Source organism: Sphingomonas sp. RS6 (assembly GCF_054489705.1).
In genome coordinates this window covers 171,197-396,263 of record NZ_JBTMWM010000003.1, presented here as the reverse complement: position 1 = coordinate 396,263, position 225,067 = coordinate 171,197, and the positions used below count along the sequence as shown (strand labels likewise).

The window sequence follows — 225,067 nt, the reverse complement described above, 5'->3', positions numbered from 1 at the left end:
CGGCGGCGCATCTCGCGATAGAAGAATTCCATCCGCAGCCCGTGGCGATCGTCCGCCCAGCGGACGAAGTCTGCCCGGTCGATCAGGAACCGCTCGTCGGGCAGCATCACCATGTCCGGCAGCGATGCGAGTGCCTGATACAGCCGGTATTCGCCCGGTTCGGTACAGCAGAGCGTGTCGACGCCGAGTTCGCTGCGCGCGCGTGCCACTTCGCCGGCTAGCGAGCCACTGTTCGCCGCGTCGTCGAGCCGAACATAGCGTACCGTCCAGCCTGCGTCCGCGAGTTCATGCGCGAAATGCCGCATCGCCGAAAAGACGAAGGCGAGCTTGCGCTTGTGATGTGGGACGTAGCTGGCTTCGTCGGCGACTTCAGCCATCAGCACGACGTCTCGTTCGCGCTCGGAATCGACGAGCGAGCTGATCGTCGGGCTGAGCTGGTCGCCGAGCAGCAGGATCAGGCGTGGCATCCACACGATGTGGTGGCTTTGCACCGAAAGGGCGCCATGTCTGTTCGGACAGGTTGAGCGCTGGCCCGGCACGCGACAACGATCGACAATGCTCAATCCTGACCATCGCTTCGAGCGCCTGGCGCGACTGCTCGGCTATGCGGGGCTGTTGCCGCTGATCGCCGCTACGATCGTCTCGCTGGCGATCGCGGACTGGCGTTGGGCGATGCTGACCGGCGGATTCGCCTATTCGGCGCTAATCTTCAGCTTTCTGGGCGGCTTGTGGTGGGGGCAGGGCGTTGCCCGGGTCGGCGCCCCGCGCTGGATCTGGGGCGTTGCGGTGATGCCGTCGCTAATCGGTTGGGGATTGATGATCGCGGAGCGATCGGGCTGGCAGCTGGAGATGGCGATGCGGGTGCTGGGCGTCGCCATCCTGATGTCGCCCGCGGTTGACTTCATGCTGGCGGGGCAATGGCCGATGCCGCGCGGCTGGATGGCGCTGCGGCTTCAGCTTTCGACCGGGCTGGGCTTGCTCACGCTCGCGCTTGCATCGATGTAAACCCCGGATTCTCGGCGGCGATTGCCGAGCCAAGCCGGTGACCCGACAACCAGGCGAATTCGACGCGCGGCCCAAGCAGCCAGTCGCCGCACGCGCCGAGCCTTAGCGCCTGGTTCCATAGCACCGTCTTGTCGATGCCCGGCGTCATCGCGAACCGCCAGCGATGCGCGGCCAGATAGCGCAGCGGAGGCGAGGCGCTTTTGGCATGAGAGAGCAGCGCGTCGAGCAGCGAACGGGCAACGTCGTCGGCAGGAAGCTCCAGATTCTGCGCGGACCATGAACCGTGTGCCTGGACGACCCATGTTTCGCCACCGGGCCGCGCGGGCTTGGCGCTGTCCCGCGATGCCCATCCGATGATGCCGCTCTGGCGGATGCAGTCTTCATCGACGTCGAGCCGGTCGTCGAATGCGATCATGGCCGTCCAGCATGGCTGTGACCGCGCTGCCATCGCATCCGCGGCCATACGCAGATCGTGCGACCCCAGGAACGCCGCTGCCTGTTCGGCCGGCACCGCGACGATCGCCGCGTCGAACGGCCCGAACTGACGATCCTGCAGCCGCACGTGCCAGCCCAGCCGGTCGCGGGTCAGCGCCGCGACGTGATGGCCGAAGCGGACGTCGTGCCGCGCCGCCAGATCGCGCACGGGTGCGTTCATTGTCGGGGTGCCCACCCAGGCATCGCTGCCCGCAACCGGCCAGGGGCGCACGATCCCATCGTTCGCCCATCGCGCGACCTGATGGCCGAATTCTCCGTTCCGGACCGTGAAATACTGGGCGCCATGGTCGAACTGCATGGTTTCATCACCCAGTTCGACCCGCCGCGTCGACATGCGTCCGCCGGGGCCGCGTGCCTTGTCGAACAAGGTCACGCCATGTCCTTCTGCCGACAGCCGATCGGCGCAGGCAAGGCCGGCGATGCCGGCGCCGAGGATCACCACGTCCATCTGCAGACGTCCGCTCAATAGCCCATCAGCGACATCAGCTCGGCACGGCTGCTGCGATCCTCAAGGAAGCAGCCAAGCATCCGGCTGGTGACCATGCCGACGCCGTGCGTCTTGACGCCCCGCCCGGTCATGCAGCCATGCTGCGCCTCGATCACCACCGCGACGCCGGCGGGCTTGAGATGCGTCCAAATCGCCTGGGCGATTTCGGCGGTCAGCCGCTCCTGGATTTGCAGGCGTCGGGCATAGCCGTGAAGGACGCGGGCGAGCTTGGAGATGCCGACCACCCGGTCCTTGGGGAGATAGGCGATCGACGCCTTGCCGATGATCGGGGCGAGGTGATGCTCGCAATGCGACTGGAAAGGGATGTCCTTCAGCAGCACGATCTCGTCATAGCCCGCCACTTCCTCGAAGGTGCGGGCGAGGTGCATGCCGGGATCCTCGTCATAGCCGGCACAATATTCGCGCCAGGCCTTGGCGTGCCGCAGCGGTGTGTCGCGCAGCCCTTCGCGCTCGGGGTCTTCGCCCACCCAGCGCAGCAGGGTCCGGACCGCTTCCTGAACGTCCTCCGGGACCGTTTCGCGGTCAGTATCGTTGTCGGCCCGTTCTATATCGTTGCAGAAGAAGTTCATCGGGCCTACCTTTCGTTTCACCGGCAGCAGTTTCGTGGCCCGCCGGCGTCGAGTGTCCTCCACATGAGGAACCCGGGGGGAACCGGGAACATGGACAAAAGGGTATGCAGATTTGCGGCCCCAAAAGGATGCGGAAAGCCGACCAATGCCACTAGCCGACATGATCGCCGGAAGCGCCGTTGCTGCGGTGCTCAGCAACCCCCGATTGCCCGATAACCCGATCATCGATTGCAACGACGCATTCATCGCGCTCACCGGCTATCAACGCGACGAGATCCTGGGCCGCAATTGCCGCTTTCTATCGGGCGACAAGACCGAGCCGTGGCTGAGCGAGGCGCTGAGCGCCGGCGTGCGCGAGAAGCGGCCGGTGATGGTGGAAATCCTCAACTACAAGAAGGACGGCACGCCGTTCCGCAACGCGGTGCTGGTCGCGCCGATCTTCGGCGAGGATGGCGAGCTCGAATATTTCCTCGGCTCGCAGATGGAGGTCGACGGCCCCGCCGACGGCAGCACGCATCGCGCGACCGTCGCGCGCGAGCGAATCGATGCCTTGTCGCCGCGCCAGCGGACCGTGCTGATCGCGATGGCCGCCGGCAAGCTCAACAAGCAGATCGCTTATGATCTCGGCCTGACCGAGCGGACCATCAAGATGCACCGCGCGGCGATGTTCAAGGCGCTTGGCGTGCGCACCGCTGCCGATGCGGTGCGGATGGCGATCGAAGCGGGTTACTGACGCACCTCGCGCACGGCGGACCGCCGGTGCGAGCGCTGCCGATCAGTTCTGATCGGCGGGCGCATCCCCGGTCGCATTCTCGGCGACCCCCGCATTGGCGATCATCGCCTCTGCCGCTGCGTTGGCGGCATTATCCGATGCTTCCTGATAGATCATCGCATTCGCCTCGAGCGACTCGTTCGAGATGTCAGAGACATTGCTTTGCTCGCCGCCGTCGCAACCGGCGACCGCAACCAGCACCCCCGCGACCGCCATCATGCGAAGCTTCTTCATCCGGTGCTCCCGTTTCAACTCAATGATCGTTTCGGGCGCGAAACATCGCGCCGTTCCAGCGGTTGAATTGCGCGGATGGCGGGTCACGTCAATCACCAAGCGCGCCGATTGCCGCGGAACGGCCATGTTTTTGCCCAATTTGGGGCAGGTCGACCTATTCTTCCGACGCCGCCGAAACAGGGCCCATCGCTTCAGGGGCATTGGCGACGATCGCCAGCATCGCGGCCCATGCTGCGACGTTCTGGCGAAGCTGCTCCGGATCGATCTTGTCGAGGGTGTCGTCGGGGGTGTGGTGATAATCGAAATAGCGCATGCCCGACTGGGTCAGGCCGATCGTACCCACCCGGCCGCGCAGGATCGGTGCGACATCGGTGCCGCCATGCGCGGTTGCCCGGCCGCGTTCGATGCCCAGCGGGTAGAGCGCAGCCTCGAGGCGATCGCCGATCGCGTTTGCGGACGCGGGCAAATTGGTTTCGAACTTCCAGATCCGGTCTGCGCCGAAATCCGATTCCATCGCAAGCGCATGGCGTTCGCCGGCATGGGCTTTGGCATAGGCCTCGCCGCCAAAGCCGCCGACTTCCTCGGCGCCGAACCAGACGACGCGGATCGTGCGGCGCGGCTGGCCCAGCTTGGCGGCATGTAGCGCAGCGGCGGTGGTGATCGCCACGCCGGCGCCGTCGTCGATCGCGCCAGTGCCGAGATCCCAGCTGTCGAGGTGGCCGCCGACGACGACGATACCAGCCTCGGGATCGCTGCCCGGGATGTCCGCGATGACGTTGCCCGACTCGGCCTCGCCCTTGAACTGCGGCGTGATGGTCAGACGCAGCCGCACGGGGCCGCGCTTCACCAGCCGGACGAGCTGTTCGGAATCGGGCAACGACAGTGCCGCGGCGCCGATTGGCGACACGCCATCGGCCCAGGTGGTGACGCCGGTGTGCGGATTGCGGTGATGATCGGTGCCGATCGATCGGATCAGCACGGCGGCCGCGCCCTTCGTGGCTGCGATGCTGGGGCCGGCGCGGCGAACCGCGCCGTAATAGCCATATTGCGAGCCATCCTGTGTAGGCACCATCGCATGGTCAATAAAGGCGATCTTGCCCTTCAGGCTCCCGGCGGGTGCGGCCCGAAGATCGGCGAGCGAGGGGAAATAGACGACCTCCGCCTCCAGCGGCTGCGCACCGGTCGAGCCCGAATAGCCGAGCGCGGTGATCGCCAGCTTCTGCGAGGACGCACCCAGCACTTCCGCCGTTTCGACGCCGCGGACCCAGACCGGCATGCGATAGGTTTCGATATGCACGTTCTTGAAGCCGAGCGCCGTCAGCTTCTTCACCGCCCAGGTGCGGGCGCGCGCTTCGGCTTCGGTTGCGGCGAGGCGCTGGCCGACTTCGGTCGTCAGGCCTTCGACCACGTCCCAGGCGATGTCGTCCTTCATCGCAGCATCGCGAACCGCCGCCACCTGTTGGGTGGTCTGGGCCAGGGCGGGGAAGGGCAGGGCGAGTGCGGCGACGGCCGCGAGCAGGAGGCGCTTGTTCATGCTGCGAATGCTAACCGGCGATCCTGTGATTGCAATGGGGCTGGCAACGGTTTGCCAATGCGCGCGCGCATCGCTACATGCCGCACGTCTTTTTCCAGCATCCAGAATACTCGCAACGGAGATCCGCCACCGTGGCTGCGCAATACGCCTTCGTGATGAAGGACATGACCAAAACCTTCCCCGGCGCCCCCAAGCCGGTGCTGAGCAACATCAACCTGCAATTCTATCAGGGCGCGAAGATCGGCATCGTCGGCCCGAACGGCGCCGGCAAGTCGACGCTCATGAAGATCATGGCGGGTATCGACAAGGATTTCTCGGGCGAGGCCTGGCCGGGTGAGAACATCACCGTCGGCTACCTGCCGCAGGAGCCGCAGCTCGATCCCAGCAAGAATGTGCTTGAGAACGTCAAGGACGGCGCGCGAGAAGTGGCGGATATGGTCGATCGCTTCAACGCCATTTCGGCCGAGATGGGCGATCCCAAGGACGACACCGATTTCGACGCGCTGATGGAGGAGATGGGCGATCTCCAGGCTAAGATCGACGCGGTCGATGGCTGGACGCTCGACAACCAGCTCGAAGTCGCGATGGAAGCGCTGCGCTGTCCGCCGTCCGACTGGTCGGTCGAGAACCTGTCGGGCGGTGAAAAGCGCCGCATCGCGCTCACCCGGCTGCTGATCCAGAAGCCGTCGATCCTGCTGCTCGACGAACCGACCAACCACCTCGATGCCGAAAGCGTCAACTGGCTGGAGAACCACCTCAAGGAATATGCCGGCGCGGTGCTGATGATCACCCACGACCGCTATTTCCTCGACAATGTGGTGGGCTGGATCCTCGAGATCGACCGCGGCAAGTACTTCCCATACGAGGGCAACTACTCGACCTATCTCGAAAAGAAGGCCAAGCGCCTCGAGCAGGAAGACCGTGAGGCGACCGGCCGCCAGAAGGCGATCAAGGACGAACTGGAGTGGATCCGGCAGGGCGCCAAGGCCCGCCAGACCAAGTCCAAGGCGCGTATCAAGAAGTTCGAGGAACTGGTCGCCAGCCAGGAAAACCGCACGCCGGGCAAGGCCCAGATCGTCATCCAGGTACCCGAGCGCCTGGGCGGGAAGGTGATCGAGGCGAAGAACATCTCCAAGGCCTATGGCGATAAGCTGCTGTTCGAGAACCTCTCCTTCATGCTGCCGCCGGGCGGCATCGTCGGCGTGATCGGGCCGAACGGTGCGGGTAAGTCGACTCTGTTCAAGATCATCACCGGCCAGGAAACCCCGGATTCGGGCGAGATCGACATCGGCTCGACCGTACGCCTGGGCTATGTCGATCAGAGTCGCGACCATCTCGACGACAGCAAGAACGTCTGGGAGGAAATCTCGGACGGGCTCGACTATATGAAGGTCAACGGCCACGACATGTCGACCCGCGCCTATGTCGGCGCGTTCAACTTCAAGGGCCAGGACCAGCAGAAGAACGTCGGCAAGCTGTCGGGTGGTGAGCGCAACCGCGTCAACATCGCCAAAATGCTGAAGCGCGGCGGCAATGTGCTGTTGCTCGACGAACCGACCAACGACCTCGACGTCGAAACGCTGGGCGCGCTGGAAGAGGCGATCGAGAATTTCGCGGGCTGCGCCGTGGTGATCAGTCACGATCGCTTCTTCCTCGATCGTCTCGCCACGCATATCCTCGCCTTCGAAGGCAACAGCCATGTCGAATGGTTCGAGGGCAATTTCGACGCCTATGAAGAAGACAAGCGTCGTCGCCTGGGTGACGCCGCTGATCGTCCGACCGCGTTGGCCTATAAGAAGCTGACGCGCTGATATCGCGAGAGGCCGGCCCGGCCGGGGCCGGCCTCTCTGTTGCTTGCACGGCGTGTTCTACTCAGTTAGCACAGTAGAGTGCATAAACTGGGGAGACAGCGGCGGTGATCCATCTTTTTCTGTTGGCGCTCGCGCAGGTCGCAGCGCCTGCGGTAGTCCCCGACGGCACGAGGCTGCAGGCGGGCAGCCGCTGCTACACGATCTTCAACGGCGACAAGGCGATCGGCCAGACCTGGCAAAGCGTTCGGGCGATCAAGGAGGCAGGCGTCCCGATGTGGGATGTGGTCGTCCATCAGCGCATGGCGGGCGGCCAATTCGATCTTCGCGACCATTTCGTCCTGCGCCGTGCGGACCTGCGCCCGGTCACGATGGACAGTCGCAAGAACGGACAGGCGCACGCCCGCGTGCGCTATTCGGATGACGTCGCCGAGACGTCGGTCGACGGCAAGACGCCGACCATGACCCAGTTGGAGGGGCCCGTCTGGGATGGGAATCTGTGGGGGCTGACAATGGCCGCGCTTCCGCTTGCCGAGGGCGGACACTTCGAGTTGCCATCCTATCATTATGACAAGGGGGCGGGTCGCTTCGTTTTCGATGTGGTCGGCAGCGAAACGGTCGACGGCAAAGCGGCTTGGGTGGTCGCGGCCGAGGGTGGCGACGGGCGCAAGGTCCGCTATCTGATCGCAAAGGATCCCGCGGACGAACTCGGCTATGGCGCGGGGCCGTTCCGCCAGAGCATCGGTGGCGATTGCGGCGAACTCGCTGAGCCCTGACCTGACGCAGCACCGATCGCTGCGTCAGGCCGCGGGCGTCGATCGAGGTCATCCGCGCGCGCGGTCCGTTGCGGTTCGCTGGCCGTGATCGATTTCGTCCTGCTTGCGGACACGGCGATGCTCGTCAGGGTCGCTTACCGCATCCTCCGACGCATCGGTACCGACGTCACGGGCTAGATTGCCGCCGCTGCGGCCACCCTGGTCGGGTGCTGGCGCCGCTGCATCGATGACGGCGCTATCGTCATTGTCGCGTGCGGTTTCGGTCCGGCGGTTTTCCATCTTGCTCTCCATGCTTGTGTATCTGGAGAAGCGAAGCCGGCGCGCGAACGTTCCCGCTCAGGCGGTGAAGCGTTTGGTGAACCCCTTGTGCGGCTTGTCTTCGGCCAGTGCAGCGCTTTCGACATGCTCGACCCGGGCCAGTGACGGGCCGGTGCGACACGCCTCGACCAGCGCTTCCAATGCCGGCTCCTCGCCGGCGGCGACGATTTCGACGCGGCCGTCCTTCAAATTGCGGACCCAACCGGTCACGCCGCTGCGCTGCGCCGTCCGCACCACCCAATCGCGATAACCGACCCCCTGGACCCGTCCCGAAACCAAAATTCGTTGCTGCGCCATCGACTTCCTTCGTTCCCGCCAATCATTGGAGGCGCTCCAACTGTAGCAGGATGGGACAAATGAGAAGCGGGCGGGGGATCGGTCCGCCGCAACTTCGGCAGCCCCTGGCGCGTCAGGGATAGGTGATCGCGATCACCTCATATTCGCGCTCGCCGGCCGGCAGGTTCACCCGGCGCAGGTCGCCCGTTCGCGCCCCGCGAAGCGCGCGCGCGATCGGGGCGTTCCATCCGACCATTCCCTTGGCGGCATCCGCCTCGTCATCGCCGACCAGGGTCAGCGTCCGCTGATTGTCGTCTTCGTCGACAATCGTCACCGTGGCACCGAAATAGACGCCTGTGCGATCCTCCTGACGCGACGGGTCGACCACCTTGGCGGCTTTCATCCGCTTTGCCAGCCAGCCGAGCCGCCGATCGATCTCGCGCAGCCGCTTCCTGCCATAGATGTAATCGCCATTTTCCGAACGGTCGCCATTGCCCGCCGCCCAGGCGATCGTTTCGACGAGGCGCGGGCGCTCCTCGGCGAACAACTGGTCATATTCCGCCTTGAGTGCCGCATAGCCCGCGGGCGTGATGTAATTGGGGCGTTCCTGCATCGCCGAGCGGTTATCAGCCCGGCTGGCGCTTGCCCAGATACCAGCTGAGGTTGGTCGGCCCGCTCGACCGGGCATGATCCGGGTGCATCAGATCATAGACCACGGCGTTTTCGAGCACCCGCTGCACGTAATTCTTGGTCTCGAAGATCGGAATCGCCTCGACCCAGCGGACGATGTCGCCGCCGGGCAGTCGCGGATCGCCATTGGCGCGGAGCCACTTGTTCACATTGCCTGGCCCGGCATTATAAGCGGCGACCGCGAGCGGATAACAGCCGCCATAATAGGTCAGCATCCGCTGGAAGTAGCTGGACCCCAGTTCGATGTTATAATCGGTGTCGGCGTTGAGTGCGCCCACGTCATAGCTTTTGCCCAGCCGGTTCGCGACCTCGCGGGCGGTGCCCGGCATCAGCTGCATCAGCCCGCGGGCGCCCGCGCGGCTGACAGCATCGCGATTGAACTGGCTTTCCTGACGGGCGATCGCGTGAATGATCGTCCAGTAATCTTTCTGCCCCTCGGGTATCTTGACCGAAGGGAAGCCGGCCGCGCTGTAATCGGTGAGCCCGTTCTGCAGCGCGCTCCGGCCGACCATGACGCCGAGGTCCGGACGATCGATCGCGCGGCTCAGCTCGGCAGCAAGGATATGATCGTCGTCGCTCGTCACGTCCTGCGCGATCTGGCGGAGGAAAAGCCCCTGGTCCGCGCGATTGCCCATCGCCCCGAGCAGTTGGGCGGCGCGCACCACCTCCAGCCGGTAGAACGCCTCGCGTGCGGCGGGATCGACCTTCTTGCCTGCGAGCGTCGAAGGCCCCTGGAGCGCCCGCCCGAGCCGCTCGGCGGCGAGCTGGCCGTAGTAGAGATCGGGATAGGCGCTCGCGCGGGTATAATAGCTGTTGGCGAGCGGGCGGTTGCCCGCTGCTTCGGCAGCGCGACCGGCCCAGTAAAGCCCCTTGGACTGGGTTTGCGGCGTCCGCGAGCCCCGCGAGTAACGATCGAACATGCCGACCGCGTCGCCCGGCCGGCCGAGTTCGTCCATCGCCGTCATTCCGGCGAGCCAGGTGAGGCTGGTGTAATCGTCACGTTCGCCCAACGGCATTTCGCTGACGTCCGTTCCGGGCGAGAAGGCGTCGTCGACCTGGCTGGCGATGCTCCACGCAAGCGGGAATTGCCGGTCGGCAGCGGCGCCGCGCGCGGCGGTGAGCAGCACTTCCATCCACCGTTCGGCGTCGCCCGGATAGCTGGTCAGGCGTCGCGGCTGGGCAAGATAGGCGCGCATCGCCGGCGACTGCCCGGTATCGCGCAGCCATCGGGCGCGGTCTGCGATATAGCCGGGATCGCCGCGGCCGCGCGGCTCGGCCGCGGCGGCACGATCGGCGACGTCGGGTGCTTCGCTGCGGAACGCGATCCGCGCTTCGAAAACGGGGCGGTTGGCCGATGAGGTATAGGCGAGCTGGCGGCGCGCGGCGCTCAGCTGGCCCTGCCACAGCAGCATGTCTTCACGGGCATCGTGATCGGCGGGCGTGAGGATGCTGCCGAACGCGGCGAACAGTCTGCTTTCGTCGGCCGGCCGCAAGATCCCCGATCGCCATGCGCGGCGCGCCTGATCGGCCGCCTGGGCGGTCGCCCCCGACGCGGCCAGCGCTTCAGCATAGCGGATGCGGCCGGCCGGCGTGATCGGTGGAAAGCGCGTGAAGAACCGGATAACCAGCTGCGGCGCATCGCTGCCGCTGGCGAGCACAGTCTCGGCGGCGGCGCGCCGGCTTTTCTCGCCGGGCCAGCCGGGATGGGCGAGCAGGAAGCTCGCATAATCGGAAAAGGGATAATTGTCCGATTGCTGGAGGCGTTTCCACTCAACGAGCGCCGTAGCAACCGGATCGAACTGCGACTGGGCCTGCGCGCGCGGCGACAGCCCCTCGGCAAGCAGCGTGATTGCCTCAGGCGTCATCCGTGCCGATGCCGCCAGTCCCGAAATCCCGGCGAACAACAACGCGCCTTTGATTACCGTACCGACCATGCTGGACATGATAGGGCACGCGGCCGTATCTGCCACCCCGTTCAAGCAAAAAAGGATGATTCAGCGCGATGTTCTCCGGTTCGGTCCCCGCGCTCGTGACCCCGTTTCGCAACGGCCGCTTTGCCGAGGACGACTTCCGCGCCCTCGTCGAATGGCAGATCGAGCAGGGCTCGTCCGCGCTGGTGCCGTGCGGCACGACGGGCGAAGCCGCGACGATGCCCAAGGACGAGCATTTCCACATCGTGCGAATCTGCGCCGATCAGGCGCGCGGGCGCGTGAAAATACTCGCCGGTGCGGGATCGAACGATACCCAGGTGGCAATCGCCAACGTGAACGCCGCGCGTGATGCCGGTGCCGATGCCGCGCTGATGGTGCCGCCTTATTACAACCGGCCGAGCCAGGAGGGCATCTTCCGCCATTTCGAGGCGGTGGCGATGGCGACCGATCTGCCGATCGTGCTCTACAACGTGCCCGGCCGGACGGTGACCGATATCCAGCCCGCGACGATGGCGCGGATCGTCCACGCCTTCCCCGAGCGCTTCGTCGGCGTGAAGGACGCCACCGGCAATCTCGCGCGCGTCTCTGAGCAGCGGGCCGGCTGCGGGACCGATTTCGTCCAGTTGTCCGGCAACGACGAAACCGCGCTCGCCTTCAACGCGATGGGCGGCGTCGGCTGCGTATCGGTGACGGCGAATGTCGCCCCGCGGCTCTGCGCCGACTTCCAGGCGGCCTGGGCGGCGGGCGATACGGCGGGTGCGCTTGCGCTGCACGATCGGCTCTATCCGCTCCACATCGCCATGTTCACCGATGCCTCGCCCGGCCCGGTCAAATATGCGCTCGGCCGTGTTCGAGCCGGCTTCCCCCAGGAACTGCGCCTGCCGATGACTGAGGCGGGGGAGGCGAGTCGGCGCGCGGTGGACGCGGCACTGGCGCACGCCGGGCTCATCTGAGCGCACAGGCGCGACTGGCGGGCAGGACAGGCGACAAACGTCTGGCGCTTCGACCCGCCTGTCCCTACATGCCACCCTCTTATGGCTCGCCCAAGACCAACGACATTCGACAAGGTGAAGACCGTCGCCGAGAACCGGCGCGCTCGGTTCGATTATTACATCGAGCAGACCTATGAGGCCGGCCTTGCGCTGACCGGCACTGAGGTGAAATCACTGCGTTTCGGCGAGGGCTCGATCGCTGAAGCCTATGCCGAAGTGAAAGACAACGCGGTTTGGCTGGTGAACGCCAACATCCCCGAATTCAGCCACGGAAATCGCTTTAACCACGAACCGAAGCGTCCGCGTAAATTGCTCCTTCACGTGCGTGAAATAAACAAGCTGCATGGTGCAGTCGCCCGGGAGGGTATGACGCTCGTGCCGCTCTCCGTGTATTTCAACGGGAAGGGGCGCGCGAAGGTCGAACTGGCACTCGCGAAGGGCAAGAAGACGCATGATAAGCGCGAGACGATCAAGGACCGGGAGTGGAAGCGCGAACAGTCTCGCCTGTTGCGCGACCGCGGCTGAGATGGAGCATCAGCGGCCCGACCGTCTTCGTCGTCTTGCCAACAAGGCGGTGCCGAGCCGCGAGTCGATCGAGAGCAACCGTTGGTTGAAGCCGGTTGCCGGGCGCGTGATGCATTCGTCGCTCTGGCGTTTCACTCGCCGGTCGGTCCCGCGCGGCGTTGCGTTGGGCATGCTGACGGGAATCCTCATCCCGCTCGGCCAGATTCCCGCATCGGCGATCCTGGCACTGCCGCTGCGCGCCAACATCCCTGCCGCGGCAGCGACGACCTTTTTCACCAATCCGCTAACCACGCCGCCGCTGTGGATCGCGGCCTATTGGCTCGGGAGCTGGATACTCGGTCCCGGTGGGGCGCAGGTGGTGGCCGCCGGCGCGCCGCAGGGATGGCTCGAATGGCTCGTGCGCGAGGTCGGCCCCGCGACCCTCACAGGGTTGCTCACGATTTCGGTTCTTCTCTCCGTTGTCGGCTATTTCGCCAGCGCGATGCTGTGGCGATTGTGGATCGTGCGCAAGCGGCGGCGGCGGCTGCGCGAGCGGATAACAGCCATCGGCGTTGACGCTGAGTGTTAATCTATTAAGACGGCGACATATTCTTTCAAAGAGGTTGCCCGATGCGCTTCCCCCTTCTTGCTACCACCTTCCTCGCCGCGCCGATCCTGCTCGCCGGTTGCGCGCAGCAGCGCCAGGATACCGGCGTTCAGGAGGCGCCCGCCGTGGCTATGAATGCGAAGCCCGAGATCGGTGATTATGGCTTCGACGTCGCCGGCATGGATCGCTCGGTTCGGCCGGGCGACGACTTTTACGCCTATGCGAACGGCACCTGGGCAAAGAACACGCCGATTCCGGCGGACAAGTCCAATTACGGCGCGTTCAACCTGATCGATGATCTGTCGAAGAAGCGCACGCACGAAATCCTCGAGGCGGCGAAGGCAGATCCCGTCTCCAAGATCGGCACCGCTTACGCGACCTATCTGGATACTGCGGCGATCGATGCGAAGGGACTGGCACCGATCCAGCCCTGGATCGATCAGATCAAGGCGGTGAACGACAAGGCGGCGCTGCCTGCGCTCTACGCGCAGGCCGACCGGAGCGGCATCTCAGTGCCGTTCGGATCCTATGTCGGCCAGGACGACAAGGAGCCGGAAATCTATGCCCTGTCGCTTTTCCAGGGCGGCCTCGGCCTGCCGGACCGCGACTATTATCTGTCGAACGATGCCAGGCTGGCCGAAGCCAAAGCGGCCTATGTCAAGCACCTGACCAACATGTTGTCGCTGGCGGGTGAGGCAAATGCGGCTGAGCGCGCCGCCGCGATCGTCGCGTTCGAAACCGAAATCGCGCGGGTCAGCTGGACGCGCACCGACAGCCGCGACGCCAACAAGACGTACAACAAGATGTCGGTCACCGATCTGGCGCGGACCGCCCCCGGCTTCGACTTCGCGACGTTCTTCAAAGGCATCGGCGCCCCCGTCGATACCGTGATCGTCGCCCAGCCGAGCGCAGTTGCCGGGATCGCGAAGCTCGTCGCCACGACGCCGATCGGCGTGCTCAAGGATCAGCTGCTGGTGCGTTCGCTCAGCGCCTATTCGGACGTGTTGCCGAGCGCGATCGACAAGGAGGATTTCGCGTTCAACGGCACGATCCTGTCGGGCACGCCGGAGCAGGAGGCGCGCTGGAAGCGTGCGGTGAACTTCACCACGGGTGCGCTCGCCGACGATGTCAGCAAGGTCTATGTCGCTAAATATTTCCCGCCCGAAACCAAGGCGGCGGCCGATCGGCTGGTCAAGAACATCATCGCCGCGATGGACCGGCGGATCGATCAGCTCGACTGGATGGCGCCCGAGACGAAGGTGAAGGCGCACGAGAAGCTGGCCGCGTTCACGCCCAAGATCGGCTATCCCGATCGCTGGCACGATTATTCGGCGCTGCGCATCGTGCCAGGCGATGCATTCGGCAATGCGATGCGCGCCAATCAGTGGCGCCATGACGACAATGTCGGCCATCTCGGCAAGCCGCTGCAGCGCTGGGAATGGGGCATGACGCCGATGACGGTCAACGCCTATGCCAATTTCGGCATGGTCGAGATCGTGTTCCCGGCCGCGATCCTTCAGCCGCCCTTCTTCGATCCGAATGCCGATCCGGCGATCAACTATGGCGGCATCGGCGCGGTGATCGGCCACGAACTGAGCCATCATTTCGACGACCAGGGCGCGAAGTACAACAAGGAGGGGCGCCTGACCGACTGGTGGACGCCCGCCGACGTCGCGGCATTCAAGGCGCGCACCGATGCGTTGGCCGCTGAATATGACGCCTATGAGCCGCTCCCCGGCATGCACGTCAACGGCAAGCTGACGCTCGGCGAGAATACCGCCGATCTCGCCGGCCTGACCGTCGCCTATGACGCGTACAAGGCCTCGCTGGGCGGCAAACCGGCGCCGGTGATCGACGGGACGACCGGTGACCAGCGCTTCTATCTTGGCTGGGCGCAGGTCTGGCGGCGGAACTATCGCGAGGCCAATCTGCGCCAGCGCCTGCTCACCGATCCGCATTCGCCGTCGGAGCAGCGCACCTGGGTCGTCCGCAACCTCGATCCCTGGTACGGCGCCTTCCAGCCCGCGCCGACCGACAAGCTGTTCCTCAGCCCGGACAAGCGCGTCCGCATCTGGTGAGTGTGCGGTGCGTCCCCACGCTCCGGTGCTGGGGACGCACGCGGCTCTTGACCGCCACGCGGCGACCGAACATCGGTAGGTGATGGCGACCATGCCCGCTGCCGAACTGTCCAGACCATCCATCCTGCTGCCGCTGGCGGCGGCGGTGGCGGCAGGGATGTTGGCGGGCGGCGTGGTTCTGCTGACGCTCGGGGACCGCGCGGTCGCCGTCGGCTTCGTCGCCGCGTCGGTGCTCGCCGCCGGGTTGATGCTGGCGGCGGCGAGACTGTTTCCGTCGTCCCCCGCCGTCGAATCGCATGTCGACTGGGCGATCGCCCAGGCACTGGCGGCGGCGAGCGACGATGCGCTGGCGGTGACCGACCGGGTCGGCAGGCTGGTCTGCGCCAATCCGCGCTACGAGGCGCTGTTCGCCGGCTGGCCCACGCCGCCCAGCCTGCCGATCGGCGAGGCTGGCGAAACCGCGCTTGGCGCCTGTGCCCGCGCCGCCTGGCGCGATGGCGAGGGGCGCTGCGAGGACATCCACATCTTCGGCGCGGCGATATCGGTGCGCGTCACGCGGATCGGCGACGATGCACTGGTGTGGCGCTTCATCGGCGTGCAGGCGCTCGACCTGACGACGCAGCTTCAGACCCTGCTCGCAGGGGCGACCGGCGATCGGCTTGGGGCTGCCGGCATGATGGCCGTGCTCGTCAGCCCGGACGGCCGCGTGCGCTCGGCGAACCGGGTCTTCCGGCTGCGGGCGATGGCATCGGCCGATGCGATGGCCGAGGGGCGCGACTTCGCAAGGCTGCTCATCACCGATTCGGCGGGCCAGGTCCGCTTCGAGCGCGAAGGCATGACGGGCACGCCGCTTCGCATCCTTCAGATCCCGTTCCTCGATGGTGAGGATGCGCCGTTGCTGGTGCTGCTGCTCGACGAGGAGCCGGCCGCCGCGCCGGTGCCGGCGATCGGCGGCAGCGCATCGGCGCATGTTAGATCGCTCATCGCGCTGCTTCCTTCCGGCCTGGCGCTCGTCGATCGCGACGGCCGGTTTGTGAGCATGAACGATGCGTTCGTTCGCGCGGCCCGCGTCAATGCCGCCGCACCGCCGCTCTATCCCGGCGACCTGGTGGTGCGCGAGGACAAGGCGGCGCTGGCCGATGCGGTGCGGCGGTTCGCCGGCGGGGCACCGCAGTCGCTGGAAATGACCATTCGCCTGAAGGACGCGCCAGAGGAGGCCGTCGCGGTGACGATCGCGGGCGCGCGCGGCCTGGGCGATGCCGCCGTGCTGCTCAGCCTTCGCGAGTCGGGCGAGGAAGGAAAGCTCAAGCGCCAGGTGGCGCAGGCGACCAAGATGCAGGCGGTGGGCCAGCTTGCCGGTGGCGTTGCGCACGATTTCAACAACATCCTAACGGCGATCATCGGCCATTGCGACCTGATGCTGATGCGCCATTCGCCCGGCGACAGCGATTATGACGAAATCCAGCAGATCCGCGCCAATTCGAATCGCGCGGCCAGCCTGACGCGGCAGCTGCTCGCATTCTCGCGCCAGCAGACCTTGCGACCGCAGGTGCTCCAGCTCCCCGACGTCATTTCGGAAGTGTCGAACCTGCTGAAGCGGCTGCTCGGCGAGACAGTGACGCTCAACGTCAATCACGGGCGGAATCTCGGCCCCGTCCGTGCCGATCCGGGGCAGTTGGAGCAGGTGGTGGTGAACCTCGCCGTCAACGCCCGCGACGCGATGCTCAGCAAGAATCCAAGCGGCGGGGGCACGCTGACCATCGAGACGATGGCGATCACCGCCGCCGAGGTGCGGCGGATGGACGAGGATGTGCTGCCGGTCGGCGACTATACGGCGCTGCGCATTTGCGACACCGGCAGCGGCATTCCGCCCGAGATCCTGCCGAAAATCTGGGAGCCCTTCTTTACTACCAAGGAAGTGGGGAAGGGGACCGGCCTAGGCCTTTCTACCGTCTATGGCATCATCAAGCAGTCGGGCGGCTACATCTTCGCCGAAAACGCCCCAGCTGGCGGCGCGCAGTTCACCATCTACCTCCCGGTCCATGCCGCGGCCGAAGCGACGGTCGCCAAGCTGCCGGCGGTGCGGGAAAAGGCGGTCGACCTGTGGGGCAGCGGCACCATCCTGCTCGTCGAGGACGAGGACATGGTTCGCGCCATCGCCGAACGGGCGCTGAGCCGGCAGGGCTATACGGTCGTCACCGCCGAAAATGGCGAGGTTGCGCTGGAATCGGTCGAGAGCATGGAGAAGCCCGATCTGCTCGTGTCTGACGTGGTGATGCCCGTGCTCGACGGCCCGACCATGGCGCGGCGGATGCGCGAACGCTGGCCCGATCTGCCAATCCTGTTCATGTCCGGCTATGCCGAGGAGCAACTGCGCCGATCGATCGATCTCGATAATGTCGCCTTTCTGCCAAAACCCTTTTCGGTTCAGCAGCTTGCAGAGGCCGTTCGCGATATTCTCACCGCCAAATAGTCCTTGGCCTGAGGCCGCTTTCCTGCGAAGGGCAGAGAATGCCTCAGCCACGCAACATCCTGATCGTCGAGGACGAACCCCTGATCGCCATGATGCTCGAGGATTTTCTCGATGCGCTCGATCGCGTTCCCGCTGGCACGGCGGACACCGTCGCCGACGCGCTTGACCGGATCGGCCAGGGCGGAATCGATGCGGCGATCCTCGACGTGAACCTGCGCGGGGGTGAGCAGAGCTGGCCGATCGCGGAAAAGCTGGCCCAGCTGGGCATCCCGTTCGTGCTGGCAACCGGCGGCACCGATGACAGCATCGCCGAGGCGCATCGCGATCGGCCGATCCTCGCCAAGCCGTTCACGCTCGACCGCGTTGAAAAGGTGCTCGACAGCCTTGCTTGAGCAGAATTGACACAGCCGCGCCCGGATCGTCGGGCGACGGGTTGTGCGCAGGGCGGCGGCAACGCTAAAGCGCCCGCACCATGACCGAACTCCCCAAGACCTTCGACCCCGCCGACATCGAATCTCGCTGGTATGCCCATTGGGAAGACGAAGGCTTGTTCCGCCCCGAGCGCGAGGGCGCCGAGCCCTGGACGATCGTCAACCCCCCGCCCAATGTGACGGGCAGCCTCCACATCGGCCACGCTCTCGATAACACGCTGCAGGACATCCTCGTCCGCCACGCGCGGCTGAAGGGCAAGGACGCGCGCTGGGTGGTCGGCACCGACCATGCTGGCATCGCCACGCAGATGGTGGTCGAGCGCCAGCTCAACGCCGCAGGGCAGAAGCGCACCGACTTCACCCGCGAGGCGTTCGTCGACAAGGTGTGGGAGTGGAAGGCAGAGAGCGGCGGCCAGATCACCCGCCAACTGCGTCGGCTCGGTTGCTCGATGGACTGGGCCAACGAGCGCTTCACCATGGACGAAGGCTTTTCCAAGGCCGTCCTCAAGGTGTTCGTCGAGCTCCATCGCCAGGGCCTGCTCTATCGCGACAAGCGCCTGGTGAACTGGGATCCGGGCCTCGGCACCGCGATCTCGGACCTGGAGGTCGAGACCAAGGAGGTCCGCGGCAATTTCTGGCATTTGCGCTATCCGCTGGCGGACGGATCGGGCTTCATCCAGGTCGCGACGACGCGGCCCGAGACGATGCTCGCCGATATGGCGGTCGCGGTGCATCCCGAGGACGAACGCTACAAGGCGCTGATCGGCAAGCAGGTTCTGCTCCCGATCACCGGCCGCCTGATCCCGATCGTCGGCGACGAGCATGCTGATCCGGCGCTCGGCTCGGGCGCGGTGAAGATCACGCCAGGGCATGATTTCAACGACTTCGAGGTGGGTGTTCGCGCTGGCATCAAGGCCGGCGAGATGCTCAACATGCTCGATGCCAAGGCGGCGATCTGCCAGACGCAGGACGGGATGGTGCCCGCCGAACTGATCGGGCTCGACCGCTTCGAGGCGCGCAAGACGATCGTCGCGCGGCTGAAGGACGAGGGATTCCTCGTGCCGTTCGTCGACAAGGAAGGTGCCGAGCACGACGCCGAGCCGCGCACGATCCAGACCCCCTATGGCGACCGTTCGGGGCAGGTGATTGAGCCGTGGCTGACCGACCAATGGTATGTCGACGCCGCGACGCTCGCCAAGCCGGCGATCGAGGCGGTCCGCTCGGGCGCGACGAAGATCGTGCCGAAGAGCTGGGAAAAGACCTATTTCAACTGGATGGAGAACATCCAGCCCTGGTGCGTCAGCCGCCAGCTCTGGTGGGGGCACCGCATCCCGGCGTGGTTCGATGCCGACGGCACGGCCTATGTCGCCGAGACCGAGGAAGAGGCGCAGGCGCAGGCCGGCGAGGGCGTTGCGCTCACCCGCGATCCCGACGTGCTCGACACCTGGTTCTCCTCGGCGCTGTGGCCGTTCGCGACGCTCGGCTGGCCTGAGAATAGCGATCCGACGCTCGGCGGGCGCTATTCGAACGATGTGCTCATTTCCGGCTTCGACATCCTGTTCTTCTGGGATGCGCGGATGATGATGCAGGGCTTGCACTTCATGAAGGAAGTGCCGTTCAAGACCCTGTACCTCCACGGTCTCGTTCGCGCAGCCGATGGCCAAAAGATGTCCAAGTCCAAGGGCAACACGGTCGATCCGCTGGGCATGATCGACAAGTACGGCGCCGACGCACTGCGCTTCTTCATGGCGGCGATGGAGAGCCAGGGCCGCGACATCAAGATGGATGAGAAGCGGCTCGAAGGCTATCGCAACTTCGCGACCAAGCTGTGGAATGCGGCGCGCTTCTGCCAGGCGAACGGCATCGCGGCCAGCAAGCATCTTGAGGTGCCGACCGCAGAGCTCGCGGTAAACCGCTGGATTATCGCGGAAACCGTCGCGACGGTGCAGGCGCTGGACCTGGCACTTGCCGATCTGCGCTTCGACGAGGCGGCGAACGCCATCTACCAGTTTGTCTGGAGCCGCTTCTGCGACTGGTATCTCGAGCTGATCAAGCCGGTGCTGCAGGGTGAGGGCGTTGCTGACGCCGATGCGGAGGAAACCCGTGCGGTGGCCGGCTGGGTGCTCGACCAGATCCTCGTCATGCTCCACCCGTTCATGCCCTTCATCACCGAAGAGCTCTGGTCGAAAATGGGCCCGCGCGACCATGACCTGATCGTCGCCAAGTGGCCGATGGCCGATGCCCGTGCGCTCGATCCCTCGGCGGCGCAGGAGATCGACTGGCTGATCCGGCTGGTGAGCGAAATCCGCGCGGCGCGCACGGAACTGAACGTGCCGCCGGGTGCCCGCCTGCCGCTGCACGTCCGCGATGCCTCGGCCGAGACGGTCGCGCGGCTTGCGCGGCAGGAAGCGGCGCTGGCCCGGCTCGGTCGCGTCGATCAGGCGCAGGGGGATGCGCCCGCCGGCGGTGCGCTCCAACTGGTTGTGGACGAAGCGACCTTCGTGATGCCGCTCGGCGACGTGGTCGACCTGGAGGCCGAACGTGCGCGCCTCACCAAGGCGATCACGGCGGCCGAGAAGGAGCGCGACGGGCTCGCCGGCCGCCTGGGCAATCCGAGCTTCGTCGAGCGGGCCAAGCCCGAAGCGGTCGAGAAGGCGCGGGCGGACCATGCCGAGAAGGCAGCCGAGGCCGAGCGGCTTTCGGCGGCGCTGGCGCGGCTGGGGTAAAAGGCACGCACCCTCACCCTCCCATCGCTGCGCGATGGGCCCCTCCCTCTCCCTTTGGGAGAGGGAGGGGGCCCGCCGCCGAAGGCGGTGGGAAGGTGAGGGGGGCCTTCTACGTCGCCCCCATAGGCACCATCACGTCGATCACTCCCGGCGCGACCTTCGCCACCACAGGCGTCGTCGCCAGCACCTCGCCGTCGATCGAGATCGGCAGCGGGGGCTCGGTCGCCACCCGCAACGATTGCCCGCGAAAGGTGACGGTGTCCTCCTTGCGGGCTTCGAGCCGTAGGATAGAAGCGGTCCAGTTGCGCACGAGCCGCGATTTTACATGGCCCTTCACGACCTGGACGACGATCTCGCCCGTGCTGACACCGGCCTCGTCGACCAGTTCGGTGCCGCCGTGGAACGGACCGTTCGAGATGCGCACTTCCACTGCCTGCAACCGCTTGGCGTCGTTGCCCTCGCCGACGATCACCGTGAACGGCTTGAACTTCAGGAACTGGATCGCCGCCCAGCCGAGATAGCCGAGCCGGCCGAACCAGCGTTTGGCGCCGTGGGGCACGGTTTCGGCGATTTGCGGCGACAGGCCGATCGCGGCGGTGCTCGCAAAATAGTCGTTATCGATCATGCCCAGATCGATCCGCCGCTTGCGGCCGTGCAGGATGGCGTCGATGGCGCCATCGACGTCGAGCGGCAGGCCGAGCGAGCGCGCGAAGCTGTTGGCGGTGCCGAGCGGCAGCACGCCCAGCGTCGCGCCGGTGCCGACCAGCCGGTCGACCAGCCCGCTCATCGTACCGTCGCCGCCGCCGAGAATCACAAGCTCGGGCTTTCGGGCAAGCGCCTTGTCGAGGACGGCATCGAGCCGCTCGGGCTCGCTAACGGCATGGGCATCGATCGGCACGTCGCTTTCCCGAAAACGTGCGCAGGCCCGGTCGAACCAGTCCTGGCCGTGGCGGGACCGGGTATTGACGACCATAGCCGCCGAACTGAATTGCATGCCGTTACCTCGATTGATGCCGGGTGCGTAACGCTGCGCTGCCGCGTCGGGGTCCATCGATCCTGTTCCATCGGACAGGTCGCCTTGTTCGGCGCCAATGCGTTTGTGGCGCGATGACTGCTCCCGTTCTCCTCTGGTTCCGCCGCGATCTTCGCCTTGCCGATCACCCAGCGCTCGTTGCGGCCGCGGAGGCGGGCAGGGTCATTCCGGTCTATGTGCTCGACGACGAAAGCGCGAAGCACCGTGCGATGGGCGCGGCATCGCGCTGGTGGTTGCATCACAGCCTGGCCGAATTCGATGCGCGGCTGCGCGAAAAGGGGTCGCGGCTGATCTTGCGGCGCGGCGCGAGCGATGTCGAACTCGAGAAGCTCAGTGAAGAGACCGGCGCGACGACGGTGCATTGCATCCGCCATTACGAGCCCTGGTGGCGCAATGCCGAACGCGCGGTTGCGAGGCGGATGACGCTTTGCTGCCATGACGGCAATTATCTGCTGCCGCCTGGCGCGGTGACGACCGGGGCCGGCACGCCGTACAAGATCTTCACGCCCTTCTGGCGGGCGTTGCGCGAGCGCCTGCCGCCGGCCGAGCCGCTGCGCGTGCCGCATACCATCCACAGCCCCGAAAAATGGCCGGCGAGCGACCGGCTGGACGATTGGGCGCTGCGCCCGACCGAGCCCGACTGGTCGGGCGGGCTGGCGTCGACCTGGGAACCGGGCGAAGCCGGCGCGCACAAGCGCCTGCGCCGCTTTCGCGATCACGCCGCTCGATACGACGATACCCGCAACCTGCCGTCGATCGAGGGCAGTTCGCGGCTGTCGCCGCATCTTCACTTCGGTGAACTCTCGCCAGCGCAGGTCTGGCAGGGCGTGAGCGATGCCGGGGGGCAGGTGGAGGAATATCTTCGTGAAATCGGGTGGCGCGATTTCGCCCAGAACCTGATCTGCCAGTTTCCCGACTATGCGACCAGGAACGGACGATCGGCATTCGACGACATGCCGTGGCGCAGCGGCAGCGAGGCAAGCGCCGATCTGCGCGCCTGGCAACGCGGGCGGACCGGGTATCCGATCGTCGATGCCGGCATGCGCCAGCTCTGGGCGACCGGCTGGATGCACAACCGGGTGCGGATGATCGCGGCGAGCTTCCTGGTGAAGCACCTGCTGATCGACTGGCGCGAGGGCGAGCGCTGGTTCTGGGACACGCTGGTTGATGCCGATTACGGGAACAATGCGGTGAACTGGCAATGGGTGGCGGGATCGGGCGTCGATTCGAGCCAGTGGAGCCGGGTGATGGCGCCGCTCTCGCAGTCCGAGAAGTTCGATGCGGCGGGCTATATCCGGGAATGGGTGCCCGAGCTCGCAAAGCTGCCCGACGATACCATCCATGATCCCGACGCGGCCGGTTGCCGGCCCAAAGACTATCCGGCCAAGCGGATCGAGCATCGGGCGGCGCGGGAGCGCGCACTGGCGGCGGGCAAATCCGTCTGAGGCTTGCCCCGTTCGGTGGAGCGTGCATGTAGCGGGGCGATGAACGCGCCAACCGACCCAACGATTCGACCGCGGCAGGCCGGCAGGCCGGGAATGCTCAACCTGTTCGGCGGCTTCTTCCACCGCCAGCTCGACGGGCTCGATCGCGGCATTGACGACGGCAGCCTCGAGGTTTCGACGCCCGACGGCCGAACCCGGATGCTCGGCGGTCGACGCGAGGGGCCGGCGGCGGTGGTGACGCTGCACAGCTGGCGGGCGCTGGTCCGGCTGGCGACGGGCGGGTCCGGTGGCTGGTACGAGGCGTGGGAGAAGGGCGAATGGTCGAGCCCGGACCCGGTGCAGCTGTTCGCGCTGTTCAGCCGCAACCGGGCAGGACTCGCGGCGCAGGCGAGGGCGCGGGGCGGATCGCTGGCGCTCCGGCGGCTGGCGCATCTGTGGCGGCGGAACAGCCGGCGCGGTTCGCGGAAGAACATCGCCTTTCACTATGACCTCGGCAATGATTTCTACGTGCCCTGGCTCGATGCCGGCATGACCTATTCGAGCGCGCTGTTCGCCGAGCCGGGAATGTCGCTCGGCGCGGCGCAGGACGCCAAGCTGCAGGCCATTCTCGACCGGACCGACACCCGCCCCGGCGACACGATCCTGGAGATCGGTTGCGGCTGGGGCTCGTTCGCCGAGCGGGCGCTGCAGGCCGGGCGGAAGGTGCATGGCATCACCCTGTCCGTCGAGCAGCGGGCCTGGGCCGAGGCGCGGACGGCGGGGATGGCGGATGCCCGCTTCACCCTGACCGACTATCGCGACGTCACCGGCACCTATGACGCCGTCGCCAGCATCGAGATGGCGGAGGCGGTGGGCCGCGAATATTGGCCCGACTATATCGCCGCCATTGCCCGGGCATTGAAGCCCGGCGGCAAGGCGGCGCTCCAGATCATCACCTTCGACGACGCGATGTTCGAGGGCTATGCCCAGAATGTCGACTTCATCCAGACCTATATCTTCCCCGGCGGCATGCTGATCTCCGAAGCCGCATTCCAAAGCCTTGCCAGCGCCAACCGGCTGGCGTGGACCGACCGCCATGGCTTCGGCCTCGATTATGCCGAGACGCTGCGGCAGTGGCGGGAGCGGTTCGACGCGGCGGCGGCGGCGGGGCTGCTGCCCGAGCAGTTCGACGCGCGCTTCATCCGGCTGTGGCGCTATTACCTGATGTATTGCGAGGGCGGGTTCCGGGGCGGCGGGATCGATGTCGTCCAGGTGACGCTGGTGCGCCAGCCGGGCTGACGATCATCCCACGCGCTCATAATGGCCGCGCTCGAACCCGGCCTGCATCAGCGCGACGATGCGTTCGGCCACGACCTCGGGCGGCTTCACATCATCGGGATTCTCGCCCGGAAAGGCGCGGGCGCGCATATTGGTGCGGGTGGCGCCGGGATCGAGGATCGCGGCGCGCACGCCGCTGATCTGGCCGACTTCGGCCTGATAGCTGAGCAGCAGATTTTCGAACGCCGCCTTCGACGCGCCATAGACGCCCCAATAGGCACGCGGCGTGCGGGCGACGCTGGAGCTGATGCCGATCACCCGGGCCGAAGAGGCCTTGCGGAGCAGCGGATCGAACGCGGCGAGCAGCGCCGCCTGGGCCGTGACGTTGAGCGTCAGAACCCGCGCAAATTCGGGGAAGTCGATCGCGCCGACCGCGCCCAGCGTGCCGAGCGACGCCGCGTTGAGCACCAGCATGTCGAGCGACGGCCAGCGCCCTGCCACCGCCTCGGCCAGCCGGGCGATGCCGTCATTTTCCGCCAAATCGAGCGGCGCGATCGTCGCCGACCCGCCGGCATCGAAGATCGCTTCCTCAACCGCCTCAAGCCCGCCCGCCGTCCGGGCGGTGAGGATGACATGCGCCCCCGCCACGCCGAGCGCGGTGGCGGTGGCGGCGCCGATGCCGCGGCTGGCACCGGTGACGAGGGCCGTCTGGCCGGAAAGCGGGCGATCCGTCATGCAATCTCCGTGAAACGCGGGCCGAGAGGCGTTCAGCCGACCTTTTCGGCGAGCAGCGCCAGCTGATCGGGCGGCGGGGCCAGTTCGTCCTGATCGGTCAGCGTCGTCGGATAGTCGCCGGTGAAGCAGGCATCGCAATATTTTGGATGAATGTCCGCGCGGCGCGTCTCGCCCAGCGCCTTGTAGAGCCCGTCGATCGAGATGAAGGCGAGGCTGTCGGCATGGATGAAGTCGGTCATCCCGCCCACGTCCATCTTGGCGGCGAGCAGCTTGGCGCGTTCGGGCGTGTCGACGCCGTAGAAGCAGCTGTGCCGCGTCGGCGGTGAGGCGATGCGCATATGCACTTCCTTCGCGCCGGCTTCGTGCATCATCTGGACGATCTTGAGGCTGGTGGTGCCGCGCACGATCGAATCGTCGATCAGCACGACGCGCTTGCCGGCGATCAGATCGCGATTGGCATTGTGCTTCAGCTTGACGCCCAGGTGCCGAACCTTGTCGCCCGGTTGGATGAAGGTGCGGCCGACATAGTGCGAGCGGATGATCCCCAGCTCGAACGGAATGCCCGATTGCTGGGCATAGCCGATCGCGGCGGGCACGCCCGAATCGGGCACCGGCACGACCAGATCGGCCTCGACCGGCGATTCGATCGCCAGCTGTGCGCCGATCGCCTTGCGCACCGAATAGACCGAGCGATTGTCGCTGATCGAATCGGGGCGGGAGAAATAGACATATTCGAAGATGCAGGGGCGGGCGGCCTGCGGCGCGAACGGCTTGTGGCTCGAAATCTCGCCATTGCCCTTCACGATCACCAGCTCGCCGGCCTCGACGTCGCGGACGTATTCGGCACCGACCACGTCGAGCGCGACCGTTTCCGACGCAAAGATCACCGAGTCGCCGAGCTTGCCCATCACCAGCGGACGGATGCCGAGCGGATCGCGGCAGGCGATCATGCCCTCCGGCGTCATCACGATCAGCGAATAGGCGCCCTCGACCTGCTTCAGCGCATCGATGAACCGATCGATCAGCGTGCGGTATTGCGAGGTGGCGACGAGGTGGATGATCACCTCGGTATCCGAGGTCGACTGGAAGATCGCGCCGCGCCGAACGAGATCGCGCCGCAGCCGCATCGCATTCGAGATATTGCCGTTGTGCGCGACCGCGAAGCCGCCGCTCGCCAGTTCGGCATAGAGCGGCTGGACGTTGCGGATCGCGGTTTCGCCCGTCGTCGAATAGCGGACATGGCCACAGGCGGTGGTGCCGGGCAGCGCGCGGATCACGTCGTCGCGATCGAAATTGCCGGCGACGTGGCCCATCGCCCGGTGCGTGTGGAACTGATGGCCGTCCCAGCTGGTGATACCGGCGGCTTCCTGGCCGCGGTGCTGGAGCGCATGGAGGCCAAGCGCCACCATCGCGGCGGCGCCTTCGCTGGCGGCGGCGCCGAAAATGCCGCACTCTTCGCGCAGCTTGTCATCATCGAACGGGTTTGTGGTAAACATCGGCCCTCAGGGGGAACAGCAACGGTGAGCGCCATATAGGGGCTTCGACCCGCTTTGTCTCCGGTCTGTCATGCGGAAAAGGAGCGTTTACCCATTTGGGCCGTTCAACGCGGGAAAGGAGAGCATCATGCCCGGCAAGGATCATGGCCCGCAGGTGAAGAACGATGAGATGTACGAGGCGCTGCGCAAGGAGGGCAATTCCAAGGAAAAGGCCGCGCGCATCGCCAACGCCAAGGCGAACGGATCGCTCGATTCGCGTGGCGACCGGCTGGAGGATCGCACCAAGGACGATCTGTACCAGGAAGCGCAGGAGATCGGCATCGAGGGCCGATCGAAGATGGACAAGGATGAACTGATTGACGCGATCCGATCGCACTGATCGCACTGATCGCCCGGACAGGCCCGGGCAAAGGTTCCGAAAGTTCCGGGAAAACGACATCAGCGTGGCCCCGCATCGTCACGGCCGAATCGCCCCATCGGCTGGCCGTAGCAGGCGGCGAACAGCAGGCGATTGTCGAACCGGCGGCGGTGGCCGACCACCCGGCCGCCGCGCATCACGGGCACCACCACCCCCTCGACCCCGCGCCGGATCGCCTCTTCGAGCGCTTTGATCCGTCCTTCCTCAACCGCCGCGTCCCAGGCGCGCGCGAAGCCGGCTGCGCCTTCGCGGCGGCGCAGGCGATTGGCGGACTGGGGCGTCATGCCCACCGCCCGCGCCGCCGCAGCGACGCCGCCGTGGCTGGCAAGCTCGGCGATGAACTGGCGCTGCCGTTCGGGCGTCCAGCCGTCATGCCGCGCCGAAGCGCTGGGCACAGGGGCGAAGTCGAACGGATCATCGCCGGGAATGAGGGTCTCGCTCATGCCGACATCATGGGCATAAATAGCCGATGTAGGACAGAAAAAAGTTCTCTATATGTTCCAGTCAATGCGCCCTTTGAAGAACGAATCGCCTGTGATCGGACAACTCGATCGTGGCCGTAACAAAAATTGTTGCGCCATCAGGCCATCCCATGCGTTAGGCGGGCGTCCCCAACCAATTTCTGTCCCCAAAAGGAGGAAGACATGGCTTTCGAACTTCCCGAGCTGCCCTATGCCAAGGACGCACTGGCGCCGCATATCTCGGCCGAGACCTTCGACTATCATCACGGCAAGCACCACAAGGCCTATGTCGACAATTGCAACAAGCTGGTTGCCGACATTCCCGAACTGGCCGGTGCGTCGCTGACCAAGGTGATCGAATATGCCAAGGAGAAGGGCAACAAGGGCCTGTTCAACAACAGCTCGCAGATCTGGAACCACAGCTTTTTCTGGCAGTGCCTGACGCCGGACAGCAAGGCGCCGACCGGCAAGCTGGCCGAGATGATCACGCGCGATTTCGGCAGCCATGATGCGCTGATCGAGAAGCTGAAGGCCGAATCGGTCGGCCATTTCGCCAGCGGCTGGGGCTGGCTGGTGCTCGACGGCGACACGCTGAAGGTGACGTCGTTCCATGACGGCGATTCGCCGGTGGCGCACGGCGTGACGCCGCTGTTCACGATCGACGTGTGGGAGCATGCCTATTACATCGATTACCGCAATGCGCGCCCGTCGTTCGTCGACACCGTGCTGACCAAGCTGGTGAACTGGGACTTCGTCGCGCAGAACCTGGATGGCAAGGGCGCCGACCGCGCCGACCAGCAGGGCTGATCGCCGGAATCCGTCCCCGCCCAGGCGGCGGGGGCGGATGCGTGTCGTCATGCTTCTCCGTACAATTCGCGCTGCGCCTTTTCGAGTTCCTCGGCATAGCGGCGGCGCGCATGACGCTCGGTGATGAGGCCGAGCACCTGGCCGTCGGGCGCGAGAACCGCCAGATCGTCGGCGACATTCGCGTCGAACGCGGCGAGCACCTGATCGATCGTCATCGCTGGCGACAGCGCCGCATCCTCCAGCGTCGCGAACTGGCCGAGCGTGGCGGCCTGATCCGCCGCCGGTCCCCATAAGGTCGCGCTTTCGGCGATGCCGGCGTATCGGCCGGCAGCATCGACGAGCACCGCGCGTTTGGTGGCGCCCAGCGGAAAGCGCTCGCGGAAGGCGGCGACGCTGGTGTCGACCGGCAGCAGGACAATGTCGCACCGCATCATCCGCGCCGCCGTCAGCGCGCGAACCCAGCCGACATCGCGGCCGCTGCGCAGCGTTTCGCCGCGAAGGTGGAGCCGCCAGGTCGAGAAGCTGTAGCCGAACGTCTCCCGGACGATGGTGGACGAGATCAGCGCGGCGGTGATCGCGACGCCGGTAATCCCGAAATCATGCGTCACCTCCAGCACGAGCAGCGCCATCGTGACCGGGCCGCCGACCACCGCGACCGCCAGCGCCGCCATGCCGACCACCGCCGCATCGTCGGCGACGAGCGGATGGAGATGCGGGAACTGGCCGAGCAATTGCTGGTAGAAGCGGCCGATCAACGAGCCGAGGAACAGCGACGCGAAGAACAGCCCGCCGCGAAAGCCGAAGCCGAGCGAGACCGCCGAGGCGAGCAGTTTGAGCAGGATCGCGCCGCCGAGCGTGGCGAGCGTCATCTGTGCCGCGAGATTGATGTCGAGCGCGCCGTGACCGCTGGAGAGCACCTGCGGCGAGAGCAGCGCCAGCGGGATCATCAGCAGCCCGCCGACCACCGGGGCGAGGGCGGGCGTGATGCGCGATCGGCGGACGCGCGATTCGAGCAGCGAGACCAGCCGCATCAGCGCGATGCCGAAGCCGGCGCAGACGATGCCGAGCAGCGCGAACAGGGCATAGTCCGCCGTCTGGAGCGGATGCGCGACGCCGGCACTGATGACATAGGGCTGGATGCCCAAGGTCCGCGCGATCATCGCCCCGGTGAGCGAGGCGAGCACGACCGGGGCGACGGTTGCGGGTGTATAGGCGCCGAGAACGATTTCAAACGCGTAGAAGGCGCCGGTGAGCGGGGCGCCGAACGCCGCCCCCAGGCCCGCGCCCGCGCCCGCCGCCATCAACGTCCTGAGATCGGCGCGACGCAGCTTGATCCGCTGGCCGAGCAGCGAGGCGAGCCCGCCGCCCGCCTGGGCATAGGCGGCCTCAAGCCCTACCGAGGCGCCGAAACCGTTCGACAGCAGCGTCTGGCCGACGACGGTGGCGGTGTCGCGCGCCGGGATGCGGCCGCCGTGCAGCGCGTTCGCCTCGACCACGTCGACGGTCTTGCGCCGTCGCAGCGCCCAGATGGTGAGCCCGAGCAGCGCCCCGCCGAGCGGCAGCGCGAGCAGGCGAAGCGGGGCGATGTGCGAGGCGGCGCTGAGATGCTCGCCGACCGCGAGATCGAAGGCGAGCCGCTGAAGCCCGCGCGCCGTCTGGCCGATCGCGATCGCGGCGAACCCCGCGCCCGCGCCGACCGCCACCGCGAGCAGCAGGAACCATAACGGGCTGGAGCGGATCTGGCGCCGCAAGCCGTTGGCGACGCGGACGGCCCGATAGGAGGCGGGATGGTGCGGCGCCCCCATGATCGATCAACCCTCCGGCGGGAGTGGCGCGTCTTCGGGTTTGTCGAGCTGGAGCCCGTGGCGGAGGAGCATCGGCACGTTGGCGACCGCGAAGATCAGCGTGATCGGGATCACGCCCCAGGTCTTGAACGTCACCCATTCGTCCCAATCGAGAAGGTGGCGCATCCCTTCGTTGAGCACCGCCATCGCGACGAAGAAGCCCGCCCAGTTGATCGTCAGCAGGCGCCAGCCGCGCGCCGACAGGCCGGGATAGGCCTGTTCGAGCAGCATCTGGAGCAGCGGCTTGTTCGCGATCAGGCCATAGCCGAGGATCACCGCGAACATCGCATAGACGAAGGTCGGCTTCATCTGGATGAACGCCTGATCGTGGAAATAGAGCGTCAGCCCGCCGAACACGAGCACGAGCAGGCCGGTGATCCACAGCATCGGCGAAACGTGGCGCGTCTTCCACCAGGAGACGGCGAGCGCGATCGTCATCGCCACCATGAAGGCGACGGTGGCGGTGAGCGCGCGGGCGAGGGCGGGGCCGGTGGCGAGGCTGTTGACCGCGAAGAACAGCACGAGCGGCCCGAAATCGAGCGCCATGCGCAAGCCGGGCGACAGCGGCGGGCGGGGGGCGGGATCAGCCATTGGTCAATTCCTCCACCCCGGCGATGATCCGGGCGACTTCGTTGGCGTCGAAGGCGCGGAGATCGTCGGCCGTTTCGCCGACGCCGATCGCGTGGATCGGCAGGCCGTATTTCTCCGCCGCGGCGACGAGCACGCCGCCGCGCGCAGTGCCGTCGAGCTTGGTCATGACGAGGCCGGTGACGCCGGCGACTTCCTTGAACACCTCGATCTGGTTCAATGCGTTCTGGCCGGTGGTCGCGTCGAGCACGAGCACCACGTCGTGCGGCGCGGCGGGATTGAGGCGGCCGAGGACGCGGCGGACCTTGGCCAGCTCGTCCATCAACTCGCGCTTGTTCTGGAGCCGCCCGGCGGTGTCGACGATCAGCACGTCGGTGCCGATCGCGGTCGCCTGCTTCACGGCCTCGAACACGATGCCGGCGGCGTCGCCACCCTCGGCGCCCGAGACGATCGGCACACCGATGCGGTCTGCCCAGGTCTTGAGCTGGCCGATCGCGGCGGCGCGGAACGTGTCGCCGGCGGCGAGCATCACGCTGTAATCCTGATCGAGCAGGCGATTGGCGAGCTTGGCGATCGTCGTCGTCTTGCCCGATCCGTTGACGCCGATGACGAGGATCACCTGCGGGCGGGGAAACGCCTCGATCTCGAGCGGCTTCGCCACGGGTTCGAGCACCTTGGCGATCTCCTCGGCGACCACCAGGCGGATGCCGAGTTCCTCCATGTTGCGCTCATACTGGCCCTCGGCCAGCCGGGCGCGGACGCGCGCGGCGGTGGCGGGGCCGAGATCGGAGGCGATCAGCGCCTCTTCGATCCCGTCGAGCGTCGCGTCGTCGAGCCGGGCACCGGACAGGCCGGCGAGATTGCCGAGCAGCCGGTCCGACGTCTTGCGAAAGCCGCCGAGCAGCTTTTCGTGCCAGTTGCCGCCGCTCATGCGACCAGCCTTCCGTCCTGCACGCGCGCAATGGTCACGTTCACAATGTCTCCAGTCTGGGCCGGGTTCGTCAGGCGAACCTCGGCGAAATTTCCGGCATGGCCGCGGTCGCCAGGGCGCTCGACCAGGATCTGCTGGCGGGTGCCGACCAGCGTGTTGAGCCAGCGCGCCCGCTGTTCGGCCGCCCCCGCGCGCAGCCGGGCGGCGCGTGCGCGGATGGTGGCGGGGGCGAGCTGCGGCATACGCGCGGCGGGGGTGCCGCTGCGCGGGCTATAGGGGAAGACATGGGCGTGGACCACGCCGCAATCGGCGATAAGCGCGCGGCTGTTCTCGAACATCGCTTCGTCCTCGGTGGGGAAGCCGGCGATCAGGTCCGCGCCGATCGCGATCTCCGGCCGGGCGGCGCGCAGGCGATCGGCCAGCGCCACCGATTGCGCGCGGCTGTGGCGGCGCTTCATCCGCTTGAGGATCAGATCGTCACCCGCCTGGAGCGAGAGGTGGACGTGCGGCATCACGCGCGGCTCCTGGGTCAGCAGCGCGAACAGCCGGTCGTCGACCTCGATCCCGTCGAGCGAGGAGAGGCGGAGGCGGCGGAGCGCGGGGACATGCGCGAGAATTCGCTCGACGAGCAGGCCGAGCGACGGGCTGCCGGGCAGATCATGGCCATAGCTGGTCAGGTCGACGCCGGTGAGCACGATCTCGCCATGCGCCTCGGCCAGCGCGGCGATGCGATCGATCACCGCGCCGGCGGGCACCGATCGGCTGTTGCCGCGCCCGAACGGGATCGCGCAGAAGGTGCAGCGATGATCGCAGCCATTCTGCACCTCGACGAACGCGCGGGCATGGGTGGAGAAGCTGGCGGCGAGATGCGGCGCAGTCTCGCGCACGGCCATGATGTCCTGCACCTGCACCTTCGCCCCGGACGACCAGGCGGCGGGCAGCAGCTTTTCGGCATTGCCGATCACGCGATCGACCTCGGGCATCGCGTCGAAGGCGGCGGGATCGATCTGCGCTGCGCAGCCGGTGACGACGAGTTCGGCATTCGGGCGTTCGCGGCGCGCGCGGCGGATCGCCTGGCGCGTCTGCTTCACCGCTTCGTTGGTGACGGCGCAGCTGTTCACCACGATCGCGTCACGCCCCGTCAGCAGCGCACGGATCGACTCACCTTCGGCTAGGTTGAGGCGGCAACCCATGTTAAGAATGAGAGGCGAGGAGAGCGACATTGCAGAGCGATCTAGGAGCGCCGACCGCAGAAGTCCACGCAAAGGCCCGCGAAGTGCTGGCCTTCTGGTTCGACGCGCTGATGCCGGAACAATGGTTCGCCAAGTCCGACGGGCTCGATCGCGAGATCGCGACGCTGTTCGGCCCGACGCGCGACAAGGTGCTGGCGAGCGGCGCGGCGGGATGGCGCGACGATCCGCTCAACCTGCTCGCGGCGGTGATCCTGCTCGACCAGTTCTCGCGCAACATCCACCGCGACAGCGCCGAGGCGTTCGCCGCCGATCCGCTGGCGCGCGAGCTGGCGATGCTGGCGCTGGAGCGCGACTGGGACCGCGACATGACGCCCGAGCAACGCCAGTTCCTCTATCTGCCGTTCGAACATGCCGAGGATGCCGAGATGCAGGCGCTGAGCCTGCGCTGTTTCGAGGCGCTGGGGCTGGAAGAGCCGCTTGCCTATGCCCGCGAGCATGCCGAGGTCATCCGGCGGTTTGGGCGGTTTCCGACGCGCAACGCGGCGCTGGGGCGGATCTCGACGCCCGAGGAAGTCGAGTATCTCAGCCAGCCCGGCGCTGGCTGGTAGCCGAATCGGCGGGGCCGGCGGGGGCCGGCTGCTGGATCAGGCGCCGCTCGGCGAGCATCCGCCGCGCCGCCGCCGCCGACATCGGCCGGCCATAATGCCAGCCCTGCGCCTTGGCACAGCCAAGCGCCCGCAGCCGTTCCTCGAGTGCGGCATCCTCGACGCCCTCGGCGGTGATCGGCAGGTTGAGGCTTTCGCCGAGCCGCACGATCGCATGGACGATCGCCGCCGAATCGGCATTGTCGTGGAGCGAAGTGACGAAGCTCTTGTCGATCTTGATCCGATCGAACGGCAGTGCGCGCAGATGGGCGAGCGACGAATAGCCGGTGCCGAAATCGTCGAGCGCGAGCCGCACGCCCTGATTCTTGAGGCTGCCGACGATCGACTGGGCGAGCGCGAGATTGCCGAACAGCGCGCTTTCGGTGATCTCCACCTCAAGCCGGCTGGCGGGGAAGCCCGTTTCGGTGAGGACCTTGATGATCTTCTGCGCGAGCCAGGCGTCGCGCAGCTGCCAGGGGGAGATGTTGATCGACAGCGACAGTGACGCATCCCAGTCGCGCGCGGTCATCAGCGCCTGGCGCATCACAGACAGCGACAGATCGGCGATCATGCCGGTATCCTCGGCGATCGGGATGAACAGTTCGGGGCTGACCATGCCGCGCGTCGGATGATCCCAGCGCGCCAGCACCTCGAAGCCTTCGAGCCGGCCGGTCGCGAGATCGACCTGCTGTTCGAAATAGGGGACAATCTCCTCGCGCGGGATCGCGAGGCGCAGCCCGCTTTCGAGCTCGTTGCGCAGCTGGAGCTCGCGCTCCATCGACTGGTCGAACCAGGCGAAACGGTTTCGGCCGCCCTTTTTCGCCTGATACATCGCGATATCGGCCGAGCGCATCAGCGCGTCGATGCTCGAACAGTCGAAATCGGAGCGCGCGATTCCGATCGAGCAGCTGATGTGAAGCCGCAGCCCTTCCGCTTCGAACGGCTGCGCCATGCGGCTGACCAGCCGTTCGGCGATTCGCTCGACGGTCGACGGTTCGGCCGGATCGAACAGGAAGGCGCAGGCGAATTCGTCGCCGCCCAGCCGCGCGGTGAGCGCGATCGGTGGCATCGCGGCGGCGATTTCGTTTGCCACCGCACGCAGCAGGGCATCGCCGACGGGATGGCCATGCATATCGTTGACGGTCTTGAAGTGATCGAGATCGACGACCATCAGCGCCATCGCCTTGTGCCGGCGCACGGCACGCTGGAACATCGCCGCCCCCTCGTCGGCGAGGCTGCGGCGATTGAGGAAGGCGGTGAGCGGATCGCGGCTGGCGAGGTGCAGCGCCCGTTCCTGTGCGGCGGCGCGGACCTCGACCTCGACCGTGAGCGCATGGTGGCGGCGCCAGCCGAACAGGATCAGCGCGACGTTGAGCAGCAGCGCGATGACGAGCGTGCGATCGGGCGGCGCCGCGCCCTGCGTATAATGAAGCAGCGTCTTCGACAGCAGCGAGCTGCCGGTGCCGACAAACAATAGAATCGCCGCGACGCTGGTGGCGCCGGTAATCAAGCCGGCGCTCGTCCTGGTCGTTCGTTCTGCTTCTTCGTCCAGATCCAGCGGCATTGCCGGCATTCGCCCCCAAACATCGGATGATCGGTAACGACCGACGCCGATCTTTTTTCACGCCGAAGAGTGTAGATCAGGTTAAATGCGTAGCGGTTGCATTCGATGGCAGGCGCCGCTAAGGCGCAATCCGATCGTTCCATTGCGAACGCGCGACAGTCCACCCCGAGGGGTGACGCCGGCCGACGAGGTTTCGTCCGCCGGCGTGTTTTGCGTTTGCCGGATCGAGATGAATTTGGGAGTGGTTTGGGCATCATGTTCGAGAGTTTGAGCGATCGGCTGGGCGGCGTCTTCGAGCGCCTGCGCGGGCGTGGTGCGCTCGGCGAGGCCGATGTCCGTACCGCGATGCGCGAGGTTCGCGTGGCGCTGCTGGAAGCGGACGTCGCGCTGCCCGTCGCCCGCGAATTCGTCGACAAGGTAACCGAGCAGGCCGTGGGCCAGCAGGTGCTGCGTTCGGTCACGCCGGGGCAGCAGGTCGTCAAGATCGTCCATGACGCGCTGGTCGAGATGCTGGGCGACGACACCGCCGAGCTGGCGATCGACGTTACCCCGCCCGCCGTCGTCATGCTGGTCGGCCTTCAGGGCTCGGGCAAGACGACCACCACCGCCAAGCTGTCCAAGCTGCTGAAGAAGCAGGGCAAGAAGGTGATGATGGCGTCGCTGGACGTCAATCGTCCGGCCGCGCAGGAACAGCTGGCCGTGCTCGGCACCCAGACCGAGGTGGCGACGCTGCCGATCGTCGCTGGGCAGCAGCCGGTCGACATCGCCCGGCGCGCGCTTCAGGCGGCGAAGCTCCAGGGCTTCGACGTGGTGATGCTCGACACCGCCGGCCGTCTGCACGTCGATCAGGCGCTGATGGACGAGATGAAGGCGGTGGCCGACATCTCGAAACCGCAGGAAATCCTGCTCGTCGTCGACTCGCTGACCGGCCAGGACGCGGTGAACGTCGCCAGCAACTTCTCCGAACAGGTGCCGCTGACCGGCGTGATCCTGACCCGGATGGACGGCGATGCGCGCGGCGGCGCGGCGCTGTCGATGCGCGCGGTTACCGGCAAGCCGATCAAGTTCGCCGGCATGGGCGAGAAGCTCGACCAGATCGAGCCGTTCCATCCGAAGCGCGTCGCCGGCCGCATCCTGGGCATGGGCGACGTTGTCAGCCTGGTCGAAAAGGCGGCGGCGTCGATCGAGCAGGAAGATGCCGAGCGCATGGCGAACCGGCTCGCCAAGGGCCAGTTCGACATGAACGACCTGCGCGCGCAGCTGGCGCAGATGCGCAAGATGGGCGGGCTGGGCGCGCTGGCGGGCATGATGCCCGGCATGAAGAAGGCGCAGGCGGCGGTCGATCAGGTCGGTGGCGACAAGGTGCTCATCCGCATGGACGCGATCATCGGCTCGATGACGCCCAAGGAGCGCGCCAAGCCCGAACTGCTCAACGCCAAGCGCAAGATCCGCATCGCCAAGGGCAGCGGCCTGACCGTGCAGGACGTCAACAAGCTCATCAAGATGCATCAGGAGATGCAGACGGCGATGAAGCGGCTGAAGAAGATGGGCGGGCTAAAGGGCATGCTGGGCATGCTGGGCAAGGCCGGCCCCGGCGGCGGCATGGGCGGCATCGGCAATGCGCTGGGCGGCGCCGATCTCGGCCAGATGATGGACAAGGTGGGTGGCGGCCTGCCGGGGATGCCCGGCGGTGCCAAGCTGCCACCGGGTTTCGAAAATATCCTGAAGAAAAAGTAACTTACAACCGTATCTCTTAGAAGGAAGTGAAGTAGAATGGCTCTTTCCATGCGTCTGTCGCGCGGCGGCTCCAAGAAGCGCCCGTACTATCGGATCGTCGTTGCCGATGCCCGTGCGCCGCGTGACGGCAAGTTCATCGAGAAGATCGGCACCTACAACCCGCTGCTCGCCAAGGATTCGCCCGAGCGCATCAAGCTCGACACCGATCGCGCGAAGCACTGGCTGAGCGTCGGCGCGCAGCCGACCGATCGCGTGCTCCGCTTCCTCGACGCGGCCGGCATCAAGGAGCGTGCGGCGCGCAACAACCCGAAGAAGGCCGAGCCGGGCGAGAAGGCCAAGGAGCGCGCCGAGGAGCGTGCAGAGAAGGCGAAGGCTGCAGCCGAAGCCGCAGCCGCGCCGGCCGAAGAGGCAGCCGAGGCCTGAGACTGACCGTCCCTCCCGTCATCGGCGGGAGGGATGGCAGCCATATCGTTGCCCAGCGTGATGCCAGACCCCGTGCCCCCTCGCAGCCGCGGCGACCGCCCGGTGACGCTTGCCGTCGTGATCGGCGCGCATGGCATTGCCGGCGAGGTGCGGCTGAAGGTGTTTGCCGACGACCTGTCGGCGCACCGGCAGTTCAACGGCGGCACGCTCACGCTGAAATCGGTACGCGGCGGATCGAACGGGACGATCGCCCGCTTCGCCGAGGTTTCGGACCGCAACGCCGCCGAGGCACTGCGCGGCACCGAATTGACGGTGCCGCGCACCGCCCTGCCGCCGCTGGGCGAGGGCGAATATTATCATGTCGACCTGCTCGACCTGCCGGTGGTGGACGAGGATGACACCGCGATCGGCCGGGTGGCGGCGATCGACAATTATGGCGCGGGCGACGTGCTCGACATCGAGCGGCCCGACGGCAAACGCTTCATGGTGCCGATGCGGCCCGAAGCGGTGCCCGAATGGAATGACGATCGGCTGGTGGTGGCACGCGCGTTCGTCGAATAAGCCTCGACGACCAAATCCCATCGTGCTACTAGGATATTGATGCACGCGCCCTCGGGTCCGCATGAAAACCCCGCCGACCATCCGGTCTGGAACGCGCTTTCCCATTATCAGATTGGACCTGACGATGCGGCGCTGCCTTTTGTGGCGCGGCTGGCGCGCGAAAATGGCTGGACGCGCGCCGAAGCCGAGCGCGTTATCGACGAATATCGCCGTTTCTGCTTTCTGGCGGTAACCTGTGGCCATCCGGTCACGCCCTCGGATGCCGTAGACCAGGTCTGGCATCTGCACCTCACCTATACGCGCGATTATTGGGACCGCTTCTGCCCGAAGGTGCTCGGGCGGCCGCTGCATCATGGCCCGACTGCGGGCGGCGCGGACGAGCAGCACCGCTTCTTCCTCCAATATGCCGATACGCTGCGCAGCTATGAGCGCATCTTCGGCTCGCCGCCCGCGGACCTGTGGCCTGACGCGCGACGACGGTTGAAGGATGATCCCAAAGCCCGCCGTGTCCATCCGCGTGACGCGATCATCGTGCCGCGGCGGCGGGCGCGGGCACTTGTCGCGGTGGCAGTGATAATCCTGCTGGCGCTTGCGGCCGCGACGATCCTCCTTGGACATGGGTGAAATCACATGGCACTTGGACCCTTCGATCTACCCGCCGGGCCTTTTCTGGCGCTTTATTTGGTGCTGCTCGCGCTGGCCTGGTTTGCGAGCGGCGCGCTCCAGCGATCGCTGATCCCGCCGGGCCGGGCCGGTGCGACCGCCGATATCGACGAGCTTGCGGTGTTGATCGGGGGTGCGCCCCGACTCGCCGAGTCGATGGCTGCGCGGCTGCTGGCCGATGGCCGCATGACGCCGCACGACAAACACGAATTCCGTATCGCGGGGACGCATTATCACGGCATCGCCGAGCGGAAAATGGTGGCAATGCAGGGTGTTGTCGGCTGGCGCGACATTCAGCAGACGCTGATGGATACAGCCGGGATCGTCTCGGCGCGCCTCGTCCGCTCGGGTTTGCTGGCGGCGCCGGGGGATGCATGGCGGCGGCGGTTTTGGTCTGCGGCGCCATTGCTGGTGCTGATCGGCTTCGGGCTGGTGAAGGTTGCCGTCGGGATCGGTCGTGATCGGCCGGTCGGCTTTCTGACCGCATTGGTTTTTGCGACCGCGGTGCTGGCGGCGATCCGCGCCGCGCGGATCAGCCGCGCCACGCGAGCCGGCCACGCGCTTGTCGAGCGACTGCGCGACCAGCACGAACGCCTTTGCCGCGGGCCGACCGCAGCGGAAGCGGGACTCGCGGTCGCTCTTTTCGGGACGGTCGTGCTGGTCGGTTCGGGGTGGGAGGCGCTTCACCACGCGCGTGCCGGCACTGGCGATGGTGGAAGTGGCTGTAGCGCAAGCAGTGGCTGTGGGGGCGGGGGCGACGGCGGCGGCTGCGGCGGATGTAGCAGCTGATCCAGGTCGAGTGCTCGCGAGGCCGGTGCGCGATCAACGCCAGAGCGGCGTTTGCGCATTGAGCATGTTGCGGATCGTGGTGGCGGCGACGCCGGCTTCGCCCATCGCGTGGCTGATCTGATCGAGCCCCTTGGCGACGTCGCCGGCGGCGAACAGGCCGGGGAGCGAGGTGCGCTGGTGATCGTCAACCTCAAGGCAGCCGCTGTCATCGGCGCGGGCGCCGGCCTCGACCGCCAGTTCGGAGCGGATGTCCGAGCCGAGCGCGGGGTAGAGGCTGTCAAAGGCGAGGCGCCCGGCGCCGGTGTCGAGCGCGAGACGATCTTCCTCGAGTCCCCAGTCCGTCGCCGGGCCGTCGATGCAGGCAATGCCGGCGGCGTCGAGCTCGGCCCGCTGGTCGGGTGGGAGGTCGTGGCGGTCGGGGGCGATCAGCGTCACGTCCTGCGTATAGCTGCGCACGAACAGCGCCTCGCGCGCGGCATGATGGCCGGTGCCATAGACGGCGACACGGCGGTCGGTGACTTCATAGCCATCGCACACCGGGCAATAGCGGACGAGGCCGCGCGCCAGTGCCTCGTCGTGCAGCGTATCGGGCATTGGCGGGCGATGATTGACAACGCCGGTGGCGAGCAGCACTGCGCGGGCACGAACCTCGCGCGCGCCGATGCGGACGCGGAAGCCGCCGTCGAGCGCCTCCAGCCCCGTGACTTTGGCGGCTTCGCGCACGGCGCCGTATTTCTCCGCCTGCGCGCGCATCAGGGCGAGCAGGTCGAGCCCGGAGATGCCATCCGGATAGCCGGCATGGTTGCGCGTGCACGGGATCAGCGCGGCGCGGCTCGAGCCGCAATCGAACAGGCGGATCTTGAGGTGGAAGCGCGACAGATAGATGGCGGCGGTGAGCCCGGCGGGCCCGCCGCCGATGATGATGCAATCGTCCATGCGGCGCCAGCGCGCGGGGAGGGGACAGGTTCCCGCGCGCGGTGCTAGGGGGCGGCATGGCCGTGCCCGATTATCTGCTCGATACGTGCGTCTGCATCCGCCTGTTGCGCGGCGATGGCGGGCCGATTGCGCGCCGGCTGGCGGCGGCGCGGCCGGGGACGATCGCGATGTCGGCGATCAGCCATGCCGAACTCGCCGAAGGCGGGGCAGCGGCGGTGGCGGCGTTGATCGCGCAGGTGCCGGTACTGCCGTTCGACAGCGCGGCGGCGATGGCCTATCCCGCCGCGCGCGCCGCGCGGGGGCGCCACGACCGGCTGATCGCTGCGCACACGCTGGCGCTCGGCGCCACGCTCGTCACGCGCAACGGCCGCGATTTTCGGGCGGTGCCGGGGCTGCGGATCGAGGACTGGTTCTGATCGCGTTGCCTTTCTGCGCGAATGTATATACATGCTGTATATACGGAGGCGGCTTATGGGCGAGGAATATCGCGCCAGGATCTTCAAATCGGGCAATTCGCTGGCGCTGCGCCTGCCCAAGGCGCTGGGACTGAAGGAAGGCGCCGAAGTGGTGCTGCGCGAGGAGCGGCGCGGCTTTTCGGTCGAGCCGGTGGACAGCGAGGCGACGATCGACCTCACCGGCGTCGCGGGCGCGCTGCCTTGGCTGAAGCCGATCAGCCCCGAGGATCGCGAGATCGAAGAGCGCGAACTCGATTGGGAAGGACGCAAGCTGCGGCGCGATGGCTGAACCCCGCTTTCTTCTCGACACCAACATATGCATCTACGTCCTCAACGACGCGCAAGGGCGGGCGGCGCGCGCGGTAGAGGCGCAGGCACAGGGTTCGGTCGTCAGCTCCACCATCGTGATGGCGGAGGTGTTGCGCGGTGTGCCGGAGGGCAATAGCGCGGGGCGGATCGTGGTCGATCGGTTCTTCCGTCTCGTGCCCGCGCTGCCGTTCGACGCGGCTGCTGCGGAGGTCTATGCCCGGCTGCCGTTCCGGCGGGCGCGACTGGACCGGCTGATCGCGGCGCAGGCGCTGGCGGCCGGGCTGACGCTGATTACCAACAACGAACGGGATTTCGCCGACATCCCGGACCTCAACTTCGAGAACTGGACGCTGTGACCTTCGCTGCCACCGTTTTGACGCTCTATCCCGAGATGTTTCCGGGGCCGCTCGGCATCTCGCTGGCGGGGCGCGGGCTGCGTGAGGGGCTGTGGTCGCTGGAGACGGTGCAGATCCGCGACTTTGCGAGCGACAGGCACCGCACGGTGGATGACACGCCCGCCGGCGGCGGCGCGGGCATGGTGCTGCGCGCCGATGTGCTTGGCGCGGCGATCGACAGCGTCGCACGGGGCGACCGGCCGCTGATCGCGATGACGCCGCGCGGACGGCCGCTCACCCAGGCGCGGGTGCGCGCGCTGGCGGACGGGCCGGGCCTGGTGGTGCTGTGCGGCCGGTTCGAGGGGTTTGACGAGCGGATATTCGAGGCGCGCGGCATCGAAGAGGTGTCGATCGGCGACTATATTCTGTCTGGCGGCGAGATGGGGGCGCTGACGCTGCTCGATGCTTGCATTCGGCTGGTTCCCGGCGTAATGGGCGCGGCTTCAAGCGGCATGGACGAGAGCTTCGAAACGGGGCTGCTCGAATATCCGCAATATACCCGACCTGTCGAATGGGAAGGGCGCACGATCCCCGAAGTGCTGCGATCGGGGGATCATGCGAGGATCGACGCCTGGCGACGAGCCCAGGCGGAGACCGATACACGGCTAAGGAGGCCGGATCTTTGGGAGCGTCATGAGGGCGCTCGGGTCCAGTCTCCCTCTGGCGCGCGGCGAAAACATGGGACTGACTGAGATGAACATCATCCAGACGCTCGAAGCCGAGCAGATTGCCAAGTTCAACGAAGCGAAGAAGATCCCCGAATTCCGGCCCGGCGACACGCTGCGCGTCGGCGTGAAGGTGGTCGAAGGCGAGCGCACCCGCGTCCAGAATTTCGAAGGCGTGTGCATCGCGCGTTCGAACAAGGGCATGGGTTCGAACTTCACCGTTCGCAAGATTTCGTTCGGCGAGGGCGTTGAGCGCGTCTTCCCGCTCTATTCGCCCAACGTCGAGTCGATCGACGTGGTTCGTCGCGGCGTCGTGCGTCGCGCGAAGCTGTATTACCTGCGGGGTCGTACCGGCAAGTCGGCGCGTATCGCCGAGCGCCGCGATCCGCGCGCAGGTGCGCAGGCGGCCGAATAAGCCACCGCAATCGCGGTCACGCGCGGGCGCGCAGGTCCTGGGGCCTGCGCGCCCGTTTTCGTTTCTGCGCAAGACGATCGGCGGGGGTGGCGCGTTGCCCATGAAAAAGACCGCCGACGCAGCGCGCCAGCGGTCCGATCGATGTCGCGGCGAATGCGCTCAGGCGGCGATACGCTCGATCGTCTGGAACAGCGCCCGGCCGCGCGCGGTAAGCGCGGCATCGTGCACGACAGGGCCTGCGGTACCGATCACCAGCGCCTCGTAAGCAAGGAGTCCGCGATCGCACAGCGACTGCACGGCTTCGATAAAGGCGTGGTGGCGATCGAGCGCCTGGCCGATGCCCAGCGCGCTTGCGCGGAGCGTCGCGCTGCCCGGCCAGGCCGCTGTGAGCGCGCGGACGATGGATCCGACGCAGGCGGGATCGAGCGAGGCCAACATATCGAATCCATCCCTGGCCATCGGCAATCCCTCCTCCATGCCGTCGCGATCGATCGGCAACCACCAACGCAACGGGATCAGTCGCAGCGGCGGCGCCGCAACAGCACCGGTTGGTCCCTGCGCGGCCCCGAGTCGGCGATCAACATCCCTGAGCCCAAGGTTCGACGAATCGAAACGCCGTTAACCAAGTGCAGTTCCCCGCTTATCGTTACGCAGGCGCCACGCCTAGCGGTGAGAGGATCGACTCCGAAATTAACCAGTTGATAACTTCGTGTCGTGGCGACGATCAGCGAAGATCGTAGGCGCCGGTGCATGTTCGTCTTCCCAGGAGAGGGCCTCCGTTCGCGCCCTGCTTCCTTGTGTAATTTCCGATGGGTACAAATCCTTAATCGTTGGAAACCAATTGCCGCTCTAAAAGCATGACATCGTTTCCACAGGGGTGTGCGTAATGTCTGGTCAGTTCGTTGGTAGCGTAGATTGGTTCCGCTCGGACAAGCAGGGTGCCGGTGATCGCGGACAGCGCATGGGCATGCTCGCGCAGACCGCAGTGACGATGCTGGGCGGCGATGTGGCGGTAATCGATTCGGAGATCGCGACGGCGCTCGCGACGACCGAGCGCGAGACACTTGCCTCGCCGGCGCAACTCGCCAATCCCCTCACGGCATTGCAGCACGGCTTTCATGCGCAGATTTCGGTGCCGGTTCGCCTGAACGGCAATCGCGTCGGGACGATTGCGGTGCTGAGCCGCAGCCCGCGCAACTTCGATACGGCCGATATCCTGGCGCTGCGTCACATCGCGGCGCGCATTTCCGAAACGGAAGCGGATAGGCCGGTGCCCGCCATTCACTGATCCCCCCGACTGACCGCGGGCGGAAATGCCCGCGGTCAGTTCGCGCCCTTGCGACGCGCGGCAAGCGCCTCGCGACCGCGGGCGGTCAAGGCGGCATCAATCACCAGCGCGCCGTCGGCGTCGACGACCAGCGCTTCATAGGTGAGGAACCCGTCGTCGCTGAGCGACTGGACGATCTTGAGAAATTCACGCGTCGAATCGTGATCATCGGCAAGCCCGATGCTGGCGGGCGTGAGCGCGGTTACCGATGGCCAGCGATCCTGAAGCAGCCTTGTGGCTGATTCGACCGGCGCGATCGTACCCGTATCAAACTGGCCGTGCGAAGACATGCGGCCGCTACTCCCATCTCAACCAAGTGCGCGCCCCGCTTTCCGCCTGTTATCATGGATTAAGACATAGATAATTTTCGTTAACAAATGGTTAACGGCGCGTCCATTCCGGCATATTACAATCGGTGCGGAATAATGTTCCCGAAAGACCGGCAAGATTAACTTGCATATCGTTATAGCAACTACCTGTTCCATCGAACGGTTGCGCGAATGAAACGGACTGGTAATGCGTGAACAGTAAAAATATTGGATATTCTGTCGATTAAGCATAGTTCGTAAGATTTCTGGCGCAGATGTCGCATCGCGCCGGGCGCGGTCCGCCCCTTTACGCCGCCGATGCTGCCCGCGATAACCCCGTCATCAAACGATGCCCATCGGGGATGATGAATGAGGTTCGAATGCGTGCATGGAAGCTGGGGCTGGGATTGGTCGGTCTGATGTCTGCCGTGACGACGAATCAGGCGCAGGCGCAGGAACCGGCAGGCGCGCCGGCGCTGACGCTGGAACGGATCTTCGCGAGCCCCTCGATCGACGGACCGTCGCCGCGATCGACCGCGCTGTCGCCCGACGGCAAGCTGGTGACGCTGCTGCGCAACCGCGACGATGAGCGCGACCGCTATGACCTGTGGGCGATGGATACCGCGACCGGCAAGTGGCGGATGCTGGTCGATTCGAAGCGGCTCGGCTCGGGCGCCGAATTGTCCGAGGCGGAGAAGATGCAGCGCGAGCGCGCCCGCATCGGCGGCACCAAAGGCATCGTCCGCTATGACTGGGCGCCCGACGGCAAATCGATCCTCGTCCCGCTGGAAGGCGAACTGTTCCGGGTCGGCATCGACGGCGAGATCAAGAAGCTTTCGGCGGCAGCCGGGCCGAAGCTCAACCCGACGCTGAGCCCCGGCGGCCGTTACGCAAGCTATGTCCAGGGGCAGAACCTGTTCGTGCTCGACCTGTCGAGCGGCCGGCCGATGCAGGTGACCGAAGATGGCGCCGGCACCGTCCATTGGGGCGAGGCCGAATTCGTTGCGCAGGAGGAAATGGGCCGGAGCACCGGCTATTGGTGGTCGCCCGACGATCGTCACATCGCGGTCGAACGCTTTGACGAGGCGCCGGTGGGCATCGTCACGCGCGCGGCGATCGGCGCGGACGGGACGAGCATCTACCAGCAGCGCTATCCGAAGGCGGGAACGTCGAACGTGCTCGTCGAGCTTTATGTCGTCGATCCGGTGAGTGGCAGGCGAACCAAGGTCGATCTCGGCACCGATTCCGACATCTATCTGGCGCGGGTGAACTGGGCGGCCGACGGCAAGACGCTGTATGTCCAGCGCCAGAATCGCGAGCAGACCCGGCTGGATCTGCTCGCGGTCGATCCGGCGACCGGGGCATCGCAGCTGCTGTTCAGCGAAAGCGCGGCGCCGAAGAGCTGGATCAACCTGTCCAACGCGTTCCGGCCGCTGAGCGACGGGAGCCTGATCTGGTGGTCCGAGCGCGATGGCCACGGCCATCTCTATCGCTGGGCGAAGGGCGGCTGGACGCAACTGACCAAAGGCGACTGGGAAGTGACCCCGGACGCGGTGAGCGTGGATGAGAAGAGCGGGCGCCTCTATTTCCAGGGCAACAAGGACGACCCGCTGGAGCGGCATCTCTATTGGATCGATTACCGCAAGCCAGGCACCGCGACGCGGATCACCGAGCGCGGATGGTGGAACGGCGCCAGCATGGACGCGGGCGCCACCCGCGCGATCGTCAATCGGTCGAACACCGATCAGCCCCGCCAGATGTATCTGGCCGACCGCGACGGCAAGCGGATCGCCTGGGTGATGGAGAATGCGGTCGGCGATGCGGATCATCCCTATCACCCCTATCTGACGAGCCACCGCGAGCGGCGGTTCGGCACGATCAAGGCGGAGGACGGCACCGAGCTGCACTGGGAGATGATCACGCCGCCGCTGGAGCCGGGCAAACGCTATCCGGTGTTCTTCCAGCATTATGGCGGACCGCATGTGCAGACGGTAAGCCGGGCCTGGGGCGGCGCGCTGCAGCAATATCTGGTCGATCAGGGCTATATCTGGTTCCAGATCGACAATCGCGGCTCGGCCAATCGCGGCGTCGCGTTCGAAAGCGCGATCTGGCACGCGATGGGCACCGTCGAGGTGGCCGATCAGCTGGCGGGCGCGGCCTATCTAAAGACGCTGCCCTTCGTCGATCCGAAGCGGATCGCCACCTATGGCTGGTCCTATGGCGGCTATATGACGCTGAAGATGCTGGAGGCGGCGCCGGGCACCTTTGCCGCCGGGGTATCGGGCGCGCCGGTGACCAAATGGGATTTGTACGACACCCATTATACCGAGCGCTACATGGGCGATCCGCGCGTGGTGTCGGAAGCCTATGCCCGTTCGGGCACGATCGCCGATGCGGCCAAGATCGGCGACAAGTTGCTGATGATCCACGGCATGTCCGACGACAATGTCGTGCTGGACAACAGCACCGCGATGTTTGCGACGCTGCAGCAGAACGACGTGCCGTTCGAGATGATGCTCTATCCGGGGCAGACGCACCGCGTTGACGGGCCGGGCATCAGCGAGCATCTGTGGCGCACGATCCTCGATTTCCTCGATCGTAGCTTGGAAGACAAATAGCGAGACTTGTGTTCGAGTCGGGGATTGTAAAGGCGCATACGTATATTTTCCGGGGTCACGATGCCCTCCGGCCTCCACGCGGTCTCTATAAGACACGAAAAGCGTAGCATTAGCTGCGCCTTCTTAGGAGTCCACCCGGATGAAGTTCTTCGTCAACATGAAGATTCAGTTCAAGATTCTGGCGATGCTGGGTCTTCTGGGCGTGGCGACGTTGAGCATGGGCTGGTATGGCGGGCGCGTTTCCAGCTCGATCGACGACAGCTACTCCATCCTTGTCGACACGCGGATGCCCGATACGTCCAAGCTCGTGAGAACCAATCGGTACGTCAACACGATGATGTACGACGGCTATCGGGTGATGGCGTATGACGGCCGTTCGGCAGAGGCAAAGCGTTCTGCGGCCGATGAAGTGGATGCCTATGAAAAGGCGCTGAAGAACATCGACGAGGTTGTGAAGGCGGAGCCCGAGACTGCCGCTGCGCTGGCGCCGCTTCGCGCGCTTGTCGAAGCGGTCCACGCCAAGGTCGAGCCCGCGATCGCGGCGGGGTTGCGGAACGAGAACGATACGGCCAAGGCATTGCTCGCCGAGGCGGACAAGCAAGCCGATACGTTCTCCCGCGAAATGCGTGACTTCAATGACAAGCGCATGGCGGATGCGACTGCGCTGTCCGACAGTCTTTCGGCGACGGCCGCGACGGCGAGCTTCATGCTGCCGATCATCGCCGTGATCGTCATCATGGTCTGCATGGCGCTGGCCGTTTTCCTGACGCGCAAGCAGATCAGCAACCCGCTCACCCGGCTGCAGGATACAATGCGGAGCCTGGCGGGAGGCGATCACGCGGTGCCGGTGGAAGGCACCGAGCGCGGCGATGAAGTGGGCGGCATGGCGAAATCCGTGCTGGTCTTCAAGGAAGCCGCGATCGCCCAGGCCGCGGCGGCGGAAGCGAAACAGCGGAACGAGGCGGCGCAGAAGCTGGTGGTCGATACGCTGGAGGGCCAGCTTGCCAAGCTCGCCGATGGCGACCTGACGGCCACGATCGAGGTGCACTTCACCGAAGAATATGAAGGGTTGAAGCGCAACTACAACGCCGCCGTGAGCGCGCTGCGCGAGCTGATCGCGGCGGTGATGGAAAGCGCCGAGACCATCTCGACTGGCTCGGCCGAAATCGCCCAGGCCAGCGAGGACCTGGCCCGGCGCACCGAAGGCGCCGCCGCCAGCCTGGAGGAAACCTCGGCTGCCGTCAGCCAGATGGACCAGCGGATCAAGGCCACCGCCGCGGCGTCGACCAAGACGGTGGAACGCGCGACCGGTGCGATCGGCGTCGTCGCGTCGGGCCGCAGCGTTGCCGACGAGGCGATGCAGGCGATGACCCGCGTTTCGGAAAGCGCAAAGGGCATCGACAATGTGATCGAGGGGCTGGACAAGATCGCCTTCCAGACGCGGGTTCTGGCGATGAACGCCGCCGTCGAGGCCGGCCGCGCCGGCGAGGCGGGGCGCGGCTTCGCGGTGGTCGCCGATCTCGTCTCGGCGCTGGCGATGCGCGCCGAAGAGGAAGCCGGCCGCGCCCGCGACCAGCTGACCGCAACCCAGACCGACATCAATGCGGCGGTGGATATGGTGCAGCGCGTGGACAGCGCGCTCGGCGCGATCGTCGGCGACGTGAACGAGGTGCACAAGCTGCTGGAAACGATGGCGACCGACAACCAGGTGCAGGCATCGGCGGTCACCCAGGTCGCCACCGCCGTCAACAGCATCGACCAGACGACGCAGCAGAATGCCGCCATGGTGGAAGAAACGTCGGCGGCAGCGCGCAACCTTTCCTCCGAAGTCGCCTCGCTTTCCGAGCGGGCGCTGCGGTTCAACGCGGGCGACCGCGGCAGTCGGAAGCCGGTGCGGTCGCGGGTCCATGCGATGCCGGTGCAATCAACACCGGCGCATGCGGCCAGCGTCTCGACCGTGCGGCAGACCGGCGCGGATGTGGAGGAATGGGCGAGCTTCTGATCGCCGGAACCTCATAGCGGAAGATGCGTTGAACCATCGCCCGTCTCGCCGGATCGGTGGGGCGGGCATTTCATGTGAGAAGCTGCCCCCGGCAATGCCAGGAGGGGGGCGCTGGCGTGCATGATTTTTTCGTGAAAGGGGCTCGCCACGCAGCTTTGTTTCTGCTAGCGGCCACCGCGATGCTTCGAAAACGCGCCATCACCATGCGAATTACCCCGCGCCCGTAATCCGGGCGCGATAGCTGCGCTTGTGCAGCGAAGCAGCGGAATGCAGGTGCATTCCACCTTTCTCACCCCTTAAAGAGCATCCACGCGCCGCGCCGCCGGCGCTCGGAGGAAGAAGAGGTATAATTCATGGGCTACCGTGTCGTCGTCGCAGGCGCCACCGGCAATGTCGGTCGCGAAATGCTGAACATCCTGGCCGAGCGGGAATTCCCGATCGACGAACTCGCCGTGTTGGCATCGTCGCGCTCGACCGGCGACATGGTCGATTTCGGCGAGACCGGGAAACAGTATCGCGTCCAGAATATCGAGCATTTCGATCCCACCGGCTGGGACATGGCGCTGTTCGCGATCGGCTCCGAGGGCAGCAAGACCTATGCGCCGAAGTTCGCTGCCGCTGGCTGCACGGTGATCGACAACGCCTCGCTCTACCGCATGGACCCGGACGTGCCGCTGATCGTGCCCGAAGTGAACCCGGAGGCGATCGACGGCTATAAGGCCCGCAACATCATCGCCAACCCGAACTGCTCGACCGCGCAGATGGTGGTGGCGCTCAAGCCGCTGCACGATGCCGCGAAGATCAAGCGCGTCGTCGTCGCGACCTATCAGTCGGTCTCGGGCGCCGGCAAGGCGGGCATGGACGAGCTGTTCGAGCAGAGCCGCGCGATCTTCGTCGGCGACCAGGCCGAGCCGAAGAAGTTCACCAAGCAGATCGCGTTCAACGTGATCCCGCATATCGACAGCTTCCTCGAAGACGGGTCGACCAAGGAAGAGTGGAAGATGGTCGCCGAGACCAAGAAGATCCTCGACCCCAAGGTGAAGGTATCGGCCACCTGCGTGCGCGTGCCGGTGTTCGTCGGCCATTCGGAGGCGATCAACCTGGAGTTCGAGAACGAGCTTTCGGCTGAGGATGCACAGAAAATCCTGCGCGAGGCGCCGGGCGTGATGCTGGTCGATAAGCGCGAGGATGGCGGCTATGTCACGCCGATCGAATGCGTCGGCGAATATGCGACCTATATCAGCCGCGTCCGCGACGATTCGACGGTCGAGAACGGGCTGTCGCTGTGGTGCGTTTCGGACAATCTCCGCAAGGGCGCGGCGCTCAACGCGGTGCAGATCGCCGAGCTGCTCGGCCGCCGTCACCTGCAAAAGGCGTGATCGGGCAGGACGGCCCTCCCGGGATGGAAGGGCCGCCCGCCACGATCAGAAACTCGCCCAGGCCTCCGCGTCGTCGACCGCCGGCGGCGGGGACGGGCGGGTGCCCGCCAGCGGGCTGAAGCTGTGCGGGGCGGGGGCAGTCGCTGACGATTGCGGCCGAGCGCCGTTGCCGCCGATGCGGAAGGTGCTGGCATGGCTGTCGAGCCGCGAGACCTGTTCGCTGAGCTGACGCGCGGCGGCGGACGTCTGCTCGACCATTGCGGCGTTCTGCTGGGTCGACTGGTCCATCGTGCCGATCGCGGTGCTGATCTCGCGGATCGCGCTCGATTGCGCCTGGTTGTCGGTGGCGATGCCGCCGAGCAGCATGTGCACCTCACCCACCGTCTCGACAATCTCGCCGAGCGCGCCGTCGACGCGTTCGACCGCGTCGCGGGCGGCGCCGACTTCGTGCTGGGTTACCGTCAGTTGATCGCGGGCGCGCTTTGCCTCTTCCTCGGCGCGCATCGCCAGTGCCGAGACCAGATCGGCGACGACCGCGAAGCCGCGGCCGGCCTCGCCCGCACGGCCGGCCTCGACCGCGGCGTTCATCGCGAGCACGCGAGTCTGGAAGGCGATCTTGTCCAGCCCTTCGATCACGCTGTCGATCCCCTTGGCGCTTTCGGAGACGCGGACCATCGCCTGTACGGCCTCGTCGGCGGTCGAGCGGCCGGTGCCGACCACGCCGATCGCCTGATCGGCCCGTTCGACGGTTCGGTTGGCGGCGGCGGCGGTGGCATCGGTGCGCTGGTTGATCTGGGTGATCGCGGCGGCGGTCTGTTCGAGGCTGGCGGCGTTGCTTTCGGTGCGGCGGGCGAGATCGTCCGACGCGCTGGCGATTTCCGATGAGCCGCTGCGGATTGCCGCAGTGCTTTCGAGGACGGTGCCGATCAGCGCGCGAAGGCTGGCGAGTGCGGTGTTGAAATGGCCGGCGAGGCGCGAATATTCCTGCGGAAAGTCGCTGCCGACATCGACCGACAGATCGCCCTGCGACACCCGTTCTAGCGCGCTGCCGAGCACGGCCATCGCCTTTTCGCGATGCACCTCGGCCTCGCGATTGCTGACCTCCACCTGTTGCTTGGCGATTTCGGCGGTGCGGAAGCGATGCAGCGCTTCGGCCATCGTGCCGATCTCGTCGGTGCCGCGATGTTCGGGAATGGTGACGTTGACATTGCCCGTCGCGAGCGTGCGCATCGCATCGGTCATCTGGATGAGCGGGCGGAACATTGCGCGCGCGAGGACGAAACAGGCGGCGGCGACCAGCCCCGTGACCAGCAACCCGCCGATCGCCAGCGACCAGCGGACGCCGCTGATCGCGCCCAGCACCTCGCTTTTCGGAATGCCGACATAGAGCACGCCGATCACCTTGCCCTGGGCATCCTTGATCGGATCATAGGCGGTGAAGAAGGGCTTGCCGAGAATATCGGCGCTGCCGCGATAAGGCATGCCCTTGCCGAGCACGGCGTCATAGGCGGCGTTGCGTGCGAGCGGCGTGCCGACCGCGCGGCTGCCACGGGGCTTCATCACGTTGGTGGCGACGCGAATGTCCTCGCGAAACACCGTCGCGGTGCCGCCGACGAGATGCTTGACCTCGTCCACCGGCTCGTTCCAGCCGTTGATCAGGTGATCGCCGACATAGAGCTTGTCGCCCTCCAGCCGGAAGGTGTCGCCATAGCTGCGCAGCACGCGCCAGGCGACGCGCATGTTCACTTCCTGCCGCTCGGCCGCGACGCGCTCGGCATCGTTGGCGACGACGTGGTTGCTGATCGCAAAGGTGGCGATCGCGAGCAGAAGCAGGCCGGCCACGCTCATGGCGGTCGTCTTCGTCGCGAGCGAGAGGTTGTGGAGCTGTTTCAAGGGCTGCATCCTGAAGCGGCCAAGCGCGCGCCAGCACGCCGGAGGCCAGGTGTCAGCCCATTATAGACACTTAATCGGGACTCCGACGGAATGCGGCGGCGCTGCGGCCGCGAGGGCCCGCCGGCACGGCTCAGTGGCCGGCTGCGGCGGGATCGGGCTTTTCGGCCGGGCCGGTGGGCCGGCGGAGCAGCAGGACGAGCGGCACGCTGATCGCGGTGACGATCGCCATCAGCCAGAAATCGTTGAGATAGGCGATCATCGTCGCCTGGCGCGTCACCTCGGCATTGAGTAGTGCGATGGCGGTATCGGTCGATCCGCCAAGCCCGCCGAGCAGGCCGGTGTTGAGCCCCTCGAGCGTCTGGCTGGTCACATGGGCGCCGATCGATTCGTGGCTTTCCTGCACGCTGCGAGCGAGCACCGCGGTGACGATCGAGATGCCGACCGACGAGCCGATGTTGCGCGTGAGGTTCATCAGGCTCGACCCTTCGGTGCGGAAATGCGGCGGCAGGCCCGCAAAGGCCAGACCCTGAAGCGGCATGAACACGAAACCGAGGCCCAGGCCCTGGATGAAGCCGGTGACGATGAACGGCATCGAGCCCATCTCCAGCGTCCAGGCCGACATGTCCCACAGCGAATAGGCGGCGATGGCGAGGCCGCCGCCGACCAGGATGCGCGGATCGAAGCCGCGCTGGGTGAGCTGCGCCGACACCGCCATCGTCACCATCACGCCGACACCGCGCGGCATCAGCAACACGCCGGTATCGAACACCGAATAGCCGTAGAGCGACTGGAGCATCGGCGGCAACAGCGCCATCGTCGCCATCATCACCAGGCCGATGACGAGCATGAAGAACACCGCCGTCACGAGGTTGCGGTTCTTCCACAGATCACGATCGAACATCGGCTGCTTGCCGGTGATCAGATGGACGCCGAACATCCAGAAACCGATCAGTGCGAGCAGCAGTTCGATCCATATCTCGGTCGAGCCGAACCAGTCCTGATTCTGGCCGCGATCGAGCATCAGCTGGAGTCCGATGATGCCGATCGACAACAGGCTGAAGCCGAACACGTCGAACGGCCGCTTGCGGATCGGCCGGCTGGGCAGCAGCCACCACAGGATCGCGAAACAGACGACGCCGACCGGCAGGTTGACGTAGAAGACCCAGCGCCAGTCGAAATTGTCGGTGAGATAGCCGCCGATCAGCGGCCCCATGATCGGGCCGACCATGATGCCCATGCCCCAGACCGACATCGCCTTGGCCTGGCGTTCGGGCGGGTTGATGTCGAGCAGCACCGTCTGGCTGAGCGGATTGAGGAACGCCGCCGACACGCCCTGGAGCAGGCGGAACGCGACCATTTCCTCAAGGCTCTGCGCCGCGCCGCACAGCGCCGACGACACGATGAACCCGATCGTGGACAGCAGGAACAGATTGCGCGAGCCCACCCGGTCGGCGAGCCAGCCGGTGATCGGGATCGCGATCGCCGAGGCGACGATATAGCTGGTGAGCACCCAGGTGACGGTATCCGACGTTGCGCCGAGCGCGGTCTGCATGTGCGGGAGCGCGACGTTGGCGATCGTCGTGTCGAGGATCTGCATGATCGTCGCCATCATGACGCCAACCGTCAGCAGGCCGCGATACCGGACGGGAAGGGCGGCGACACCTTCTTGCGGGCGGGGAGGCCGGGGGCTGGCCTCACCCGCCCGAGGCGCACGGCCGGGGGCTGCCGTCGCCATGATCAGTCACACTTTCCATCGAACTTGACGTCGACATCGGCGGACAGGCCGGCGATCATCTCGCGCGGGCTCTTGTCGTCGATGGCGATGCGGACGGGCACGCGCTGCGTGACCTTCACCCAGTTGCCATTGGCATTCTGTGCCGGAAGCAGCGCGAATTCAGAGCCGGTGCCGGCGCCGAGCGATTCGACATGGCCCTTCAGCCGCAGATCGGGATAGGCGTCGAACGTCACGATCGCGCACTGGCCGACGCGCATCTTGTTGAGATCGGTTTCCTTGAAATTGGCTTCGACCCAGGCCGGCTTGTCGGACACGATCGATACCGCCGAGAGGCCCGTGATCATCTGCTGGCCGACCTGAAGGCTCTTGGTCTGGCTGACGATGCCGCTGATCGGTGCGCGGACGGCGGTGCGCTCGAGATCGAGCTTCGCCTTGTCGAGCTGGACGCGCGCAGCCGCGATCGCCGGGTTCTCGCCGGGAACGGCCGAACCGGTGGCGAGCTTGGCGCGCGCCTCTGCGGCGCTCGACTGGGCGTTGAGCAGCGTGGCCCGGGCCTGCTCCAGGGCATGTTCGGCCGCCTGATAATTGGCGCGCGTCGTGAAGCCGCGCTTCATCAGCGCCGCCTGGCGGTCGAAGTCTTCCTTTGCCTGCTGGATACGGTCGCGCGCGGCCTGGATATCGGCCCCGGTGCCCTGATAGCTCACCTTGTCGGTGGCGAGCTGAACCTGGGCCGCGGCGATGGCGGCATTGGCCTGTTCGACGGCGATGCGATAGGGTTCGGGATCGATGCGGAAGAGGAGGTCGCCGGCGTTGACGTGCTGGTTTTCCTTCACCGCGACCTCGACGATGCGGCCGGCGACGTCGGTCGACACCGACACCTTGTCCTGCTGGACATAGGCATTGTCAGTAGAGACGCTGTGCCCCGAGGTCAGCCAGAAATAGCCGACCACCGCGACGAGCAGCAGCGGCACGCCGAACATGAGCAGCGGACGAAGCCAGGCGCGCCGCCGCGGCCTGGCGGTCGGCTCGGCTGCTGCCGGGGTCTCCGCGGTCATCTCGGGCGCTGTCGGCTTGCGAATCTGGGGGTCTGCGTCAGCCACGGGCGGCCTCTTTGATCTCTTGGGGTTGTGACAGGTTGTTGCGAAGAAGAATGAGCGATTCGATCAGCGTTTCACGCTGGGCGGCGTCGAGGCCGCTCAGCATGTCCTCGATCATCTCGCCGCCGACGACGCGAAGTTCCTCGATCACCGGCAGCGCACGATCGGTCAGGTGAATGCGCCACATGCGACGATCGGCGGGATCGCGCCGACGCTCGACCAGCCCCGATTCCTCGAGCCGGTCGATCATCCGGCAGCAGGTGATCGGCTCGACTTCGAGCAGTTCGGCAATCTGGCCCTGATTGAGCCCGGGCTGACGGTGCAGAATCTTGAGCACGCGCCATTGCGAGACGCTGGCGCCGCTCGCGTGCGAACGCGCGCGCTCGTCAAAGCGCCGGCGCATCAGGCGAGCGACATCGCTCAACAGGAACCCCAGTCCTTCACTCATGACCGCACAGATAATAAGGGTGCTTATCAAAAACAATCGTCGCGCGATTGCGTAGTGCGCCGGCCCGATTGCATGTAACGAAACATTGCCGGCCCGGTGAACGAAGCGGTGCGGGGTACGTTCCCACCCGGTCTCGCGTCCGTCGCGGCAATGCAGGAGGAGATTGAATGACCGAGGAAGTTGGCGGGGGGTGCCAGTGCGGGCGCATTCGATACCGCGTCAGGATCACCGACGACGATGCCTATCTCTGCCACTGCCGGATGTGCCAGCGCGCGACGGGCGGCGTGTCGATCGCGTTCAAAGGGGTTCGCAAGGCTGATGTGAGCTGGACGCGCGAGCCGGATCTCTACGCATCGTCCCCGATCGCCAATCGCGGCTTTTGTCGTGACTGTGGCACGCCGATCAGCTTCGCCTTTCCGGACAGCGAAACGATGGACCTGACGGTGGGAAGTTTCGACGAGCCCGGCCGGTTCCAGCCCCGCCACCATTATGCGGTTGAAAGCATCCACGAACAGTGGGTCGACACGCGCGCGCTGCCCCGATACCGGACCGAGGACAATTTGAACGTCGTCAAACGATGGATGGACAGCATTGGCCGACTTCCCGACTGAAACGCATCGCTTTCCGAGCTTCGACGGTATCGAGATCGCCTGGACCGAGATGGGCGAGGGACGGCCGGTGGTGCTGATCCACGGCTATTTCTCCAATGCCGAGGTCAACTGGATCAAATACGGCCATGCCGCCAAGCTGGCGGCGCGGGGGCGGCGAGTGATCATGCCGGACCTGCGCGCGCACGGGCACAGCGCCAAGCCGCACGATCCCGCCGCCTATCCGCCCGACGTGCTGATGCGCGATGGCTTTGCGCTGATCGCGCATCTGGGGCTCACCGACTATGATCTGGGCGGCTATTCGCTGGGCGCGCGGACGGTGGTGCGGATGCTGGCCAACGGCGCGACGCCGGAAAAGGTGGTGCTATCGGGCATGGGGCTCGACGGGCTGGTCGCGACCAAGGGGCGGGGCGCCTATTTCCACCGTGTGCTCACCAATCTCGGCAGCTTTCAGCGCGGCAGCTCCGAATGGCTGACCGAGGCGTTCCTGAAGACGACCAAGGGCGATCCGGTCGCGCTGCTGCGCATCCTCGACACGTTCGTGGACACGCCGCGAGACGCGATCGAGGCGATTGCGCAGCCGACGGCGGTGATCTCGGGCGCCGAGGATTATGACAATGGCTCGGCCAAGGAAGTGGCGGATCTGCTGCCCTATGGCCATTTCGTCGAGATCCCCGGCAATCACATGAGCGCCGTCACCCGGCCCGAACTGGGCGACGCGCTGGTCGACTTCCTCGCAGGTTGACGGGGAAAGGGGGGCGCGGCAGGGTCGCGCCATTCTTGATTTCCGGGGAACAACAACATGATCCGTAAAGGCCTTTCGCTCGTGGCGCTTGCCACGGTGCTGGCGACGCCCGTTGCGGCGCAGACCGCCGCGCCCGCCGCGCCGACCGCCGCCGAAGCCCAGGCATTCCTCGATCGTGCGCAGCGCGAGATGACGGCGTTCAACCTGACCGCCAGCCGCGTCGCCTGGATCAACGCGACCTATATCACCGAGGATACCGACGCGCTTTCGGCCGATTACGGCGCCAAGGGCACCGAGATGGCGGTGCGCTATGCGCTGGAGGCGGCGCGGCTGCAAAAGGCGCCGGGGCTGACGGCCGAGCAGAAGCGGCAGCTGACGATGCTGCGCGCCGCGCTGGTGATGCCCGCGCCGACAACGCCAGGTGCGGCGCAGCAGCTGAGCGACATTTCGACCGCGCTCGGCTCTGCCTATGCCAAGGGCAAGGGCACGCGCGGCGGCAAGCCGATCAACGGCAGCGACATCGAAGCCGCGATGGGCAAGAGCCGCGATCCGAACGAACTCAAGGAGATGTGGGTCAGCTGGCACGACAATGTCGGCGCCCCGATGCGCGGCGACTATGCCAAGATGGTCGGCATCGCCAACCAGGGCGCGAAGGAGCTGGGCTTTGCCGATACCGGCGCGCTGTGGCGTTCGGGCTATGACATGCCGTCGGCCGAGTTCGCGGCGATGACCGACAAATTGTGGAGCGAAGTGAAGCCGCTCTATGTCGCGCTTCACACTTATGTTCGCCGCAAGCTCAACGAAAAATATGGCGATGCGGTGCAGCCCAAGACCGGCCCGATCCGCGCCGACCTGCTCGGCAACATGTGGGCGCAGGAATGGGGCAACATCTATGACGTGGTTGCGCCCAAGGGCGCAGGCGACCTGGGCTATGACGTCGGCGATCTGCTGACTACCAAGGGCTATGACTGGAAGAAGATGGTCCAGACCGGCGAGGGTTTCTATTCCTCGCTGGGCTTTGCCGCGTTGCCGGGCACCTTCTGGGAACGATCGATGTTCGTGCAGCCGGCCGACCGCGAGGTGCTGTGCCACGCCTCGGCCTGGGACATCGACGAAAAGGACGATGTGCGCATCAAGATGTGCATCAAGGTGAATTCAGACGATTTCGTCACGATCCACCACGAGCTTGGCCATAATTACTACCAGCGCGCCTATCAGGCGCAGCCCGCGCTGTACCGCAACGGCGCGAACGACGGCTTCCACGAGGCGATCGGCGATTTCATCGCGCTTTCGATCACGCCCGAATATCTGGTGCAGATCGGGCTGCTCGATCGCGGGCAGGTGCCGAGCGCGGACAAGGATATCGGCCTGTTGCTGCGCCAGGCGATGGACAAGGTGGCGTTCCTGCCGTTCGGCCTGCTGGTCGACAAATATCGCTGGCAGGTGTTCGACGGCACGATCCCGGCCAGCCAGTATGAAGCCGGCTGGAACAAGCTGCGCCTCCAATATCAGGGCATCACGCCGCCGGTGGCGCGCGACGAGACCAAGTTCGATGCGGGCGCGAAATATCATGTGGCCGGCAGCGTGCCCTATACGCGCTATTTCCTCGCGCGGCTGCTCCAGTTCCAGTTCTACAAGGCGGCGTGCGATCAGTCGGGCTGGAAGGGTCCGCTGCATCGCTGCAGCTTCTACGGCAACAAGGAAGTGGGCGCGCGGCTGAACAAGATGCTGGAGATGGGCGCTTCCAAGCCCTGGCCCGATGCGCTCGAGACCTTCACCGGCAGCCGCGAGATTTCCGGCAAGGCGATGATGGAGTATTTCGCGCCGCTGAAGAAGTGGCTCGACGAGCAGAACAAGGGCCAGCCGCAGGGATGGTGATCGGCACGCAGTTACTCGCGGCGGTCGTTGCGGCCACGGTCGCGGCGCCCGACCCGGTCCAGGCCGGGCCGGTCGCGGCGCCGGTCGCGGTCGAAATCGTCGGCACCGGCGAGGTCGAGGTGGCGCCGGCCAGTGCCAGCATCGTGATCGGCGTGACCGGCAAGGGGAAGACCCGTGCCGATGCGGCGCGCGCGGTGGCAGCCACGCTGGCGCAGGTGCGCGGCGTGCTGAAGGCGGAGAAAATCCCCGCATCGGCGCTGGCAGAGGCATCGCGCGGCGACTTTGCGCGCGTGCTGGCGACCGAAATCGACAGCCATGCCGGCGATGACGACGAGGCGGGAGACGGAGCGGGCACGCCGGTGGTCGAGCGCGACTATCGGCGGCTGACCGTCTCATCGGTTGCAGCGGCCGAAGCCGTGCGGACGAGGCTGCGTGCGATCGATGTCAGCCTGAGCACGATCGAGACCGCGACCGACGAGGCCGTCGTCGTCGCGGCGACGCGGGCAGCGAAGGCGCGGGCGCTCCGCGCGGCAATGGGCGATGCCGATGTCTATGCCCGCGAAATGGGCATGCGCGTCGGCGGCGTGGTGCGGATCAGCGAGGCCGGCCAGGGGCTGTTGCTGCCGGGGCTCCAGTCGAAGCTGGAGCAGGCGATCGTGCACGGGCCCAAGGCGATGTCGGCGACGTTCCGCAATCCCGACGGCACGACGCGCGTGCAGACCTCGATCATCGTCACGTTCGAACTGGTGAAGTAAGCGAACGCGCTGCACCTCCCGGCGGGGGCGCCGCGCATTCGATTATGCTTCGGGATCCTGATCGGGGATCATGTTCTCGTCGGCGATCTCGGCCTGCCATTCGGCCGAGCTGTCGGTGCCATCGGGCTGATGCGCGCCGCCAGTTTGACGGTCGTCGGTCTCGGGGCGTGTTTCTGGCTCGGGCATGATACTCTCCTGTGCGAGAGAAACGCGCGGCCCCGGCCCCGATATCCCCACGATCAGCGGAATGGCGGTTCGTTGAACGCGCGCAATTTCCGACTGTGCAGCTTCGCGCCCTCGCGGCGCAGTTCTTCGCACGCCTCGATGCCGATCTTGAGATGCTCGGCGATGGCGCGCTCGTAGAAGCGGTTCGCCTGGCCGGGCAGCTTCAGTTCGCCGTGGAGCGGCTTGTCCGACACGCAGAGCAGCGTGCCATAGGGCACGCGGAAGCGGTAGCCCTGGGCCGCGAGCGTCGCCGATTCCATGTCGACGCCCACCGCGCGGCTGAGCGAGAAGCGTAGCGCGGTGGTGGAATAGCGCAGTTCCCAGTTGCGATCGTCGGTGGTGACGATCGTCCCCGTGCGCAGCCGCTGCTTGAGTTCGTCTTCCGACTGGCCCGACACGGTCTCCGCCGCGCGGGCGAGTGCCTGCTGCACTTCGGCAATCGCGGGAATCGGGATCTCTGGCGGCAGCACATCGTCCATGATGTGATCGTCGCGCAGATAAGCGTGCGCAAGGACATAGTCGCCGATCCTCTGGCTGGGGCGCAGGCCGCCGCAATGGCCGATCATCAGCCAGGCTTCGGGCCGGATGACCGCGAGGTGATCGGTGATCGTCTTGGCGTTGGATGGGCCGACGCCGATATTGACCAGGGTGATGCCGGTGCGCCCTTCTGCCATCAGGTGATAGGCCGGCATCTGGTGCCGGCGCCATGCGCCGTCGCTCACAAGCCGGTCGGCATCGGCCGCGTCCTCGATGACGATGCCGCCGGCGCCCGACACGCTGGTGAAGCGGCTTCCCTCGCCAAGCTGGCTGCACGCCCAGCGGACGAATTCGTCGACATAGCGGTGATAGTTGGTGAACAGGATATATTGCTGGAAATGCTCGACCGGCGTGCCGGTATAATGCTTGAGCCGGGCCAGCGAGAAATCGGTGCGCAGCGCGTCGAACAGCGCCAGCGGGCGCGTCTCGTCCATGCTGAGCCACAGGCCGTCGGCGATCTCGTCGCCGATGTGCGACAGCTCGGTCGCCGGGAAATGCCGGCCGAGCTCGGTCGCGGAAACATCGTCGAGGCTGAGGATCTGCGCCGGATCGAGCACATAGGGGAAGGGGATTTCCTGGCGGCCGGTGACCGCATGGACCTCCACCTCATAGTCCTCGATCAGGAAGGTGAGCTGTTCGGTGAGATAATCGGCGAACATCGCCGGGCGCGTGACGGTGATGCGATAGTCACCCGCTTCCACCAGCCGGCCGAACGAGCGGCGCGGGATCGGCCGGTTGAGGCCGCCGCGATAGGTGACGCGCAGTTCGGGATAGGCGAACGACCCGTCGGTGCGCATTTCCGGATCGGGGATGGTGCCATCGGTGATGTAGCGATTGAGCGCTTGCTGAAGCCGATCGACGGAAGCGCGATAGAGGCGATCGAGATCGGCGACGATATCGGAGGCTTTAGTCATCTTCCGCGGCTAAGCGCAGATTGCGACGCTGGCAAGACAAAGCACGCAAAAAGCCCCCATGCGACATGGAGGCTTTTCGTCCGGCATTGATGGCTTGCCGCGTTATTCGGCGTCCGATTCCGTCTTCGAATCGCTGCGCAAATGGGTCGCGGCATAGGCGGCGCCACCGATCGCGGCGGCGGTGCCCGCAGCAATCGCCGCCGCTGCGACCGGATGTTCCTTCACGGCCGCCACGGTTGCTTCGACCGCGCTGCCCACCGCTTCCTGCGCCTGGGCGAGAAACGGCTTGGTTTCTGCCGACTCGCTGTTCGTGGGACCGGCCTCGTTGCCATTCGTCTCGGTTGCCATGTCGCAATATTCCTGAATGAGAGAACCAACCGGCCAAGAACGACCGTTTCGGCCGGCTGGTTCCCTTTATGCAACGAAATTCAGAGCTTGCCGAGCACGTACTCCGCCGAGCTCACCTCGAACTGGCCGGGCGCCTCGACGAAAAGATGTTCGACGACGCCGTCATTGACCACGGCCGCGAAGCGCTGGCCGCGCGTTCCCATGCCATAGGCGCTGCCGTCCATTTCGAGGCCGAGCGCCTTGACCAGATCGCCATTGCCGTCGGCGAGCATCGTTACCTTGCCATCGACGTCATTTGCCTGGCCCCATGCCTTCATCACGAAGAAATCATTGACGGCGGTGCAGGCGATTTCATCGACGCCCTTCGCCTTGATTTCATCCGCCTTGGACACGAAGCCGGGGAGGTGCTTGGCCGAGCAGGTGGGCGTGAACGCGCCGGGCACCGAGAACAGCGCCACGCGCCGTCCGGCGAAATAGCTGGCGGTATCGATCTGGTCGGGGCCGTCGGCGGTCACCCGCACGATCTTGGTATCGGGGATGCGGTCGCCGGTCTTGATAGTCATGCTGATGCTCCTTCGCCTGTCCTGCGGCCCCGCGTCGTTGCGCGGGCCAGCCCCTCCTTCGGGATGGCGTCCGGTATTTTCAAGCGTGGCCCTGCTGGAAAGAGGGCGATATGCTGGCGGGCATGGAGTCGGCGCCCACGCTCACCGGCCAGTTTCTGCTGGCGATGCCCGGAATTGGAGATCCCCGTTTCGAACGGGCCGTGATCGCGATGTGCGCGCACGACGTTGAAGGTGCACTGGGCATCGGCGTCGGCGCGACGATCGAGGGGCTGAGCCTGCACGGCCTGTTGTCGCAGTTCGAGATCGACCCCGGCGAGGCGCCCGATGCCCCGGTGCATTTCGGCGGACCCGTGGAGCCGCAGCGCGGTTTCGTGCTGCATTCGCCCGATTGGGGCGGACAGGACACGATCGATGTGGCCGGGCGCTGGTCGCTTTCCGGCACGGTCGACGTGCTGCGCGCCATCGCCCGTGGGAACGGCCCAAGCCGCTGGCTGGTCGCGCTCGGCTATTCGGGCTGGGCCGAGGGGCAGCTGGAGGGCGAACTCACCCGCCACGGCTGGTTCAACACCACCGCCGACCCCGCGCTGATCTATGACGTCGATGTCTATGAGCGCTGGACCGAGGCGTTCGCGACCGCCGGGATCGATCCCCGCCAGCTGGCCGGCAGCTCCGGCACCGCCTGACCGGCGACACGCAACCGATTTGACCGCTGCGCGCGTCCGCGCGTCGCTGCTCGCTACAATGGCGTCGGTGGGGCGCTGCCGCATCCTGCGCGCCGCATCATATAAAGATATCTTTATATTAACATTGCACCGAAGGCCCAAAGCGGCTAGGGGCGCTGCCATGCGACCGGGGCATGGATTCCCGGTGCGCCATTCATTTGCTTGAACTGGAGAAGCAGCCCGTGGCTAAAAACGACTATGTCATCAAGGACATCGCGCTCGCCGATTTCGGCCGTGCCGAAATCAACATCGCCGAGACCGAGATGCCCGGCCTGATGGCGCTTCGCGAGGAATTCGGCGCGTCGCAGCCGCTGAAGGGCGCGCGGATCACCGGTTCGCTGCACATGACGATCCAGACCGCCGTGCTGATCGAGACGCTGACCGCGCTGGGCGCGCAGGTCCGCTGGGCGACCTGCAACATCTTCTCGACGCAGGACCACGCCGCCGCCGCGATCGCCGCGACCGGCGTGCCGGTGTTCGCGGTGAAGGGCGAGAGCCTGGCCGACTATTGGGACTATGTCGGCGACATCTTCAACTGGGGCGCCGATGGTGACGGCACCACCGCCAACATCATCCTCGACGATGGCGGCGACGCGACCATGTTCGCGCTGTGGGGCGCCAAGATCGAGGCCGGCGCGACGCTGGGCGAGCCGGAAAATGACGAGGAAGTCGAGTTCCAGCGCGCGCTCAAGGCGTTCGTCGCCAAATATCCGGGCTATCTCACCAAGACCGTCCAGAACCTGAAGGGCGTTTCGGAAGAGACCACCACCGGCGTGCACCGCCTGTACGAGATCGCGAAGAAGGGCGAGCTGCCGTTCCCGGCGATCAACGTCAACGACAGCGTCACCAAGTCGAAGTTCGACAACCTCTATGGCTGCAAGGAATCGCTGGTCGACGCGATCCGTCGCGCCACCGACGTGATGCTCGCCGGCAAGGTCGCGTGCGTCGCGGGCTTTGGTGACGTGGGCAAGGGCTCTGCCCAGTCGCTGCGCAACGGCGGCGCGCGCGTGATGGTCACCGAAATCGATCCGATCTGCGCACTGCAGGCGGCGATGGAGGGCTTTGAAGTCGTGACGATGGAAGAGGCGGTGAAGCGCGCCGACATCTTCGTCACCGCCACCGGCAATGCCGATGTGATCACTGCCGATCACATGAAGGCGATGAAGCCGATGTCGATCGTTTGCAACATCGGCCACTTCGACAGCGAGATCCAGATCGCCGCGCTGTCGAACTACAAGTGGACCGAAGTGAAGCCCGGCACCGACCTGGTCGAATTTCCGGACGGCAAGCAGATCATCGTGCTCGCCAAGGGCCGCCTGGTGAACCTGGGCTGCGCCACCGGCCACCCGAGCTTCGTGATGTCGGCCAGCTTCACCAACCAGACGCTGGCGCAGATCGAGCTGTGGACCCGCGGCGAGCATTACAAGAACGAAGTCTATGTGCTGCCGAAGCACCTCGACGAAAAGGTCGCGGCGCTGCACCTTGAGAAGCTGGGCGTGCACCTGTCGAAGCTGAGCGAGAAGCAGGCTTCGTACATCGGCGTGCCGGTGGAAGGTCCGTTCAAGCCGGATCACTATCGCTACTGATCCGACGACTCGGTTTCGGTGAAAGGTCGTCCTCCCCAGGCGGGGAGGGCGGCCTTTTCGCGTTCGCGTCATAAAACTGGAATCAGTTTCCTGATCTGGCCGGCCTGTGTGTTGCTGTCGTGCAACACGCAGATGCGAATGTGATCATTCGGTGACGATCTGTTGCGCGGGAAACCGCAAAGCTGCGACGCGGACAGATTTCAGACACAAAATGTTACGAGGGGAATTCCCGAACAAAAGTAAAGGGGAAACCATGCGTATCTTTGGCCTTGCGCGTCCGAATCTGGCACTGACGGTATCGCTTGCCGCGCTCGCACTCGCCCAAACCGCAACCTCCGCCTCGGCGCAGACCGCGCCGGCAGACAGCGATGCGGTGCCGAGTTCGACGATTGCGGGTCAGGATGCTGCTGCCGATACGAGCGATCAGGATGCGATCGTCGTGACAGGCTCGCGCATCCGGCGGATGCCAGGCTTCGATACGCCGAATCCTGTCGTGTCCGTCGATGCCGCTGCGATTCAGGCCGCCGGCACCACCAACGTCACCGATTTCCTGACCGGCTATCCTGCGCTCCAGGGCTCGTCGACCTCGGCCGACAATGCGGGCGATCGCGCGGGCATCGGTACCACCGGCCTCAACCTGCTCGACCTGCGCAATCTTGGCACCGAGCGTACGCTGGTGCTGGTGGATGGCCGCCGCCACGTCGCGGGCGTCCCCGGTTCCGCCGCCGTCGACGTCAACACCATTCCGTCCGATCTGATCGATCGTGTCGAAGTGCTGACGGGCGGCGCCTCGGCCGTCTATGGCGCCGATGGCGTGACCGGCGTCGTCAACTTCATCCTCAAGCAGAATTTCGAAGGCGTGACGGCGCGCGCACAGGCCGGCATCTCCGAATTCGGGGATGCAGGTCAGCGTTCGATTTCCGTCACGGCAGGCAAGAATTTCTCTGGCGGGCGCGGCAATGTGGCGCTCGCTTACGAATATTCGGCCGAAGATCGGCTGAACTCGCATGATCGCAAGTGGCTGGACGGCACCAACGCCGTCGGATTCTATCGCAATCCGAACGGCACCAGCCCGACCTATGTTCCGCTGAAGGACGTTCGCTATTTCGATACCGCGCGTCAGGGTGGCATCGATATCGATCAGGACGGTTTCCCCGACTATCTGGTTCAGAACGGCAGCGTCGTTGCGTTCGATCCGGGCACGTTCGTGCCGAACTTCTACCAGCAGGGCGGCAACGCCACGGCCGTTTCCGACTATGCCAACGATCTGTTGCCGCAGCTTGACCGCCACATCGTCAATGCGGTGGCGCATTTCGACGTCAGCGACAAGCTGACGATCTTTGCCGAGGGCAAGTACGCGCGCACGCACAGCTATTCGCTGGCGCAGCCGACCTTCGATTATTATCTCGTGATTCCCGAGGACAACCCCTACATCCCCGCATCGTTGCAGCCGCTAATCGCTGCCGAGGGGCTGGGCAGTGTTCTCGTCAATCGCGACAATTTCGATTTCGGCCAGCGAGGCGAGGACATTCGTCGCGAAACCTATCGCGGCGTGATCGGGGTTCGCGGCGATCTGAACGATCACCTGAACTACGAAGCGTCCTACGTCTATGGCCGAACGGACGTACGCAGCCGTTACCTCAACGACATTCTCGACGATCGCTTCTATGCCGCGATCGACGTGGTGCAGGGGCCGAACGGCCCCACCTGCCGCGTCAATGTCGATCCCAACTGGACGCCGAACCAGCCTTACAACTCGACGCGCCAGGAGTTCGCGCCGACGACCTTCAGCCCCGGCGAGTGCGTGCCGCTCAACCTGTTCGGCGAAGGCGCGGGCAGCCACGCCGCCTATGACTGGATCAAGGCTGACACGACCGATCGTTCGCGGATCGAGCAGCATGTCGTCTCCGCCTATCTGAGCGGTGATCTGGGCGGGCTCTTTACGCTGCCTGGCGGCGTGGTCCATTTCACAATAGGCGGCGAGTATCGCAAGGAGAAGAGCCGCTTCGTACCCGATCCACTGGCGGCAGAGGGCCTGACCTTCACCAATGCGTTGACGGTGGATGCCGGTTCGTATGACGTGAAGGAAGCGTTCGGCGAGCTTAGCATTCCGCTGCTCACCGACCAGTTCGTCCATCGCCTGGAAGTGGGTGGTGCGGTGCGCTTCTCTGACTATTCGACGATCGGCAACTCGACGACATGGCAGCTGAACGGCGCCTTTGCACCGGTTCGCGACATCACGTTCAACGGCACCTATTCGCGCGCGGTTCGCGCACCGAATATCGGCGAGCTGTTCTCGGGCAATTCGCAGACGTTCCAGTTCATCACCGATCCCTGTCTTCCGGCCGAACTGGACAACGGGACCCAGTATCGCGCGGCGAACTGTCAGACGCTGCTCGCCTCGCTCGGTGCCGATCCTTCCACTTACACCGATGTTCGCTCGACCAACCTGCCCGGCTTTGCCGGCGGTAATCCTGACCTGAAGCCCGAGGTCGCAACGACCTGGACGGCAGGCGTGGTGCTGCAGCCGAGCTTCATCCCCGGACTGTCGCTGCGTGCAGACTGGTACGACATCAAACTGAAGAACGCGATCAATACGGTTGATCCGGAGCAGCTGGCGCAGCTTTGTGTCGACCAGCCTTCGCTCGACAATCCGTTCTGCACGGGCATCGTTCGCCAGAACGGCGCGGCGGGATCGGCCGATGCCGGCAATATCGTGAGCTTCACCGTTCGTCCGCAGAACGTTGCGGAGTTCCGCACGGCCGGTCTCGACGTGAACTTCAACTATCGCCTCCGCACGGCGGCGGTCGGGACGTTCAATCTGAGCGTCGTCGGCAATTACCTCGATCGACTGGAGTTCGTGGGCACCCCGGGCGCCGACATCACCAACGAGCGGGGTCAGGCCTCGACGCGTGCGCCGAAGTACACGGCGACCGCGGATCTCACTTGGTCGTTGAACGGTCTGACGATCAACTATGGCTTGCAGTGGTTCGACAAGACACTGCGCTATACGAATCTGCAGATCGACGGCGATCCCGATATCGTCGCGCCTGAATATTTCTATCTGAAGGAACGTTGGCAGCACGACATTGCCGCGAGCTATGACGTCAACGACGAATTCCAGATCTATGGCGGCGTCCGCAACTTCACCGGTCAGCGGCCTGCGATCGGAACCTCGGTCTATCCGGTCAGCTCGGTCGGCGCATTCGGCTATGTCGGCGTGCGCGTGAAGCTCCCGAGCTTCTGATCAGCGCCACAAATCGAAATCGGGGGATCGGACGATGTCCGGTCCCCCTTTTCGTTACGCGGCCATTTCGCCTAAGGGTGGGATGATGACTGTGCAGCGCGCCCGATCGTGATTTCCATTCCGCAAAGCGGCGCTGTCGTCGCGGGCGCGGTGATCGCGTTGTTTCTGCTGTGCGGGGTCTGGGCGCTCTACGCCGGGTTGCGCGCGCGCGCCGAGGCGCGGGCGACGTTTGACGAGAACCGCCGGCTCACCCGCTTCACCCGAACCTCGCCCGCGCAGGCGATGGTGGTCAGGGCTGACGGGCGCATTGAGCTTTCGCACCGATTGGCAGGCTGGTTGGGGCTGGACGAGCTACCGCGATCGCTGGAGGATCTGTCGCAGGGCGCTGGCGGGCTGGCGCCCGAAACCGTGGCGATGCTGGCCGATCAGATCAACGCCGCACAGCGCGCCGGGCAGCCGTTTCGCGTGACGCTGGCGGTGCGCGGCGCCGAGCGCACGCTCGAGGTGAGCGGCGAGCGCGCGGCGGAGTCGGTCGAGGCGCCGGGCAGCGTGGTGCTGTGGTTCTTCGACACCACCGACCACCAGGCCGAGGTGGCGCGGCTGGAGCGCGATGCCGGGCGGCTTCGCACCGCGTTCGACGCGCTGACCGCGCTGATCGAGGCCGCGCCGATGCCGATGTGGTATCGCGGATCCGACCTGCGGCTGCTGATGGTCAACACCGCCTATGTCCGCGCCGTGGAAGGCCGGGATTCGGAGGACGTCGTCGCGCGCGGGCTGGAACTGGTCGATGGTGCCGGGCTGGGCGGGCCGCTCGCCAACGCGGCGATCGCGCGCGACACACAGGAGCCGCAGACGGCGGCGATGCCCGCCACGGTTGCCGGCGCAAGGCGGATGCTGCGGCTGCACGACATTCCGCTGCCGACCGGCGGGATCGCGGGCTTTGCCGTCGACATCGAGGAACTGGAGCAGGCGCGCGGCGGGATGAAGCGCTTCGCCGAGGCGCAGCGCGCGATCCTTGACCGCGTGTCCGCCGGCGTCGCCCAGTTTGGATCGGATCGCGGCCTGGTGTTCTGCAACCAGCCCTTCCGCCGGATGTTCGCGATGAAGAACGAATGGCTGGCCGACCGGCCCGAATTCGATCGCGTACTCGAGCGGATGCGCGAGGGGCGCAAGCTGCCCGACGTCCGCGATTTCCCGGCATGGAAGGCGGAGCGGCGCGAATGGTTCACCGCGCCGGATGCGATCGAGGAAAACTGGAGCGTCGGCACCACCCATCTGCGCGTCGTCGCCCAGCCTTTGCCCGAGGGCGGGCTGCTGCTGCTGTTCGAGGACCAGACGCAGCAATTTGAACTGCAGCGCGAGCATGGCGAGATGCAGCAGGTCCGCACCGCGACGCTGGAAAGCCTGGCGGAGGCGGTGGCGGTGTTCGGCAAGGGGCGGTTGCAGCTGTGGAACCGCAAGTTCCGGCAGGTCTGGGATTTCGAGGACTCGTTCCTCGACGAACATCCGCAGATCGCGACGCTGATCAAGGCGGCGGGCACGCGGCTCGCCAATCCCGCGCGCGCGGAGATACTGGGCGATCTGATCCGGCTGGCGGCCAAGGACCGGCAGCAGCGCGGATCGAGCGTCGCCTTCGCCAATGGCCGCCATTACGATATTGCCGCGATGCCGTTGCCCGACGGCAATGCGCTGGTGACGATGCTCGACACGAGCGATCGCCAGCGGATCGAGCGCGCGCTGCGCGACCGCAACGAGGCGCTGGAAGCGGCGGACCGGGTCCGCACCGCCTTTGTCGCCAATATGAGCTATGAGCTGCGCACCCCGCTCACCTCGATCAAGGGGTTCGCCGAGATGCTGCAGGGCGGCTTCGCCGGCAAGCTGAGCGTCGATGGCGGCGAATATGTCGAGGCGATCCTGATGTCGGTCGACCGGCTGGGCGCGCTGATCGACGACGTGCTCGATCTGACGCAGAGCGAGGGGCAGCCGCTGGAGCGGGCGTCGGTCGATATCGAGCAGGCGGCGAGCAGCGCGGCGGAAGTGATCGCACCGCTGGCAAGGGCGAAATCGATCGAGCTGGTGGTCGAGGATGCCGGCACGGCCGGCACGATCCAGGGCGATGCGCGCCGTATCCGCCAGGTGGTCGAGCATCTGCTGCGCCATGCGGTTGCCGGGACGGGCGAGGGCGGCCGGGTGCTGCTGCATATCGACGGCAATGCCCGGGTGGCGCGCGTGATCGTGAGCGATGACGGCCCCGGCATGAGCCGCGAGGCCGCGGCGCGGGCGTTCGATCGCTTCGCGACATCGGGCCAGTCGCGCGGCGGCGAGCGCGCGCTGGGCCTGTGGCTGCCGCTGGCGAAGCAATTCGTCGAGGCGCATGGCGGCCGAATCGAGCTCATTTCCGAACCGGGCCAGGGGACGCTGGTGACGGTGGAGCTGCCGCGCGGATGAGCGGCGACGGCACGATGTTTCGGCTCGATTCGCTCGATGCCGCGCTGGCGCTGGGCGCCGGGCTCGCCGCGGTTGTGCGGCCCGGCGACGTGATCGCGCTGTCTGGGCCGCTGGGTGCGGGCAAGACCAGCATCGCGCGCGGGCTGCTCGCCGCGCTCGGGCTGGAGGGGGAAGCGCCGTCGCCGAGCTTCGCCATCGTCCAGCCCTATGATCCGCCCGAAGTGCGTATCCCGGTGCTGCATGTCGACCTCTACCGCATCGACGACCCCGAGGAAGCCGAGGAACTGGGCCTGCACGATGCGCGCGCCGAGGCGGTGCTGCTCGTCGAATGGCCAGAGCGGCTGAGCGACGCGGCATGGACCGACGCGCTTTGGCTTACCCTCGAAGTCGCGCCGGATGGCGCGCGCCGCTTGACAGCGCGGGTGCCGGCGGCATGGAAGGGCCGATGGCCCCTGACATGAATCCGCCGCTCGCGGCGCCCGCGTTTCTGGTTTCCGCCGGTTGGGAAGGGGCGCAGATCCTGCCGCTTGCCGGTGATGCGTCGTTCCGCCGCTATTTCCGCGTGGTCGACCATGATCGCAGCGCGATCCTGATGGACGCGCCGCCGCCGCACGAGGATCCGCGCCCGTTCATCGCCGTCGCCCGCTGGCTGAGCGACCACGGCTTTGCCGCGCCGGGCATCCTCCACGAGAATCTGGACGAGGGCCTCGTGCTGCTCGAGGATTTCGGCGACGCGCGGCTGCGCGAGACGGTCGACGCCGCGCCCGAGAGCGAGCTGCGGCTCTATCAGGCGGCGGTGGAACTGCTGGTGCGGCTGCACGCGCATCCCGCCGGCGTCGCGCGGCGCTATGACCTCGCCGAATATCAGCGCGAGCTCGGCCTGTTCACCGAATGGTATTGCCCGGCCGTGGGCCTTTCGGTCGACGAGGAAGGCTATCGGGCGGCCTGGGCCGAGGTGCTGGCGCCGCTGCTCGGTGACGAGGCGCCGGTGACGGTGCTGCGCGACTATCACGCCGAGAACATCATGCTGATCGAAGGGAGCGAGCAGTTGGGGCTGCTGGATTTCCAGGATGCGCTGGCCGGCCATCCCGCCTATGATCTGGTGTCATTGCTACAGGACGCCCGGCGCGACGTTTCGCCGACGCTGGCCGCCGCGATGCTCGACCAATATCGCCGGATCACCGGTGCGGGCGAGGCGTTCGAGACCGCCTATCACGTGCTGGGTGCGCAGCGGAACGCGAAGATCATCGGCATCTTTACCCGGTTGTGGAAGCGTGACGGCAAGCCGCGTTATCCCGGGCTGTGCCCGCGCGTTTGGGGCTATCTCGAACAGGATCTCGCGCATCCGGCGCTCGCCCCGGTTGCCCGGTGGTTCGCGGCCAATGTGCCGCAGGATCGGCGCGGCGATCCGATGGCGGTGACGGCGGCATGAGCGGCGCTGCCACCTATTCGCTGCGCCCGCAGCCGAACGCCGCCGTGCCGGAGACGGCGATGGTGATGGCGGCGGGGCTGGGCAAGCGGATGCGCCCGCTCACCGCGACGCGCCCCAAGCCGCTGATCGAGGTCGCCGGCAAGCCGCTGATCGATCATGTGTTCGATCGGCTGCGTTCGGCCGGGGTCGGTCGCGCGATCGTCAACGTCCATTATCTGGCCGACCAGCTCGAGGCGCATCTGCGCGCGCGGGTGAAGGGCATGGACCTGGCGATCTCGAACGAGCGTGCGCAGCTGATGGAAACCGGCGGCGGGCTGGTGCAGGCGCGTGGACTGATCGGTGACCAGCCGTTCCTGTGCATCAACAGCGACAATCTGTGGATCGACGGGCCGAGCGACGCGATCCGGCTGCTCGCGGCGCAGTGGGACGATGCGCGGATGGACGCGCTGTTGCTGCTGGTGCCATTGGCGCGCGCCTATAACCATCCCGGCTCGGGCGACTTCCGGCTCGACCCGTTCGGGCAGATCACCGAGCGGCGAAAGCCCGGCCGGATGGCGCCCTTCGTCTTCACCGGCATCCAGATCCTGTCGCCGCGGCTGATCCGCGACTGGCCCGAAGGCCCGTTTTCGACCAACCTGTTCTGGAACCGCGCGCTCGAGGCGGGGCGGTTATGGGGCGCGGTGCATCAGGGCCTGTGGTTCGATGTCGGCTCGCCCCAGGCGATCCGCGCGGCGGAGACGGCGCTGGCTGCGCTGTGACGTTCCAGTAGCAGGTGGCGTCGGGGCGCGGGCGTTCGCAATGGCTTGCGGGCGCCGGCGGTCGCTGCCACTGCTGGGCGATGCGGGGAATCGGCAACTGGCGAACGGGCGGGCACGGGCGCGTGATCACCGATGACTGAGCGCCTGCACCTCTACACGATCCCGCCGCACCGGGCCTTTGCCGACAGCCTGGCGATCGGCCTGATCCGGCGATTCGGCGGCGATCCGATGCGTCTGGCGCGCGGGCTGGTGCTGCTTCCCAACAATCGCGCGAAGCGGGCGATGCAGGACGCGTTCGTGCGCGAAAGCGGCGGCGGCCTGTTGCTGCCCCGGCTGGTGGCGGTGGGCGATCCCGAGCTCGACGAGGCGGTGTTCGAGGCGATCGACGACGCCGCACCGGTGCCGAGGGCGGTCGCGCCGCTCCAGCGCCGGATGATCCTCGCCCGGCTGCTCCAGGCGAACGAACCGCGGCTCGACGCGGCGGAGGCGGTGCGGCTGGCGGGCGATCTGGCGACCACGCTCGATCAGCTGCTGATCGAAGAGGTGCCACCCGAGCGGCTCAAGACGCTCGACCTGAGCCAGGAGCTGGCGTCGCACTGGTCGCGCGCGCTCGCCTCGTTCGAGATCATGCTGACGCGCTGGCCGGCCGAGCTGGCGCGATTGGGCTGCATCGATCTGGTCGAGCGGCGGCGCCAACTGCTCGGACGGGTTGCCGCGCGGTGGAAGGCTGCGCCGCCCGGCGGCTTTGTCTGCGCCGCCGGCATCACCACCAGCGCGCCGTCGATCGCACGGCTGCTGCGCGTTGTCGCCGGGCTGCCGCAGGGAATGGTGGTCCTGCCGGGCCTTGCAATCGAGATGGACGATGCCGAATGGGACGCGCTCGGTCCGCACGCGCCCGATCCAATGACCGGCCATCGCCGCCGCAGCATCGAGACGCACCCGCAATTCCAGCTCAAGCAGCTGCTCGACCGGATGGGGGTGCGTCGCGGCGAATTCGAGCCGTGGCGCGTGGCGAGCGAGCTGGACGCGCCGCCGGCGCGCAGCCGTGCGATCGCATCGGCGATGCAGCCGGCCGCGATGACGCACCGCTGGATCGACCTGCCCAAGGGCGAGCGGCGGCTGGACGGCGTGCGGGCGCTGGAGGTCGCGACCCCGGCCGAGGAGGCGCAGGCGATCGCGCTGGCGCTGCGCGAAACGCTGGAAACGCCCGGGCGCACTGCGGCGCTGGTGACGCCTGATCGCGCGCTGGCACGGCGCGTGGCAGCGCATTGCGCGCGCTGGAACATCGCGGTCGACGATTCGGCGGGGCGGCCGCTGTCACTGACACCGCCGGGCACGCTGCTGCTCGCGCTCGCGGATGCGGCGGGACAGGCGTTCGCGCCGATGCCGCTGCTCACGCTGCTCAAGCATCCGCTGGTGATGCCCGATGCCCGCGCCGAATGGCTCGACGGGGCACGCGCGCTCGATCGTGCGCTGCGCGGGCCGCGGCCGGCGCCGGGGCTGGCGGGTCTCGACCGGCACCTGGGCGAGGCTGAGGGCCGCGAGCGCGATATCCGCGCACCGGCGGCGCGGTGGTGGCCCAAGGTACGCGCGCTGCTCGAACCGATCGAGCTGCGGTTCGCGGGTGGCGCACAGCCGCTGCAGATGCTGGTCGCGTCGTTGCGCGAAACGGCGCAGGCGCTGGGTGGCGATGCGCTGTGGGGCCGGGAGGATGGCCGTGCGGCCGCCGCATTGCTCGACGATCTTGAACGGCAGGCGCGGGAGGGGCCGCCGCTGGCCGAGCCCGCCAGCATCGCGCCGCTGCTGCGCACGCTGATGGACGAGATCGCGGTGCGGCCGCCACAGGGCGGGCACCCGCGCGTGGCGATCCTGGGCCTGATCGAGGCGCGGCTGCACAGCGCCGACCTGATGATCCTGAGCGGCCTGAACGAAGGCGTCTGGCCCGGGCTGCCCGCACCCGACCCGTGGCTGGCGCCGCGCATTCGCGCCGAGCTGGGCCTGCCGGGGCTGGAGCGGCGGATCGGCGTTTCGGCGCATGATCTGGCGAGCGGGCTCGGCGCACGATCGGTGCTGCTCACCCGCGCGCGTCGCGATGCCAGCGCACCCACGATCGCTTCGCGATTCTGGCTGCGGCTGGAGGCATTGTCCGGGGGGCTCGACCGGGCGGAGGACCTTGCCGGCTGGATGGCAGCGATCGATTCTTCTGATTCGCCGGAGCGCACAACGAAGCCCGAACCCGCGCCACCTTTGGCAGTTCGGCCGAAGGTGATCGCCGTCACCGATGTCGACCGGCTGAAGGCCGATCCCTATGCCTTTTATGCCAAGCGCATCCTGCGCCTCGCGCCGCTCGATCCGGTCGATGCCGATCCGAGTGCGGCGTGGCGGGGAACGGCGGTGCATGACGTGCTGCAGAAATGGTTCGAGCAGGACGATTGCCATCCCGAGCGACTGCGCGAACGAGCCGAGGCGATGCTCGCCGACGCGCGTACCCATCCGCTGGTCCGGGCGCTGTGGCAGCCACGGCTGATGGAGGCGATCGACTGGATCGCCGCCGAACTGGCCGCCAATGCCGCTGCCGGCCGCCATGTCCTGGCCGTCGAGCGCGACGGGGCGATCGAGTTCGCTGGGGTCAAGCTGCACGGCAAGTTCGACCGGATCGACCGGCTGGCCGATGGCGGGCTGGCGATCGTCGATTACAAGACCGGACAGCCGCCGAGCACGCGCGCGGTGCGCGAAGGCTATAATCTGCAACTGGGGCTGCTGGGCCTGATCGCCGGGCGCGGCGGCTTCGAGGGTATCGGCGGTGAGCCGCGCGGCTTTGAGTATTGGTCGCTCGCCCGCAACCAGAAGACCGGCGGCTTCGGCTATGTCGATTCGCCGGTCGATCCGAAGAAGCGCGATCCGATCCCCGCCGACACGTTCGTCGCCGTGGTTGCCGAACAATTCGCCGAGGCGGCGGGCGACTGGCTGACCGGCGAGCGCCCGTTCACCGCGAAACTCGTGCCCGAATATGCCCCCTATGCGGATTATGACCAGCTGATGCGTCTGGACGAATGGTATGGGCGCGACTGATGCGTAGGCCCGGCAAGCTCCACCCGCTCAAGGGCAACCAGAAGCTGGCGAGCGATCCCCGCCGCCATGTCTGGCTTTCGGCATCGGCGGGTACCGGCAAGACGCAGGTGCTGGCGGCGCGCGTCTGGCGGCTGCTGCTGGCCGGCACCGACCCGTCGGCGATCCTGTGCCTGACCTTCACCAAGGCAGGGGCGGCCGAGATGTCCGAGCGGATCACCAGCCAGCTCGCCTATTGGGTGCGCGCGCGGCGAGAGGACGTGGCCGCCAATCTGGAGGCGCTTGGCGAGCGGTTCGGCCCGGACGAGGTGGCCTATGCCCGAACGCTGTTCGCCAAGGTGCTCGATGCGCCGGGCGGGGGCATCCGCATCCAGACGATCCACAGCTTCTGCCAGTCGCTGCTGTCGGCCTTTCCGGTCGAGGCGGGGCTGGTGCCGGGGTTCCGCCCGCTCGACCCGCGTGAGGAAAAGGTGCTGGCGCGCGACACGCTGGCCGACATGCTGGTCGCGGCGCGGCGTGAGGGGCGCGAGGCGCTGATCGACGCGGTCGGTGCGCTCAGCCTGCGACTGGGCGATGGCGGGGCGGAAGCGTTTCTGGCGGAGTGCGCGCGCGCGCCCGAGGCGCTGGAGGAACTGCCGGATGAGATTCAGCCCTGGTTGCGCGGCGCCTTCGCGCTGCCCCGGGGCGATATCGACGCGGAACTGACGCGCTGTTGCGCCGATGATGCATTCGACGTCAGGACGCTGCGCGAAATCGCGGCGATGAATGCCAGCTGGGCGACGACGAGAGGGCTGGAGCGGGCCGACCGGATCGCTGCGTGGCTGGCGCGTGGACCGGACACGCGCGCGGCGACGCTGGGCGATCTGCATCAGGTATGGGCGACGGCGAAAGGCGAGCCGCGATCGTTCGGGAAGGGGCAGGCACCGGCCGAGCCGGCCTATGCCGAGGCGGCGATGCGGCTGCACGGTCGCTGCGGCGAACTGCTGTCGATGAAGCTGCGCGCCGGCTATGTCGACCTGCTGGCGCAGGGACTGGCGGCGGGCCGCGACTATGCGCGCGCCTATCGCGCGGCCAAGCGGCGGCTGGGCGCGGTCGATTTCGATGATCTGATCGGGCGGACGATCGCGCTGCTCGACCAGCCCGGCATGGGCGACTGGGTGCGGTACAAGCTCGATCAGGTGACCGAGCATGTGCTGATCGACGAGGCGCAGGACACCAACCCGCGGCAGTGGCGGATCGTCAGCGCGATGGCCGAGGAATTCTTCGCCGGCGAGGGGGCGCGCGGCGACCGCGTTCGCACGCTGTTTACGGTGGGCGATTACAAACAGGCGATCTTCGGCTTTCAGGGCACCGATCCGATCTATTTCCGCGCCGCGTTCGAGCGGTTTCGCCGGCTCGCCGAGGTGCAGGCCGATTACGAGGTCGAGGCGCAGGGGATCGCATCGCTATCGCTGACGCACAGCTTCCGCTCGACGCGCCCGATTTTGGAATTTGTCGACGCCGCCATCGCCGCACTGCCAGCGCCGGGCATGGGCGAGTATAGTGACGTCGAACCGCACGCCAGCGAGGTGCCCGGCGCCGGCACCGTGACGCTGTGGCCGCCGGTGACCGAAGGCGGCAGCGAGGCCGACGAGGAGGCGTGGATCAGCGACGCCACCCGCGAACTCGCGAAACGGATCGCCGAGCGGATCAAGGGCTGGATCGGGACGCTGCCGCTCGACGAAAAGGGGCGGATGCTGGCGCCGGGCGACGTGATGATCCTGGTGAAGCGGCGCGGCGAGCTGGCCTCGCTGATCGTCGCACGGTTGTACAAGGAGGGCGTGCCGGTTGCGGGCGTCGACCGGCTTCGGCTCAACGCGCCACTCGCGGTGCAGGATCTGCTCGCCGCGATCCGTTTTTCGCTTCAGCCCGAGGACGATCTTTCGCTGGCATCGCTGCTCGTATCGCCGCTGATCGGCTGGACGCAGGGCGAGCTGATGACCGCGGCGATGCGCGAGCGCGGCGGGCTCTGGCGGCACCTGCGCGCCACCCAGCCGGCGGAGCGACTGGCGCCGCTCTACGATCTGTTGCGCCGAGCCGATCTCGCGACGCCATATCGCTTCCTCGAGGAGATATTGTCGGGACCGCTCGACGGGCGGCGCAAGCTGCTCCGCCGGCTGGGCGAGGAAGCGCGCGATCCGATCGAGGAACTGCTGAACGCGGCGCTGCTGTTCGAGACCAATGCGACGCCGTCGTTGCAGCGCTTCATCGACTGGTTCGATCGTGGCGATGTCGAGATCGTCCGCGATGCCGCGCAGCCGCAGCCGGCGGTGCGGGTGATGACGGCGCATGGCTCCAAGGGGCTTCAGGCGCCGCTGGTCATCCTGGCCGATGCCACGGTCGATCCGACGCGAAGCCCGCGCAGCCTGCTCAAATGGGCGCCCGACGACCATGACGGCGACAAATTCCCGATCTTCCGGCCGCGCGCGGCCGAGCGTGACGATATTCTCGGCAAGGCGCTGAGCGATGCCGATGCGCGCGAACTGGAGGAGCATTGGCGTCTGTTCTACGTCGCCGCGACGCGCGCCGAGCGGCGGCTGGTGATCGCCGGCGCACTGGGGCCGCAGGCCAAGGGCGTGCCGCCACGGGCGAGCTGGTATGCGGCGAGCGCGGCGGCGTTCGACGCGCTGGGCGTCGAAGCCGACGCGTCCGGCGAGCGGACGTTCGAGGGGAGGGCTCCGATGGTGGCGGCGTCGGGCGCAAGCCAGATCAAGGCGGAGCCGTTGCCAATTGCCACCACGTCGCCACCGCTCCCCGCCTGGCTGCGCGCGCCGGCGCCGATCGAGTCGCGGCCGTCGCGACCGCTGGCGCCCTCGGCATTGGGCGAGGACCGCGTCTCCGATCCCCCGCCCGGCGCGGCGATGCGCGATGCCGCCGAACGCGGCCGACTGCTCCACGCGCTGTTCGAGCGGTTGCCGGCGCGGGCGCAGGCGGACCGGCGCGGTGCGGCGGATCGCTGGCTTGCGGCTGCCGGCGTGGCCGATCCGGCTGCGCGTGCCGAGCTGATCGATGCGGCGCTTGGGGTAATCGACGATCCGCGCTTCGCCGAACTGTTCGGCCCCGATTCGCTGGCGGAGGCGCCGATCGCGGCGGCGGTGGCCGACGGCGTGGTGGTGTCGGGCACGGTCGACCGGCTGGTCGTGCTGCCCGATTGCGTGCGGGTGATCGATTTCAAGACCGGCCGGCGCGCACCGGGACGGAGGGCGGACATTCCCGATTATCACCTGCGGCAGATGGCGGCCTATGTCGCGGCGCTGCGCGTGATCTTTCCGGGTCGCGAGGTCGAGGCGGCGCTGCTCTATTCGGCCGGCCCGGTGCTGCATGTGTTGCCAGACGCCATGCTCGCGGCGCACAAGCCCGGCTACGCGGCGGAGCAGCAAAGCTTGCCGTCCGGTGCTTGAGCCCGCGCCCTCGCATCCATAGATTGCAGTTCGAGACCAGTTCAGGAGATTAAGACAATGGCCACCCTGGCGACCAGCGACGCCACGTTCGACACCGACGTACTGAACGCGGACAAGCCCGTGCTCGTCGATTTCTGGGCCGAGTGGTGCGGCCCGTGCCGGATGATCGCGCCGGCGCTTGAGGAGCTTGCCGAGGAACTCGCCGGGCAGGTGCAGATCGTCAAGCTCGACATCGACGCCAATCCCGAGGCGCCGACCAAGTACGGCGTTCGCGGCATTCCGACGATGATCCTGTTCAAGAACGGCCAGCAGGCGGCGACCCAGGTCGGCGCGATGCCGAAGAATGCGATCAAGCAGTGGATCGAAAAGGAACTTTGATCCTGTCTTGCCCCCCTCCCGTGCGCGGGAGGGGGGCAAGCGTTCAGCCGAACAGCAGTGCCGCCGCCTGCTCGCCGAATGCACGGCTCGACGCGGCGATGAGGCCCACCCCGTCCTGACCAATGCGATAGGGACTGCCGTTCCAACGCATGACATGGCCGCCTGCTTCGGTGAGGAACAGCACGCCGGGGGCGTGATCCCAGACCAGCGTGTTGCGAAACACGGCGACATCGTTCTGGCCCAGCACCAGCCGCGGATAGTTTTCAGCCGCGCAGCGCGGGATCGGTATCAGCTCGAACGCCTCGGCCAACCGCGCGACGCGATCGGCATGGTCGTCCGCCGACTGGCCGACCTTCGACACGGCGGCGATCGGCCGCGCTCCGCCGCTGGCGCGGGTGGCAACGGGCACTTCCCCGATAAAGGCGCCGCCGCCGCGCACGGCGTGGCACATGCGCCGGGCGACGGGGTCATAGATCCATCCCGCCTGGGTGATGCCGCCTTCGATCAGCGCAATCATGATCCCGAACGGCGGCTGCCCCGCCGCGAAATTGCCGGTGCCGTCGATCGGGTCGATGATCCAGGCGCGCGCGGCGGTCGCGGAATCGATCAGCGACGGATCGGCGGCGCAGGCTTCTTCGCCGACGATCGCCGCATCGCGATCGATCGCCGCCAGCCCGGCGGACAGCATCGCCTCCGCCTCGCGATCGGCGACCGTCACCAGTTCGCCGGGCGTTTTTTCATGCACCTCATGCGCCGCCAGATTGCGGAAGCGCGGGAGCACCACGGCCTCGGCAACCTCGCGCATCAGCGCGGAGACGGCGACATGATGACGATGCATGGCCTCAGCTCCGATAGTCGGCGTTGATCGAGATATAGCCGTGGGTCAGATCGCAGGTCCAAACCGTGGCGCGACCCTCGCCTAGGCCGAGGTCGACGCCGATTTCGACCGTCTGGCCCTTGAGGTGCGCGGCGACTGGCGCTTCGTCATAGCTCTCGACCGCGAGGCCGCCTTGCGCGACCTGCGTGGTGCCGAAGCGGATGGCGAGCCGATCGCGCTCGGCGGGTTCGCCCGCCTTGCCGACCGCCATCACGACGCGGCCCCAATTGGCGTCCTCGCCTGCGATCGCCGTCTTCACCAGCGGCGAATTGGCGATCGACATGGCGATCCGGTGGGCGCTGCGGTCGCTCTCGGCACCCTCGACGGTGATCTCGATCAGCTTCTGCGCGCCTTCGCCGTCGCGGACGACGAGCAGCGCGAGCTGGCGGCAAAGATCGTTCAGCGCCGCGCGGAAGGCGTCGGCGCCGGGATCGTCGTCGCTCGTCAGCGGGGCGTTGCCGGCCTTGCCGGTGGCAAAGGCAAGCACGGTGTCGCTGGTCGAGGTATCGCCGTCGACGGTGATGCACGAGAAGCTCGGCGCATTGGCGGCGGTAAGCGCGCGCTGGAGATAGTCGGGCGCGACCGCGGCATCGGTGAAGATGAAGCCGAGCATCGTCGCCATGTCCGGCGCGATCATGCCCGAGCCCTTGATGATGCCGGCAAGAGTCACCGTGCGGCCGTCGACCACCGCCGTCGTCACCGCGCCCTTGGCGAAGGTATCGGTGGTCATGATCGTCTCGGCCGCCGCTGACCAGTCGCAGGGGTCGGCGGCATAGGCCGCGTCAAGTCCAGCCTGGGCCTTGTCGATCGGCAGCGGCACGCCGATCACGCCGGTCGAGGCGACGAAGATGTCGGACGGCTCGCAGCCCAGATGCTGCGCGGTGCGCGCCGCGATCGCTTCCACCGCCGCGCGGCCGCGATGGCCGGTAAAGGCGTTGGAATTGCCGGCGTTGACGACCAGAGCCCGCGCCTGGCCCAGCACCAGCGCCTTGCGGCACCATTCGACCTCGGGCGAGGGGCATTTGCTCTGCGTCAGCACGCCGGCGACGCTGGTGCCCGGATCGAGCGTGACGAAGGTGAGATCGCAGCGATCCCAGTTCTTGTAGCGCGCCCGGGCAACGCGCGGCGTGACGCCCGCGATGGCGGGCAGGGCGGGGAAGGGGAGCGCGAGCGGGGAAATGCTGGTGGACATGGCCATGCCTGTTGTTTCGATGCCGCGCGTGCTTCGGGCATGGGGGGGCAAAGATCAACGGCTTTGCTGCGTCTGCGTGCCCGTGCCGGCATCCACGCCGTTCAAAGCCAGCCTTCGAACACCTGATCGGGCGGCCGATGGCCGTCGGCCCAGCTGCGGATATTGGCGATCACCTTCATCCCCATCGCCTCGCGCGCCTCGAACGTGGCGGAGCCGAGATGCGGGAGCAGCACGACATTGTCGAGCGCGACGAGCCGGGGATCGACGCGGGGTTCGTCGACATAGACGTCGAGCCCGGCACCGGCGATGCGGCGTTGTTCGAGCGCGGTGACCAGCGCCTCGGGATCGACGATCTCACCGCGCGCGGTGTTGACCAGCCAGGCGTCGGGGCCGAGCAGATCGAGGCGCCGCGCGTCGATCAGGCCCGCGGTCGATCCGGTGTGCGGCGTGTGGATCGTCAGGATGTCGGCGGCTTCGAGCAGCGAATCGAGATCGGCGTGATAGGTCGCGTCGAGCTCGCGCTCGAGCATTTCGTGGACGCGGTGGCGGCTGTGATAATGGATGTTGAGCCCGAAGGCGCGCGCGCGCCGGGCGACCGCCTGGCCGATCCGGCCCATGCCCAGGATCGCGAGCGAACGCCCGCCGATCCGGTGGCCGCGCATGCTCGTCGGGCTCCAGCCCCGCCAGCCGCCGGCCCGCACCAGCTTGTCGCCTTCGACGAGGCGGCGCGGTACCGCGAGGATCAGCGCCATCGCCATGTCCGCGGTGTCGTCGGTCAGCACGCCCGGCGTATTGGTGATGAGGATGCCGCGTTCGCGCGCGGCCTTCAGGTCGATATGGCCGACGCCGGCACCGTAATTGGCGATCAGGCGCAACTGGTCGCCCGCCGAGCGGATCAGCGCACCAGTAATTTGATCGGTGACGGTGGGCACCAGCACATCGGCGGTGGCCACCGCTTCGGCCAGCGCCTCGGCCCCCATCGGCGCATCGCCACTGTTGAGCGAGGCGTCGAACAGCTCCGCCATCCGGGCCTCGCTCGCCTGCGGCAGCGCGCGGGTGACGATCACCCGGGGGCGGGAAGGGCGCGTCGAATGGGCCATGCCGATGGATTGGCCGCAGCAGCGTTCGCAGTCAACGGTTGAAGCGGAGGCGATGCTCGACGATAGACGTCGCATGACGATGCGTGGATGGACATGGGGGATTGCGGCGGTCGCGTCGCTGGCGATCGCGGCGCCGGCCGTCGCCCAGAAGAAAGTGCCCTATTTCATGTCGATCAAGGCGAGCAAGGCGCGGATGCGGACGGGCCCCGGCCGCAACTATCCCGCCAGTTGGCTCTACCAGCGCGCCGGACTGCCGGTGCGGGTGATCGGCACCTATGGCGAATGGCGCAAGATCGAGGATCCGGACGGGGCGCAGGGCTGGATGCAGGTCAATCTGCTCGACGACGATCGGTTTGCGATCGTGCGGGGCGGGATCGCTGAAATGCGGGCATCGCCGGACGCCAGCGCACATGTGAACTGGCGCGCCGCACCCGGCGTGGTCGGCCGGATCAGCCATTGCAGCGACGGCTGGTGCTGGTTCGACGTCAAGGGCCGGGCGGGCTATGTCGAGCAGTCGAAAATCTGGGGCGCCGATCCGGAAATCCCGCTGGATTGAGGCGCCCCGCCGGTCGGCGGCGCGTCAATCGATCCGTTCGAGCGCCATCGCCGTCGCCTCGCCCCCGCCGATGCAGAGCGAGGCAAGGCCGCGGCGCTGGCCGTTGGTCTCCAGCGCCGACAGCAGCGTGGCGAGGATGCGCGCGCCGCTGGCGCCAATCGGATGGCCGAGCGCACAGGCGCCGCCATTGACGTTGACCGCATCGTGCGACAGGCCGAGCTCCTTGATTGCGATCATCGCCACGCAGGCGAATGCCTCGTTCACCTCGAACAGGTCGACGTCGCCGGCGCGCCAGCCCGCGCGCTGCATCGCCTTGCGCATCGCAAACACCGGCGCGGTGGGGAAACGTGCCGGGGCATGGGCATGGGCGGCATGGGCGACGATCCGGGCGATCGGGGTTAGGCCGAGCCGTTCGGCAACCGACGCGCGCGTCATCACCAGTGCGGCAGCGCCGTCCGAGATCGAGGAGGCATTGGCTGCGGTGATCGTCCCGTCCTTCGAAAAGGCCGGCTTGAGCGTCGGGATGCGGGCAACATCGCCGCGGGCCGGCTGCTCGTCGAGCGCGATGGTGGTCACGCCCTTGCGGCCCTTGACCTCGACCGGCACGATTTCGCGATCGAACGCGCCGTTGGTCTGGGCCCGCTTCGCGCGTTCGAGGCTGGCGATCGCGAACGCATCCTGCGCCTCGCGCGTGAACTGATATTCCTGCGCCACTTCCTCGGCGAAACTGCCCATCAGCCGGCCGGGCTCATAGGCATCCTCGAGCCCGTCGAGATACATGTGATCCTTGAGCACATCATGGCCGATGCGTGCGCCGCCACGGTGGCGCATCGACAGATAGGGCGCGTTGGTCATGCTCTCCATGCCGCCCGCGACGAGCAGGTCGGCCGAGCCGGCTGCAAGCGCGTCGGCCGCCATGATCGCGGCCTGCATGCCCGATCCGCACATCTTGTTGATCGTCGTCGCCTCGATATGCTCGGGCAGGCCGGCCTTGAGCGCCGCCTGGCGCGCCGGGGCCTGGCCGAGCCCCGCCGGCAGCACGCACCCCATATAGATCCGCTCGATCGCATTGCCCTTCAGCCCGGCCCGTTCGACCGCGGCGCCCACGGCGGTCGCGCCCAGTTCGGTGGCGCTCGCGTCGCTCAGGCAGCCCTGAAAGCCCCCCATCGGCGTGCGGGCATAGGAAATGATGACGACGGGGTCGGCGGACATAAAGGCTCCTCTCGGATGTTTGCCGTCGATCTAGAGTGCCGCCCACCGATTTGCAAAAGCATCGGCGGCCTCGCATGAGGGAGACGTGCGTGACCCTGATCGACATTCTCAAATGGGCGGCCTCCATCAGCGGCATGATCGCCGCGTTCATGGTGTCGCTCGACCTCGGCCGGCGCGTGACCGGATGGGGGTTCGTGCTGTTCGTCGGATCGAGCATCTGCTGGATCAGCGGCGCGTTTCTGACCGACGACGAGCCGCTCTGGGCGCAGAATCTGGTGCTGTTCGCGATCAACCTGTTCGGCGTCTATCGCTATCTGATCCGAAAACGGGCGCCGCGTGACGGTGATTGACCTGTGGGGGATGCCATTGCTGCTCGGCGTGGTGGGCGCAGTGTTCGGCAGCTTCATCGCAACGCTGGCGATCCGCTGGCCCGAGGGGCGGGGCATCGCGAAGGGACGTTCGGCGTGCGACGGCTGCGGCAAGCCACTCGCGGTGCATGAATTGGTGCCGATCCTGAGCTATGCCGTGCAGCGCGGCCGTTGCCGGGCTTGCGGCGCCGCGATCCGCCCGAGCCATGTCGCGACCGAACTGGCGGGCGCGGCGATCGGCGTCGGCGCCGCGCTGGCGGCACCGGGCGTCGAGGCGATGGCGGGCGCGATCTTCGGCTGGCTGCTGCTCGCGCTCGCCGCGCTCGACCTTGTCGCCTTCTGGCTGCCCGATCGGCTCAACCTCGCGCTGGCGGCGACCGGCCTTGCGTTCGGCGCGGTCGGGATCGGGGCACCCATCGCGGCGCGGCTGATCGGCGGGGCGGCAGGGTTCGGCGTGCTTTGGCTCGTCGCGGTTGGCTATCAGAGGCTGCGGGGCCGCACCGGGTTGGGCGGCGGCGATCCGAAGCTGTTCGGCGCGATCGGGTGCTGGCTCGGCTGGCAGGCGCTGCCGCTCGTGCTGCTGATCGCGTGCATGATCGGGCTGGCGGTGGTGCTGGCGATGGTCGTCGCCGGCCGCCGCGTGCAGGCCACCGATCGCCTCCCGCTCGGCGTAATGCTGGCGCTCGCCGCCTGGGCGGTATGGCTCGTCCCGCAGCTGCTTTCATCGCCGGACCCGGCGGGTGTACGCGTACAACTGCAATGGGCGCCCAGTGGTGGAGACTGAAATGCAGGAGCTGCTCGATCGCCAGCGCGCCGCGTTCATGGCCGAACTGCCCGTTTCGATCGAGGTCAGGCGTGATCGGCTGACCCGCGCGATCGCGATGCTGGTCGATCATGCCGATCGATACTGTGATGCACTGTCCGCCGATTTCGGCCACCGCAGCCGCGACCAATCGATGCTCACCGATATCGCCGCGTCGGTGAGCGCCTTGCGGCATGCGAGAAAACATGCCGCGCGCTGGAGTCGGCGTGAGCGCAAGCCGACGTTGTTTCCGCTCGGGCTGCTCGGTGCGCGAGCGTGGGTCGATTATCGGCCGAAGGGCGTTGTCGGCATCATCGCGCCGTGGAATTTTCCAGTGAACCTGGTCATGTGCCCGCTGGCCGGCGTGCTGGCGGCGGGCAATCGGGCGATGGTCAAGACGAGCGAATATACGCCCGCTGTCGCCGCGCTGTTAGAGGAACTGGCGCCGCGCTATTTCGCAAGCGAGGAACTGGCGTTCGTCAGCGGCGGGCCGGCGGTGGGCGCGGCGTTCGCGGCATTGCCGTTCGATCACCTGTTGTTCACCGGCGCGACCGCGATCGGGCGGCACATCCTCCACGCCGCGGCCGACAATCTGGTACCGGTGACGCTCGAGCTCGGCGGCAAATCGCCGGTGCTGATCGGCCGCAGCGCCGATATCGGGCGGACCACCGAACGCATCGTGATGGGCAAGATGCTCAATGCCGGGCAGATCTGTCTCGCGCCCGACTATCTGCTGGTGCCGGAGGAGCGCGAGGATGCGATCGTGGAGGCCCTGACGCGGGCTGCGAGCGGCATGTACCCCCGGCTGATCGACAATCCCGATTACACCGCCATCATCAATGACCGCCATCATGCCCGCCTCAACGAATGGGTAGCGGATGCGGCGGCGAAGGGCGCCGAGGTGATCGTCGTGAACCCGGCGGGCGAGGATTTCGCCGCATCGAACACGCGCAAGATGCCGCTCCACATCATCCGGGGCGCGACCGACGACATGATGGTGATGCAGGAGGAGATTTTTGGGCCGCTATTGCCGATCCGACGCTACGACCGGATCGAGTCGGCGATCGGCGAGGTCAATCGCCGCGATCGGCCGCTCGCGCTCTATCATTTCGGTGAGGAGGAGGGCGAACGCCGGCTGGTGATGGCGCGGACCCTGTCTGGCGGGGTGACGCTGAACGATGTGCTGCTGCACGCAAGCCAGGAGGAACTGCCCTTTGGCGGGATCGGCCCGTCCGGGATGGGCGCCTATCACGGCGAGGCGGGGTTTCGCACGTTCAGCCACGCCCGCGCGGTGTTCCGCCAGTCGCGGATCGATGTAAGCCGGCTTGCCGGATTGCGACCGCCCTATGGCAAGGCGCTGCGCGCCACGATCCGGCGCCAGATCAAGCGGCAAAAAAAAGGCCGCCCCGGAGGACGGCCTATGAAAGTCTTAGGAGAGGATGCCTGAAAGGCCTGATTGTTCTGCACCGCGATCGGTTGTGCTGCAAGTGCGAAATGTTAACGTTAGCATTGCAAAATTTGCAATCCGACAACCTTGTCACTTGCGCGAAGCGGAAGCGGGCCTGAGAAACGCGCCATGACGACGCTGCGGCTAGACGAATTCCTGCCTTATCGGCTGTCGATCGCATCGAACGCGGTGTCCGATGCGGTGGCAACCGCGTACCGGACATTGTTCGGCCTTCGCATTCCCGAATGGCGGCTGGTGGCGGTGCTCGCCGAAGGCGGTACGATGAGCCAGCAGGCGCTCTGCGGCCGTACCCGCATGGACAAGGTGACGGTGAGCCGCGCGGCGATCGCGCTCGCCGATCGCGGGCTGATCGAGCGTGCCGCCAACCCCGGCGACCAGCGCTCGCACCTGCTGACGCTCAGCCGGCAGGGCTGGGAACTTTATGAACAGGTCGCGCCCAAGGCGATGGAACTCGAACGGCGGTTGTTCGCGGGCTTCAGTGCCGACGAGCGCGAGCTGCTCGTGGCGATGCTCGACCGCATCGAGGCGGCGGCGGCCCTGCCAGACGGGACTTGATCGCGGCGCCGACGCTGCGATAAGCGGAATTGCTGCCTCCCCGGGTGTGACATCGACCGCAAGGAGGATTCCGTGACTGCACATCTGGATCGAGCCGGGCTGAGCGTGGATGCCGCGCTGGCCGAATTTCTGGAATCCCAGGTTCTATCGCCGCTCGCAATCGACCCGGCGCCGTTCTGGGACGGCGTTGCTGCGATCCTCGCGAAACTGGCGCCCATCAATCGCGAATTGCTCGCGACGCGCGACTCGTTGCAGGCGGCGATCGACGCGCGGCTGCGCTCGGGCAAACCCGCCGACGAGGCGTTTCTCCGCGAGATCGGCTATCTGGTGCCCGAGCCGTCACCGTTCACGATTGCGCCGGGCGCCGTCGACGACGAGATCGCGACGCTCGCCGGGCCGCAACTGGTGGTCCCGGCGCTCAACGCTCGGTTCGTTCTCAACGCTGCCAATGCACGTTGGGGCAGCCTGTATGACGCGCTCTACGGCACCGATGCGATTCCCGGCGCACCGGCGGGCCCGGGTTATGACCGGGCACGCGGCGCGGTGGCGATCGACCGCGCGCGCGCCTTCTTCGCAGAGGCGGTCGACAAGGGAGCGGTCGAGATCGGCCGGTCGATCGAGGGGCCGCGGGAGACGCGTTACTATCGTGCATCCAATGGCCTGCATTTCGGGGTGGTGCGCGATCCGACGCACCCCATCGGTCGCGACGATCCCGAGGGCATCGCCGATTTCGAGCTCGAAGCCGCGCTAACCGCGATCATCGACCTTGAGGACTCGGTCGCCGCCGTCGATGCCGAGGACAAGCTGCTCGGCTATCGCAACTGGCTGGGGCTGATGCGCGGCGACCTGGCAGAGGCGTTCACCAAGAGCGGGCGCAAGGTGACGCGCCGCCTGGCCGACGACCGGGCCTATACCGGCGCTGATGGTGAACAGGCGGTGCTACCGGGCCGCGCGCTGCTGCTGGTCCGCAATGTCGGGCATCTGATGACGACGCCCGCGGTGATCCTGCCCGACGGCAGCGAGGCCCCCGAAGGCATTCTCGACGCGATCGTCACCGCAGCGATCGGCCTGCATGATCTTCGCGGCCTGGGGCGGCATCGAAACAGTCGCGCCGGGGCGATCTACATCGTCAAGCCGAAGATGCACGGCCCGGCCGAATGCGCCTTTGCCGACATGCTGTTCGCCGAGGTGGAGGCGTTGCTCGATATCGCGCCGAACACGATCAAGCTCGGGTTGATGGACGAGGAACGGCGAACATCGGCGAACCTCGCCGCGTGCATCCATGCGCTGCGACGGCGGATCTTCTTCGTCAACACAGGTTTTCTCGACCGGACCGGCGACGAAATCCACACCAGCATGCATGCCGGCGCGATGGTGCCTAAGGGCGAGATCAAGGGCAGCCGCTGGATCGCCGCCTATGAGGCACGCAATGTGCGGATCGGGCTCGACTGCGGCTTTGCCGGCCGTGCGCAGATCGGCAAGGGCATGTGGGCGGCGCCGGATCGCATGGCGGAAATGCTCAACCAGAAGATCGCACATCCGCTGAGCGGTGCGACCACCGCATGGGTGCCGAGCCCGACGGCGGCGACGCTGCACGCGATGCATTATCATGCGGTCGACGTGGCCGAGCGCCAGCGCGCGCTTCCCCAAACGGTGCCGCCGCTCGCCGACCTGCTGACGCCGCCGGTCGCGACCGACCGCAACTGGTCCACGGACGTTATCGCCCGCGAACTGGACAACAACGCGCAGGGGATACTCGGCTATGTCGTGCGCTGGGTGGATCAGGGGGTTGGCTGTTCGAAGGTACCGGACATCGACGATGTCGGGCTGATGGAGGACCGGGCGACGCTGCGCATCTCCTCCCAGCACATCGCCAATTGGCTGCATCACGGCGTCGCCACTGCCGAGCAGGTCGATGCCGCGCTGCGCCGCATGGCGGAGAAGGTGGATTCCCAGAATGCGGACGATCCTGCCTATCGACCGATGGCGGGGCGCTGGGACGACAGCCTGGCTTTTCAGGCGGCGCGTGCGCTGATCTTCGACGGTGTGCGCCAGCCGAACGGCTATACCGAGCCCGCGCTTCACCGCTTTCGTGCGCTTGCCAAGGCCCGCCGGGGTTGCGTTTGAACGCAAGCGTTGCTTCTAAATCGACATTGCGGGAGCCAATGCCGCGCACAACAGTTACGCAAGGGGGCGGGCCGAAAATTGTCGGGGCCCCCGAAGGAGGCGCGTGGTAAAAGGGGTTCGTGCGGTTTGGGTTGCCGCGCTCGCGGGGGCGGCGATGATCCCCTCCGTCGCGCATGCGCAGATCGGCGAGCCGAAGCCGGGGCAGGGCGACCCCGGTGCCCCCTTGCCCGACGCCGACACCGCGAAACCCGACGTGCCCGAGCAGCAGACCCCGATCATCCCGGAGGATGCGTTCGAGGCCGCCCTGCCGACGCTGAGCGACGACATCAATGCGCCGCTTGAGCCGCTGGGTGATTTTGCCGCGCCGGTCGTGGTGAAACCCGACACCCCGGCTGTCGCGCAACCGGCAACGACGAATCAGACGACACCCTCCGGCGACGGCGATGCCGATCGGCCCTTCGCCGCCGTGCCGCCAGAGGCGCCCGCATTCGCGGAGCCGCTGACGCCGTTATCTTCGTTCAAGGTCGAACCGGTCGGCGACCTCCCGGATGACAGCGACAAGGCACCCTCGGTCCGGTACGCGACCGCAATCGAGGGCCTGGCGCCGCTGGGGCTGGAGGACCAGTTCGAGAACCTGTCGGCGCTCGAGGATGGCGATGGCGAGGCGGCCAATGTCGCGATGGTGAATGCCCGCGCGCGTGAGGACGAGAAGCTGGCCAAGCAGCTGCTGACCTCGCTCGGCTATTATGATGCGGCGGTGCTTTCCTCGATTGAGCCGCAGCGTGGCGAGGCGAACCGGCTGAAGGTGACGATCACGGCCACCCCCGGGCAGCTTTACCGGCTGGGCAGCATCAGCATCGACAGCGAGCCGACCAACCCGCCCGGCCTGCTCGAACGCGAGTTGAACCTGAACCCGGGCGACCCGATCCAGGCCGACCGCATCCTGGGCGCCGAAGCCAATGTGTCGCTTCGCCTGCCGCAGCAGGGCTATCCCTTTATCGAGCTCGGCCAGCGCGACATCCTGCTCGACGAGGACAGCCACACGGGCGCTTATACCTTGCCGGTGACGCTGGGGCCGCGCGCCTCGTTCGGCTCGATCGTGACCGACGGGCCGAGCCAGGTGTTCGGCGCCGACCATATCGAGATCCTGCGGCGATATCGAAGCGGCGCGATCTATGACAGCCGCAAGGTGGACGATCTGCGCCAGGCGCTGATCGCCACCAGCCTGTTCTCGACGGTATCGGTCGAGCCGGTGCGGACGGGGAGGCAAGGTCCGGACGGAACGGAGGTGGTTGACCTGAAGGTGCGGCAGGTGGCCGGGCGCCCGCGCACGCTGGCCGCCGAACTGGGCTACAGCACCGGCCAGGGCATCCGGCTGGAGGGCAGCTGGACGCACCGCAACCTGTTCCCCCCCGAAGGTGCGCTGTCGTTCAGCGGCGTGGTGGGTACGCAGGAACAGGGGCTCACCTCAACCTTCCGGCGATCCAATGCCGGTCAGCGGGATCGCACGCTGCTGATCAGCGCGTCGCTCAACCATTCGGATTACTACGCGTTCGAATCCTATACCGGTTCGCTGTCCGCGCGCATCTCGCGCGATTCGACGCCGATCTGGCAGAAGCGCTGGACCTATTATTATGGCGCCGAGCTCGTCGGATCGAACGAGGATCGGTATAATTACAACCGGGGCGAACGCGATCGCGGCACCTGGCTCATCGCCGCGGCGCCGCTGTTCCTGGGGTTTGATACGTCGGACGATCTGCTCAACCCGACGCGCGGCTATCGCATCAAGGCGAATGCCAGCCCGGAAACCTCGGTGCGCGGCGCGGCTCGGCCCTATGCGCGGTTCATGCTCGAAGGCGATATTTATTACCCCGCGACGAGCAACATCGTGATTGCCGGTCGCGCGCGCGTCGGATCGATCACCGGGATCGCGCGCGACGACCTGCCGCCGTCGCGGCGTTATTACGGCGGCGGCGGCGGATCGGTGCGCGGCTTCGGCTATCAGGAACTGGGGCCGCGCTCGCCGGACGGCAAGCCGGTGGGCGGACGATCGTTCAACGAATTCGCGATCGAGGCACGCTATCGCTTCGGCGATTATGGGATCGTGCCCTTCATCGATGCCGGCCAGGTCTATGACAATGTGAGTCCGACCGGGAAGGACATCCGTTTCGGCGTCGGCATCGGCGGCCGCCTCTACACCAATTTCGGCCCGCTGCGCATCGACGTGGCGACGCCGATCAACCGCAAGCCGGGCGAATCCAAGATCGCCCTCTATATCTCGATCGGGCAGGCCTTCTGATGGCGGACGATATGCACGAGCCCGTGGACGGCGAGGGCACGTCCGCGACGGCGACCGGCACCCCGCTATGGCGCCGGATCGCCACCTGGGCGGCGGTCGTGGTGGGCGGACTGGTGGTGCTGGCAGGCGTGATCGTGTTTGGGCTCGACACACAGCCGGGCCGCCGCCTGATCGTCGATCAGTTGAACAAGCTGGAGCTCGCATCGGGGCTGAACTTCCGGATCGGCCGGATCGATGGCTCGATCTATGGCGGCATGGTGCTGCGCGACGTGCGGGTCCGCGATACCAAGGGCGTGTTCGCCGCCGCACAGACGATCCGCCTCGACTGGCGGCCGTTGGCCTATCTCGACGGCAAGATTGACATCCGCAATCTCGAAAGCCCGCGGATCCAGCTGCTTCGCCTGCCCGAACTCAAACCCTCGGGCGATCCGAACGCACCGTTGCTGCCGGACCTGAACATCGATGTCGCGCGGCTCCATGTCGGCCGGATCGACGTCGCGGCCGGCGTCGCCGGCGGGCGCCATATCGCGCGGATCGACGGCGAGGCGCATCTGGCGAATGGCCGGGCGCAACTGCGCGCCGATGCTGCGACGATCGCGGCACCCGGCGTGGCGGGCGGGGACCGGCTGACGCTGGTGCTCGACGCGGTGCCCGAGGCGAACAAGCTGGACCTGGCCGCATCGGTCAAGGCGCCGAAGGGCGGACTTGTCGCCGGCCTGGCCGGGCTCAACACCCCGCTCGACGCGAGCATCAACGGACGGGGCGACTGGAAATCGTGGCGCGGCAAGCTTGTCGCTGCGCTGGGTGGCGAATCGCTCGCCGATCTTTCGCTGAGCGCCCAGAACGGCCGCTTCCAGATCCGGGGGACGACCCATCCCGGCTTGTACGTCGCCGGGCCGGTGCAGGAACTGACGGCCGGCGGGCTCGCTCTCGATGCCGATTTCCGCTGGGCGAACCGCACGGCGGACGGTGTTTTCAAAATCCGTTCGGCCGCCTTGTTGGCGGAGGCGAAGGGCTTTGTCGACCTCGCCCAAAACCGATTTCGCGACGTTCATGTCGACGCGCTGCTGCTCAAGCCGGCGGCGATCGCGCCCAAGCTGGTGGGCCGATCGGTGCGCGTCGCGCTGGCACTCGATGGCCCTTTCGTGACGCCGATGGTTGATTACAAGGTCAGCGCCGGTGCGATCGGCTTTGGCGAGATCGTTGTCGAACAGCTCTATGCCGAGGGCAAGGCGAAGGTCGATTCCGATCGCATCCTGGTTCCGGTGCGGGCCCGGGCAGCGCGGGTGACGGGCCTTAACGCCGCCGCGGGCGGGCTGGTGACCAACGTCACGCTGAACGGCGATCTGGCGATTTCCGGCAGCCGCATCCTGTCCGACAATCTCAAGCTGCGATCGAACAAGGTCGATGCCACCGCGATCGTCGCCGCCGATATCGCGCGCGGCCGCTACACCGGCGCGCTCAAGGGGCGGGTGAACGACTACACGATCGATGGCGTCGGCGTCGTCGATCTGAGCACCGACGCGAGCCTCTATTCCGCGCCCGGCGGCGGCTTCGGCATTCGCGGGCGGATCGCAGGGCAAAGCCGGCGGCTGTTCAGCGACGGCGCCCGCAATTTCCTCGGCGGCAATGCGGTGGCCTCGGCACGACTGGACCTGAACCCGGCGGGCCTGATCGCGATCAGCGACGTGCGGTTGAAGGCGCCCGACTTCCGCGTCATCCGCGGCAGTGGGACCTATGACCCGGCCGGACCGATCAGGCTGTCGGCCGAGGCGGTGTCCACCAAATACGGCCCGCTTGCCGTGAAGGTGGCAGGGTCGCTCAACGCGCCGCGCGTGCAGCTGCGGGCCGAGAAGCCCGGGCTAGGGATCGGTCTCGCCAATCTGGAAGCCAACGTGGTGGGCGACAATGGCGCCTATGCGGTGACGGCAACCGGCGACAGCAATTACGGCCCCATCCAGGCCGATGTGCTGGTCCGCACCGGACAGGCGCTCGACATCGACGTGCGCAGCGCCCGCTTCGCCGGCATGGATATCGCCGGACAGGTGAGGCAAACCGATGCAGGCCCGTTCGCTGGCCAGCTGACCTTCCGCGGTTCGGGCATCGACGGCGTTGCAACGCTCGCGGGCGAAGGCTCGCTGCAACGCGCCGACCTGCGCGCGAGCGCCGCCAATGCAAGCATTCCCGGCATGACCGAAATCACGCTGGGCCGCGCGCTGGCGACGGCGAGCATCGTGCTGGCCGATCAGCCGCAGGTCGTCGCCGATGTTCAGGTCGCCAATCTGCGTCGCGGCGCGTTCGTGCTCAAGACCGCGCGGGCGAAGATCGATTATCGCGGCGGCAACGGCACCGCCCAGCTGGTCGCGAGCGGATCTTCCGCCGTGCCGTTCGACATTGCGGTCAACGCGCGGATGACGCCGGAACTTTGGACCGCAGCGCTTCAGGGCCATGCGAGCGGCGTCGCGTTCAAGACCACAACGCCGGCGCGGATCGAAACGCGCGACGGCGTCTATCGGCTGCTGCCCACCCAAATTGATTTCGATCAGGGTGAACTTTGGGTGGCGGGGCGGTTTGGCGACGGCATCGTTGCGCAGATGCGGCTCGATCGGCTCGACCTCGCGATCGTCAACGCGTTCGTGCCGGACATCGGCATCGGCGGAACGGCGAGCGGCAGCCTCGATTTCGCGCAGCCGTCGCCCGACGCCTTTCCGAGTGCCGATCTGCGCCTCGAGATCGACGATTTCACTCGATCCACGCTGACCCGTGTATCGACGCCGGTGCATATCAGCACGGTGGCCAAGCTGTTGCCCGATGGCGGCGACGCACGGGCGATCATCCGTCGCGGCGACGCGACGATCGGGCGGCTGGTGGCGACGCTGCGGCCCCTGGGGCCGGGCGCTGGTAACTGGATCGAGCGGCTGCTTGCGGCGCCGCTTTCCGGCGGCATCCGGTATAACGGCCCGGCCGGTTTCCCCTTCTCGCTCGCCGGTCTCGTCAACCAACAGCTCGAAGGCCCGATCGGCATCGCCGCCGACTTCTCGGGCCAGGTGCAGCGCCCGCAGCTCACCGGCGTCGTCCGCGCCGACAACCTGACTTATGACAATGAGAGTTTTGGCACGCGGCTGACCAACATGAAGATCGACGGGCAGTTTTCGAACGACTCGTTGATCCTCAACCAGCTGACCGCCCGCGCCGGTGACGGCACGGTTTCGGCATCGGGCCGCATGGGGCTTTCGTCGAGCGAGGGCTTCCCGCTGGCGATCAACGTCAAGCTGGACAATGCACGGCTGGCGCGCAGCGAATCGATCGGGGCGACCGCGACGGGCACGCTGACGATCACCAAGAACCAGCAGGTCCAGAAGATCGAGGGGCAGATTTCGATCCCAGAGGCGAATTACAAGATCGTCCGGCAGGGCGCGGCGGAAATCCCGCAGCTGACCGGCATTCGCCGCAAGAGCGATGCGCCGCCCGACGAGAAGCAGGCGAAGCGTGCCCGCGCCTTTGGCAATTTCGACCTCGACCTGCGCATCCGTGCCAACAACCGGATCATGGTGTCCGGCATGGGGCTGGAATCGGAGTGGCAGGCCCGGATCAATGTCGGCGGCACCACGATCGACCCGCAGATCCGCGGGACGATGGAAATCGTGCGCGGCACTTACAGCTTTGCAAGCCGCCGGTTCGACATCACCAAGGGCGTCATCAGCTTCCAGGGCGAAGCGCTGACCAATCCAACGATCGACATTTCGGCCAACACCACCGCCGAGGGCGTGACGGCGATCCTCAACATCACCGGCACCGCGCAGAAGCCGCAGATCGCCTTCACGTCGAATCCGAGCTTGCCGCAGGAGGAGGTGCTGGCGCGGCTGTTCTTCGGGACGAACGTGACCAATCTGTCGGCCACCGAGGCGCTTCAGCTGGCGGCGGCGGTCAACTCGCTGCGCGGATCGGGCGGCGGGCTCAATCCGCTCGGCCAGCTCAAATCGGCGACGGGCATCGACCGGTTGCGCGTGCTGGGCGCCGACGACACCACCGGGCGCGGCACATCGCTGGCGGCGGGCAAGTACATCACCGACGACATCTATATCGAGATCATCACCGATGCCCGCGGCTTCACCGCGACGCAGCTGGAAATCTCGCTCACGCGCGCGCTCAGCATCCTGTCGCAGACCAGCTCTTTCGGCGGTTCTGGTGTCAGCTTGCGCTATTCGAAGGATTATTGAGTGGCGCGCAACTGACAGCCATGTAACCATGGCGGTCGGGAGAGAGACATGCGCGAACATTTCGACGTGATTATCGTCGGTGCGGGCATTTCGGGGATCGGCGCGGGCTATCACCTGCAGACGCATTGCCCCGGGCGCACCTATGCCATCCTTGAGGGGCGGGACCGGCTGGGCGGTACGTGGGACCTGTTCCGCTATCCCGGCATCCGTTCGGATTCGGACATGTTCACGCTCGGCTTCTCGTTCCGGCCGTGGACCGAAGCCAAGGCGATTGCAGACGGCGACGCGATCCTGCGCTATCTGGACGAGACGGCGCGGGAATTCGGCATCGATCGCCACATCCGCTATGGCCACCGCGTCACCGCCGCCGAATGGTCGAGCGACGAGGCGCTGTGGACCGTGACTGTCGAACAGGCGGGCGCGGTGCGGCGCTTTACCTGCGATTTCCTGTTCATGTGCGCGGGCTATTACGACTATGCTCGCGGCCATGCGCCGGCCTTCGAAGGGCGCGAGGACTTTGTCGGCCGGATCGTCCACCCGCAATTCTGGACGCCGGACATCGACTATCGCGGCAAGCGTGTTGTCGTCATCGGCAGCGGCGCGACGGCGGTGACTCTGGTGCCCGAACTGGCGAAGCAGGCGACGCATGTCACCATGCTCCAGCGATCGCCGACCTATATCGTCGCCAGACCGTCCGAAGACGGCATCGCCAACTGGCTGCGGCGGCGGCTGCCGGCCAAGGCCGCCTATTCGCTGACACGCTGGAAGAACATTCTCCTTTCGCAATATTTCTACCGCATCGCCCGCAAGCATCCCGACAAGGCGAAGGAGCGGCTGGTCGACATGGTCCGGTGCGAACTGGGCCATGATTACGACGTGGCGACGCATTTCACTCCCAGCTACAACCCGTGGGACCAGCGGCTCTGCCTGGTGCCCGATGCCGACCTGTTCGCGGCGATCCGTGCCGGCAGCGCCGATGTCGTCACCGACCGGATCGAACGGTTCGTGCCCGAGGGGCTGCTGCTCCAATCCGGCCGGACGCTCGCCGCCGATCTGGTCGTCACCGCCACCGGGCTGGAGGTGCAGCTGATGGGCGGGGTGCCGGTGTGCGTCGATGGCGAGGCGATCGACTGGTCGAAGCGGCTGACCTACAAGGGCATGATGTTCGAGGGGGTGCCCAATTTCGCAATCTCCTTTGGCTACACCAATGCGAGCTGGACGCTGAAAGCCGACCTGACCGCGATGTATGTCACCCGCCTGCTCAACGCGATGGCGAAGCGGGGTATGCGGCAGGTGACGCCCGAGCCGGCGGGCGAAGTCTCATCGGTGCCGTTCCTCGATTTCACCTCCGGCTATGTCCAGCGGGCGCTGCACGCCTTGCCCCGCCAGGGGAGCCGCAAGCCGTGGCGGGTGAACCAGAACTATACCCGCGACCTGCTCGCGCTCAAATTCGGCAGCGTCGACGACGAGATGCGTTTCTCCAACCCCGAACGGCCGCGGCGGCGGGCGGCCTGAGCCGCGCCGTCGCTCAGCCGGGGCGACTGCGCAGCAAGGCGGAGCGCAGGCATTCGCACACGACCTCGTCGCGCTGGTTGTGCATCTGATGGCGCCAGGTGACGATGCCCTGGCCGGGGCGTGACCTGCTGGGGCGCAGCTCGATCACTTCGGATGAGGCGCGCAGCGTGTCGCCGATGAAGACCGGCTTGGGCATAACGAGCTTGTCATAGCCGAGATTGGCGACGAGCGTGCCGGCGGTGGTATCGCCCACCGTGATCCCCACCATCAGGCTGAAGGTGAAGGTGCCGTTGACGAGGATTTGCCCGAACTCGGATGCCCGCGCGGCCTCTGCGTCCAGATGCAGCGGCTGGGTGTTGTGGGTCATTGTCGAGAAGAGCAGATTGTCGGTCTCGGTGACGGTGCGGCGCAGATCATGTTCGATCCGGTCGCCGACCTGCCATTCGTCATAGAAGCGCCCGGCCATCAATCGGCATGCTTCAGCTTGAGTTTGAACCCGGCATGGCTCTGCGACCAGCCGAGCCTGGCGTAGAAACGATGCGCGTCGACACGGGCATTGGATGAGGTCAGCTGGACCAGAAAACAGTCGCGCGCCCGGCAGCGATCGACCAGCCACTCGATCAGCTGCTCACCATAACGCCGACCGCGATGGCGCTCGTCGATCCGTACCGCCTCGATCACGCCCCGCCAGGCGCCGCGGAACGACAGGCCGGGGATAAAGCTGAGCTGGGCCGTGCCGATCACGGCGTCGTCGAGCGTCGCCACGGCGAGCAGCTGGTTCGGATCGGCGGTGATAACATCGAATGCAGCCGCATAGCGCGGGTCGCCCGGATCGGTTTCGCGATCGGCCGGGATCGTGTCCCGTGCCAGCATCGCCAGGATCGAAGGCAGATCGGCGGCGGTCGCCTCGCGCACGGCGAACCCGCTCATGCCGCCTGCTCGACCCGGACGAGTAGGGCGTCGACCTGCACCTGCGCCCCGGCTTCGGCGTTGAGCTCGGCGACGATGCCGTCGAACGGCGCGGTGAGGGCATGCTCCATCTTCATGGCCTCCAGCGTGACGAGCCGCTGGCCCTTGGTGACCTGCGCACCGGGGGCAACGTCCACCGCGGTGATGCGGCCGGGCATAGGGGCGAGCAGGGCGCCGTCTCCGGCTGCCGCACCGGTGGTCGGGCCGACCCGCGGCAATGACGCGAGGAAGGACAGGCCGTCATCGTTCACCGCAACCCCGTCGGCAACCGGCTCGGCAATGACCGCAGCCCTCCGCCAGTTGGCGGGCAGTTCGGCGACATGAGCCTTCCCGTCGACGGCTACGGCAACGCGGCGGTTCTGTGGGGCGTTCAACCGGAAGCCGATTGCGCCGCGCCACGGATTGGGCTGGCGCCCGCCTAACAGGTCGTCGTCCAGACCGGACAGCATGGTGGGCTCGCCGTGGTACTCCTGAACGACCAACGCGGCGGCCGCCTGCCTGATCATGTCCTCGGTTGGCTCCGCGGGCGGGAGCAGCACGTCGCCCTTCTCAGCGATAAAGCTTGTATCGATGCGGGCGGCGCGAAAATCCTCGTCGTCCAGTGCCCGCCACAGGAACGGCGCGTTGGTCTTGACCGGGAAGATATCGGTCGCGGCGCAGGCTTTGGCGAGCGCCTCGCAGGCTTCGACGCGGCTGTCGGCATGCACCACGATCTTGGCGATCATCGGATCGTAGAAGCCAGTGATTTCCGCGCCTTCGTACACGCCCGTCTCATAGCGGACGTCCCGCGACGGGCGAAAAATCTCCAGCTTCCCAACGCTCGGCAAAAACCCCTTGGCGGAATCCTCCGCGTACAGCCGTGCTTCCATCGCCCAGCCGTTGATCGACAGTTCCTCCTGCCGCTTCGGTAGCGCCTCGCCGCTGGCCACGCGCAACTGCCACTCGACGAGGTCGACGCCGGTGATCTCCTCGGTCACCGGATGCTCGACCTGGAGCCGGGTATTCATTTCCATGAACCAGATGCGGTCGGCGCGCAGACCTTCGCTGGCGTCGGCGATGAACTCGATGGTGCCTGCGCCGACATAGTCGACCGCCTTGGCCGCGCGCACAGCCGCCGCGCAGATCGCTTCGCGCGTCTCGGCGTCCATGCCGGGGGCGGGGGCTTCCTCGATCACCTTCTGGTGGCGGCGCTGGAGCGAGCAGTCGCGTTCGAAGAGGTGGACGACATTGCCGTGCGTGTCGCCGAACACCTGCACTTCGATGTGCCGGGGGCTGAGGATGTACTTTTCCAGCAGCACCCGATCGTCGCCGAACGAGGAGGCGGCCTCGCGCTTGCAGCTGGCGAGTGCGTCGGCGAACTCGGCGGCGCTCTCGACCCGCCGCATGCCCTTGCCGCCGCCGCCGGCGACCGCCTTGATCAGCACCGGATAGCCGATCGCATCGGCCTCGGCCCGGAGCCGCTCGGGCGACTGGTCCTCGCCGAGATAGCCGGGGGTGACCGGCACCCGCGCCGCGATCATCCGCGCCTTGGCGGCATCCTTGAGGCCCATCGCGCGGATGCTGTCCGGCTTCGGCCCGACCCAGACGAGCCCGGCGGCGAGCACCGCCTCGGCGAAGTCGGCATTCTCGGAGAGGAAGCCATAGCCGGGGTGGATCGCCTCGGCGCCGGTCGCCTTCGCGGCGGCGATAATCTTCTCGCCGACCAGATAGCTCTCGCGTGCCGGGGAGGGGCCGATATGCAAGGCCTCGTCGGCCTGGCGGACGTGGAGCGCCGTCGCGTCGGCGTCCGAATAGACAGCGACGGTGCGGATTCCCACCGCCCGGGCAGTGCGAATGATGCGGCAGGCGATCTCGCCGCGATTGGCGATCAGCAGCGATCGGATCATTGCGCAGGCTCCGCTAAGTTCACAAAGTTCACACTCTCCGCGCGTGAACAGGACGACGCAGTTGCGCGATCCGCATCGGGGCGGGCGAGGGGCGTGGCGTTCGGCATCGCGAGCGATGAGAGCATGCGAATTCCTACTTTGAAAGCGGCGCTCACGGGTGGCGCTCCGGAAAGCCGTGGCGGGTGTGGAGCGCGGCGAGCACGCCCTCAATGTCGTTCGCGAAGCCGCCCTCGGCAAAGGCGAGCGCGGGGAGGTTCTGGTTTTCCTCGCCGAGCCGTTCGATCACTGCCGCACGGGGGCGGGGCCAGGGGACGCGGACGACATCGATCTTCGCCACGCGATCGGGGAAGGCGGCGAGCAGGCCCTCCACGGTGATGCAGTCCTTGCAGTAGAAGCGCCGCGCGCCGCCATAGGCGGGGTCGGCCCAGTCGGTTTCGAGGACGAACAGCGTATCGCGGCTCATTCGGCGCACCCCGTGGTGCGCGAGGTCCAGGCGAGGCTGGCGATCTTCCAGGCGCCGTTCTCGCGTACCAGGCTGAAGTGATCGGTGCCGCAGTGATGCACCTTGCCGTTCAGCCGGAACACATAGGGCGCCCAGACCATCGCGAGATCGCCGTCGATCTCGACCGCGGGGCCGGAGATGCGCTCGTCGAACGTCTCCGGGCCAGGCTGGAAGCGGGCGAGCAGCTCGGTGTTCGTCAGCGTGCGGACGGTGCTGGGACCACCGGCGGCTTCGGTGACGATCGTTGCGCTGGCGCTCGGCAGGAGGACGGCGCCGATCGCGGCGGCATCGCGCGTATTGATCCCGCCGAGCAGCTTGTCGACCGTCGCGAGCACCGCGCGCTCGTCGCTGCCGTCGGGCGGCGCGAGCGGGTTGGCCGGCGGCAGCTTGCTCGGGGAGGGTACGCTGCGTGTCGGGTTGGCGGCGGGCGGGGGCAGGCCGGCGGTCTGCGGGGCCAGGGTGAGGGCGAGGAGGGTGAGGAGCATGGGGTCAGCCTTGAAATTCCTCCCCGGAACGGGGAGGGGGACCGCCGGCCGAAGGCCGGGGGTGGAGGGGAAGTCGCGCCCGGCAGGCGCGAACGATGTGTGCTAGGACGGCGTCGAGGTCGCGCAGGATTTCATTGGCGGGGATGCGAAGCGTTGCGAAGCCGCGTTGTTCGAGGCGATGATCCCGGCGAGCGTCACGCTCCGGCCGGTCGCCACGTTCATGGGCCTCCCCGTCTACTTCGATCGCGAGCCGCGCCTCCAGGCAGGCAAAGTCGATCCTATAGCCGAGCTGTGGGTTCTGGCGGCGAAACTTGAACCCGCACGGCCGCTTGCGCAGCTGTTGCCAGAGCAGAACCTCCGGCAGTTCCAGCTTCGCGCGATCCTGGCGGGCCTGTTCCACGGCACGTCGTGGCGTGCGGAGGATTTTGGGCATTTCCCCTCCACCACGCGGCTGCGCCGCGCGGTCCCCCTCCCCGTTCCGGGGAGGAATTGGAGGCGCTGCTTCGCCGCTCACATCCGGAACAAGCCGAACTGCGGCCGCTCCGGGATTGGCGCGTTGAGCGTTGCCGCCAGCGCGAGGCCCAGCACGTCGCGCGTCTGGGCCGGGTCGATGATGCCGTCGTCCCACAGCCGCGCGGTGGCGTGCCAGGGATTGCCCTCATCCTCGTATTTCTGGCGGATCGGCGCCTTGAAGGCTTCGGCTTCCTCCGGGGACCAGTTGCCCGCATCGCGGTGGACCGTTGCCAGCACGCTCGCCGCCTGCTCGCCGCCCATCACGCTGATCCGGCTGTTCGGCCAGCTGAACAGGAAGCGCGGCGAATAGGCCCGGCCGCACATGCCGTAATTGCCAGCCCCGAAGCTGCCGCCGATCAGGATGGTAAGCTTCGGCACCGTCGCCGTCGCCACCGCCGTCACCAGCTTTGCGCCATGTTTCGCAATGCCTTCCGCCTCATACTTGCCGCCGACCATGAAGCCGGAGATGTTCTGCAGGAACAGCAGCGGAATGCGGCGCTGGCAGGCGAGCTCGATGAAATGCGCGCCCTTCTGCGCGCTTTCGGAGAACAGCACGCCGTTATTGGCGAGGATCGCGACCGGCATCCCCCAGATATGCGCGAAGCCGCACACCAGCGAGCTGCCGTAGAGCGCCTTGAATTCGTGGAATTCCGAGCCGTCGACCAGCCGCGCGATCACCTCGTGCACGTCATAGGGCGCGCGGACGTCGGCGGGGAGGATGCCGTACAGCTCCTCGGCCGCATATTTCGGCGGGCGCGGATCCTTGAGCGCGACATCGGGAACGCGATCCGCAGGCAGATGGCTGACGATGTCGCGGACGATGGTCAGCGCATGTTCGTCATTCTCGGCCAGGTGATCCACCACGCCCGAGCGGCGGGCATGGAGGTCGCCGCCACCCAGATCCTCGGCGCTGATCTCCTCGCCTGTCGCCGCCTTCACCAGCGGCGGGCCGGCGAGGAAGATCGTGCCCTGGTTGCGGACGATCACGCTCTCGTCGGACATGGCGGGGACGTACGCGCCACCGGCGGTGCAGCTGCCCATCACGCAGGCGATCTGCGGGATGCCCTGCGCGGACATGTTGGCCTGGTTGAAGAAGATCCGGCCGAAATGCTCCTTGTCGGGGAACACCTCGGCCTGGTGCGGCAGGTTGGCGCCGCCGCTGTCGACCAGATAGATGCAGGGCAGGCGATTGGCCTCGGCGATCTCCTGGGCGCGGAGATGCTTCTTCACCGTCATCGGATAATAGGTGCCGCCCTTCACGGTGGCATCGTTGCACACGATCATCACCATGCGGCCGGAGACGCGGCCGATGCCGGCGATCACGCCCGCGCCGGGGACTTCCCCGTCATAGAGGTCGCAGGCGGCGAGCTGGCCGATCTCGAGGAAGGGGCTGCCGGGATCGAGCAGCCGCTCGACCCGCTCGCGGGGGAGCAGCTTGCCGCGCGCGACATGCTTGGCACGGGCGGACTCGCTGCCGCCGAGCGCGGCCTGCGCGACATCGGCGCGGAGCTTCTCGGCGAGCGCGCGGTGGTGCGCGGCCTGGGCGCGGAACTGGTCGCTGTCGGGATTGACGGCGGTGGGGAGGATGGGGGCGGTCATGCTGCTACCTCCATTCCTCCACGGTACGGGGAGGGGGACCGCGCGCCGCAGGCGCGTGGTGGAGGGGCCGCGCCGTCAGGCGCGGGACTCGTTCGCCGTCCGGGATCCCGCCGCGTGCCGCGGCGGCCCCTCCACCATGTGCTGCGCACATGGTCCCCCTCCCCGTGCCGGGGAGGAATTGGGGTCCCCCTCACGCCGCCGCCCCCAGCAGCTCGCGGCCGATCAGCATCCGCCGGATCTCGTTGGTGCCCGCGCCGATGTCGAGCAGCTTGGCGTCGCGCAGGAAGCGTTCGACCGGCCAGTCCTTGGTATAGCCGGCGCCGCCCAGCGCCTGCACCGCCTCACCGGCGACGCGGAAGGCGTTCTCGCTCGCCAGCAGGATCGCGCCGGCCGCATCGAAGCGCGTCGTCTTGCCCGCATCGCAGCTGCGCGCCACCGCATAGACGTACGCACGCGCCGAGTTGAGCGCGACATACATGTCGGCGATCTTGGCCTGCATCAGCTGGAAGCTGCCGATCGCCTGGCCGAACTGCTTGCGCTCGCGCAGGTACGGCAGGACCACGTCGAGGCATGCCTGCATGATGCCGAGCTGGATGCCGGCGAGCACGGTGCGTTCATAGTCCAGCCCGCTCATCAGCACCGCGACGCCGCCATTGAGCGGCCCCATCACGTTCGCCTCGGGCACCTCGCAATCGGTGAACACCAGTTCGGAGGTGGGCGAGCCGCGCATGCCCATCTTGTCGATCTTCTGGCCGATCGCGAAGCCCGGCATGTCCTTCTCGATCAGGAAGGTGGTGATGCCGCGCGAGCCTTCGCCGGTCTTGGCATAGACGACGAGCGTGTCGGCGTATGCCGCGTTGGTGATCCAGAACTTGGTGCCGTTGAGCACATAGCCGCCCTGGACCTTCTCCGCCTTGAGCTTCATCGAGACCACGTCCGATCCCGCGCCGGCCTCGGACATCGCCAGGCTGCCGACATGCTCGCCCGAGATCAGCTTGGGGAGATATTTGGCCTTCTGTTCTTCATTGCCCCAGCGCGCGATCTGATTGACGCAGAGGTTCGAATGCGCGCCGTAGCTGAGCCCGATCGAGGCCGAGGCGCGGGCGACTTCCTCGCAGGCGATGACATGCTCGAGATAGCCGAGGCCGAGGCCGCCATCGGCCTCCGGCACGGTGATGCCGTGCAGGCCCAGCTCGCCCATCGCGGCCCAGAGCTCGTCGCGCGGAAACCAGTCCTCGGCATCGATCCGCGCGGCGAGCGGGGCGATCCTGTCGCGGGCGAAGCGCGCGGTGGTGTCGCGGATCATGTCGGCGGAATCGCCGAGGGCGAAGTCGAAGTCCGGGGTCATTCTGTGTCCTCTCCAACGGTCACGATCATGCCGTCGATTGTCGTTACGGGCCATGGAAGCAGTCGCGCGCCGACGCAAGGGCCGCCGACGCACCGGCCTTCCTCCACGGTGTAGAGCGCGCCGTGCCAGCTGCACTGGATATGACTGGCATCGGGGGTGAGATAGGCGTCGAGCGCTTGGGTCAGCGGCACCGGCATGTGGGCGCAGCGATCGACATAGCCGAACACCCGGGTTCCGCGGCGGACGACGAAGCCGTGGAAGCGGCCGGCGCGCATCTCCAGCACGAAGTTGCGGGCGGTGCCGTCGGGAATCAGGTCGAGCGGGCCGAGCGTCACGCCGGCTGGGGTGGCGGTGAGGCGGTCCATCTACCTGCCTCCCCCTTGACGGGGGAGGCCGCGAGACTTGGCAGCTTGCTGCCTAGTCGCAGCAGGAGAGGATGAAGCGGCGCAGCGCGCCGCGCGATTTGCGCGCGCAAATCGCCCCCCTCTCCAAGCTGCGCTAGGCGCTGACGCGCCAAGCTTCGCTATCCTCCCCCGCAAGGGGGGAGGAGCAACCAACCAGTGGTTCACGGCAGCCGTGCCTTGGGGAAGCCCTCCCACACTGCGTCATAGTCCGGCTGGGCGTGCGACAGCGCATGCTCGGTCGGGCGATAGGGCCAGCAGGTCTCGACCATGAAGGCCATCGTGCCCCCGATCTTGTGCGGCTTCAGGGTCGCCTCGGTCGCGCCGCGCCAGCTGGCGACGTCGGGGCCGTGGCCCGCCATGAGGTTGTGGAGCGACAGCCCGCCGGGGGCGAAGCCTTCCGCCTTGGCGTCATAGGCGCCGTGGATCAGCCCCATCGCCTCGCTCATCACGTTGCGGTGGAACCAGGGCGGGCGGAACGTGTCCTCGGCGACCATCCAGCGCGGCGGGAAGATCACGAAATCGGCGTTGGCCCGGCCTGCCACGGTGCTCGGCGAGGTGAGCACGGTGAAGATCGAGGGATCGGGATGGTCGAAGCTCACCGTGTTGATCGTGTTGAACCGGGCGAGATCGTAGCGATAGGGCGCGAGATTGCCGTGCCATGCCACCACGTCGAGCGGACTGTGGGGCAGGGTGGTTATCCACAGATTTGCCAACGACTTCTGCACAAGCTCGAACGCTTCGTCGCGGTCCTCGAACCAGGCGGCGGGCGTCTCGAAATCGCGCGGGTTGGCGAGGCCGTTGGCGCCGATCGGGCCGAGATCGGGCAGGCGGAAGGGCGCGCCGTAATTCTCGGCGACATAGCCTGCGGCGGTGCCGTCGGGCAGCAGCACGCGGAAGCGGATGCCGCGGGGGATCACCGCGATGTGGCCGGGGGCGATGTCGATCCGGCCGAGCTCGGTCAGCAGCGCCAGCGCGCCGGCCTGGGGGATGAACAGCAGCTCGCCGCCGGCGTTGACGAAGGCACGCGCGTCCATGTCGCGATTGGCGGCGTAGCGGTGAACGACGACACCCTCCAGATCGGCCGGATCGCGGGTGGCGAGCATCGTCTCCATCCCGTCGATCCAGTCGACCGGCGCGGCGGGGGCGGGGATCGGGTCCCAGCGCAGGCGATTGGGCGCGAGCGGCTTCAGCGGCGTCTGCGGCGAGAAGCGCGGCGCACCGTCATAGGGCCGGTAGGGCGGATGCTCGGCGCTGGGGCGCAGACGGTAGAGCCAGCTCCGCCGATTCTCGGCGCGCGGCGCGGTGAAGGCGGTGCCGGAGAGCTGCTCGGCATACAGGCCATAGGGCGGCCGCTGCGGGCTGTTGCGGCCGATCGGCAGGGCGCCGGGCACGGCCTCGGTGGAGACATGGTTGCCGAAGCCGGGGAAATAGGTGGTCACGGGCTCGTCCTCTCCAGCGCGTCTCCCCTTTAGGATCAGGAGGGGGAGGGGGCGTTCGGTGGGGCCGGGGTATGCCATGCTGTTCCTGCGGCGGCACCCCCGGCTCTCTCCCTCTCCGAACGGGTCAGGCGTCGACCTTGATAACGCCGCGGCGGATCTGGTCGAGTTCGATGCTCTCGAACAGTGCCTGGAAATTGCCGTTGCCGAAGCCCTCATTGCCCTTGCGCTGGATGATCTCGAAGAAGATCGGGCCGAACATGGTCTCGGTGAAGATCTGGAGCAGGATGCCCTCGCCCGTCTCCACCGAACCGTCGATCAGGATGCGGTTCTTGCGCAGCCGCTCGACATCCTCGCCGTGCCCGGAGACGCGCTTGTCGATCAGCTCGTAATAGGTCTCGATCGTGTCCTGCAGCCGCACGCCGCGGGCGCGCAGGCGCTCGACCGTGTCGTAGATGTCGTCGGTGGTCAGCGCGAGGTGCTGGATGCCTTCGCCGTTATATTCGCGGAGGAATTCCTCGATCTGGCTGGCGTCGTCCTGGCTCTCGTTGAGCGGAATGCGGATCGCCTTGTCGGGCGCGATCATCGCTTGGCTGAACAGGCCGGTCGCCTTGCCCTTGATGTCGAAATACTTCTGCTCCTCGAAGCCGAAGAGCGTGCGGTAGAACTCGCTCCACACCCGCATCTGGCCGCGGCGGACATTGTGGGTGAGATGGTCGAGCAGGTCGAGCCCGACGCTGTTTTCGGCCTCCGCTTCGCGCCAGCCGGGGAACTCGGCCCAGTCGGCATAGAGATCGCTGCCGTCCTGGATGAAATAGAGATAGGAGCCGCCGATGCCCTGGATGACGGTATCGTCCTCGTCGGTGGGCTTGCCGCCATGGGCGAGCGCCCATTCCATCGCCTTTTTCGGATCGGCGACGCGGAACGCCATCGCGCTGGCCGAGGGGCCATGCTCGCCGCGGAACGCCGCCACGCGACCGGCATCGTCGCGGTTGAGCATCAGGTTGATGCGGCCCTGCTTGTACCGCGTGATGTTCTTGCGTGGGTGGCGGTGGGTGGGGACGAAGCCCAGCTGCTCGAACTGGCGCGCCATCGCGTCCGGATCGGGCGAGGTGAACTCGACGAACTCGAAGCCGTTGAGGCCGAGCGGATTGGCGGTATCGGTCATGCCCCTATGGTACCGCATCCCGCCATTTAGTGTCAAATGTTACTAGTTGGATGTGCCGCCTGGCGTCAGTGGAGCAGCGCCGTCCCCGGCGGCGTCAGCCGGGGCAGGCGACCGGCCCCGTTTCGCGCATCCTGAAGGATCTTGGTCGCCCGCGCCGCGTCGACGGCGGCGGAGAACAGGTGGCCCTGGCCGAAACCGCAGCCGATGGCACGCAGCCGTTCGGCCTGAAGTTCGGTTTCGACGCCCTCGGCAATTACCTGGATGTCGAGTTCGCGCGCGATGTGGATCAGCCCCTCGACGATCGCCCGGCTCGCGCTGTTGTGCATGATCTGATCGACGAACGCCTTGTCGATCTTGAGATAGTCGACCGGCATGGTGAGCAGGTGGGTGAGCGAGGCATAGCCGGTGCCGAAATCGTCGAGCGCCACGGTGAGCCCCTGCGCGCGGAACCAGCGCAGCGCATCAGCGACGACGGTGTCCCCCTGGCCGAGATAGACCGATTCGGTCACTTCGAGCGCTAGGTGGCAGAGCGGCACGCCGTGGCGGGCGAGCGTTTCCGGGATGATTTCGCGCAGCCGGTTGCCGTGGAAATCGCCCGACGAGAAATTCATGCCGACATGGCGTGGGGCGATGCCGAGATCGCACCAGCGGCGAATGTCCGCCGCGACCATTTCCAGCATCCGCGCGGTGATCGCGCCGGCCACGGTGCCGTCCGTGGTCGCTTCGAAAAATTCTCCGGCGGGGATGATCCGATCGCCGTCGCGCATCCGGCACAATGCCTCGAACCCGATGACCTCGCCTGAACTGAGGTCGAACAGCGGCTGATAATGCGGCAACAGCCGGTCTTCGGCGAGCGCGCGCTCGACCGAGGAGATCGCTTCCATGCGCTGCGCCATGCGCGTGGCGATGCCGGGTTCGTAGCGAACGAAGCGGCCGCGGCCGATTTCCTTTGCATGATACAGCGCGAGATCGGCGTTCTGGCGGACCTGTTCGGGCGTTTCGCCCGCCGCGACGCGCGCGCCGCCGGCGGTGGCGCGCGGCGTCAGGTTGCGTTCGCATTCGGGGATCGGTTGCGCCAGCAGGTCGAGCAGGCGGCGTGCGATGTCCTCGATGTTCGCCAGCGCATCGGGACGCTGGACAATCACCGCGAATTCATCGCCGCCCAGCCGATAGGTTCGATCCGGCGCCATTGCGTCGGCGATTCGGGTGGCGGCGTGCATGATCAGCGCATCGCCCGCGACGTGCCCGAACGTGTCGTTGACGATCTTGAGATTGTCGAGATCGACCAGAATGAGGCCCCAGAGATCGGGTTCGCTGCAATCCAGATCGCCGAGCGACGCGTTGAAGGCGGCACGATTGGGAAGGCCGGTGAGCCCGTCTTTCAGCGCGCGTCGCACTTGCTTGGCGCGCCAGATATCCTGTTCGATGGCGATCGCGCAGAGGTGGATGCACACCTGCACCAGGCGCCGCTCGAGCGGAGTCGGACCGCGCGGGACATTGTAATAAAAGGCGAAAACGCCGACGACATCGCCGCGACCATTCTTGATCGGGCTCGACCAGCAGGCGCGCAGGCCCAGCGCCAGCGCCGGCTCGCAGAACCGCTGCCAGTTGGGATCGGTTGCGATATCGGTGCTGATGACCGGTTCGCCCAGAAAGGCGGCAGCGCCGCAGGAGCCGATCTTTGGGCCGATCATCATGCCATCGCAGGCGCGAAGATAGTCTTCGGGGAGACTCGGTGCCGAAATCGGATGGAGGCATCCGCCGAGATCGACGCGGAGCAGCGAGCAGGTAACGCCCGCGGCGCGCGATTCGACTTCGAGGCATAACCGATCCGCGACCGAGGCGAGGTCAGCGCCCTTCGCCACCAGTTCTAGAATGCTGTTCTGAAGCGAAACATCCACCCGATCGGTCCATCATCCGGAGCCACGTTTCCGCTTGTGAGCGGAACGCGGTTGCACCGCGGATAATGGCGGGCTCCGTTAGAGTACCTAGGCTGCCGCAAGGTTCCGTGGATCGCGAGATCGAGGAGTCGTGCGCCGCTGAACCGGAAGTGGAGGCCCGAGCCGGAATCGAACCGGCGTATACGGATTTGCAGTCCGCTGCGTCACCACTCCGCCATCGGGCCGCCGGAGGTGAGGCGGCGCAAATGCACAAGGGTGTGGGGCGATGTCAACAACGTTTCAAAATTCGATTGCGGTCGCTTGGCGTTAACCCTTCCGCGCGATACAAGCGCGACGAACCCAACAACTGTATTGCGTAACTAACACAGTTGTGCGACAAGCGGAGTGATGATGACCCTGACGGTCGACCCTGCGCCCATCGAAGCAAATCGTTTCGAGGCGATGCGCCACGCCATGGTGGCGAGCCAGCTGCGTACCAGCGCGGTGAATGATCCACGCGTGGTCGAGGCGATGTCGCTCGTCCCGCGCGAAGTGTTCCTGCCGACCGAGCAGCGCGGGATCGCCTATCGCGATGCCCTGCTGCCGCTGGGCGGCGGACGATTCCACAACACCCCGCTCGCGACCGGACGGCTGCTCACCGAATCGCAGATCACGCCTGACGATCACGTGCTGCTGGTCGGCGCGGCGGGCGGCTATGCGGCGGCGGTGCTGGCGCGGCTCGCCGGATCGGTGGTCGCGCTCGAAGAGGCCGACGCGCTGGTCGCGATCGCGCGTGGCGGGCTGGCCGGCATCTCGAACGTCGAACTGGTGCAGGGTTCGCTCGCGGCCGGCTGGCAGGCGCGTGCGCCCTATGACCTGATCGTCATCGACGGCGCGGTCGAGCAGGTGCCCGAGGCGCTGATCGCCCAGGTCAAGCCCGGCGGACGGCTGGCGACCGGCCTGGTGGATCGCGGCGTCACCCGTCTTGCGACCGGCCGGCGCACCGAGGGCGGCTTCGGCCTGGTGGACTTCGCCGATGTCGAATGCGCGTTGCTGCCCGGTTTCCAGAAGCCGAGCAAATTCACGTTCTGAACCAATAGAAGATGAGGCTCATGCGACTGACTCCCCTTATCCTCGGCGTGAGCCTCATCGCAGTCGCGGCGCCGGCACTGGCCCAGACCGGGCAGGCGGGCACCGTGCCCGGCCAGCAGGCCGCGCCTGCGCCGGTGCCGACCACGACGCTGCAGGATGCGCTGCTCCAGGCCTATTCGACGAACCCCGATCTTCAGGCGGAACGCGCCAACCAGCGCGCCAATGACGAGAATGTGCCGATTGCGCGGTCACAGGGGAAACCGGGCGTGAGCGCAAGCGGCTCGGTGAACGACAGCCTTTACAATACCGACGCGACCGCGCTGACGCCTTCGCGGCAGGCGCAGTTGGGGATCAACCTGTCGCAGCCGATCTATAGCGGCGGCCGGATCCGCAATTCGGTGCGCGCGGCCGAGGTTCGGGTGAATGCCGGCCAGGCGAATCTCCGCGGGGTCGAAGCGGACATCTTCACGCAGACGGTGACCGCCTATCTCAACGTGATTCGCGACGAGTCGGTCGTTCGCCTCAACCGCGAGAATGTCCATGTCCTTGAGGTGAACCTCCAGGCGACGCGGGACCGGTTCGAGGTCGGCGATCTGACGCGCACCGACGTCGCCCAGTCCGAGGCGCGGCTGGCGCTTGCCCAGGCGCAGCTCCGCAATGCCGAAGCCCAGCTGATCGGCAGCCGAGAAACCTATATCCGCGTGGTGGGATCGCCGCCGGGCGTGCTCGCGCCGCCGCCGCCGCTGCCGAATCTGCCGAACGACGTCGCCACCGCCGAGCAGGTCGCACTGGCCAACAATCCGTTCCTCGAGGCCGCGGAGTTGCAGCGCGATGCCACGCGCTATGACGTCAACGTTGCCCGTGCCGGCCGATTGCCGCAGGTCAGCGTCGGGGTGGGCGGCAATTATTACAACTATCTCGGCTCGGTGGGCGAGATCGGCCAGCGGGCGGGCATCAATCCGAACGGCACGTCGTCGACCATTGCGCTTCAGCTGAGCGTGCCGATCTTCCAGGGCGGGCTGCCGGCGGCGCAAGTGCGCCAGGCCCAGGCGCGCCAGGCCTCGGCGATCGAAACGGTGACGCTGACCGAACGCGGCGTGATCGCCCAGGCGCGATCGGCCTATGCTAGCTATCGCTCGTCGCTTGAGGTGATCGAATCGTCGCGCGTCGCGGTGCAGGCCAACCAGCTCAGCCTCGAAGGCGTCCGTGCCGAGAACAGCGTCGGCACGCGCACGATCCTCGACATCCTGAACGCCGAGCAGGAACTGCTCAACGCGCAGGTGCAATATGTGACCGCCGAGCGCGACGCCTATATCGCCGGGTTCACGCTGCTCGCGGCGATGGGCAAGGCGCAGGCGGCCGACCTCAACCTCGAGGGCGGGGTGTTGTACGATCCGGTTGCCAATTACCGGCGCGTGCGCAACCGTTGGGGCGACTGGTCCGACGACAAGGCACCGGTGCCGGTGGGCACATCCACCCGCGAAACCGCCCCACAAGGGGCAGGCGTTTCGGAGAGCCCGACCGATCCGGTGCTCAAGCGCGCGGTTGACACGGGGCGGTCGAATCCCTGATTGAGACGCTGCGGGATAGAGCGATGATCCGGGCGATACCAGGGCTAGGGTAGAGATGATGGGCGACGTCAGCGGCGAACCGTCGATGGAGGAAATCCTCTCGTCGATCAAACGCATCATCGCCGAAGAAGGGGATGACGCCGTCACCGCCCGTTCGCGCCGGCCCGGGCGTTCGTCGGCGGGTTCGCTCCGCATCCGCGATGCCGAAAGCGACGAGGTGCTCGAGCTGAGCGAACCGGTGCGCGACGCCGCCCCCGGCCCGTTCGCCGCATCGCCCGCGCCTCGGCCGCTCGCCGAGGACGAGCCGGCGGCGGCAAGCGAATCGCCGCTCGCGGGTGGAAGCCTGGCCGATCCGATCCTCTCCGACCGCGCGGCCGAGGCGAGCCGGGGCAAGCTCGAGGCATTGTCGCGCATGGTGATCAAGCCGCAGACGGCGGGTGCCGACACCCTGGAGGGGCTGGTCCGCGAGCTGCTGAAGCCGATGCTGCGCGACTGGCTCGACGAAAACCTGCCGCGCCTCGTCGAGACGATGGTGAGCCGCGAGATCGAGCGGATCACGCGCGGCCAGTGATCGCGCGGGCGATGCGGCGATTGTGCCACATGCCCGTCTCGGTCTATCACAGCGATCATGAAGCATCTGACGCTTGCGGGCGCTGCGCTCGCACTGTTCGTTGCGCCGGCTTCGGCGCGTGACCTCACCATCCAGGACGTTGTCCAGCTTTCGCGAGTCGGCGCGCCGGCGGTTTCCCCCGACGGGCATTGGCTCGTCTGGCAGCAGCGCGAGACCGATCTTGCCGCCAACCGGGGCCGCTATGACCTCTGGCGGCTGGATCTGACGACCAAGGGCGCCCGGCCCGAAAAGCTGGTTGCCGAAGCCGATGTGAACGAGACCAGCCCGCAATTCTCGGCCGATGGCACGACCGTGTGGTTCCAGTCGGACAAGGGCGGGGAGGATGCCGTCTGGGGCGTCGCGGTGACCGGCGGGCAGCCGGTTCAGCTCACCCATATCGAGGGCGGCTTCAGCGGCTTCAAAGTGTCCCCCGACGGGGCCAAGCTGCTGATCTGGGCGGACCGGAAGCCTGGCGCGCCGAGCCTGGTGCCGGCGAAGGAGAAGCGCGATGCGAACGCCGGATCGGGCCGCGTCTATGACCAGATGTTCGTGCGCCATTGGGATCAATGGGCAGATGGCAACCGTTCGCAGCTGTTCGTGCTGGCGTTCGGACCGCAGGGCGCATCGGGCGAAGGCGTTGCGATCGGCGGTGGATTGATCGGCGACGCTCCCTCGAAACCCTTTGGCGGCGGCGAGGAAGTCAGCTGGTCGGCCGACAGCAAGACGGTGTTCTTCGCGCTGCGCGAGGCCGGGCGGATCGAGCCGCTGTCGACCAACCTCGACATTTTCTCGGTACCGGCCGACGGATCTGCGCCGCCGGTCAACCTGACCAAGAACAATCACGGCATGGACAATCTGCCGACCGCATCGCCCGACGGCAAATGGCTCGCCTGGTTCGCGATGGAGCGGCCCGGCTATGAGGCCGATCGCCAGGTGCTGATGCTGCGCAACCTTGCCACCGGCGACGTGCGCGCGCTGACCGCCGACTGGGATCGTTCGGTCGCGTCGATCGCCTGGGCGCCCGATGCCAGCAAGATCTATGTCACCGCGCAGGACGTGCAGGAAGAACCGATCTTCGCCGTCGACGTGCGCTCGGGCAAGGTCGAGCGGCTGACCGAGCGGGGAACCGTATCGGCGGTGGTGCCGACGCGCGGCGGGATCGTCTATGCGATGAACAGCCTGACGGCGCCCGACGATTTCTATTGGCTGAAGGGCAAGAAGAGCACGCAGCTGACTGCGGTCAATGCCGAGAAGCTGGCCGGCATCGCGATGCCGGAAGTCACCCGCTACAGCTTCAACGGGGCCAATGGCGACACGGTGTGGGGCTATGTCGCGAAGCCGGCAGGGCTGGCGGCAGGCGCGAAGGCGCCGATCGCGTTCATCGTGCATGGCGGTCCGCAGGGCAGCATGGGCAACAGCTGGTCCTATCGCTGGAATCCGGCGGTGTTCGCCGGGGCCGGCTATGCGGTGGTTGCGGTCGATTTCCACGGTTCCACCGGATACGGCCAGGCCTTCACCGATTCGATCCGCAACAACTGGGGCGGATGGCCGCTCGAAGACCTCAAAAAAGGACTGAAGGCCGCGACCGATCGCTTTGATTTCCTTGCCGGAGACAAGGCCTGCGCACTCGGAGCCTCCTATGGCGGCTATATGATGAACTGGATCGAGGGCCAGTGGCCCGATCGGTTCGACTGCATCGTCCAGCATGACGGCGTGTTCGATGCCCGCGCCATGGCCTATGAGACCGAGGAGCTGTGGTTCGACGAGTGGGAGCATGGCGGCAAGGCCTATTTCGAGGACCCCGCCGCATTCGAGCGCTGGAACCCGGTCAACCATGTCGCCGCGTGGAAGACGCCGCAGCTGGTGATCACCGGCGAAAAGGATTTCCGCATCCCCTATACGCAGGGACTGGCGGCCTTCACTGCGCTTCAGCGCCGCGATATCCCGTCGAAGCTGGTCGTGTTCCCGGACGAGAACCATTGGGTGCTCAAGCCGAAGAACTCGCTGCAATGGTATGGCGAAGTGCTCGGCTGGATGGATCGCTGGACCGGCGCGTCGGCGAAGTAACGTCGCGAGGCGGGGAGAGAGTACCGATTTTCGGTCCCTCTCCCTGCTCGACTCTCATCCCAACACGCGAACCGGATCGCCGAGCCGGATCAATCCGGGCCGTGCCGGCGTCGAATACAGCCCATAACAGGCGGCGAAATGCCGGGCGACGGTTCGCAGGATCGTCGGGTCCTTCGCGCCGGTCTCCGGGTCGATCGTCACCATCACGCAGCGCTGGATCGGATCGGCGCACTGCAAGACCGCGCCGTCCTCCTCCGCATCGCCGAAGGCCAGCCGCATCCCCTGCCACATGGCGGGCGGAAGATCGCTGTCGATCGTCACGTTGATGCGAAAGCGGCGCGGATCAATGGGACCGCCATGCGCGGCCTCCAGCGCGCGGTGCCCGGCGCTGGTCTGGATCGAGACGGGCATCGAATCATAGATGCCGCGCGCGACCTGGATCAGCGACACCGGCTCGCCCGCCGCCTGGGCGAGATGCGCGCGAAGCCCGGCATCGTGCAACGGGCGGATGTCGCCATCGGGCGTTTCCACGGCGATGGCGCTGGTCTTCGGCTTCGACGGATCGGCGAAGCGGGCGCGGTGCAGCGCCAGCGCGGGAACCTCGCGCGCGGTGAGCCACGGAAAGCGGGTGCCGTTCGCCGCGCGGACAAAGGCGAACTGGCGATCGCCCTCCACGCCCTGCCAGTCGAGCTCGGCGGTCTGCAGGGCCTCGCCGGCCATCGATTTGACCGGGAAGCGGGCGAGGGCAGCGACACGGCCGACAAGCGAGGACATCAGGGCCGGCTAGCGCCTTGCGCGGCCGCGGGCAACCTGCCGGGCGAGCAAGTTGTCGTTCGCCTCTTGTTCCCGTGGAACAAATGCGATACAAGCCGATCCGAACAAGGTTGAATGCACAAAGCAAACCTTCTAGCGACGGGGTTTCAACATGGCAGCATCCCTCAAGGTGATCGACGGCAACATGGCCACTTCCACGGACAAGCAGAAGGCGCTCGACGCCGCCCTCGCACAGATCGACCGCGCTTTCGGCAAGGGTTCGGCGATGAAGCTCGGCTCCAAGGAGGCGATGCAGGTCGAGGCGATCTCGACGGGATCGCTGGGGCTCGACATCGCGCTGGGCGTCGGCGGTCTGCCGCGCGGCCGCGTGATCGAGGTCTATGGCCCGGAAAGCTCGGGCAAGACGACGCTGGCGCTGCACGTCATCGCCGAGGCGCAGAAGAATGGCGGCACGGCCGCGTTCGTCGACGCCGAACATGCGCTCGACCCGGTCTATGCCAAGAAGCTGGGCGTCAACATCGACGAGTTGATCGTCTCGCAGCCCGATACCGGCGAGCAGGCGCTGGAAATCACCGACACGCTGGTCCGATCGAACGCGATCGACGTGCTGGTGGTCGATTCGGTCGCCGCGCTGGTGCCGCGTGCCGAAATCGAGGGCGAAATGGGCGACAGCCATGTCGGCCTCCAGGCGCGGCTGATGTCGCAGAGCCTGCGCAAGCTGACCGGATCGATCAGCCGTTCGCGCTGCATGGTGATCTTCATCAACCAGCTGCGCATGAAGATCGGCGTGATGTACGGCAATCCGGAGACGACGACCGGCGGCAATGCGCTGAAATTCTACGCCTCGGTCCGCCTCGACATCCGCCGCACTGGCCAGATCAAGGATCGCGACGAAATCGTCGGCAATGCGACGCGGGTCAAGGTCGTCAAGAACAAGGTGGCGCCGCCGTTCAAGCAGGTCGAATTCGACATCATGTATGGCGAGGGCATTTCGAAGATCGGCGAAATCCTCGATCTCGGTGTCAAGGCCGGGCTGGTCGAGAAATCGGGCGCGTGGTTCAGCTATGACAGCATCCGCATCGGCCAGGGCCGGGAGAACGCGAAGAATTTCCTCAAGGAAAATCCCGAAGTCTGCGCCCGCCTGGAAGCCGCCATCCGCGGCCGCACCGATCAGGTGGCCGAAGGACTGATGGCCGGGCCGGAACCCGACGACGACATCTGATCGGGCGCATCGGCGCCCATAGGGATGCGATTTTGCAAGGGCTCGGGGGCGTATCCCGGGCCCTTTGCGATTGGGGCAAGTGTGCGAGAAATTTGCCGGAGCTGGTTGATTGCCGGTGGATGCGTTTCTCTGGGAGGAGAAGCGGCCTAGGCGCCGCATTTTCGACCGGCTAGAACCTCACCTGCTGGTATACGGAGGGGGAGGGCGGATGTCGCCGATTTATCACGCGTATGGATGACGGCATCGACAGCAAGTCGCGGACCGAGCCAATCTTCGTCGGAAGCGGTACGGCGCTTCGACGAATCGTACTCAGCGCTATTGCCGCCCTGTTTGTTATGATCTGCTTCTTGGCCGCCTCCCTCGTGTGGCGAGGCGGCCCCCAGATCATACAAGCCGCAAAAGAGGGTTGGCGCTCGACGACGCATCTTTCAGGAAGCGATGCGCGCGCGCCGGCTGAACCAACGCCGAAACGTGCGTCGAATGCTGACCCTGAGGCGCCGGTCACGACAATTGCGATCCCGTCGCTTACGAGATCGATCGGCGCTGATGAAAAGGGGCCGCGTGGCCTTCGTCCAAGCAGTTCACCGGGTACTTGGGTGGTATCCGGCGATTATCCCTTTGAGTCGCAGATTGCCCGAGAGGAGGGCACGGTAGCGTTCACGCTTTACGTCGATGATCGCGGAATTCCGGTACGGTGTCAGGTTACAGGATCAAGCGGTCATCAGCGCCTCGACCAAACTGCGTGCGATCTTCTCCTGGCGCGTGCTCGCTTCATTCCTGCACTCGATGCTGATGGCAAGCCGATCCCGGCCGAATTCCGCAACCGGTTCACCTGGGCGCTTGCTGACTAACGTCTATTTGAGCCTCGCGGGGGCCGGTCGAGGCTGTATATCGTCTCATGTTGCATCAAGGTGCCGTCGGCGCCTTAGCTTTTGATTAGACGAACGGTGCGACAATCCCTATGTCGCGTTTGTTGCACCCGTAGGCGGTGTGACGGCATCATCGTGTAATACAGGGTTTCGCTTGGAACTGCTGCTGCTCCTCACTGCGCTTTTCGCGAGCCTGACGGGAACGTCGGGCGATCGCGGCGTGCATGCGGTGCAAGGCGTGGCGGTTGTCCGGCTGGCGGAATCGACACAGGCTGCCGCCACCCCCCGTCGTCAGTTCGTTGCCGCAGCCGCCGCGCTGCCCCGGGTAGCGCGCGCCACCGCGTTCCGCGGGCCGCATCTTGCGGCCGCGCCGGTTTCGCCTCTCCGCCTCGCCTTCGAGCAGCGGCGCGAGTGAGCCTCCCGGCCCGCGCCATGCGGGCCGTTTCCATTCGCTTGCCGCGCCATGCGGCATGTGCTCGGCGGGCGCGTTCCCGCCCCGAACCCATCAGAACAGGTCAGGAAATCCCATGCTCGGCGCCATTGCCAAGTCGCTTTTCGGTTCGTCCAACGATCGCTACGTCAAATCGCTCGGCGGGATCGTCAACAAGATCGCCAGCTTCGAGCCCACGCTTCAGGCGATGGACGATGCCACGCTGTCGGCCCAGACGATCAAGTTCCGCGAGCAGCTCGCCAACGGCGCCAAGCTCGACGACCTGCTGCCCGAGGCGTTCGCGACTGTTCGCGAGGCGGCAAAGCGCGTGCTTGGCCAGCGCCATTACGACGTGCAGATGATTGGCGGCATCGTGCTCCATCGCGGCGAGATCGCCGAGATGCGGACCGGCGAAGGCAAGACGCTGGTGGCGACGCTCGCCACCTATCTGAATGCCCTGCCCGGCGACGGCGTCCATGTCGTCACCGTCAACGACTATCTCGCCCGCCGCGACGCGGAGTGGATGGCGCAGGTCTATGGCTTTCTGGGCCTCACGACCGGCGTGATCGTGCCGAACCTGACCGACCAGCAGCGCCGCGACGCCTATGCCGCTGACATCACCTATGGCACGAACAACGAGTTCGGCTTCGACTATCTGCGCGACAACATGAAATATGAGCGCAGCGCGATGGTGCAGCGCCCGTTCAACTTCGCGATCGTCGACGAGGTCGATTCGATCCTGATCGACGAGGCGCGCACGCCGCTGATCATCTCCGGCCCGACCGACGACAAGTCCGAGCTCTATATGAGCGTCGACGCGGTGGTGAAGCAGCTCGATCCCTCGACCTATGAGAAGGACGAGAAGCAGCGCACCGTCGTGCTGACCGAGGAAGGCACCGAGACGGTCGAGCGCCTGCTGGAGGATGCCGGGCTGCTGGTCGGCGCCAATCTCTATGACTTCGAGAACACCCAGGTGGTCCATCACCTGAACCAGGCACTGCGCGCGAACGTCATGTTCAAGCGCGACACCGACTATATCGTCAAGGACGGCAAGGTCGTCATCATCGACGAGTTCACCGGCCGCATGATGGACGGCCGCCGCTGGTCCGAAGGCCTGCACCAGGCGGTGGAGGCCAAGGAAGGCGTCAATATCGAGCCCGAGAACCAGACGCTCGCCTCGATCACCTTCCAGAACTATTTCCGCATGTACCCGAAGCTCGGCGGCATGACCGGCACGGCGGCGACCGAGGCGCCCGAATTTTACGACATCTACAAGATGAACGTCGTCACCATCCCGACCAACCTGCCGGTGCAGCGGATCGACGAGGAAGACGAGTTCTACAAGACGACCGAGGAAAAGTTCGCGGCGATCGCCAAGAAGATCAAGGAACACGCCTCGAAGGGCCAGCCGGTGCTGGTCGGCACCGTCTCGATCGAGAAATCGGAGCTGCTTTCGGCGTTCCTCCACAAGGAGGGGGTGAAGCACGAGGTGCTGAATGCCCGCTTCCACGAGAGCGAAGCCCATATCGTGGCGCAGGCCGGGCGGCTTGGCGTGGTGACGGTTTCGACCAACATGGCCGGCCGCGGCACCGACATTCAGCTGGGCGGCAATGTCGAGTTCCGTGTTGCCGACGAGCTGCGCGACATGCCCGAGGGACCGGAGCGCGACGCGGCGATCGAGCGGATCAAGGCCGAGGTCGCGGCCGAGAAGGAACAGGTGAAGGCAGCCGGCGGCCTGTTCGTGCTCGGCACCGAGCGGCATGAGAGCCGCCGCATCGACAACCAGCTGCGCGGCCGTTCGGGCCGCCAGGGCGATCCGGGCCTCAGCCGCTTCTACCTGAGCCTCGACGACGACCTGCTGCGCATCTTCGGCTCGAACACGCTGTTCGCGCGGATGATGCGATCGAACATCGAGGATGGCGAAGCGATCGGCAGCAAGTGGCTGACCAAGGCGATCGAGACCGCGCAGAAGAAGGTCGAGGCGCGCAACTACGACATCCGCAAGCAGGTCGTCGAATATGACGACGTGATGAACGACCAGCGCAAGGTGATCTACGAGCAGCGCTCGGACATCATGGATGCGGCGACCGTCGGCAGCGTGGTGGAAGACATGCGCCACGAGACGATCAACGCGCTCATCGGCGATGCCTGCCCGCCCAACAGCTATCCCGAGCAGTGGGACGTCGAAGCGCTCAAGGCGCGGATCGCCGAGACGCTGAACCTCGACATGCCGATCGACCAGTGGATCGCGACCGAGGAAGCGATCGATCCCGAGATCATCGAGACGCGCGTTCGCGAGGCGGCCGATGCCGCGATCGCCGAAAAGTCCGCGGACCTCGAGCCCGAGACCTGGACGCAGATCGAGAAATCGATCCTGCTCCAGAATCTCGACCATCACTGGAAGGAGCATCTCGCGATGCTCGACGCGCTGCGCCAGGTGGTCCATCTGCGCGCCTATGCGCAGAAGACGCCGATCAACGAGTACAAGCACGAGGCGTTTTCGATGTTCCAGCGCATGCTGGAGACGATCCGCGAGGATGTGACGCGGACGATGGCGTTCGCCCAGTTCCGCATGCAGCCGCCGCCTGAACTGCCCGAGCTGCCGGCGTGCCTGACGACGCACATCGATCCGCTGACCGGCGATGACAACAGCGCGGATTGGGACGGTGGATCGGCCGGGTTGGTGACCACCCGCCTGCCGCCGATGGCGATTCCGCGCCCAACCGCCGATGATCTTGGCGAGGATCCCGCCGCCTGGGTGGGCGTCGTGAGCCGCAACGCGCCGTGCCCGTGCGGTTCGGGCCGCAAGTACAAGCACTGCCACGGCCAGGTCGCCTGAGCGGCGGCCGGGGCGGGGCGGGCGTTTGGCTCGCCCTCCCGCTGGTGGTGAAAAGAAAAGGGCGGCGCCGGAACTGGTCCGGCGCCGCCCTTCTCGTATCCGCGATGACGAGCCCTTAGCGGGTCTTCGGCGCCTGGATCTTCGGGCCGAGCCGCGTCTGCACCTCACGCGCATCGAAGGCGCGCAGATTGTCGGCGGGCTTCGGTCCTTTGCCCATCACGATCTCGGCGATCGCCTCATAGCGGTCGACCGTGCGGATATCGACGTTGCGATCAAAGAACGGATCGCCCCAGAACGGATCCCAGGTCCGCCAGCCCCAGCGCGGGCTGTAATAGCGCCAATAGGGGTTCCAGAAGCCCCATGGCCCTGCGCCGCCAAGGCCCGGCGTTGCATAGGTCTGCGTCTTCTTCTCCGTCTCGCGATCGGAGAGGATGAAATAGTCATAGCCGTTCTGGAGCGTCAGTTCCGCGGCGCGATAGAGCAGGTAGCGCTCGACCGTCTCCCGCGAGGTGAGGCTGTTGCCGGCGAAGCTGACACGGAACCGGTTGTCCTCGATCTGCTCGTCCGAATAACCGTTGCGCGCATAGCCGTTACCCATTGCGGGCTGATACGGCGTCGCCGTCATGCATGAGGCGAGCGATAGGCTGCCGGCGGCGGCTAGGCCGAGAGCGACCAATCGCCGGCGCTTGCTTGTCAATATTGGCATCATTCCTCCGACACTTGATAACTGATTGTCGCCGTTGCCTTTCGAACGCATGCCCCGGCGTAAATGTCCGCATTCCAGATGCGGTGGACTGTGGCATGGGCGCGATTGACCGGGGCTGAACAAATTGTCAGTCGAGCCTTTCCGGCACGGCGCGCGCGTCTGCATCGAGCGTTTCGCGCGGCGCCATCGCCTCCCACGGAAAGACGAACCAGTCCTTGTCCACGGCCCGGTCGATCGTTCGCGCGCAATAGGAGACGCGCTGCGACGACGCGACATTGTCGATCAGCACCGCGAAACGGACGCGATCGGCCTCGGCGCCCTCGCTTGCCAGCGCGGCGCGCAATTCGCCGATCGTCCGGCCGCTGTCGTTGATGTCTTCGACGAACAGCAACCGCTCACCCTCGCGCGTGCGGCGGGCGAGCACTGCGACGAGTTCCTCCCCGAACTGGGCGATGCGCGTCGAATGGTCGATCGAAACCAGCGGCAGGCCCAGCCGGTGCGAGAGATAGACCGCCGGGGCGAGCCCGCCGCGGCCGACGCCGACCAGCAGATCCGGGCGCCAGTCGCCGAGCGCGTCGGCGATGCTGTGGATACCGGCGACCATCTCGTCATGTGAGAAGGGGGTGAAGACGATGCCGCTCATTGCGCGTTCGCCGCCATCCAGGCGTCGATCTGCCCGAGGTGCCGGGCGACCGCCTCGTCGGGCAGGAAGGAGCCGAGAAAGCTGTTGCGCGCTAGCCGGGCGAGCGCCGCACGATCAAGCCCTCGCGCCTTGGCGATGGCGCGGAAATTCTCGCCGATATAGCCGCCGAAATAGGCCGGGTCGTCCGAGTTGATCGTCACATGAAGCCCCAGATTGAGCATCCGATCGATCGGATGCGCCTCGATCGATTCGACGTTGCACAGCTTGACGTTGGACAGCGGACAAACGGTGAGCGTCATGCCAGAGCGCGCGAGCCGCGCCGCCAGCGCGGGATCGTCGAGGCTGCGATTGCCATGATCGATGCGGTCGACCCCGAGCAGGTCCAGCGCCTCGCGGACATAGTCGGCAGGGCCTTCCTCGCCGGCGTGGGCGACGCGCTTCAGCCCCTTTTCGGCGGCGGCTGCGAAGACGCGGGCGAATTTGGCTGGGGGATGACCAAGCTCGGACGAATCGAGCCCCACGCCGGCGATCCGATCGAGCCAAGGCTCGGCGGCCTCAAGCGTGCGGAAGGCATCTTCCTCGTCGAGGTGGCGCAGAAAGCACAGGATCAGCGACGAGGTGACGCCCAGCCGAGCCTCGGCCTCGGCCATACCCGCCAGCAGGCCCTCCACCACGGTTGCGAAGGCGATGCCCCGATGGGTGTGCGTCTGCGGATCGAAGAAGATTTCGGCATGGACGACGCCGTCGGCGGCGGCACGCTCGAAATAGGCGACCGCCAGCTCGCGGAAATCATCCTCGGTCTGCAGCACTGCCGCGCCGGCATAATAGATGTCGAGAAAGTCCTGGAGGTTCGAAAACTGATAGGCCGCACGCACCGCTTCGACGCTATCGAAGGGGATCGCCACGCCATTGCGGCGGGCGAAGGCGAACATCTGCTCGGGCTCTAGACTGCCTTCGATGTGAAGGTGCAACTCGGCCTTGGGCAGGCCGGCGATGAAGGCGTCGAGATCGGTCATCGCCCGACCATTGCAGGCGCCGCGATGCCGCGCAAGCACCACGCTGAGGTATTGAATCGGTCGAGACGCGTCGTGTCCCGGTGATGAAAGGAGAGGGGGTGCCCGTCGTCGCCAGGGCGATGGAACCAGCAGATGGCTCCCCGAGTAGGATTCGAACCTACGGCCATTCGATTAACAGTCGAATGCTCTACCGCTGAGCTATCGGGGACCACTCTGGTCAACCCCGACGCGGTGGTCACCGTGTCGGGAGGCGCGCCTATAGCAGCGCGTTTTCGGACTTTGCAAGGCCCTTATGCAATGAATTGTTCCATCGTTATCCGGTCGTCCAGTGCGTGCTCCGGATCGAACAGCAGCGTCAGGTTGCGCATGCGATCGATCTCAACATCGACACGCGCGACTTCGCGGATTTCGCGCTGATCGGCGACGGCGCTCACCGGGCGCTTGTCGGCTTCGAGTGCGCGCAGGCTGATCCGGGCCTTTTCCGGCAGAATTGCGCCGCGCCAGCGGCGCGGGCGGAACGGGCTGATCGGCGTGAGCGCGAGCAGCGCCGAGCCGAGGGGCAGGATCGGCCCCTGGGCTGAGAAGTTGTAAGCGGTCGATCCCGCAGGGGTTGCCACGAGGATACCGTCGCACACCAGTTCGGGCAGGACGATCCGGCCGTTCACGGTGACTTCCAACTTCGCCGTCTGGCGGGTTTCGCGCAGCAGCGAGACTTCGTTGATCGCGGGCAGGACGCAGCTTTCGCCCTCGACGGTGATCGCCGTCATCGACAGCGGCGAGACGCGGAACGGCCGGGCGCGATCGAGGCGGGCCATCAGCCCTTCGAGTCGCCAGTCGTTCATCAGGAAACCGATCGTGCCGAGGTTCATGCCGAACACCGGAAGAATGCGCCGCCGTTCGAGCATCGCATGAAGCGTCTGGAGCATGAAGCCGTCGCCGCCAAGGGCTACGACCTGTTGCGCCTCCTCGATCGGCACCCAGTCATAGGTCTGGCGCAGTTCCTCCGCCGCGACCTGAGCGGGCGCGGTGGGCGACGCGAGCAGCGCCCGGGCGACGGCGCTCATCCGCCGGTCACACTCATATGGCGGCCATGCGCAGGTGCTGCGCCGCGTTCGATGCGGAAATCATGCGCCTCCGGCTTGATCGCTAGGGCGTGATCGATCGCCTGGTCGACCGCCGCAAGGCCGCCGTCGCGAATCGCCGATTTCAGATCCACCGAGTCGTCATGTCCCAGGCACATGTGGAGCCGGCCGTCGGTCGACACGCGAACCCGGTTGCAGCTTGCACAGAAATTGTTAGTGAGCGGCGAGATCAGGCCGAGCCTGGTGCCGGTGCCGGCCACGCGCCAGTAACGTGCCGGGCCGCCGCTGTCATGCGCGTCCGCGACGAGATCGAATCGCGTCCGCAGATCGCGCAGCACCTCCGTCAGCGGCACGAAGCGATCGGCGCGATCCTCGTCGATCACGCCGAGCGGCATCGTCTCGATCAGCGAGAGGTCAATGCCCGCCGACACGGCCCATTCGAGCATCGAGGCGATTTCATCGTCGTTGAGGCCGCGCAGCGCGACCATGTTGATCTTGACGCGCAGGCCCGCGTCGCGCGCCGCGGCGATGCCGCCGAGCACCTGCGCAACGTCACCGTGCCGGGTGATGTGGCGGAAGCGATCGGGATCGCGGCTGTCGAGACTCACGTTGATCCGCCGCACCCCGGCGGCGACCAGCGCATCGGCGTGGTCAGCGAGGCGGGTGGCGTTCGTGGTGAGCGTCAGTTCTTCGAGCCCGCCCCCGACATGGCGGCCGAGCCGCTGTACCAGCTCGAGCACGTTCCGCCTGACCAGCGGCTCGCCGCCCGTGAGCCGGATCTTGCGCACGCCCCGCGCGATGAAGCGCTCGGCGATGAGCGCGAGCTCCTCGAGCGTCAGCACCGCATCGCGCGGCAGGAAGGTCATGTGCTCGGCCATGCAATATCGGCAACGCAGATCGCAGCGATCGGTGACGGAGATCCGCAGATACCGAATCGTTCGGCCGTGGCGATCGACCAGTCCGGGCGAACTCGCGGGTGCGGAAGCGATTGCCATGTCGTTCGAGGTAGGGGGTTGCGTCCGCAGAGACAAGCCTTGGATGGCGGTGTGTTAAATCAGCCGCTATCGAACAGATATGGAAGAAGGCTTTACCATCGTACCCACCGCGGTCACCACGCCGCAGCACCCGGTTTTCGTGCTTTCCTTCCGCCAGCGCGACGAGGTTGCGGCAGCGGCGGCAGGGGCGGGCTGGCGCGTGGTCGCTGCGCGGCGGAGCGAAGGGGCGGAGACGCGCTTCCTGGCCAGCGGCGCTTCGGTGGTGGTGATCGACGCACGGGGCGCCATGAGCGACGGCGTCGAGGCGGCCCGGCTCCTGGGGCCAACGGTGCGCGCCCAGGGGGCGGCGATGCTGATCCTGGTGTCGCAGAGCGATACCGTCCACATGGCGCGGTTCTACGACGCCGGCGCCACCCATTTTCTGAGCAGCCCGATGTCCTCGGCCGCGATGGCGCACGCGATTCGCTTTGCCCATCGCCATGTCGAGCGGCTGTCGGGCTGGTCGGGCCTGGCGTCCGAAAATGGCGAGCCGCTCGGCTGGCGCTATGATCGCGAATTGCGCTCGCTGGAGCTGACGCCGGCGCTGGCGCAGCTGCTGTCGCTGCCGGAGGCGCCCGGGGTGCGGGCATTGCTCGCGCGGCTCGATCGCGGCGACCGGCGGCTCGCCCATGCGGCGCTGCGACGGCTCGACGAATCGGGGTCCACTGCGTTTGCGCATGACCTGCCCGGCAAGGGGCGGGTGGTGCAGCATCTCCAGTTCGATCCCGCCACCGGCCGTCTCGACGCGCTGGTCGAGCCGCTGGGGATGACACCCGATGCCGGGGCGGCGGTGCGCGACGTGCTCACCGGCGTGCGCGACGGGCCAAGCGCACGGCGCTGGATCGATCGCCAGCTCGGCAAGGGCGAGCGGATCGGGCTGGTGATGATCGGGCTCACGCGTTTCGACACGGTCAACGCCGCCTATGGCCGCGCTGCGGGCGACGAATTGCTGCGCGGCGTTTCGCGCCGGGTTGCCGATGCCGCGCGCGATGTGCTGGGCGGCGATGCGATCGTCGCGCGGGTTGGCGGTTCGGACTTTCTGGCGGCGGCGGTCGATCCCGGCGCGAGCGGTCTTCGCGAGGCGGCGCGGCGGATGGAGGAGGCGCTTGCGCGGCCGTTCGTCGCGGCGGGCGAGCTTGCGCATCTGGGCGCCCGCGTCGCCTCGGCCGAAAGCATCGCGGGCGACACCGCTGGCAGTCTGATCCGCCGCGCGAGTGAGATATTGCTAGGCGACACGGCCACACGGGCGAGCGGCGGTCCGTCGATCGAGTCGCTGATGGGCGATCTGCGCCGCGCGCTCGAACGTGGCGAGATCGGCGTGCTGTTCCAGCCACAGGTCGCGGTCGCCACGGGACAGATTACCGGTGTCGAGGCGCTGGCGCGGTGGCAGCACCCCAAACATGGCGAGATCGGCGCCGAGCCGCTGTTCGCCGCCGCCAATCGCGCCGGCCTGGAGGCGGTGCTGAGCGAGCATGTCCAGCACCGCGCGCTGACGATCGCCGCGCATTGGCCGCGTGCGCTAGCCCGGCTGCGCCTATCGATCAACGTCACGGCGGAGGATGTCGGCCGGACCGGTTTCCTCGACAATCTGCTCAGCCGGATCGATTCGACCGGCTTTCCCCGCGCCCGACTGACGGCAGAAATCACCGAGAGCGGCATCATGGCCGATCTGAGCGAGGCGGCACGGCTGCTGTCAGACCTGCGGGCCGCAGGGTGCCGTGTTGCCATCGACGATTTCGGCACGGGTTATTCGAGCCTCGCCTATCTGAAGGCGTTGCCGCTTGACTATCTCAAGATCGACAAAAAGCTGACGGCGGACATCGCCGGATCGGCGCGCGACCGGATCGTGGTGCGCGGCGTGATCGACATGGCGCGCTCGCTGGGCCTATCGGTGATTGCCGAAGGCGTGGAGAGCGAGTTGCAGCTCGACATGCTGGCCAAGGAAGGCTGCCAGTATTTCCAGGGTTTCCTCTGCTCGGGGCCGATCGACGTGCCGGCGCTCGCTGCCCTGGTGCGCGACTGGTGAGCGGCACGGGCGAAAGCATCACCGGCGTCTGGTATGGTCGGTGGTCGTCGGACGATCCGCTGGTTCCGCCCAATCGCTTCATCGCGGTGCTCTCGGAGGATGCCAGGGTGATCGAGGGCGATGTGAGCGAGCCCGACCTGATGGGCGGCGAAGTGTTGCGGTCGGCTGTCTATGGGGGGCGACGCGACCACCAGTTGCAGTGGATCAAGCAATATGATCCCGCCGGCCGGCTGGAGCATTCGGTCTATTATGCCGGGCGCGTCGATGCCGAGGCGACGCGGATCAACGGCGCGTGGCAGTTCGACCGGTACAGCGGCACGTTCAGCATGTACCGCGAGAAATTCGCGCTCGACGAGGCCGGCGTGGAGGCCGATTCGATCGATGTGACCGCCGGCCGCTGAGGCAGCCTGCGCCGTCCGTCACAGATCGGGGCGGGTGAGTGCCGAAACCGCCCCCGCCGGCAGGCGACGAAACGATCCTTCGCTCACGCCACCGCTGCGGCCGCCGCCACGAAAGCGGCTGGCGACATTGGCCAGTTCGGTGACTTCGGAGGACAGGTTCTGCGCCGCAGCCGAGGTCTGCTCGACCATCGCCGCATTCTGCTGAGTCGCACGGTCCATCGCGCCGATCGCGTTGGAAATTTCGCTGATCGCGGTCGACTGCGCGCCATTGTCCTCGGCCATCTTGCCGACCAGATCATGAACTTCGCCGACGTCGCCCGAGATGTCGGCAAGCGCGGTGTCGACCTTTTGCACCGCATCGACGGCGGTGACGATTTCGGCCTGCGTCATCGTCAGCTGTTCGCGCGCGCGGCCGGCTTCCTCTTCGGCGCGCATCGCGAGAGCCGAAACGAGATCGGCAACGACGGCGAAGCCACGACCGGCCTCGCCGGCGCGGCCGGCCTCCACCGCGGCGTTCATCGCCAGCACGCGCGTCTGGAACGCGATCTTGTCGAGCCCCTCGATCACGCTGTCGGTGCCCTTCGCGGCCTCGGCGACGCGACCCATCGCCTGGACGGCGTCGTCAGTGATGCCGCGACCCTGCTTGACGGTAGAGATCGCCTGATCGGCGCGCACCACCGTGCGCCGCGCAGCCTCCGCCGTTGCGCGCACGCGTCCGTCCATCTGCGAAACCGCCGCCGTGGTCTGTTCGAGCGACGCGGCATTGCCTTGCGTCCGCCGGGCGAGATCGTCCGATGCCTGCGCGATCTCGCCGATTCCGGAGCGAATGCGGCCGGTGCCATCGGCAACCGCGCCGATCATGTCGCCGATCCGGACCAGCGTTTCGTTATAGGCGCGTTCGAGCGCGGCGAAGCTCTGCGGCATACCGGTGATCTGGTTGCCGAGATCACCGTCCGAAAGCGCCTTCAGCGCGGCTTCGAACTTGGTAATCGCGGCATTGCGCTCGGCCTGCGCTTCCTCAAAATAGATCGAGAGCGACACTTCCATGTCGAGCAGCGCCGCCTTGACCAGCGCGATCACCGCCTTGTCGGGCGCGGGGCCGCGGAACAGCCGCGTCAGCCGCTTCCACGGGCTGTTCAGCCGATGGACGCCGGCGATCAGATGTTCGAGGACGATCGCATAGCTGCCGACATACCAGCGAGGCTCGAGGCCGATCCGCGCATGGGTGGCGCCAATGCGGCGTGCGCTGGCATAGTAATCGGCGTTGAATTCGCCGGCGGCGATCCGCGCCCAATGCTTTTCCTGCGCCGTTTTCGCCTTGGCGATGTGGTTCGCATCGCGGAAGAAGGAGCCGGTGTCCGGCGTCGCCCCGGCGCGGGCATAGAACCGGTCGAGCGCGCTGCCGATAACCTTGCTGACCCAAGGCTGAGACTCGCGGAGCGCCTTCTGTTGCGCTTCGTCCATTTCCATGAACTGGAGGCGAGAACTCATCTGGTCGGTCACATGGAAATCCCTGATCGCCACCTACGCGGCTTTCAGCGCTGCGAGGTGATTGGTCCCAGCTCCCATTTTAGACGAGTCGGGCCCACGACCACGTCCTTAGGTACATATCCGGGAGAGCGTGGGATCAGCCCGCCGCCTTGGCGAGCCCCCGCGACAGTTGCAGCGCGCCGTGCAGCCGCGCGGCCGGGTTTGCCCAGGCTCGGTTAATGACGAGCTTCATGTCGGGCCGCAGCCGTGCCGTCTCGCCCAGCTTCTCCACATAGGCGATCAGGCCCGCCGGACTAGGGAACTGATCGTTATGGAAGGTGACGAGCGCCCCCTTCGGGCCCAGGTCCAGCTTGGCGATGCAGGCGCGCTTGGCGTTGAGCTTGGTTTCGATCAGGCGCAGCAGATTGTCGGTCGGCTCGGGCAGCTTGCCGAAGCGGTCGATCATCTCGGCGGCGAAGCTCTCGATCCCGTCGGTCTCCTCGATTTCGTTGAGGCGGCGGTAAAGGCCCATGCGCAGGTCGAGATCGGGGACATAGTCTTCCGGGATCAGGATCGGCGCATCGACGGTGATCTGCGGCGACAGGTCCTTCGGCCGGCTCTCGTCGCGCAGACCGCCAGCCTTGGCGTCGAGGATCGCCTCTTCCAGCATCGACTGGTAGAGTTCGTAGCCGACTTCCTTGATGTGCCCCGACTGTTCGTCCCCGAGCAGGTTGCCCGCGCCGCGAATGTCGAGATCGTGGCTGGCGAGCTGGAATCCCGCGCCCAGGCTTTCGAGGTCGGACAGCACCTTCAGCCGCTTTTCCGCCGCCTCGGTCATCTGCCGCTGGGGCGGGGTGGTCATGTACGCATAGGCGCGGGTCTTAGCCCGGCCGACGCGGCCGCGCAGCTGGTATAGCTGGGCCAGGCCGAACTTGTCCGCGCGGTTGATGATCAGCGTGTTGGCGCTGGGAATGTCGAGCCCGCTCTCGACGATGGTGGTCGAGACCAGCACTTCGAACTTCTTGTCGTAGAAGGCGGACATCCGCTCCTCGACTTCGGTGGGCGACATCTGGCCGTGAGCCACGACATAGCGGACCTCGGGCACGTCGTTGCGCAGGAACTCCTCGATCTCCGGCAGGTCGGCGATGCGGGGGGTAACGAAATAGCTCTGGCCGCCGCGATAATGTTCGCGCAGCAAGGCCTCGCGCAGCACCACGGGGTCCCACGGCATCACATAGGTGCGCACCGCCAGGCGATCGACCGGCGGCGTCTGGATCACGGAGAGTTCGCGCAAGCCGCTCATCGCCATCTGCAGCGTGCGCGGGATCGGGGTGGCGGTGAGGGTTAGGACGTGAACGTCGGTCTTCAGCGCCTTCAGCCGTTCCTTGTGGGTGACGCCGAAGCGCTGTTCCTCGTCGACGATGACGAGGCCGAGGCGCTTGAAGTCGATATTCTTGGCGAGCACCGCATGGGTGCCGACCACCACATCGATCGTGCCGGCGGCGAGCCCTTCCTTCACCGCCTTGGTCTCGCTGGCGGTGACCAGCCGCGAGAGGCGGCCGATCTCGATCGGGAAGCCCTCGAAGCGCGCCTTGAAGTTGTTGTAGTGCTGGCGGGCGAGCAGCGTGGTGGGGCACACCACCGCCACCTGCATCCCGGCCATCGCCGCGACGAAGGCCGCGCGTAGGGCGACCTCGGTCTTGCCGAAGCCGACATCGCCGACGACCAGCCGGTCCATCGGGCGCCCGGCGGCAAGGTCCGCCAGCACGTCGCCGATCGCGCGGTCCTGGTCGTCGGTTTCCTCATAGGGGAAGCGGTCGACGAACGCCGGATAGCCGCCATGATCGGGCTCGGCGATCTCGGCGCCGCGGGTGGCGCGCAGCGCGGCGGTGGCGATCAGTTCGCCGGCGATCTCGCGGATGCGCTCCTTCATCCGCGCCTTGCGACGCTGCCAGGCCTCGCCGCCCAGCTTGTCGAGGCTGGCGCCGTCCTCGCCCGAACCATAGCGGCTCAGCACTTCCAGATTCTCGACCGGCACGTAGAGCTTGTCGCCGCCGGCATATTCGAGCGCGACGCAGTCGTGCGGCGCCTTCTGCACCGGGATCTGGGTTAGGCCTTCGTAGCGGCCGATGCCGTGGTCGATATGCACGACCAGATCGCCGGGCGAGAGCGTCGCCAGTTCCTGAAGGAAGGCGTCGGTATTCTTGCGGCGCTTCGAGCGGCGGACGAGGCGGTCGCCGAGCATGTCCTGCTCGGTGAGCACCGCCACGTCGGGCGCGGTGAAGCCATGATCGAGCGGCAGCACGACCAACGCGACCTGCAGCCCGCTGCCGTTCGGGTTGGCGACGCCGAGCGCCGGCTGCCAGCCGTCGACCGGTACGGCGCCGGTAAGGCCGTGATCCTCGAGCAGCCCCTTCAGCCGCTCGCGCGCGCCGTTGGAGTAGCTGGCGAGCACCGGCTTGCGAGCGTCCTTGCGCAGCGCCTTGAGGTGGGTGACCACCGCCTCATAGACGTTGCTGCCGGCGGCACGCTCGGGGGCGAAGTCGCGCGGACCGTCGACGCCGAATTCGACGACGTGATCGGACTCGGGCTCGTGGAACGGCGTGGCGAGGTGCATCGGCCGCGAATCGACCAGGCTCTGCCATTCCTTCGCGAGGAGATAGAGGTCGCCGGCCTTGAGCGGGCGATAGCTGCCTGGATCGGCTGACTGCGCCTTGATGCGGTTTTCCTGATAGTCCTTGATCGCTTCGAACCGCTGCTCGGCGGCGGCGGGGGCACCGCTGTCGCGGACGATCACGGCATGGCCGGGGAGGTGATCGAACAGCGTTTCCAGCCGCTCCTCGAACAGCGGCAGCCAATGCTCCATACCGGCGAGGCGGCGGCCCTCGCTGATCGCCTGATAGAGCGGGTCGCCGGTGGCGGTTGCGCCAAACCGGTCGCGATAGCCGCTGCGGAACCGCTTCACGCTGTCTTCGTCGAGCAGCGCCTCGCTGGCGGGTAGCAGGGTGAAGCCATCGACCCGGCCGGTGGTGCGCTGGTCCTGTGGATCGAAGGTGCGGACGCTCTCGATTTCGTCGCCGAAGAAATCGAGACGCAGCGCCTGTTCGGCGCCGCTCGGGAACAGATCGACCAGCCCGCCGCGCACCGCGAACTCGCCATGGTCGTTGACTGTCTCGACACGGACATAGCCGTTCGCCTGCAGCAGCGCGGCGAGCCGGTCGAGCCCGATCCGCTCGCCCGGCGCGAGGCGGGCGACCAGCTGGCGGATGCGGAACGGCGTGAGCGTGCGTTGGGTCGCGGCGTTGACGGTGGTGACGAGCAGGCGAGGGGCCTCGCTCTTGCCCTGCAACGCGTGAAGCGTCGCCAGCCGCTCGGCCATCACCCTGAGCGTAGGGCTGGCGCGGTCATAGGGGAGGCAGTCCCAGGCCGGGTAGGTGAGGACGTCGAGTTCGGGTGCAAAATAGGCGGCGGTTGCGGCGATCGCCCGCATGGAAGCCTCGTCCGCCGCGACGAACACCGTCACCTGGCTCGCCCGGGCGAGGTCGGCGAGCATCCAGGGCAGGAAGCCGGACGGCACGCCCGCCAGAGTGAGCGGATGTTGCGCGGAAAGGATCGTCTTCAGGTCAGGCATGGGGTCTCGTCTTGGCGGGTCGGCCCGGCCACACTCACCCTTCGGCGCTTCGCGCCTCCCTCCGTCTGACATGGGGAACAAAAGCCCGCCGCCGAAGCTGTGGGAAGGTGAAGGGGGCTGTGCCGCTTACTCGGAAATGGGTACGTAATTCAGGGTCTTGAGCGCGTCCAAAATCGTTCCGCGGAAGCGTTCGGGCGGCGTTCCGGTTCCCATGGCCCATGCCATGATGTCGACATCCTGTTCCTCGAGCAGCGTTTCGAACAGTGCGATTTCCGCATCGCTCCAGCCTTCGCCATGCCGATCGAAAAAGCCGCCGATCAGCAGGTCTGCTTCCTTGGTGCCACGATGCCATGAACGAAAGCGCAGGCGCTTGAGGCGGGTTTCACGATCCATCGGGCGCTCCAGCAGCGATTGGTCGGCGGCGCGGCGCGCGCTGCCGGCGGGCGGAAATCAGGTGCGACGCAAATAGGTCGTGCTCGCCCGAAACGCCAGTGCCGGAATCGAGACGACCGGGGAAGCGGCTTGTTAAGGAAATTCTGTTCAAGTGGGTCCTCGAGAGGATCGGGGGCGAGGATCGAGTCGTATGGGTGATTTGATGAACGGCAAGCTGCGTTTCGTGATGTTGAAGGGGATCAATGGCGAGCCGATGCTCGTCAACATCGCCTCGGTACGCACCGTATCGACGATCAACATGGCGGGCGCGGATTTCGGCGTTGTTTCGTTCGGCAAGGACCATGAAGTGGTGATCGGCTCCTCGGTACCCGAAGTGATGGCAGCGATCCACGAGGCACTGGCCGATCAGGCAAGCGACGTCGCGATCGCCTGAGCGGGTTTGTCAGCCGCGCCGCCGCGCGATAGGGCGGCGCAATGCGTCCCGAGCTTCTCAACCCGCTGTTCGCCGAGGTCACCACGCTGAAGGGCGTCGGCCCGGCGCTGGCGCGGCCGATGGAGCGGCTGGGGCTGGCCCGCGTCGTTGATATCGCCTTCCACTTGCCGACCGGCTTCGTCGATCGGCTGCTGCGCGACGAACTCGATATGGCCGATGCCGGCCGGACGATCGCGATCACGCTCACTCCCGTGCAGTACCGCTTCGGCGGCGGCCCGCGCTCGCCGGCGCGGGTACAGGCGGTCGATGCGCATGGCAATTTCGTCAGCCTGGTCTATTTCGGCGGCAATTCGGGCTGGGCGAAGAAGCTGCTGCCGCTGAACGAGCCCCGCTGGGTCTCGGGCAAGCTCGAACATTATGGTCAGGAACTGCAGATGGTCCACCCGGACCATGTCCTGCCGCTCGACCAGGCCGGCGAGGCCGGCGGGCGCGAGGCGATCTATCCCTGTTCGGAAGGCATCACCTCCAAACGCATCGCAACGCTGGCGGCGCAGGCGATCGAGCGCGCGCCCGTTCTGCCCGAATGGATCGAGCCGGGCCTGAAGGCGCAACGCGACTGGCCCGACTGGCGCGACGCCCTGGTTCGCATCCATGCCGATCCGGCCGATGCCAAGGCGCGCGAGCGGCTGGCCTATGACGAAGTGTTCGCCAACCAGCTTGCGCTGCTGCTGGTGCGCGGCGAGGCACGGGCGAAGCGGGGGCGGTCGCTCGCCGGCGACGGCAGGCTGCGCGCGCGGCTGAACCTGCCTTATGCCCCGACCGGCGCCCAGAGCCGCACGATCGCCGAGATCGAGGGCGACATGGCGCAGACCCAGCCGATGCTGCGCCTGCTTCAGGGCGATGTCGGTTCGGGCAAGACGCTGGTGGCGATCATGGCGCTGCTGATCGCCGCAGAAGCCGGCGCGCAGGGCGCATTGCTGGCGCCGACCGAAATCCTGGCGCGGCAGCATTATGAGACGCTGTCGCGGATGCTCGGCGCGATCGGCGTCAACGTCGCGATCCTTACCGGGCGCGACAAGGGCCGCGCGCGCGAGGCGACGCTGATGGGGCTGGCCGACGGGTCGATCGACATTCTGGTCGGCACCCATGCCATCTTCCAGCAGGGTGTCACCTATCGCGACTTGGGGCTGGTGGTCGTGGACGAGCAGCATCGCTTCGGCGTCGCCCAGCGGATGATGCTGCAGGCCAAGGCGGAGCGTCCGCCGCACCTGATGGTGATGACCGCCACGCCGATTCCCCGCACGCTGACGCTGGCCCAATATGGCGAGATGGACGTGAGTCGGCTTGACGAGATGCCGCCGGGGCGCCAGCCGATCGAAACGAGCGTGATCGCCGAGGAACGCTTGGGCGAAGTCGTCGGCGGGCTCGGGCGTCATCTGGCGGCGGGCGGCCAGGCCTATTGGGTGTGCCCGCTGGTCGAGGAAAGCGAGAAGAGCGACCTCGCCGCCGCCGAGGCGCGTGCTGCCGAGCTTCAGGCGCAATTCGGCGACAAGGTCGGACTGATCCACGGCCGGATGAAGGGGCCGGAGAAGGACGCGGTGATGGCGCGGTTCGCGGCGGGCGAACTTGGCGTGCTGGTCGCGACGACGGTGATCGAAGTCGGCGTCGACGTGCCGAACGCGACGCTGATCGTGATCGAACATGCCGATCGCTTCGGTCTTGCCCAGCTTCACCAACTCCGCGGCCGGGTGGGGCGCGGCGGTGGACGTTCGGTCTGCGTGCTGCTGCGCGGCAAGCATCTGAGCGAAACCGCGCGGGCGCGGCTGGCGCTGATGCGCGAGAGTAATGACGGGTTTCGTATCGCCGAAGAGGATCTGCGCCTGCGCGGCGCCGGCGAACTGCTCGGCACGCGCCAATCGGGCGACATGCAGTTCCGCCTTGCCGCACCGGAGATGCTCGGCGGCCTGCTGCCCGCCGCCAATGGCGATGCCCGCCTGCTTGTCGATCGCGACGGCGGGCTCAGCGGCGCCCGGGGACAGGCGGCGCGGGTTGCCCTCTATCTGTTCGAACGCGATGGTGCGGTCGGCCTGCTCCGCGCGGGTTAGGCGCGGATGATCAGTGCCAGCAGTTCGTAATAGCTGGCGAGATCGATCGCCGGATCGAACTGACAGCCCAGCCGACCACCCAGCGACCAGCGCACTTCCGCGGCGATGACGCCGACCTTGGGCAGTTGCACGCGCAGCCGGTCGCCGGGCTCGAACACGCCTTCGCAGCGCGCCATCAGCCCGTGCGGCGAGATGTTGACCACCAGAAAGGTCAGCTGCCGCGCATCAGGCCCAAAGGCTCGCGCGCGGTAATGGACCTCGTCGCGGTCGATCAGCCGATTGTCGGCGAACGCCAGATTACCGTAGCCCAGACCCACACGCGCCTCGTAAATCACTGGAGGTACAGCGTGAATGATAATCGGCGCGTCTGAATGACCCGCCAATGAAGCTGCTTAACGTTCGATTACGCCGCCGGCGTCAACAGCCCGTGATGCTTTTTGCCGGCTGACAGGCGGACGTCGGCTGAAACCGAGATTGTGGCGCCTTCATCCTCGATCTTTTCGCCCTCGACCCGCGCGCCGCCGCCCTTGATGAGCCGGCGTGCCTCGCCCTTGGAGGCGCAGAAGCCAAGGCCGATCAGCGCGTCGACCACGGAGATGCTTCCTGCCACCGGCAGGGTCGGCAGCGCACCGCCGGCACTTCCTTCCTCGAAGGTCTTGCGGGCAGTTTCGGCGGCCTCCTCGGCAGCGTCGCAGCCGCGGCAGAGCGCCGTCGCCTCGTTGGCGAGGATCTTCTTCGCCTCGTTGATCTCGGCGCCTTCCAGCGCTTCCAGACGGGCGATCTCGTCGAGCGGAAGGTCGGTAAACAGCCTCAGCCGCGTACCGACGTCGCGATCGTCCGTGTTTCGCCAGAACTGCCAGTAGTCATAATGTGGCAATTGATTCTCGTTCAGCCACACCGCTCCGCCGACCGTCTTGCCCATCTTCGTGCCGTCGGCATTGGTGAGCAGCGGCGTCGTCAGCCCGAACACCTGCGTCCCCTCCACCCTGCGGGCGAGCTCGACGCCGTTGACGATGTTGCCCCACTGGTCCGATCCGCCCATCTGGAGTCGGCAGCCGGCCCGCCGAGACAGCTCCAAGAAGTCATAGGCCTGCAGGATCATATAGTTGAATTCGAGGAAGCTCAGCGATTGTTCGCGATCAAGCCGCAGCTTGACCGAATCAAAGCTTAACATCCGGTTGACCGAGAAATGCTGACCAATGTCGCGCAGGAACGGGATATATTCGAGCTTGTCGAGCCACTCGGCATTATCGAGCAGGACAGCGTCCGTCGGGCCGTCGCCAAAGGTCAAGAAGCGCTCGAACACGCGCTTGATCGACGCGATGTTGCTGCCGATCGTGTCATGGTCCAGCAGCTTGCGCGCTTCGTCCTTGAAGCTGGGATCGCCCACCTTGCCGGTGCCGCCGCCCATCAGCACGATCGGCTTGTGGCCGGCACGCTGCAACTGACGCAGCATCATGATGGAGACGAGATGGCCGACATGCAGCGACGGCGCGGTGGGGTCGAAGCCGATATAGCCGGGCACGATCTGCTTGGCGGCGAGCGCGTCGAGGCCCTCGACGTCGGTCACCTGATGGATGTACCCGCGCGAGGCGAGCAGGCGGAGCAGATCGGAGCTGTAGTCGGTCATGGTGCGCGCCGCATAGCCAATGCGACGGCGCACGTCATCAGGAAGGTGAAGGCCGTCAGGCCGGTTCGGAAATCGCGCGGGTCGGCGCCGGTATCGTCGGGATCGGCGCCCGCGCGGCAGCGATCGCGCCGGCAAGCACCAACGCGTCCTCGACCGCGCCCGTCGATGCCTGGCCGTGTCGGCGCATCGCGAGCATCCGCAGCGCGAAGGTGGCATAGGAGGCGAGGATCGCCGTGGCGCCCGCCACCGCCGCATTGGGCAGTCGATCGCGCTTCGGCGATAGCGCCATTCCCGCGAATGCCGCATTCATGCTGCGCACCAGAATGGCCGGCGGAATGATCCGATCGGGCGCGCTCTTCTGTTTGTCGCCGGCAAATTCATAGAAGGCGAGCGCCATCGCGCCGAGCGAGAACAAGGGATGCCCGAGCCAGCGCGGGGCACCATTGTCGTCGGGCAGCGTGCCGGTGCGCGCGGCATTGGTGACAAGCGCGAGCGGCGTCATCGAACGAGCCCCTGCGGTGAGGCCGATCAGCATCGAGCGAAGCATGCAAATCCTTTCAATTGTGCGTCTTCCCCCAACGGCCTACCGCGCAAAGCGCTCCCGGAGGCTCGCCAGCCTTAGGATGATCGCGCCGTCCCCGGCGTCAGTTGCTTGACTTTAGTGATAGCCGTCCGCGGCCAACGGCGGAGACGCCGGGCGGCAGAGGAAGCGGGCCGCATAGACCGCCTCTGGCTCCAGCCCGACCGCCGCCCGGCGTTCGTCAAGCTGCTCCGGCGCTTCGACCGACCTCGGTTCCCATTTGCCCGAGGTTGCGCAGCGGCCCTGTGTTCCATAGCGTTGCGGCCGGCCGCTGTTTACGGCGACGCGATCGAACAGATAGGCATAGTTTAGCGCGTGGGTTTCCTTCAGGGGAACGAGGGGTGCCAACAGGTTCAGCACATGCGCCTGAAACGACGGATCCGCGTCGGCATGCTGCACGAGCAGCCAGGCAGCGAAGTCCGCGTCCGCACCATAGCGGCTGATCAGGAACCAGCCATGCTGGTCGAGCTGCGCCCTCAGCCAGCGACTATTGGCCTCATCGAGGCCGGAACCGTCAGATGCGATCACATAATAGGCATAGGCCAGCGCACCGTCCGGCAGATTGGAAGCCCAGCTGGTTCGGTGCAGCGCAGCGTCGAAATGTGAGCGCGTAAACTGGTCCTTCGCCGCCCGCATAAAGAGTTCCGAGAGATCGCGTGACGACGCAGCAACAGACAGCGCAGCCAAGCGGCCGGCTTCCTGGTACGGCGCTTCGCCCGACGAGCCTGCGAGCACCGCCTGTCGCAACTTGTTCGCTTCCTGGATGGCAGCGCGTGCAGCCTTCAACTGTCGCTCGCGATCGACGGGGTCGTCGACCATCCTCGCTAGCTGTGCGGTTGCATGTGCCTCAACCGCCTGTCTCGTCCCGCATCCGAATATGAGTTGGCCTGGGGGGGGCCCGCCTTGTGCCGAGGCGCCGGTGGTCAGGAAACAGCCAAGCGCTACAGCGACCGCGATCTCGCAAACGCGCATCAACGTTTTGATCGCCATCGTTTCCCCTCCACCAGCGGATCAGGCTAGCGGCATCGGCGGCGGTGTAAACGCGTTCCTGCTAACGACGGCCGGCATTTCGCGCTAGGGCCACACGATGAACTGTCTGTTGCTCTCGCACCCGGCTAGCCCGCCTGAGGCCGTATCCTCCGTGACCTGCGCGATCGAGCGGCAGGGCGGGGGGCTGAACCTTGTCTATCGGGTCTCAGCCGAACGCGGCGTGCTGCTGCTGCCAGCCTCCGTGCCAGCCGTTCGCACCGACGGGCTTTGGCGCACCACCTGTATGGAATTGTTCGTCGGCCAGCCGGGCGAACGCTATGCCGAATATAATTTCGCGCCGTCGGGTGCCTGGGCGGCCTATCGTTTCGCGGCCCGGCGCGACGGCATAGCGCCGTTGGATGGTATCGATGCACCGACGATTCGCCTCGTCGAGGGCGATGCGGAGACGATCGTGTCGGTCGCGTTGCCGCAAATCCCGCCCGATGCGCGCCGCCTGGGCATCACTGCCGTGATCGAGGAACGATGCGGCACGCGATCCTTCTGGGCGCTGCGCCACGGCGGCGACGTGCCCGATTTCCATGATCCCGATTGCTTTGTGCTCGAACTGCCGCCAGCACACTGATCCTCATGCTATTCGGAATCGATCGCCTTCTCGCCGATCCGGCGCTCCGCCAACCGCTGGAGGGCAAGCGCGTTGCGCTGCTCGCGCATCCCGCGTCGGTCACTGCGGACCTGACGCACTCGCTCGATGCGCTGGTCGCGGCCGGCGTCAACATCTCGGCGGTGTTCGGGCCGCAGCATGGCGTGCGGGGCGACCTCCAGGACAATATGATGGAGTCGCCCGACTTCACCGATCCCCAATATGACGTGCCGGTATTCAGCCTTTATGGCGAGGTCCGGCGACCGACGGGCCAGTCGATGGGCACGTTCGACGTGATGCTGGTCGATCTCCAGGATGTCGGGTGCCGGATCTACACCTTCGTCACGACGCTGCTCTATGTGCTCGAAGCGGCGGCGGCGCACGGCAAGTCGGTCTGGGTGCTAGATCGCCCCAATCCGGCCGGGCGCCCCATCGAAGGGACGACCTTGCTGCCCGGATGGGAGAGCTTCGTCGGCGCGGGGCCGATGCCGATGCGGCATGGCATGACGCTCGGCGAACTCGGCCATTTGTTCATCGATCATTATCGGCTCGACGTCGACTATCGCGTGATCGAGATGGCCGGCTGGGCGCCCGATGCCGCGCCGGGGTTCGGCTGGCCGCCCGAGCGCCCCTGGATCAATCCGAGCCCCAATGCCGCCAACGTCAACATGGCGCGCGCCTATGCCGGCACGGTGATGCTGGAAGGCACGACGCTCTCGGAGGGGCGGGGGACGACACGGCCGCTGGAACTGTTCGGCGCGCCGGACATCGATGCGCGGGCAGTGATCGCCGAGATGCATCGGCTTGCGCCGGATTGGATCGTCGGCTGCCGGCTGCGCGACATGTGGTTCCAGCCCACTTTCCACAAGCATGTCGGCGCGCTTTGTTCGGGGGTGTTCATCCATGCCGAGGGGCCGGGATACGACCATTCGGCATTCCGGCCATGGCGCGTGCAGGCGCTGGCGTTCAAGGCGATCCGCTCATTGATGCCGGACTATGCGCTGTGGCGCGACTTTCCTTATGAATATGTGTTCGATCGGCTGGCGATCGACGTCATCAACGGCGGTCCCGGGCTTCGTGAATGGGTCGACGATGCCGCCGCTGTGCCAGGAGACCTGGAGGCGCTGGCGTCCCTGGACGAGACGGCCTGGCGCGAGATCCGGCGCCCGCACCTGCGCTACTGATTGCGCCGCGCGCCGCTTATGCTTAACGCCACGCCGATGCTTGCCGGGCTGATCTTTGCCATCGAGGAGGCCGAGGACCGGCCGGGAACGCTCGTTGCGACGCTGCCCTTTGGCGGCATGACGCTGCTCGAATATCAGATCCGCTTGCTGGCCGGCGTTGGCGCGGCACAGGTGATGGTTGCGGTTGGACGCGTGACGCCGCCGTTGCTGGCCGCGGTGGAGCGGACGGCACGACTCGACATCGACGTCCAGATCGTTCGCTCGGCCGAGGAGGCCGCCGAAAAGGTGGCGGCCGACGCGCAAGTGCTGGTGATGGCCGACGGGCTGGTGACGGTCGATCCCGTGATCGACCAGATCGCCGGCGAACCGCACGAGGCGCTGCTCGTCACCGACGATGCGGAGTCGCCGGCTGCGATCGAGCGGCTGGACATGCACCATTGCTGGGGCGGCGTCGCGCGGATCAGCACTGCCCAGCTCGGCCAGATCGCGCAGATGCCCGACGATTACGATTTCCAGTCGGCGCTGTTGCGGGTGGCGGCGCAATCGGGAGCGGAGCATGTACCGATCGATCCGCGCTGGCTGCGCGGCAGCCATTCGGTGGAGCGCAATGCCGAAGGGCTTGCGCTGCGCAACACCGGGGTGCTGGCGGCGCTCAGCGAGCGCCGGGACGATTGGGCGGACCGCTGGGTATTCTCGCGCGCCGCCCGGCTCGCGCTGCCCGAACTGGTCGCACGCGATGTGACCGGCTGGGCGCCGGTGGCGCTGGGGGGCGTGCTCGGGCTCGGCGCGGTCGGGGCGGCCGTTGCGGGGTGGCTGGGGGTGGGTGCGATCGTCGCGCTGTTTGCGACGGCGGTGCTGGCCATCGGCGTCGGGCATGCCGCACTTCGCGGCGAAGAACGACGCGCGCGGCGGATCGAACTGGGGGTTCTGGCACTGTTCGTCCTGCTGATTCTGGCGAGCGGGTGGCGCGAGCATCTCGCCGTCGCCACGGCGACGGCGCTGGTGATTGCCGGCAGCGCAGTCGCGTTCCAAGTGCTGATCGAGCGGGTGCCCGCGCGACCGAGGCGCTGGTGGGCGAGCCCGTCGGCACAACTGATCCTGTTCGCGCCGTTCGCGCTTGCCGGGCACGCCGTTTTCGGGCTGGGAGCGGTGACGGTCTATGCCCTTGCCACGCTGGCGGCGGCGATTGAGGCAACGCGCCAAAAGCCTTAGGCTCGTCTTAATCACAAGACGCTACCTCGGGTTTCATGTCGGTCAACACAGTCGACATGCGCGACGGCTCGTCCGTCGGCGCAGACGAGCTGCTGGCGCGTGCCGTGGCGATGGAGACGCGCGCCCGCGCTCACCGGAAGGCAGTGGCGGCCGACATCGCACTGGCCGACGACGCCCGGCTCGACGACCGCACCCGCACCGGCATCCAGCGCCACCTCCAGCGCCTCGTCGACGAGATCGAGCAAGCGATTCTGCGGCTTCTGGGCCCCTATGGCTATCGTGGACTGGGCGGCACGCTGCCGATGTTGCGGGCATCAGGCCTGCTTGCCGATCCGGCGCTGATCGACGAACTGCTCGCCCGGTTGCGGCTTGACCAGCTGGGCGATGCGCTCGCCACGCACGCGCCGCTCGATCCCTATCGCCCGAGCCTGATCAGTCGATTCGCCCAACACCCGGACCTTGCCGTCGCCGACGCCGCGCGTGAGCTGATGCTGGCCGAGAGCCGCCGACGCAGTCCCGAAATGGGACGTGACGGGCTCTCGCCCGCAGCCTTTGCCTGCCTCGCCTGGCGCGTTGCGGCGGCGATGCGCGCGCGCGCCGACACCCCCGTCGATGCCGAGCTCGACCAGCGGCTTTGCGAGGCGGTTCGTCAACTCGCGGCCGACGAGCGTGAACTGGCCACCGGCGACCTCGAAGCGGCAGCGATGCGCTTTGCCGAGGCGGCGGCGCCCCGACCTGACGAAAGGCAGGCGCTGCTGGTCGAGGCGCTGCACGATCGCCGCATCGTCCTGTTCACCGCGTTGCTCGCCCATGCCGCGTCGCTTGATTATGCCAGGGCCCGCGCAATGGTGCTCGATCCCGCGCCCGAACGGCTGATGCTTGCGCTGCACGCGCTCGGCCTGTCGCGCGAGGGCAAGGCGCAGATCGGCAATGCCCTGTGCGAAGCCGATCCTCGCCGCACGCTCGACGCACTGGCCGATATGCTCGATGCGATCGAGCCACTATCGGCACGGCAAGCGGCGCCGGTGCTGGCACTGGCGCGGCTCGACCCCGAATATCGCGCTGCCCGCATCGCACTCGCCCGATCTGCCACATCCGGGGCGGCATGACGGTGCTCGATCCCATCGTCCCGCTTGCAATCGCCCGGCTCGATACGGCCGGTCGGCTGGTCGATGCCGAGCCTCGCCTGCTCGACCTCAACACCCGTGCGGGCGGATCGATCGGCGGTCCGCTCGCCATTCCCTCGATCGCCGCCATTGCGCGGCTCGCCCAGCGGCTCGGCATTACCATCTCGCGCAACGTCGTCGTCGCCGATGGCGAGGACGATATCGACCTGTGGGTCCGCGCCGGCCCCGATCAGGGCGGCGTTCGGATCGAGGTCAGCGGCTGGCGATCGCGCCCCGCCTGGCGTCCAGCCGATGAGGCCGAACGCGACGGGGACTTCTTCCGCGCGTCGGGCGACTGGCTGTGGGAAACCGACGCGTCGCTCCGCATCACCTTCCTGTCGATCGAGGCTGGTGCCCGCTACGGCTTCGACACGCGCGCAATGCTGGGCCGGCCGCTGACCTGCCTGTTTGCCCTCGCGCAGGACGAAAAGGGCGAGATGCCGATCCTCAGCGCCGTTGCTGCCCAGGCCCGCTTCGACGGGCAAAGGGCCGAGCTGCGCGGGACCGGCCGGATGGTCCGGCTGGACGCATCGCCGCGCAGCGATCCGCTGGGGCGGTTCGCCGGATTTGTCGGTGCGGCGCACATGCTCGATGCCGAGGCAACGCCGCCGCTCGCGCCGCCGCCATCTGCTGGTCCCGGCAGCTTTCCGCCCTCGTTCAGCAAGCGGCTCGACCGGGCGCTCCGCGGTCCGCTCGCCAAGATCATCGCCAATGCCGATTCGATCAGCGCCCGCACCGAAGGGCCGATCCGCGACGACTATGCCGAATACGCTGCCGACATCGCCGGGGCTGGCCGTCATCTGCTGGCGCTGGTCGAGGATCTGGTCGACCTGCAGGCGCTCGAACGCACCGATTTTGCCACACTGCGCGAGGCGATCGACCTCGCCGATGTCGCCCGCCGCGCCGCCGGTCTGCTTTCGGTTCGCGCAGGCCAGGCCGAGGTTCGGATCGATCGGCCCGGCGCCGACGAGATGCTGCCCGTCGCCGGCGAGTTTCGCCGGGCGCTCCAAGTGCTCGTCAATCTGATTGGCAACGCCGTGCGCTATTCGCCGCGCGGCGGCATGGTGTGGATTCGGCTGGAGCGGGAAGGCGCGATGGGATGCGTGATCGTTGCCGATCAGGGCAAGGGCATCGCGATCGAGGATCAGGCGCGGATCTTCGAGAAATTCGGACGGGTCGATCCCACCGAACCGGGCGGCAGCGGACTCGGCCTCTACATCGCCCGCCGCCTCGCCCGCGCGATGGGCGGCGACCTGATCGTCGACAGCGCGCCAGGCATGGGAGCCCGTTTCGTGTTTCTGTTGCCGCTGCGGGCATGACCCGCCGTGCATCGCCCGGTCCCGCTCCGGTGCAATCTGCGCGTCGACTGCACCTTGGGCCATATTGCCGCATCAGGCGATAGCTTCGACTTGGTGAGATGCCCAGCGCAAACCGCTGATGGATAAGCAGTTTATCCGGGCTATTTCGTACTGACGCGGATCGCATCCGTTCGGTATAGTTCGATACAGCAGGGGACACCGCTCGCAGGAGAGGGGGCGATCACCGGCACGGAAGGCCACAGGATATGACAAACGCCGTCCTTGTTCTCCTCGTCGAGGACGAACCGATGCTGCTGATCAATGCCCAGGACATCCTAGAGGACGGGGGATTTGAGGTCATCGATGCGACGAGCGGCGAAGACGCGCTAAAACTGCTCGAAGCCGAATCAGATCGCATCGTCGGCCTCGTCACCGATATCCGCCTTGGCGACGGTGCCGATGGCTGGGAAGTGGCGCGCAGCGCGCGGGCGCTGAACCCCATGCTGCCGGTCGTCTATATGACCGCGGAGAGCGCCGACGACTGGTCGTCGCAGGGCGTGCCGAAGAGCCTGCTCGTGCAGAAGCCTTTTGCGCCAGCGCAACTCATCAATGCGATATCGACGCTGCTCAACGAGGCGAGCAGCAGCCTTTGAGGGCAGCCGAGGCCCAAGCCGCCGCGACGATGCGCTACTGCGCAGCCCAGCGGATCGCGTTGGTCAGGATCCTGCGATAGACCGGATCGTCATAGGCTTCGGGCGTGTGGCCCAGCGCCGAATAGACGACATGCCCCTTCGCCGCAGGGTTGGTCCAGATCACCGGATGATCGCCCATCGTCAGCTTTTCGCCGGGGCGGTAACTGGCCTCGTCGACCCGCGCCAGAACGGTCATGCCGCGCGCGGCGGGCGTGGCGTCGAACGAATACCATTCGTCCACCGGTGCCCAGGACTGGCTGACACCGGCCATCACCGGGTGCGCCGGCTGATCGACGACGACCTTTGCAGGTTGCAGATGATCCGCGCCGCCGGGATGACCGATGAAGGTCGTTCCGATCAGCGTATCCTTGTACCAGGCGTTGGTGTGGCTGTTGTCGCCGGCCGCATGCAAGGCCACCACGCCGCCGCCGCGTGCCACGAAACGCTGGAAGGCCGCCCGCTGGTCCTCGGTCATGAAGTCGCCGCTCGCGCTGTTGAGCACGACCACCGAGAAGTGGCGCAACTGAGCATCGTTGAACACCGCCGCATTCTCGGTGACGAAACTGGCGCGGCCAAGGCCTTTCGCGATGTCCGCCAGCACGACGTTGGAGTGGGGGATATGCTCGATATGCCGCCAGCCATTGGTCTTCGAGACGATCAGGACGGCACCGTCGAGCCCATCGGGAAGCACGGGCGCCACGCTGTCATAGGTGGGGGCGGGCAGATGCGGATCGGACGGGGCCGAGCCCATCGTCAACAGGGCGACCAGCGCCAGTAATCTAGCCATGCAGCATCCTCCTGGTCCCAGCATAACCGCAAAGCGCGGGCTTGAGCCACCCCCCAACCGGCCGAGCTCTATCGACAGGCGAACCTCGGTCGAAGAGCAGTCGCGCTGGAGGCCGCGGCGGCGGCGAAAAGCAGCGCAAGGAAAGGAACGGCGTATCACTGCAACTGGTCCCGCCCGGTCAGGCGAGCTCGTCGTCGACCCAAGATCTCGTGCATGAGTTGGCCAGATTTGGCATAGTCCTTATCTGCTAGATTCTGCAACTGTCTGAAATAGTTGACGAAATATGAATCGCTGCCGCATATGCAAGTCGACACCGGTCCACGGTGAACATTGGGGGATGTCTCATGAAATGCATCAAGACGTCAGCGTTCGCGCTGGCAGCGATCATCGCCGCACCTGCTTTGGCCGACCCGATCGTCAACGACGGCGCCATCATCGACTATTACCAGATCGCATATTACAGCCCGTTGGCCCAGACCTTCACGGCGATCGACGCGAACCTGCAGAGCATCGGCTTCAACTATACCGTGATGAACTCCGGCTATTCCAACACGCCGATCACCCTTGCCTTGTACGAAGGTGCGGGGACCGGCGGCACGCTGCTGGCGTCGCGAACCTTTGATCTCGTCAATCTATACGGGTTTACCGATACGGACTTCAGCGGCATCACGCTGGGCGTGGGCCAGGTCTATACGGCCGCGGTTTCCACAAGCTCGCCGCTGATGGGCATCTACGTCACCGGTGACAGCTATAGCGGGGGCTATCTCAACACCGGCGTCTATGGTGCGCAAAGTGACCTGGACCTCTCGTTCCGCGTGATCGGCGGCTCCGCAGCCGGCCCGGTTCCAGAGCCGGCGTCCTGGGCGCTGATGCTCGGCGGGTTCGGCTTCATGGGTGGCGCGCTGCGTCGGCAGCGTCTGACGCGGGTGCGCTTCGTCTGAACCCGCGCATCGCGGCTGCACGGTCGATGCACTGCGCAGCTTGAAGGTTTCAACGCGGCGATGCGAATGAGGCGGTGACCCCGCCACGGCGGCAAGGCTGCGAACGCGGCTGGCTGTGTTCAAACGAGAACCGGCGCCCCCGCCAAGGGGCGCCGGCTTTTCGTCCTGCTGGGAAGATCAGCGCTGGCTAACGGGCACGTAGTCGCGCTGCGTCGGGCCGGTGTAGAGCTGACGCGGACGGCCGATCTTCTGCTCGGGATCCGAGATCATCTCGTTCCACTGCGCGACCCAGCCGACGGTGCGGGCGAGGGCGAACAGCGCGGTGAACATCGTCGTCGGGAAACCGATCGCCGACAGAATCACGCCCGAATAGAAGTCGACGTTCGGGAACAGCTTCTTCTCGACGAAGTAATCGTCCTTGAGCGCCATTTCCTCGAGCTGCAGTGCCACTTCGAACACGGGGTCCGACACGTTGAGCGCAGCGAACACTTCGCGCACGGTCTTCTGCATCACGGTCGCGCGCGGATCATAATTCTTGTACACGCGGTGACCGAAGCCCATCAGGCGGAACGGATCGTTCTTGTCCTTCGCGCGGGCGATGAACTCGGGGATGCGCTCCGGACGGCCGATCTCGTGTAGCATGTTGAGCGCGGCTTCGTTCGCGCCGCCATGCGCCGGGCCCCACAGGCAGGCAATGCCGGCCGCGATGCAGGCGAACGGATTGGCGCCCGACGAACCGGCGAGGCGCACGGTCGAGGTCGAGGCGTTCTGCTCGTGATCGGCATGGAGGATGAAGATGCGGTCGAGCGCCTTCTCCACCACCGGGTTCACTTCATATTCCTCGGCGGGAACGCCGAAGGTCATGCGCAGGAAGTTGCCGGTGTAGCTCAGGTCGTTCTTCGGATAGAGGAACGGCTGGCCGACACTGTACTTGTACGCCATCGCCGCGATCGTCGGCATCTTGGCGATCAGGCGGTGCGACGCGATCATGCGCTGCTGCGGGTCGGTGATATCGGTCGAGTCGTGGTAGAAGGCCGAAAGCGCGCCGGCGACGCCGCACATCACCGCCATCGGATGCGCATCGCGACGGAAGCCGCGATAGAAGGTCGCCAGTTGCTCGTGCAGCATGGTGTGGCGCGTGATGGTGTAGGTGAACTTGTCGTATTCCGCCTGCGTCGGCAGTTCGCCGTTCAGCAGCAGATACGCCACCTCCATGAAGCTCGATTCCTCGGCGAGCTGGCCGATCGGATAACCGCGATGGAGTAGGACGCCCTGGTCGCCATCGATGAAGGTCAGCCCGGATTCGCAGCTCGCCGTCGAGGTGAAGCCCGGATCATAGGTGAACGCGCCGGTCTGGGCATAGAGCTTGCGGATATCGACGACGTCGGGGCCGGTGCTGCCCTTCAGGATCGGATATTCAACCTCCTTGCCGGAAATCTGCAGCTTGGCGTTGTCGCTCATGTACGTCGTCCTTTCCTTCGACCCATTCTAGACGGTCGCGCGAACCTGATCTGCGATACGGGCCAGACTTTCTTCGCGGCCCAGCAGCACCAGGACGTCGAAAATGCCCGGGGAAGTCCGGCGCCCGGTCAGCGCCGCGCGGAGCGGCTGTGCCAGGTTGCCGAGCTTCACGCCCGCTTCGTCCGCGACGGTTCGCACCGCCGCTTCGAGCGCCTCCGTATCCCAGGTGACGCTCGCGTCAAGCGCGCCGTGCACCTGCGCCAGCAGCGCCCGCGCGTCGCCCTCTAGCAGAGCGTTTGCGGCTTCGTCCAATTCCAGTGGGCGAGTGCGAAAAAGGAAACCCGCGCCGTCGACGAGTTCGAGGAGATTCTTGGCGCGCGGCTTTAGTGCGGCCATGCTGCGACGCAGAAGGTCACGCTGCGAATCGGTGGTTTCGAAGCCGAGACGCGCGGCGACGAGGTCGGCGAGGCGGGCGTCGTCGGCCTCACGAATGTAATGGCCGTTGAGATTTTCCAGCTTCTTGAGATCGAAGCGCGAAGGCGATTTGCCGACACCCGCGAGATCGAACCATTCGATCGCCTGTTCGCGGCTGATGATCTCGTCGTCGCCATGTCCCCAGCCGAGGCGGAGCAGATAGTTCGACACTGCTTCGGGCAGCAGGCCCAGTTCGTCCCGATAGGCATCGACGCCGAGCGCACCGTGGCGCTTCGACAGCTTGGCGCCATCCGCGCCGTGAATCAGGGGAATGTGGGCATATTGCGGCTCGGCCCAACCCATCGCCTTGTAGATCGGCAACTGGCGGAATGCGTTGTTCAGGTGATCGTCGCCACGGATCACATGGGTGACGCCCATATCATTGTCGTCGACGACGACGGCGAGCATATAGGTCGGCGTGCCGTCGGATCGCAGCAGCACGAGATCGTCGATCTCGGCATTCTGGACGGTGACGTCGCCCTGGACCAGGTCGCGAATAGTGGTTGCGCCCTCGGCCGGCGCCTTCAGGCGGACGACATGCGGGGCGGCCGGATCGCCATCGGTGCGGTCGCGCCAGGGCGAGCGGATACGCAGCGGCTTCTTCGCGGCTTCGGCCTCGGCGCGCATCTGAGCAAGTTCGTCCTGCGTCAGATAGCAGCGATAGGCCGCGCCCTTTTCGATCATCGCCCGCGCGACATCGGCATGGCGGTCGGCCCGCGCGAACTGGAAGACGGCGTCACCGTCCCAGTCCAGCCCCAGCCAGCGCATGCCATCGAGGATGGCGTCGATCGCCGGCTGGGTCGATCGCGCGCGATCGGTATCCTCGATGCGCAGCAGGAACTTGCCGCCATGATGGCGGGCGAAGAGCAGGTTGAACAACGCGGTGCGAGCGCCGCCGATGTGTAGAAAGCCCGTCGGCGACGGTGCAAAACGGGTGACGACCGGCGAGTTTCCGCCGACTTCGGTTGTTGCGCTCAAGCGCGCGTGCTCCCAGACTGTTGTGACGATGGGCAATGCCTTTCCCGCCCCTAGCACGCACCCACGCCCCCTTCAAATAGGGGCATTTCGGGCATTTGCGGCGCTTCGGCGGAAGGCCGAGCAGCTTTTGGAGGCGGAGCGAAGCCAGCTCGTGCTCTGGCTGCCGGTTGCGCTGGGTGCTGGAGTCGCGGGCTGGTTCGGACTGGCCGGGCCTTATCAATGGTGCGGCCTGATCCTGTGCGCGATGAGCGTCGCGGCACTCGGGCTGACCATGCCCGGCCGCAGCGGCCGGATGCTCTTGGTCGGGGGTGCTGCCGTCGCGAGCGGATGCGCGCTGATGTGGTGGCGCGCGGAAATCGTGGCGGCGCCGGTGCTCGCACGGCCGTCGGTCGTGTCGTTCGAGGGGCGCGTCTACGCCATCGAGGCGCTGCCGGCACGCGACATCTGGCGAATCGTCCTTGCGCCCGAGGCGCGGCCGGATCTGCCGCCCCGGGTGCGGGTCAACGTGCCGACGAAGGAAGTTCCGCAGCCGCTGGAGATCGGCGCCAGACTGTCGGTCAGGGCGCGGCTGATGCCGCCGGCGGCGGCGGCGGTGCCCGGCGGCTATGACTTTGCGCGGGCGGCGTGGTTCGTGGGCCTCGGTGCGACCGGACGCGCGATCGGGCCGGTCAAGCGGCTCGACGGGGGTTCAAGCGGCAAGCCCCCGCTGCGCGCCCGGCTGTCCGAGCATATCCAGCATCAGGTTTCGGGCAGCGCGGGCGGCATCGCCAGCGCGCTTGCGACCGGCGACCGCGGCGCCATTGCCGAACCCGATGCGGAAGCAATGCGACGATCGGGGCTCGCGCACCTTTTGTCGGTGAGCGGCCTTCATGTGACGGCGGTGACCGGCGCCGCCATGATGATCGTGCTGAAGCTGCTCGCCCTCAGCCCGACGCTGGCGCTCCGCTGGCGGCTCCCGCTTGTCGCGGCGGGCGCGGGCGCGCTGGCGGCGATCGGCTATACCTGGCTCACTGGCGCGCAGGTGCCCACGATCCGCTCTTGCATCGCGGCGCTGCTGGTCCTGCTGGCGATCGCTCTGGGCCGCGAGGCGCTAACGCTGCGCCTTGTCGCCGCCGGCGCGACGGTTGTGCTGCTGTTCTGGCCGGAGGCACTGATCGGCCCCAGCTTCCAGCTCAGTTTCGCGGCGGTCACCGCCATCGTGGTGCTGCACGAGTCGCCCCGCATGCGCCGCTGGTTCGAGCGCCGGGAGGAGGGCAGGGCGGTGCGGCTTCTGCGCGGTGCCGCATCGCTGCTGCTTACAGGCATTGTCGTCGAGCTTGCCCTGATGCCGATCGCGCTGTTCCATTTCCACAAGGCGGGCCTGTACGGCGCGCTGGCAAATATCGTGGCGATCCCGCTGACGACCTTCGTGGTGATGCCGGCCGAGGCGCTGGCCCTGTTTCTCGATCTGGTCGGGCTCGGCGCGCCGCTGTGGTGGCTGGTGAGCAAGGCGCTTGCGCTGCTTCTTGCACTCGCCCACACCGCCGCATCTGCACCGGGAGCGCTGGCGACGCTGCCGGCGATGCCGGCCGGTGCCTTTGTGCTGATGGTGTTCGGCGGCCTCTGGATCGGCTTGTGGCGCACCGGGCTCCGATTCGCCGGACTGGTGCCGTTCACGCTGGGCGCCGCCTGGGGCCTCGCCAGCCCGTCGCCCGACCTATTGGTGACGGGTGACGGACGTCATCTGGCCATCCGGATGCCCGACGGCGCATGGGCGCTGCTTCGCGACCGGGCCGGCGATTTCACGCGGGCGACGCTGGGCGAAAATGGCGGCGTCGAGCCCGAGCATCTGCAACTGATGACCGAGCGCCCCGAGGCGCGCTGCAGTGCCGACGCCTGCATCGTCGAGCATCGTGCGGGCGGGCGGCGCTGGCGAATCGCGGCGACGCGCAGCAGCTATGCGATCGACTGGCCGCAACTGATCCGGCTGTGCGCAGCCAGTGACATCGTCGTCAGCGACCGCCGCCTTCCGCCACCATGCAAGCCACGGTGGCAGAAACTCGATCGACCGGCGCTCGAACGCAGCGGCGGAGTCGCGATCAACCTACGGACCGCTGGCGTCCGGACGGTCAGATCGGATACGGCGCATCCCTGGATCCATCCGCCGACCGTCAAGCCGCGGTTCGAGCAAAGCAGAGCGAGTCGACCGTGAACCTTTCCCATGCCGCTGCCGCGCTGCTGGCCGCATTCGCCGCGCCGGCCGCATCGGCACAACAGGCCGACTGGGCCCGGGTCCGCGCCGAGTGGAATCGGCCGACCGCGCCGTTCCGGATCATCGGCAATATCCACTATGTCGGCACCGCGGGCATTTCGGCCTATCTGATCACCAGCCCGCAGGGCCATATCCTGATCGATGGCGGGATGGCCGAGAGCGCCCCGTTGATCGCCGCCAACATCGAAAAGCTCGGCTTTCGACTGAAGGACGTGAAGATCCTGCTGATCAACCACGCCCATTGGGACCATTCGGGCGGGCTGGCCGAGCTCAAGCGGCGAACGGGCGCCCGGCTTCTGGCGGCCGCCGCCGAAATTCCCGCACTCGAAACCGGGCATCCCGATTATCGACCCGACCTGTCGAGCGCGCCACCCGTGGCCGTCGACGGCACCTTGGCCGACGGCGAGACGGTCCGCATCGGCACCACCGCGATCGTCGCGCACCTGACCCCCGGGCATACCAAGGGGTGCACCAGCTTTTCGACGCAGGTCCGCTCGGGCGGCAAGCCGCTGACGGTGTTGTTCGCCTGCAGCCTCAGCGTCGCCGACCAGCCTTTGACGCCCGGCCATGGCTATGACCGCGCGCCGGACGATTTCCGCAACAGTTTCGCCAAGTTGCGGGCAATGCATGCCGACATCTTCCTGAGCTTCCACGCCGAGCAGTTCGACCTGAAGGCGAAGCGCAGAAAGCTCGCGGCCGGCGATGCCATGGCCTTTGTCGACCCCGGCGAACTGCCCCGCCGGGTGACGGCCGCGCAAAAGGCATTCGAAGCGGAACTGAAGGCCCAACGCTGAGCCGTCAGACGTTACCCGGACGTTGCCAAAGTTGCCAAAGTTCACACTCGTGCGATGATGCAGGCGCCGTGCGACGCCTGCGCCATCATCAGTAGCGCCGCAACAGCCCCGACAGCCGGCCCTGAACGCGAACCTGGTCCGGGCGGTAGCGCTGCGGCGAATAGTCGCGATTGGCTGGATCGAGCCGGATCATCGATCCTTCCTTGCGGAAGAATTTGAGCGTCGCCTCCGTTTCGTCGATCAGCGCGACGACGATCTCGCCGTCCCGCGCGGTCTCCGTCCGGCGGATCAGCGCATAATCGCCATCGAGAATGCCGGCTTCGACCATCGAATCACCCGCCACCTCGAGCGCATAATGCTCGCCCGACCCGAGCAACGCGGCCGGCACCGGCAGCATCGTCGAGCCTTCGAGCGCTTCGATCGGCGTACCTGCCGCGATGCGGCCATGCAGCGGAATTTCGAGCACGTCATTGGCCGCCGCGGGCGGCACCGAGGACGCCGGCGACGAAACGAGCGGCCGCGCCGACTTGGCCGGCGCCTTCTTCTCGCCGCGTTCGGGCATGCGCAGCACTTCGAGCGCGCGGGCACGGTTCGGCAGGCGGCGGATGAACTCGCGTTCCTCCAGCGCACTGATCAGGCGATGGACCCCCGACTTGGATTTGAGGTCGAGCGCCTCCTTCATCTCCTCGAACGACGGCGAGACGCCGGTTTCGTTGAGGCGATCCGCGATGAAACAGATCAGCTCGTGCTGCTTGCGCGTGAGCATCCAATCCTCCGTGTCTAGAACAGACTGGGAACGTTTACGCAATGTTCCGGCACCGTGTCAAGCGATGTCGAGAATGCGAATCTCGCTGCCCTTGTCGGCGGCCGGGGCATTGGGCTGCCGCACGATCAGGCAGTTGCTGCGGGCGAGGGTGCGCAGCATCGAACTGTCCTGGATGGTGGAGGCGAACACCGCGCCGTCGACGACGACGGCGCGCAGATAATCGGTGCGATCGCCGTTCGCCGGGATCCGTTCGCCGAGCACGGCCGCGCGTTCGATGGGGAAGGGAGCGGCGGCACCCGCAGCATGGGCGACGAGCGGCCGGACGAATAATATGGTGGTCACGAAGGCGGACACGGGATTTCCCGGCAACCCCACCACCGCCATTGTGCCGCGTCGCCCCGCCATCATCGGCTTGCCCGGCCGCAGCGCGATCCGCCAGAAATCGAGCGTGGTGCCCGCCGCCTTGAGTGCGGGGCGCACAAGATCATGATCCCCCACCGACGCGCCGCCGGTGGTGACGAGGATATCGGCGTCGACGGTGGCGAAGGCATGGGTGAGCGCGGCGAGATCGTCGGGGATGATTCCCAGATCAACGATTTCGACCGGGAGGCCGGCAAGCTGCGCCTCGAGCATCAGCCGGTTGGTTTCGGGCAACTGGGCGTCGCCGAGCGGGGAACCTGGGGCCACCAGTTCATCGCCCGTCGCGGCGAGCGCGACCCGGACGCGGCGATGGACCGCAATGGTTGCGATCCCCGCGACGCCGAGGAGCGCCAGTCGTGCCGGGGTCAGCCGTTCGCCCCGGCGAACCAGCGGTTCGCCAGCCTCGAAGTCGAGTCCGCGGCGGCGGACATTCCGCCCATGATGGGCAGGCCCGTTTCCGGCCAGACGGATGGTGTCGCCATCCGCGTCGGCCTCCTCCTGGACCAGGACCGTGTCCGTCCCGTCGGGCAGCGCGGCGCCGGTGAAGATCCGCACCGTCTCGCCGGGGGCGACAATTCCCTGATGCCGCCGGCCGGCCGCGCTTTCGCCGACCAGCCGCCACGGACCGGGTATGTCGTCGAAACGGATCGCATACCCGTCCATCGCCGAGAGGTCCGCCGCAGGCTGCGTGCGCAGTGCCGCGACATCCGCCGCCGCCCACCGTCCGGCGGCTTCGGCCAGCGGCACATGTTCGACGGGCAGGCTGGGCGCCAGCGCGAGCAGGCGCGACTGGGCATCGGCGATCGGAAGAAGCGCGGTCATTTCCGGGGCTTGGCCCGGTGAAGCCGGCGACACAAGCCCCGTCAGGCGGTGCCGCGCACCGAGAATCCGTGGAGATCGCTTTCGCGGAGCGGCAGGCGGAACTCGCAAAGCGCGCGACGCTGATCGACTTCCAGCACGCGGGCCGGACCGCCGCCAAGCCCGGTGAGCGCCACCCAGAGCTGGCTGCCGGGGCGGAAGGCGTGGCGCGCCTCGAACTCGACCAGATAGGGGGTGAGCGCGCGGACGCGCACATTCCACCAGCGCACGCCTTCGCGGACCCGCGCCGGCGAATCGACCCGTAGCGCCTTGGGATCGGCGAGCAGCGTGTCGCCATCGCTGCCGTGCATCGGCACCGCATGGTGATCGCGCTGAAGGCTGCGGAGCCAGGGCAGCAATGTCTGCCAGCCCAACTCCTCAGCGAACAAGATGCCCGCTGCCCCCTGATCGACCCAGCGGACCGTTCCGTCGAGCGGGCGCAGGCCATCGACGGTGAGTTGCACGGCGGTGTCCGGCGTAAGCGGCGAGCGCACTTCGATGCCGATGCCGCCCTGGGAGATGTTGCGCGTCCGCACCTGTTCGACATGGCCGTCCCAGCGGATGCCGACCGTCTGGCGCAGCTCGATTCGGGGGAGCATGCGGCGCTCGGCGGGAACGCTGGCGAGATTGCGGGCGAGAACGCCGACCATGTCGATCGCCCGATCGAAGACGAAGGCCATTTCCCAGCCATGCGACCAGGCGGTGCGGCCGGACAGCCGCTCGCCGGTGGGCAGGACGAGCGTCATCGGCCGGTCTTCGGCCAGCGGATCGGCGACCGCGAGCACCGCGCCCTTGGGGCCGATCCAGCGGATCGCGCAATCCTGAACACAGGCGTCATCCTCGAGCAGGGCAAGATCGAGCCCGTTGATCGCGAATTCACGACGGGCCGGGCCAGGGATGGTATCGTCGAGACTGAAGATGGTCGCGGACGCAAGCCCGTGGTTCATTGTTGTTTCCCGTCCGGTCGCCCCTCTTTTGGCGGGAAGCCATTGAAGCGGCGGTTAAGCGGGACGGTTGCCAAATGCCTAATGCGCCGGATCAGGCATCGCGAAGGCCGACCCCCATCGCCGCACGGGCCTGTTCGGATTCGGAGCTGACCACCGGATAGGCACAGTAATCCGCTGCATAATAGGCACTGGGGCGATGATTGCCCGACCAGCCGATCCCGCCGAACGGCGCGGCCGAACTCGCGCCGTTGGTCGGCTTGTTCCAGTTGACGATGCCGGCGCGGATGTTGGACCAGAACTGATCGTAGAGCCGGGGTTCCTGGCTCACTAGGCTGGCGGAGAGGCCGAAACGGGTGTCGTTCGCCTCGGCGATCGCTTGCTCGAAGCTGGTGGCGCGGAACAGCTGGAGCACCGGGCCGAACAGTTCGACATCGACCTTTTCGCGTGCCTCGGTCATGTCGATCAGGCCCGGGGTGAGGAAGGGGCGGCCCTCGATCAGCCGCTCCATGTGGCGAAGCGGGCGGCCACCGATCGTCGAGAGCGCGAGGAAGCTTTCGGTGAGCATGTCGGCGGCGGCATTGTCGATCACCGGCCCCATGAAGGGCTGAGGATCGGCATGCGGCTCGCCGATGATGAGGCGGCCGATCAGCTTGTTGAGTTCGGCCATCAATGGCTCGAAAAGCTTTTCGTCGACGATCAGGCGGCGCGCGGCGGTGCAGCGCTGGCCGGCGGTGGTGAACGCCGATTGCACGGTCAGGACGGCGGCCGAATAGAGATCGGGCGTGTTCCAGACCACAATCGGGTTGTTGCCGCCCATTTCGAGCGCCAGGATCTTTTCGGGGCGGGTGGCGAACTGGCGGTTGAGCGCGATGCCGGTGGTTGCCGAGCCGGTGAACAACAGCCCGTCGATATCGTCGTGCCCGGCGAGCGCCTTGCCCTGGTCTGGCCCGCCGACCAGCAGGCGCACACAGCCTTCGGGAATGCCGGCGGCATGGAGGCAATCGACGAGAAAGGCGCCCGTCGCCGGGGTCTTTTCCGAGGGTTTGAACACCACCGCATTGCCCGCGAGCAGCGCGGGCACGATATGGCCGTTGGGCAGATGCGCAGGGAAGTTATAGGGGCCGAGCACAGCCAGCACGCCATGCGGCTTGTGCCGCAGCGCGAGGCGGGTGTTCATCGGCGATTCGATCCGGCGCTGGCCGGTGCGTTCGGAATAGGCGGTGACCGAGATGTCGACCTTGGCGATCACGGTTTCGACTTCGGTGCGCGCTTCCCATAGCGGCTTGCCGGTTTCGCGGGCGATGAGATCCGTGAAGGCGTCGGCGCGCTGGCGGACGACATTGGCGAAGCGGCGAAGCGCCTCGATCCGATAGGCGAGCGGCCGGGCGGCCCATTCGGCCCAGCTTTTGCGGGCGATCGCGACTTCGGTGTCGGCGTCTCCGGCCATCTGGCGCCACAGCACCGCACCGGTGGCGGGCTCCGTCGAAATGATTTCCTGTCCCGGCATCCCGTCTCTTGTCTTACTCATCAACGCGACTTGTCCGGCCGGATGGCCCGACGCAATAGCTTGTCCTTGCACCAAAATGGGGCATCAGGCCAGCGCCGCACCCATTTCGCGGATCGCCGCGACCTTGCGGTTGAGCGGCGCCCAGTCATCGTCTTCGGCGATCGCTGCCCAGATCGCCTCGACCTCGTCGATCAGCATCGCGCAGGGGGCGTCGCCCTGCCAATAGGGGTGATCGCGCGGCTTGCGCGGGCGATAGCCGTCGAGCCGTTTGCGTGCCTCGGCAAAGCGATCGTCCTCGCGATCGGGGAGCGTGCCGCCGAACGAATCGAAATAGAAGCGGTCGATCGGTTCGCCGCTGGCATAGAGCGCCTTTTCGACGGCGTCGGCGAGCGCGCGGTCGCCCGCATCGTCGCGCGGTTCGACGCCGAGGCGCCAGAGCAGCGCGCGGGCCTCTTCACGCTGATAGACCTCGGCAAAACGCTGAAGTTCGTCGACCAGCGGGTCTTCCTCGGCGATCTGGCGCAGCGCGATGGCGAGCTGCATCACATCCCAATAGATCGCCTCGGCCTGGCGGCCATAGGCATAGAGGCCGTTCTGATCGAAATAGGCGGCGGTGAAGTGCGGCGCCCAGCTGGGGGCGAACCGCCAGGGGCCGTAATCGAAGCTTTCGCCGGTGACGTTGATATTGTCGCTGTTGAGCACGCCGTGGACGAAGCCCGCCGCCATGAACTGCCCGGCGAGCCTCGCCGTGCGCGCGACGACATGGCCGAGCAGGCGGCGGGGCGCGTCGGGATCGTCGGCCGCGGCGCCATCCTCGCCGAAATATTGCGCGAGGACATAGCCGACGAGGCGGCGGATCGCGGCATGATCGCCGATATGCGCCAGCCGCTGGAAGGTGCCGATGCGGATATGACCGTGGTTGAGCCGGACGAGCACCGAGGAACGGGTGGGGGAGGGTTCGTCGCCGCGTTGCAGCGCCTCGCCGGTTTCGACGAGCGAGAAGGTGCGCGAGGTATCGACGCCCAGCGCCTCGAGCATCTCGGTCGCGAGGATTTCGCGCACGCCGCCCTTGAGCGTCAGCCGGCCGTCGCCGAAGCGGCTATAGGGCGTGCGGCCCGAGCCCTTGGTGCCCAGATCCATCAACCGGCCGGCATCGTCGGTCATCTGCGCGAACAGAAAGCCGCGGCCGTCGCCGATCTCGGGATTGTACACGCGGAACTGATGGCCGTGATAGCGCAGCGCCAGCGGCTCGGCGAGGCTGCCGGGAAGCGGCGTGAAGCGCGCGAAATGATCGAGCCACTCGGCATCGCTCAGGCCGTCGAGCCCGATCGTCGCGGCGGCGCGATCGTTGCGGAAGCGAAGGATCGCCTGCGGAAAGCGCGCGGGCGTCACCGGATCGTAAAAGCCATCCCCGAGATCGAGGATCGCCTGTTGCGGAGCAAAGGCCATATCGCGATATGGGGCGCGATGGGTGACCGGCGCAACTATTCGGACGGCTATTGGTGGTCGAAAGACGGCCTGAGGCTGCATTATCGCGATTATCCGGGGCGCGACGATCGTCCGCCGGTGATCTGCTTCCCCGGGCTGACGCGCAACGCGCGCGATTTCGCGCGGCTGGCGGAGCGGCTGGCGGGCGAATGGCGGGTGATCTGCGTCGAATTCCGCGGGCGGGGCGAAAGCGCCTACGCCAAGGATCCGATGACCTATGTGCCGCTGGTCTATCTCCAGGATGTCGAGGCGCTGCTGGCGGAGCTGGGCATCGCGCGGTTCGTGGCGGTCGGGACGTCGCTGGGGGGCATCGTGACGATGCTGCTGGCGGCGACCGATGGCGCGCGGCTGGCGGGCGCGGTGCTCAACGATGTGGGGCCGGAGCTGGACCCCGTGGGGCTGGCGCGGATCCGCACCTATGTCGGCAAGGCAGTGTGGTTTCCCACCTGGATGCACGCGGCGCGGGCGCTGGCCGAGACCAATGGCGATGTCTATCCCGATTACGGGATCGAGGACTGGCTGTTCATGGCCAAGCAGCTGTACCGCGTGAACAGCCAGGGGCGGATCGTGCTCGATTACGACATGAAGATCGCCGAGCCGTTCCGGGTGCCGGGCAACGAGGCCGGGCCGGACATGTGGCCGACGCTCGACGCGCTGGCGGGCAGGCCGCTGCTGGTGGTGCGCGGTGAACGATCGGACATCCTGCGCGTAGAGACCGCCGACAGGATGGTCGCGCGGGTGCCGGGCGCCGAGCTGGTGACGGTGGCGCGGGTCGGCCATGCCCCGACGCTCGGCGAACCGGTGGCGGCGGACGCGATCGATCGGTTGCTGGACCGGGTCGAGGGCGGGCGCTGAGCGGCGATAGGCGATGTCGATCCATATCCTTCACCTCCATTCGACCTTCGCGGCGGACAGCCGGGAAGCGCGCGCGGTGCAGCTGATCAACGGGTTCGGCGATCGGGCGCGGCACACGATCGTCTCGGCGGCGCCCGACCAGTTGGGCGCGCGCGAGGCGATCGAGCAGCACATCAAATATGAGATCGCGCTCGATCCACCGCCGCTGACCGGCAAGCCCTCGGTCAAGCGCTATGAGGCGATCGCGCGTTTCATGCGACGGTTCGACCTGGTGCTCACCCATAATTGGGGCGCGATCGACGGCGTGATGGCCGCTCGGGTGTTCGGCGAGGGGCTGCCCCCGATCATCCATCACGAGGACGGCTTCAACGGCGACGAGGCCGAGAAGCTGAGCACGGTTCGCAATATGTACCGGCGGATGGCGCTCCCTGCCGCCAATGCGCTGGTGGTGCCTTCGGAAAAGCTGGAGGATGTGGCGCAACGATTCTGGAAGCAGCCGCGCGAGCGGCTGGTGCGGATCGCCAACGGGGTGCCACTGTCACGCTATGCCGGGCCGCCCGACGCATCGCTGATCCCCGCGCTGGGGACGCGCCGCAAGGGTGAGGTGTTCATCGGCTGCGTCGCGCCGCTCGAACCGATCAAGGATTTGCCGATGCTCGTCCGCGCGGCGGCGGGGATGAGCGCGCGGTTCAAGCTGGTGATCATCGGCGACGGGCCGGAGCGTCAGGCGATCCTCGACCAGGCCGAGGCGATGGCGATCGAGGACGAGCTGATCCTGACCGGCTTCCTGCCCGATCCGCATCGCTATCTGGGCCTGTTCGACCTGTTCGCGCTGTCATCCAAGACCGAGCAGGCGCCGGTTGCGGTGATCGAAGCGATGGCGGCGGGGCTGCCGGTGGTTGCACCGAAGATAGGGGATATCCCTGCGATGGTGTCCGAGCCGAACCAGGTCTATCTTTCCGCCGACCGAACCGAAGTGTCGCTGCGCGATCGGCTGGACGTGCTCGCCAAGCACCCCGAAGAACGCAAGCGCGTGGGGGCGGCGAACCGCGAGCGCGCCCGCGCGTTGTTCGGTGACGCGGAGATGGTGGCCGCGTATGCAGCGCTGTATTCGCGCGCGATCGGGCGGCCGGGTGCGCTGGGATAGCGCATCGGTCCAAATGTTACTCGCTTGTAGCGACGCTTCCGGCTAGCGTCGCGCGGCAATTTTTGTGGAGGCAATGTGTTCAAGGGTCTTTCGCCCATCACCTATAACGGCCGCGAGGTCTGGCCGCTGGTCGAGGGTGGGAAGGGCGTCGCCGCGACCAACCATGCAAGCGCGGGCGCCTGGGCGGCTGCCGGCGGCATCGGCACGGTGAGCGCGGTCAATGCCGACAGCTATGACGCGGACGGGAAGATCATCCCGCAAATCTATCGGGCGCTCACCCGGCGCGAGCGCCATGAGGAGCTGATCCAATATGCGATCGAGGGCGCCGTGCAGCAGGTGCAGCGCGCATTCGAGATCGCCGGCGGCAAGGGCGCGATCAACATCAACGTGCTGTGGGAAATGGGCGGTGCGCAGCGCGTGCTGCACGGCGTGCTCGAACGGACGCGCGGCATGGTGGCGGGCGTCACCTGCGGCGCCGGCATGCCGTACAAGCTGAGCGAGATCGCCGCCTCCTATGAGGTTGCCTATCTGCCGATCGTCAGTTCCGGCCGCGCCTTCCGCGCGCTGTGGAAGCGTGCCTATTCCAAGGCGCAGGAGTGGCTCGGCGCGGTCGTCTATGAGGACCCCTGGCTCGCCGGCGGTCATAACGGCCTGTCCAACGCCGAAGACCCGCTGATGCCGCAAGACCCCTATCCGCGCGTCAAGGCGCTGCGCGAGACGATGCGCGAAGGCGGCCTGCCGGACAGCGTGCCGATCGTGATGGCGGGCGGCGTCTGGTATCTGCGCGACTGGAACGACTGGATCGACAATCCCGAACTCGGCGCGATCGCCTTCCAGTTCGGGACAAGGCCGCTGCTGACTAAGGAAAGCCCGATCCCCGATGGCTGGAAGGCCAAGCTGATGGAGATCGAGGAAGGTGAAGTGCTGTTGCACCGTTTCTCGCCGACCGGCTTCTATTCCTCGGCGGTGCGCAACCCGTTCCTGCGCCATCTGGAAGCGCGATCGGAGCGCCAGATCCCCTATTCGACCGAGGCGGCGGGCGATCACACCTTCCAGCTCGACGTCGGCGTGAAGGGCAAGAATTTCTGGGTGACGCGCAACGATCTGCTGCGTGCGCGCGAATGGTTCGGCCTGGGCTTCACCAGCGCGCTCAAGACGCCGGACAACACGCTGGTGTTCGTCACGGCCGAGGATCAGCAGATCATCCGCAAGGATCAGGCCGACTGCATGGGCTGCCTGAGCCAGTGCCAGTTCTCGTCCTGGGCGGATACCGAGACGAATTCGACCGGTCGGCTCGCCGATCCGCGCAGCTTCTGCATCCAGAAGACGTTGCAGGACATCGCGCATGGCGGCGACCCTGACCAGAACCTGATGTTCGCCGGCCATTCGGCCTATAACTTCAAGCGCGACCCCTTTTATTCCAACGGCTTCATTCCGACCGTGAAGCAGCTGGTGGATCGCATCCTGACCGGCGACTGACCGGGACGCGCCGACCCCGCCGAAATGCGGGGCCGGACGCGACGTGACGGTGGCGTTGCGGCTTCAGGCTCGCTAACCGCAATGCATGACCGATGCCCCTTTGCGCCTGCGGATCGACGGCGGCGCGCTTGTCGCCAACTGGATGCTTCTGGCCCGCATGAGCGGCGCCGCCGCGTGCGGCGCTGCGGTGAAGGCCAATGGCTATGGCCTGGGTGCGGAGGGCGTCGTCCGGCGGCTGGCGGACGCAGGCTGCCGGGACTTTTTCGTCGCGACCTGGGCAGAGGCCCGGGCGCTGGCAGGGCTGGGGGTTACGGTATCGGTGCTGCACGGCGTGCGCGCGGAAGACCTGGCCGACCGGCCCGCCCATGCTCGGCCGGTGCTGGCGAGCGCCGAGCAGGTGCGGCGATGGCGCGAGGCGAATGGCGGCGCGTGCGACGTGATGGTCGACACCGGCATGAATCGGCTGGGCGTATTGCCGCAGCAGGTGATGGACGGACTGCTCGACGGGCTGGCGATCGAGACGCTGCTCAGCCATCTGGTCGCGGCGGAGGAGGACGTGCCGATCAACGCCCGACAACGCGCCGCGTTCGCCGCGCTTGCCGGCCGGACATCGGCGCGGCGGATGAGCCTGGCGAACAGCGCGGGCATCGCATTGGGCGCGGACTATCATTTCGACCTGACCCGGCCGGGGATCGCGCTTTATGGCGGTCGCCCGACGCCTGCGTTTGCCGGCATCCGGCAAGTGGTGACGCCCGAAGCGCAGATCCTGCAGCGGCGCCGCGTGCCGGCGGGCGAGACGATCGGCTATAACGCCACCTATACCGCGCCGCGCGACATGGAAGTGGCGATCCTGAACCTCGGCTATGCCGACGGCTATCTGCGATGCTTCTCCAATCGCGGCGGGGCGAGCGCCGGGGGCGCATCGCTGCCGGTGGTGGGGCGCGTATCGATGGACCTCACCGCCCTGTCGGTGGATGCCGCACCGGACCTCGCCGAGGGCGACTGGGTGGCGATCGACTATGACCTGCCGGAGACGGCCGCGCGCAGCGGGCTGTCGCAATATGAGCTGCTGACGGGGCTCGGCCCCCGCTATGACCGGTGCTGGATCGACTGACGGCGGCGAGCGCCCGCGCTCAGGCGGGGATCGCCTCGTCCATCGGGGCGGCCTGCAGCACGTCGAGCCGCGAGCGCAGCGCATGGCGGGCCTGGCGCTGTTCGATCCACCGACCCGCGACATAGAGCGCGGCGAAGATGCCGGCAAAGCTGTAGGCGGGAATGCGCAGGCTTTCGACCAGCAGCGCCAAAAGCGCGAAGGGCAGTGGCGCGACGAAACACCAGAGCAGCGCGTGGCTGACGAGATCGAAGCGGAGCGACGGTTCATCACCGGCAACGAATTCGAGCTGCCCATTGGTGAACGAGGCGAAACGATCCTGCGAGTCCGGATTATCCTTGTGAAAGCGCAATCTGTTGCCGTCGCGATCGAGGGTGGTGCCGCGTTCCTGAAACAACGAGGCGAGCCGGCCGAACGCCTCCTCCGCATCGGCCGCAGCCGGGGCGGGCACGCTCCCCCGCACATGCCAGATCCAGTCGATCCACCGCATCGTCAACCGCCCCCTGTCCAACATTCATCCGATCGCCGATCCGGCCCCGCGAACGCGGGGCCGGCTGGCCAGGCTATTCGGCCGGCATCGCCTGAGCGCTATCGGCGCCGGCCCGCCATTTCTTCACGCCGTCGAGCAGCGGGTAGAAGGGGTAGAGCATCTGGTCCTTGATCGGCAGGCGGCGGCAATCGTCGAGCCCGACGCGCTCGGATTCGGAATCGACGCAGGTGCCGAAGATGCGATCGATGAAGATGAAGGTGTTGGCATAGTTGGTCCGGCTGCTCGCAAAATCGGGCGAATGGTGCAGACTGTGATGCTCGACCGTGTTGAACAGGAACGACCACCAGCGCGGCGTGTTGAACCGGATGTTCGCATGGGTATAGGCGCCGATCGCCATGCCGATGCCGCCCGCAAGCAGCGCGGCGCGCGGCAGGAAATCGAAGAAGCCGCCCAGGCTGAGCCCGATCAGGAACAGCTCGATCGGATTGCCGACCGACCCCTTGAGCGCGTTGAGCTGGGTGATGTGATGGTGCGGGGCATGGGTGAGCCAAAGCGGCTTCCAATTGTGCATGCCGCGATGCATCCAATATTGGCCGAAATCGAAGATCAGCAGGATCGCGAGTGCCTGGACGAGGATCGGCAGCTGGCCGGCCCAGGCGGTCTTGATATGGAAATAGCCCTTGATCGCATCGATGATCGCGTCGTCACCGAAATGCTTTCCGGCATATTTGACGAGCGTGTAGCTGATCGCGACGTAGAACAGATCGCTCGCCAGTTCCTTCCATGTCAGCCGCCAGCTCGCATGGCGCTCGCTGATCCGTTCCATGCCGAGCAGCGTCAGCTTGAAGGCGATGCCGATGCCGACGGCGACCGACGCCTTGGCGATCGAATCCGGCGCGAACGTCCAGAACAGGATCATCGCGACGAGCATCGCCGGCTGGAAATGAGTGAAGACGAAACGCTTGATCGGGCCGCCCTGCACCCGTGACGTCATGATGTCGGGTTGCTGCGTGTTGATGATCGCTGGTGTTGCTGCATCCATGATCACGGCCCCATCTGATTTTCCTGATCTTCAGGATGACCGAAACCGATGGGTTGTGCCGTAAGTCATATGACGTATCCGGCTGTTTTCAGGGCGCTTCATCCGGGCCGAGCCGGCGATGCACTCAGCCCCGCGCGATATAGGCGCGCCAGCCGCCGAGCGCGGTGATGTCCTCCGCGCCGGTCATCGCGCGCGGTTCGGCGACGAAGCCCTTGACCATGCTGCCATCGGCCAGCGTCACCGTGCCGATCGCGAGCGGCGGCGGCACTTCGGCGACGAAGCTGCCGAACGCGGCCATGTCCAGCGCATAGACTTCCAGCGCGATCGCCGCACCGTCCTCGCTATGGACCAGCGCGGGCTTGGGCGGCACGCTCTCCGCCATGGCGTAGAGCTTGTAGGTCGGCGCGGTGGTCGTCGCCGCGACGAACTTCGCCTCGCGCGAGGTCAGCTGCCAGTGGAGCGGCATGCCTTCGAGATGGGCGCCTACGACCGCGAGCTTCACCGTTTCCATCCGTCCCTCCAGGTCCAGCGGCGGCGGGGATGCCGGCGCGGGGAAAAGTGCGTTCGCCGCGTCGAGCAGCGCGCGATCGGTGCCCGCCGGGCCCATCAGCGTCACGCCGAAGCCGACGCCGCTGGCGTAGGTGCCGGCGGGTACGGCGATCGCGGCCATGTCGAGCAGGTTCACGAAATTGGTGTAGGCGCCGAGGCTCGCATTCAGCCTGATCGGCTCGGCGAGCATCTCCGCGACGCGGTAGCTGGTCGGCGCGGTGGGAAGGGCGAGCAGGTCGACCTTCTCCCACATCGCCTCGGCGACGCGGGCGAGTTCGGCGAGGCGATAGGCGCCGTTGAACGCATCGATCGCGCTATAGCCGAAGCCGCCTTCGACGATCTCGCGCACCACCGGGTGGATCGCGTCGGGGTTCTCGAGCAGCAGGGTTTGCAGGGCGGCCGTTCGCTCGGCGACCCACGGCCCGTCGTAGAGCTGGCGGGCGGCTTCATCGAGCGGGGCGAGGTCGATCTCGACCAGTTCGGCATCGAGCCCGTCCAGCGCCTGACGGTAGAGAAACTCGGATTCGATGTCGCCGAACCAGCGGCATTGCGCAGGCTGCGGCACGCCGATGCGGCGGCGGGCGCGGGGCAGGTCCGGCAGGTTGCGGGAGAGCGAGTCCGTCGCGTCAAAACCGGCGGCGATGCTGTCGACCAGCGCCGCATCCTCGGTGCTTCCCGCGAAAACGGTGATGCAGTCGAGCGTGCGGCAGGCGGGGACGAGGCCGGTGCTGCTCCAGCGGCCCTTGCTCGGCTTGAGCCCGACGAGATGGTTGAACGCGGCGGGCACGCGGCCCGAGCCGGCGGTGTCGGTGCCGAGCGCGAAGGCGACCAGCCCAGCGGCGACCGCGACGGCCGAGCCCGAGCTGGAGCCGCCGCTCACCCAGGCGCGGTTATAGGCGTTGCGCGGAATGCCATAGGGGCTGCGCGTGCCGTTGAGCCCAGTGGCGAACTGGTCGAGATTGGCCTTGCCGACCGGGATCGCCCCGGCAGCCACCAGCTTCGCGACCACGGTTGCCGATTGCTCGGGCTGATAGGCGAAGGCGGGGCAGGCGGCGGTGGTGGCGAGGCCCGCGAGGTCGATATTGTCCTTCACCGCGAAGGGCACGCCGGCCAGCGGCAGCGTCTCTCCGGCGGCGATGCGGGCATCCACTGCAGCAGCGGCGGCGCGCAGAGCATCGGGCTCGAACCGCGAGATCCAAACCGCCGGTTGGATCGCGTCGTATGCGTCGAGCCGCGCCAGCACATCCTCGATCACCGCGAGCGCGCTGCGGCGGCCCGCCTGCACCTCGGCGGCGATGCCGGCGACCGGGAGTCGGTCGAGCGCCGTCATGCCCGCACCAAGGCCAGCACCGGCGAGCCCGGGGTGACCGTCTGCCGCTCGGCGACATAGAGCGCCGCGACCGTGCCCGCGGCCGGGCTGGTCACTGGGAACTCCATCTTCATCGCTTCGAGCACGGCGATGGTCTCGCCCGCATCGATCGGGTCGCCGACCTCCTTGAGCAGTTTCCACACGCTGCCGCCGAACGGCGCTTCCACCAGTTCGGCGCCTTCCGGCACCGTCACCGCCTCGTCGGCGCTGTCATCCGCGCTTTCGGTGAGGCTGGCGACGCGGTCGAACTCGCCCTTGCGTTCCCAATCGGCGCGCTCGGCCGCGAAGGCGGCGTTGCGCTGCTTCTCGAATGCGGCGATCGAGCGCGCGTTCTCGGCGAGGAATTCGCGATACTCGGAAAGCCGGAACTCGGTTTCCTCGATCTTGATTTCGCGGCGCCCGAGCGGGAAGTCGCGCCGCCATTCGGTCAGCTCTTCATGGCTGACGGGGAAGAAGCGGATCTGGTCGAAGAAGCGCAGCAGCCAGGGCTTGCCCTCGGCGAAGGCGCCAGTCTGGCGATAGGTGTTCCACACCTGGATGGTACGGCCGAACAGCTGATAGCCGCCCGGTCCCTCCATGCCATAGATGCACATATACGCGCCGCCGATGCCAACCACGTTGGGCGGCGTCCAGGTGCGGGCCGGGTTGTACTTGGTGGTGACCAGCCGGTGGCGCGGGTCGATCGGGGTGGCGACCGGCGCGCCGAGATACACGTCGCCCAGCCCGTAGACGAGGTAGCTGGCGTCGAAGATGATCCGGTGCACCTCCTCGGCGCTGGCGAGCCCGTTGGCGCGGCGGATGAACTCGATATTGTCCGGGCACCAGGGCGCGTCGTCGCGGACCACGCGCATGTAGCGCTGGATCGTCTCGTGGATCGCGGGGTCGTTCCAGCTGAGCGGCAGGTGGACGATGCGCGAGGGGATGACGAAATCCTCGAGGTCGCCGAGTGCGTCCTCAATCTGCACCAGCCGCTCGATCAGCGCCGCCTCCTTCAGGCGGATGCCGTCGATATGCACCTGGAAGGAGCGGATGCCCGGCACGATGTCGAGGATCCCCGGAAGCGCCAGTTCGGCGAGCGCGGTGGTCGCGGCATGGACGCGGAGGCGCAGCTCGAGGTCGAGCGTGATCGGGCCATATTCGACCAGCAGGTTGCGATCGCCCTGGCGGCGGAACAGCACGCGCGGGCGGCGGCCCTTGGCGGGCAGGTCGACCAGGATCGCGTCGCGCCCGCCGCCCTTGGCGGGGCTGGTCGCGGTGGCGGCGCGGCCTTCGATCCAAGCTTCTTCGGCCTGCGCGGCGGCATCGGCCTCGTCGAGGCTGACCTGCTCGAACTGAATGCGGTCGCCCGGCGCGAGCTGGCCGACCTTCCACAGGTCCGCCGCGATCACCACGAACGGGCAGACGAAGCCGCCGAGCGAGGGACCGTCGGGGCCTAGAATGATAGGCATGTCGCCGGTGAAATCCAGCGCGCCGATCGCGTAGGGATTGTCGTGGATGTTCGACGGGTGCAGCCCCGCCTCGCCGCCATCCTTGCGCGCCCAGTGCGGCTTGGGGCCGACCAGCCGCACGCCGGTGCGGTTGCTGTTATAGTGGACCTTCCACTCGGCGGAGAGGATCGTGTCGACATCCTCCGGCGCGAAGAAGTCGGGAGCGCCGTGCGGGCCATAGAGGACGCGGATCGTCCAGTCGGGGCCGAGCGGCTCCTGCGCGATCGCGCGCGGGCCGGGGATCACCGCCGGTGCATGATCGGTCAGGTGCAGCGTGTCGCCGACGCGGAGCACGCGCCCGCCATGGCCGCCGAACTCGCCGAGATCGAAGGTGCTGGCGCTGCCGAGATAGCTCGGCACGTCGAGCCCGCCCGCGAAAAGGATATAGCCGCGCATGCCGCCGCCGGTGACGCGGCCGAGCGCCAGCGTCTGGCCCTCGGCGATGGCGATCGGCTTGTTGCGCTCGACCGGCTTGCCGTCGAGCGTCGCGGCGAAATCGGCGCCGGTGAGGACGATGCGCGTCGCGGTGTTGAACTGGAGCGTGGGGCCGGTGGCGGTCATCTCCAGCCCGGGCGCGGTGCTGTCGTTGCCGAGCAGCATGTTGCCGAGGCGGAAGGCGCGCGCGTCCATCGGGCCCGAGGGCGGCACGCCGATGTCCCAAAGGCCGACGCGGCCCGGATAGTCCTGCACGCTGGTCGCGGTGCCGGCCGAGCGGACGACGATGCTCTGCGGGCGGTGGACGACGGTTTCGAGCGAGCGCGTCGAGACGTCGCCGGTGACGAAGTCCTCGCTGCGGGCCACGTCGCGCAGCCAGCGGACATTGGTCTCGATGCCGGCGAAGCGGGTGCGGTCGAGCGCCGCTTGCATCGCCGCGACGGCGGACTCGCGGTCCTCGCCGTGCACGATCAGCTTGGCGAGCATCGGATCGTAGAAGGAGGAAACCGCGCTGCCCGATTCCACCCAGCTCTCGACGCGGACGCCTTCGGGGAAGGCCACGTCGGTCAGCGTGCCGGAGGCAGGGCGGAAATCGACCGCCGGATCCTCGGCATAAAGCCGCGCCTGGATCGACCAGCCCTTGGGGGCGGGGACGGGGGTGTCGAGGAAGCTGTAGTCGCCGCCCGCACCGCGCACCATCCACTCGACCAGATCGACGCCGGTCACTTCCTCGGTAACGCCGTGCTCGACCTGCAGCCGTGTGTTCACTTCGAGGAAGAACCAGTCCTCGCGCGCGGAATCGTAGAGGAACTCGACGGTGCCGGCGGAGCGGTAATTGGCCGCCCGGCCCAGCCGCACCGCCGCCTCGATCAGCGCGGCGCGGACGCGCTCGGGCAGGTGGGGGGCTGGGGCTTCTTCCACCACCTTCTGGTTGCGGCGCTGGAGCGAGCAGTCGCGCTCGCCGAGCGCCACGACCCGGCCCTGGCCGTCGCCGAAGATCTGCACCTCGACATGGCGGGCGCGCGGCACGAAGCGTTCGAGGAACAGCCCGGCATCGCCGAAATTGCCCGCGCCCAGCCGCGCCACCGCGGCATAGCCGTCGCGCACCGCCTGTGCGTCGGTGCACACCCGCATGCCGATGCCGCCGCCGCCGGCGGTCGCCTTGAGCATCACCGGATAGCCGATGCGCTCCGCCGCTTCGAGCGCGGCCTCGACGCTGTCGAGCAGGCCGGTGCCGGGGGCGAGGGGGACATTCTCCGCCTCGGCCAGCGCGCGGGCGCTGTGCTTGAGGCCGAAGGCGCGGATGCTGTCCGGGGTCGGGCCGATGAAGGCGATGCCGGCGGCCTCACAGGCCTCGGCGAAACTGGCGTTCTCGGATAGGAAACCATAGCCGGGGTGGATCGCGTCGGCGCCGGTTTCCTTGGCGGCTGCGAGGATGCGCGCGACGTCGAGATAGCTTTCCGCCGCCGGGCCGGGGCCGATCCGCACCGCGATGTCCGCGAGCGCGACATGGCGCGAGGCTTCGTCGGCATCGGAGAACACCGCGACCGAGCGGATGCCCATTGTCTTGAGCGTGCGGATGATCCGGCAGGCGATCGCCCCGCGATTGGCGATCAGGACCGTGCGCACGCCGCTCATGCGGTGACGATCATGCGAACGGGGGTGGGATTGAAGCCGTTGCAGGGATTGTTGATCTGCGGGCAATTCGAAACGACCACGGTCACATCCATTTCTGCGCGAAGGTCCACGGTAAGGCCGGGCGCCGAGATGCCGTCGACGATGCCGAGCGCGCCATCGGCCTCGACCGGCACGTTCATGAAGAAATTGACGTTCGACACGATGTCGCGCTTGCCCCGGCCGTCGCGGAGGTTGGCTTCGAGGAAATTGTCGACACAGGCGTGCTGCGCCTTGGTGAAATGGCCGTAGCGCAGCGTGTTGGACTCGCACGAACAGGCGCCGCCGATCGTGTCGTGATACTCGACCGCCGTCGCGGTGATCGTCATCATCGGCCGGCCCTCGTTCGAGCGCAGGACGCTGCCGGTGCGCAGGAAGATGTTGGCCTGCGCCGCGATCGTGTCCTGCGCGCTGTAGCGCTCGGCATCGTCGTGGGTGGCGTAGAGGAGGAAATCGACCGCCTGGTTGCCTTCGAGGTCGACGACGCGGAGCGTTTCGCCCGCCTTCACGCGGTGCAGCCAGGGCGCGCGGGCGGGGACGATCTCGTCATGGACCACCCGGCCGGTGAGGCCGGCAAGTGCCATATCCTGTTCCATCAGCGGCGGACCCAGTCTTCGGTGTTGAGGAAGGCGCGCTGCCGCTCGGGCGTCGCGTTGCGGATCGGATCGTCTTGCGGAGTCACCGGGCCGCGCCAGGCGGTGGCGCGCAAGGGGGTGACGGTCCAGGGGCGCGGATCGAGGACGTGCGGGCAATTGGCCAGCACGACGATCAGGTCCATCTCGGCGCGCAGCACCAGCGTGCGGCCGGGGGCGAAGGGCCCGAGCTGCGGTTCGGTAGTGCCGTCGGCGGCGATGCGGACGCCCTTGAACAGGTTGACGCACGGATGCACGTCGCGGCGGGTCAAGCCGTGCTTGGCGGCGCCGAGCAACAGCCGGTCGCGGGCATTGGGGAACGGCCCCGAATTGCTGCCGTCGCCATAGCGGCGCGCGTTCGATGCGACGTTGGACGCGCCGCAGAACGCGTCATGCGTGCCGGCACCGTCCTCCTCGATGCTGGCGAGCACCCGGCCCATGTCCGACAGGAACAGGCTGCCCTCGCCCAGATAGGCGTTCCACTGCACCTTCACCGTATCGGCGACATTGAGCCGTTCGGTCGGCATCGCGGCGTTGAACAGCTGGAGCGACACACACGCATCGCCCTGCAGGTCGATCAGCCGCAGCCGGCTGCCGCGCGACAGCACGCGGCTGGCATAGCCGCCGGCGGCGATCGTCTCTTCCCAGACCAGATCGTCGGGCGAAACGCCCGCAGGCAGGTCGTCCGCCTGGGGCGGCAGGATCGGCATCGCCTCGACGACGGTGCCGGCCATCGCCCGCGCATGGTCACGTGCGGCATTGGGGTCGGCGAGAATGCTCATGCCGCCTTGCTCCCGGTTGGGGCTGCCGCCTCGTCCTGCTCGTGGAGCGGGGGCAGCAGCGCGGTGGTGGTGAAGAGGCGCAGCTGCTGCACGCCACGCACCTTGCGCAGCGCGTCGCACAGGTCGCGCAGCCGGCGTGCCGGCCCCTGGACCAGCAGCACCTCGAGCGACTGGTCGTCCTCCAGGAACACGTGCTGCGAGGAGATGACCTCCTTCAGATACTCGGCCTGGGTCTGCGCCAACTGGTGGCGCACCCGGCCGAGATCGGCGCGGTAGACGAGCGTGATCGTGCCCGCGAGCATCTCCTCGGGGCGCGAGGCGGCGCTCTGCTCGGCAAGCTCGTCGCGGATCAGCTCGGCGATCAGCTGCGAGCGCGAGGGGAGCCCGCGATCCTCCACCATTTCATCGAGCTGGCGGAAGAGTTCGGCGGGCAGGCTCATGCTGAGCCGGGCGAGGGAGGAGGACGGTTCCTTCACAATGATTCCTCTTTCCCGTTTATTACTGATTCTGTCAATCGTAATACTTCCTGCTGCGCCTCGACGATCGCCTCGCGCCGCTTGCGGGTGAGGTGGAGGTCGTAGACGGCGGTCGCGCCGAAGCGGTGCGGGGCGTGTGGATCCACGCGGCGCTTGTCGAAGGTGAGCACGCGGGTGCCGAGGTTGAACGCCTCGGAAATGTCGTGGGTGACCATCAGCACGGTGAGCGCATGCTCTTCCCACAGCTTGAGGATCAGCCGGTGCATGTCCTGGCGGATGCCGGGATCGAGCGCGCCAAACGGCTCGTCGAGCAGCAGCACGCGGGGGCGGGCGATCAGCGCCTGGGCGATGGCGAGCCGCTGCTGCATGCCGCCCGAGAGCTGCGCGGGGTAGAGGTCGAGCGCGTCGCCCAGGCCCACCTCGGCGAGCATCGCGGCGGCTTCGTCGCGGGCACGGCGGCGGGCGGCGCCGAACAGCCGGGCGGTGAGCGGCGCGCCCACGCATTCGCGCTCGAACATGACGTTCCGGAGCGCGGTCAAATGCGGGAACACCGAATAGCGCTGGAACACGACGCCGCGATCGGGGCCGCATTCGCCGGGCAGCGGCGTGCCGTCGAGCAGGATCTTGCCGCGGGTCGGGCGTTCCTGGCCGAGCGCCAGCCGCAGGAAGCTGCTCTTGCCCGCCCCCGAGGGGCCGACGATCGAGACGAAGTTGCGCTCGGCGATGTCGAGGTCGACGCGTTCGAGTACGACCTTGTCGCCATATTCGAGCCAGACATTCTGGAAGGCGAGGAGCGCGCTCATCGGGCGGCTCCGTGTGCCCAGGCGAAGGCGCGCTTGCTCAGCTGGGCCAGCGCCACGTCCATCAGGATCGCGAGGATCGAGATCCAGGCGACGTACGGGATGATGATGTCCATCGAGAGATAGCGCCGCACGAGGAAGATCCGGTAGCCGAGCCCCACGTCCGACGCGATCGCCTCGGCCGAGATCAGATAGACCCAGGCCGGCCCGAGCGAGAGGCGGATGCCGGCGATCAGCCGGGGCAGCGCCTGGGGGAGCGCGACGCGGAGCGCGAGCTGCCAGCTGCTGGCACCGAGCGTCTGCGCCTTGATCAGCTGTTCCTGCGGGATCGCGGTGATGTGGTCGGCGAGGTCGCGGATCAGGAAGGGCGTCACGCCGATCACGATCAGCGCGACCTTGGCGGTGTCGCCCAGCCCGAACACGATGAACAGCACCGGCAGCAGCGCGATCGGCGGGATCACCGCGATCGTGGTCACGAAGGCGCCGAAGGTGGCGCGGGCGGCGGGGAGCACGCCCAGCACCATGCCGACGAGCAGCGCCGAAAGCGCGCAGATGCCGAGCGCCATGCCAAGCCGTTCCAGGCTGGCCAACGTGTCCGCCCAGAAGAGCAGGCGGCCGCTGAGTGGATCGGCCTGGGCGAGCAGGCCGTGCATCGCCTCGACCATCGCGCCCGGCGTGGGCAGCAGCTTGTCCGACGGGTTCGCTGCGTGGCGCATCGCCGAGGCGAAGAGATAGATTGCTGCCACGACCAGCAACGGCAGTGCGCCGAGCACCAGGCCGGTGCGGCGGCGGGGGCGGATGTTCACCCAGCGCATGGGTTGCCCCCTCAGAGCTTGCCGGCCGCGGCCAGCTCCATATAGGTCGGGTCGAAGCGCAGCTTGACGTTGTTCGCGTCGCCGATCGTCTTGCCCGGCACCGAGATGCCGATCGCATCGGCCGACCTGGCGCCTTGGCCGAACAGCCCCTTGGAGAAGCTGAAGTCGCGCACCTTCACCATGGTCGCGCCGATCGCCGGCGACTTGACCGCTGCCACCGCATCCTGCGGCGTGGCATAGAGATGCGTCGTGCTGAGCTGCGCGTCGAAGGACTGCGGCGTCGTGCCGGCGAGCTTGGCCATCGATGCGCGGGCGGCGGCGCCGGTTGCGTCCTTGCGCTGCATCAGCTGCATCGTCTCGTACCAGATGCCCGCCAGCGCCTTGCCGAGATTCGGATTGGCCTTGAGCGTGGCGGTGTCGACGGCGAGCAGGTCGAGGATCTCGGCCGGCACCTGGCTCGAATCGAACACCTTGGTCGCACCCGGCAGCTTGGCGACTTCGGTCAGCTGCGGGTTCCAGGTGACCACGGCGGTGGCGGCGGGGTTGGCGAAGGCGCCGACGATGTCCGCGTCCGAGGTGTTGACCGTCTTCACGTCCGACAGCTGCAGGCCGACGGTGGAGAGCCCGCGCGCGAGCAGATAGTGCGACACTGACAGCTCGACGAGATAGACGGTGCGGCCCTTGATGTCGGCAAGGCTCTTGGCGTTCTTGAGGACGATGCCGTCATTGCCGTTGGAATAGTCGCCGAGGATGATCGCGCTGGTATCCTTGCCGCCCGCGGCGGGGATGGTGAGCGCGTCCATGTTGGTGACGGTCACGCCGTCGAGCTTGCCGGCGTTGAACTGATTCACCGACTCGACATAGTCGTTGACCTGCACGAAGTGGATCTTCACGCCGTATTTGTCGGCCCATTTCTTCACGATGCCGGCCTGTTCGGCATAAGGCCAGGGCATCCAGCCCGCATAGATCGACCAGCCGATGTTGAACTCGGTGCGCGGCTGCTGTGCCGCACCGCCACCATTGCCGCACGATGCGGTGGCCAGCATTGCCATCGCCGCTACCGCCACCCGCGCCTTGGACACCCAGCTTGCCATGTTCGACCCCCATCTTGCCCGCGCGGAAAAGCGCGAGTTTCAGCCGCCGGATGGTTGCGAACGATATTACGTTTGCTCAATCCAGTAATACGACTTATAGGCATGTCGCATGGCATGTGTCACCCCAAATTGTGATGCTGCAATGCGTCATTCGGGCATTTACCGACCCTTGCTGCGGACGCGCGGCGGGGCGTGTCCGGCCAGGCGAAAGGGCTGAGCACATATGGCTTTGGGGCGCATTCTTTGGACACTCTGTCTGGGGCTTGCGCTTGCCGTTGCAGCCATTTTCCTCCGCCTGTTCCTTCGCGCCCGCACCGCGCACCGGGCGGCCGAACAGGCGAATCGCGTGCAGACCGAGCGGCTTCGCGAGGAAATCGCCGCGCATCGCAAGACCGAAGCGGCGCTCGAGCGGGCAAAGGATGCGGCAGAAGCCGCCAATGCCGCGAAGACGCGCTATCTGGTGGCGGTGAGCCACGAGATCCGCTCGCCGCTCAATGCCATTTACGGCTATGCACAGCTGCTCGAACGCGGCGATGCGATCCCGGCGGCCGAGGCGGGCGGGGTGATCCGGCGATCAGCCGAGCACCTGACCAACCTTGTCGAAGGGCTGCTCGACATTTCGCGGGTCGAAAGCGGCGTGCTGCAGGTTCGGCAGGAGCTGGTGCGGCTGCCGGCGTTGCTCGACCAGGTGGTCGAGATGTTCCGCGTCCAGGCGGCGGCGAAGGGACTGACGCTCGACTATGTCGTCGATGGAAGGCTGCCCGCCTATGTCCGCACCGACGAGAAACGGCTGCGGCAGATCCTGATCAACCTGCTGTCCAACGCGATCAAATATACCGAGCGGGGCGGCGCGACGCTGACCGTGCGCTATCGCAGCCAGTCTGCCGCGATCGAGATACGCGACACCGGCCCCGGCATCCCGCCCGAGGATCTGGAGCGCATCTTCGAACCGTTCGAACGCGGCCGCGATGCCGATGACGCGATGCAGCCGGGCATCGGGTTGGGCCTGTCGATCACGCGGGTGCTCGCACGGATCCTGGGCGGCGAAGTGACCGCGACGAGCACGATGGGCGAGGGGAGCCGCTTCCTGCTCCGCCTGCTGCTTCCCGAACCGATCGAGGCACCGCCGGGGACCGCCGCCTGCCGGCGCGTCACCGGCTATCACGGGCCGCGCCGGACGATCCTAGTGATCGACGACAATCCGGCGCAGACCACGGTCGTGAATCATCTGCTTCGGCCGCTGGGGTTTTCGGTGTTCGAGGCGGGCGGTGGCGCGGCAGGGCTGGCGCTGGCCGCGCACTGTGCGCCCGACCTGGTGCTGCTCGACATCCAGATGCCGGGCACCAGCGGCTGGGAGGTCGCCGATCAGCTGCGCGCGCGGCTCGGCCCGGCGCTACGGATCGTGATGGTTTCGGCGAATGCGCATGAATTTCACGCGGGCCGCGACGGGCGGCGCGCGCATGACGCATTTCTCACCAAGCCAGTCGATCTCGACGCGCTGCTCGACACGATCGCCCGCCAGCTCGGGCTGGAATGGATCGCCGACGAGGCCGCGGCGACGCCGCCCGCCGGTCCTGCTCTGGCACTGCCCGAGACGGCCAAGCCCTATCTCGACGAGCTTCGGCGCTTTATGAAGCTCGGGCATGTTCGCGCCATCGAAACCACGCTCTTGACGCTGGAGCGGGACGTTCCCGAAAGCGCCGGGTTCGTGTCGCGCCTGCGGCCGAAGCTGGAGGCGTTCGATCTGCGCGGGCTGGCAAGGACGCTCGACGATGCCGGCTGACGATCCAGATGCGACGATCCTGGTGGTCGACGACACCCCCGAATCGCTGCGCTTCCTCACCGCGACGCTGGAGCAGGCGGGGATGACGGTGCTGATCGCGGTCGACGGGCTGGCGGCACTGGAGCTGCTGGAACATGGCACGCCGGACCTGATCCTGATGGATGCGGTGATGCCGGGCCTCGACGGGTTCAGCACCACCCGGCAGATCAAGAGCGACGGTCGCTTCCGCCACGTTCCGGTGATCTTCATGACGGGGCTGACCGAAAGCGAGCATGTCGTGCGCGGCCTCGACTCGGGCGCGGTCGATTATGTCCACAAGCCGATCGTCGTCGACGAACTGCTCGCGCGCGTCGCGGTTCACCTTGCCAATGCACGGATGACGCAGAGCAGCCAGCTCGCGCTCGACACCACAGGGCGCCCCTCCTTCGCCGTTGACGAGGCGGGGCGGACGCGCTGGCTCACCCCGCTTGCCGCCGATACGATCGCGCGGCTGTTTCCGGCATGGTCGGCGCGCGAGCTGGACCTGCCGGGCGACCTGGCGACGATCGTGCAGCGGCTGCAGGACGGCGCGGTGCCGCCGGGCGCGCAGGCGACGTTGCAGATCGGCGACAGCGCGCTTCAATGCAGTTTCCTGCGCCGGACGAGCGCGAGCGAGTGGCTGTTCCGGCTGACCGAGAAACGCGAAGGCGAAGCGGAGCGAATCCTGGCCGAACGACACGGCCTGACCTCCCGCGAGGCCGAAGTGCTGGTGTGGCTCAGTCGCGGCAAGCAGAACCGCGAGATCAGCGAGATCCTGGCGATCAGCCCGCGCACGGTGAACAAGCATCTCGAGCAGATTTTCCAGAAGATGGGCGTGGAAAACCGCGCCTCGGCTACCGCGATCGCCGTGGCGACGCTCGCGGGATGAGCCTGGCTGCAGCGAGAGCAGCGCTGGCGCGGGGCGATTTCGACACCGTGATCCGCCATGCCGGGCCGGCGCTCGCAGCGACCGACACCGAAGCCGAGAGCCGCTTTCTCCTCGGCGTCGTTGCAGCGGAGCGAGGGCAGATCGCCGACGCCATCGCCCAGATCGAGGCGGCGGTGATGACGCAGCCCCGCGGCGAATATCGCGCGCAGCTTGCCCGGCTCTACGCGCTGGCGCGCCGCGACGGCGACGCGGCGGCGCAACTGGCCGCTATCGAACGCGATCCGCCCGCCGATGCACTGTCGCGCGATACGATCGGTTGCGTCTATGCACGGCTGGGCAACCATGAAGCGGCACTGCCGCATTTTGTGGCTGCGGTTGCGCTGGCGCCCGACAATGACAGCTTTCTCTATAACCAAGCGGCGACGCTGAGCTTTCTCGGCCGCGCTGACGAAGCCGAGGCGGCGCTGGAGCGACTGCTGGCGCGCAGCCCCGATCACGCACGTGGCCATCACCTGCTCGCCGGGCTGTGCAAACAGAGCGAAGAGCATCATCACATCCCCCGGCTGCGCGAGGCACAGCAGCGTGCGCGGGGCACGGACCGACTGCTCACCGGCTATGCCCTTGCCAAGGAACTCGAGGATGTTGGCCGCGCCGACGAGGCGCTGGCCTGTCTGCTGGCGGTGAATGCCGAGCATCGCAGGACGATCGGCTATGATCCGGCGCGCGACAGCGCGATCGTGGACGCCGTGATCGCCAACTGGCCTGCCATGGCCGCGTCTCCGGCGATCGACTGCCCCGAAGCGGCGCCGATCCTGATCATCGGGATGCCGCGGACCGGAACGACGCTGGTCGATCGGATCCTGGCGGCCCATCCGGCGGTGGAAAGCCTTGGCGAGCTTCAGGCGCTGCCGCTCGCGGTGAAGGCCGCATCGGGCACCCGCAGCCGCAATGTGCTCGACGTCGAGACGCTGGCCGCCGTGACAGGCGTGGGGCCGGGCGTCATCGGTCACGACTATTTGGCGCGGGCGGCGCATCACCGCCGACGGAACGATCTTCGCTTCGTCGACAAGTTTCCGGGCAATTTCCATTATGCCGGCATCGCCGCGCGCGCACTGCCCAATGCGGCGATCGTCTGCCTCCGTCGCAATCCGATGGACACGGTGCTGGCCAATTTCCGTAACCTGTTCGCGATCGGCTCGCGCTATTACGACTATAGCTATGATCTGCTCGACATTGCCGAATATGTCGCGGGTTTCGAGCGATTGATGTCGTTCTGGCGCGCCGAACTGCCCGGCCGAATCCTCGACTTGCACTATGAAGACCTTGTTGCGGACCAGGAAGGCGAGACGCGCCGGCTGCTCGCCCATTGCGGGCTCGAATGGTCGGAACGCTGCCTCGACTTCCATGCGCAGGGCGGGGCGGTTTCAACGCCCAGCGCGGCGCAGGTACGACGGCCGATCTATCGCGACTCGGTCGCGCGCTGGCGTCGACACGAAGCGGTGCTGGCGCCGGTGGCGGCGTTCTTCGCAGCGCGCGGGATCGCGATCGACTGAGGCGGCGCTACGTCAAACGCCTCATGGTGCGGTGCCGCGCGGGCCGTCAGCATGGCCTGCATGGGTAGATGGTTGAACCTCGCCGTTCTGATCTCGATTGTCGCGGCGTCCGATGCGAGCGCAGACCCGCTGCCAAGCGCCAGGCTGGTGCATCGCGATGCGGGCGATTGCCTGCTGGTTCGTGGCGAGCGGCAGTCGTCAGCATCGCGCATCGCGATCAACGGTCGCCCCTTCGATGCAAGTGGCCGCCGGGGCTGGAAACTTTGCGTGCCGGTGGCGACGATCCGCGAGCTGGCACTGCCCTTTGCGCGCACGCTCGATGTCGCCGTCCTGTCGCCTTCCGGCGATCTGGAACGGCGCGAAACCGTGCGACTTCCGGTCGGCCTGCTCGGCCACGAGGTCGAACTGGCTTCGCTGATCGTACGTTCGCCATGATTTGTAATAACCGGGCAGATGAGGTGAATAGTATCACCATCTACTAGGATCGTAATAAACATTTGCTGCGACGCAAAACTTGTGATATCGAAGGATACGCGGGTTATTTTGCGTGTTAATTGCGATTCGTCTTGCGACTCTTCGATTCCGTGACTAGATCGCCCTCGCCGCCCGGTAGAGGCGGCGCGATGGTTGCAGGAGAATTCGATGAAGTTGCTTGTCGCGGCGGCCGCCGCTCTTTCGATCAGCACCGCTGCCTTTGCCGCCACCAGCGACACCGGCTTCGGCAAGCCTTCCGCCGTACTTTCGCTCGAAGGCCTCGACCTCGCGACCGCCGACGGCCAGCAGCGCCTGGCGATCCGGGTCGATCAGGCCGCCCGCACCGTGTGCGGCGACAGCCTGGCGACGATCCACCCCGATCTCGAGGCGCGCGCGCGCACATGTCGCGCCGATGTTGCCGAGCAGGTTCGCAGCCAGATCGAAGCGCGCGTCGCCCAGGCCGGCAAGACGCGCAACGTTCAGCTTGCCTCGGCCCGCTGAATCGCAAGCTATTTCGGCACGCATCGGCCGCGCACCCCCTGAACCGGGGCTTGCGCGGCCGTTTCGTTTCAGGGGTACGTCATTCGGCCACCTGCGCGGGCGGCGGCGACTGCCCTAGGCTTCGTATCGACCAAAGGATGGCGCATGCCGCTGGGGCAGCGACCTTCATCGGATCGAGGCAATGGTAATGAAACACGGTGTCGTAGACCTGATTCCGCCGATGACCGTAGCGGCGGTCGTCTGTTTCTGGGCGCTCGCGCCGGCCGCGGTGCTCGACAATCCCTGGACGCTGGTGATCGTTTCGTCGCTGATCACGCTGTATATCCAGGCGCTCGAATTCCTGTTCGAACGCCATGCCGGCTGGCGGATGAACTGGCGCGAATTCTGGACCGACCTGTTCTACGTCGTGCTCGGTGCGACCGCGATCAGCTGGGCCTCGCAGGCGCTGGCAGAGGCACCGCTGCTCGCGCTCAAACAGGGGCTGGGCATCAGCACGCCCTGGGCGATGCAGCTGCCGTTCCTGGTGCAGGTGGCGCTGGTGATCGTCCTGATCGAGTTCGGGCAATATTGGATGCACCGGCTGATGCACAATGTCGGCCCTTTCTGGCTGACGCACGCGCCGCATCATCACATCACCCAGCTCAACGCCGCCAAGGGCTATGTCGGCAATCCGATCGAGCTGTTCCTGATCAGTCTGAGCGTCGTCGCGTTGTTCGATCTGCCGCTTGCCGCAGTGTTCTGCGCGCTGAGCGTGATGGGCGTCGTCTCCGGCTTCGCACACGCCAATGTGCGATCGAACCCGCCGATCTGGTATAGCTTCGTGTTCACGACGATCCGTCATCACAGCCTGCACCATTCGGTCGCCTATGAAGACACGCGGTGCAACTATGGCAATTCGCTGATCCTGCTCGACCGCGTTTTCGGCACGTACAAGGAAGGCGAATCGGCGATGGTGGGGCAGGATGATCGCAGGCGACTTTCGATCCGGGAACAATGGCTGTTTCCGTTCCAGCCGATCATCGCGAGGCTGAGGCACCGCCAGCCGTCATCGACCGACCCAGTGGCGGGGTGAGCGCGATGGACTGGATTTCGATGCTCGCCGCAATGGCCGCCACCAGCGCCGCGGCCGCCCCCGCCGACCCGCAGCCGCGCGAGGCCCAGGTCATCACCGTGCCCGGCTTTGCCGACTTTCTGGCCGTCGATGGCGATAGCGTATGGGTGACGAACAAGGGGCGCGTCGAGCGATGGTCGCGCGCCGGCAAGCTCGCCGAGGTGGCGATGGGCCGCCCCTGCGGCGCAATGGCGATCGCCGCCGGCTCGCTATGGGTTGCCGATTGCGCCGCGGGCTCGGTGAACCGCATCGACCTGAAGACGGCCGAGCTGACGGCGTCGATCCCGACCGGCATCGCCAATCCGAAAGGCGAGCTGAATGTGGTGGCCGGTGCCGGATCGATCTGGGTCGCGAGCGACGAAAGCGGCAAGGTTGCCCGCATCGATCCGGCGGACAACGGCATCACGGCGTCGATCGCAGTCGATCCCGGCACCTATTATCTCGCCTTCGGTTTCGACGCGGTCTGGGCGGTGAGCAGCGGCGAACAGTCGCTTCAGCGCATCGATCCGGCGACGAACGCGGTTACTGCGCGGACGAAGCTGGGCAAGCAGCCGGGCTTTCTTGCGGCGGGCGAGGGCGCGGTGTGGGTGCAGGAACAGGGTGACGGCACGCTCGCCCGCGTCGATCCTGCAACCGGGACCGTGTCCGGCCGGGTGAAGATCGGCGCCGACCTGCTCTATGGCGACATCGATACCGGCGGCGGCGCGGTGTGGCTGCGAACGACCGCCGACCAGACGTTCGTGATGATCGATCCGTCGTCGCTCACGATCCTGGGACGGCTGGGCAAGGCCAATGGCAGCGGTGCACTGCGGTTCGCCGCGACCGGGCTGTGGACCAGCGCGCACGACGTCCACACGCTGTCATGGTGGAGCCTGCCCGCGCCCGCGGCGCACTGACACCCTGATAACCTCATGATCGGCGCGCGGCGGGCACCAACGCCTGCCGTGCGCCTTTTTTGCGCCCGCGCGGCAAGGGCGACGATCGCGCCGTGCCATTCGCGGGCGGTACGTCAAACGCCCCATGGCGGCGACGCGAATTTCACCAAACGTTGCACCGCAGCAAGGCGCAGAAATCGACGCCGGACCGGGAGGGCGATGCGGCTGATCGGCGCGGGTTCCAGAAGCAGAAAGGGGGGTAGGGTGGCAAAATCCATTTCTCGCGCGGCATTGCTCGGCGCGACGATCTTCGCAGGGTTCTCGGCAACCGCCGCATCGGCGCAGACCGATGCCGCAGCGCAATCGGCACCGGACGAGAGCTCGGCGGGCGAAAATGCCAACGAGATCGTCGTTACGGGCAGCCGCCGCAGCGTGACGCTTCAGGATGCGCCGATCAATATCAGCGCGGTTTCGACCGAGACGCTGGCGCGTCAACGCATCGATGACGTGCGCGGACTGGGCGCCTTCACGCCGGGCATCACCGTTGTCGACACCGGGCCGGCGAGCAGCGGCAACGTCGTGCTGCGCGGCATCGAATCGGGCGACACCAGCGTGTTCGGATCGAACGAGAACAACGCGGTCGGCGTCTATCTCGGCGAAGTGCCGCTCTATCTCGACTTCAAGCTGATCGACATCGATCGGGTGGAAGTGCTGCTCGGGCCGCAGGGCACGCTCTATGGCTTGGGGACGCTCGCCGGCGCGGTGCGTTACATTCCGAGCCGCCCGAATACGAGCCGCTTCTCGGTCGACGTGCACGGCCGCGGCTATGTGCAGTCGCACAGCGATGATTTCGGACGGGTCGGCGACCTGACGGTCAACATTCCGATCCTGAAGGACCATATCGCGCTGCGATCGGTGGTCGGCTACTACGACAATCCGGGCTTTATCGATTATAACTATCTGCTCAAGCAGCCGGGCGTTTCCGATCCGCAACCGGTGCGCGGGACCACAGCGGCGGACGCCTCGCTCGGCACGAGCGCCGACTATTTGGCCAATTTCAAGAGCGAGAAGGATGTCAATTTCGAACATACCTTCACGACGCGCAACACGCTGCTGCTCGAATATAATCCGAACGTGAAGGCATACCTGACCTACGCGCACCAGGATACCAAGACCAACGGGCGCCAGGCCAATGGCGCCGGCGTGCTGGGCACAGGCGATTATGAGGGGCCGTGGCGCTATCTGGAGCCGTTCCACCGCAAGGCCGATCTCTATTCGGCGGAGTTCAACATCAACCTGTTCAACGCGGTCGATCTGGTCAGCACGACCGCCTATACCGAGCAGAAGATCTCCAGCGTCGACGACAATACCGACCTGCTGCTCGACCTCGACTATGGCTATGAGGCGTTTCCGGCCTTTTCCTCCTATGCCAACAATCATCGCAGCTACAAGCAGCTGAACCAGGAGGTCCGCTTCGTCTCGACGCATGGCGGGCCGATGAACTGGGTGATCGGCGGCTTCTACAACCGGCTGCGCTACAGCAGCGACCGGCAGGAATATACGCCGGGCTTCGCCGAGTTCGCGGGGATCAACCGGCCCGACGACCTTGAATATATCTCGTTCGTCCGCACCGAGACGATCGAGAAGGCGGTCTATGGCGAGGCGACGCTGCACATCACCAAGGCATGGCAGGTGACGGGCGGGCTCCGCTATTTCAAATATGATGCCGACGCGACGGGCGGCACCGACACGCCGATGTTCGGCGGCGGCCTGACCCGCACGCCCTATCCGCTGATCCAGTTCGATCCGAGCCGCGTGCGTTCGGGCAGCACGGGCGACGACGGCTTTGTGTGGAAGGCGAACACCTCCTATCGCTTCAGCCCGGACCTGCTGCTCTATGCGACGTACAGCACCGGCTACCGCGTCGGCGGTGTCAACCGGGTGGCCCCTTGCGTCGAGCCGCTGCCGCCGGGGCAGAATGTCTGCGCGCTGCCCAACGAGCTGGTCTATGGGCCGGACAAGACCCGTAATGTCGAAGTGGGCGTACGCGCCTCGTTGCTCGACAAGCGGCTCCAGTTCACGCTCGATGCCTTCCACGTCACCTGGAGCGACGTGCAGGTGCCGAGCCAGACTGTGAACGGCGCCGTGGGCATCACCACAAATGGCGGCGCCGCGGTTTCGCAGGGCATCGAATTCTCCGGGTCGTTCAAGCCGATCCCCGAGCTGACGATCCAGGGCACCTATTCGTACATCGACGCGCATCTGACCGAAGATTTCCCCAATCTGGTGGTCAGCCAGGGCGTGCGATACGACGCGCTGGACGGCGATCGCCTGCCCGGATCGGCGCAACATGCGGGCAGCGCCCAGGCGACCTATAGCTATCCGCTGGCCGATGGCGACAGCATCGAGGCGAGCTGGGCGGCGACCTATACCGGCGACATCTATTCGCGCGTCGGTCTGCGCGGCTTTGGCGAGAAGATCCCGGGTTACATGACGCACCGCGCGTCGATCACCTATCGCAAGCCCAGCTTCGACGTCAGCCTGTTTGCCGACAACATCTTCGACAAATACGCCTATACGAGCGTCAGCAACGATCTGAGTTCGTATAACCAGACGCGGACGGGCGTGGTCGAGCGCTACTATGCGCGGTCGGTGCTGACCCCGCGGCGCGTGGGGATCGACTTCCACTTCCATTACTGAGCCACGCGGGGAAGGGCTTTCCGCTTTCCCCGTCCCGGCGACCTTCGCTTTCGGCGGGCCTTGCGGTCCGCCGTTCGCTTGCGAACACCCTTCAATCGATCAGGACAACGAAATGCTCAAACTGATGGTTACGCCGCCCGCCGGCACCCGCACCGAAATTGATGCTGCGCCGGGGCAGAGCGTGATGCAGATTATCCGGGACGCGGGGTTCGAAGCGTTGCCGGCGATGTGCGGCGGCTGTTGTTCGTGCGCGACCTGCCATGTCTATGTCGATCCGGCGTTCGCCGACCGGCTGCCGCCGATGAGCGATGACGAGGATGCGCTGCTCGACGGCGTCGAGGATCGTCGCCCGACCTCGCGACTTTCCTGCCAGATCGCGTTCGACGCCACCTTGAACGGGCTCGACGTGATGATTGCAGCGATGGACTGACCGGCGCGGCGGCCAAGCGATCAGGTGCGCAGCCGCTCGATCGCCTGGGCCAATGCGACGTACAGCTTGCCCATATCCGACGAAAGCAGCGTCACCGCGAGCGTGGAGCCATCGCGCAACGCCAGGATCTGCCGCAGCATCGCCTCGAAATCATGGATGTAGCGGTTCACATTGTCTCGGAACGCATCGTCCTGATCGTACAGCCTCAGAATTTCTCGGCTCTCATGCGGTTCGATGAGCCGAACAGCGCGACGCGTGAACACCCCGCGATCGCCCTTCAGATAGGCGGCCCACGCACTGTCGGTGATCTCGGTCGAGAAGGTCTTGGTGATATCGATCGAGGCTGAATGCAGCGCTTCGATCAACAGTGACACCCGCCGTGAGAAGGGGTCGCTTTCCGCCGCCTCCTTCGCCTGTCGCGCATCCTCGATCTGGGCGTCGAGCGCCGCACTCGCCTGGGTTAGCGCCTCCATCTGGGCGCTCAGATGATCGGACGCGCGCGCGGCGGCCGCCAGCGCGGCGTCGGCGGCTTGCGAGAGACTGGCGATCTGCTGCTCGACGGCCGCGCCGACGGCATTCTCGATCGCGGCGCCGCTCGCCTCCTCGAGCGCCCGGCTCGCCACCGGCACGATCTCCGACAGCGTTTCGCGCGCGTGATCGGCAACGGCAGTCGAGGTCTCGCGGACGCGGACCAGCGCTTCGGCGAGATTGGGCGCGGCGCTATCGGTGAAGCTGCGTGCCGCGGCGATCGCCTCGTCGATCATCTGGCCCAGCATCTCGGCCTGTTCGCCGCCGGTCGCCAGCGTTTCAAGGAGCGATGCCTGCGTCTTCGCCAGCGTGTCGCGCTGTTTCGCGACGACGTCGGCGATCGCTTCGATCGCGTCATGCGTGCTCTCGGCGGCGGTGACAAGCGCGAGCAGTTCCGGTTTGGAGGCCGCGACAACGCGGCGGCTTGCATTGATGCGGGTGTCGAGGCGATCGAGCGAGTCGGGCATCGTCTCGTCCATCTCACGCGCGGCAGCATCGAGCGCGGTCAGCAGCGCTTCGGACGTCGCGATCACCGATTGCGCCGTGCCCTGGCCGGCGCGCATCGCTTCGGCCATCGCATCGACCGACTGGTGCAGCACGCCGATCGAGGTCGCGAGCGACTGGGCGCGCTCGAGGCCGTTTGCATGGAGCGCTTCGAGATCCTGATCGAGTTCGTTGGCGCCGCGCGAGAGCCGCGCAAACAGCGCATCGCTCCGCATCTGTTCCTCAGCGAGACGCGCCGAAATGCGGACGATGGCATCCTCGATCATCGCCATCCGCTCGCTCATCGCGGCGGCACTGTCCTGCGCGGCGCGTTCGAGCGCGGCCTGATTGGCGCCGAGCATCGCAAGGATGGCTTCGCCCTGCGCGGCGATCCCCTTGCGCGAATGATCGACCGCCTCGGCAGCGCGATCAAGCACGGCATCGACCTGGCCGGACATCTGATCGGTGACCTGTTCGAGCCGGCTGCTCGCGGCCTCGCTGGTCGCTTCCATCCGCGCGATATGGGCGGCAAGCCGTTCGGCGGCACCGCCGGCGATGTTGTCCGCCTCACGCCCGCGCTCGCCGAGCGCCGAAAGCTGCGTGTCGAGCGATGCGGCGCGCTGGCTGGCAAGCAGCCCTGCGGCATCGACCCGTTCGGCAAGGCCGCGCATTTCGTCATGCGCCTTCGGCAGCGAGGCGAGGACCACCGAAACCCGACGCTCGGCATCGGCGGTGGCCTCGCCCAGCGTCGTGGCGGCCTCAGCAATCGCGGCGGCCTGGCGGGCGGCGACGCTGGCGGCGCTGTCCATCCGCTCGACGGCGCTGTCGCCGATCGCGGTCAGGCTGGCCCCCTGTTCGGCAAGCGAGGCCTGGATCCTGACGACCCGCTCGGCCAGCTGGCGGACCGTGCGATCTAGGCTGGCGGCTTCGGTCCGCATCGCGCGAGCAGTGTCGCCGAAGCGCCGCGCCTCGGCCGCGCTCGATCGTTGCAGCGCCAGATACAGCAGGACGACGAGCGCCGCCGGCATGCACAACGCGGCAATGAGCTGGACGAGCTGGAGCGGGGGCAGGCCGGCCTGAAGCGAAGGCAATGCCAGCCAGAGCAGCGCCGCCGACGCGGCAATGGCGATCAGAATTGCGATTGCGGGCGCGAGCCGCGATGACGCCTTCGGTTCGTGCGGATCGAATGCGGGGTCGTGCCAATCGTCTGCCTCCGGCAGATCGCGCATCAGCATCGGCTCCGTCAGCATCAGCCCTTCGGATTGGTTTTGCGGATCCGCAGACGCGGATTCGGCCGTGTTGCCCCCAGTCATCCGGCGATATGTATCATAATCGCACGTGCGACCAAGAGGCATGCGCACAACGAAGGGTTAACGGTGCGCGGCTAGGTTCACCGCATGGCTTATGATCCCGGCGCGATCGATGCGACCTTGGCGGCGGCACTCGGCGATGAACCGGCCTTGATCGCTGAGCTTCGACAGGCCTTTCTGGAGGGCGTGCGCGAGGCAATCGGCGACATGAAGGCTTCGGACGCGCCAAAGGCATGGCGGGACGCGGCGCTTCGGCTGAAGGGCCTGGCCGCCAGCTTCGGCGCAGTCCGCCTGATGGCGCTGGCCGAGGAAGCCGCCAGCGGCGCAGTGCAGAACGCAGCGCTGCTTCGCAAGATCGAGCAGGCCGTCAAACGCTTCTGATCGCGGTGGCAGCGAAGCCATCGACGCTTTTATTCGCAGTGCGGGTGTGTTATTTAGATCTAACACCCTAGATTGCGAGACAACGATGAAAGCGTTGGTGATTGCTGCAGGATTGCTTTGTGTCCTCGCCTTTACGGCGTCCGCACAAACGCAGACCGTTCCATCTGTCAGCGACGATATCGTGGTTCGGGGGCAGCGAGAGATTGAACCGAAGACCGCGAGGCGCTTCGTCCAGCAGATCAGCTCGTCTGTCGACGGCCAGATGACCAGGTTCAGCGAGCCGGTCTGCCCCAGCGTGTTTGGATTTGAAGAAGCCTATAACCGCATCGTCGCTGATCGGATACGGGCGGTCGCGGCGCAAGCCGGTGCAGAGGTTGGTCGAGAAGGTTGCCGGAGCAATCTGAACGTGCTGATCGTCCCCGATTCGGACGGGGCAGTCCGCGAGTTGCAGGCGAAGTTGCCCGGCATTTTTGACGGGGTGGATGATGCAGAACGCGCGCGCGCGCTGCGCGATGGCCCCGTTCACGCCTGGAATGCGATCGAGTTGCGTAACGAGGATGGACAGCCAGCGAGCGGTGGTACCCTCTATGTTAAAACGGCGTCGATCATCGATCGTTCGACGCAGCAAGCGATCGTTGGATCAACGATTGTGATCGAACAGCGGGCATCGCTCGGCAAAACACTGCGCCAGATCGCCGATTATGTGGCGCTGCGCGCGCTTGCGGGCGGTCGTCCACCAGCGCCAGGCGTGGCCGCGGATACGATCCTCACGCTTTTCGATTCGAACGAAGCCGCACCTGCAGGCGCGACGATCGTCGATCGCGCCTATTTGAAAGGTCTTTACAAGACGCGGCCGTCAGCGACCGGAACTAGCGCCCGAGCAAGGATTGCGCGGCAGATCGCTCGCGATACGCAACAAGCGGCGACTGAGACGCCCTGACTCGTCAAGCTACTTGGCTGCGGCGGACTCGGGTTCGAAGCGGCCGCTTTCCCAGTTGCGCACGAACGCCGATCCCACCGGCTCGTCGATCAGATGTATCCAGCTGTCATCGACGTTGAGGACCTTGCCCAGCGCGACATAGTCAATCTCGCGTGCATCGACCGCTTGGTCGTCGACGCCGCGATAATCGCCGCGGATACGCCAGCCGCTGTCGCTTTCGCCGCCCTCTTCGCTGAGCGTCGGGGGTTCGCGGTAGACATAGTGGACGGGCACCCGGTCCTCCAAGACGCACGCATCGACGAGGCACCTGGACCAGAATTCGCGGCGTCGGGGAGAGGATGGCGGTCGAACGCCACGATCTTCGCCCCAGCGCAGATCGATCACATCGTCGCGGCGGAATGCGATCCTGGCGCCGCGCCGCAGCTGGGGGATGTCGTAGGGGGTACTGTCGAGCAATCCCCACAGGCGATCGCCCTGGGCGCGCTCGATCGTCACCCACATGCGTTCCGCCGCATATTCGGACGAGGGCGGGACCGAGCGGACGATCAGCTTGGCGAGGTCGCCGGGGGCGAGCGCCAGCACCTCGTTCTCGGACGGCAGGAAGAAGGTGTAGGGCGCCGAGTCCGCGATCGGACGCGGATCTTCGATTGCGTAGCGGCCGAGCCAGCGTCGCCGCCAGCGCGACAGGATAGCACCCAGCCGGCTCACCGCTTGCGGCTCAGTTCGCGCATCGCGGCGTCGATGCCGGGAAGCGTCAGCGGGTACATGCGATCGTTCATCAGCGCGCGGATCATCGCGATCGACTGCGTATGCTGCCAATAGGCCTCGGGCACGACGTTCAGCCAGACCGTGGAGGGGAAATGGTCAGTCAGGCGCTGAAGCCATGTTGCGCCCGATTCCGTGTTATGATGTTCGACCGAACCGCCCGGATGGCTGATCTCATACGCGCTCATCGAGGCGTCGCCGACGAACACCACCTTGTGATCGGGGCCATAGGTCCGCAGGATTTCCTCGGTGGGCTTGCGTTCGCTGAAGCGGCGGCGATTGTCCTTCCACACGCCTTCGTAGAGGCAATTGTGGAAATAGAAGAATTCGAGATTCTTGAACTCGCTGGTCGCAGCCGAGAACAGCTCCTCGGACAGCATGACAAACGGGTCCATCGAGCCGCCGACATCGAGGAACAGCAGCAGCTTGACCGCATTGCGCCGCTCCGACCGCATTCGCACGTCGAGCCAGCCCTGGCGTGCCGTGCCGGCGATCGTCGCGTCGAGATCGAGCTCATCGGCCGCGCCGTCGCGCGCGAACCGGCGCAGCCGCCGCAAGGCCAGTTTGATGTTGCGCGTGCCGAGTTCGCGCGTCGAATCGACGTTGCGGAAGGCCCGACTTTCCCAGACCTTGACGGCGCGACCGTGGCGGGATTCGCCGCCGATACGGACACCCTCCGGATGATAGCCGCCATTGCCGAACGGGCTGGTGCCGCCGGTGCCGATCCATTTGCTGCCGCCCTGATGGCGCTCTTGCTGCTCGGCAAGACGTTCCTTCAGCGTCTTCATGATCTCATCCCACGATCCCAGCGACTCGATCGCCGCCATCTGCTCGGGGGTGAGGAACCGTTCGGCCACGGCGCGCAGCCATTCTTCGGGAAGTTCGACCGGGTTCAGCGCCCCCGGCGAGGCCAGGCCGTTGAAGACGCGGCCGAACACCTGGTCGAAGCGATCGATCATGCCTTCGTCCTTCACGAACGTCGCGCGCGCCAGATAGTAGAAGGCTTCGGGCGTATGATCGATCACGTCGCGATCGAGCGCCTCGAGCAGCAGCAGATGTTCCTTCAGGCTTGCCCGAATGCCTGCCGACCGCAGCTCGTCGAGGAAGGAAAGGAACATCCTCTCATTCTAGGAGGCTCGGGGCAGGGGCGTCCAGTCGCTTCGACCCGTCGTTCGACCGGCGCGTCCGCCGGCTTCATTTCTGGCGCCGGGCCATGAAGGCAAGCCGTTCGAACAGCATGACATCCTGCTCGTTCTTGAGAAGCGCGCCGTGAAGCGGCGGAATCGCCGATTTGGGATCGCGCGACTGGAGCACCTCGAGCGGCATCTCCTCGTGCAGCAGCAATTTGAGCCAGTCGAGCAACTCGCTGGTAGAGGGCTTCTTCTTGATGCCTGGAACGTTGCGAATCTCGTAGAAGATGTCGAGCGCGCGTGACACCAGCAGCTTCTGGATGCCGGGGAAGTGAACGTCGACGATCGCCTGCATCGTCTCGCGGTCGGGAAACTTGATATAGTGGAAGAAGCAGCGGCGCAGGAATGCGTCCGGCAAATCCTTCTCGTTGTTCGAGGTGATGACGACGATCGGCCGCTCACGCGCCTGCACATCCTCGCCCGTCTCGTAGACGTGGAACGCCATCCGATCGAGTTCCTGAAGCAGGTCGTTCGGAAATTCGATATCGGCCTTGTCGATCTCGTCGATCAGCAGCACGGGCAGGGTGGGGCTGGCGAACGCCTCCCACAGCTTGCCCTTGCGGATATAGTTGCCGATGTCGTGAACGCGCGGATCGCCCAGCTGCCCGTCGCGGAGCCGCGCCACCGCATCGTAATCATACAGGCCCTGCTGCGCCTTGGTGGTCGATTTGATGTTCCACTCGATCAACGGGGCGCCGACCGAGCGGGCGATTTCGTTGGCGAGGACGGTCTTGCCGGTGCCCGGCTCGCCCTTCACCAGCAGGGGGCGGCGCAGCGTGACGGCTGCATTGACCGCGACCTTGAGGTCGTCGGTCGCGACATAGCTCTGGGTGGTGTCGAAGCGCATGACGCGCTTTATCGATGCCGCGCTCCGACGATGCAAGGCTCGGCCGCTGTGCGGGCACCGGCGCGGGCGTCAAGCAGATCCCACAGCCCGCGATGCTGGGCAAAAACCTGTTGCGCGCCAAACAACATGGCGCGTTCGAGCGCCGGCTCACGCGCCAGCGCGTCGACGACGCTCACGGTCTCTTCGACGGGTGGCATCGCCGATGGCGCGACCTCCAGGCCGAACTGCTGCGCTGCGCAAACAAGCATTTCGCGGATGACCGCCCAGTCGATCGCAATCGCCACAGCGGCGCCGGTGGCGCAGCCCGCGCGATCGGACTGGGCGAGCATGTCGAGCGCATGGCACTGGGCGGCGGTCGCCGCCTCGCTCTCCGCCTGTCCCGGCGTGCTTGGCAACGGACCGGCGGCAGCGACGAGGCGCACCAGCATCGCCCGTTCGCCGGCGAAGGCGTTGGCCGCAGCCTCGATCCAGTCGCGCTCGACAGGCCGGCTCGCGTGCCGCAGCGCGTGATCGACAAGGCCCGGATGCCGGCCGTGAAGCAGCGCGACATAATGGACTGCATCGGTGAGATCGCGGGCCGGCACGCCACCCGAGCGGAGGCGGCGCAGATAGGAGTGTATTGCGGAGCCATCGGCGCCAGCCAGCGAGCCCATCGCTCCCCAGGCTCCGCCCAACTGCGCAATCTGTACCGAATCGAACGCCATTTCGCCCCCAATAGGCTGCAAGATCACCCGCGGTTGCGGTGCCCCCTTATGGCCCGACGGACGATACCGAAGCGCATAAAAAGGTGGTTTCGAAGGCATTAATCTTGAAGATTGGCAACAACGCTTCCCGCGAACGGCGTTGGCGCGCGCACAAACAAAAAACCCCGGCGCGACGCCGGGGTTTTTTCAGTTGCCGATTGGCCGGGCCTTACTGATCGAGGAAGCTGCGCATCTTGCGGCTGCGGCTCGGGTGCTTGAGCTTGCGGAGCGCCTTGGCCTCGATCTGGCGGATACGCTCGCGCGTCACCGAGAATTGCTGGCCAACTTCCTCCAGCGTGTGATCGGTGTTCATGCCGATGCCGAAGCGCATGCGCAGCACGCGCTCCTCGCGCGGCGTGAGGCTCGCCAGGACGCGGGTGACCGTTTCCTTGAGGTTCGCCTGGATCGCAGCATCCACCGGGATGATCGCGTTCTTGTCCTCGATGAAGTCGCCCAGATGGCTGTCTTCCTCGTCGCCGATCGGCGTTTCGAGCGAGATCGGCTCCTTGGCGATCTTCATCACCTTGCGCACCTTCTCGAGCGGCATGCTCAGGCGCTCGGCCATCTCCTCCGGCGTGGGCTCGCGGCCCTGCTCGTGGAGGAACTGGCGGCTGGTGCGCACCAGCTTGTTGATCGTCTCGATCATGTGCACCGGGATACGGATGGTGCGCGCCTGATCGGCGATCGAGCGGGTGATCGCCTGACGGATCCACCAGGTCGCATAGGTGCTGAACTTGTAGCCGCGGCGATATTCGAACTTATCCACCGCCTTCATCAGGCCGATATTGCCTTCCTGGATGAGGTCCAAGAACTGCAGGCCGCGATTGGTGTATTTCTTGGCGATCGAGATCACGAGGCGAAGATTGGCCTCGACCATCTCCTTCTTCGCGATGCGCGCCTCGCGCTCGCCCTTCTGCACCATGTTGACGATGCGACGGAACTCGTTGAGCGACATGCCGGTCTGCTGGGCGATCTCGCTCATCTCGGTACGGATACGATCGACCGACGCGGATTCGTTCTCGACGAAATTCTTCCACTTCTTGTCGACCGACTGCACCGTCTGCAGCCAGTTCTCGTCGAGCTCATGGTCGACGTAACGGTCGAGAAAGTCCTTGCGGCTGACCTTGTGGCGCTCGGCAAGGCGCAGCATCTGGCCGCCCAGCGCGGTGAGGCGCCGGTTGAAGCTGTAAAGCTGATCGACCAGATATTCGATCTTCGCCTGGTGGAACTGCACGCTCTCGACCTCGGCGGTGAGTTCCTCGCGCAGCTTGTGATATTTGCGTTCGTCGGCCGAGGGCAGATCGTCGCCGGCGCCCATCGCGTCGAGACGCTGCTGCTGGACGCGCGCGAACTTCTTGTAGAGCGCGGTGATGTTGGCGAACTTCTCAAGCGCCTGGGGCTTGAGCGTCTCTTCCATCTGGGCGAGCGACAGGGTGTTGTCGTCCTCATCCTCTTCGGCGGGACGTCGGGCGCGACGTTCGGTCAGGCCGTCATCTTCCTCCGACGACTCTTCCTCGACCTCTTCTTCTTCCTTGTAGGATGGGCCGGTGTTCGACTCGCTGATCTCGTCATTGTCGTCCTCGGCGCCCTCGACCTGCTCGGCCGACGGACCCTTGGAGAGCATCGCGTCGAGATCGAGGATCTCGCGCAGCTGCATCGTGCCTTCGTTGAGCGCGGTGGACCAGCCGATGATGGCGTTGAACGTTATCGGTGATTCGCACAGGCCGAGAATCATCGTGTCGCGGCCTGCCTCGATGCGCTTGGCGATGGCGATTTCGCCCTCGCGGCTGAGCAGCTCGACGGCGCCCATCTCGCGCAGGTACATGCGCACCGGATCGTCGGTGCGATCGACGGTTTCCTTCTTCTTGACCGCTTCGAACGCGGGGGCAGAATCGTCCTGGCTATCGGAAGCGTCGACCTCGTCGATCGCCTCTTCCTCCTGCTCCGAATCCTCGCCGGCGTCCTCATTCTCGACGACATTGATGCCCATGTCGTTGAGCGCCGCCATCACGTCCTCGATCTGCTCCGAGGTCATCTGATCCTGCGGCAGCATCTCGTTGAGCTGATCGACGGTGATATAGCCGCGCTTCTTGGCACGCGCGACGAGCTTCTTGATCGAACCTTCGTTCAGGTCGATCAGCGGCGCATCACCTGCTTCGATCGTGTCGTCGCCGCCGCTGCCATTCGCCTTCGCCATCAAATCCCTCGAATTCAAGATGGCGGCTATTTTAACACCGCCTCTAATCGTCAAAAATCTCGTCGTCCGCAAGCATCAGATTCGCGAGGCGCGCCTGAAGCTCCTGACGCTGCCGGAGCAACGCCACCTGCCGCGCAAAGGCGGCATCGTCGCACTGCTCGCGCATCGCGGCCGTCGCACTCGCCAGGGCGGAATCGACAGCCGGCTGCGCAACCATCACGGCAATCGCCTCGTTCAAGTCGTCACGCGCCTTCGCCTCGTCACCGCCTGGGCGGGTGAAGGAGAAGGGGATCGTGCTCGCCTTGAGCAAATCGTTCGCCGCTGAATCGAAACCGGACGACGCCAATATGGTGAGGAAATCCTCGCTATCAAGTTGACGGCGCTCGGGGTTTGCCATCGCGATCTCGACGATCGCCTCGAACAGCGGCCCCAATTGGCCGGCCGCGCTGGGCAGGCTGCCGAGCACTTCCATGTGACGGGCGATCTCGCCGGGATGGCGGATCAGGCCGGTGAGCACGGCGCGGGCAAGGATCGGATCGAGGCCGCCGGCCTGAACGCCACGGATCAGCGGCGAGGGAGGCGGCTCGGGCGGTTGCCAGCCGCCACGCGCGTTTCGCGTGCCGCGGGCGGGGCGGGGGGCATTGCCGCCGGAACGCTGGCCGGAACTGAACTCGCGCCGGCCGCGACCAAGATGCGTGTCCGATCGTTGGCGAAATTCGCTGATATATTCGTGCTTTACACCCGAATCATTGATCGTCTCGGCAAGTTCGGCAAGCCGCCGCTTGAGGCCGGCGCGCTGCTCGGGCGTCTCGAGCGGACCGGCCGCGAGTTCGCTTTCCCACAGGCGGTCGACCAGCGGCTGGGTGCGCGCGAGCAGCGCCTCGAACGCGGCGGCGCCTTTTTCACGGACCAGGTCGTCGGGATCCTGTCCCTGCGGCAATGTGACGAAGGCGAGGCTGCGCCCGGGCGCGAGCATCGGCAGCGCGCGATGCGCCGCCCGCAGCGCTGCCTTTTGCCCCGCGGCATCGCCATCGAAGCACAACAGCGGCACCTCGGCGATGCGCCACAGTCGCTCGAGCTGATGTTCGGTCAAGGCGGTGCCGAGCGGCGCCACCGCTTCCTCGAATCCGGCCTGGGCAAGGGCGATCACGTCCATATAGCCCTCGACCACGATGATGCGGTTCGCCTTGCGCGCCGCCGCCTGGGCGCGATCGAGATTGTAGAGCGTGCGGCCCTTGTCGAACAGCGGTGTTTCCGGCGAATTCAGATATTTGGGCTCGCCTTCGCCGATGATGCGACCACCAAAGGCGATCACCCGGCCGCGCACATCGCGGATCGGGATCATCAGCCGGCCGCGAAACCGGTCATAGGGCTCCTTGCCCTCGACGGCGATCAGCATGCCGGATTCGACCAGCATCGCATCGCCATAGCCCTTGAGCGCATCCTTGAGCTTGCCGCGCGAATCGGGGGCGAAGCCGATGCCGAACGCTCGCGCGGTCTCGGGCTTGATGCCGCGCCGCTGAAGCACGGCGCGCGCCTCCGCGCCCTCGATGCCGTTCAGCCGCTCGGCAAACCACTGGGCGGCGTCGCCCATCAGTTCGTGCAGACCTTTCGCGCGTTCGGCCTTTTCGGCGGCGCGGCGGTCCTGTTCGGGCATGTCGAGCCCGGCGGCCTGGGCCAGTTCCTTGACCGCGTCGATAAAGGGCAGGCCGCGCTGATCGGTCATCCAGCGGATCGCATCGCCATGCGCGCCGCAGCCGAAGCAGTGATAGAAGCCCTTGTCGTCGTTGACGTAGAAGCTCGGCGTCTTCTCGTTATGGAACGGGCAACAGGCGCGGAATTCCTTGCCCGCGCGCTGGAGCTTCACCGATTTGGCGATGAGCGACGAAAGCGTGGTGCGGGCGCGCAGTTCGTCGAGAAAGGCGGGCGTCAGGGTCAAGCGACACCGCCGCGACGGGAGATAGCAGGAACGGAATCAGGGCGGGCTGGTCGGCGCATGGCCCGCCTTGTAGGGGCGCTGCTCGCGGCGGGGAAGCGCCCCGCCGCGAGTGTTTTCGCCCCGGTCAGGCGTAGGCGACGCTGACCTTGGCCTTCTGATAGGCGCGGCGGCGAAGTGCCGAACCGGCAAGGCCGAAGCCACCGATCAGCATCGCCCATGCCGCCGGTTCCGGCACGGCGCCGCCCATGGCCGAGATGGTGAGCGTGTAGGTACCCGGCCCGTTGAACTGGGTGAGGTTATAGGTGCCGACGAGGAAGGTCGGGTCTGCCTCCGTACCAGAATAGAGCTGGGGACCGTCCGTCGCGATGAGCACCGCGCCACCGTAAAAGTCCTCGATCTGAATGCCGCCGTCGAACGACGAGTTGAAGAAAGTGATATCGGCAACATCGAAGATCGAGTCCGGGAAGCCGGGCACGTCCCAGAGCGTGAAGTAGATGCCGTCGAGCACAACATCCGGCACCGGATTTGAATCAAGCACGAACGATGCGCTGTAGTCACCGCTGATAACGAACTGCAAAGGATCGGCAGCTGCGGGCGATGCGATTGCCAGGCTGGCGCCTGCCGCAGCTGCGAAAAGACCAATGTGCTTCATCGTGATTGTCCCCTGTTATGGCGCGAGTCGCCGAACAGAGTTGACCACGTAAGTTAACCGCTTGTTAAGCATTTTTTACTGCGGCGCGGATCTTTGTGACATTTTTGTGCGTTGCCACCGTGTGGCAAATGTCTGCCGCGCCGTCCCCCCTTGATCTGCGGATGATGCGGAATCAGCTCAACGCCGACTTTACGAGGCCGCTGGCCTTGCTCATGTCGAGCTGCGACGCATGGCGCGCCTTCAGCTCCGCCATCACGCGACCCATGTCCTTCATGCCCGATGCGCCAAGTTCGACCTTGATCGCCTCGATCGCCGCCATGGTTTCCGCCTCGCTCATCTGCGTAGGCAGGAACCGTTCGATCACCGCGACCTCGGCGGCTTCGGCGTCGGCCAGTTCCTGACGGCCGCCCTTGGTGTACATCTCGATCGACTCGCGGCGCTGCTTGACCATCTTCTGCAGCACCTCGATCACCAGTGCATCGTCGTCGGCGGGGGCGCTGCCGGTACGCGCCTCGATATCGCGGTTCTTGATCGCGCTCTGGATCAGGGTGATGGCGGCGCGGGACTGCTTGTCCCCGGCCTTCATGGCGGCGATCTGGGCAGCCTTGATATCGTCGCGAATCATCGTCTCTCTCGATCTTGTGCGGGAAAGCGGATGGCATAGCGGAACCCGCCAAAACTTAACAGATTGACGCTTGCGGCGCGGGGGTCTAGCGGGCGGCCCTTAGCAACATCGCAAAACCCAAAGCAGGAGTGCCCGCCCCAAATGGCCGACGCCAAACCCTTGTCCATGCCCGTTGGAGCCACGGGCGTTCTGGTTCTGGCGAGCGGCGAGATATTGTGGGGTCGAGGATTCGGTGCCGAAGGCGATGCCGTCGGCGAGGTGTGCTTCCACACCGCGATGACCGGCTATCAGGAGATCATGACCGACCCGAGCTTCGCCGGTCAGATCATCAACTTCACCTTCCCGCACATCGGCAATGTCGGCGCCAACCCCGACGACATCGAAGCCGATGACCCGCACGCGCTGGGCATGATCGTCCGCGAGGACGTGACCGAGCCGTCGAACTTCCGCAGCACCGAGCATCTCGATGCCTGGATGGCGAAGCACAAGCGGATCGGCCTGTCGGGCATCGACACCCGCGCGCTCACCCGCCGCATCCGGCTGGGCGGCGCGCCGAACGGCGTGATCGCGCACTCGAAGTCCGGCACGTTCGACCTCGACGCGCTGCTGGAGAAGGCACGCGGCTGGCCGGGGCTGGAGGGCATGGACCTCGCCATCACCGTGTCGTGCGAAACGCATTTCGGCTGGGAAGGCGGCGTGTGGAAGCTCGGCGCGGGCTATGACACTAGCCGCGGCGAGAGCAAGCGCCCGCAGGTCGTCGCGATCGACTATGGCTCGAAGCGCAACATCTTCCGCAACCTGGTGCATGCCGGCGCGGACGTGACCGTGCTGCCCGCCACCGCGACCTTCGAGCAGGTGATGGCGCTCAACCCCGACGGCTTCTTCCTCTCCAACGGCCCGGGCGATCCCGCAGCGACCGGCGAATATGCCGTGCCGGTGATCCGCCAGCTGCTCGAGACCGGCAAGCCGCTGTTCGGCATCTGCCTCGGCCACCAGCTGCTCGGCCTCGCGGTGGGTGCGCAGACCACCAAGATGTTCCAGGGCCATCGCGGCGCCAACCACCCGGTCAAGCGGCTGGAAGACGGCGCCGTCGAGATCACCAGCATGAACCACGGCTTCGCCGTCGAGCGCGAGAGCCTGCCGGCCAATGCCCGCGAGTCGCATGTGTCGCTGTTCGACGGCTCCAACGCCGGCATCGAACTGACCGACCGTCCGGCGTTCAGCGTGCAATACCACCCCGAGGCCAGCCCGGGCCCGCAGGACAGCCTCTATCTGTTCGAGCGGTTCGTGGGGATGATGGCCAAGTGAGGGATGCGCCCGATCTTTCGGTCGCCGGTGATAACGATAGCTGGATTCTTCTCGATCGACAGACTGAAGACGGTTACCCCCTGGTCGTCCTAGCCCGCACTGGGAATGCCTCGGTCGTCGATGCTGTGCGCAACGACTTCGTGACAGTCGTAAGGGCGATTGCTGATTCAGATTTGGTCAACGATGGCCGCATGCCACTACATAGCGATAGGCTTTATCCAGTTGAGGAGGGGATAGCTCAGGCGTTGAGCGCGATCGGCGTCGGTGCCCTTCATGTTGCCAGCATCACTGGGGATGGCCAGCGTCGGATGATCTATACCCATGGCGAGCCCTTGGACTTCGCACCGTTGCTAGAGCGTTTTTGCCCGGATGGTTATGCGCTGAACGCTGGATTGGATGAAAAGCAGTCGTTGATCGACCTGATCACGCCGACCGCCATCGATGTGAAATTGAATGGCGATATGAGCGTCATCTCCCACCTTGAAAAAAATGGCGATGACGGAACGGTGCAGCGTCGTACTGACTTTTGGTTTTATGGTGACACTGAGCGTCTTGCGGAACTTGCTGAAGAACTCGGCCAGTCGGGCTTCGTGTTCGATCGATGGCTCGCCGAACCTGATGGCGTTGTGCTTTCACGCGAGACTTCTGTTGATCTTGAAATCTTTCGTAATCTGACACCGATGTTGGTCGATGCCGCTGAGAAGCACGGCGTTGAATATGACGGTTGGGAAACTTCCGTTGTTCGAAGCGGCGACGACGAAGTGACGCCTGCCGTCGCATCCAAACCAATATCAATCCTGACCAAAATTTTCGGGGCCAAGAAGAACTGATATGCCAAAGCGCACCGACATCTCCTCCATCCTCGTCATCGGCGCGGGGCCGATCGTCATCGGTCAGGCGTGCGAGTTCGATTATTCGGGCACGCAGGCGATCAAGGCCCTGAAGGAAGAGGGCTATCGCATCGTCCTGGTCAATTCGAACCCGGCGACGATCATGACCGATCCCGAGCTGGCCGACGCGACCTATATCGAGCCGATCACGCCCGCGGTCGTCGCCAAGATCATCGAGAAGGAGCGGCCCGACGCGGTCCTGCCGACGATGGGCGGCCAGACCGCGCTCAACACCGCGCTGGCGCTGTTCCGCGACGGCACGCTGGAGAAGTTCGGCGTGACGATGATCGGCGCCGATGCCGATGCGATCGACAAGGCCGAGGACCGGCTGAAGTTCAAGGACGCGATGACCAAGATCGGGCTCGAAAGCGCCCGCTCGGCGATCGCGCACACCGAGGCCGAGGCGCTGACCGCGCTCGACTATGTCGGCCTGCCGGCGATCATCCGCCCCAGCTTCACCATGGGCGGATCGGGCGGCGGCATCGCCTATAATCGCGAGGAATTCATCGCGATCGTGCGCTCGGGGCTCGACCTGTCGCCGACCGCCGAGGTGCTGATCGAAGAGTCGCTGCTCGGCTGGAAGGAATATGAGATGGAGGTCGTCCGGGATCGGAACGACAATGCCATCATCGTCTGCTCGATCGAGAATATCGATCCGATGGGCACGCACACCGGCGATTCGATCACCGTCGCGCCGGCGTTGACGCTGACCGACAAGGAATACCAGATCATGCGCAACGCTTCGATCGCGTGTCTCCGGGAGATCGGCGTCGAGACCGGCGGTTCGAACGTCCAGTTCGCGGTCAATCCGAAGGACGGCCGCCTGATCGTGATCGAGATGAACCCGCGCGTCAGCCGCTCCTCGGCGCTGGCGTCCAAGGCGACCGGCTTCCCGATCGCCAAGGTCGCGGCCAAGCTGGCGGTGGGCTATACGCTCGACGAGATCGACAACGACATCACCGGCGCCACCCCGGCGAGCTTCGAGCCGACGATCGATTACGTCGTCACCAAGATCCCGCGCTTCGCCTTCGAGAAGTTCAAGGGCGCCGAGGCGGTGCTGGGCACGGCGATGAAGTCGGTCGGCGAGGTGATGGCGATCGGCCGCTCGATCCATGAATCGATCCAGAAGGCGCTGCGCGGGCTGGAGACCGGCCTCAGCGGCTTCAACGATGTCGACCGGCTGGTCGGCGCGCCGCGCGACGTGATCGAGGCGGCGCTCACCGTCCGCTCGCCCGATCGGCTGCTGATCGCGGCGCAGGCGATGCGCGAGGGTTTCAGCGTCAAGGACGTCCAGCGCTTCACCAGCTACGATCCCTGGTTCCTCGAGCGGATCGCCGAGATCCTCGAGGCCGAGAAGGACGTCGCGACCAACGGCCTGCCGCAGGACGCAGCCGGCATGCGCCGCCTGAAGGCGATGGGCTTCAGCGACAAGCGCCTCGCCTATCTCGCGCTCAAGTCGGTCAATCTCCGCGCGGGCAGCGAAGTCATGGCGCGCAGCTCGGGCCTGATCGGCGAGGTGGCCAACGCCATCTCCGGCGGGGTGACCGAGGCCGAGGTGCGCAAGCTGCGCCACCGGCTGGGCGTGCGCCCGGTGTTCAAGCGGATCGACACCTGCGCGGCCGAGTTCGAGGCGAAGACGCCGTACATGTACTCGACCTATGAGGCGCCCAGCTTCGGCGAGCCCGAGAACGAGGCCGAGCCGAGCTCCGCCCGCAAGGTGGTGATCCTCGGCGGCGGCCCGAACCGGATCGGCCAGGGCATCGAGTTCGACTATTGCTGCTGCCACGCCTGCTTCGCGCTGGCGGACGCGGGCTATGAGACGATCATGGTCAACTGCAATCCGGAGACGGTGAGCACCGACTATGACACGTCGGACCGGCTCTATTTCGAGCCGCTGACCGCCGAGGACGTGCTCGAGATCCTCGAGGTCGAGAAGTCGAAGGGCGAGCTGGTCGGCGTGATCGTCCAGTTCGGCGGCCAGACCCCGCTCAACCTGGCCAAGGCGCTGGAGGATGCGGGCATCCCGATCCTCGGCACCAGCCCCGACGCGATCGACCTGGCCGAGGACCGCGAGCGCTTCGCCGACCTCGTCGCGAAGCTGGGCCTCAAGCAGCCTGCCAACGGCATCGCGCGCAGCCGCGACGAGGCGGTGCGCGTGGCCGAGCGGATCGGCTATCCGGTGCTGATGCGGCCGAGCTATGTGCTGGGCGGCCGGGCGATGGAGATCGTCGACAGCCTCCAGCAGCTCGACGACTATATCCAGACCGCGGTGCAGGTCTCGGGCGACTCGCCGGTGCTGATCGACCAGTATCTGCGCGACGCGATCGAGGTGGACGTGGACGCGATCGCCGACGGCACCGATGTGGTGGTGGCCGGCGTGCTCCAGCATATCGAGGAAGCCGGCGTCCATTCGGGCGACAGCGCCTGCTCGATCCCGCCCTACAGCCTGCCGGCCGCAATCATCGCCGAGATCGAGCGGCAGACCGTGGCGCTGGCGCGTGCGCTCAAGGTCAAGGGGCTGATGAACATCCAGTTCGCGGTCAAGGACGGCGAGGTCTACCTGATCGAGGTCAACCCGCGCGCCAGCCGCACCGTGCCCTTCGTCGCCAAGGCGATCGGTGCGCCGATCGCGAAGATCGCCAGCCGGGTGATGGCGGGCGAGAAGCTGGCGACCCTGCCCAAGATCGACCGCGACATCGATTATATCGCGGTGAAGGAAGCGGTGTTCCCCTGGGCGCGCTTCCCCGGCGTCGATCCGGTGCTCTCGCCCGAGATGAAGTCGACCGGCGAGGTGATGGGCATCGACAAGGATTTCGCGACCGCCTTCGCCAAGTCGCAGCTCGGCGCGGGCACGGTGCTGCCCGATGGCGGCACGGTGTTCGTCAGCGTCAAGCAGGGCGACAAGGCGGTGGTGCTGCCGGGGGTGAAGATCCTCGCGGATCTCGGCTTCAAGATCATCGCCACCGGCGGGACCGCCGACTTCCTCGCGGCCGAGGGTATCGCAGTGGAGCGCGTGAACAAGGTGGCGCAGGGCCGGCCGCACATCGTCGATCGTATCCAGGACGGCGAAGTGGCACTGATCTTCAACACCACCGAAGGCTGGCAGTCGCTGAAGGACTCGATGAGCATCCGCGCTTCGGCGCTGGCGCAGAAGGTGCCCTATTTCACCACCGCGCCCGCGAGCGTGGCGGCGGCGCGCGCCATCGCCTCGCTGAAGGCGCAGGCAATCGACGTCATGCCGCTTCAGGCATTTTACGCCGACAAGGCGTGATTTCGGCGCGGTGTTCGGCCCGCCTCGGCACGCCGGGCCGGGTAAAGACGCGCGGTAACGAAGGCCGGCTGCGGTGGCGACTTGATGTTTATCGCCGCCGGCCTTACATTTCGCGTTCGCACAATCGACTTTCCCCAGCGATGTGGTGGTGCGAACGTCCCCTGATGCGGGACGGGCGAACTTGGGGGCGTTTTTCACGAGGAACTTGGGCGTATGGCTACGGTCGAAAAGATGCCGATGCTGGCGGAAGGCTATCAGAAGCTCACCGATGAGCTGAAACGCCTGAAAGCCGAGCGCCCGCTCGTCGTCGACGCGATTGAGGAAGCGCGCGCGCATGGCGACCTTTCCGAAAACGCCGAATATCATGCGGCGAAGGAGCGGCAGGGCCAGATCGAGGCGTCGATCGCCGACATCGAGGACAAGCTGAGCCGCGCTCAGGTGATCGATCCCAAAGAGCTTTCGGGCGACAAGGTGGTGTTCGGCGCAACCGTGACGCTGCTCGACGAGGACGATAAGCCGATCCGCTATCAGATCGTCGGCCAGACCGAGGCGGACGCCAGCAAGGGCCGCATCTCGTACAACTCGCCGATCGGCCGCGCGCTGATCGGCCGCCGCGTCGATGACGAGGTCGAGGTCTCGGTGCCGGCGGGCGAGCGTTACTATCTGGTCTCGCGGATCGAATTCATCTGAGCCGTTCAATGCCGCGCATAACCGCGACGGGCGCGATCATCGTCGTCACGGCGCTGGTCAGCCTGCTGATTACCCTGTCCTCCGATCCGCTGGCATTTCAGTATCTCGGCGGCTTCATCCCTGCGCGGGTTTCGCTGGGGCTGACGCTGCCGGGGGCCTGGGCGGTGCCGACCTGGCTGACCCCGCTCAGCGCGGCGCTGATCCATGCCGGCATCTTTCACCTCGGCATGAACATGCTGATGCTCGGCTTTACCGGTCAATCGACCGAGCGGGTAATCGGTGCGCGCGGACTGGTGATGCTGTATCTAATCGGCGCCTACGCCGCGGCGGCCGCGCAATGGGCGGTCGACCCGCTCTCCGAAGCGCCGATGATCGGCGCGAGCGGTGCCACGTCGGCCGTGGTCGGCGCCTATTCGCTGTTGTTCGGCCGCCAGCGCGCCAAGCCGATCGGGCCGATCCCAGCACAGGCGGTGCACGTGATATGGCTCGCGCTCGCCTGGACTGCAGTCAACCTGCTGATGTGGTTCGCCTTCCTGCGCGGCGGGGTCGCCATCGCTGCGGCGGCGCATATCGGCGGCTTTCTCGCCGGACTGGCGCTCGCTAGGCCGCTGCTGCTCTGGCGCTGGCGCGGCGCCTGACCGCGCGACGCCACCGCAAGTGGATGGCGTCGCGCGGCTGATCGGCTCAGGCGGCGGGCTTTTCCAGATCGGGTTCGAGCATGCGGTGGAGATGCACCACCACATAGCGCATTTCGGCGTCGTCCACGGTGCGCTGGGCAGCCGCGCGCCACGCCTTTTCGGCGCTGGCATAGTCGGGAAAGATGCCGACCACGTCCAGTTTGGACGGATCAACGAAATCGAGCGTCATCGGATCGGCTACGCGGCCACCGAAGACCAGGTGGAGCTTGCTCATCAGGCCTCCTGAAAGGGTAGGGGATGCCGCAGCCCTTAGCGGGTCTGCGGCATCGCTCAACCCTTTATAGGCGATCAGCGCCTGGCGCCCGCGTCCTTTGCGGCTTCGATGACGTTGCCGAACAGCGCCGAGACGCGCTCTTTGGTGGCGTCGGCATCGGGAATCAGCGAATCGAGCTGCTGGCGGCCCGATTCCCGGGCGGCCTGGGCGGCGGCGGTGGCGCCCTCCGCCAGACGGCGGCCGATCGGCTCGAGTGCTGCGCGCTCGCGCTCGAATCGCGGCAGAAGCATGCCGATCAGCACGCCCACGGCGACTCCGCCGGCGAGCAGCAGCGCCGGATTGTCGGTGATGCCGGCGCTTTCGCTGCGCTCGGAAGCGTTGTTGATGTCGCTCATCGCAGTCATCCTTTGCTTAAGTCATTGTCTTGGCCATCAGAACCCGCGGGCGGGCTGGCGGTTTCGTCTTCGTGACGGTGGCGGATCAGCCCACCGATCCAGCCGCGGGCGAGCACCAGCCCCGCGCCCCCGGCCAGTGCCGCGACCATCCACGGACGTTTGCGCACCGCCCTCGCGCTCTCGCGCGCAGCGCTGGTGACGCTCTGGCGCGCCGTATCGACGGCATCCTGCGCGAGATTGGCGGGGCGCAACCGCTCCTGCACGGTACCAAGCGTCGCGAACAGCTTGTCACGCGCGGCGCGGGCGCGGGCACGGGCGGCGTCGGGATCACGTGGAAGCGTCATTCGCTTTTCCCCAGTGCCTCGCGGAGGCCGCGCGCAGCGACCCGCCCGAGCAGTGCAGCAACCAGCAGCGCAGCCGAAACGACGATCAATGTCGACCAGCCCGGACCGACGAGCGTCGCCAGCGTCAGGATCATGCCCGTTACCAGCCCGATCGCCGCGGCGATCGCGAGCGCGATGGCAAGGGCGCCGGCCAGCAACGCCCCACGCGCCATCTGAAACCGCTTCGCCGCCAGCGCGCGGTAATAGTCCAGTTCGGCCTGGGCATAGCCGCGCGCATCCGCGCCGAGCGTCGCCAGCAACTCGCCCAGGCCGGGCTGTTCAGTATTCGAATCGGTCATGCCCGCTGCGGATCCGGGTCAGACGTCGGTCGGCGCGGAATCGGCCGGTCCGGTCTGCTGACCCGCCGCTTCGATGCCCGACTTGATCAGCCGCGCCATGACGAAGCCGAGCGCCGCGGCCGTGCCGACCGCGATCGCCGGGCTCTTCTTCACGAATTCGCTGGCATCGGCGATCAGATCGTCGATTTCCTTGCCACGAAGCGACTCGGCAATGTTCGCGACACCGTCGGCGGCCGAGCGGGCGTAACGGCCATAATCCTCGCCTAGCTTGGCATCGACGTCGCCAGCGGCGCTCCGCATCAGATTGGCGACTTCATCGAGCGCACCGGTGGCGCGCTCCTTCCCCTCACTGGCGAAGGCGCGGGCACGCTCCTTGGCGTCGGCCCCGATTTTCCCCGCTTCCTCGCGGATCGTGTCGGCGGCTCGCTTCGTCGTCGATTCGGTATCGGCCTGTTGCTCGCTGCCGGTCGACCCCGTCGCTGCACCAGCGTCATTCTGGATCAGCGCCTCTGCGCTGTTACCCGTCGTTTCGTCTGCCATGATCAAAAACCCTCTATGCCTTGTCGAAACAACAACGGCCCCGTTTGCGAGTTCCCTTGCGAACCGCTAGAGGCACCGCGCGCCTCATTCCAGATATGTTACGGAGACCATGACGTGACCGCAATCATCGACGTCCACGCCCGCCAGATTCTCGACAGCCGTGGCAACCCCACGGTGGAAGTGGATGTCCTGCTGGACGATGGCAGCTTCGGCCGCGCTGCCGTGCCTTCGGGCGCCTCCACCGGCGCCCATGAGGCGGTGGAAAAGCGCGACGGCGACAAGTCCCGCTGGCTCGGCAAGGGCGTCGAAGGCGCCGTCGATGCGGTGAACGGTGAGATTGCCGAGGCGGTTCTCGGCCTCGACGCCGAAGATCAGGCCGATGTCGACCGCACCATGATCGAGCTCGACGGCACCGCCAATAAGGGCCGCCTGGGTGCCAACGCCATCCTCGGCGTCAGCCTCGCCGCCGCCAAGGCCGCGGCCGATGCGCGCGGGCTGCCGCTCTATCGCTATGTCGGCGGCGTCAACGCGCACGTCCTGCCGGTGCCGATGATGAACATCATCAACGGCGGCGAGCATGCCGACAACCCGATCGACTTCCAGGAATTCATGATCGTGCCGGTCGGCGCCGAGAACATCGTCGAGGCGGTGCGCTGCGGTTCGGAGATCTTCCACACGCTGAAGAAGAAGCTGCACGAAAAGGGCCTGGCGACCGGCGTGGGCGACGAGGGCGGCTTCGCGCCGAACATCGCCTCCACCACCGAAGCCCTCGACTTCATCATGACCAGCATCGAAGCCGCCGGCTACAAGCCCGGCGACGACGTGATGCTCGCGCTCGACTGCGCCGCCACCGAATATTTCAAGGACGGCGCCTACAAGATGGTGGGCGAGGGCAAGACGCTCAGCTCCACCGAGAATGCCGAGTTCCTGGCGAAGCTCGCCGCCGACTATCCGATCTTCTCGATCGAGGACGGCATGGCCGAGGACGACTGGGAAGGCTGGAAGGCGCTGACCGAGCTGCTTGGGCACAAGGTGCAGCTGGTCGGCGACGACCTGTTTGTCACCAACCCGCAGCGTCTGCAGCGCGGCATCGAGGGCGGCTATGCCAACTCGCTGCTCGTCAAGGTCAACCAGATCGGCACGCTGACCGAGACGCTCGAGGCCGTCAGCCTCGCCCAGCGTTCGTCCTACACGGCCGTCATGTCGCACCGTTCGGGCGAGACCGAGGACGCGACGATCGCGGATCTCGCTGTCGCCACCAACTGCGGCCAGATCAAGACCGGCAGCCTCGCGCGCTCGGACCGGCTCGCCAAGTACAACCAGCTGATCCGTATCGAGGAAGAGCTTGGCGACGCGGCGGTCTATGCCGGCCGTTCGGTGCTGCGCAAGGCAAAGTAAGTAACGCTACGGCACTTGATCGGGCAGGGCGGTTAGGCGACAAGCAATGACCATGAAGCGCGCTTCTTCCATGACGTCGTTGCTACGTCGCGCCGGGCTTCCGGCCGCGGTCCTGATCGCGGTCGGCTTCTTCGCGTACAATGCGGTGCTCGGCCCGAACGGCGTCGTCGTCGCGAAGGAAATCCGAAGCGAGCTCGACCAGAAGCAGCATGACTATGCCGTGCTCGACAAGCGCCGTGCCGAACTGAAGAATCGGGTCGATCTGCTCGATCCGAGGCGCGGCGCGGATCCCGACATGGTCGAGGAACTTGCCCGCAAGCAGCTCAACGTCGTCCGCCCGGACGAAGTTGTCATTCCGCTCGACAAGAATTGATCGGACGTGCCGGGCAGGTATCCGCTGGATGCGGTTGCCCGGCATTTTCGGTTGTCCTAGTGGAGCCTGAACGCGTTTGACGTCCGCGCGTTGGTTGCGCCGCGGGCAAAAACGCGCATATAGGCTCCCGCCTTCCCCCTCCCCGGATGAGGAATTTCTGATCGTGGCCAAAGCACCGGCACGCCAAGCACCGACCCCGCCCGCCATTCCGAATCGCGAGCGACCGAACGAACCGGAACGGTTCAAAGCTTCCAAGGAACAGCTGCTCGAATTCTACCGCCAGATGCTGTTGATCCGCCGCTTCGAAGAGAAGGCGGGCCAGCTCTACGGCCTCGGCTTCATCGGCGGCTTCTGCCACCTTTATATTGGCCAGGAGGCCGTCGCGGTCGGCCTGCAGTCGGGCCTTGATGGCGAGAAGGACTCGGTGATTACCGGCTATCGCGATCACGGCCACATGCTCGCCTATGGGATCGACCCCAAGGTGATCATGGCCGAGCTGACCGGCCGCGGCGCGGGTATCTCGCGCGGCAAGGGCGGCTCGATGCACATGTTCTCGACCGAGAAAAAATTCTATGGCGGCCACGGCATCGTCGGCGCGCAGGTCTCGCTCGGCACCGGCCTCGCCTTCGCGCACAAGTATAACGAGGATGGCGGCGTCGCCATGGCCTATTTCGGCGACGGCGCCGCGAACCAGGGCCAGGTGTATGAATCGTTCAACATGGCCGAGCTGTGGAAGCTCCCGATCATCTATGTGATCGAGAACAACCAATATGCCATGGGCACCAGCGTCAACCGCTCCTCGGCCGAAGACCAGCTGTACAAGCGCGGCGAGAGCTTCCGTATCCCCGGCATCCAGGTGGACGGCATGGACGTGCTCGCCTGTCGCGGCGCCGCCGAAGAAGCGCTCGCCTGGGTGCGCGCCGGCAAGGGCCCGGTCATCCTTGAGATGAAGACCTATCGCTATCGCGGCCACTCGATGTCCGATCCGGCCAAATATCGCAGCCGCGAGGAAGTTCAGTCGGTCCGCGACAAATCTGACCCGATCGAGGCGGTGAAGCGCGAGCTGGAAGGCATGGGCGTCAAGGACGACGAACTGAAGCCGATCGATGCGGAAATCCGCAAGATCGTGAACGAGGCGGCGGACTTCGCCGAACAGACGCCGGAGCCCGATCCGGCCGAACTCTATACCGACGTGCTGGTGGAGACCTATTGAGATGGCGATCGAACTCAAGATGCCGGCACTCTCGCCGACCATGGAAGAGGGCACGCTCGCCAAGTGGCTCGTCAAGGAAGGTGATGTCGTGAAGTCCGGCGATATCCTCGCCGAGATCGAGACCGACAAGGCGACGATGGAATTCGAAGCGGTCGACGAAGGCACGATCGCCAAGATCCTGGTCTCCGAGGGCACGGACAATGTGAAGGTCGGCACCGTAATCGCGATGATCGCGGGCGAGGGCGAGGATGCCTCCACCGCAGCCGCCGCGCCGGAGCCTGCCAGCCAGCAGACCGAACCAACCCCGCCGCCCGCCGACAAGGCGCCGCAGACGGGCACCGCGCAGCTGACCGCCGCGGTCGAGAAGACCCGCGCGGCCGATCCGGACGTGCCCGCCGGCACCGAGATGGTGAAGACCACCGTCCGCGAGGCGCTCCGCGACGCGATGGCCGAGGAAATGCGCACCGACCCGCGCATCTTCGTGATGGGCGAGGAAGTCGCCGAATATCAGGGCGCCTACAAGGTGACCCAGGGCCTGCTCGACGAATTCGGCCCCAAGCGCGTCATCGATACGCCGATCACCGAATACGGCTTCGCCGGCGTCGGCACCGGTGCGGCGATGGGCGGCCTCAAGCCGATCATCGAGTTCATGACGTTCAACTTCGCCATGCAGGCGATCGACCACATCATCAACTCGGCCGCGAAGACCAACTACATGTCCGGCGGCCAGATGCGTTGCCCGATCGTGTTCCGCGGTCCGAACGGCGCGGCCAGCCGCGTCGGCGCGCAGCACAGCCAGAATTATGGCCCGTGGTACGCCAGCGTCCCCGGCCTGATCGTGATCGCGCCCTATGATTCGGCCGACGCCAAGGGCCTGCTCAAGGCGGCGATCCGTTCGGAAGACCCCGTCGTGTTCCTCGAGAACGAACTGATGTACGGCCGCAGCTTCGACGTGCCGAAGCTCGACGACTATGTCCTGCCGATCGGCAAGGCCCGCATCATGCGCGAGGGCAAGGACGTGACTTTGGTGAGCTACTCGATCGGCGTGGGCGTCTCGCTCGAAGCCGCCGATAAGCTCGTGGCCGAGGGCATCGATGCGGAGGTGATCGACCTGCGCACGCTGCGCCCGCTCGACAAGCAGACGGTGCTGGAGAGCCTGAAGAAGACCAACCGTATCGTCGTGGTCGAGGAAGGCTGGCCTGTCTGCTCGATCGCGTCGGAAGTCGCCGCGTTCGTGATGGAAGAGGGCTTTGACGACCTCGACGCGCCGGTGCTGCGCGTCACCAACGAGGACGTGCCGCTGCCCTATGCCGCGAACCTCGAAAAGCTCGCTCTGGTGAGCGCCGACAAGGTGGTGGCCGCCGTGAAGAAGGTCACCTATCGCGGCTGAACGGATCGGGGGGCGTCGTGCCCCCCGATTGCCTTGCCAGCCGGCATCGTGCGTGCCGGCGTCAATCGCAGAGCGATCCGGTGACGTTTTCGTTGTTGTAGATCTGGGTGAGGTCGCGCCGATCGCGGACCATCATCGACGCGATCTCGACCATCTGGCGCGATGGCGAAAACGCGGTCTTCACCAGCGGCGTATATTCGTAATGGACTTCGACGAACATCGCCGCACCGGCATCGGGCGCGATCGTCTGGCGTCCCGCCGGCCCCATGCCGGTCATGTTGGTGATCGGCTGGTTGATGCCCGGATAGACCGGCACATAGCTCGTCTTGTCGCCATAGCAGCGCTGCCACCCGATCTTGTAAGTGGTGGCGCCGACGCTCATCGGCTCGATATCGCTCAGAATGACGCGGCCATGCGCCTTGAGGTCCAACTCGCCCGACTGAAGCTGCGCGCCGGTGAACAGGTCGTTGATATCGGCTTCGCTGATCGTCTTCGCCTGGAGTTGCGTGCCGGAGCCGATCCGCGCGGCATTATCCGCCAGATGAAGCGCGATCTGGCCGATCCGCATCTTCGTGGTGATGTAGTTGGTCAGTTCAGCACCCGCCAGGCTCATGGTGAGGAAGATCGGCAACGCGAACGCGAATTCGAGCAGCGCCGTGCCGTCGGTGTCCGGTACCAGATGCCGGAGGCGTGCGATGATGGTCATGTGCAGTTCCTGACGACGGCGGGCGCATAGCTTCCCTGATCGCCATAAGGCTGGTTTTTGAGCACGGTATCGGCCTGGACCCTGGTCAGTTCGGATCCCGCGATCAGATTGTAGATCGGGAAAAAACGGGGGTAGCTGACTGTCACGGTGTAGAGCACCGCGTCCTTGGCACCGCCCTGCCCATCATTGCCGCCGTCGCTGTCCCACCGGCCGTTGCCGTTATCATCCTCATAGGGCTCGCCGGGCGTGCTGCCGCTGGGGCCGTCGCACGTGCCGTTGCCGTTCGTATCGGTCCAGGGTTCGGGCCGCGCCTGCGCGGCTTCGGTGAAGTTCCGATAGAAGCGGCGGGTGATCGTGATCGTGGCGTTGTTCGCGATCGCCAGAACCTGCGCGCGCACCCGCCCGTCGAGCGCCTGTTGCTGCTCTTCTTCGGTGCCCTGTTCGAGGGTCGCATCCCGCGCCGTCTTCTGGACGATGCCCTCCAGGGTCGTCCGCATGTAGAGCGTGTGGGCGACATCGAATGCGCCGAGCAGCAGCAACCCGAGCACCGGGGCGACGATCCCGAATTCCACGAGGGTGATGCCGCGGGAGTCGGCGATCAGCGCGCGGGCAAGGGGCGAGCCGGGCCAGCGCATCAGTTGACGAGCCTCAGTGCCGAAATCTGGTCGGCGATCGTCTTGAAGGTCTGCTGGATCTCCGCTGCATTGTTCGCGCTGAAATAGCGTCCCGTGCTGGCGCAGCTTCGCATCCGCGTAACCGTCCGCGAATCGAGCTGACCGAAGGTGATGACCCACAGCGTGATGTTCTTGTTCTTGATTGCGGTGCAGATCGCCTGGGTACGGGCGTTGACCTGATCGGTGATCGGAGCGCCCTGCGTGCAATTTTGCGACAGGCTCAGCGTCGCGCTGCCCGTCGTCCGGCGATCATACCAGCCGACGCCATAGGCATTGTAATTGTTGGGATGCGTACAGGGATCGCCGTCGGTCATGAAGATCAGGTGGCGTTCGATCTCGCCGCCCTGTGCGGTATATTGGTTCTCGCTCTGGAAAATGCCGGTGGGCGATGCCAGCCGGCCGCCCCAGAGCAGGCCGATGTCATGATAGGTGTTGCCGCTGGCGGTCAGGCTGTTGACATAGCTGTCGAAATCGCTGGCGCTGGGCCATGTCTGGAGTTTTTTCGCCTGGGTTGGGCAATAGTAATTGCTTTCGTTTCCGAAATTGGTGGTGGTCTCGACGGGATCGCGGGTCCAGTTCCCGTTGCCGTCCTCGCGCGTGAAGATCACGCCGCTAAGCGCGGGGGCCCAGAGGCTGTCGGCATCGCCTGCGCTGGGTACGAGATCGATATCCAGATCCTTCGCGTCCGCCGGAATCGGATCATAGCTCGACTGGCTGACCGTGGTGCGTTCCTCGATGCAACCGTCCCAAGTGATCGTCCGGTTGCCGCCATTGTCATTGATCGGCAGCGTGAAGCTATAGCTTGCATTCCACGACGAGCCGGACTTCAATAGCCCGACATTAACCGGCAACCGATCGTATCGCCAATTCGGTACCAGGTTTCTCTGGCGGACCAGGCAAGCATAGCTGCCGCTCCATCCCGTCGCGCTCGAGCTATACTGCGTGGTGCTCGTGTTGGCTGGTGCAACGCAAATGCCCTTCGACTTGCTCGTATAATATGAATCATACCACGCACCCCAGGCTGTGCCGTTCTGCTCGCGCGTCTGATAATACCATGTGTTGGCGAAATAATCCGCGGGCAGCAGCTTTCCGACATTCACGTTCGTTGCATAGGGCACGAAGCCGAACCGGATCTGCACCTGGTTTCCCGTGCCGCCGCCCGGTGTGCCGGTGGTGCAATTCGCATCGGTGTCGAGCCGCGCGACGATCTCGTAAAAGCACTTCACGGCGACCTTGAGGCTGGCGAGCTTGGTCTGGTTGTCGCCCTGCGGCACGTCACCCATCGATCCGGTGGTGTCGAGCACGAACATCACGTCGGTATTGGGCAGGCGCATGTCCGCCTCGCAACTGACCGTCAGCGTCTGCGTGGTGCGCCCGAAGATGCGCATGATCGTCATCGGCACGCGTGCCGAGGCAGTGCCGGTGACCTTGCCCGCATTTTCGGTAAAGCTGCGCGAGACGTTGGTGGCGCCATAGGCGGCCGTGTTATAGTTTGCGTCGAAGAAGCGCTCCGCACTCACCCGGGGATAATAGGCGGTGCCGTTCAGCGTCTGGCCCCATGTGCCCCCGCCCATCGCCTTGCGGCCGGCCAGCGCACCGGCATCGCAAGCATGTTGCAGCCGCGTCTTGACGATATACATGCGGCTGATGTCCACACCGCCACCCACCATTCCGGCCAGCGGAATCAGCGCCATCGTCATGAGCGCGAGCGTGTTCGCGCGCACGTCCGATCGCAGCCTGCCGAGCAGGCCACGCACCCGTCCCCGTTTCCGTCGGAACGACATCATCGGCAGCATCCCGGTCCCCAGTCGACTGGAAGCTATGCACGGCGTGTCGCTAATCAGCGCTGAAGGGCTGTGGTTAACGGCTGCAAGTGCCGTGACCGGCGAGGGCCGAGCATGACCGCGGATGCGCCGGAGGACGTCGAGCGGGCGCTGATCCTCGCCTATGCGCCCGCTACCTCGCGCGCGGCATTGGCGGCGCTCCTCTCGCTGGACGACGCGCTGGCGCGCTTGCTTCGGACCACCAGCCAGCCAGCGGTCGGCCAGTTGCGGCTGGCATGGTGGCGCGAAGCGCTTGCGAAGCTCGATACGGCGCCGCCGCCCGCCGAGCCGGTGTTGCAGGCGCTGTCCGCCGAGGTGCTGCCGCGTGGCGTCAGCGGCGCATCGCTGGTGCCGATCGTCCATGGTTGGGAGGTTCTGGTCGAGGAAGAGGCGCTCGACGAGGCCGCACTGGTTCAATTCGGCGAGGGGCGGGGCACCCTTTTCGTCGCGGCAGGGGCGGCGATGCGGAGCGGGAAGGGGGATCCCCTGGCCGAAGCGGGGACGGGATGGGCGCTCGCCGATCTTGCTCGGCATCTGGAGGACAACGGCGAATCGGCGATTGCGCGCGATCTGGCGCAAGCACGGCTCGGCACCGCGCTGCGCGCGCGGTGGAGCCGAAACGGCCGGGCGCTGGGGGCGATGGCCCATCTCGCGCGTCGCGATCTGGCACGTCCCCGCGGCGCGCCCGTGCCGGTGGGCGCCCCCGGGCGGGTGGCGCGGCTGCTATGGCACCGGCTCACCGGTGGCTGAGACTTGCATCGCGATGCGATCGGCGTAGCCTAAGCGTGCTTGGAACGGCGCGGAGGGGGGAGCCGATGTGGCGCTATGGTGTCGGGGCAATGGCTGCCCTGTTGCTCGGGATCGGCGGTTTCCTGCTGGTTCGCGGTTCGGCATCGCCGGCGATCGCGCCCGTCGCCGCCGCACCGGCTGTCGAGGATAGCGCAGGAGCAGCGACCGCGTTTCCCGACGAGGCGCCCGCCGCGACGGCGCGGACCCGCGAGCAGAAGCGGTTCGATCGCTACGACAAGAATCGTGACGATGCGATCGGCCGCGAGGAATATCTCGCATCGCGTCGCAAGGCGTTCGCCAGGCTCGACACCAATAATGACGGGCGGCTGGATTTCGAGGAATGGGCGGCGCGAACGATCGACAAGTTCGCCAGCGCCGATGCCGATAAGTCGGGCACGCTGACGCGAGCCGAGTTCCTGGTCACGGCGCCGAAACGCCGAACGCCGCCGCGATGCGCCTGTGCGCCCGCTCCGAAGCCGAATGCAACGACCGCCAGGGACGAAGCCGAGGACGAGACGCCTTGAGGCGAACGATCAGGCCGCCAACCACGCCTCCAGCGCGCCACGCGCACGATCGGTGTACATTCGCTTGCGGTCGGCCTTCTTCGTCCTGCACTCGATCGGCGGGAACAGGCCAAAATTGACGTTCATCGGCTGATAGGTTTCGGCCTCCGCCTCGCCGGTGATGTGCGCCAGCAGCGCCCCCAGCGCTGTCTCGCGCGGCGGCGGGGGGAGGGCGGCTCCGCCAAGCTCGGCGGCGGCAAAACGCCCTGCCAGCATGCCGATGGCTGCGCTTTCGACATAGCCTTCGCAGCCGGTGATCTGCCCGGCAAAGCGGATATGCGGCGATTGCTTGAGGCGCAGCGTGCGGTCGAGAAGCTCTGGTGACTTGATGAACGTGTTTCGATGCAGCCCGCCGAGCCGGGCGAACTCGGCATTCTCCAGCCCCGGAATGGTGCGGAACAGCCGGACCTGCTCGGCATATTTGAGCTTGGTCTGGAAACCGACCATGTTCCACAGCGTGCCGCTGGCATTGTCCTGGCGCAGCTGCACCACCGCATAGGGCCAGCGCCCGGTGCGCGGATCATCGAGCCCGACGCCTTTCATCGGGCCGTAGCGCAGCGTATCCACGCCGCGCTCCGCCATCACCTCGATCGGCATGCAGCCTTCGAAATAGGGGACGTTCTCCCATTCGCGGAACTCGGTCTTCTCGCCGGCCATCAGCGCGGCGTAAAACTCTAGATACTGTTCCTTCGACATCGGGCAGTTGATGTAGTCCTTGCCCGATCCCTTGTTCCACCGGCTTTGGAACCAGGCGGTTTCCATGTCGATCGAGTCGCGGTGAACGATCGGCGCGATCGCGTCGAAAAAGGCGAGGCTGTCCTTGCCCGTCGCCCGGCCGATGCTTTCCGCCAGCATCGGCGCGGTGAGCGGGCCGGTGGCGACGATCGTCAGGCCGTCGGTCGGCAGCGTATCGATCCGCTCGCGGACAATGGTTATGTTGGGGTGCTCGCTCAGCGCCGCCGTCACGCCGTCGGCAAAGCCGTCGCGGTCCACCGCGAGTGCCGATCCCGCGGGCACTTTGTGAATGTCACCCTGGGCCAGGATCAGCGATCCGAGCGCGCGCATCTCCTGATGTAGCAGGCCAACGGCGTTGCTCTCGGCATCATCCGATCGAAAACTGTTCGAGCAGACCAGCTCCGCCAGCCGGTCGCTCTGGTGCGCCGGAGTCATGTCCCCGGAGCCGCGCATCTCCGAAAGTCGGACCTTGAACCCGGCCTGCGCCAGCTGCCATGCGGCTTCCGATCCGGCGAGACCGCCGCCGATGATATGGATGTCGTGGCCGGGCATGGGCGTACTCTAGCTGTTGGAACGGGGAAGCAGGCGGACATAGTCCCCCCGGCTCATCGCGCAACCCCCGCAGCTTCGGCCCGCTGCGCGATCACCGCGAGGACGTTGTTCGAGACGTCGCCGAGGATCAGTTCGCCCCACAGTCGGGCATACAAGTTGACCGGCGTACGCACCCGATAGCGCGTGGTGAGCATCAGCCGCGTGCGGCCGTCGCCCAGCGGTTGCAGCGTGTAGCCGCCATCGGTGATCCGGTAATAGGCGCTGTCGGGCATCAGGTGACGGTCCTGCATCTTCCAGCCGTCCATCTCGTCCTTGTCGAAGCGGAAGCGCCACCACAGGCGCTTGGCCGGCTGCCAATCCGTGATCACTTCCTTGAACGACAGGCCCTGCTGCCAGCGGACATGGCGGATCGCGCCGGGTCCGGTGCCGACCAGCGTGGCACTGACCGGGCGGGGCAGGCGGATCACGTCCTGCGAGAGGTTCCACGTCCCTTCGCTCGGTGCGATCGTCCCCACGCCTTGGGCGAGCGGCCAGATCGCTGCGGGCTCTGCGGCGACCACGATCGACCGACGCACGACGGCTTCGGTAACGGGCAGCGGTACATAGGGTTCGGCCTGCATCGCCAGCACCGGCAGGAGGAGGAGCGCACCGGAGCGGAGCGTCTGGCCGGCGCCCTCGTCGCGCGGACCGAACCAGCGCCAGGCAAAGTAGCCGCCGAGCGTACTGAGCCCGAACCAGATCGGCGCAAGCATGATGATGCAGAGAATCCCCTCGTACAGGAACAGGATCGAAGTGGACATAACGGCCGCGAGCAGCGCCGCCGGGACCTTCTGCACGTAAAAGGCGCGCGAGCGCTCGCGGAACGGATCGGCTATGCCGAGGATGAACGCGGTGACGGCGGCCGGTAGGATCATCAGGAAGGAGAAGCTGATCAGTCCGCTGGGGTTGGCGGCGGTCAGCAGCAGATAGACGGCGAGGCAGAAGGCCAGCCCCGCCGCGAGCGCGCACGCCACTCTGACCGCCGCCTTGCGGCGACGTGAAGACAGTTCGGTCATGGAAAACTCCTTTCGGCGCGGCGGCAAGCTATCCGTCGCGCTTGCCCGGCAGGAACGTCGCAACTCTGCGGCCCAGCTTCATCAGCGTGACCAGGGTGGGCTTGGGCAGCTGGCGCATCTGGTCGTACCAGTCCCCCAGCGTAGCGATGAACTGGTGCATCCGCGTGATCCGTTCGCGGAGCTGCTCGGGCGCGTCCTTGTCGGTTGCGAGCCGCTCGGACAGCTCGGCAAGCAGCGCCAGCGTCGGATCGATCTCGCGACGCTTGCGCTCCGCCGCGATCCGCAGCAGCAGTTCCCACAAGTCGGTTTCGGCGACGAAGTGATCGCGGCGATCGCCTTCGATATGCACTCGGCGGACGATGGCATAGGCCATCAGTTCCTTGAGCGCGGTGGAGATGTTTGAGCGGGCCAAGCCGAGCGCTTCCGCAATGTCTTCCGCTGGCAGTGGCGCATCGGAAAGATAGAGCAGGGCGTGGATCTGCGCGACCGATCGGTTGACCCCCCAATGGGTGCCCATTTCCCCCCAATGGAGGATGAAGGCCTTGGCATCGGGATGGTTGCTGATCACTTCGCTTCCTCAATTTCTGTAATTGCAGAAATACCGGGATTTTCTAGTAAGGTCAATGGTGCTGTACGGGCCAGCCTATCGATTGGGACAAAGCGCGGCTTTCGTGCATTCTGAAGGCGAAGGCGCTGCGATGAAGATTTTCACGATTGGCTATGAGGCGACGACGATGGCCGAGTTTCTCGCCGCGCTCACCGCCGCAGGCGTCGAACGGGTGATCGACGTGCGCGCGCTGCCGCTGTCGCGCCGGCCCGGCTTCTCCAAATCCAGCCTTGCTGCTAGCCTGCACGAGGCGGGGATCGACTACGTCCACCTCAAACAGCTCGGCACGCCCAAGCGCGGGCGCGATGCGGCGAAGAAGGGGGATGTGGCGACGCTACGCGCCGTTTATGACGTGCAGCTTGGCTTGCCCGAGGTGCAGGCACAGGCAGCGCAAATGCGGACACTGGCCGCTGAAAAGCCGAGTGCGCTGCTCTGTTACGAACGCGACCCGTGCCATTGCCATCGGACGTTGCTGCTGGAAGCGGAAGGCGAGGGAGTAGACGTCGTCAACCTGTTCGCCTGACCCGAAAAAGGCCGGGGCAGCCGCGAACGACTGCCCCGTAGTTCGGGGAGAGCCGGCACGCGGGGGAACGATACGCGCCGGCAAGGCTGGTACTGCACCGCCAATATTGCAGGTGCGTTTCGCTTCGTTGCAGCCGAAAGCAGAGATGTATCGCGCCGCCGCAACAGCCTTTGCGCGGCCCCGGGGACGGGCATCACGATTTTCGCCGGCTTGTTTACTCAACCGCAACCCGATCTGCCGCACAGGGCGAGGGACGAAGGTTGTTGGAGTACGACATGGCCATTGCTGCGCGCCTGTATCAGGACGGCCGCTGGGCGGAGCGTCACCAGGTCGAGCTCGAAGCGACGCTTCGCGACTCGGACTGGGCGCCTGTCGACGTGTCGATCGACGATCTCTCCAATGGCGGCTTTCGCATCAGTGCGGGCACCCGGCTGGTGGTCGGGGAAATGATCGCACTGGGCATCGCCGGCGTCGGCACCCGCCCGGCCAAGGTCGTCTGGGGCGCGAACGGAAGCTATGGTTGCGAATTTGCGACGCCGTTGACCGACGCGGAGTTGCGCACGGCCTTTGCCGCGCCGCTCGCCCAGCCCATCGCCTTTCCGAAGACGCCGCTGCCTTCACCATCGCCGCCGGCAACGACCGCGATCAATGAAGAGCAGAAGCTGCCGGTCCGCACCCGTGTGGCGATCATCTTCGGCAGCGCGGTTGTCGCCTGGGTGCTGGTCTTCGCAATCGGATGGGCGGTGATCGCCGCCGTGCAGGCGCTGCTCGGCTGAACAGCGCCCGCCGGGTTCAGGCTGCGGCCTTGCGCCGCTCGGCCATTTCTTCGTTGAGCATTTCGGCGAGCAGGAAAGCCAGTTCCAGGCTCTGACCCGCATTGAGGCGCGGGTCGCAATGCGTGTGGTAGCGATCAGCCAGGCCCTGCTCGGTGATGGCGATCGCGCCGCCGGTGCATTCGGTGACATTCTGCCCGGTCATCTCGGCATGGATGCCGCCGGCATAGGTGCCCTCCGCCCGATGGACGGCGAAGAAGCCGCGGACTTCCGCCAGAATCCGATCGAACGGCCGAGTTTTGTAGCCGTTCGCCGCCTTGACGACGTTGCCGTGCATCGGATCGCAGCTCCATACCACCGGATGGCCCTCGCGCTTCACCGCGCGGACCAGCTTGGGCAGCCCGGCCTCGATCTTTTCATGACCATAGCGGGTGATCAGCGTCATCCGCCCCGTGACGCGCCCCGGATTGAGCGTGTCGAGCAGCCGCAATAGCGCGTCGGGTTCGAGGCTCGGCCCGCACTTCATGCCGATCGGGTTGCCGATGCCGCGCAGGAACTCGACATGCGCCGAACCCTCGAAGCGGGTGCGATCGCCGATCCACAGGAAATGGGCCGAGGTGTCGTACCAGTCGCCGGTCAGGCTGTCCTGCCGGGTGAGGGCCTGCTCATAGGGGAGCAGCAGCGCCTCGTGGCTGGTGTAGAAATCGGTGCCCTTGAGCTGCGACACGGTGTCCGGGTTGATCCCGCACGCCTCCATGAAGTCGAGCGCCTCGCCGATGCGATCGGCCACATCGGCGAACCTGGCCGACCAGGGGCTCTTGCCCATGAAGTCGAGCGTCCATTTGTGGACCTGATGCAGGTTCGCATAGCCGCCACCCGCAAAGGCGCGCAGCAGGTTGAGCGTCGCCGCCGACTGGCTGTAGCCCTGCACCATCCGCTGCGGATCGGGGATTCGCGCCTCGGGCGTGAAGGCGATGTCGTTGACATTGTCGCCGCGGTAGCTGGGCAGCTCGACGCCGTCGATCACCTCGGTATCGGCCGAGCGCGGCTTGGCGAACTGGCCGGCCATGCGGCCGAGCTTCACCGTCGGCAGCTTGGAAGCGAAGGTGAGCACCACCGCCATCTGCAGGATGACGCGGAAGGTGTCGCGGATGTTGTTCGGGTGGAACTCGGCGAAGCTCTCGGCGCAGTCGCCGCCCTGGAGGAGGAAGGCCTCGCCGCGCGCGACCTTGCCCAGCTCGGCGGTCAGCTCGCGTGCCTCGCCGGCAAAGACCAGCGGGGGATAGCTGCTCAGCTGCCGGGTGGCGGCGTCGAGCGCGCCCTTGTCCGGATATTGCGGCATCTGGCGCGCTTCGGCGCGCGTCCAGCTATCGGGGGTCCAGCTTGCCATTGCACTCTCCACGTCGCGGACGGCGACGTGCCAGTCCGCATGCTCGGCGATTCCCATCGCCGCTATCTGGTTCATCACCTTGGTATTGGCGCGCTTGCCGTCCGTCTCCCAGCCCTGCACGGTTGAGCCCGGCGTATCGAACCAGGCACCGAATGCGGCTCGGGTAAGCGTGCGCTCCTCGCGATATTGGCGGATTTTGGAACCGGCTAACGTCGTCATGGCGACGCCTTACCCGGATGGGGTAATGTTGTGCAAGTGTAATTTACCCACTCAGGGTAACCGCTTCTGTGAAGAATTGCCTCAGGCGGCGGGCGGGTGTAGCCGCCGCGCGATGGACGCATTTGATGCACAGGCCCGCGACCTTGCCGACCTCGCGGCGCGCGGCCGTGGGCGCCGCCTGATCGCCCGCGAGGGCGCAGATTTCGCCTCAAACGACTATCTCGGCCTCGCCGGCTCACCGCTGCTGACCGATGCGGTGGCCGCAGCGCTGGCGCGCGGCGTGCCGATCGGCTCGGGCGGATCGCGGCTGCTGCGCGGCAACCATGAAGAGCATGAAGCGCTGGAAGCCGAAGCGGCATCCTTCTTCGGCCGCCAATCGGCGCTCTATTTCTCTAGTGGCTATGCCGCCAATGCCGCGCTGCTCGGCACGCTGCCGCAGCGGGGCGACCTCGTGCTGTTCGACGCACTCGTTCACGCCAGCGCGCATGAGGGCATGCGGCTCGGCCGTGCGGAGGCACGACCGGTGGCGCACAACGACGTCACGGCCTTTGCCGAGGCGATCGCCCAATGGCGGCAGGCGGGCGGCACCGGACGGGTGTGGATCGCGGTGGAGAGCCTGTACAGCATGGACGGCGATGTCGCGCCGCTGGATGCGCTGTCGACGCTGGCCGAATCAGAGGGCGCGATCCTGCTGGTGGATGAGGCGCATGCGACCGGGGTTTACGGGCCGCAGGGGCAGGGGCTGGCGCACGGCCTGCCTGCCAAGAGCCTCGTCACGCTGCACACCTGCGGCAAGGCGCTGGGTTGTGAGGGGGCGCTGGTCACCGGGCCGGCAGTGGTGCGGGATTTCCTTGTGAACCGCGGCCGCGCATTCATCTTCTCGACCGCGCCGTCCCCGTTGATGGCAGCTGCGGTGCGCGCCTCGCTGCGGATTGTCGCGGAAGGCGATGCGCTGCGATCGTCGTTGGCCGATCGGATTGCGGCGGCGCGAACCGCGCTTGCGCCGCTCGGCGTTTCCGCCGGCGATAGCCAGATCCTGCCACTGATCCTTGGCGACGACGTGCGCACGATGGCCGTCGCCGGGGCGCTGCAGGAAAGCGGTTTCGACGTGCGCGGCATCCGCCCGCCGACCGTACCGCCGGGCACGTCGCGCCTGCGCATCTCGATCACCAACAACGTGTCGCCGACCGAAATTGCCGCACTGGCCGAACGGCTCTCCACGCTTCTCCACGCAACCGCAGACATCGCAGCATGACCCAGACCTTCATCGTCACCGGCACCGATACCGGCATTGGCAAGACTGTGTTCGCCGCCGCGCTCGCAGGCGCGCTCGGCGCCCGCTACTGGAAGCCGATCCAGAGCGGCCTTGACGACGGCAGTGACAGCGAGCGCATAGCGGCGCTGTCCGGCCTGCCGGCCGCGCATATTCTTCCCGAGGCCTATCGCCTGGTCACGCCCTGCTCGCCGCATCTGGCGGCCGAGATCGACGGCGTCACGATCGATCCCGCGTGCCTCGCCCTGCCGGCCGTCGACGCTCCGCTGGTGGTGGAAGGCGCAGGCGGCGCGCTGGTGCCGGTGACGCGCGGGATCCTCTATGCCGATGTCTTCGCCCGCTGGGGCAAGCCGGTGGTGCTGGTCGCCCGCACCGCGCTTGGGACGATCAACCACAGCCTGCTGTCCATCGAGGCACTTCGGTCCCGCGGCGTGCCGATCCACGGCATCGCCTTCGTCGGCGACGCGGTTGAGGACAGCGAGGCGACCATCGCCGCGATCGGCAAGGTCAAGCGCCTCGGCCGTCTGCCGTTGCTGCCCGAACTGACGCGCGACGCGCTGGCCCAAGCCTTTGCCGACGCCTTCGACCTGGCGGACTTCGCCTGATGTCGTCGGTCTGGCATCCCTTTACCCAGCACGGCCTGGGCGAGCCGATCCCGACGGTCAGCCATGCCAGGGACGCGCTGATCCACACCGCCGACGGCCGAAGCTTCATCGACGCGATCTCGTCCTGGTGGGTGACGACGCACGGGCATTGCAACCCCCGCATCATGGCGGCGATCGCCGAACAGGCGGGTAAGCTTGACCAGATCATCTTCGCCGGTTGGACCCACGAACCGGCCGAGACGCTCGCGGCGGGCCTCCGAGCGATGCTGCCGGATGCGCTTGAGCATGTTTTTTTCAGCGACAGCGGCTCCACCGCGGTCGAAGTCGCGCTCAAGATGGCGCTCGGTTACTGGCACAATCGCGGGCAAGACCGGCAGCGCATCCTCGTCCTGGAACACAGCTATCACGGCGACACGATCGGCGGCATGTCGGTCGGTGCGCGCGGGGTGTTCAACCGGCCCTATCAGCCGCTGCTGTTCGACGTCGGCACCATTCGCTTCCCGGTCGCGGGTGCTGAGCAAGCCACTCTCGACGCGCTGGATGCCGAGTGCCGCGCCGGGGCCGCCGCGTTCATCGTCGAGCCGCTGGTGCTGGGGGCAGGGGGCATGCTGTTCTACACCCCGGCCATCCTCGCCGAGATGGCGGCGATCTGCGCCCGCCACGACGTGCTGTTCATCGCCGACGAAGTGATGACCGGCTGGGGCCGCACCGGCACGCTCACGGCCTGCGAACAGGCAGGCGTGGTGCCGGACATCCTCTGCCTATCGAAGGGCATCACCGGCGGCGCGATCCCGCTGGCGGTGACCATGGCGACTGCGCCGATCTTTCACGCGCACTGGTCGGACGACCGGGCGCGGATGTTCTTCCATTCCTCCAGCTACACTGCCAACCCGATCGCCTGCGCGGCGGCGGTCGCGAACCTTGCGATCTGGCGGGAGGAGCCGGTGCCGGAACGGATCACGCGCCTCGGCCAATGGCAGCAAGAAGCGCTCGACGAGCTCGCGAACGTGCCGGGGCTGCTCCACCATCGCCGCATGGGAACGATCGCCGCGCTGGAGATCGAGCAGCCGGAAAGCGGCTATCTTTCCGCGATCGCGCCCCGGCTGATGGCCTATGCGCGCGAGAATGGCGTGCTGCTAAGGCCGCTCGGCAACACCGTCTATGTGATGCCGCCCTATAGCATCACCCGGGAGCAACTCGATCGTGTCTGGGGCCTGTTGCCGGCATTCATCGATCAATAGCCGGCCGCTAGATCGACTTCGTTGGTCAGCGGTTCGCCCACGAGAAATGCCCGCAGATTGTCGAGGAACAGTGCCGCCGACCGCTGGAACATCCGCGTCTGGCTCCGCCCGGATAGGTGCATCGAAAGGATGATGTTCGGAGTCGACCATAGCGGGTGGTCCGCCGGCAGGGGTTCGGGCGTCACCGTGTCCAGAAACGCGCCGCCGATCCGGCGTCGCGACACCGCCTCGATCAGGGCGTCCTGATCGATCAGTTCGCCGCGGCCGACATTGATGATCCAGGCGCCGGGCTTCATCATCTGCAATTCGGCCTCGCCGATCAGCCGATCGGTCGCGCGCGTCGCGGGTGCGGCGAGCACCACCCAGTCATGGTCGCCGATCCGCTCCCGCCACTGC

The 225,067-nt window shown here is 66.5% G+C and carries 202 protein-coding genes, 2 tRNA genes and 1 pseudogene (2 of these 205 cut by a window edge); 105 read left to right on the top strand and 100 right to left on the bottom strand.

Translation table 11 applies throughout. From position 1 onward, the window contains the following. Positions 1 to 467: the 5' portion of a cryptochrome/photolyase family protein gene (locus ACX40Y_RS09030; RefSeq protein WP_459119213.1), read on the bottom strand. It extends 1,066 nt beyond the left edge of the window; the window shows 467 of its 1,533 coding nt (coding positions 1-467); its start codon is at positions 465 to 467; its stop codon lies beyond the left edge, outside the window. Between the two features lie 88 nt (positions 468 to 555). Between ACX40Y_RS09030 and ACX40Y_RS09025 the strand changes: the two genes are divergently transcribed. Next, on the top strand, positions 556 to 1,005 hold the full coding sequence (locus ACX40Y_RS09025; protein ID WP_459119212.1) for a DUF3429 domain-containing protein: 450 nt from the start codon (positions 556 to 558) through the stop codon (positions 1,003 to 1,005). Here the strand turns inward: ACX40Y_RS09025 and ACX40Y_RS09020 are convergent. Beyond that, positions 980 to 1,948, bottom strand: a complete 969-nt coding sequence (locus ACX40Y_RS09020) for an NAD(P)/FAD-dependent oxidoreductase (protein WP_459119211.1) — start codon at positions 1,946 to 1,948, stop codon at positions 980 to 982. The genes ACX40Y_RS09025 and ACX40Y_RS09020 overlap by 26 nt on opposite strands. A 14-nt stretch (positions 1,949 to 1,962) precedes the next feature. Next, positions 1,963 to 2,577 (bottom strand): GTP cyclohydrolase I FolE, encoded by a 615-nt coding sequence (gene folE, locus ACX40Y_RS09015; RefSeq protein ID WP_459119210.1) that lies wholly within the window; start codon positions 2,575 to 2,577, stop codon positions 1,963 to 1,965. Between the two features lie 145 nt (positions 2,578 to 2,722). Between folE and ACX40Y_RS09010 the strand changes: the two genes are divergently transcribed. Beyond that, positions 2,723 to 3,310 (top strand): PAS domain-containing protein, encoded by a 588-nt coding sequence (locus ACX40Y_RS09010; RefSeq protein ID WP_459119209.1) that lies wholly within the window; start codon positions 2,723 to 2,725, stop codon positions 3,308 to 3,310. A gap of 42 nt (positions 3,311 to 3,352) precedes the next feature. Here ACX40Y_RS09010 and ACX40Y_RS09005 read toward each other — a convergent pair whose 3' ends face one another. Next, the gene (locus ACX40Y_RS09005) at positions 3,353 to 3,709 is read right to left on the bottom strand and encodes a hypothetical protein (RefSeq protein WP_459119208.1); all 357 of its coding nucleotides are present in this window, start codon (positions 3,707 to 3,709) and stop codon (positions 3,353 to 3,355) included. A 28-nt stretch (positions 3,710 to 3,737) separates the two neighbouring features. Further along, positions 3,738 to 5,117 carry a M20/M25/M40 family metallo-hydrolase gene (locus ACX40Y_RS09000; RefSeq protein ID WP_459119207.1) on the bottom strand — a complete coding sequence of 460 codons (1,380 nt, stop codon included), beginning with the start codon at positions 5,115 to 5,117 and terminating at the stop codon, positions 3,738 to 3,740. Positions 5,118 to 5,248: 131 nt separating this feature from the next. Here ACX40Y_RS09000 and ettA point away from each other — a divergent pair, with 131 nt between their 5' ends. Beyond that, on the top strand, positions 5,249 to 6,928 hold the full coding sequence (ettA, locus tag ACX40Y_RS08995; protein WP_459119206.1) for an energy-dependent translational throttle protein EttA: 1,680 nt from the start codon (positions 5,249 to 5,251) through the stop codon (positions 6,926 to 6,928). Between the two features lie 104 nt (positions 6,929 to 7,032). Continuing rightward, positions 7,033 to 7,701, top strand: coding sequence for a DUF3108 domain-containing protein (locus ACX40Y_RS08990; protein WP_459119205.1), 669 nt, complete (start codon positions 7,033 to 7,035; stop codon positions 7,699 to 7,701). 48 nt (positions 7,702 to 7,749) lie between these two features. Here the strand turns inward: ACX40Y_RS08990 and ACX40Y_RS08985 are convergent, their stop codons facing one another. The 4 genes from ACX40Y_RS08985 to ACX40Y_RS08970 all read right to left on the bottom strand — a co-directional run bounded on the left by ACX40Y_RS08985 (position 7,750) and on the right by ACX40Y_RS08970 (position 10,919). Next, positions 7,750 to 7,980 (bottom strand): hypothetical protein, encoded by a 231-nt coding sequence (locus tag ACX40Y_RS08985; protein ID WP_459119204.1) that lies wholly within the window; start codon positions 7,978 to 7,980, stop codon positions 7,750 to 7,752. Between the two features lie 57 nt (positions 7,981 to 8,037). Then, positions 8,038 to 8,316: an acylphosphatase gene (locus ACX40Y_RS08980; protein WP_459119203.1), complete on the bottom strand. Its 279-nt coding sequence runs from the start codon at positions 8,314 to 8,316 to the stop codon at positions 8,038 to 8,040. A 112-nt stretch (positions 8,317 to 8,428) separates the two neighbouring features. Beyond that, positions 8,429 to 8,908: a transcription elongation factor GreB gene (gene greB, locus ACX40Y_RS08975; RefSeq protein ID WP_459119202.1), complete on the bottom strand. Its 480-nt coding sequence runs from the start codon at positions 8,906 to 8,908 to the stop codon at positions 8,429 to 8,431. Between the two features lie 13 nt (positions 8,909 to 8,921). Continuing rightward, the gene (locus ACX40Y_RS08970; protein ID WP_459119253.1) at positions 8,922 to 10,919 is read right to left on the bottom strand and encodes a lytic transglycosylase domain-containing protein; all 1,998 of its coding nucleotides are present in this window, start codon (positions 10,917 to 10,919) and stop codon (positions 8,922 to 8,924) included. A gap of 68 nt (positions 10,920 to 10,987) precedes the next feature. Here ACX40Y_RS08970 and dapA point away from each other — a divergent pair, with 68 nt between their 5' ends. The 7 genes from dapA (at position 10,988) to ACX40Y_RS08935 (ending at position 20,727) form a co-directional block, all read left to right on the top strand. Continuing rightward, positions 10,988 to 11,869, top strand: a complete 882-nt coding sequence (gene dapA / locus ACX40Y_RS08965) for a 4-hydroxy-tetrahydrodipicolinate synthase (RefSeq protein WP_459119201.1) — start codon at positions 10,988 to 10,990, stop codon at positions 11,867 to 11,869. 81 nt (positions 11,870 to 11,950) lie between these two features. After that, positions 11,951 to 12,433: an SsrA-binding protein SmpB gene (smpB, locus tag ACX40Y_RS08960; RefSeq protein ID WP_459119200.1), complete on the top strand. Its 483-nt coding sequence runs from the start codon at positions 11,951 to 11,953 to the stop codon at positions 12,431 to 12,433. A gap of 1 nt (position 12,434) precedes the next feature. Further along, positions 12,435 to 13,001 (top strand): DUF2062 domain-containing protein, encoded by a 567-nt coding sequence (locus tag ACX40Y_RS08955; protein WP_459119199.1) that lies wholly within the window; start codon positions 12,435 to 12,437, stop codon positions 12,999 to 13,001. A 41-nt stretch (positions 13,002 to 13,042) separates the two neighbouring features. Next, positions 13,043 to 15,097: a M13 family metallopeptidase gene (locus tag ACX40Y_RS08950; protein ID WP_459119198.1), complete on the top strand. Its 2,055-nt coding sequence runs from the start codon at positions 13,043 to 13,045 to the stop codon at positions 15,095 to 15,097. A gap of 82 nt (positions 15,098 to 15,179) precedes the next feature. Next, on the top strand, positions 15,180 to 17,570 hold the full coding sequence (locus tag ACX40Y_RS08945) for a hybrid sensor histidine kinase/response regulator (RefSeq protein WP_459119197.1): 2,391 nt from the start codon (positions 15,180 to 15,182) through the stop codon (positions 17,568 to 17,570). Between the two features lie 38 nt (positions 17,571 to 17,608). Further along, positions 17,609 to 17,962 carry a response regulator gene (locus ACX40Y_RS08940; protein WP_459119196.1) on the top strand — a complete coding sequence of 118 codons (354 nt, stop codon included), beginning with the start codon at positions 17,609 to 17,611 and terminating at the stop codon, positions 17,960 to 17,962. Positions 17,963 to 18,042: 80 nt separating this feature from the next. Next, positions 18,043 to 20,727: a valine--tRNA ligase gene (locus ACX40Y_RS08935; RefSeq protein WP_459119195.1), complete on the top strand. Its 2,685-nt coding sequence runs from the start codon at positions 18,043 to 18,045 to the stop codon at positions 20,725 to 20,727. Between the two features lie 109 nt (positions 20,728 to 20,836). Here ACX40Y_RS08935 and ACX40Y_RS08930 read toward each other — a convergent pair whose 3' ends face one another. Continuing rightward, the gene (locus ACX40Y_RS08930) at positions 20,837 to 21,721 is read right to left on the bottom strand and encodes a diacylglycerol/lipid kinase family protein (RefSeq protein WP_459119252.1); all 885 of its coding nucleotides are present in this window, start codon (positions 21,719 to 21,721) and stop codon (positions 20,837 to 20,839) included. A gap of 113 nt (positions 21,722 to 21,834) precedes the next feature. Here ACX40Y_RS08930 and ACX40Y_RS08925 point away from each other — a divergent pair, with 113 nt between their 5' ends. Both ACX40Y_RS08925 and ACX40Y_RS08920 read left to right on the top strand, forming a co-directional pair. Continuing rightward, on the top strand, positions 21,835 to 23,205 hold the full coding sequence (locus ACX40Y_RS08925) for a cryptochrome/photolyase family protein (RefSeq protein WP_459119194.1): 1,371 nt from the start codon (positions 21,835 to 21,837) through the stop codon (positions 23,203 to 23,205). A gap of 39 nt (positions 23,206 to 23,244) precedes the next feature. Next, the gene (locus ACX40Y_RS08920) at positions 23,245 to 24,483 is read left to right on the top strand and encodes a class I SAM-dependent methyltransferase (protein ID WP_459119193.1); all 1,239 of its coding nucleotides are present in this window, start codon (positions 23,245 to 23,247) and stop codon (positions 24,481 to 24,483) included. 3 nt (positions 24,484 to 24,486) lie between these two features. Here ACX40Y_RS08920 and ACX40Y_RS08915 read toward each other — a convergent pair whose 3' ends face one another. Both ACX40Y_RS08915 and purF read right to left on the bottom strand, forming a co-directional pair. After that, a complete protein-coding gene (locus ACX40Y_RS08915) occupies positions 24,487 to 25,197 on the bottom strand; it encodes an SDR family NAD(P)-dependent oxidoreductase (RefSeq protein WP_459119192.1) in 711 nt (236 codons plus the stop codon). A 32-nt stretch (positions 25,198 to 25,229) separates the two neighbouring features. Beyond that, on the bottom strand, positions 25,230 to 26,693 hold the full coding sequence (gene purF / locus ACX40Y_RS08910; protein WP_459119191.1) for an amidophosphoribosyltransferase: 1,464 nt from the start codon (positions 26,691 to 26,693) through the stop codon (positions 25,230 to 25,232). A gap of 127 nt (positions 26,694 to 26,820) precedes the next feature. On the opposite strand from purF, the gene ACX40Y_RS08905 reads away from it, so the two are divergent. Continuing rightward, the gene (locus ACX40Y_RS08905) at positions 26,821 to 27,072 is read left to right on the top strand and encodes a DUF7218 family protein (RefSeq protein ID WP_459119190.1); all 252 of its coding nucleotides are present in this window, start codon (positions 26,821 to 26,823) and stop codon (positions 27,070 to 27,072) included. Positions 27,073 to 27,131: 59 nt separating this feature from the next. Here ACX40Y_RS08905 and ACX40Y_RS08900 read toward each other — a convergent pair whose 3' ends face one another. Beyond that, the gene (locus ACX40Y_RS08900) at positions 27,132 to 27,554 is read right to left on the bottom strand and encodes a hypothetical protein (RefSeq protein WP_459119189.1); all 423 of its coding nucleotides are present in this window, start codon (positions 27,552 to 27,554) and stop codon (positions 27,132 to 27,134) included. Positions 27,555 to 27,755: 201 nt separating this feature from the next. Between ACX40Y_RS08900 and ACX40Y_RS08895 the strand changes: the two genes are divergently transcribed. Further along, the gene (locus ACX40Y_RS08895; RefSeq protein WP_459119188.1) at positions 27,756 to 28,379 is read left to right on the top strand and encodes a superoxide dismutase; all 624 of its coding nucleotides are present in this window, start codon (positions 27,756 to 27,758) and stop codon (positions 28,377 to 28,379) included. Positions 28,380 to 28,426: 47 nt separating this feature from the next. On the opposite strand, the gene ACX40Y_RS08890 is transcribed toward ACX40Y_RS08895, so the two are convergent. From ACX40Y_RS08890 to mtaB, 4 genes are read right to left on the bottom strand one after another with little or no spacing between them, the layout of a single operon-like run. Further along, the gene (locus ACX40Y_RS08890) at positions 28,427 to 30,184 is read right to left on the bottom strand and encodes a chloride channel protein (protein ID WP_459119187.1); all 1,758 of its coding nucleotides are present in this window, start codon (positions 30,182 to 30,184) and stop codon (positions 28,427 to 28,429) included. 6 nt (positions 30,185 to 30,190) lie between these two features. After that, positions 30,191 to 30,814, bottom strand: a complete 624-nt coding sequence (locus tag ACX40Y_RS08885; protein ID WP_459119186.1) for a septation protein A — start codon at positions 30,812 to 30,814, stop codon at positions 30,191 to 30,193. After that, the gene (gene ftsY / locus ACX40Y_RS08880; RefSeq protein WP_459119185.1) at positions 30,807 to 31,742 is read right to left on the bottom strand and encodes a signal recognition particle-docking protein FtsY; all 936 of its coding nucleotides are present in this window, start codon (positions 31,740 to 31,742) and stop codon (positions 30,807 to 30,809) included. The genes ACX40Y_RS08885 and ftsY overlap by 8 nt, the downstream gene beginning before the upstream one ends. Continuing rightward, on the bottom strand, positions 31,739 to 32,965 hold the full coding sequence (mtaB, locus tag ACX40Y_RS08875; protein WP_459119184.1) for a tRNA (N(6)-L-threonylcarbamoyladenosine(37)-C(2))-methylthiotransferase MtaB: 1,227 nt from the start codon (positions 32,963 to 32,965) through the stop codon (positions 31,739 to 31,741). The genes ftsY and mtaB overlap by 4 nt, the downstream gene beginning before the upstream one ends. Here mtaB and ACX40Y_RS08870 point away from each other — a divergent pair. Further along, positions 32,965 to 33,543 carry a DUF924 family protein gene (locus ACX40Y_RS08870; RefSeq protein ID WP_459119183.1) on the top strand — a complete coding sequence of 193 codons (579 nt, stop codon included), beginning with the start codon at positions 32,965 to 32,967 and terminating at the stop codon, positions 33,541 to 33,543. The two genes, mtaB and ACX40Y_RS08870, sit on opposite strands and share 1 nt — an antisense overlap. Here ACX40Y_RS08870 and ACX40Y_RS08865 read toward each other — a convergent pair. After that, on the bottom strand, positions 33,518 to 35,143 hold the full coding sequence (locus ACX40Y_RS08865; RefSeq protein ID WP_459119182.1) for a putative bifunctional diguanylate cyclase/phosphodiesterase: 1,626 nt from the start codon (positions 35,141 to 35,143) through the stop codon (positions 33,518 to 33,520). The two genes, ACX40Y_RS08870 and ACX40Y_RS08865, sit on opposite strands and share 26 nt — an antisense overlap. Before the next feature lie 255 nt (positions 35,144 to 35,398). Here ACX40Y_RS08865 and ffh point away from each other — a divergent pair, with 255 nt between their 5' ends. Genes ffh through ACX40Y_RS08840 form a run of 5 tightly spaced genes read left to right on the top strand, consistent with a single transcriptional unit; the run spans position 35,399 to position 39,316 of the window. Next, a complete protein-coding gene (gene ffh / locus ACX40Y_RS08860; RefSeq protein ID WP_459119181.1) occupies positions 35,399 to 36,880 on the top strand; it encodes a signal recognition particle protein in 1,482 nt (493 codons plus the stop codon). Positions 36,881 to 36,916: 36 nt separating this feature from the next. Next, positions 36,917 to 37,303, top strand: a complete 387-nt coding sequence (gene rpsP, locus ACX40Y_RS08855; protein WP_459119180.1) for a 30S ribosomal protein S16 — start codon at positions 36,917 to 36,919, stop codon at positions 37,301 to 37,303. Positions 37,304 to 37,363: 60 nt separating this feature from the next. Beyond that, the gene (gene rimM, locus ACX40Y_RS08850; protein WP_459119179.1) at positions 37,364 to 37,864 is read left to right on the top strand and encodes a ribosome maturation factor RimM; all 501 of its coding nucleotides are present in this window, start codon (positions 37,364 to 37,366) and stop codon (positions 37,862 to 37,864) included. 39 nt (positions 37,865 to 37,903) lie between these two features. Next, positions 37,904 to 38,488, top strand: coding sequence for a glycine-rich domain-containing protein (locus ACX40Y_RS08845; RefSeq protein ID WP_459119178.1), 585 nt, complete (start codon positions 37,904 to 37,906; stop codon positions 38,486 to 38,488). 6 nt (positions 38,489 to 38,494) lie between these two features. Continuing rightward, positions 38,495 to 39,316, top strand: coding sequence for a TIGR04222 domain-containing membrane protein (locus ACX40Y_RS08840; RefSeq protein ID WP_459119177.1), 822 nt, complete (start codon positions 38,495 to 38,497; stop codon positions 39,314 to 39,316). Positions 39,317 to 39,349: 33 nt separating this feature from the next. Here ACX40Y_RS08840 and ACX40Y_RS08835 read toward each other — a convergent pair whose 3' ends face one another. Next, positions 39,350 to 40,252: an NAD(P)/FAD-dependent oxidoreductase gene (locus tag ACX40Y_RS08835; RefSeq protein WP_459119176.1), complete on the bottom strand. Its 903-nt coding sequence runs from the start codon at positions 40,250 to 40,252 to the stop codon at positions 39,350 to 39,352. A gap of 56 nt (positions 40,253 to 40,308) precedes the next feature. Here ACX40Y_RS08835 and ACX40Y_RS08830 point away from each other — a divergent pair, with 56 nt between their 5' ends. From ACX40Y_RS08830 to rplS, 5 genes are read left to right on the top strand one after another with little or no spacing between them, the layout of a single operon-like run. Further along, positions 40,309 to 40,668, top strand: coding sequence for a PIN domain-containing protein (locus ACX40Y_RS08830; protein ID WP_459119175.1), 360 nt, complete (start codon positions 40,309 to 40,311; stop codon positions 40,666 to 40,668). Between the two features lie 55 nt (positions 40,669 to 40,723). Next, positions 40,724 to 40,996, top strand: a complete 273-nt coding sequence (locus ACX40Y_RS08825; RefSeq protein ID WP_459119251.1) for an AbrB/MazE/SpoVT family DNA-binding domain-containing protein — start codon at positions 40,724 to 40,726, stop codon at positions 40,994 to 40,996. Beyond that, complete coding sequence (locus tag ACX40Y_RS08820) at positions 40,989 to 41,372, top strand: PIN domain-containing protein (protein WP_459119174.1); 384 nt, start codon at positions 40,989 to 40,991, stop codon at positions 41,370 to 41,372. Before ACX40Y_RS08825 ends, ACX40Y_RS08820 begins: the two co-directional genes overlap by 8 nt. Next, entirely contained in the window at positions 41,369 to 42,103 is a 735-nt protein-coding gene (gene trmD, locus ACX40Y_RS08815; RefSeq protein ID WP_459119173.1) for a tRNA (guanosine(37)-N1)-methyltransferase TrmD, read from the top strand. The genes ACX40Y_RS08820 and trmD overlap by 4 nt, the downstream gene beginning before the upstream one ends. A gap of 1 nt (position 42,104) precedes the next feature. Beyond that, positions 42,105 to 42,491 carry a 50S ribosomal protein L19 gene (gene rplS / locus ACX40Y_RS08810; protein WP_459119250.1) on the top strand — a complete coding sequence of 129 codons (387 nt, stop codon included), beginning with the start codon at positions 42,105 to 42,107 and terminating at the stop codon, positions 42,489 to 42,491. Between the two features lie 159 nt (positions 42,492 to 42,650). On the opposite strand, the gene ACX40Y_RS08805 is transcribed toward rplS, so the two are convergent. Continuing rightward, a complete protein-coding gene (locus ACX40Y_RS08805) occupies positions 42,651 to 42,950 on the bottom strand; it encodes a hypothetical protein (protein ID WP_459119172.1) in 300 nt (99 codons plus the stop codon). Between the two features lie 427 nt (positions 42,951 to 43,377). Between ACX40Y_RS08805 and ACX40Y_RS08800 the strand changes: the two genes are divergently transcribed. Continuing rightward, positions 43,378 to 43,779, top strand: a complete 402-nt coding sequence (locus ACX40Y_RS08800; protein ID WP_459119171.1) for a GAF domain-containing protein — start codon at positions 43,378 to 43,380, stop codon at positions 43,777 to 43,779. 35 nt (positions 43,780 to 43,814) lie between these two features. Here the strand turns inward: ACX40Y_RS08800 and ACX40Y_RS08795 are convergent, their stop codons facing one another. Next, the gene (locus tag ACX40Y_RS08795; protein ID WP_459119170.1) at positions 43,815 to 44,108 is read right to left on the bottom strand and encodes a hypothetical protein; all 294 of its coding nucleotides are present in this window, start codon (positions 44,106 to 44,108) and stop codon (positions 43,815 to 43,817) included. Between the two features lie 398 nt (positions 44,109 to 44,506). On the opposite strand from ACX40Y_RS08795, the gene ACX40Y_RS08790 reads away from it, so the two are divergent. The 3 genes from ACX40Y_RS08790 (at position 44,507) to ACX40Y_RS08780 (ending at position 50,125) form a co-directional block, all read left to right on the top strand. Next, positions 44,507 to 46,744: a S9 family peptidase gene (locus tag ACX40Y_RS08790; RefSeq protein WP_459119169.1), complete on the top strand. Its 2,238-nt coding sequence runs from the start codon at positions 44,507 to 44,509 to the stop codon at positions 46,742 to 46,744. 139 nt (positions 46,745 to 46,883) lie between these two features. After that, positions 46,884 to 48,746 (top strand): methyl-accepting chemotaxis protein, encoded by a 1,863-nt coding sequence (locus ACX40Y_RS08785; protein WP_459119168.1) that lies wholly within the window; start codon positions 46,884 to 46,886, stop codon positions 48,744 to 48,746. A gap of 353 nt (positions 48,747 to 49,099) precedes the next feature. Next, positions 49,100 to 50,125, top strand: coding sequence for an aspartate-semialdehyde dehydrogenase (locus ACX40Y_RS08780; RefSeq protein WP_459119167.1), 1,026 nt, complete (start codon positions 49,100 to 49,102; stop codon positions 50,123 to 50,125). A gap of 45 nt (positions 50,126 to 50,170) precedes the next feature. Here ACX40Y_RS08780 and ACX40Y_RS08775 read toward each other — a convergent pair whose 3' ends face one another. From ACX40Y_RS08775 to ACX40Y_RS08760, 4 genes are all read right to left on the bottom strand, one after another. After that, on the bottom strand, positions 50,171 to 52,027 hold the full coding sequence (locus ACX40Y_RS08775; protein WP_459119166.1) for a methyl-accepting chemotaxis protein: 1,857 nt from the start codon (positions 52,025 to 52,027) through the stop codon (positions 50,171 to 50,173). A gap of 121 nt (positions 52,028 to 52,148) precedes the next feature. Beyond that, on the bottom strand, positions 52,149 to 53,753 hold the full coding sequence (locus tag ACX40Y_RS08770; protein WP_459119165.1) for a DHA2 family efflux MFS transporter permease subunit: 1,605 nt from the start codon (positions 53,751 to 53,753) through the stop codon (positions 52,149 to 52,151). A 2-nt stretch (positions 53,754 to 53,755) separates the two neighbouring features. After that, positions 53,756 to 54,853 (bottom strand): HlyD family secretion protein, encoded by a 1,098-nt coding sequence (locus ACX40Y_RS08765; protein WP_459119164.1) that lies wholly within the window; start codon positions 54,851 to 54,853, stop codon positions 53,756 to 53,758. Beyond that, a complete protein-coding gene (locus ACX40Y_RS08760; protein WP_459119163.1) occupies positions 54,846 to 55,298 on the bottom strand; it encodes a MarR family winged helix-turn-helix transcriptional regulator in 453 nt (150 codons plus the stop codon). Before ACX40Y_RS08760 ends, ACX40Y_RS08765 begins: the two co-directional genes overlap by 8 nt. A 167-nt stretch (positions 55,299 to 55,465) precedes the next feature. On the opposite strand from ACX40Y_RS08760, the gene ACX40Y_RS08755 reads away from it, so the two are divergent. The 4 genes from ACX40Y_RS08755 to ACX40Y_RS08740 are packed head-to-tail and all read left to right on the top strand — an operon-like array spanning position 55,466 to position 59,284. Beyond that, entirely contained in the window at positions 55,466 to 55,909 is a 444-nt protein-coding gene (locus ACX40Y_RS08755; RefSeq protein WP_459119162.1) for a GFA family protein, read from the top strand. Beyond that, positions 55,890 to 56,651 (top strand): alpha/beta fold hydrolase, encoded by a 762-nt coding sequence (locus tag ACX40Y_RS08750; protein WP_459119161.1) that lies wholly within the window; start codon positions 55,890 to 55,892, stop codon positions 56,649 to 56,651. Before ACX40Y_RS08755 ends, ACX40Y_RS08750 begins: the two co-directional genes overlap by 20 nt. 57 nt (positions 56,652 to 56,708) lie before the next feature. Further along, positions 56,709 to 58,529 carry a M2 family metallopeptidase gene (locus tag ACX40Y_RS08745; protein ID WP_459119160.1) on the top strand — a complete coding sequence of 607 codons (1,821 nt, stop codon included), beginning with the start codon at positions 56,709 to 56,711 and terminating at the stop codon, positions 58,527 to 58,529. Further along, positions 58,523 to 59,284 carry an SIMPL domain-containing protein gene (locus ACX40Y_RS08740; RefSeq protein WP_459119159.1) on the top strand — a complete coding sequence of 254 codons (762 nt, stop codon included), beginning with the start codon at positions 58,523 to 58,525 and terminating at the stop codon, positions 59,282 to 59,284. Before ACX40Y_RS08745 ends, ACX40Y_RS08740 begins: the two co-directional genes overlap by 7 nt. A 42-nt stretch (positions 59,285 to 59,326) precedes the next feature. Here ACX40Y_RS08740 and ACX40Y_RS08735 read toward each other — a convergent pair whose 3' ends face one another. From ACX40Y_RS08735 to ACX40Y_RS08720, 4 genes are all read right to left on the bottom strand, one after another. Further along, positions 59,327 to 59,470, bottom strand: coding sequence for a hypothetical protein (locus ACX40Y_RS08735; protein WP_459119158.1), 144 nt, complete (start codon positions 59,468 to 59,470; stop codon positions 59,327 to 59,329). Between the two features lie 53 nt (positions 59,471 to 59,523). Then, complete coding sequence (locus tag ACX40Y_RS08730; protein WP_459119157.1) at positions 59,524 to 60,960, bottom strand: AMP nucleosidase; 1,437 nt, start codon at positions 60,958 to 60,960, stop codon at positions 59,524 to 59,526. Positions 60,961 to 61,062: 102 nt separating this feature from the next. Then, positions 61,063 to 61,308 carry a hypothetical protein gene (locus tag ACX40Y_RS08725; protein ID WP_459119156.1) on the bottom strand — a complete coding sequence of 82 codons (246 nt, stop codon included), beginning with the start codon at positions 61,306 to 61,308 and terminating at the stop codon, positions 61,063 to 61,065. Positions 61,309 to 61,388: 80 nt separating this feature from the next. Next, positions 61,389 to 61,871, bottom strand: a complete 483-nt coding sequence (locus ACX40Y_RS08720) for a redoxin family protein (RefSeq protein ID WP_459119155.1) — start codon at positions 61,869 to 61,871, stop codon at positions 61,389 to 61,391. A 122-nt stretch (positions 61,872 to 61,993) separates the two neighbouring features. Here ACX40Y_RS08720 and ACX40Y_RS08715 point away from each other — a divergent pair, with 122 nt between their 5' ends. The 10 genes from ACX40Y_RS08715 to trxA all read left to right on the top strand — a co-directional run bounded on the left by ACX40Y_RS08715 (position 61,994) and on the right by trxA (position 78,951). Beyond that, the gene (locus ACX40Y_RS08715; RefSeq protein WP_459119249.1) at positions 61,994 to 62,554 is read left to right on the top strand and encodes a YqgE/AlgH family protein; all 561 of its coding nucleotides are present in this window, start codon (positions 61,994 to 61,996) and stop codon (positions 62,552 to 62,554) included. 173 nt (positions 62,555 to 62,727) lie between these two features. Next, positions 62,728 to 64,179, top strand: coding sequence for an adenosylhomocysteinase (gene ahcY / locus ACX40Y_RS08710; RefSeq protein WP_459119154.1), 1,452 nt, complete (start codon positions 62,728 to 62,730; stop codon positions 64,177 to 64,179). A gap of 253 nt (positions 64,180 to 64,432) precedes the next feature. Next, positions 64,433 to 67,426: a TonB-dependent receptor plug domain-containing protein gene (locus ACX40Y_RS08705; protein ID WP_459119153.1), complete on the top strand. Its 2,994-nt coding sequence runs from the start codon at positions 64,433 to 64,435 to the stop codon at positions 67,424 to 67,426. A gap of 108 nt (positions 67,427 to 67,534) precedes the next feature. After that, positions 67,535 to 69,874 (top strand): PAS domain-containing sensor histidine kinase, encoded by a 2,340-nt coding sequence (locus ACX40Y_RS08700; RefSeq protein WP_459119152.1) that lies wholly within the window; start codon positions 67,535 to 67,537, stop codon positions 69,872 to 69,874. Next, positions 69,871 to 70,335: a tRNA (adenosine(37)-N6)-threonylcarbamoyltransferase complex ATPase subunit type 1 TsaE gene (gene tsaE, locus ACX40Y_RS08695; protein ID WP_459119151.1), complete on the top strand. Its 465-nt coding sequence runs from the start codon at positions 69,871 to 69,873 to the stop codon at positions 70,333 to 70,335. The genes ACX40Y_RS08700 and tsaE overlap by 4 nt, the downstream gene beginning before the upstream one ends. Continuing rightward, positions 70,332 to 71,306 (top strand): aminoglycoside phosphotransferase family protein, encoded by a 975-nt coding sequence (locus ACX40Y_RS08690; RefSeq protein ID WP_459119248.1) that lies wholly within the window; start codon positions 70,332 to 70,334, stop codon positions 71,304 to 71,306. Before tsaE ends, ACX40Y_RS08690 begins: the two co-directional genes overlap by 4 nt. Continuing rightward, complete coding sequence (locus ACX40Y_RS08685; RefSeq protein WP_459119150.1) at positions 71,303 to 72,064, top strand: nucleotidyltransferase family protein; 762 nt, start codon at positions 71,303 to 71,305, stop codon at positions 72,062 to 72,064. Before ACX40Y_RS08690 ends, ACX40Y_RS08685 begins: the two co-directional genes overlap by 4 nt. Positions 72,065 to 72,196: 132 nt before the next feature. Further along, a complete protein-coding gene (gene addB / locus ACX40Y_RS08680; RefSeq protein WP_459119149.1) occupies positions 72,197 to 75,136 on the top strand; it encodes a double-strand break repair protein AddB in 2,940 nt (979 codons plus the stop codon). Further along, entirely contained in the window at positions 75,136 to 78,573 is a 3,438-nt protein-coding gene (gene addA, locus ACX40Y_RS08675) for a double-strand break repair helicase AddA (RefSeq protein WP_459119148.1), read from the top strand. The genes addB and addA overlap by 1 nt, the downstream gene beginning before the upstream one ends. A gap of 57 nt (positions 78,574 to 78,630) precedes the next feature. Further along, positions 78,631 to 78,951 carry a thioredoxin gene (gene trxA / locus ACX40Y_RS08670; RefSeq protein ID WP_459119147.1) on the top strand — a complete coding sequence of 107 codons (321 nt, stop codon included), beginning with the start codon at positions 78,631 to 78,633 and terminating at the stop codon, positions 78,949 to 78,951. A 43-nt stretch (positions 78,952 to 78,994) separates the two neighbouring features. On the opposite strand, the gene ACX40Y_RS08665 is transcribed toward trxA, so the two are convergent. The 3 genes from ACX40Y_RS08665 to ACX40Y_RS08655 form a co-directional block, all read right to left on the bottom strand. Next, on the bottom strand, positions 78,995 to 79,789 hold the full coding sequence (locus ACX40Y_RS08665; protein ID WP_459119146.1) for an inositol monophosphatase family protein: 795 nt from the start codon (positions 79,787 to 79,789) through the stop codon (positions 78,995 to 78,997). Positions 79,790 to 79,793: 4 nt separating this feature from the next. After that, entirely contained in the window at positions 79,794 to 81,020 is a 1,227-nt protein-coding gene (gene argJ, locus ACX40Y_RS08660) for a bifunctional glutamate N-acetyltransferase/amino-acid acetyltransferase ArgJ (protein ID WP_459119247.1), read from the bottom strand. 101 nt (positions 81,021 to 81,121) lie between these two features. After that, on the bottom strand, positions 81,122 to 82,120 hold the full coding sequence (locus ACX40Y_RS08655) for a 2-hydroxyacid dehydrogenase (RefSeq protein ID WP_459119145.1): 999 nt from the start codon (positions 82,118 to 82,120) through the stop codon (positions 81,122 to 81,124). A 79-nt stretch (positions 82,121 to 82,199) separates the two neighbouring features. Between ACX40Y_RS08655 and ACX40Y_RS08650 the strand changes: the two genes are divergently transcribed. Continuing rightward, on the top strand, positions 82,200 to 82,676 hold the full coding sequence (locus ACX40Y_RS08650) for an SH3 domain-containing protein (RefSeq protein ID WP_459119246.1): 477 nt from the start codon (positions 82,200 to 82,202) through the stop codon (positions 82,674 to 82,676). A 24-nt stretch (positions 82,677 to 82,700) separates the two neighbouring features. On the opposite strand, the gene ACX40Y_RS08645 is transcribed toward ACX40Y_RS08650, so the two are convergent. Next, positions 82,701 to 83,888, bottom strand: coding sequence for an acetyl-CoA C-acyltransferase (locus ACX40Y_RS08645; RefSeq protein ID WP_459119144.1), 1,188 nt, complete (start codon positions 83,886 to 83,888; stop codon positions 82,701 to 82,703). 89 nt (positions 83,889 to 83,977) lie between these two features. Between ACX40Y_RS08645 and ACX40Y_RS08640 the strand changes: the two genes are divergently transcribed. The 8 genes from ACX40Y_RS08640 (at position 83,978) to ACX40Y_RS08605 (ending at position 97,242) form a co-directional block, all read left to right on the top strand. Further along, a complete protein-coding gene (locus tag ACX40Y_RS08640; RefSeq protein WP_459119143.1) occupies positions 83,978 to 84,238 on the top strand; it encodes a hypothetical protein in 261 nt (86 codons plus the stop codon). Positions 84,239 to 84,248: 10 nt separating this feature from the next. Then, positions 84,249 to 85,040: a prepilin peptidase gene (locus tag ACX40Y_RS08635; RefSeq protein WP_459119245.1), complete on the top strand. Its 792-nt coding sequence runs from the start codon at positions 84,249 to 84,251 to the stop codon at positions 85,038 to 85,040. Position 85,041: 1 nt separating this feature from the next. After that, positions 85,042 to 86,505 (top strand): coniferyl aldehyde dehydrogenase, encoded by a 1,464-nt coding sequence (locus ACX40Y_RS08630; protein WP_459119142.1) that lies wholly within the window; start codon positions 85,042 to 85,044, stop codon positions 86,503 to 86,505. Positions 86,506 to 86,634: 129 nt separating this feature from the next. After that, positions 86,635 to 87,081: a MarR family winged helix-turn-helix transcriptional regulator gene (locus tag ACX40Y_RS08625; protein ID WP_459119141.1), complete on the top strand. Its 447-nt coding sequence runs from the start codon at positions 86,635 to 86,637 to the stop codon at positions 87,079 to 87,081. 72 nt (positions 87,082 to 87,153) lie between these two features. Beyond that, complete coding sequence (locus ACX40Y_RS08620; protein WP_459119140.1) at positions 87,154 to 89,208, top strand: malate synthase G; 2,055 nt, start codon at positions 87,154 to 87,156, stop codon at positions 89,206 to 89,208. 154 nt (positions 89,209 to 89,362) lie between these two features. Further along, complete coding sequence (locus ACX40Y_RS08615) at positions 89,363 to 91,507, top strand: autotransporter assembly complex protein TamA (RefSeq protein ID WP_459119139.1); 2,145 nt, start codon at positions 89,363 to 89,365, stop codon at positions 91,505 to 91,507. 11 nt (positions 91,508 to 91,518) lie between these two features. Then, entirely contained in the window at positions 91,519 to 95,727 is a 4,209-nt protein-coding gene (locus tag ACX40Y_RS08610) for a translocation/assembly module TamB domain-containing protein (RefSeq protein ID WP_459119138.1), read from the top strand. 48 nt (positions 95,728 to 95,775) lie between these two features. Next, the gene (locus tag ACX40Y_RS08605; protein WP_459119137.1) at positions 95,776 to 97,242 is read left to right on the top strand and encodes a flavin-containing monooxygenase; all 1,467 of its coding nucleotides are present in this window, start codon (positions 95,776 to 95,778) and stop codon (positions 97,240 to 97,242) included. Positions 97,243 to 97,255: 13 nt separating this feature from the next. On the opposite strand, the gene ACX40Y_RS08600 is transcribed toward ACX40Y_RS08605, so the two are convergent. The 13 genes from ACX40Y_RS08600 to ACX40Y_RS08540 form a co-directional block, all read right to left on the bottom strand. Further along, positions 97,256 to 97,708, bottom strand: a complete 453-nt coding sequence (locus ACX40Y_RS08600; protein WP_459119136.1) for a MaoC family dehydratase — start codon at positions 97,706 to 97,708, stop codon at positions 97,256 to 97,258. Next, positions 97,708 to 98,172, bottom strand: coding sequence for a GNAT family N-acetyltransferase (locus tag ACX40Y_RS08595; protein WP_459119135.1), 465 nt, complete (start codon positions 98,170 to 98,172; stop codon positions 97,708 to 97,710). The genes ACX40Y_RS08600 and ACX40Y_RS08595 overlap by 1 nt, the downstream gene beginning before the upstream one ends. Continuing rightward, entirely contained in the window at positions 98,169 to 100,097 is a 1,929-nt protein-coding gene (locus tag ACX40Y_RS08590; RefSeq protein WP_459119134.1) for an ATP-binding protein, read from the bottom strand. The genes ACX40Y_RS08595 and ACX40Y_RS08590 overlap by 4 nt, the downstream gene beginning before the upstream one ends. A 151-nt stretch (positions 100,098 to 100,248) precedes the next feature. Next, positions 100,249 to 100,560, bottom strand: coding sequence for a DUF3088 family protein (locus tag ACX40Y_RS08585; protein WP_459119133.1), 312 nt, complete (start codon positions 100,558 to 100,560; stop codon positions 100,249 to 100,251). Beyond that, on the bottom strand, positions 100,557 to 101,084 hold the full coding sequence (locus ACX40Y_RS08580) for a nuclear transport factor 2 family protein (RefSeq protein WP_459119132.1): 528 nt from the start codon (positions 101,082 to 101,084) through the stop codon (positions 100,557 to 100,559). The genes ACX40Y_RS08585 and ACX40Y_RS08580 overlap by 4 nt, the downstream gene beginning before the upstream one ends. A 4-nt stretch (positions 101,085 to 101,088) precedes the next feature. Beyond that, the gene (locus ACX40Y_RS08575; RefSeq protein ID WP_459119131.1) at positions 101,089 to 101,517 is read right to left on the bottom strand and encodes an endonuclease domain-containing protein; all 429 of its coding nucleotides are present in this window, start codon (positions 101,515 to 101,517) and stop codon (positions 101,089 to 101,091) included. A 77-nt stretch (positions 101,518 to 101,594) separates the two neighbouring features. Beyond that, complete coding sequence (locus tag ACX40Y_RS08570) at positions 101,595 to 103,196, bottom strand: carboxyl transferase domain-containing protein (protein WP_459119130.1); 1,602 nt, start codon at positions 103,194 to 103,196, stop codon at positions 101,595 to 101,597. A 190-nt stretch (positions 103,197 to 103,386) separates the two neighbouring features. Further along, on the bottom strand, positions 103,387 to 104,544 hold the full coding sequence (locus tag ACX40Y_RS08565) for an isovaleryl-CoA dehydrogenase (RefSeq protein ID WP_126002177.1): 1,158 nt from the start codon (positions 104,542 to 104,544) through the stop codon (positions 103,387 to 103,389). Next, positions 104,541 to 104,909, bottom strand: a complete 369-nt coding sequence (locus tag ACX40Y_RS08560; RefSeq protein ID WP_459119129.1) for a Rieske (2Fe-2S) protein — start codon at positions 104,907 to 104,909, stop codon at positions 104,541 to 104,543. The genes ACX40Y_RS08565 and ACX40Y_RS08560 overlap by 4 nt, the downstream gene beginning before the upstream one ends. A 200-nt stretch (positions 104,910 to 105,109) precedes the next feature. Further along, positions 105,110 to 106,387 carry a homogentisate 1,2-dioxygenase gene (hmgA, locus tag ACX40Y_RS08555; protein WP_459119128.1) on the bottom strand — a complete coding sequence of 426 codons (1,278 nt, stop codon included), beginning with the start codon at positions 106,385 to 106,387 and terminating at the stop codon, positions 105,110 to 105,112. A gap of 124 nt (positions 106,388 to 106,511) precedes the next feature. Next, positions 106,512 to 107,552, bottom strand: a complete 1,041-nt coding sequence (gene hppD, locus ACX40Y_RS08550) for a 4-hydroxyphenylpyruvate dioxygenase (RefSeq protein ID WP_459119127.1) — start codon at positions 107,550 to 107,552, stop codon at positions 106,512 to 106,514. Between the two features lie 65 nt (positions 107,553 to 107,617). Beyond that, the gene (locus ACX40Y_RS08545; RefSeq protein WP_459119126.1) at positions 107,618 to 109,453 is read right to left on the bottom strand and encodes a putative bifunctional diguanylate cyclase/phosphodiesterase; all 1,836 of its coding nucleotides are present in this window, start codon (positions 109,451 to 109,453) and stop codon (positions 107,618 to 107,620) included. A 150-nt stretch (positions 109,454 to 109,603) separates the two neighbouring features. Beyond that, positions 109,604 to 109,677: transfer RNA gene (locus tag ACX40Y_RS08540), tRNA-Cys, on the bottom strand. 163 nt (positions 109,678 to 109,840) lie between these two features. Here ACX40Y_RS08540 and ACX40Y_RS08535 point away from each other — a divergent pair. The 4 genes from ACX40Y_RS08535 to ACX40Y_RS08520 are packed head-to-tail and all read left to right on the top strand — an operon-like array spanning position 109,841 to position 114,772. Continuing rightward, entirely contained in the window at positions 109,841 to 110,524 is a 684-nt protein-coding gene (locus tag ACX40Y_RS08535) for a protein-L-isoaspartate O-methyltransferase family protein (protein ID WP_459119125.1), read from the top strand. 20 nt (positions 110,525 to 110,544) lie between these two features. Further along, positions 110,545 to 112,095, top strand: coding sequence for a TolC family outer membrane protein (locus tag ACX40Y_RS08530; protein ID WP_459119124.1), 1,551 nt, complete (start codon positions 110,545 to 110,547; stop codon positions 112,093 to 112,095). Positions 112,096 to 112,153: 58 nt separating this feature from the next. Next, positions 112,154 to 112,666, top strand: a complete 513-nt coding sequence (locus tag ACX40Y_RS08525) for a DUF2497 domain-containing protein (protein ID WP_459119123.1) — start codon at positions 112,154 to 112,156, stop codon at positions 112,664 to 112,666. Between the two features lie 57 nt (positions 112,667 to 112,723). Next, positions 112,724 to 114,772 carry a S9 family peptidase gene (locus ACX40Y_RS08520; RefSeq protein ID WP_459119122.1) on the top strand — a complete coding sequence of 683 codons (2,049 nt, stop codon included), beginning with the start codon at positions 112,724 to 112,726 and terminating at the stop codon, positions 114,770 to 114,772. A 54-nt stretch (positions 114,773 to 114,826) separates the two neighbouring features. Here the strand turns inward: ACX40Y_RS08520 and ACX40Y_RS08515 are convergent, their stop codons facing one another. Continuing rightward, on the bottom strand, positions 114,827 to 115,546 hold the full coding sequence (locus ACX40Y_RS08515; RefSeq protein ID WP_459119121.1) for an MOSC domain-containing protein: 720 nt from the start codon (positions 115,544 to 115,546) through the stop codon (positions 114,827 to 114,829). A gap of 151 nt (positions 115,547 to 115,697) precedes the next feature. Between ACX40Y_RS08515 and recA the strand changes: the two genes are divergently transcribed. From recA to secA, 4 genes are all read left to right on the top strand, one after another. Continuing rightward, entirely contained in the window at positions 115,698 to 116,768 is a 1,071-nt protein-coding gene (gene recA, locus ACX40Y_RS08510; RefSeq protein WP_459119120.1) for a recombinase RecA, read from the top strand. Between the two features lie 230 nt (positions 116,769 to 116,998). Next, the gene (locus ACX40Y_RS08505; RefSeq protein WP_459119119.1) at positions 116,999 to 117,619 is read left to right on the top strand and encodes an energy transducer TonB; all 621 of its coding nucleotides are present in this window, start codon (positions 116,999 to 117,001) and stop codon (positions 117,617 to 117,619) included. A gap of 172 nt (positions 117,620 to 117,791) precedes the next feature. Further along, positions 117,792 to 118,052, top strand: coding sequence for a hypothetical protein (locus ACX40Y_RS08500; RefSeq protein WP_459119118.1), 261 nt, complete (start codon positions 117,792 to 117,794; stop codon positions 118,050 to 118,052). 112 nt (positions 118,053 to 118,164) lie between these two features. Then, a complete protein-coding gene (gene secA, locus ACX40Y_RS08495; protein WP_459119117.1) occupies positions 118,165 to 120,906 on the top strand; it encodes a preprotein translocase subunit SecA in 2,742 nt (913 codons plus the stop codon). A 115-nt stretch (positions 120,907 to 121,021) separates the two neighbouring features. Here secA and ACX40Y_RS08490 read toward each other — a convergent pair whose 3' ends face one another. The 6 genes from ACX40Y_RS08490 to moaA all read right to left on the bottom strand — a co-directional run bounded on the left by ACX40Y_RS08490 (position 121,022) and on the right by moaA (position 125,348). Continuing rightward, positions 121,022 to 121,612, bottom strand: coding sequence for a CC0125/CC1285 family lipoprotein (locus tag ACX40Y_RS08490; protein WP_459119116.1), 591 nt, complete (start codon positions 121,610 to 121,612; stop codon positions 121,022 to 121,024). Positions 121,613 to 121,739: 127 nt separating this feature from the next. After that, a complete protein-coding gene (locus ACX40Y_RS08485) occupies positions 121,740 to 122,255 on the bottom strand; it encodes a phosphoribosyltransferase (protein WP_459119115.1) in 516 nt (171 codons plus the stop codon). Further along, a complete protein-coding gene (locus ACX40Y_RS08480) occupies positions 122,252 to 123,271 on the bottom strand; it encodes an adenosine deaminase (protein ID WP_459119114.1) in 1,020 nt (339 codons plus the stop codon). Before ACX40Y_RS08480 ends, ACX40Y_RS08485 begins: the two co-directional genes overlap by 4 nt. 133 nt (positions 123,272 to 123,404) lie before the next feature. Next, positions 123,405 to 123,479: transfer RNA gene (locus ACX40Y_RS08475), tRNA-Asn, on the bottom strand. 82 nt (positions 123,480 to 123,561) lie between these two features. After that, complete coding sequence (locus ACX40Y_RS08470; RefSeq protein ID WP_459119113.1) at positions 123,562 to 124,335, bottom strand: NAD kinase; 774 nt, start codon at positions 124,333 to 124,335, stop codon at positions 123,562 to 123,564. Then, the gene (gene moaA, locus ACX40Y_RS08465) at positions 124,332 to 125,348 is read right to left on the bottom strand and encodes a GTP 3',8-cyclase MoaA (protein WP_459119112.1); all 1,017 of its coding nucleotides are present in this window, start codon (positions 125,346 to 125,348) and stop codon (positions 124,332 to 124,334) included. The genes ACX40Y_RS08470 and moaA overlap by 4 nt, the downstream gene beginning before the upstream one ends. A 79-nt stretch (positions 125,349 to 125,427) precedes the next feature. Here moaA and ACX40Y_RS08460 point away from each other — a divergent pair, with 79 nt between their 5' ends. Next, positions 125,428 to 127,413, top strand: coding sequence for a putative bifunctional diguanylate cyclase/phosphodiesterase (locus ACX40Y_RS08460; RefSeq protein ID WP_459119111.1), 1,986 nt, complete (start codon positions 125,428 to 125,430; stop codon positions 127,411 to 127,413). After that, a complete protein-coding gene (locus ACX40Y_RS08455; RefSeq protein WP_459119110.1) occupies positions 127,410 to 127,814 on the top strand; it encodes a hypothetical protein in 405 nt (134 codons plus the stop codon). The genes ACX40Y_RS08460 and ACX40Y_RS08455 overlap by 4 nt, the downstream gene beginning before the upstream one ends. Before the next feature lie 18 nt (positions 127,815 to 127,832). Here ACX40Y_RS08455 and ACX40Y_RS08450 read toward each other — a convergent pair whose 3' ends face one another. The 3 genes from ACX40Y_RS08450 to ACX40Y_RS08440 all read right to left on the bottom strand — a co-directional run bounded on the left by ACX40Y_RS08450 (position 127,833) and on the right by ACX40Y_RS08440 (position 133,308). Next, positions 127,833 to 129,305, bottom strand: coding sequence for a methyl-accepting chemotaxis protein (locus tag ACX40Y_RS08450; RefSeq protein WP_459119244.1), 1,473 nt, complete (start codon positions 129,303 to 129,305; stop codon positions 127,833 to 127,835). Positions 129,306 to 129,441: 136 nt separating this feature from the next. Next, entirely contained in the window at positions 129,442 to 132,915 is a 3,474-nt protein-coding gene (gene mfd / locus ACX40Y_RS08445) for a transcription-repair coupling factor (protein WP_459119109.1), read from the bottom strand. Between the two features lie 126 nt (positions 132,916 to 133,041). Next, positions 133,042 to 133,308, bottom strand: coding sequence for an FAD assembly factor SdhE (locus ACX40Y_RS08440; RefSeq protein ID WP_459119108.1), 267 nt, complete (start codon positions 133,306 to 133,308; stop codon positions 133,042 to 133,044). Between the two features lie 190 nt (positions 133,309 to 133,498). Between ACX40Y_RS08440 and ACX40Y_RS08435 the strand changes: the two genes are divergently transcribed. Further along, positions 133,499 to 133,741 carry a hypothetical protein gene (locus ACX40Y_RS08435; protein ID WP_459119107.1) on the top strand — a complete coding sequence of 81 codons (243 nt, stop codon included), beginning with the start codon at positions 133,499 to 133,501 and terminating at the stop codon, positions 133,739 to 133,741. A 41-nt stretch (positions 133,742 to 133,782) separates the two neighbouring features. Next, entirely contained in the window at positions 133,783 to 135,846 is a 2,064-nt protein-coding gene (recG, locus tag ACX40Y_RS08430) for an ATP-dependent DNA helicase RecG (RefSeq protein ID WP_459119106.1), read from the top strand. Here the strand turns inward: recG and ACX40Y_RS08425 are convergent. From ACX40Y_RS08425 to ACX40Y_RS08410, 4 genes are all read right to left on the bottom strand, one after another. Continuing rightward, complete coding sequence (locus ACX40Y_RS08425; RefSeq protein ID WP_459119105.1) at positions 135,843 to 136,163, bottom strand: PilZ domain-containing protein; 321 nt, start codon at positions 136,161 to 136,163, stop codon at positions 135,843 to 135,845. The two genes, recG and ACX40Y_RS08425, sit on opposite strands and share 4 nt — an antisense overlap. A gap of 86 nt (positions 136,164 to 136,249) precedes the next feature. Further along, positions 136,250 to 137,476: a tyrosine--tRNA ligase gene (tyrS, locus tag ACX40Y_RS08420; protein WP_459119243.1), complete on the bottom strand. Its 1,227-nt coding sequence runs from the start codon at positions 137,474 to 137,476 to the stop codon at positions 136,250 to 136,252. A gap of 55 nt (positions 137,477 to 137,531) precedes the next feature. Continuing rightward, positions 137,532 to 138,023 carry a DUF4126 domain-containing protein gene (locus ACX40Y_RS08415; protein WP_459119104.1) on the bottom strand — a complete coding sequence of 164 codons (492 nt, stop codon included), beginning with the start codon at positions 138,021 to 138,023 and terminating at the stop codon, positions 137,532 to 137,534. A 111-nt stretch (positions 138,024 to 138,134) separates the two neighbouring features. After that, positions 138,135 to 138,875, bottom strand: a complete 741-nt coding sequence (locus tag ACX40Y_RS08410) for a DUF6624 domain-containing protein (RefSeq protein WP_459119103.1) — start codon at positions 138,873 to 138,875, stop codon at positions 138,135 to 138,137. Between the two features lie 322 nt (positions 138,876 to 139,197). Here ACX40Y_RS08410 and ACX40Y_RS08405 point away from each other — a divergent pair, with 322 nt between their 5' ends. The 6 genes from ACX40Y_RS08405 to ACX40Y_RS08380 all read left to right on the top strand — a co-directional run bounded on the left by ACX40Y_RS08405 (position 139,198) and on the right by ACX40Y_RS08380 (position 145,199). Beyond that, entirely contained in the window at positions 139,198 to 139,668 is a 471-nt protein-coding gene (locus ACX40Y_RS08405; protein ID WP_459119102.1) for a DOMON-like domain-containing protein, read from the top strand. A 5-nt stretch (positions 139,669 to 139,673) separates the two neighbouring features. Beyond that, entirely contained in the window at positions 139,674 to 140,870 is a 1,197-nt protein-coding gene (locus tag ACX40Y_RS08400) for an exo-beta-N-acetylmuramidase NamZ family protein (RefSeq protein WP_459119101.1), read from the top strand. Positions 140,871 to 140,888: 18 nt separating this feature from the next. Continuing rightward, positions 140,889 to 142,082 (top strand): hypothetical protein, encoded by a 1,194-nt coding sequence (locus ACX40Y_RS08395; protein ID WP_459119100.1) that lies wholly within the window; start codon positions 140,889 to 140,891, stop codon positions 142,080 to 142,082. Between the two features lie 35 nt (positions 142,083 to 142,117). Beyond that, entirely contained in the window at positions 142,118 to 143,191 is a 1,074-nt protein-coding gene (locus tag ACX40Y_RS08390; RefSeq protein WP_459119099.1) for a DUF2336 domain-containing protein, read from the top strand. Further along, positions 143,188 to 144,567 (top strand): PAS domain-containing sensor histidine kinase, encoded by a 1,380-nt coding sequence (locus ACX40Y_RS08385; protein ID WP_459119098.1) that lies wholly within the window; start codon positions 143,188 to 143,190, stop codon positions 144,565 to 144,567. The genes ACX40Y_RS08390 and ACX40Y_RS08385 overlap by 4 nt, the downstream gene beginning before the upstream one ends. A 245-nt stretch (positions 144,568 to 144,812) precedes the next feature. After that, positions 144,813 to 145,199, top strand: coding sequence for a response regulator (locus ACX40Y_RS08380; protein ID WP_459119097.1), 387 nt, complete (start codon positions 144,813 to 144,815; stop codon positions 145,197 to 145,199). A gap of 34 nt (positions 145,200 to 145,233) precedes the next feature. Here ACX40Y_RS08380 and ACX40Y_RS08375 read toward each other — a convergent pair whose 3' ends face one another. After that, entirely contained in the window at positions 145,234 to 146,025 is a 792-nt protein-coding gene (locus tag ACX40Y_RS08375; protein ID WP_459119096.1) for a ThuA domain-containing protein, read from the bottom strand. 344 nt (positions 146,026 to 146,369) lie between these two features. Between ACX40Y_RS08375 and ACX40Y_RS08370 the strand changes: the two genes are divergently transcribed. Then, on the top strand, positions 146,370 to 146,966 hold the full coding sequence (locus ACX40Y_RS08370; protein WP_459119095.1) for a PEPxxWA-CTERM sorting domain-containing protein: 597 nt from the start codon (positions 146,370 to 146,372) through the stop codon (positions 146,964 to 146,966). Positions 146,967 to 147,143: 177 nt separating this feature from the next. Here the strand turns inward: ACX40Y_RS08370 and ACX40Y_RS08365 are convergent, their stop codons facing one another. Continuing rightward, positions 147,144 to 148,427 carry a citrate synthase gene (locus ACX40Y_RS08365; RefSeq protein ID WP_459119094.1) on the bottom strand — a complete coding sequence of 428 codons (1,284 nt, stop codon included), beginning with the start codon at positions 148,425 to 148,427 and terminating at the stop codon, positions 147,144 to 147,146. A gap of 27 nt (positions 148,428 to 148,454) precedes the next feature. Next, complete coding sequence (gene gltX / locus ACX40Y_RS08360) at positions 148,455 to 149,879, bottom strand: glutamate--tRNA ligase (protein WP_459119093.1); 1,425 nt, start codon at positions 149,877 to 149,879, stop codon at positions 148,455 to 148,457. Between the two features lie 28 nt (positions 149,880 to 149,907). Here gltX and ACX40Y_RS08355 point away from each other — a divergent pair, with 28 nt between their 5' ends. Together ACX40Y_RS08355 and bla are read left to right on the top strand one after the other, a co-directional pair. Then, positions 149,908 to 152,070 carry a ComEC/Rec2 family competence protein gene (locus tag ACX40Y_RS08355; RefSeq protein WP_459119092.1) on the top strand — a complete coding sequence of 721 codons (2,163 nt, stop codon included), beginning with the start codon at positions 149,908 to 149,910 and terminating at the stop codon, positions 152,068 to 152,070. Further along, the gene (gene bla, locus ACX40Y_RS08350; protein ID WP_459119091.1) at positions 152,067 to 152,924 is read left to right on the top strand and encodes a subclass B3 metallo-beta-lactamase; all 858 of its coding nucleotides are present in this window, start codon (positions 152,067 to 152,069) and stop codon (positions 152,922 to 152,924) included. The genes ACX40Y_RS08355 and bla overlap by 4 nt, the downstream gene beginning before the upstream one ends. Before the next feature lie 88 nt (positions 152,925 to 153,012). Here the strand turns inward: bla and lexA are convergent, their stop codons facing one another. The 5 genes from lexA to ACX40Y_RS08325 all read right to left on the bottom strand — a co-directional run bounded on the left by lexA (position 153,013) and on the right by ACX40Y_RS08325 (position 158,871). Continuing rightward, a complete protein-coding gene (gene lexA / locus ACX40Y_RS08345) occupies positions 153,013 to 153,690 on the bottom strand; it encodes a transcriptional repressor LexA (protein WP_459119090.1) in 678 nt (225 codons plus the stop codon). Between the two features lie 57 nt (positions 153,691 to 153,747). Further along, entirely contained in the window at positions 153,748 to 154,932 is a 1,185-nt protein-coding gene (locus tag ACX40Y_RS08340; RefSeq protein WP_459119089.1) for a molybdopterin molybdotransferase MoeA, read from the bottom strand. 41 nt (positions 154,933 to 154,973) lie between these two features. Next, positions 154,974 to 155,915 carry a PilZ domain-containing protein gene (locus tag ACX40Y_RS08335; RefSeq protein WP_459119088.1) on the bottom strand — a complete coding sequence of 314 codons (942 nt, stop codon included), beginning with the start codon at positions 155,913 to 155,915 and terminating at the stop codon, positions 154,974 to 154,976. 91 nt (positions 155,916 to 156,006) lie between these two features. Next, positions 156,007 to 157,422: a succinylglutamate-semialdehyde dehydrogenase gene (gene astD / locus ACX40Y_RS08330; protein WP_459119242.1), complete on the bottom strand. Its 1,416-nt coding sequence runs from the start codon at positions 157,420 to 157,422 to the stop codon at positions 156,007 to 156,009. 84 nt (positions 157,423 to 157,506) lie between these two features. Beyond that, positions 157,507 to 158,871, bottom strand: a complete 1,365-nt coding sequence (locus tag ACX40Y_RS08325; protein ID WP_459119087.1) for a protein adenylyltransferase SelO family protein — start codon at positions 158,869 to 158,871, stop codon at positions 157,507 to 157,509. A gap of 18 nt (positions 158,872 to 158,889) precedes the next feature. Between ACX40Y_RS08325 and ACX40Y_RS08320 the strand changes: the two genes are divergently transcribed. The 4 genes from ACX40Y_RS08320 to alr all read left to right on the top strand — a co-directional run bounded on the left by ACX40Y_RS08320 (position 158,890) and on the right by alr (position 163,505). Next, positions 158,890 to 159,765, top strand: coding sequence for an alpha/beta fold hydrolase (locus tag ACX40Y_RS08320; RefSeq protein WP_459119086.1), 876 nt, complete (start codon positions 158,890 to 158,892; stop codon positions 159,763 to 159,765). A gap of 13 nt (positions 159,766 to 159,778) precedes the next feature. Then, complete coding sequence (locus tag ACX40Y_RS08315; RefSeq protein ID WP_459119085.1) at positions 159,779 to 160,912, top strand: glycosyltransferase; 1,134 nt, start codon at positions 159,779 to 159,781, stop codon at positions 160,910 to 160,912. A 75-nt stretch (positions 160,913 to 160,987) separates the two neighbouring features. Beyond that, positions 160,988 to 162,391 carry an NAD(P)H-dependent flavin oxidoreductase gene (locus ACX40Y_RS08310; protein ID WP_459119084.1) on the top strand — a complete coding sequence of 468 codons (1,404 nt, stop codon included), beginning with the start codon at positions 160,988 to 160,990 and terminating at the stop codon, positions 162,389 to 162,391. Positions 162,392 to 162,476: 85 nt separating this feature from the next. Then, positions 162,477 to 163,505, top strand: coding sequence for an alanine racemase (gene alr / locus ACX40Y_RS08305; protein WP_459119083.1), 1,029 nt, complete (start codon positions 162,477 to 162,479; stop codon positions 163,503 to 163,505). A gap of 19 nt (positions 163,506 to 163,524) precedes the next feature. On the opposite strand, the gene ACX40Y_RS08300 is transcribed toward alr, so the two are convergent. From ACX40Y_RS08300 to ACX40Y_RS08255, 10 genes are all read right to left on the bottom strand, one after another. Continuing rightward, positions 163,525 to 163,992 carry a hypothetical protein gene (locus tag ACX40Y_RS08300; protein WP_459119082.1) on the bottom strand — a complete coding sequence of 156 codons (468 nt, stop codon included), beginning with the start codon at positions 163,990 to 163,992 and terminating at the stop codon, positions 163,525 to 163,527. A 73-nt stretch (positions 163,993 to 164,065) separates the two neighbouring features. After that, positions 164,066 to 165,034: a sterol desaturase family protein gene (locus ACX40Y_RS08295; RefSeq protein ID WP_459119081.1), complete on the bottom strand. Its 969-nt coding sequence runs from the start codon at positions 165,032 to 165,034 to the stop codon at positions 164,066 to 164,068. A gap of 124 nt (positions 165,035 to 165,158) precedes the next feature. Further along, positions 165,159 to 166,913, bottom strand: a complete 1,755-nt coding sequence (gene atzF / locus ACX40Y_RS08290; RefSeq protein ID WP_459119080.1) for an allophanate hydrolase — start codon at positions 166,911 to 166,913, stop codon at positions 165,159 to 165,161. Then, positions 166,910 to 170,512, bottom strand: a complete 3,603-nt coding sequence (gene uca, locus ACX40Y_RS08285) for an urea carboxylase (RefSeq protein WP_459119079.1) — start codon at positions 170,510 to 170,512, stop codon at positions 166,910 to 166,912. The genes atzF and uca overlap by 4 nt, the downstream gene beginning before the upstream one ends. Further along, positions 170,509 to 171,144: an urea amidolyase associated protein UAAP2 gene (locus tag ACX40Y_RS08280; RefSeq protein WP_019367883.1), complete on the bottom strand. Its 636-nt coding sequence runs from the start codon at positions 171,142 to 171,144 to the stop codon at positions 170,509 to 170,511. Before ACX40Y_RS08280 ends, uca begins: the two co-directional genes overlap by 4 nt. Further along, positions 171,144 to 171,962 (bottom strand): urea amidolyase associated protein UAAP1, encoded by an 819-nt coding sequence (locus ACX40Y_RS08275; RefSeq protein WP_459119078.1) that lies wholly within the window; start codon positions 171,960 to 171,962, stop codon positions 171,144 to 171,146. The genes ACX40Y_RS08280 and ACX40Y_RS08275 overlap by 1 nt, the downstream gene beginning before the upstream one ends. Continuing rightward, on the bottom strand, positions 171,959 to 172,402 hold the full coding sequence (locus ACX40Y_RS08270) for a CopG family ribbon-helix-helix protein (RefSeq protein WP_206364592.1): 444 nt from the start codon (positions 172,400 to 172,402) through the stop codon (positions 171,959 to 171,961). Before ACX40Y_RS08270 ends, ACX40Y_RS08275 begins: the two co-directional genes overlap by 4 nt. A 32-nt stretch (positions 172,403 to 172,434) precedes the next feature. Next, the gene (locus ACX40Y_RS08265; RefSeq protein ID WP_459119077.1) at positions 172,435 to 173,241 is read right to left on the bottom strand and encodes an ATP-binding cassette domain-containing protein; all 807 of its coding nucleotides are present in this window, start codon (positions 173,239 to 173,241) and stop codon (positions 172,435 to 172,437) included. Beyond that, a complete protein-coding gene (locus ACX40Y_RS08260; protein WP_459119076.1) occupies positions 173,238 to 174,053 on the bottom strand; it encodes an ABC transporter permease in 816 nt (271 codons plus the stop codon). The genes ACX40Y_RS08265 and ACX40Y_RS08260 overlap by 4 nt, the downstream gene beginning before the upstream one ends. Before the next feature lie 11 nt (positions 174,054 to 174,064). Beyond that, positions 174,065 to 175,147 carry a putative urea ABC transporter substrate-binding protein gene (locus ACX40Y_RS08255; protein ID WP_459119075.1) on the bottom strand — a complete coding sequence of 361 codons (1,083 nt, stop codon included), beginning with the start codon at positions 175,145 to 175,147 and terminating at the stop codon, positions 174,065 to 174,067. A 223-nt stretch (positions 175,148 to 175,370) separates the two neighbouring features. On the opposite strand from ACX40Y_RS08255, the gene ACX40Y_RS08250 reads away from it, so the two are divergent. The 9 genes from ACX40Y_RS08250 (at position 175,371) to ACX40Y_RS08210 (ending at position 185,481) form a co-directional block, all read left to right on the top strand. Continuing rightward, positions 175,371 to 176,930: an ATP-binding response regulator gene (locus ACX40Y_RS08250; protein WP_459119074.1), complete on the top strand. Its 1,560-nt coding sequence runs from the start codon at positions 175,371 to 175,373 to the stop codon at positions 176,928 to 176,930. Continuing rightward, positions 176,920 to 177,837, top strand: a complete 918-nt coding sequence (locus ACX40Y_RS08245; RefSeq protein WP_459119073.1) for a response regulator — start codon at positions 176,920 to 176,922, stop codon at positions 177,835 to 177,837. The genes ACX40Y_RS08250 and ACX40Y_RS08245 overlap by 11 nt, the downstream gene beginning before the upstream one ends. Continuing rightward, complete coding sequence (locus ACX40Y_RS08240) at positions 177,834 to 179,390, top strand: sulfotransferase family protein (protein WP_459119072.1); 1,557 nt, start codon at positions 177,834 to 177,836, stop codon at positions 179,388 to 179,390. The genes ACX40Y_RS08245 and ACX40Y_RS08240 overlap by 4 nt, the downstream gene beginning before the upstream one ends. A 60-nt stretch (positions 179,391 to 179,450) precedes the next feature. Then, the gene (locus ACX40Y_RS08235; RefSeq protein WP_459119071.1) at positions 179,451 to 179,825 is read left to right on the top strand and encodes a hypothetical protein; all 375 of its coding nucleotides are present in this window, start codon (positions 179,451 to 179,453) and stop codon (positions 179,823 to 179,825) included. Positions 179,826 to 180,032: 207 nt separating this feature from the next. Beyond that, the gene (locus tag ACX40Y_RS08230) at positions 180,033 to 180,365 is read left to right on the top strand and encodes a UrcA family protein (RefSeq protein ID WP_459119070.1); all 333 of its coding nucleotides are present in this window, start codon (positions 180,033 to 180,035) and stop codon (positions 180,363 to 180,365) included. Between the two features lie 187 nt (positions 180,366 to 180,552). Further along, positions 180,553 to 181,437 carry a sterol desaturase family protein gene (locus ACX40Y_RS08225; protein WP_459119069.1) on the top strand — a complete coding sequence of 295 codons (885 nt, stop codon included), beginning with the start codon at positions 180,553 to 180,555 and terminating at the stop codon, positions 181,435 to 181,437. Between the two features lie 5 nt (positions 181,438 to 181,442). Then, a complete protein-coding gene (locus ACX40Y_RS08220) occupies positions 181,443 to 182,372 on the top strand; it encodes a Vgb family protein (protein ID WP_459119068.1) in 930 nt (309 codons plus the stop codon). Between the two features lie 243 nt (positions 182,373 to 182,615). After that, positions 182,616 to 185,051: a TonB-dependent receptor gene (locus ACX40Y_RS08215; RefSeq protein ID WP_459119067.1), complete on the top strand. Its 2,436-nt coding sequence runs from the start codon at positions 182,616 to 182,618 to the stop codon at positions 185,049 to 185,051. A 112-nt stretch (positions 185,052 to 185,163) separates the two neighbouring features. Continuing rightward, positions 185,164 to 185,481, top strand: a complete 318-nt coding sequence (locus ACX40Y_RS08210) for a 2Fe-2S iron-sulfur cluster-binding protein (RefSeq protein ID WP_459119066.1) — start codon at positions 185,164 to 185,166, stop codon at positions 185,479 to 185,481. Positions 185,482 to 185,501: 20 nt separating this feature from the next. Here the strand turns inward: ACX40Y_RS08210 and ACX40Y_RS08205 are convergent, their stop codons facing one another. Then, on the bottom strand, positions 185,502 to 187,721 hold the full coding sequence (locus ACX40Y_RS08205; protein ID WP_459119065.1) for a hypothetical protein: 2,220 nt from the start codon (positions 187,719 to 187,721) through the stop codon (positions 185,502 to 185,504). Positions 187,722 to 187,889: 168 nt separating this feature from the next. Here ACX40Y_RS08205 and ACX40Y_RS08200 point away from each other — a divergent pair, with 168 nt between their 5' ends. Both ACX40Y_RS08200 and ACX40Y_RS08195 read left to right on the top strand, forming a co-directional pair. Beyond that, complete coding sequence (locus tag ACX40Y_RS08200; RefSeq protein ID WP_459119064.1) at positions 187,890 to 188,183, top strand: Hpt domain-containing protein; 294 nt, start codon at positions 187,890 to 187,892, stop codon at positions 188,181 to 188,183. Between the two features lie 85 nt (positions 188,184 to 188,268). Next, complete coding sequence (locus tag ACX40Y_RS08195) at positions 188,269 to 189,123, top strand: hypothetical protein (protein ID WP_459119063.1); 855 nt, start codon at positions 188,269 to 188,271, stop codon at positions 189,121 to 189,123. 9 nt (positions 189,124 to 189,132) lie between these two features. Here ACX40Y_RS08195 and ACX40Y_RS08190 read toward each other — a convergent pair whose 3' ends face one another. The 8 genes and pseudogenes from ACX40Y_RS08190 to ACX40Y_RS08155 all read right to left on the bottom strand — a co-directional run bounded on the left by ACX40Y_RS08190 (position 189,133) and on the right by ACX40Y_RS08155 (position 198,081). Beyond that, entirely contained in the window at positions 189,133 to 189,831 is a 699-nt protein-coding gene (locus tag ACX40Y_RS08190) for an immunity protein Imm33 domain-containing protein (RefSeq protein WP_459119062.1), read from the bottom strand. After that, positions 189,828 to 191,006: a vWA domain-containing protein gene (locus ACX40Y_RS08185; protein ID WP_459119061.1), complete on the bottom strand. Its 1,179-nt coding sequence runs from the start codon at positions 191,004 to 191,006 to the stop codon at positions 189,828 to 189,830. The genes ACX40Y_RS08190 and ACX40Y_RS08185 overlap by 4 nt, the downstream gene beginning before the upstream one ends. Positions 191,007 to 191,082: 76 nt before the next feature. Next, the gene (locus tag ACX40Y_RS08180) at positions 191,083 to 191,925 is read right to left on the bottom strand and encodes an AAA family ATPase (RefSeq protein WP_459119060.1); all 843 of its coding nucleotides are present in this window, start codon (positions 191,923 to 191,925) and stop codon (positions 191,083 to 191,085) included. 8 nt (positions 191,926 to 191,933) lie between these two features. After that, a complete protein-coding gene (locus ACX40Y_RS08175; RefSeq protein WP_459119059.1) occupies positions 191,934 to 192,629 on the bottom strand; it encodes a DUF6975 family protein in 696 nt (231 codons plus the stop codon). A gap of 208 nt (positions 192,630 to 192,837) precedes the next feature. Further along, complete coding sequence (rpoD, locus tag ACX40Y_RS08170) at positions 192,838 to 194,865, bottom strand: RNA polymerase sigma factor RpoD (RefSeq protein WP_459119058.1); 2,028 nt, start codon at positions 194,863 to 194,865, stop codon at positions 192,838 to 192,840. Between the two features lie 43 nt (positions 194,866 to 194,908). Next, positions 194,909 to 196,804 carry a DNA primase gene (gene dnaG, locus ACX40Y_RS08165; protein WP_459119057.1) on the bottom strand — a complete coding sequence of 632 codons (1,896 nt, stop codon included), beginning with the start codon at positions 196,802 to 196,804 and terminating at the stop codon, positions 194,909 to 194,911. 124 nt (positions 196,805 to 196,928) lie between these two features. Then, positions 196,929 to 197,048: pseudogene (locus ACX40Y_RS08160) on the bottom strand (PEPxxWA-CTERM sorting domain-containing protein); the annotation flags it as partial. Between the two features lie 580 nt (positions 197,049 to 197,628). Further along, entirely contained in the window at positions 197,629 to 198,081 is a 453-nt protein-coding gene (locus tag ACX40Y_RS08155) for a GatB/YqeY domain-containing protein (RefSeq protein WP_459119056.1), read from the bottom strand. A 141-nt stretch (positions 198,082 to 198,222) separates the two neighbouring features. Here ACX40Y_RS08155 and carA point away from each other — a divergent pair, with 141 nt between their 5' ends. The 5 genes from carA (at position 198,223) to ACX40Y_RS08130 (ending at position 204,878) form a co-directional block, all read left to right on the top strand. Continuing rightward, complete coding sequence (carA, locus tag ACX40Y_RS08150) at positions 198,223 to 199,389, top strand: glutamine-hydrolyzing carbamoyl-phosphate synthase small subunit (RefSeq protein ID WP_459119055.1); 1,167 nt, start codon at positions 198,223 to 198,225, stop codon at positions 199,387 to 199,389. After that, positions 199,386 to 200,219, top strand: a complete 834-nt coding sequence (locus ACX40Y_RS08145) for a ribonuclease E inhibitor RraB (RefSeq protein ID WP_459119054.1) — start codon at positions 199,386 to 199,388, stop codon at positions 200,217 to 200,219. Before carA ends, ACX40Y_RS08145 begins: the two co-directional genes overlap by 4 nt. A gap of 1 nt (position 200,220) precedes the next feature. Further along, a complete protein-coding gene (gene carB, locus ACX40Y_RS08140; protein WP_459119053.1) occupies positions 200,221 to 203,550 on the top strand; it encodes a carbamoyl-phosphate synthase large subunit in 3,330 nt (1,109 codons plus the stop codon). A gap of 213 nt (positions 203,551 to 203,763) precedes the next feature. Next, the gene (gene greA / locus ACX40Y_RS08135) at positions 203,764 to 204,240 is read left to right on the top strand and encodes a transcription elongation factor GreA (protein ID WP_459119052.1); all 477 of its coding nucleotides are present in this window, start codon (positions 203,764 to 203,766) and stop codon (positions 204,238 to 204,240) included. Between the two features lie 8 nt (positions 204,241 to 204,248). Next, complete coding sequence (locus tag ACX40Y_RS08130) at positions 204,249 to 204,878, top strand: rhomboid family intramembrane serine protease (protein ID WP_459119051.1); 630 nt, start codon at positions 204,249 to 204,251, stop codon at positions 204,876 to 204,878. A gap of 46 nt (positions 204,879 to 204,924) precedes the next feature. On the opposite strand, the gene ACX40Y_RS08125 is transcribed toward ACX40Y_RS08130, so the two are convergent. The 5 genes from ACX40Y_RS08125 to ACX40Y_RS08105 all read right to left on the bottom strand — a co-directional run bounded on the left by ACX40Y_RS08125 (position 204,925) and on the right by ACX40Y_RS08105 (position 206,769). Continuing rightward, entirely contained in the window at positions 204,925 to 205,152 is a 228-nt protein-coding gene (locus ACX40Y_RS08125; protein ID WP_459119050.1) for a DUF4170 domain-containing protein, read from the bottom strand. A gap of 74 nt (positions 205,153 to 205,226) precedes the next feature. Beyond that, positions 205,227 to 205,547 (bottom strand): hypothetical protein, encoded by a 321-nt coding sequence (locus ACX40Y_RS08120; protein ID WP_459119049.1) that lies wholly within the window; start codon positions 205,545 to 205,547, stop codon positions 205,227 to 205,229. Positions 205,548 to 205,552: 5 nt separating this feature from the next. After that, the gene (locus tag ACX40Y_RS08115) at positions 205,553 to 205,891 is read right to left on the bottom strand and encodes a DUF3618 domain-containing protein (protein ID WP_459119048.1); all 339 of its coding nucleotides are present in this window, start codon (positions 205,889 to 205,891) and stop codon (positions 205,553 to 205,555) included. Beyond that, a complete protein-coding gene (locus ACX40Y_RS08110; RefSeq protein ID WP_459119047.1) occupies positions 205,888 to 206,229 on the bottom strand; it encodes a phage holin family protein in 342 nt (113 codons plus the stop codon). Before ACX40Y_RS08110 ends, ACX40Y_RS08115 begins: the two co-directional genes overlap by 4 nt. Positions 206,230 to 206,247: 18 nt before the next feature. Then, a complete protein-coding gene (locus tag ACX40Y_RS08105) occupies positions 206,248 to 206,769 on the bottom strand; it encodes a hypothetical protein (protein ID WP_459119046.1) in 522 nt (173 codons plus the stop codon). A gap of 114 nt (positions 206,770 to 206,883) precedes the next feature. On the opposite strand from ACX40Y_RS08105, the gene eno reads away from it, so the two are divergent. The 4 genes from eno to ACX40Y_RS08085 all read left to right on the top strand — a co-directional run bounded on the left by eno (position 206,884) and on the right by ACX40Y_RS08085 (position 211,143). Next, positions 206,884 to 208,167: a phosphopyruvate hydratase gene (eno, locus tag ACX40Y_RS08100; RefSeq protein WP_459119045.1), complete on the top strand. Its 1,284-nt coding sequence runs from the start codon at positions 206,884 to 206,886 to the stop codon at positions 208,165 to 208,167. A 46-nt stretch (positions 208,168 to 208,213) separates the two neighbouring features. After that, a complete protein-coding gene (locus ACX40Y_RS08095; protein ID WP_459119044.1) occupies positions 208,214 to 208,540 on the top strand; it encodes an FtsB family cell division protein in 327 nt (108 codons plus the stop codon). Positions 208,541 to 208,703: 163 nt separating this feature from the next. After that, positions 208,704 to 209,753 carry a pyruvate dehydrogenase (acetyl-transferring) E1 component subunit alpha gene (gene pdhA / locus ACX40Y_RS08090; RefSeq protein WP_459119043.1) on the top strand — a complete coding sequence of 350 codons (1,050 nt, stop codon included), beginning with the start codon at positions 208,704 to 208,706 and terminating at the stop codon, positions 209,751 to 209,753. 1 nt (position 209,754) lies between these two features. After that, a complete protein-coding gene (locus ACX40Y_RS08085) occupies positions 209,755 to 211,143 on the top strand; it encodes a pyruvate dehydrogenase complex E1 component subunit beta (protein ID WP_459119042.1) in 1,389 nt (462 codons plus the stop codon). 61 nt (positions 211,144 to 211,204) lie between these two features. On the opposite strand, the gene ACX40Y_RS08080 is transcribed toward ACX40Y_RS08085, so the two are convergent. Genes ACX40Y_RS08080 through ACX40Y_RS08070 form a run of 3 tightly spaced genes read right to left on the bottom strand, consistent with a single transcriptional unit; the run spans position 211,205 to position 214,307 of the window. Then, positions 211,205 to 211,849 carry a TadE/TadG family type IV pilus assembly protein gene (locus ACX40Y_RS08080; protein WP_459119041.1) on the bottom strand — a complete coding sequence of 215 codons (645 nt, stop codon included), beginning with the start codon at positions 211,847 to 211,849 and terminating at the stop codon, positions 211,205 to 211,207. Beyond that, on the bottom strand, positions 211,846 to 212,484 hold the full coding sequence (locus tag ACX40Y_RS08075; protein WP_459119040.1) for a TadE/TadG family type IV pilus assembly protein: 639 nt from the start codon (positions 212,482 to 212,484) through the stop codon (positions 211,846 to 211,848). Before ACX40Y_RS08075 ends, ACX40Y_RS08080 begins: the two co-directional genes overlap by 4 nt. Further along, on the bottom strand, positions 212,484 to 214,307 hold the full coding sequence (locus tag ACX40Y_RS08070) for a TadE/TadG family type IV pilus assembly protein (RefSeq protein WP_459119039.1): 1,824 nt from the start codon (positions 214,305 to 214,307) through the stop codon (positions 212,484 to 212,486). Before ACX40Y_RS08070 ends, ACX40Y_RS08075 begins: the two co-directional genes overlap by 1 nt. Before the next feature lie 114 nt (positions 214,308 to 214,421). Between ACX40Y_RS08070 and ACX40Y_RS08065 the strand changes: the two genes are divergently transcribed. Together ACX40Y_RS08065 and ACX40Y_RS08060 are read left to right on the top strand one after the other, a co-directional pair. Then, a complete protein-coding gene (locus ACX40Y_RS08065) occupies positions 214,422 to 215,096 on the top strand; it encodes a squalene/phytoene synthase family protein (RefSeq protein WP_459119038.1) in 675 nt (224 codons plus the stop codon). Positions 215,097 to 215,185: 89 nt separating this feature from the next. Further along, the gene (locus ACX40Y_RS08060; protein ID WP_459119037.1) at positions 215,186 to 215,659 is read left to right on the top strand and encodes an EF-hand domain-containing protein; all 474 of its coding nucleotides are present in this window, start codon (positions 215,186 to 215,188) and stop codon (positions 215,657 to 215,659) included. A gap of 9 nt (positions 215,660 to 215,668) precedes the next feature. Here ACX40Y_RS08060 and trmFO read toward each other — a convergent pair whose 3' ends face one another. Genes trmFO through ACX40Y_RS08045 form a run of 3 tightly spaced genes read right to left on the bottom strand, consistent with a single transcriptional unit; the run spans position 215,669 to position 218,557 of the window. Continuing rightward, complete coding sequence (gene trmFO, locus ACX40Y_RS08055; RefSeq protein WP_459119036.1) at positions 215,669 to 216,985, bottom strand: methylenetetrahydrofolate--tRNA-(uracil(54)-C(5))-methyltransferase (FADH(2)-oxidizing) TrmFO; 1,317 nt, start codon at positions 216,983 to 216,985, stop codon at positions 215,669 to 215,671. Positions 216,986 to 217,038: 53 nt separating this feature from the next. Then, positions 217,039 to 218,040, bottom strand: a complete 1,002-nt coding sequence (locus ACX40Y_RS08050; RefSeq protein ID WP_459119035.1) for an SRPBCC family protein — start codon at positions 218,038 to 218,040, stop codon at positions 217,039 to 217,041. A 28-nt stretch (positions 218,041 to 218,068) separates the two neighbouring features. After that, positions 218,069 to 218,557, bottom strand: coding sequence for a GbsR/MarR family transcriptional regulator (locus tag ACX40Y_RS08045; protein ID WP_459119241.1), 489 nt, complete (start codon positions 218,555 to 218,557; stop codon positions 218,069 to 218,071). 181 nt (positions 218,558 to 218,738) lie between these two features. On the opposite strand from ACX40Y_RS08045, the gene ACX40Y_RS08040 reads away from it, so the two are divergent. After that, the gene (locus tag ACX40Y_RS08040; RefSeq protein ID WP_459119034.1) at positions 218,739 to 219,170 is read left to right on the top strand and encodes a DUF488 domain-containing protein; all 432 of its coding nucleotides are present in this window, start codon (positions 218,739 to 218,741) and stop codon (positions 219,168 to 219,170) included. Positions 219,171 to 219,445: 275 nt separating this feature from the next. Then, positions 219,446 to 219,946, top strand: coding sequence for a PilZ domain-containing protein (locus ACX40Y_RS08035; protein ID WP_459119033.1), 501 nt, complete (start codon positions 219,446 to 219,448; stop codon positions 219,944 to 219,946). A gap of 16 nt (positions 219,947 to 219,962) precedes the next feature. Here the strand turns inward: ACX40Y_RS08035 and ACX40Y_RS08030 are convergent, their stop codons facing one another. Beyond that, positions 219,963 to 221,333, bottom strand: a complete 1,371-nt coding sequence (locus ACX40Y_RS08030; RefSeq protein ID WP_459119240.1) for a class II 3-deoxy-7-phosphoheptulonate synthase — start codon at positions 221,331 to 221,333, stop codon at positions 219,963 to 219,965. Positions 221,334 to 221,664: 331 nt separating this feature from the next. Between ACX40Y_RS08030 and ACX40Y_RS08025 the strand changes: the two genes are divergently transcribed. Genes ACX40Y_RS08025 through ACX40Y_RS08015 form a run of 3 tightly spaced genes read left to right on the top strand, consistent with a single transcriptional unit; the run spans position 221,665 to position 224,671 of the window. Further along, a complete protein-coding gene (locus ACX40Y_RS08025; RefSeq protein ID WP_459119032.1) occupies positions 221,665 to 222,807 on the top strand; it encodes an 8-amino-7-oxononanoate synthase in 1,143 nt (380 codons plus the stop codon). After that, positions 222,804 to 223,430 (top strand): dethiobiotin synthase, encoded by a 627-nt coding sequence (gene bioD, locus ACX40Y_RS08020; protein WP_459119031.1) that lies wholly within the window; start codon positions 222,804 to 222,806, stop codon positions 223,428 to 223,430. The genes ACX40Y_RS08025 and bioD overlap by 4 nt, the downstream gene beginning before the upstream one ends. Next, positions 223,430 to 224,671 carry an adenosylmethionine--8-amino-7-oxononanoate transaminase gene (locus ACX40Y_RS08015; RefSeq protein ID WP_459119030.1) on the top strand — a complete coding sequence of 414 codons (1,242 nt, stop codon included), beginning with the start codon at positions 223,430 to 223,432 and terminating at the stop codon, positions 224,669 to 224,671. The genes bioD and ACX40Y_RS08015 overlap by 1 nt, the downstream gene beginning before the upstream one ends. Here ACX40Y_RS08015 and ACX40Y_RS08010 read toward each other — a convergent pair. Then, a protein-coding gene (locus ACX40Y_RS08010) for a D-2-hydroxyacid dehydrogenase (protein WP_459119029.1) crosses the window boundary here: on the bottom strand, positions 224,665 to 225,067 show its end. Its footprint extends 527 nt past the window's final position; only the last 403 of its 930 coding nucleotides appear in the window; its start codon lies off the right edge, out of view — the gene reads right to left on this strand; it ends in the stop codon at positions 224,665 to 224,667. The genes ACX40Y_RS08015 and ACX40Y_RS08010 overlap by 7 nt on opposite strands.

What these genes read in the sequence shown, in the direction of transcription:
- carA (WP_459119055.1), top strand. Translation starts at nt 198,223, where the DNA reads ATGGCCGACGCCAAACCCTTGTCCATGCCCGTTGGAGCCACGGGCGTT.
- ACX40Y_RS08630 (WP_459119142.1), top strand. Translation starts at nt 85,042, where the DNA reads ATGCAGGAGCTGCTCGATCGCCAGCGCGCCGCGTTCATGGCCGAACTG.
- mtaB (WP_459119184.1), bottom strand. Translation starts at nt 32,965, where the DNA reads ATGTCGCTCTCCTCGCCTCTCATTCTTAACATGGGTTGCCGCCTCAAC.
- smpB (WP_459119200.1), top strand. Translation starts at nt 11,951, where the DNA reads ATGGCTCGCCCAAGACCAACGACATTCGACAAGGTGAAGACCGTCGCC.
- carB (WP_459119053.1), top strand. Translation starts at nt 200,221, where the DNA reads ATGCCAAAGCGCACCGACATCTCCTCCATCCTCGTCATCGGCGCGGGG.
- ffh (WP_459119181.1), top strand. Translation starts at nt 35,399, where the DNA reads ATGTTCGAGAGTTTGAGCGATCGGCTGGGCGGCGTCTTCGAGCGCCTG.
- ACX40Y_RS08040 (WP_459119034.1), top strand. Translation starts at nt 218,739, where the DNA reads ATGAAGATTTTCACGATTGGCTATGAGGCGACGACGATGGCCGAGTTT.
- ACX40Y_RS08790 (WP_459119169.1), top strand. Translation starts at nt 44,507, where the DNA reads ATGCGTGCATGGAAGCTGGGGCTGGGATTGGTCGGTCTGATGTCTGCC.
- ACX40Y_RS08415 (WP_459119104.1), bottom strand. Translation starts at nt 138,023, where the DNA reads ATGCTTCGCTCGATGCTGATCGGCCTCACCGCAGGGGCTCGTTCGATG.
- ACX40Y_RS08265 (WP_459119077.1), bottom strand. Translation starts at nt 173,241, where the DNA reads ATGAGCGCGCTCCTCGCCTTCCAGAATGTCTGGCTCGAATATGGCGAC.
- ACX40Y_RS08665 (WP_459119146.1), bottom strand. Translation starts at nt 79,789, where the DNA reads ATGCATCGTCATCATGTCGCCGTCTCCGCGCTGATGCGCGAGGTTGCC.
- ACX40Y_RS08080 (WP_459119041.1), bottom strand. Translation starts at nt 211,849, where the DNA reads ATGACCATCATCGCACGCCTCCGGCATCTGGTACCGGACACCGACGGC.
- ACX40Y_RS08245 (WP_459119073.1), top strand. Translation starts at nt 176,920, where the DNA reads ATGCCGGCTGACGATCCAGATGCGACGATCCTGGTGGTCGACGACACC.
- ACX40Y_RS08480 (WP_459119114.1), bottom strand. Translation starts at nt 123,271, where the DNA reads ATGACCGATCTCGACGCCTTCATCGCCGGCCTGCCCAAGGCCGAGTTG.
- ACX40Y_RS08035 (WP_459119033.1), top strand. Translation starts at nt 219,446, where the DNA reads ATGGCCATTGCTGCGCGCCTGTATCAGGACGGCCGCTGGGCGGAGCGT.
- ACX40Y_RS08605 (WP_459119137.1), top strand. Translation starts at nt 95,776, where the DNA reads ATGCGCGAACATTTCGACGTGATTATCGTCGGTGCGGGCATTTCGGGG.
- ACX40Y_RS08435 (WP_459119107.1), top strand. Translation starts at nt 133,499, where the DNA reads ATGGGTGATTTGATGAACGGCAAGCTGCGTTTCGTGATGTTGAAGGGG.
- ACX40Y_RS08260 (WP_459119076.1), bottom strand. Translation starts at nt 174,053, where the DNA reads ATGCGCTGGGTGAACATCCGCCCCCGCCGCCGCACCGGCCTGGTGCTC.
- ACX40Y_RS08945 (WP_459119197.1), top strand. Translation starts at nt 15,180, where the DNA reads ATGGCGACCATGCCCGCTGCCGAACTGTCCAGACCATCCATCCTGCTG.
- ACX40Y_RS09025 (WP_459119212.1), top strand. Translation starts at nt 556, where the DNA reads ATGCTCAATCCTGACCATCGCTTCGAGCGCCTGGCGCGACTGCTCGGC.
- ACX40Y_RS08485 (WP_459119115.1), bottom strand. Translation starts at nt 122,255, where the DNA reads ATGAGCGGCATCGTCTTCACCCCCTTCTCACATGACGAGATGGTCGCC.
- ACX40Y_RS08900 (WP_459119189.1), bottom strand. Translation starts at nt 27,554, where the DNA reads ATGAGCGAGACCCTCATTCCCGGCGATGATCCGTTCGACTTCGCCCCT.
- ACX40Y_RS08865 (WP_459119182.1), bottom strand. Translation starts at nt 35,143, where the DNA reads ATGCCGCTGGATCTGGACGAAGAAGCAGAACGAACGACCAGGACGAGC.
- ACX40Y_RS08775 (WP_459119166.1), bottom strand. Translation starts at nt 52,027, where the DNA reads ATGCAGCCCTTGAAACAGCTCCACAACCTCTCGCTCGCGACGAAGACG.
- rplS (WP_459119250.1), top strand. Translation starts at nt 42,105, where the DNA reads ATGAACATCATCCAGACGCTCGAAGCCGAGCAGATTGCCAAGTTCAAC.
- ACX40Y_RS08535 (WP_459119125.1), top strand. Translation starts at nt 109,841, where the DNA reads ATGATGACCCTGACGGTCGACCCTGCGCCCATCGAAGCAAATCGTTTC.
- ACX40Y_RS08075 (WP_459119040.1), bottom strand. Translation starts at nt 212,484, where the DNA reads ATGCGCTGGCCCGGCTCGCCCCTTGCCCGCGCGCTGATCGCCGACTCC.
- ACX40Y_RS08125 (WP_459119050.1), bottom strand. Translation starts at nt 205,152, where the DNA reads ATGAGCAAGCTCCACCTGGTCTTCGGTGGCCGCGTAGCCGATCCGATG.
- ACX40Y_RS08030 (WP_459119240.1), bottom strand. Translation starts at nt 221,333, where the DNA reads ATGGCAAGCTGGACCCCCGATAGCTGGACGCGCGCCGAAGCGCGCCAG.
- ACX40Y_RS08895 (WP_459119188.1), top strand. Translation starts at nt 27,756, where the DNA reads ATGGCTTTCGAACTTCCCGAGCTGCCCTATGCCAAGGACGCACTGGCG.
- ACX40Y_RS08610 (WP_459119138.1), top strand. Translation starts at nt 91,519, where the DNA reads ATGCACGAGCCCGTGGACGGCGAGGGCACGTCCGCGACGGCGACCGGC.
- ACX40Y_RS08785 (WP_459119168.1), top strand. Translation starts at nt 46,884, where the DNA reads ATGAAGTTCTTCGTCAACATGAAGATTCAGTTCAAGATTCTGGCGATG.
- ACX40Y_RS08370 (WP_459119095.1), top strand. Translation starts at nt 146,370, where the DNA reads ATGAAATGCATCAAGACGTCAGCGTTCGCGCTGGCAGCGATCATCGCC.
- tsaE (WP_459119151.1), top strand. Translation starts at nt 69,871, where the DNA reads ATGAGCGGCGACGGCACGATGTTTCGGCTCGATTCGCTCGATGCCGCG.
- ACX40Y_RS08070 (WP_459119039.1), bottom strand. Translation starts at nt 214,307, where the DNA reads ATGTCGTTCCGACGGAAACGGGGACGGGTGCGTGGCCTGCTCGGCAGG.
- ACX40Y_RS08905 (WP_459119190.1), top strand. Translation starts at nt 26,821, where the DNA reads ATGCCCGGCAAGGATCATGGCCCGCAGGTGAAGAACGATGAGATGTAC.
- ACX40Y_RS08760 (WP_459119163.1), bottom strand. Translation starts at nt 55,298, where the DNA reads ATGAGTGAAGGACTGGGGTTCCTGTTGAGCGATGTCGCTCGCCTGATG.
- ACX40Y_RS08355 (WP_459119092.1), top strand. Translation starts at nt 149,908, where the DNA reads ATGGGCAATGCCTTTCCCGCCCCTAGCACGCACCCACGCCCCCTTCAA.
- ACX40Y_RS08735 (WP_459119158.1), bottom strand. Translation starts at nt 59,470, where the DNA reads ATGCCCGAGCCAGAAACACGCCCCGAGACCGACGACCGTCAAACTGGC.
- ACX40Y_RS08205 (WP_459119065.1), bottom strand. Translation starts at nt 187,721, where the DNA reads ATGCGCGATCTGCCGGAGGCAGACGATTGGCACGACCCCGCATTCGAT.
- addB (WP_459119149.1), top strand. Translation starts at nt 72,197, where the DNA reads ATGACTGAGCGCCTGCACCTCTACACGATCCCGCCGCACCGGGCCTTT.
- ACX40Y_RS08505 (WP_459119119.1), top strand. Translation starts at nt 116,999, where the DNA reads ATGGATGACGGCATCGACAGCAAGTCGCGGACCGAGCCAATCTTCGTC.
- ACX40Y_RS08335 (WP_459119088.1), bottom strand. Translation starts at nt 155,915, where the DNA reads ATGAACCACGGGCTTGCGTCCGCGACCATCTTCAGTCTCGACGATACC.
- rimM (WP_459119179.1), top strand. Translation starts at nt 37,364, where the DNA reads ATGCCAGACCCCGTGCCCCCTCGCAGCCGCGGCGACCGCCCGGTGACG.
- ACX40Y_RS08235 (WP_459119071.1), top strand. Translation starts at nt 179,451, where the DNA reads ATGGGTAGATGGTTGAACCTCGCCGTTCTGATCTCGATTGTCGCGGCG.
- ACX40Y_RS08820 (WP_459119174.1), top strand. Translation starts at nt 40,989, where the DNA reads ATGGCTGAACCCCGCTTTCTTCTCGACACCAACATATGCATCTACGTC.
- uca (WP_459119079.1), bottom strand. Translation starts at nt 170,512, where the DNA reads ATGAGCGGCGTGCGCACGGTCCTGATCGCCAATCGCGGGGCGATCGCC.
- hppD (WP_459119127.1), bottom strand. Translation starts at nt 107,552, where the DNA reads ATGACCGATACCGCCAATCCGCTCGGCCTCAACGGCTTCGAGTTCGTC.
- ACX40Y_RS08410 (WP_459119103.1), bottom strand. Translation starts at nt 138,875, where the DNA reads ATGGTCGACGACCCCGTCGATCGCGAGCGACAGTTGAAGGCTGCACGC.
- ACX40Y_RS08985 (WP_459119204.1), bottom strand. Translation starts at nt 7,980, where the DNA reads ATGGAAAACCGCCGGACCGAAACCGCACGCGACAATGACGATAGCGCC.
- ACX40Y_RS08175 (WP_459119059.1), bottom strand. Translation starts at nt 192,629, where the DNA reads ATGGCGTTCGATTCGGTACAGATTGCGCAGTTGGGCGGAGCCTGGGGA.
- ACX40Y_RS08275 (WP_459119078.1), bottom strand. Translation starts at nt 171,962, where the DNA reads ATGAGCATTCTCGCCGACCCCAATGCCGCACGTGACCATGCGCGGGCG.
- ACX40Y_RS08045 (WP_459119241.1), bottom strand. Translation starts at nt 218,557, where the DNA reads ATGGGCACCCATTGGGGGGTCAACCGATCGGTCGCGCAGATCCACGCC.
- ACX40Y_RS08720 (WP_459119155.1), bottom strand. Translation starts at nt 61,871, where the DNA reads ATGACTATCAAGACCGGCGACCGCATCCCCGATACCAAGATCGTGCGG.
- recA (WP_459119120.1), top strand. Translation starts at nt 115,698, where the DNA reads ATGGCAGCATCCCTCAAGGTGATCGACGGCAACATGGCCACTTCCACG.
- ACX40Y_RS09020 (WP_459119211.1), bottom strand. Translation starts at nt 1,948, where the DNA reads ATGGACGTGGTGATCCTCGGCGCCGGCATCGCCGGCCTTGCCTGCGCC.
- ahcY (WP_459119154.1), top strand. Translation starts at nt 62,728, where the DNA reads ATGGATTCCCGGTGCGCCATTCATTTGCTTGAACTGGAGAAGCAGCCC.
- ACX40Y_RS08955 (WP_459119199.1), top strand. Translation starts at nt 12,435, where the DNA reads ATGGAGCATCAGCGGCCCGACCGTCTTCGTCGTCTTGCCAACAAGGCG.
- ACX40Y_RS08195 (WP_459119063.1), top strand. Translation starts at nt 188,269, where the DNA reads ATGAAAGCGTTGGTGATTGCTGCAGGATTGCTTTGTGTCCTCGCCTTT.
- ACX40Y_RS08580 (WP_459119132.1), bottom strand. Translation starts at nt 101,084, where the DNA reads ATGCTCCTCACCCTCCTCGCCCTCACCCTGGCCCCGCAGACCGCCGGC.
- addA (WP_459119148.1), top strand. Translation starts at nt 75,136, where the DNA reads ATGCGTAGGCCCGGCAAGCTCCACCCGCTCAAGGGCAACCAGAAGCTG.
- purF (WP_459119191.1), bottom strand. Translation starts at nt 26,693, where the DNA reads ATGTTTACCACAAACCCGTTCGATGATGACAAGCTGCGCGAAGAGTGC.
- ACX40Y_RS08240 (WP_459119072.1), top strand. Translation starts at nt 177,834, where the DNA reads ATGAGCCTGGCTGCAGCGAGAGCAGCGCTGGCGCGGGGCGATTTCGAC.
- ACX40Y_RS08120 (WP_459119049.1), bottom strand. Translation starts at nt 205,547, where the DNA reads ATGAGCGACATCAACAACGCTTCCGAGCGCAGCGAAAGCGCCGGCATC.
- ACX40Y_RS08530 (WP_459119124.1), top strand. Translation starts at nt 110,545, where the DNA reads ATGCGACTGACTCCCCTTATCCTCGGCGTGAGCCTCATCGCAGTCGCG.
- bioD (WP_459119031.1), top strand. Translation starts at nt 222,804, where the DNA reads ATGACCCAGACCTTCATCGTCACCGGCACCGATACCGGCATTGGCAAG.
- ACX40Y_RS08600 (WP_459119136.1), bottom strand. Translation starts at nt 97,708, where the DNA reads ATGGCCGGGCGCTTCTATGACGAATGGCAGGTCGGCGACCGGATCGAA.
- ACX40Y_RS08740 (WP_459119159.1), top strand. Translation starts at nt 58,523, where the DNA reads ATGGTGATCGGCACGCAGTTACTCGCGGCGGTCGTTGCGGCCACGGTC.
- ACX40Y_RS08980 (WP_459119203.1), bottom strand. Translation starts at nt 8,316, where the DNA reads ATGGCGCAGCAACGAATTTTGGTTTCGGGACGGGTCCAGGGGGTCGGT.
- ACX40Y_RS08780 (WP_459119167.1), top strand. Translation starts at nt 49,100, where the DNA reads ATGGGCTACCGTGTCGTCGTCGCAGGCGCCACCGGCAATGTCGGTCGC.
- ACX40Y_RS08950 (WP_459119198.1), top strand. Translation starts at nt 13,043, where the DNA reads ATGCGCTTCCCCCTTCTTGCTACCACCTTCCTCGCCGCGCCGATCCTG.
- ACX40Y_RS08745 (WP_459119160.1), top strand. Translation starts at nt 56,709, where the DNA reads ATGATCCGTAAAGGCCTTTCGCTCGTGGCGCTTGCCACGGTGCTGGCG.
- ACX40Y_RS08635 (WP_459119245.1), top strand. Translation starts at nt 84,249, where the DNA reads ATGCCATTGCTGCTCGGCGTGGTGGGCGCAGTGTTCGGCAGCTTCATC.
- alr (WP_459119083.1), top strand. Translation starts at nt 162,477, where the DNA reads ATGACCGATGCCCCTTTGCGCCTGCGGATCGACGGCGGCGCGCTTGTC.
- atzF (WP_459119080.1), bottom strand. Translation starts at nt 166,913, where the DNA reads ATGACGGCGCTCGACCGACTCCCGGTCGCCGGCATCGCCGCCGAGGTG.
- greB (WP_459119202.1), bottom strand. Translation starts at nt 8,908, where the DNA reads ATGCAGGAACGCCCCAATTACATCACGCCCGCGGGCTATGCGGCACTC.
- argJ (WP_459119247.1), bottom strand. Translation starts at nt 81,020, where the DNA reads ATGTCCACCAGCATTTCCCCGCTCGCGCTCCCCTTCCCCGCCCTGCCC.
- trmFO (WP_459119036.1), bottom strand. Translation starts at nt 216,985, where the DNA reads ATGCCCGGCCACGACATCCATATCATCGGCGGCGGTCTCGCCGGATCG.
- trxA (WP_459119147.1), top strand. Translation starts at nt 78,631, where the DNA reads ATGGCCACCCTGGCGACCAGCGACGCCACGTTCGACACCGACGTACTG.
- ftsY (WP_459119185.1), bottom strand. Translation starts at nt 31,742, where the DNA reads ATGAGCGGCGGCAACTGGCACGAAAAGCTGCTCGGCGGCTTTCGCAAG.
- ACX40Y_RS08625 (WP_459119141.1), top strand. Translation starts at nt 86,635, where the DNA reads ATGACGACGCTGCGGCTAGACGAATTCCTGCCTTATCGGCTGTCGATC.
- ACX40Y_RS08105 (WP_459119046.1), bottom strand. Translation starts at nt 206,769, where the DNA reads ATGGCAGACGAAACGACGGGTAACAGCGCAGAGGCGCTGATCCAGAAT.
- ACX40Y_RS08585 (WP_459119133.1), bottom strand. Translation starts at nt 100,560, where the DNA reads ATGAGCCGCGATACGCTGTTCGTCCTCGAAACCGACTGGGCCGACCCC.
- ACX40Y_RS08940 (WP_459119196.1), top strand. Translation starts at nt 17,609, where the DNA reads ATGCCTCAGCCACGCAACATCCTGATCGTCGAGGACGAACCCCTGATC.
- folE (WP_459119210.1), bottom strand. Translation starts at nt 2,577, where the DNA reads ATGAACTTCTTCTGCAACGATATAGAACGGGCCGACAACGATACTGAC.
- ACX40Y_RS08315 (WP_459119085.1), top strand. Translation starts at nt 159,779, where the DNA reads ATGTCGATCCATATCCTTCACCTCCATTCGACCTTCGCGGCGGACAGC.
- ACX40Y_RS08440 (WP_459119108.1), bottom strand. Translation starts at nt 133,308, where the DNA reads ATGGATCGTGAAACCCGCCTCAAGCGCCTGCGCTTTCGTTCATGGCAT.
- ACX40Y_RS08255 (WP_459119075.1), bottom strand. Translation starts at nt 175,147, where the DNA reads ATGGCAAGCTGGGTGTCCAAGGCGCGGGTGGCGGTAGCGGCGATGGCA.
- ACX40Y_RS08890 (WP_459119187.1), bottom strand. Translation starts at nt 30,184, where the DNA reads ATGGGGGCGCCGCACCATCCCGCCTCCTATCGGGCCGTCCGCGTCGCC.
- ACX40Y_RS08595 (WP_459119135.1), bottom strand. Translation starts at nt 98,172, where the DNA reads ATGAGCGGGTTCGCCGTGCGCGAGGCGACCGCCGCCGATCTGCCTTCG.
- ACX40Y_RS08705 (WP_459119153.1), top strand. Translation starts at nt 64,433, where the DNA reads ATGCGTATCTTTGGCCTTGCGCGTCCGAATCTGGCACTGACGGTATCG.
- ACX40Y_RS08935 (WP_459119195.1), top strand. Translation starts at nt 18,043, where the DNA reads ATGACCGAACTCCCCAAGACCTTCGACCCCGCCGACATCGAATCTCGC.
- ACX40Y_RS08065 (WP_459119038.1), top strand. Translation starts at nt 214,422, where the DNA reads ATGACCGCGGATGCGCCGGAGGACGTCGAGCGGGCGCTGATCCTCGCC.
- ACX40Y_RS08970 (WP_459119253.1), bottom strand. Translation starts at nt 10,919, where the DNA reads ATGGTCGGTACGGTAATCAAAGGCGCGTTGTTGTTCGCCGGGATTTCG.
- rpsP (WP_459119180.1), top strand. Translation starts at nt 36,917, where the DNA reads ATGGCTCTTTCCATGCGTCTGTCGCGCGGCGGCTCCAAGAAGCGCCCG.
- moaA (WP_459119112.1), bottom strand. Translation starts at nt 125,348, where the DNA reads ATGGCAATCGCTTCCGCACCCGCGAGTTCGCCCGGACTGGTCGATCGC.
- astD (WP_459119242.1), bottom strand. Translation starts at nt 157,422, where the DNA reads ATGCCGGGACAGGAAATCATTTCGACGGAGCCCGCCACCGGTGCGGTG.
- ACX40Y_RS08925 (WP_459119194.1), top strand. Translation starts at nt 21,835, where the DNA reads ATGACTGCTCCCGTTCTCCTCTGGTTCCGCCGCGATCTTCGCCTTGCC.
- ACX40Y_RS08885 (WP_459119186.1), bottom strand. Translation starts at nt 30,814, where the DNA reads ATGGCTGATCCCGCCCCCCGCCCGCCGCTGTCGCCCGGCTTGCGCATG.
- ACX40Y_RS08650 (WP_459119246.1), top strand. Translation starts at nt 82,200, where the DNA reads ATGCGTGGATGGACATGGGGGATTGCGGCGGTCGCGTCGCTGGCGATC.
- ACX40Y_RS08930 (WP_459119252.1), bottom strand. Translation starts at nt 21,721, where the DNA reads ATGCAATTCAGTTCGGCGGCTATGGTCGTCAATACCCGGTCCCGCCAC.
- ACX40Y_RS08520 (WP_459119122.1), top strand. Translation starts at nt 112,724, where the DNA reads ATGAAGCATCTGACGCTTGCGGGCGCTGCGCTCGCACTGTTCGTTGCG.
- ACX40Y_RS08300 (WP_459119082.1), bottom strand. Translation starts at nt 163,992, where the DNA reads ATGCGGTGGATCGACTGGATCTGGCATGTGCGGGGGAGCGTGCCCGCC.
- ACX40Y_RS08155 (WP_459119056.1), bottom strand. Translation starts at nt 198,081, where the DNA reads ATGATTCGCGACGATATCAAGGCTGCCCAGATCGCCGCCATGAAGGCC.
- ACX40Y_RS08365 (WP_459119094.1), bottom strand. Translation starts at nt 148,427, where the DNA reads ATGAGCGACAACGCCAAGCTGCAGATTTCCGGCAAGGAGGTTGAATAT.
- ACX40Y_RS08380 (WP_459119097.1), top strand. Translation starts at nt 144,813, where the DNA reads ATGACAAACGCCGTCCTTGTTCTCCTCGTCGAGGACGAACCGATGCTG.
- recG (WP_459119106.1), top strand. Translation starts at nt 133,783, where the DNA reads ATGCGTCCCGAGCTTCTCAACCCGCTGTTCGCCGAGGTCACCACGCTG.
- tyrS (WP_459119243.1), bottom strand. Translation starts at nt 137,476, where the DNA reads ATGACCGACTACAGCTCCGATCTGCTCCGCCTGCTCGCCTCGCGCGGG.
- ACX40Y_RS08645 (WP_459119144.1), bottom strand. Translation starts at nt 83,888, where the DNA reads ATGTCCGCCGACCCCGTCGTCATCATTTCCTATGCCCGCACGCCGATG.
- ACX40Y_RS08085 (WP_459119042.1), top strand. Translation starts at nt 209,755, where the DNA reads ATGGCGATCGAACTCAAGATGCCGGCACTCTCGCCGACCATGGAAGAG.
- ACX40Y_RS08390 (WP_459119099.1), top strand. Translation starts at nt 142,118, where the DNA reads ATGTCGGTCAACACAGTCGACATGCGCGACGGCTCGTCCGTCGGCGCA.
- ACX40Y_RS08685 (WP_459119150.1), top strand. Translation starts at nt 71,303, where the DNA reads ATGAGCGGCGCTGCCACCTATTCGCTGCGCCCGCAGCCGAACGCCGCC.
- ACX40Y_RS08590 (WP_459119134.1), bottom strand. Translation starts at nt 100,097, where the DNA reads ATGATCCGATCGCTGCTGATCGCCAATCGCGGCGAGATCGCCTGCCGC.
- ACX40Y_RS08050 (WP_459119035.1), bottom strand. Translation starts at nt 218,040, where the DNA reads ATGACCGAACTGTCTTCACGTCGCCGCAAGGCGGCGGTCAGAGTGGCG.
- ACX40Y_RS08200 (WP_459119064.1), top strand. Translation starts at nt 187,890, where the DNA reads ATGGCTTATGATCCCGGCGCGATCGATGCGACCTTGGCGGCGGCACTC.
- ACX40Y_RS08210 (WP_459119066.1), top strand. Translation starts at nt 185,164, where the DNA reads ATGCTCAAACTGATGGTTACGCCGCCCGCCGGCACCCGCACCGAAATT.
- dapA (WP_459119201.1), top strand. Translation starts at nt 10,988, where the DNA reads ATGTTCTCCGGTTCGGTCCCCGCGCTCGTGACCCCGTTTCGCAACGGC.
- ACX40Y_RS08725 (WP_459119156.1), bottom strand. Translation starts at nt 61,308, where the DNA reads ATGGCAACCGAGACGAATGGCAACGAGGCCGGTCCCACGAACAGCGAG.
- ACX40Y_RS08185 (WP_459119061.1), bottom strand. Translation starts at nt 191,006, where the DNA reads ATGTTCCTTTCCTTCCTCGACGAGCTGCGGTCGGCAGGCATTCGGGCA.
- ACX40Y_RS09005 (WP_459119208.1), bottom strand. Translation starts at nt 3,709, where the DNA reads ATGGCCGTTCCGCGGCAATCGGCGCGCTTGGTGATTGACGTGACCCGC.
- ACX40Y_RS08835 (WP_459119176.1), bottom strand. Translation starts at nt 40,252, where the DNA reads ATGGACGATTGCATCATCATCGGCGGCGGGCCCGCCGGGCTCACCGCC.
- secA (WP_459119117.1), top strand. Translation starts at nt 118,165, where the DNA reads ATGCTCGGCGCCATTGCCAAGTCGCTTTTCGGTTCGTCCAACGATCGC.
- ACX40Y_RS08845 (WP_459119178.1), top strand. Translation starts at nt 37,904, where the DNA reads ATGCACGCGCCCTCGGGTCCGCATGAAAACCCCGCCGACCATCCGGTC.
- ACX40Y_RS08795 (WP_459119170.1), bottom strand. Translation starts at nt 44,108, where the DNA reads ATGTCTTCGCACGGCCAGTTTGATACGGGTACGATCGCGCCGGTCGAA.
- ACX40Y_RS08220 (WP_459119068.1), top strand. Translation starts at nt 181,443, where the DNA reads ATGGACTGGATTTCGATGCTCGCCGCAATGGCCGCCACCAGCGCCGCG.
- ACX40Y_RS08755 (WP_459119162.1), top strand. Translation starts at nt 55,466, where the DNA reads ATGACCGAGGAAGTTGGCGGGGGGTGCCAGTGCGGGCGCATTCGATAC.
- ACX40Y_RS08920 (WP_459119193.1), top strand. Translation starts at nt 23,245, where the DNA reads ATGAACGCGCCAACCGACCCAACGATTCGACCGCGGCAGGCCGGCAGG.
- ACX40Y_RS08180 (WP_459119060.1), bottom strand. Translation starts at nt 191,925, where the DNA reads ATGCGCTTCGACACCACCCAGAGCTATGTCGCGACCGACGACCTCAAG.
- ACX40Y_RS08295 (WP_459119081.1), bottom strand. Translation starts at nt 165,034, where the DNA reads ATGGATGCAGCAACACCAGCGATCATCAACACGCAGCAACCCGACATC.
- ACX40Y_RS09000 (WP_459119207.1), bottom strand. Translation starts at nt 5,117, where the DNA reads ATGAACAAGCGCCTCCTGCTCGCGGCCGTCGCCGCACTCGCCCTGCCC.
- ACX40Y_RS08225 (WP_459119069.1), top strand. Translation starts at nt 180,553, where the DNA reads ATGAAACACGGTGTCGTAGACCTGATTCCGCCGATGACCGTAGCGGCG.
- ACX40Y_RS08450 (WP_459119244.1), bottom strand. Translation starts at nt 129,305, where the DNA reads ATGAGTTCTCGCCTCCAGTTCATGGAAATGGACGAAGCGCAACAGAAG.
- greA (WP_459119052.1), top strand. Translation starts at nt 203,764, where the DNA reads ATGGCTACGGTCGAAAAGATGCCGATGCTGGCGGAAGGCTATCAGAAG.
- ACX40Y_RS08320 (WP_459119086.1), top strand. Translation starts at nt 158,890, where the DNA reads ATGGGTGACCGGCGCAACTATTCGGACGGCTATTGGTGGTCGAAAGAC.
- ACX40Y_RS08515 (WP_459119121.1), bottom strand. Translation starts at nt 115,546, where the DNA reads ATGTCCTCGCTTGTCGGCCGTGTCGCTGCCCTCGCCCGCTTCCCGGTC.
- ACX40Y_RS08095 (WP_459119044.1), top strand. Translation starts at nt 208,214, where the DNA reads ATGACCATGAAGCGCGCTTCTTCCATGACGTCGTTGCTACGTCGCGCC.
- mfd (WP_459119109.1), bottom strand. Translation starts at nt 132,915, where the DNA reads ATGCCTGACCTGAAGACGATCCTTTCCGCGCAACATCCGCTCACTCTG.
- ACX40Y_RS08615 (WP_459119139.1), top strand. Translation starts at nt 89,363, where the DNA reads ATGATCCCCTCCGTCGCGCATGCGCAGATCGGCGAGCCGAAGCCGGGG.
- ACX40Y_RS08395 (WP_459119100.1), top strand. Translation starts at nt 140,889, where the DNA reads ATGCTTAACGCCACGCCGATGCTTGCCGGGCTGATCTTTGCCATCGAG.
- ACX40Y_RS08840 (WP_459119177.1), top strand. Translation starts at nt 38,495, where the DNA reads ATGGCACTTGGACCCTTCGATCTACCCGCCGGGCCTTTTCTGGCGCTT.
- ACX40Y_RS08060 (WP_459119037.1), top strand. Translation starts at nt 215,186, where the DNA reads ATGGCTGCCCTGTTGCTCGGGATCGGCGGTTTCCTGCTGGTTCGCGGT.
- ACX40Y_RS08560 (WP_459119129.1), bottom strand. Translation starts at nt 104,909, where the DNA reads ATGGACCGCCTCACCGCCACCCCAGCCGGCGTGACGCTCGGCCCGCTC.
- ACX40Y_RS08690 (WP_459119248.1), top strand. Translation starts at nt 70,332, where the DNA reads ATGAATCCGCCGCTCGCGGCGCCCGCGTTTCTGGTTTCCGCCGGTTGG.
- ACX40Y_RS08230 (WP_459119070.1), top strand. Translation starts at nt 180,033, where the DNA reads ATGAAGTTGCTTGTCGCGGCGGCCGCCGCTCTTTCGATCAGCACCGCT.
- ACX40Y_RS08655 (WP_459119145.1), bottom strand. Translation starts at nt 82,120, where the DNA reads ATGGCCCATTCGACGCGCCCTTCCCGCCCCCGGGTGATCGTCACCCGC.
- ACX40Y_RS08730 (WP_459119157.1), bottom strand. Translation starts at nt 60,960, where the DNA reads ATGACTAAAGCCTCCGATATCGTCGCCGATCTCGATCGCCTCTATCGC.
- rpoD (WP_459119058.1), bottom strand. Translation starts at nt 194,865, where the DNA reads ATGGCGAAGGCGAATGGCAGCGGCGGCGACGACACGATCGAAGCAGGT.
- ACX40Y_RS08015 (WP_459119030.1), top strand. Translation starts at nt 223,430, where the DNA reads ATGTCGTCGGTCTGGCATCCCTTTACCCAGCACGGCCTGGGCGAGCCG.
- ACX40Y_RS08110 (WP_459119047.1), bottom strand. Translation starts at nt 206,229, where the DNA reads ATGACCGATTCGAATACTGAACAGCCCGGCCTGGGCGAGTTGCTGGCG.
- ACX40Y_RS08375 (WP_459119096.1), bottom strand. Translation starts at nt 146,025, where the DNA reads ATGGCTAGATTACTGGCGCTGGTCGCCCTGTTGACGATGGGCTCGGCC.
- ACX40Y_RS08280 (WP_019367883.1), bottom strand. Translation starts at nt 171,144, where the DNA reads ATGGAACAGGATATGGCACTTGCCGGCCTCACCGGCCGGGTGGTCCAT.
- ACX40Y_RS08025 (WP_459119032.1), top strand. Translation starts at nt 221,665, where the DNA reads ATGGACGCATTTGATGCACAGGCCCGCGACCTTGCCGACCTCGCGGCG.
- ACX40Y_RS08470 (WP_459119113.1), bottom strand. Translation starts at nt 124,335, where the DNA reads ATGAGCGCCGTCGCCCGGGCGCTGCTCGCGTCGCCCACCGCGCCCGCT.
- ACX40Y_RS08460 (WP_459119111.1), top strand. Translation starts at nt 125,428, where the DNA reads ATGGAAGAAGGCTTTACCATCGTACCCACCGCGGTCACCACGCCGCAG.
- lexA (WP_459119090.1), bottom strand. Translation starts at nt 153,690, where the DNA reads ATGCTCACGCGCAAGCAGCACGAGCTGATCTGTTTCATCGCGGATCGC.
- ACX40Y_RS08770 (WP_459119165.1), bottom strand. Translation starts at nt 53,753, where the DNA reads ATGGCGACGGCAGCCCCCGGCCGTGCGCCTCGGGCGGGTGAGGCCAGC.
- ACX40Y_RS08575 (WP_459119131.1), bottom strand. Translation starts at nt 101,517, where the DNA reads ATGCCCAAAATCCTCCGCACGCCACGACGTGCCGTGGAACAGGCCCGC.
- ACX40Y_RS09010 (WP_459119209.1), top strand. Translation starts at nt 2,723, where the DNA reads ATGCCACTAGCCGACATGATCGCCGGAAGCGCCGTTGCTGCGGTGCTC.
- ACX40Y_RS08830 (WP_459119175.1), top strand. Translation starts at nt 40,309, where the DNA reads ATGGCCGTGCCCGATTATCTGCTCGATACGTGCGTCTGCATCCGCCTG.
- ACX40Y_RS08800 (WP_459119171.1), top strand. Translation starts at nt 43,378, where the DNA reads ATGTCTGGTCAGTTCGTTGGTAGCGTAGATTGGTTCCGCTCGGACAAG.
- ACX40Y_RS08400 (WP_459119101.1), top strand. Translation starts at nt 139,674, where the DNA reads ATGCTATTCGGAATCGATCGCCTTCTCGCCGATCCGGCGCTCCGCCAA.
- ACX40Y_RS08825 (WP_459119251.1), top strand. Translation starts at nt 40,724, where the DNA reads ATGGGCGAGGAATATCGCGCCAGGATCTTCAAATCGGGCAATTCGCTG.
- ACX40Y_RS08250 (WP_459119074.1), top strand. Translation starts at nt 175,371, where the DNA reads ATGGCTTTGGGGCGCATTCTTTGGACACTCTGTCTGGGGCTTGCGCTT.
- ACX40Y_RS08715 (WP_459119249.1), top strand. Translation starts at nt 61,994, where the DNA reads ATGGAGTCGGCGCCCACGCTCACCGGCCAGTTTCTGCTGGCGATGCCC.
- ACX40Y_RS08915 (WP_459119192.1), bottom strand. Translation starts at nt 25,197, where the DNA reads ATGACGGATCGCCCGCTTTCCGGCCAGACGGCCCTCGTCACCGGTGCC.
- ACX40Y_RS08570 (WP_459119130.1), bottom strand. Translation starts at nt 103,196, where the DNA reads ATGACCGCCCCCATCCTCCCCACCGCCGTCAATCCCGACAGCGACCAG.
- ACX40Y_RS08525 (WP_459119123.1), top strand. Translation starts at nt 112,154, where the DNA reads ATGGGCGACGTCAGCGGCGAACCGTCGATGGAGGAAATCCTCTCGTCG.
- ACX40Y_RS08385 (WP_459119098.1), top strand. Translation starts at nt 143,188, where the DNA reads ATGACGGTGCTCGATCCCATCGTCCCGCTTGCAATCGCCCGGCTCGAT.
- ACX40Y_RS08805 (WP_459119172.1), bottom strand. Translation starts at nt 42,950, where the DNA reads ATGGCCAGGGATGGATTCGATATGTTGGCCTCGCTCGATCCCGCCTGC.
- ACX40Y_RS08490 (WP_459119116.1), bottom strand. Translation starts at nt 121,612, where the DNA reads ATGCCAATATTGACAAGCAAGCGCCGGCGATTGGTCGCTCTCGGCCTA.
- ACX40Y_RS08565 (WP_126002177.1), bottom strand. Translation starts at nt 104,544, where the DNA reads ATGACCCCGGACTTCGACTTCGCCCTCGGCGATTCCGCCGACATGATC.
- ACX40Y_RS08115 (WP_459119048.1), bottom strand. Translation starts at nt 205,891, where the DNA reads ATGACGCTTCCACGTGATCCCGACGCCGCCCGTGCCCGCGCCCGCGCC.
- ACX40Y_RS08130 (WP_459119051.1), top strand. Translation starts at nt 204,249, where the DNA reads ATGCCGCGCATAACCGCGACGGGCGCGATCATCGTCGTCACGGCGCTG.
- ACX40Y_RS08325 (WP_459119087.1), bottom strand. Translation starts at nt 158,871, where the DNA reads ATGGCCTTTGCTCCGCAACAGGCGATCCTCGATCTCGGGGATGGCTTT.
- ACX40Y_RS08270 (WP_206364592.1), bottom strand. Translation starts at nt 172,402, where the DNA reads ATGAGCCTGCCCGCCGAACTCTTCCGCCAGCTCGATGAAATGGTGGAG.
- ACX40Y_RS08340 (WP_459119089.1), bottom strand. Translation starts at nt 154,932, where the DNA reads ATGACCGCGCTTCTTCCGATCGCCGATGCCCAGTCGCGCCTGCTCGCG.